The sequence below is a fragment of the Clostridium algidicarnis DSM 15099 genome (assembly GCF_002934235.1).
GTDB classification, from domain to species: domain Bacteria; phylum Bacillota; class Clostridia; order Clostridiales; family Clostridiaceae; genus Clostridium_L; species Clostridium_L algidicarnis.
The window spans coordinates 1-230,686 of sequence record NZ_PTIS01000003.1 but is presented as its reverse complement, the minus strand read 5'-3'; the positions used below and the strand labels follow the sequence as shown (position 1 = coordinate 230,686).

General features: G+C 29.2%; 190 protein-coding genes, 7 tRNA genes, 3 riboswitches and 1 other annotated feature (1 of these 201 cut by a window edge). Of the genes, 38 read left to right on the top strand and 159 right to left on the bottom strand.

Annotation, left to right across the window (positions count from 1 at the left end; genetic code table 11):
- Window positions 1-994: the 5' portion of a hydroxylamine reductase gene (gene hcp, locus BD821_RS04330; RefSeq protein ID WP_104409479.1), read on the bottom strand. 857 nt of this gene lie to the left of the window's left edge; the window shows 994 of its 1,851 coding nt (coding positions 1-994); it begins with the start codon at window positions 992-994; its stop codon lies off the left edge, out of view.
- A 325-nt stretch (window positions 995-1,319) separates the two neighbouring features.
- Here hcp and BD821_RS04325 point away from each other — a divergent pair, with 325 nt between their 5' ends.
- The 3 genes from BD821_RS04325 (at window position 1,320) to rd (BD821_RS04315) (ending at window position 2,866) form a co-directional block, all read left to right on the top strand.
- Window positions 1,320-1,985 carry a hypothetical protein gene (locus tag BD821_RS04325; RefSeq protein ID WP_104409478.1) on the top strand — a complete coding sequence of 222 codons (666 nt, stop codon included), beginning with the start codon at window positions 1,320-1,322 and terminating at the stop codon, window positions 1,983-1,985.
- An 86-nt stretch (window positions 1,986-2,071) separates the two neighbouring features.
- Complete coding sequence (locus BD821_RS04320) at window positions 2,072-2,599, top strand: amidase domain-containing protein (RefSeq protein WP_104409477.1); 528 nt, start codon at window positions 2,072-2,074, stop codon at window positions 2,597-2,599.
- A gap of 108 nt (window positions 2,600-2,707) precedes the next feature.
- A complete protein-coding gene (gene rd / locus BD821_RS04315) occupies window positions 2,708-2,866 on the top strand; it encodes a rubredoxin (RefSeq protein WP_104409476.1) in 159 nt (52 codons plus the stop codon).
- Between the two features lie 223 nt (window positions 2,867-3,089).
- Here rd (BD821_RS04315) and asnA read toward each other — a convergent pair whose 3' ends face one another.
- The 4 genes from asnA to BD821_RS04295 form a co-directional block, all read right to left on the bottom strand.
- A complete protein-coding gene (gene asnA, locus BD821_RS04310; protein WP_104409475.1) occupies window positions 3,090-4,097 on the bottom strand; it encodes an aspartate--ammonia ligase in 1,008 nt (335 codons plus the stop codon).
- Window positions 4,098-4,218: 121 nt separating this feature from the next.
- Window positions 4,219-4,471, bottom strand: a binding site (T-box leader).
- Between the two features lie 129 nt (window positions 4,472-4,600).
- Entirely contained in the window at window positions 4,601-6,439 is a 1,839-nt protein-coding gene (locus BD821_RS04305; protein ID WP_104409474.1) for an extracellular solute-binding protein, read from the bottom strand.
- Window positions 6,440-6,441: 2 nt separating this feature from the next.
- Complete coding sequence (locus BD821_RS04300) at window positions 6,442-7,293, bottom strand: ABC transporter permease (protein WP_104409473.1); 852 nt, start codon at window positions 7,291-7,293, stop codon at window positions 6,442-6,444.
- Window positions 7,293-8,378, bottom strand: a complete 1,086-nt coding sequence (locus tag BD821_RS04295; RefSeq protein ID WP_278335138.1) for an ABC transporter ATP-binding protein — start codon at window positions 8,376-8,378, stop codon at window positions 7,293-7,295. Before BD821_RS04295 ends, BD821_RS04300 begins: the two co-directional genes overlap by 1 nt.
- Window positions 8,379-8,842: 464 nt before the next feature.
- On the opposite strand from BD821_RS04295, the gene rocF reads away from it, so the two are divergent.
- From rocF to BD821_RS04275, 4 genes are all read left to right on the top strand, one after another.
- Window positions 8,843-9,739: an arginase gene (gene rocF, locus BD821_RS04290; protein WP_104409472.1), complete on the top strand. Its 897-nt coding sequence runs from the start codon at window positions 8,843-8,845 to the stop codon at window positions 9,737-9,739.
- A 157-nt stretch (window positions 9,740-9,896) separates the two neighbouring features.
- The gene (locus BD821_RS04285) at window positions 9,897-10,520 is read left to right on the top strand and encodes a 3'-5' exonuclease (RefSeq protein ID WP_104409471.1); all 624 of its coding nucleotides are present in this window, start codon (window positions 9,897-9,899) and stop codon (window positions 10,518-10,520) included.
- A gap of 194 nt (window positions 10,521-10,714) precedes the next feature.
- A complete protein-coding gene (gene rd / locus BD821_RS04280) occupies window positions 10,715-10,876 on the top strand; it encodes a rubredoxin (protein ID WP_104409470.1) in 162 nt (53 codons plus the stop codon).
- 194 nt (window positions 10,877-11,070) lie between these two features.
- Window positions 11,071-11,424, top strand: coding sequence for a hypothetical protein (locus BD821_RS04275; protein ID WP_104409469.1), 354 nt, complete (start codon window positions 11,071-11,073; stop codon window positions 11,422-11,424).
- A 99-nt stretch (window positions 11,425-11,523) separates the two neighbouring features.
- Here BD821_RS04275 and pflA read toward each other — a convergent pair whose 3' ends face one another.
- Window positions 11,524-12,243 carry a pyruvate formate-lyase-activating protein gene (pflA, locus tag BD821_RS04270; protein ID WP_104409484.1) on the bottom strand — a complete coding sequence of 240 codons (720 nt, stop codon included), beginning with the start codon at window positions 12,241-12,243 and terminating at the stop codon, window positions 11,524-11,526.
- An 88-nt stretch (window positions 12,244-12,331) separates the two neighbouring features.
- Window positions 12,332-14,557: a formate C-acetyltransferase gene (pflB, locus tag BD821_RS04265; RefSeq protein ID WP_104409468.1), complete on the bottom strand. Its 2,226-nt coding sequence runs from the start codon at window positions 14,555-14,557 to the stop codon at window positions 12,332-12,334.
- Window positions 14,558-15,010: 453 nt separating this feature from the next.
- Here pflB and BD821_RS04260 point away from each other — a divergent pair, with 453 nt between their 5' ends.
- Window positions 15,011-15,838, top strand: coding sequence for a formate/nitrite transporter family protein (locus BD821_RS04260; RefSeq protein WP_104409467.1), 828 nt, complete (start codon window positions 15,011-15,013; stop codon window positions 15,836-15,838).
- 107 nt (window positions 15,839-15,945) lie between these two features.
- Here the strand turns inward: BD821_RS04260 and BD821_RS04255 are convergent, their stop codons facing one another.
- The 11 genes from BD821_RS04255 to BD821_RS04205 form a co-directional block, all read right to left on the bottom strand.
- Window positions 15,946-16,725 (bottom strand): serine hydrolase, encoded by a 780-nt coding sequence (locus tag BD821_RS04255; RefSeq protein ID WP_104409466.1) that lies wholly within the window; start codon window positions 16,723-16,725, stop codon window positions 15,946-15,948.
- Window positions 16,726-17,092: 367 nt separating this feature from the next.
- Window positions 17,093-17,923, bottom strand: coding sequence for an undecaprenyl-diphosphate phosphatase (locus tag BD821_RS04250; protein ID WP_104409465.1), 831 nt, complete (start codon window positions 17,921-17,923; stop codon window positions 17,093-17,095).
- A 129-nt stretch (window positions 17,924-18,052) separates the two neighbouring features.
- The gene (locus BD821_RS04245) at window positions 18,053-18,376 is read right to left on the bottom strand and encodes a thioredoxin family protein (RefSeq protein WP_104409464.1); all 324 of its coding nucleotides are present in this window, start codon (window positions 18,374-18,376) and stop codon (window positions 18,053-18,055) included.
- Window positions 18,377-18,503: 127 nt separating this feature from the next.
- Window positions 18,504-19,115, bottom strand: a complete 612-nt coding sequence (locus BD821_RS04240; protein WP_104409463.1) for a superoxide dismutase — start codon at window positions 19,113-19,115, stop codon at window positions 18,504-18,506.
- Window positions 19,116-19,312: 197 nt separating this feature from the next.
- Window positions 19,313-20,425, bottom strand: coding sequence for a transglutaminase domain-containing protein (locus BD821_RS04235; protein ID WP_104409462.1), 1,113 nt, complete (start codon window positions 20,423-20,425; stop codon window positions 19,313-19,315).
- A gap of 177 nt (window positions 20,426-20,602) precedes the next feature.
- On the bottom strand, window positions 20,603-22,177 hold the full coding sequence (pckA, locus tag BD821_RS04230) for a phosphoenolpyruvate carboxykinase (ATP) (RefSeq protein WP_104409461.1): 1,575 nt from the start codon (window positions 22,175-22,177) through the stop codon (window positions 20,603-20,605).
- A gap of 399 nt (window positions 22,178-22,576) precedes the next feature.
- Complete coding sequence (locus tag BD821_RS04225; RefSeq protein ID WP_104409460.1) at window positions 22,577-23,377, bottom strand: ABC transporter permease; 801 nt, start codon at window positions 23,375-23,377, stop codon at window positions 22,577-22,579.
- Window positions 23,367-24,149: an ABC-2 family transporter protein gene (locus BD821_RS04220; RefSeq protein ID WP_169993966.1), complete on the bottom strand. Its 783-nt coding sequence runs from the start codon at window positions 24,147-24,149 to the stop codon at window positions 23,367-23,369. The genes BD821_RS04225 and BD821_RS04220 overlap by 11 nt, the downstream gene beginning before the upstream one ends.
- Window positions 24,150-24,159: 10 nt before the next feature.
- On the bottom strand, window positions 24,160-25,140 hold the full coding sequence (locus BD821_RS04215) for an ATP-binding cassette domain-containing protein (protein WP_104409458.1): 981 nt from the start codon (window positions 25,138-25,140) through the stop codon (window positions 24,160-24,162).
- A 1-nt stretch (window position 25,141) separates the two neighbouring features.
- A complete protein-coding gene (locus tag BD821_RS04210) occupies window positions 25,142-25,432 on the bottom strand; it encodes an SPASM domain-containing protein (RefSeq protein WP_104409457.1) in 291 nt (96 codons plus the stop codon).
- Between the two features lie 433 nt (window positions 25,433-25,865).
- Window positions 25,866-26,831 (bottom strand): type I phosphomannose isomerase catalytic subunit, encoded by a 966-nt coding sequence (locus tag BD821_RS04205; protein WP_104409456.1) that lies wholly within the window; start codon window positions 26,829-26,831, stop codon window positions 25,866-25,868.
- Between the two features lie 257 nt (window positions 26,832-27,088).
- Between BD821_RS04205 and BD821_RS04200 the strand changes: the two genes are divergently transcribed.
- From BD821_RS04200 to BD821_RS04190, 3 genes are all read left to right on the top strand, one after another.
- Window positions 27,089-28,171: a hypothetical protein gene (locus tag BD821_RS04200; protein WP_104409455.1), complete on the top strand. Its 1,083-nt coding sequence runs from the start codon at window positions 27,089-27,091 to the stop codon at window positions 28,169-28,171.
- Between the two features lie 78 nt (window positions 28,172-28,249).
- A complete protein-coding gene (locus BD821_RS04195) occupies window positions 28,250-29,614 on the top strand; it encodes a Mur ligase family protein (protein WP_104409454.1) in 1,365 nt (454 codons plus the stop codon).
- Between the two features lie 18 nt (window positions 29,615-29,632).
- A complete protein-coding gene (locus tag BD821_RS04190; RefSeq protein WP_104409453.1) occupies window positions 29,633-30,361 on the top strand; it encodes a type 1 glutamine amidotransferase in 729 nt (242 codons plus the stop codon).
- 284 nt (window positions 30,362-30,645) lie between these two features.
- Here BD821_RS04190 and BD821_RS04185 read toward each other — a convergent pair whose 3' ends face one another.
- The 8 genes from BD821_RS04185 to BD821_RS04145 form a co-directional block, all read right to left on the bottom strand.
- A complete protein-coding gene (locus BD821_RS04185; RefSeq protein WP_146076374.1) occupies window positions 30,646-31,359 on the bottom strand; it encodes a DUF4430 domain-containing protein in 714 nt (237 codons plus the stop codon).
- 16 nt (window positions 31,360-31,375) lie between these two features.
- On the bottom strand, window positions 31,376-33,250 hold the full coding sequence (locus tag BD821_RS04180; RefSeq protein WP_104409451.1) for a DUF4430 domain-containing protein: 1,875 nt from the start codon (window positions 33,248-33,250) through the stop codon (window positions 31,376-31,378).
- Window positions 33,251-33,307: 57 nt separating this feature from the next.
- Window positions 33,308-33,994, bottom strand: coding sequence for an ECF transporter S component (locus BD821_RS04175; RefSeq protein WP_029452812.1), 687 nt, complete (start codon window positions 33,992-33,994; stop codon window positions 33,308-33,310).
- The gene (locus tag BD821_RS04170; RefSeq protein ID WP_104409450.1) at window positions 33,991-35,694 is read right to left on the bottom strand and encodes an ABC transporter ATP-binding protein; all 1,704 of its coding nucleotides are present in this window, start codon (window positions 35,692-35,694) and stop codon (window positions 33,991-33,993) included. The genes BD821_RS04175 and BD821_RS04170 overlap by 4 nt, the downstream gene beginning before the upstream one ends.
- 1 nt (window position 35,695) lies before the next feature.
- Complete coding sequence (locus BD821_RS04165) at window positions 35,696-36,316, bottom strand: energy-coupling factor transporter transmembrane component T (protein WP_169993964.1); 621 nt, start codon at window positions 36,314-36,316, stop codon at window positions 35,696-35,698.
- Window positions 36,317-36,817: 501 nt separating this feature from the next.
- A riboswitch (cobalamin riboswitch) is annotated at window positions 36,818-36,994 on the bottom strand.
- Between the two features lie 644 nt (window positions 36,995-37,638).
- A complete protein-coding gene (locus BD821_RS04155) occupies window positions 37,639-38,013 on the bottom strand; it encodes a PqqD family protein (protein ID WP_104409447.1) in 375 nt (124 codons plus the stop codon).
- A 46-nt stretch (window positions 38,014-38,059) separates the two neighbouring features.
- Entirely contained in the window at window positions 38,060-39,982 is a 1,923-nt protein-coding gene (locus tag BD821_RS04150) for an OPT family oligopeptide transporter (RefSeq protein WP_104409446.1), read from the bottom strand.
- Window positions 39,983-40,308: 326 nt separating this feature from the next.
- Window positions 40,309-40,929, bottom strand: coding sequence for an NUDIX hydrolase (locus BD821_RS04145; RefSeq protein WP_104409445.1), 621 nt, complete (start codon window positions 40,927-40,929; stop codon window positions 40,309-40,311).
- A gap of 202 nt (window positions 40,930-41,131) precedes the next feature.
- Here BD821_RS04145 and BD821_RS04140 point away from each other — a divergent pair, with 202 nt between their 5' ends.
- The gene (locus BD821_RS04140) at window positions 41,132-42,388 is read left to right on the top strand and encodes a D-alanyl-D-alanine carboxypeptidase family protein (protein ID WP_104409444.1); all 1,257 of its coding nucleotides are present in this window, start codon (window positions 41,132-41,134) and stop codon (window positions 42,386-42,388) included.
- 118 nt (window positions 42,389-42,506) lie between these two features.
- Here the strand turns inward: BD821_RS04140 and BD821_RS04135 are convergent, their stop codons facing one another.
- Window positions 42,507-43,406: a DMT family transporter gene (locus tag BD821_RS04135; RefSeq protein ID WP_104409443.1), complete on the bottom strand. Its 900-nt coding sequence runs from the start codon at window positions 43,404-43,406 to the stop codon at window positions 42,507-42,509.
- A 213-nt stretch (window positions 43,407-43,619) separates the two neighbouring features.
- Between BD821_RS04135 and ltaE the strand changes: the two genes are divergently transcribed.
- Window positions 43,620-44,657 (top strand): low-specificity L-threonine aldolase, encoded by a 1,038-nt coding sequence (gene ltaE, locus BD821_RS04130; RefSeq protein ID WP_104409442.1) that lies wholly within the window; start codon window positions 43,620-43,622, stop codon window positions 44,655-44,657.
- Here the strand turns inward: ltaE and BD821_RS04125 are convergent.
- Window positions 44,638-44,841, bottom strand: coding sequence for a hypothetical protein (locus tag BD821_RS04125; protein WP_104409441.1), 204 nt, complete (start codon window positions 44,839-44,841; stop codon window positions 44,638-44,640). The genes ltaE and BD821_RS04125 overlap by 20 nt on opposite strands.
- A gap of 137 nt (window positions 44,842-44,978) precedes the next feature.
- Entirely contained in the window at window positions 44,979-48,512 is a 3,534-nt protein-coding gene (locus BD821_RS04120; protein WP_104409440.1) for a 5'-nucleotidase C-terminal domain-containing protein, read from the bottom strand.
- 222 nt (window positions 48,513-48,734) lie between these two features.
- Here BD821_RS04120 and BD821_RS04115 point away from each other — a divergent pair, with 222 nt between their 5' ends.
- Together BD821_RS04115 and BD821_RS04110 are read left to right on the top strand one after the other, a co-directional pair.
- On the top strand, window positions 48,735-48,974 hold the full coding sequence (locus BD821_RS04115; protein ID WP_104409439.1) for a GIY-YIG nuclease family protein: 240 nt from the start codon (window positions 48,735-48,737) through the stop codon (window positions 48,972-48,974).
- A 91-nt stretch (window positions 48,975-49,065) separates the two neighbouring features.
- Window positions 49,066-49,881, top strand: coding sequence for a tetratricopeptide repeat protein (locus tag BD821_RS04110; RefSeq protein WP_104409438.1), 816 nt, complete (start codon window positions 49,066-49,068; stop codon window positions 49,879-49,881).
- 39 nt (window positions 49,882-49,920) lie between these two features.
- On the opposite strand, the gene BD821_RS04105 is transcribed toward BD821_RS04110, so the two are convergent.
- On the bottom strand, window positions 49,921-52,308 hold the full coding sequence (locus BD821_RS04105; protein WP_104409437.1) for a VIT and vWA domain-containing protein: 2,388 nt from the start codon (window positions 52,306-52,308) through the stop codon (window positions 49,921-49,923).
- Window positions 52,309-52,535: 227 nt separating this feature from the next.
- On the opposite strand from BD821_RS04105, the gene BD821_RS04100 reads away from it, so the two are divergent.
- Together BD821_RS04100 and BD821_RS04095 are read left to right on the top strand one after the other, a co-directional pair.
- The gene (locus tag BD821_RS04100; RefSeq protein WP_104409436.1) at window positions 52,536-52,895 is read left to right on the top strand and encodes a CidA/LrgA family protein; all 360 of its coding nucleotides are present in this window, start codon (window positions 52,536-52,538) and stop codon (window positions 52,893-52,895) included.
- A 1-nt stretch (window position 52,896) separates the two neighbouring features.
- The gene (locus tag BD821_RS04095) at window positions 52,897-53,604 is read left to right on the top strand and encodes an LrgB family protein (RefSeq protein WP_104409435.1); all 708 of its coding nucleotides are present in this window, start codon (window positions 52,897-52,899) and stop codon (window positions 53,602-53,604) included.
- Window positions 53,605-53,716: 112 nt separating this feature from the next.
- Here the strand turns inward: BD821_RS04095 and BD821_RS04090 are convergent, their stop codons facing one another.
- The 3 genes from BD821_RS04090 to BD821_RS04080 form a co-directional block, all read right to left on the bottom strand.
- Window positions 53,717-54,868, bottom strand: a complete 1,152-nt coding sequence (locus BD821_RS04090) for an amidohydrolase (protein WP_104409434.1) — start codon at window positions 54,866-54,868, stop codon at window positions 53,717-53,719.
- A gap of 214 nt (window positions 54,869-55,082) precedes the next feature.
- A complete protein-coding gene (locus tag BD821_RS04085; protein ID WP_104409433.1) occupies window positions 55,083-55,583 on the bottom strand; it encodes a TspO/MBR family protein in 501 nt (166 codons plus the stop codon).
- Between the two features lie 125 nt (window positions 55,584-55,708).
- The gene (locus BD821_RS04080) at window positions 55,709-56,647 is read right to left on the bottom strand and encodes an alpha/beta hydrolase (protein WP_104409432.1); all 939 of its coding nucleotides are present in this window, start codon (window positions 56,645-56,647) and stop codon (window positions 55,709-55,711) included.
- A 135-nt stretch (window positions 56,648-56,782) separates the two neighbouring features.
- On the opposite strand from BD821_RS04080, the gene BD821_RS04075 reads away from it, so the two are divergent.
- Complete coding sequence (locus BD821_RS04075; protein ID WP_104409431.1) at window positions 56,783-57,466, top strand: response regulator transcription factor; 684 nt, start codon at window positions 56,783-56,785, stop codon at window positions 57,464-57,466.
- Window positions 57,466-58,929 carry a HAMP domain-containing sensor histidine kinase gene (locus tag BD821_RS04070; protein ID WP_104409430.1) on the top strand — a complete coding sequence of 488 codons (1,464 nt, stop codon included), beginning with the start codon at window positions 57,466-57,468 and terminating at the stop codon, window positions 58,927-58,929. The genes BD821_RS04075 and BD821_RS04070 overlap by 1 nt, the downstream gene beginning before the upstream one ends.
- 46 nt (window positions 58,930-58,975) lie before the next feature.
- Here the strand turns inward: BD821_RS04070 and BD821_RS04065 are convergent, their stop codons facing one another.
- The 8 genes from BD821_RS04065 to BD821_RS04030 all read right to left on the bottom strand — a co-directional run bounded on the left by BD821_RS04065 (window position 58,976) and on the right by BD821_RS04030 (window position 67,575).
- Window positions 58,976-59,767, bottom strand: a complete 792-nt coding sequence (locus tag BD821_RS04065; RefSeq protein ID WP_104409429.1) for a rhomboid family intramembrane serine protease — start codon at window positions 59,765-59,767, stop codon at window positions 58,976-58,978.
- Between the two features lie 47 nt (window positions 59,768-59,814).
- Complete coding sequence (locus tag BD821_RS04060) at window positions 59,815-61,617, bottom strand: M3 family oligoendopeptidase (protein WP_242971454.1); 1,803 nt, start codon at window positions 61,615-61,617, stop codon at window positions 59,815-59,817.
- Between the two features lie 157 nt (window positions 61,618-61,774).
- Entirely contained in the window at window positions 61,775-63,229 is a 1,455-nt protein-coding gene (locus BD821_RS04055) for an aminoacyl-histidine dipeptidase (protein WP_104409428.1), read from the bottom strand.
- A 142-nt stretch (window positions 63,230-63,371) separates the two neighbouring features.
- The gene (locus BD821_RS04050) at window positions 63,372-64,229 is read right to left on the bottom strand and encodes a response regulator (protein WP_169993961.1); all 858 of its coding nucleotides are present in this window, start codon (window positions 64,227-64,229) and stop codon (window positions 63,372-63,374) included.
- A gap of 5 nt (window positions 64,230-64,234) precedes the next feature.
- On the bottom strand, window positions 64,235-64,783 hold the full coding sequence (locus BD821_RS04045) for a tetratricopeptide repeat protein (protein ID WP_104409426.1): 549 nt from the start codon (window positions 64,781-64,783) through the stop codon (window positions 64,235-64,237).
- A 155-nt stretch (window positions 64,784-64,938) separates the two neighbouring features.
- On the bottom strand, window positions 64,939-66,198 hold the full coding sequence (rpsA, locus tag BD821_RS04040) for a 30S ribosomal protein S1 (RefSeq protein ID WP_104409425.1): 1,260 nt from the start codon (window positions 66,196-66,198) through the stop codon (window positions 64,939-64,941).
- Window positions 66,199-66,317: 119 nt separating this feature from the next.
- Entirely contained in the window at window positions 66,318-67,088 is a 771-nt protein-coding gene (gene yaaA / locus BD821_RS04035) for a peroxide stress protein YaaA (RefSeq protein WP_104409424.1), read from the bottom strand.
- A gap of 76 nt (window positions 67,089-67,164) precedes the next feature.
- On the bottom strand, window positions 67,165-67,575 hold the full coding sequence (locus tag BD821_RS04030) for a CBS domain-containing protein (protein ID WP_104409423.1): 411 nt from the start codon (window positions 67,573-67,575) through the stop codon (window positions 67,165-67,167).
- Between the two features lie 391 nt (window positions 67,576-67,966).
- Between BD821_RS04030 and BD821_RS04025 the strand changes: the two genes are divergently transcribed.
- Together BD821_RS04025 and BD821_RS04020 are read left to right on the top strand one after the other, a co-directional pair.
- Window positions 67,967-68,437, top strand: a complete 471-nt coding sequence (locus tag BD821_RS04025; RefSeq protein ID WP_029452782.1) for a YtxH domain-containing protein — start codon at window positions 67,967-67,969, stop codon at window positions 68,435-68,437.
- Between the two features lie 17 nt (window positions 68,438-68,454).
- Window positions 68,455-68,790, top strand: coding sequence for a hypothetical protein (locus BD821_RS04020; RefSeq protein WP_104409422.1), 336 nt, complete (start codon window positions 68,455-68,457; stop codon window positions 68,788-68,790).
- 146 nt (window positions 68,791-68,936) lie between these two features.
- Here BD821_RS04020 and BD821_RS04015 read toward each other — a convergent pair whose 3' ends face one another.
- On the bottom strand, window positions 68,937-69,815 hold the full coding sequence (locus BD821_RS04015; RefSeq protein ID WP_104409421.1) for a GGDEF domain-containing protein: 879 nt from the start codon (window positions 69,813-69,815) through the stop codon (window positions 68,937-68,939).
- 161 nt (window positions 69,816-69,976) lie between these two features.
- Window positions 69,977-71,356, bottom strand: coding sequence for a HEAT repeat domain-containing protein (locus BD821_RS04010; protein ID WP_104409420.1), 1,380 nt, complete (start codon window positions 71,354-71,356; stop codon window positions 69,977-69,979).
- A gap of 266 nt (window positions 71,357-71,622) precedes the next feature.
- Between BD821_RS04010 and pssA the strand changes: the two genes are divergently transcribed.
- Window positions 71,623-72,141 carry a CDP-diacylglycerol--serine O-phosphatidyltransferase gene (pssA, locus tag BD821_RS04005; protein ID WP_029452778.1) on the top strand — a complete coding sequence of 173 codons (519 nt, stop codon included), beginning with the start codon at window positions 71,623-71,625 and terminating at the stop codon, window positions 72,139-72,141.
- Window positions 72,142-72,259: 118 nt separating this feature from the next.
- On the opposite strand, the gene BD821_RS04000 is transcribed toward pssA, so the two are convergent.
- Window positions 72,260-73,984: a methyl-accepting chemotaxis protein gene (locus BD821_RS04000; RefSeq protein ID WP_051652487.1), complete on the bottom strand. Its 1,725-nt coding sequence runs from the start codon at window positions 73,982-73,984 to the stop codon at window positions 72,260-72,262.
- A gap of 188 nt (window positions 73,985-74,172) precedes the next feature.
- Between BD821_RS04000 and BD821_RS03995 the strand changes: the two genes are divergently transcribed.
- On the top strand, window positions 74,173-75,639 hold the full coding sequence (locus tag BD821_RS03995) for a sensor domain-containing diguanylate cyclase (protein ID WP_104409419.1): 1,467 nt from the start codon (window positions 74,173-74,175) through the stop codon (window positions 75,637-75,639).
- Window positions 75,640-75,834: 195 nt separating this feature from the next.
- On the opposite strand, the gene BD821_RS03990 is transcribed toward BD821_RS03995, so the two are convergent.
- The 29 genes from BD821_RS03990 to BD821_RS03850 form a co-directional block, all read right to left on the bottom strand.
- Window positions 75,835-77,487 carry a glutamine--tRNA ligase/YqeY domain fusion protein gene (locus BD821_RS03990; RefSeq protein ID WP_104409418.1) on the bottom strand — a complete coding sequence of 551 codons (1,653 nt, stop codon included), beginning with the start codon at window positions 77,485-77,487 and terminating at the stop codon, window positions 75,835-75,837.
- A gap of 172 nt (window positions 77,488-77,659) precedes the next feature.
- Window positions 77,660-77,736 (bottom strand) — tRNA-Ala (locus tag BD821_RS03985).
- Between the two features lie 163 nt (window positions 77,737-77,899).
- Window positions 77,900-80,722: a VWA domain-containing protein gene (locus BD821_RS03980; protein ID WP_104409417.1), complete on the bottom strand. Its 2,823-nt coding sequence runs from the start codon at window positions 80,720-80,722 to the stop codon at window positions 77,900-77,902.
- 80 nt (window positions 80,723-80,802) lie between these two features.
- Window positions 80,803-82,602, bottom strand: a complete 1,800-nt coding sequence (locus tag BD821_RS03975) for a vWA domain-containing protein (RefSeq protein ID WP_104409416.1) — start codon at window positions 82,600-82,602, stop codon at window positions 80,803-80,805.
- A 10-nt stretch (window positions 82,603-82,612) separates the two neighbouring features.
- Window positions 82,613-83,494, bottom strand: a complete 882-nt coding sequence (locus tag BD821_RS03970; RefSeq protein ID WP_104409415.1) for a DUF58 domain-containing protein — start codon at window positions 83,492-83,494, stop codon at window positions 82,613-82,615.
- 3 nt (window positions 83,495-83,497) lie between these two features.
- Window positions 83,498-84,481: an AAA family ATPase gene (locus BD821_RS03965; RefSeq protein WP_104409414.1), complete on the bottom strand. Its 984-nt coding sequence runs from the start codon at window positions 84,479-84,481 to the stop codon at window positions 83,498-83,500.
- Window positions 84,482-84,495: 14 nt separating this feature from the next.
- Window positions 84,496-86,073: a hypothetical protein gene (locus BD821_RS03960; RefSeq protein WP_104409413.1), complete on the bottom strand. Its 1,578-nt coding sequence runs from the start codon at window positions 86,071-86,073 to the stop codon at window positions 84,496-84,498.
- Window positions 86,070-86,951: an ABC transporter permease gene (locus tag BD821_RS03955; protein ID WP_104409412.1), complete on the bottom strand. Its 882-nt coding sequence runs from the start codon at window positions 86,949-86,951 to the stop codon at window positions 86,070-86,072. The genes BD821_RS03960 and BD821_RS03955 overlap by 4 nt, the downstream gene beginning before the upstream one ends.
- An 11-nt stretch (window positions 86,952-86,962) precedes the next feature.
- Entirely contained in the window at window positions 86,963-87,889 is a 927-nt protein-coding gene (locus BD821_RS03950) for an ABC transporter ATP-binding protein (RefSeq protein WP_029452768.1), read from the bottom strand.
- Window positions 87,889-90,318 carry a tripartite tricarboxylate transporter TctB family protein gene (locus tag BD821_RS03945; protein ID WP_104409411.1) on the bottom strand — a complete coding sequence of 810 codons (2,430 nt, stop codon included), beginning with the start codon at window positions 90,316-90,318 and terminating at the stop codon, window positions 87,889-87,891. Before BD821_RS03945 ends, BD821_RS03950 begins: the two co-directional genes overlap by 1 nt.
- A 128-nt stretch (window positions 90,319-90,446) precedes the next feature.
- Window positions 90,447-90,992, bottom strand: a complete 546-nt coding sequence (locus BD821_RS03940; protein ID WP_104409410.1) for a CD3072 family TudS-related putative desulfidase — start codon at window positions 90,990-90,992, stop codon at window positions 90,447-90,449.
- 62 nt (window positions 90,993-91,054) lie between these two features.
- A complete protein-coding gene (locus tag BD821_RS03935; RefSeq protein WP_104409409.1) occupies window positions 91,055-92,383 on the bottom strand; it encodes an ABC transporter substrate-binding protein in 1,329 nt (442 codons plus the stop codon).
- A gap of 124 nt (window positions 92,384-92,507) precedes the next feature.
- Window positions 92,508-93,332, bottom strand: a complete 825-nt coding sequence (locus tag BD821_RS03930) for a carbohydrate ABC transporter permease (protein ID WP_404814130.1) — start codon at window positions 93,330-93,332, stop codon at window positions 92,508-92,510.
- A 12-nt stretch (window positions 93,333-93,344) separates the two neighbouring features.
- Window positions 93,345-94,124, bottom strand: coding sequence for a carbohydrate ABC transporter permease (locus tag BD821_RS03925; protein WP_341456779.1), 780 nt, complete (start codon window positions 94,122-94,124; stop codon window positions 93,345-93,347).
- An 86-nt stretch (window positions 94,125-94,210) separates the two neighbouring features.
- Window positions 94,211-95,230 carry an ABC transporter ATP-binding protein gene (locus BD821_RS03920; RefSeq protein WP_104409406.1) on the bottom strand — a complete coding sequence of 340 codons (1,020 nt, stop codon included), beginning with the start codon at window positions 95,228-95,230 and terminating at the stop codon, window positions 94,211-94,213.
- A 281-nt stretch (window positions 95,231-95,511) separates the two neighbouring features.
- A complete protein-coding gene (locus BD821_RS03915; protein ID WP_278335139.1) occupies window positions 95,512-97,455 on the bottom strand; it encodes a methyl-accepting chemotaxis protein in 1,944 nt (647 codons plus the stop codon).
- Between the two features lie 387 nt (window positions 97,456-97,842).
- Window positions 97,843-99,018 (bottom strand): MalY/PatB family protein, encoded by a 1,176-nt coding sequence (locus tag BD821_RS03910; protein ID WP_104409404.1) that lies wholly within the window; start codon window positions 99,016-99,018, stop codon window positions 97,843-97,845.
- A gap of 264 nt (window positions 99,019-99,282) precedes the next feature.
- Window positions 99,283-100,452: a cation:proton antiporter gene (locus BD821_RS03905; RefSeq protein ID WP_104409403.1), complete on the bottom strand. Its 1,170-nt coding sequence runs from the start codon at window positions 100,450-100,452 to the stop codon at window positions 99,283-99,285.
- A complete protein-coding gene (locus tag BD821_RS03900) occupies window positions 100,453-100,806 on the bottom strand; it encodes a hypothetical protein (protein ID WP_029452758.1) in 354 nt (117 codons plus the stop codon). It abuts the gene before it with no gap.
- Window positions 100,807-100,913: 107 nt separating this feature from the next.
- A complete protein-coding gene (locus tag BD821_RS03895; RefSeq protein WP_104409402.1) occupies window positions 100,914-103,718 on the bottom strand; it encodes an ATP-binding protein in 2,805 nt (934 codons plus the stop codon).
- Window positions 103,688-104,824, bottom strand: a complete 1,137-nt coding sequence (locus BD821_RS03890) for a metallophosphoesterase family protein (protein WP_169993958.1) — start codon at window positions 104,822-104,824, stop codon at window positions 103,688-103,690. The genes BD821_RS03895 and BD821_RS03890 overlap by 31 nt, the downstream gene beginning before the upstream one ends.
- Before the next feature lie 217 nt (window positions 104,825-105,041).
- Window positions 105,042-106,856, bottom strand: a complete 1,815-nt coding sequence (locus BD821_RS03885; protein ID WP_104409400.1) for an oligopeptide ABC transporter substrate-binding protein — start codon at window positions 106,854-106,856, stop codon at window positions 105,042-105,044.
- Window positions 106,857-106,874: 18 nt separating this feature from the next.
- Entirely contained in the window at window positions 106,875-107,834 is a 960-nt protein-coding gene (locus tag BD821_RS03880; RefSeq protein ID WP_104409399.1) for an ABC transporter permease, read from the bottom strand.
- 12 nt (window positions 107,835-107,846) lie between these two features.
- Entirely contained in the window at window positions 107,847-108,812 is a 966-nt protein-coding gene (gene opp4B / locus BD821_RS03875; protein WP_104409398.1) for an oligopeptide ABC transporter permease, read from the bottom strand.
- A 1-nt stretch (window position 108,813) separates the two neighbouring features.
- On the bottom strand, window positions 108,814-109,755 hold the full coding sequence (locus BD821_RS03870) for an ATP-binding cassette domain-containing protein (RefSeq protein ID WP_104409397.1): 942 nt from the start codon (window positions 109,753-109,755) through the stop codon (window positions 108,814-108,816).
- Window position 109,756: 1 nt separating this feature from the next.
- Complete coding sequence (locus BD821_RS03865) at window positions 109,757-110,758, bottom strand: ABC transporter ATP-binding protein (RefSeq protein ID WP_104409396.1); 1,002 nt, start codon at window positions 110,756-110,758, stop codon at window positions 109,757-109,759.
- 469 nt (window positions 110,759-111,227) lie between these two features.
- Window positions 111,228-116,240, bottom strand: coding sequence for a S8 family serine peptidase (locus tag BD821_RS03860; protein WP_104409395.1), 5,013 nt, complete (start codon window positions 116,238-116,240; stop codon window positions 111,228-111,230).
- 140 nt (window positions 116,241-116,380) lie between these two features.
- Window positions 116,381-117,181, bottom strand: a complete 801-nt coding sequence (locus tag BD821_RS03855) for a polysaccharide deacetylase family protein (RefSeq protein WP_104409394.1) — start codon at window positions 117,179-117,181, stop codon at window positions 116,381-116,383.
- A 170-nt stretch (window positions 117,182-117,351) separates the two neighbouring features.
- The gene (locus BD821_RS03850) at window positions 117,352-118,509 is read right to left on the bottom strand and encodes a Y-family DNA polymerase (protein WP_104409393.1); all 1,158 of its coding nucleotides are present in this window, start codon (window positions 118,507-118,509) and stop codon (window positions 117,352-117,354) included.
- 190 nt (window positions 118,510-118,699) lie between these two features.
- Between BD821_RS03850 and BD821_RS03845 the strand changes: the two genes are divergently transcribed.
- Window positions 118,700-118,775: transfer RNA gene (locus BD821_RS03845), tRNA-Trp, on the top strand.
- A gap of 140 nt (window positions 118,776-118,915) precedes the next feature.
- Here the strand turns inward: BD821_RS03845 and BD821_RS03840 are convergent.
- The 3 genes from BD821_RS03840 to BD821_RS03830 all read right to left on the bottom strand — a co-directional run bounded on the left by BD821_RS03840 (window position 118,916) and on the right by BD821_RS03830 (window position 121,003).
- Window positions 118,916-119,134, bottom strand: coding sequence for a hypothetical protein (locus BD821_RS03840; RefSeq protein ID WP_104409392.1), 219 nt, complete (start codon window positions 119,132-119,134; stop codon window positions 118,916-118,918).
- 208 nt (window positions 119,135-119,342) lie between these two features.
- A complete protein-coding gene (locus BD821_RS03835) occupies window positions 119,343-119,963 on the bottom strand; it encodes a CBS domain-containing protein (protein ID WP_104409391.1) in 621 nt (206 codons plus the stop codon).
- A gap of 89 nt (window positions 119,964-120,052) precedes the next feature.
- Window positions 120,053-121,003: a metal ABC transporter substrate-binding protein gene (locus tag BD821_RS03830; protein ID WP_104409390.1), complete on the bottom strand. Its 951-nt coding sequence runs from the start codon at window positions 121,001-121,003 to the stop codon at window positions 120,053-120,055.
- 322 nt (window positions 121,004-121,325) lie between these two features.
- Between BD821_RS03830 and tsaE the strand changes: the two genes are divergently transcribed.
- Genes tsaE through rimI form a run of 3 tightly spaced genes read left to right on the top strand, consistent with a single transcriptional unit; the run spans window position 121,326 to window position 122,936 of the window.
- Window positions 121,326-121,787: a tRNA (adenosine(37)-N6)-threonylcarbamoyltransferase complex ATPase subunit type 1 TsaE gene (tsaE, locus tag BD821_RS03825; RefSeq protein ID WP_104409389.1), complete on the top strand. Its 462-nt coding sequence runs from the start codon at window positions 121,326-121,328 to the stop codon at window positions 121,785-121,787.
- The gene (tsaB, locus tag BD821_RS03820) at window positions 121,784-122,497 is read left to right on the top strand and encodes a tRNA (adenosine(37)-N6)-threonylcarbamoyltransferase complex dimerization subunit type 1 TsaB (protein WP_104409388.1); all 714 of its coding nucleotides are present in this window, start codon (window positions 121,784-121,786) and stop codon (window positions 122,495-122,497) included. The genes tsaE and tsaB overlap by 4 nt, the downstream gene beginning before the upstream one ends.
- Complete coding sequence (gene rimI / locus BD821_RS03815; protein WP_104409387.1) at window positions 122,490-122,936, top strand: ribosomal protein S18-alanine N-acetyltransferase; 447 nt, start codon at window positions 122,490-122,492, stop codon at window positions 122,934-122,936. The genes tsaB and rimI overlap by 8 nt, the downstream gene beginning before the upstream one ends.
- 139 nt (window positions 122,937-123,075) lie before the next feature.
- On the opposite strand, the gene BD821_RS03810 is transcribed toward rimI, so the two are convergent.
- From BD821_RS03810 to recD2, 8 genes are all read right to left on the bottom strand, one after another.
- Entirely contained in the window at window positions 123,076-123,714 is a 639-nt protein-coding gene (locus BD821_RS03810) for an ECF transporter S component (RefSeq protein WP_104409386.1), read from the bottom strand.
- Window positions 123,715-123,827: 113 nt separating this feature from the next.
- Window positions 123,828-123,943: riboswitch (FMN riboswitch) on the bottom strand.
- 55 nt (window positions 123,944-123,998) lie between these two features.
- Window positions 123,999-126,158 carry a Tex family protein gene (locus BD821_RS03805; protein ID WP_104409385.1) on the bottom strand — a complete coding sequence of 720 codons (2,160 nt, stop codon included), beginning with the start codon at window positions 126,156-126,158 and terminating at the stop codon, window positions 123,999-124,001.
- Between the two features lie 32 nt (window positions 126,159-126,190).
- A protein-coding gene (prfB, locus tag BD821_RS03800; protein WP_104409384.1) for a peptide chain release factor 2 occupies window positions 126,191-127,310 on the bottom strand; the annotation gives its coding sequence in 2 pieces (ribosomal slippage) (window positions 126,191-127,231 and window positions 127,233-127,310; 1,119 coding nt in all).
- A gap of 81 nt (window positions 127,311-127,391) precedes the next feature.
- Complete coding sequence (secA, locus tag BD821_RS03795; protein ID WP_104409383.1) at window positions 127,392-129,899, bottom strand: preprotein translocase subunit SecA; 2,508 nt, start codon at window positions 129,897-129,899, stop codon at window positions 127,392-127,394.
- A 175-nt stretch (window positions 129,900-130,074) separates the two neighbouring features.
- Window positions 130,075-130,602 carry a ribosome hibernation-promoting factor, HPF/YfiA family gene (hpf, locus tag BD821_RS03790; protein ID WP_104409382.1) on the bottom strand — a complete coding sequence of 176 codons (528 nt, stop codon included), beginning with the start codon at window positions 130,600-130,602 and terminating at the stop codon, window positions 130,075-130,077.
- Between the two features lie 537 nt (window positions 130,603-131,139).
- On the bottom strand, window positions 131,140-131,916 hold the full coding sequence (locus tag BD821_RS03785) for a ComF family protein (protein ID WP_104409381.1): 777 nt from the start codon (window positions 131,914-131,916) through the stop codon (window positions 131,140-131,142).
- Window positions 131,889-132,920 carry a hypothetical protein gene (locus tag BD821_RS03780; protein ID WP_104409380.1) on the bottom strand — a complete coding sequence of 344 codons (1,032 nt, stop codon included), beginning with the start codon at window positions 132,918-132,920 and terminating at the stop codon, window positions 131,889-131,891. The genes BD821_RS03785 and BD821_RS03780 overlap by 28 nt, the downstream gene beginning before the upstream one ends.
- A 38-nt stretch (window positions 132,921-132,958) precedes the next feature.
- Window positions 132,959-135,193, bottom strand: coding sequence for an SF1B family DNA helicase RecD2 (gene recD2 / locus BD821_RS03775; RefSeq protein ID WP_104409379.1), 2,235 nt, complete (start codon window positions 135,191-135,193; stop codon window positions 132,959-132,961).
- A gap of 240 nt (window positions 135,194-135,433) precedes the next feature.
- Here recD2 and nagA point away from each other — a divergent pair, with 240 nt between their 5' ends.
- Window positions 135,434-136,564: an N-acetylglucosamine-6-phosphate deacetylase gene (gene nagA / locus BD821_RS03770; RefSeq protein WP_104409378.1), complete on the top strand. Its 1,131-nt coding sequence runs from the start codon at window positions 135,434-135,436 to the stop codon at window positions 136,562-136,564.
- Between the two features lie 54 nt (window positions 136,565-136,618).
- Here nagA and metK read toward each other — a convergent pair whose 3' ends face one another.
- The 6 genes from metK to BD821_RS03740 all read right to left on the bottom strand — a co-directional run bounded on the left by metK (window position 136,619) and on the right by BD821_RS03740 (window position 138,518).
- Entirely contained in the window at window positions 136,619-137,794 is a 1,176-nt protein-coding gene (gene metK, locus BD821_RS03765; protein ID WP_104409377.1) for a methionine adenosyltransferase, read from the bottom strand.
- Window positions 137,795-137,892: 98 nt separating this feature from the next.
- A riboswitch (SAM riboswitch) is annotated at window positions 137,893-137,992 on the bottom strand.
- 92 nt (window positions 137,993-138,084) lie between these two features.
- Window positions 138,085-138,169: transfer RNA gene (locus tag BD821_RS03760), tRNA-Tyr, on the bottom strand.
- A 3-nt stretch (window positions 138,170-138,172) separates the two neighbouring features.
- A tRNA-Thr gene (locus BD821_RS03755) sits at window positions 138,173-138,247 on the bottom strand.
- Between the two features lie 26 nt (window positions 138,248-138,273).
- A tRNA-Val gene (locus BD821_RS03750) sits at window positions 138,274-138,349 on the bottom strand.
- 6 nt (window positions 138,350-138,355) lie between these two features.
- Window positions 138,356-138,440 (bottom strand) — tRNA-Tyr (locus tag BD821_RS03745).
- A gap of 3 nt (window positions 138,441-138,443) precedes the next feature.
- Window positions 138,444-138,518 (bottom strand) — tRNA-Thr (locus BD821_RS03740).
- Between the two features lie 297 nt (window positions 138,519-138,815).
- On the opposite strand from BD821_RS03740, the gene yyaC reads away from it, so the two are divergent.
- A complete protein-coding gene (gene yyaC / locus BD821_RS03735; RefSeq protein ID WP_104409376.1) occupies window positions 138,816-139,346 on the top strand; it encodes a spore protease YyaC in 531 nt (176 codons plus the stop codon).
- Window positions 139,347-139,450: 104 nt separating this feature from the next.
- Here yyaC and mreB read toward each other — a convergent pair whose 3' ends face one another.
- From mreB to BD821_RS03635, 20 genes are all read right to left on the bottom strand, one after another.
- Entirely contained in the window at window positions 139,451-140,482 is a 1,032-nt protein-coding gene (gene mreB, locus BD821_RS03730; RefSeq protein WP_169993955.1) for a rod shape-determining protein, read from the bottom strand.
- A gap of 94 nt (window positions 140,483-140,576) precedes the next feature.
- Window positions 140,577-140,831: a sporulation transcriptional regulator SpoIIID gene (gene spoIIID, locus BD821_RS03725; protein ID WP_029452727.1), complete on the bottom strand. Its 255-nt coding sequence runs from the start codon at window positions 140,829-140,831 to the stop codon at window positions 140,577-140,579.
- 184 nt (window positions 140,832-141,015) lie between these two features.
- A complete protein-coding gene (locus BD821_RS03720) occupies window positions 141,016-141,768 on the bottom strand; it encodes a M23 family metallopeptidase (RefSeq protein ID WP_169993952.1) in 753 nt (250 codons plus the stop codon).
- A gap of 355 nt (window positions 141,769-142,123) precedes the next feature.
- Complete coding sequence (gene spoIID / locus BD821_RS03715) at window positions 142,124-143,161, bottom strand: stage II sporulation protein D (RefSeq protein ID WP_242971453.1); 1,038 nt, start codon at window positions 143,159-143,161, stop codon at window positions 142,124-142,126.
- A gap of 261 nt (window positions 143,162-143,422) precedes the next feature.
- Window positions 143,423-144,685, bottom strand: coding sequence for a UDP-N-acetylglucosamine 1-carboxyvinyltransferase (murA, locus tag BD821_RS03710; protein ID WP_104409374.1), 1,263 nt, complete (start codon window positions 144,683-144,685; stop codon window positions 143,423-143,425).
- 22 nt (window positions 144,686-144,707) lie between these two features.
- Window positions 144,708-145,397: a hypothetical protein gene (locus tag BD821_RS03705; RefSeq protein ID WP_104409373.1), complete on the bottom strand. Its 690-nt coding sequence runs from the start codon at window positions 145,395-145,397 to the stop codon at window positions 144,708-144,710.
- Between the two features lie 260 nt (window positions 145,398-145,657).
- Window positions 145,658-146,011, bottom strand: a complete 354-nt coding sequence (locus BD821_RS03700) for an ATP synthase subunit I (RefSeq protein ID WP_169993949.1) — start codon at window positions 146,009-146,011, stop codon at window positions 145,658-145,660.
- 98 nt (window positions 146,012-146,109) lie between these two features.
- Window positions 146,110-147,288 (bottom strand): acetyl-CoA C-acetyltransferase, encoded by a 1,179-nt coding sequence (locus tag BD821_RS03695; protein ID WP_104409371.1) that lies wholly within the window; start codon window positions 147,286-147,288, stop codon window positions 146,110-146,112.
- 117 nt (window positions 147,289-147,405) lie between these two features.
- Window positions 147,406-148,554, bottom strand: a complete 1,149-nt coding sequence (gene wecB, locus BD821_RS03690) for a non-hydrolyzing UDP-N-acetylglucosamine 2-epimerase (RefSeq protein WP_104409370.1) — start codon at window positions 148,552-148,554, stop codon at window positions 147,406-147,408.
- An 18-nt stretch (window positions 148,555-148,572) separates the two neighbouring features.
- Window positions 148,573-149,601 carry an MraY family glycosyltransferase gene (locus BD821_RS03685; RefSeq protein ID WP_104409369.1) on the bottom strand — a complete coding sequence of 343 codons (1,029 nt, stop codon included), beginning with the start codon at window positions 149,599-149,601 and terminating at the stop codon, window positions 148,573-148,575.
- A 24-nt stretch (window positions 149,602-149,625) separates the two neighbouring features.
- Complete coding sequence (locus BD821_RS03680) at window positions 149,626-150,114, bottom strand: deaminase (RefSeq protein WP_029452718.1); 489 nt, start codon at window positions 150,112-150,114, stop codon at window positions 149,626-149,628.
- Window positions 150,115-150,285: 171 nt separating this feature from the next.
- On the bottom strand, window positions 150,286-150,915 hold the full coding sequence (gene upp, locus BD821_RS03675) for a uracil phosphoribosyltransferase (RefSeq protein WP_104409368.1): 630 nt from the start codon (window positions 150,913-150,915) through the stop codon (window positions 150,286-150,288).
- Window positions 150,916-151,044: 129 nt separating this feature from the next.
- Entirely contained in the window at window positions 151,045-151,494 is a 450-nt protein-coding gene (gene rpiB, locus BD821_RS03670) for a ribose 5-phosphate isomerase B (RefSeq protein WP_029452716.1), read from the bottom strand.
- An 81-nt stretch (window positions 151,495-151,575) separates the two neighbouring features.
- Window positions 151,576-152,025 carry a low molecular weight protein arginine phosphatase gene (locus BD821_RS03665; protein WP_104409367.1) on the bottom strand — a complete coding sequence of 150 codons (450 nt, stop codon included), beginning with the start codon at window positions 152,023-152,025 and terminating at the stop codon, window positions 151,576-151,578.
- 54 nt (window positions 152,026-152,079) lie between these two features.
- On the bottom strand, window positions 152,080-153,129 hold the full coding sequence (locus BD821_RS03660) for an L-threonylcarbamoyladenylate synthase (protein ID WP_104409366.1): 1,050 nt from the start codon (window positions 153,127-153,129) through the stop codon (window positions 152,080-152,082).
- Between the two features lie 87 nt (window positions 153,130-153,216).
- The gene (locus BD821_RS03655) at window positions 153,217-153,939 is read right to left on the bottom strand and encodes a ZIP family metal transporter (protein WP_029452713.1); all 723 of its coding nucleotides are present in this window, start codon (window positions 153,937-153,939) and stop codon (window positions 153,217-153,219) included.
- Window positions 153,940-153,994: 55 nt separating this feature from the next.
- A complete protein-coding gene (locus BD821_RS03650) occupies window positions 153,995-154,588 on the bottom strand; it encodes a hypothetical protein (protein ID WP_104409365.1) in 594 nt (197 codons plus the stop codon).
- A gap of 33 nt (window positions 154,589-154,621) precedes the next feature.
- Window positions 154,622-155,704, bottom strand: a complete 1,083-nt coding sequence (gene prfA, locus BD821_RS03645) for a peptide chain release factor 1 (RefSeq protein ID WP_104409364.1) — start codon at window positions 155,702-155,704, stop codon at window positions 154,622-154,624.
- 85 nt (window positions 155,705-155,789) lie between these two features.
- Window positions 155,790-157,562: a peptide chain release factor N(5)-glutamine methyltransferase gene (gene prmC, locus BD821_RS03640; protein WP_104409363.1), complete on the bottom strand. Its 1,773-nt coding sequence runs from the start codon at window positions 157,560-157,562 to the stop codon at window positions 155,790-155,792.
- A 109-nt stretch (window positions 157,563-157,671) separates the two neighbouring features.
- Complete coding sequence (locus BD821_RS03635) at window positions 157,672-158,274, bottom strand: thymidine kinase (RefSeq protein ID WP_029452709.1); 603 nt, start codon at window positions 158,272-158,274, stop codon at window positions 157,672-157,674.
- A gap of 222 nt (window positions 158,275-158,496) precedes the next feature.
- Between BD821_RS03635 and rpmE the strand changes: the two genes are divergently transcribed.
- Window positions 158,497-158,709 carry a 50S ribosomal protein L31 gene (gene rpmE, locus BD821_RS03630; RefSeq protein WP_029452708.1) on the top strand — a complete coding sequence of 71 codons (213 nt, stop codon included), beginning with the start codon at window positions 158,497-158,499 and terminating at the stop codon, window positions 158,707-158,709.
- Window positions 158,710-158,834: 125 nt separating this feature from the next.
- Here the strand turns inward: rpmE and rho are convergent, their stop codons facing one another.
- From rho to ypeB, 6 genes are all read right to left on the bottom strand, one after another.
- A complete protein-coding gene (rho, locus tag BD821_RS03625; RefSeq protein ID WP_029452707.1) occupies window positions 158,835-160,304 on the bottom strand; it encodes a transcription termination factor Rho in 1,470 nt (489 codons plus the stop codon).
- A gap of 418 nt (window positions 160,305-160,722) precedes the next feature.
- Window positions 160,723-161,067: a hypothetical protein gene (locus tag BD821_RS03620; protein WP_104409362.1), complete on the bottom strand. Its 345-nt coding sequence runs from the start codon at window positions 161,065-161,067 to the stop codon at window positions 160,723-160,725.
- Window positions 161,068-161,271: 204 nt separating this feature from the next.
- Complete coding sequence (locus tag BD821_RS03615) at window positions 161,272-161,577, bottom strand: hypothetical protein (protein WP_029452705.1); 306 nt, start codon at window positions 161,575-161,577, stop codon at window positions 161,272-161,274.
- 259 nt (window positions 161,578-161,836) lie between these two features.
- Window positions 161,837-162,250 carry a YwiB family protein gene (locus BD821_RS03610; RefSeq protein WP_029452704.1) on the bottom strand — a complete coding sequence of 138 codons (414 nt, stop codon included), beginning with the start codon at window positions 162,248-162,250 and terminating at the stop codon, window positions 161,837-161,839.
- Window positions 162,251-162,269: 19 nt separating this feature from the next.
- Window positions 162,270-163,253: a DUF814 domain-containing protein gene (locus BD821_RS03605; protein WP_104409361.1), complete on the bottom strand. Its 984-nt coding sequence runs from the start codon at window positions 163,251-163,253 to the stop codon at window positions 162,270-162,272.
- A 345-nt stretch (window positions 163,254-163,598) separates the two neighbouring features.
- On the bottom strand, window positions 163,599-164,978 hold the full coding sequence (gene ypeB / locus BD821_RS03600; protein WP_104409360.1) for a germination protein YpeB: 1,380 nt from the start codon (window positions 164,976-164,978) through the stop codon (window positions 163,599-163,601).
- Window positions 164,979-165,168: 190 nt separating this feature from the next.
- On the opposite strand from ypeB, the gene BD821_RS03595 reads away from it, so the two are divergent.
- Complete coding sequence (locus tag BD821_RS03595; RefSeq protein WP_104409359.1) at window positions 165,169-166,281, top strand: MGDG synthase family glycosyltransferase; 1,113 nt, start codon at window positions 165,169-165,171, stop codon at window positions 166,279-166,281.
- Between the two features lie 42 nt (window positions 166,282-166,323).
- On the opposite strand, the gene spoIIR is transcribed toward BD821_RS03595, so the two are convergent.
- The 12 genes from spoIIR to BD821_RS03535 all read right to left on the bottom strand — a co-directional run bounded on the left by spoIIR (window position 166,324) and on the right by BD821_RS03535 (window position 180,717).
- A complete protein-coding gene (spoIIR, locus tag BD821_RS03590; protein ID WP_104409358.1) occupies window positions 166,324-166,974 on the bottom strand; it encodes a stage II sporulation protein R in 651 nt (216 codons plus the stop codon).
- 137 nt (window positions 166,975-167,111) lie between these two features.
- Entirely contained in the window at window positions 167,112-168,278 is a 1,167-nt protein-coding gene (locus BD821_RS03585) for a Ger(x)C family spore germination protein (RefSeq protein WP_104409357.1), read from the bottom strand.
- Window positions 168,275-169,375 (bottom strand): GerAB/ArcD/ProY family transporter, encoded by a 1,101-nt coding sequence (locus BD821_RS03580; protein WP_104409356.1) that lies wholly within the window; start codon window positions 169,373-169,375, stop codon window positions 168,275-168,277. Before BD821_RS03580 ends, BD821_RS03585 begins: the two co-directional genes overlap by 4 nt.
- A gap of 2 nt (window positions 169,376-169,377) precedes the next feature.
- Complete coding sequence (locus tag BD821_RS03575; protein ID WP_104409355.1) at window positions 169,378-170,859, bottom strand: spore germination protein; 1,482 nt, start codon at window positions 170,857-170,859, stop codon at window positions 169,378-169,380.
- Window positions 170,860-170,873: 14 nt separating this feature from the next.
- A complete protein-coding gene (locus BD821_RS03570) occupies window positions 170,874-171,068 on the bottom strand; it encodes a CLC_0170 family protein (protein WP_104409354.1) in 195 nt (64 codons plus the stop codon).
- Window positions 171,069-171,353: 285 nt separating this feature from the next.
- Complete coding sequence (ispE, locus tag BD821_RS03565; protein WP_104409353.1) at window positions 171,354-172,196, bottom strand: 4-(cytidine 5'-diphospho)-2-C-methyl-D-erythritol kinase; 843 nt, start codon at window positions 172,194-172,196, stop codon at window positions 171,354-171,356.
- Between the two features lie 199 nt (window positions 172,197-172,395).
- Window positions 172,396-175,023: a cyanophycin synthetase gene (cphA, locus tag BD821_RS03560; RefSeq protein WP_104409352.1), complete on the bottom strand. Its 2,628-nt coding sequence runs from the start codon at window positions 175,021-175,023 to the stop codon at window positions 172,396-172,398.
- Window positions 175,010-175,840, bottom strand: coding sequence for a cyanophycinase (locus BD821_RS03555; RefSeq protein ID WP_029452693.1), 831 nt, complete (start codon window positions 175,838-175,840; stop codon window positions 175,010-175,012). The genes cphA and BD821_RS03555 overlap by 14 nt, the downstream gene beginning before the upstream one ends.
- 237 nt (window positions 175,841-176,077) lie before the next feature.
- Window positions 176,078-177,646 (bottom strand): DUF3794 and LysM peptidoglycan-binding domain-containing protein, encoded by a 1,569-nt coding sequence (locus tag BD821_RS03550; RefSeq protein ID WP_104409351.1) that lies wholly within the window; start codon window positions 177,644-177,646, stop codon window positions 176,078-176,080.
- Window positions 177,647-178,012: 366 nt separating this feature from the next.
- A complete protein-coding gene (locus BD821_RS03545; protein WP_029452691.1) occupies window positions 178,013-178,249 on the bottom strand; it encodes a Veg family protein in 237 nt (78 codons plus the stop codon).
- Between the two features lie 343 nt (window positions 178,250-178,592).
- Entirely contained in the window at window positions 178,593-179,453 is an 861-nt protein-coding gene (gene yabG / locus BD821_RS03540; protein ID WP_104409350.1) for a sporulation peptidase YabG, read from the bottom strand.
- Window positions 179,454-179,715: 262 nt separating this feature from the next.
- Window positions 179,716-180,717 (bottom strand): CotS family spore coat protein, encoded by a 1,002-nt coding sequence (locus BD821_RS03535; protein WP_104409349.1) that lies wholly within the window; start codon window positions 180,715-180,717, stop codon window positions 179,716-179,718.
- Window positions 180,718-180,826: 109 nt separating this feature from the next.
- Here BD821_RS03535 and BD821_RS03530 point away from each other — a divergent pair, with 109 nt between their 5' ends.
- On the top strand, window positions 180,827-181,948 hold the full coding sequence (locus BD821_RS03530; protein ID WP_104409348.1) for a glycosyltransferase family 4 protein: 1,122 nt from the start codon (window positions 180,827-180,829) through the stop codon (window positions 181,946-181,948).
- A gap of 26 nt (window positions 181,949-181,974) precedes the next feature.
- Here BD821_RS03530 and BD821_RS03525 read toward each other — a convergent pair whose 3' ends face one another.
- From BD821_RS03525 to BD821_RS03515, 3 genes are read right to left on the bottom strand one after another with little or no spacing between them, the layout of a single operon-like run.
- Window positions 181,975-183,030 (bottom strand): CotS family spore coat protein, encoded by a 1,056-nt coding sequence (locus tag BD821_RS03525; protein ID WP_104409347.1) that lies wholly within the window; start codon window positions 183,028-183,030, stop codon window positions 181,975-181,977.
- Window positions 183,031-183,076: 46 nt separating this feature from the next.
- Window positions 183,077-183,832, bottom strand: a complete 756-nt coding sequence (locus BD821_RS03520) for a protein kinase family protein (protein WP_104409346.1) — start codon at window positions 183,830-183,832, stop codon at window positions 183,077-183,079.
- 3 nt (window positions 183,833-183,835) lie between these two features.
- Window positions 183,836-184,858: a CotS family spore coat protein gene (locus BD821_RS03515; RefSeq protein WP_308165772.1), complete on the bottom strand. Its 1,023-nt coding sequence runs from the start codon at window positions 184,856-184,858 to the stop codon at window positions 183,836-183,838.
- Window positions 184,859-185,069: 211 nt separating this feature from the next.
- On the opposite strand from BD821_RS03515, the gene BD821_RS03510 reads away from it, so the two are divergent.
- A complete protein-coding gene (locus BD821_RS03510; RefSeq protein ID WP_104409344.1) occupies window positions 185,070-186,194 on the top strand; it encodes a glycosyltransferase family 4 protein in 1,125 nt (374 codons plus the stop codon).
- A gap of 120 nt (window positions 186,195-186,314) precedes the next feature.
- Here the strand turns inward: BD821_RS03510 and BD821_RS03505 are convergent, their stop codons facing one another.
- From BD821_RS03505 to BD821_RS03420, 18 genes are all read right to left on the bottom strand, one after another.
- Window positions 186,315-187,553 carry an ABC transporter substrate-binding protein gene (locus tag BD821_RS03505; protein WP_104409343.1) on the bottom strand — a complete coding sequence of 413 codons (1,239 nt, stop codon included), beginning with the start codon at window positions 187,551-187,553 and terminating at the stop codon, window positions 186,315-186,317.
- Window positions 187,554-187,748: 195 nt separating this feature from the next.
- Entirely contained in the window at window positions 187,749-189,128 is a 1,380-nt protein-coding gene (locus BD821_RS03500; protein ID WP_104409342.1) for a radical SAM/SPASM domain-containing protein, read from the bottom strand.
- 297 nt (window positions 189,129-189,425) lie between these two features.
- On the bottom strand, window positions 189,426-190,517 hold the full coding sequence (eutH, locus tag BD821_RS03495) for an ethanolamine utilization protein EutH (protein ID WP_104409341.1): 1,092 nt from the start codon (window positions 190,515-190,517) through the stop codon (window positions 189,426-189,428).
- Between the two features lie 250 nt (window positions 190,518-190,767).
- Window positions 190,768-192,330 carry an ABC transporter permease/substrate-binding protein gene (locus BD821_RS03490; RefSeq protein ID WP_104409340.1) on the bottom strand — a complete coding sequence of 521 codons (1,563 nt, stop codon included), beginning with the start codon at window positions 192,328-192,330 and terminating at the stop codon, window positions 190,768-190,770.
- A gap of 14 nt (window positions 192,331-192,344) precedes the next feature.
- The gene (locus tag BD821_RS03485; RefSeq protein ID WP_029452679.1) at window positions 192,345-193,454 is read right to left on the bottom strand and encodes an ABC transporter ATP-binding protein; all 1,110 of its coding nucleotides are present in this window, start codon (window positions 193,452-193,454) and stop codon (window positions 192,345-192,347) included.
- A 165-nt stretch (window positions 193,455-193,619) separates the two neighbouring features.
- Entirely contained in the window at window positions 193,620-194,237 is a 618-nt protein-coding gene (locus BD821_RS03480) for a GntR family transcriptional regulator (protein ID WP_104409339.1), read from the bottom strand.
- An 11-nt stretch (window positions 194,238-194,248) separates the two neighbouring features.
- Window positions 194,249-195,175, bottom strand: coding sequence for an ROK family protein (locus tag BD821_RS03475; RefSeq protein WP_104409338.1), 927 nt, complete (start codon window positions 195,173-195,175; stop codon window positions 194,249-194,251).
- A gap of 265 nt (window positions 195,176-195,440) precedes the next feature.
- Entirely contained in the window at window positions 195,441-196,202 is a 762-nt protein-coding gene (locus tag BD821_RS03470) for a YdcF family protein (protein ID WP_169993946.1), read from the bottom strand.
- Window positions 196,203-196,303: 101 nt separating this feature from the next.
- Window positions 196,304-197,629 carry a pyrimidine-nucleoside phosphorylase gene (locus BD821_RS03465; protein WP_104409336.1) on the bottom strand — a complete coding sequence of 442 codons (1,326 nt, stop codon included), beginning with the start codon at window positions 197,627-197,629 and terminating at the stop codon, window positions 196,304-196,306.
- A gap of 19 nt (window positions 197,630-197,648) precedes the next feature.
- The gene (locus BD821_RS03460; RefSeq protein ID WP_104409335.1) at window positions 197,649-198,467 is read right to left on the bottom strand and encodes a purine-nucleoside phosphorylase; all 819 of its coding nucleotides are present in this window, start codon (window positions 198,465-198,467) and stop codon (window positions 197,649-197,651) included.
- A gap of 99 nt (window positions 198,468-198,566) precedes the next feature.
- Complete coding sequence (locus BD821_RS03455; protein ID WP_104409334.1) at window positions 198,567-199,739, bottom strand: phosphopentomutase; 1,173 nt, start codon at window positions 199,737-199,739, stop codon at window positions 198,567-198,569.
- A gap of 244 nt (window positions 199,740-199,983) precedes the next feature.
- Window positions 199,984-201,012, bottom strand: a complete 1,029-nt coding sequence (locus BD821_RS03450) for a LacI family DNA-binding transcriptional regulator (RefSeq protein ID WP_104409333.1) — start codon at window positions 201,010-201,012, stop codon at window positions 199,984-199,986.
- 273 nt (window positions 201,013-201,285) lie between these two features.
- Window positions 201,286-201,900 (bottom strand): copper homeostasis protein CutC, encoded by a 615-nt coding sequence (locus BD821_RS03445; RefSeq protein WP_104409332.1) that lies wholly within the window; start codon window positions 201,898-201,900, stop codon window positions 201,286-201,288.
- Between the two features lie 43 nt (window positions 201,901-201,943).
- Window positions 201,944-203,332 (bottom strand): exopolysaccharide Pel transporter PelG, encoded by a 1,389-nt coding sequence (pelG, locus tag BD821_RS03440; RefSeq protein WP_242971456.1) that lies wholly within the window; start codon window positions 203,330-203,332, stop codon window positions 201,944-201,946.
- A 7-nt stretch (window positions 203,333-203,339) separates the two neighbouring features.
- Window positions 203,340-204,749, bottom strand: coding sequence for a GT4 family glycosyltransferase PelF (gene pelF / locus BD821_RS03435; RefSeq protein WP_104409330.1), 1,410 nt, complete (start codon window positions 204,747-204,749; stop codon window positions 203,340-203,342).
- An 8-nt stretch (window positions 204,750-204,757) separates the two neighbouring features.
- The gene (locus BD821_RS03430; RefSeq protein WP_104409329.1) at window positions 204,758-206,575 is read right to left on the bottom strand and encodes a DUF2194 domain-containing protein; all 1,818 of its coding nucleotides are present in this window, start codon (window positions 206,573-206,575) and stop codon (window positions 204,758-204,760) included.
- A complete protein-coding gene (locus BD821_RS03425; protein WP_104409328.1) occupies window positions 206,568-207,473 on the bottom strand; it encodes a hypothetical protein in 906 nt (301 codons plus the stop codon). The genes BD821_RS03430 and BD821_RS03425 overlap by 8 nt, the downstream gene beginning before the upstream one ends.
- Window positions 207,466-209,658 carry an NAD-dependent epimerase/dehydratase family protein gene (locus BD821_RS03420; RefSeq protein ID WP_104409327.1) on the bottom strand — a complete coding sequence of 731 codons (2,193 nt, stop codon included), beginning with the start codon at window positions 209,656-209,658 and terminating at the stop codon, window positions 207,466-207,468. The genes BD821_RS03425 and BD821_RS03420 overlap by 8 nt, the downstream gene beginning before the upstream one ends.
- Before the next feature lie 148 nt (window positions 209,659-209,806).
- Between BD821_RS03420 and BD821_RS03415 the strand changes: the two genes are divergently transcribed.
- Window positions 209,807-210,634: an endo alpha-1,4 polygalactosaminidase gene (locus BD821_RS03415; protein ID WP_104409326.1), complete on the top strand. Its 828-nt coding sequence runs from the start codon at window positions 209,807-209,809 to the stop codon at window positions 210,632-210,634.
- Between the two features lie 82 nt (window positions 210,635-210,716).
- Here BD821_RS03415 and BD821_RS03410 read toward each other — a convergent pair whose 3' ends face one another.
- The 3 genes from BD821_RS03410 to BD821_RS03400 all read right to left on the bottom strand — a co-directional run bounded on the left by BD821_RS03410 (window position 210,717) and on the right by BD821_RS03400 (window position 215,716).
- Complete coding sequence (locus BD821_RS03410; RefSeq protein WP_104409325.1) at window positions 210,717-211,520, bottom strand: HAD family hydrolase; 804 nt, start codon at window positions 211,518-211,520, stop codon at window positions 210,717-210,719.
- A 330-nt stretch (window positions 211,521-211,850) separates the two neighbouring features.
- Entirely contained in the window at window positions 211,851-213,137 is a 1,287-nt protein-coding gene (locus tag BD821_RS03405) for a glycoside hydrolase family 18 protein (RefSeq protein ID WP_341456778.1), read from the bottom strand.
- A 389-nt stretch (window positions 213,138-213,526) separates the two neighbouring features.
- Complete coding sequence (locus tag BD821_RS03400) at window positions 213,527-215,716, bottom strand: DNA topoisomerase III (RefSeq protein WP_104409323.1); 2,190 nt, start codon at window positions 215,714-215,716, stop codon at window positions 213,527-213,529.
- A gap of 641 nt (window positions 215,717-216,357) precedes the next feature.
- Here BD821_RS03400 and BD821_RS03395 point away from each other — a divergent pair.
- Entirely contained in the window at window positions 216,358-217,197 is an 840-nt protein-coding gene (locus tag BD821_RS03395; RefSeq protein ID WP_104409322.1) for a CvfB family protein, read from the top strand.
- Window positions 217,198-217,525: 328 nt separating this feature from the next.
- Here the strand turns inward: BD821_RS03395 and BD821_RS03390 are convergent, their stop codons facing one another.
- From BD821_RS03390 to BD821_RS03370, 5 genes are all read right to left on the bottom strand, one after another.
- The gene (locus tag BD821_RS03390; protein ID WP_104409321.1) at window positions 217,526-217,981 is read right to left on the bottom strand and encodes a hypothetical protein; all 456 of its coding nucleotides are present in this window, start codon (window positions 217,979-217,981) and stop codon (window positions 217,526-217,528) included.
- Window positions 217,982-218,167: 186 nt separating this feature from the next.
- Window positions 218,168-219,556, bottom strand: a complete 1,389-nt coding sequence (locus BD821_RS03385) for an aspartate ammonia-lyase (RefSeq protein WP_104409320.1) — start codon at window positions 219,554-219,556, stop codon at window positions 218,168-218,170.
- 191 nt (window positions 219,557-219,747) lie between these two features.
- A complete protein-coding gene (locus BD821_RS03380) occupies window positions 219,748-221,193 on the bottom strand; it encodes a DEAD/DEAH box helicase (RefSeq protein ID WP_104409319.1) in 1,446 nt (481 codons plus the stop codon).
- A gap of 187 nt (window positions 221,194-221,380) precedes the next feature.
- Complete coding sequence (locus BD821_RS03375) at window positions 221,381-222,937, bottom strand: ABC-F family ATP-binding cassette domain-containing protein (RefSeq protein WP_104409318.1); 1,557 nt, start codon at window positions 222,935-222,937, stop codon at window positions 221,381-221,383.
- Window positions 222,938-223,125: 188 nt separating this feature from the next.
- Window positions 223,126-224,010 (bottom strand): DegV family protein, encoded by an 885-nt coding sequence (locus tag BD821_RS03370; RefSeq protein WP_104409317.1) that lies wholly within the window; start codon window positions 224,008-224,010, stop codon window positions 223,126-223,128.
- Window positions 224,011-224,284: 274 nt separating this feature from the next.
- On the opposite strand from BD821_RS03370, the gene BD821_RS03365 reads away from it, so the two are divergent.
- Window positions 224,285-225,874 (top strand): ABC-F family ATP-binding cassette domain-containing protein, encoded by a 1,590-nt coding sequence (locus BD821_RS03365; protein ID WP_104409316.1) that lies wholly within the window; start codon window positions 224,285-224,287, stop codon window positions 225,872-225,874.
- A gap of 266 nt (window positions 225,875-226,140) precedes the next feature.
- Window positions 226,141-227,025 (top strand): putative RNA methyltransferase, encoded by an 885-nt coding sequence (locus BD821_RS03360; protein WP_104409315.1) that lies wholly within the window; start codon window positions 226,141-226,143, stop codon window positions 227,023-227,025.
- Window positions 227,026-227,175: 150 nt separating this feature from the next.
- Here BD821_RS03360 and BD821_RS03355 read toward each other — a convergent pair whose 3' ends face one another.
- Window positions 227,176-228,447, bottom strand: coding sequence for a M14 family metallopeptidase (locus tag BD821_RS03355; RefSeq protein ID WP_104409314.1), 1,272 nt, complete (start codon window positions 228,445-228,447; stop codon window positions 227,176-227,178).
- A 293-nt stretch (window positions 228,448-228,740) separates the two neighbouring features.
- Here BD821_RS03355 and BD821_RS03350 point away from each other — a divergent pair, with 293 nt between their 5' ends.
- Window positions 228,741-229,874, top strand: a complete 1,134-nt coding sequence (locus tag BD821_RS03350; protein ID WP_104409313.1) for a sensor protein KdpD — start codon at window positions 228,741-228,743, stop codon at window positions 229,872-229,874.
- 67 nt (window positions 229,875-229,941) lie between these two features.
- Here BD821_RS03350 and BD821_RS03345 read toward each other — a convergent pair whose 3' ends face one another.
- Complete coding sequence (locus BD821_RS03345; RefSeq protein WP_104409312.1) at window positions 229,942-230,568, bottom strand: K(+)-transporting ATPase subunit C; 627 nt, start codon at window positions 230,566-230,568, stop codon at window positions 229,942-229,944.
- Window positions 230,569-230,686 lie beyond the last annotated feature (118 nt).

Sequence of the window (230,686 nt, the reverse complement as noted above, 5' to 3'; positions counted from 1 at the left end):
ATATATTAATACCTTTTCCTTCTGTTTGCTCTAATAATTGTTTTAAATCTTTAAGATCATGACCTGATATTACTATGAAAGGTCCTTTTTTCTTTGTAATTAGAACTTCTGTAGGTTCAGGATGACCATAACTACCAGTATTAGCTTTATCTAATAGTTCCATAATTTTAAAGTTAACTTGTCCAAGCTCCATATTTAATCCTACTAAATCACTTACAGATAAATTATTATCTAAAGTGCTCATAAGACCCTTATAAAAGAACTTATTAACTTCTTTATTTGTAAATCCTAGTACGTAAGCATGGTGTCCATAAGCTGCCATACCTTTTAACCCATAAACACAAAGTTCTCTTAATGAGCGTATATCTTCATTTAATGACTTGTCTACCATTACTCCAAACTTTGCAGCATCTTCTATCATATCTTCTACTAAAGATGGAGCCATGTAGTCTGCCTCTTCAAATCCTTTTATATCAACATTTCCGGCTAAAGCTTTTACTTCTTTTTTCATTTCATTAGCTTTATTTATTAATTGAACTAATCTCTCATCATGGAAGTTAACATTAGTTAATGTAGTAAATAATCCATCCATCATGAATCTATCCATTTCATCGCTTAACTCAATGCCTTTTTCCATGGCCTTATAACCATAAAACCCTATTCCCTTTAATTGATGTATTAGAAGATCTTGTAGTGCAGCAATATTTGCATTTTTACCACATACCCCTACTTTAACACAACCTTTTCCGCCTACAGTTTGTTCGCATTGGTAACAAAACATTTCACTTTGAATTTCTTTTTTTAGTGAGAGTCCTTCATTTAATGAATCTACTAATTCTTTAACATCTATACCATGTATGTCAGCTGCGTCCTCTAAAGATTCCATTTGTGATGAAGGACACCCTATACACCCTAGTCCCTTTGACATTAATATTTCAGCTGCTTTTGGGTTAACCTTTAAAACGTCACCTATTACAGTTTCTCTTGTTATCATATGATCAATTCCTCCTTGAGATTTATTTAATTTCTTAACTATCTTTATGCATATTCCAAAGTGTGAGCTTTATATTTTATAAAGCTAATCTTTTTAGTTTCCTTTGGAATACCTTATGATGTTATTCTACTAGACCTCATCTTTATTATCGGTAACAGATGTTACACTACTCTAAATTCTTTTAATTTATTTAAGTCATATCATTAAATGTTATATATTAACTATTATCAAAATTTTATTTTTTGTAATATATGTTACCGACAAGAGTAATATAATTTCATATTATTATATTAAATAATTAATTCGTTTTTGAAAGGAGAAATATATGAGTAAATTTTTAGCACCTATACATTCATGGCTTTTTAATAAAATAAAGGTTTCTGAAATGTTAGAAAAAGATATAGTGGAGGCCTTTGATAAAAAGTATGGTGATGCTTCTATTATATATGAAGAAATCGTTAATAACTTAGGACATCCTACAGAAGATCTTCCCCTTGAGGATATTATTGATAAATCTAATATTCATGGGTGGCTTCAAGAAAAGATATCTTTAACTGAAAAAAGAACTGCGGCCTTAGTTACAAAGCTCATCTTAGAATTTGGTGAAGATTCTAAAAGTATCATTATAGATGCCTTTAAAGCTCAAGGAGAAATTTGCGGCAAAGAAGTTAAAGAGGATTCTCCTCTAGAAAGTCCAAGAGACTTATTTAAAGCTGTTAATAATTACATTTTAGAAGGTATGCCTTGTGATAATGTAAATAGCGTATCAGAAGATACTGAGTATAATTTGCAATGGATTACTTCTAAGTGTCTTCACAAGAAGTATTGGGATTTAGTAAATGGAGATATAAACATATTTTATACCCTAAGGAAGTCTTGGATTGAATCCTTTGTAGAAACTATAAATCCGATGTTCATCTACAAACAGATTATACAAGATAATAATGGAGATTATACTTTTATAAACTCCATATATAAAAAAGATGCTTAGTTATCCTTGTATTAATTAAGGTATAATATAGCCTCCTTAAATATATATTATTAATAATAATATTTATTTAAAGAGGCTATATTAATATGAATAAATCATATAGACAAAATTCTTATAAAAGATATAATGCTACAACTTATGCTACAACTTATGCCTTAAAACATAATCCTAAATATAGATATTTCCCTCTTTCAGGTGACACAAGTGGAAATTGTTCTAACTTTGTATCACAGTGTTTATTTGCTGGTGGTGCCCTTATGGACTTTAATACTCATCATCCTTGGTGGTATAAAAAATATAATGGAAATGTAATGAAGGATACTTGGTCCATTTCATGGGCTGTAGCTCATTCCCTGTATTACTTTTTAAGAGTAAATGAAAGTATTAACTCCCCCTACGTAAAAGGTTTAGAAGTATCTAACAAAGAGCTTTTAGAGGTTGGAGACCTTGTGTTTTTTGAAGATAATAGACACGTTATTTTTCATTCAGCTATTATAACCTCTTTTATAGGAAAAGAGCCTTTAATCTCTCAAAATTCCTTTGACGCTTTGAATATACCTTTTAGAAGTTCTTGGACTGCTTATAAAATACACTTTGTAAAGATTGTTATTTAATTTTCATTATTGATTATTTCTTATTATTATAGTATTATTAGCTATAAAATTTGTTTGAAAAAAGTTAAGGTTAGGACCATCTATAAAATATAGCTAGGAGAGATGATTATGAAAAAATATGTATGCGTAGAATGTGGTTATATATACGACCCTGAGGTAGGCGATATTCAAAATGGTATATCAAAAGGTACTTCCTTTGATGACATTCCAGAAGATTGGCTTTGTCCTGTTTGTGGAGAAGGTAAGTATGTTTTCGAAGAATTATAATAATAACATTTAGGATTAGATTTAAACAGGATAGACTCTTTCTTTTATTAACTAAGGACTATATTCTCTTTTCTAATTAGCTTTTAAATTAATTTTAATCCAATATAAAAAGCTCTTGATTGTTTTATATACATCAAGAGTTTTTATTTGTTAAATCTTTTTAACAACTATATGCAAATGTTCAGTGGCATCTCTATATTGTGGAAGCTCGAAATGTCTATTGTTAAAGCAAATCAACATTACTTTCTTCACAAATCTTATGTATTTCTTCACCCCATAAAGAAGCTTGAACTTCTCCAATATGAGCTTTTCTAAGGAAATACATACATATCCTTGACTGACCTATTCCCCCACCTATAGTATATGGTAACTTACCTTCTAATAACATCTTATGAAATTCTAATGATCTTTTATGATCACAACTTGCAATACTTAGTTGTTTTTCTAGTGTTTTTTCATCTACCCTTATCCCCATAGAAGATAGTTCAAGTGCAATATTTAACACTGGATACCAAAATAATATATCTCCATTTAAGTTCCAATCATCATAATCTGGAGCTCTTCCATCATGTCTTTCACCTGACTTTAACCTCCCTCCTATTTGCATTAAAAATACTGCCTTCTTCTCTTTACAAATAGCGTGCTCTCTTTCTTTTGATGTTAACTTTGGATACATGTCTTCTAACTCTTGCGTAGTTATAAAGAATATTTCTTCCGGCAAAATCTTATTTAAACTAGCATACTCACTGCAAATATACTCTTCTGTTTCTTTAAATACCTTATATATGGACTTTACTATTTTTTTTAAAGTTTCTATATTTCTTTCTTCTTTCAAGATAATCTTTTCCCAGTCCCATTGATCTACATATATAGAATGTATATTATCTAGGTCCTCATCTCTTCTTATGGCGTTCATATCAGTGTAAAGACCTTCACCTTTCTTAAACCCATATCTATGTAAAGCCATCCTCTTCCACTTAGCTAGTGAGTGGACTATTTGAGCTTCTCGCTCCTTTAAAGCTTTAATTCCAAAGCTTACAGGTCTTTCTATTCCATTTAAGTCATCATTTAATCCAGTATCACTAGTTACAAATAAAGGAGCAGATACCCTTGTTAAATTTAATGCTTCTGTAAGATTATCTTCAAAATAATCCTTAACCTTTTTTATAGCTATCTCTGTTTCTTTTATATCTAGCTTTGTTTCATATGCTTTTGGTATTATTGTTTCCATAATTGCTCCAACTTTCTGTCACCTTATAGGTTTTTTATTTTAGAAAATAAATAATTTTCCCTTATAGATTCAATGAATATGGCCTAATCCACTTAAATAAAAAAAGCCCTTCGTCCTAATAAATTAGGACGAAAGACTAAACTTCCGTGGTACCACCCATGTTAACTAAAATAGTTCACTTAATCAGTACAGAATGAATCAATCAATTCGATACTGTCCTATTTTTAACGTTTAGGCCCCGTTCAATACTACTCTCTTAGATTTCGCTTGAAAGCTCTAGGATGTTCTTCATTATAAATTTAGTATAGGACTTCCACCAACTCCCACTCGCTAAAACTTTCCTTTATAAGTACTCTTCCTGTCAATGCTTATTATAATTATTTATTTGTTGTTATTATATAGTGTTAATAGCAAATTGTCAATATTATTATAATATTTTTTATACACAGTTTCCTTTTAAAATACTGAAAGTTTATAAAGTTCCACAACTAAAATTTAAAATACTAATTCTTAATTTCTGACCAAATTAAATCATAATACTTCACAGCATCTCCTATATCCATTAAGTAATCTCCTTTTTCTAATTCCTCCTTTGGTGGAAAAGACAAAGGACTTTCTAGTATTTCTTTTGGTGTCATTGGATATGTTGCTTCATTACAATTTGTATAAGGATAAGCTTTAGTAAATTCTATACTCACATCTGATTCTAATACATAATTTAGGAACAGTTCTGCTTCTTTAGAATTTTTTGAGCCCTTTGGTATTACAAAGTTATCTTGTTGTAAGAATAATCCTTCCCCTGGTATAATGGCTTTAAGATCCTTATTTTCTGCCATTGCAAAACCTGCCTCTGCAGACCAGGCAACCCCTATTGGAACTTCTCTACTTATAAGCATAGCCTTAGAGTTATCACTATCGTAAGCCTTTATATTAGGTTGAAGTTTCTTTAATTTAATTTTTGCTTCATTTAATTTATTAACATCCGTTTCATTAAAATCATATTTTAATGTTTTAAGTGTCATACCAATAACCCCTCTTGGATCATCCATCATAACTATTGAATCTTTAAATTTCTCTTTCCAAAGATCATTAAAGTCTTTTATTTCTCCATCTTTTATTTTAGTAGAGTCCACCACTATTATAGCCTCTGACCTCATATATGGAACACTGTACTTATTTTCCTTATCGAAATATAAGTTCTTAAATTCTGATCCAATATTAGACCAATTATTTAAATTACCTGTATCTATCTCTTCAAGCATATCTTGTTTTCTCATTATATCCACCATATAGTCCGCAGCTACAACTACATCGTATCCATTTCCACCTGCCATCATTTTTGCTAACATCTCTTCATTAGAACCATAGCTAGAATAATTAACTTTTATATTATATCGTCTTTCAAACTCCTCAATAACAGGCTGCGGTATGTAATCGGACCAATTAAAAATATTTAATTCTCCCTCATAATGAACAGCTTTACTAGAAGCCTTCCAAACTCCTAATGTAAATATAAAAATAAAGCTCATAAGAGATGCTAAAACTCTTTTAATGTTTTTACTTTTAATATTATTAGACCTTATCTTTTCTGCAACTATAACCACAGTAACTGTTAGTATTATAAGTACTGTAGACAAAGCATTAATTTCTGGGCTAACCCCAAATTTCACCATATTAAAAACCTTCAAAGGAAAGGTCATACTACTAGGTCCAGCTACAAAAAAACTTATTATTACATCATCTATAGATAATGTAAATGCTAAAAGTCCTCCTGCAATAACTCCTGGCATAATGCTTGGAAGTGTAATCTTCATAAATGTTTGAAATGGTGTTGCTCCAAGATCCATAGCAGCCTCTTCTATAGACTTATCAAATCCATCTAGTCTAGCCCTTACTACAACTACTACATAAGATATACTAAAGGTTATATGGGCTATAATAAGTGTTAATATACCACTACTGATTTTAGCCAAAGAAAAAAATGCTAATAAAGCAATACCTAGAACTATCTCAGGTATAACTATAGGAATATAGAGCATTCCATCTACTATAGACTTCCCCTTAAATTTTGATTTATATATACCAACTGCAGTAAGTGTTCCAATTATTACAGACACTATACTGCTAACAAATGCAATTATAAGGCTGTTTTTAACGGATACTAAAAGCCCACTATTAGTTAAAAGCTTTTGATACCATTTAAATGTGAATCCTGTCCAAGTAGCATTTAATTTAGATTGGTTAAATGAAAATATTATAAGTACTATTATTGGAATATAAAGTATAAAGTAAATTAACGCTGAATAAACTTTTCCAAGAACCTTTAAATTATTCTTTTTCAACTCTACATCACCTTATCCTTATACTTAGATTTTGTAATCTTAAAATATCCACCTATTATAATAAGTATAACTACGATCAGTATAACAGAAATAGCAGATCCAAAAGGCCAGTCTCTTGCCATAAGATATTGATTCTTAATAAGGTTACTAATCAATATAACCTTACTACCACCCATAAGATCTGGTATAAAAAAGTATCCTAAGGTAGGTACAAATACCAAAAGTGCCCCTGCCATAACCCCTGGCATAGTAAGAGGCCATATTATCCGAGCAAAGTTTTTAAATGGATTTGCTCCTAAATCTGATGCCGCTTCAATAAGGGACTTGTCGATCTTTTCTACGGAAGAATAAATAGGTAATACCATAAACGGAAACATCATATATACCATACCAATGAGCACCGATGTATTAGTATAAAGTAATTTTAAAGGTTCTGATATAAAGTTTAATTTTATAAGGTATGAATTAATTATGCCCTCTGTTCTTAAAAGTATTATCCAAGCATAAGTTCTTATAAGTGAATTAGTCCAAAAAGGTAGCATTACTAGCATAATAAGTGGACCCCTAAACTTTTTAGGAGATCTACCTATAAAAAATGCAAAAGGATAAGCAAATACTAAGCAAATAACCGTGGTAAAAAGAGCAATAATAAGCGATTTTAATAATATGTTTAAATATAATGGGTCCATGAATCTTATGTAACTTTCCAGATTAAAACTATATATAACCTCGCCAAACTCACCTCTTGTAAAAAAACTTACAAGTACCATAAGTGCAACAGGAATTAAGAAAAAACAAGTCATCCAAATTACTACGGGGTAAAGAAGCCTATATGATCTTTTCTTTTTTTTCATTAGGCTCTTACCACCACTGCACTATTAGTCTTCCAGGTTACGAAAACTTTTTCCTTTTTATTTGTAAAATCAAAGTTTTCTCCCGCAAATTCATTTATGACTATGTCTTTACCATTATTAAGTTCTACCACAGTTTTCAAAACAGATCCCATATATATCTTTTCCTTTAATGTACCCTCTAACCACTGGTCATCTAAATTAGGCTTGCTCTTAATCTTCAATCTTTCTGGCCTAACTGCTATACATACAAACTCTCCTATTGAAAATCCAAGGTCCTCTACTTTTATATTTTTATTTTGTCCTATCTCTAGCAAAGCCTTTTCATTTTCAATAGACGAAACCTTTCCTTCTATTAAGTTGGTTTCTCCTATAAAATCAGCTACAAATTTAGTTTTAGGTTTTTCATATATTTCTTCTGGAGAAGCTATTTGTTCTAAATTACCTTCATTCATGACAGCTATTCTATCAGACATAGTTAAAGCTTCTTCTTGATCATGAGTAACATATATAAATGTAATACCTAATTCTTTTTGAAGATGTTTCAATTCTAATTGCATCTGTTTTCTTAGTTTAAGATCTAAAGCTCCTAAGGGTTCATCTAGAAGTAGTACTTTAGGGCTGTTTATAATAGCTCTAGCAATAGCTACCCTTTGTTTTTGGCCTCCACTTAGCTGTGATGGCATCCTATCCTCGTAGCCCTCAAGTCTAACTATTTTAATCATTTCAGTTACTTTCTCTTTGATTTTTGTCTTGGCTACCTTTTTCATAGTAAGACCAAACGCAATATTATTATAAACATTAAGATGAGGAAATAACGCATAATTTTGAAATACCGTATTAACATTTCTTTCATAAGGTGCCTTTAAAGAAACTTCTTCCTTATCAATATATATATTTCCACTAGTTAATTCTTCAAATCCCGCTATCATTCTTAAGGTTGTAGTTTTTCCACAGCCACTAGGACCTAAAATAGTTAAAAACTCTCCTTCTTTTACATCAAGAGATATTCCTTTAACCACTGGCTTTCCATTCTTTTCATAGGATTTAAACGCATTTACTAATTGAACAATTGTTTTACTCGCCAACCTATTCTCAACTCCTTACCTTGCATTTGTTTTTTTATAAAAAAGAAAACTTCCCCACCTTTTTCAGGCAAAGAAGATAATTATTAAACAGTAGTCGAAAATATAATTTTCGTATAAAAATATATCATAATTACATAGCTTATACAATAGTTTTACCTTAAATTTCACTGTTTTTTTTAATTAATACTATTAAATCACAAAAGCTACTAACTATATTAAAAATAATACTTAAATATACCACTTATAATATATAAATTTTTCTTTACATTTGTAAAACCTTTAAATTAACCCAGTCAAATTATTTAGAATATTTTTAATAATACATATTTTAATAAAGTACTTTATTTTTTTTAAAATACCTATATAATTGTTTTTGTTTGTAAAAATAAATATATTCTATAATAAAATTTTATAAATTTGATTATAGAATATATTTATAGAATTATTCAAGGAGGTGCTTTCTTATGAAAATAAATTTAATTGGTGTACCTATATTTTACGGTTGTGATAATAAAGGTGTAGAATTTGGTCCTGATATATTAAGAGAAAACGGTATCGATAATATTGCAAAGAAGTACGGTCATGAACTTTGTGATTTAGGAAACATTATTGTTCCAAAAGTGGATGAAAGTCATAAATATGTGGCACATAAAACTATGAAATATTTAGACACCGTAACGAAGGTAAATGAAGATTTAGCAAATGAAGTATACAATTCATTAAATTCAGGTGTTTTCCCTTTTATTGTTGGTGGAGATCACTCCTTAGGGCTTGGTAGCGTTTCTGGAGCTAGTAAATATTTAGATGATATAAGTGTTATTTGGGTAGATGCTCATGGAGATATAAACACAGATACAACTTCTCCATCTGGCAATGTTCATGGAATGCCACTTTCTGCTGCTATGGGTATTGGACACGAGAATTTAACAAATGTCTTTTATAAAGGTAGAAAGGTTAATCCTAAAAATGTTTATATAATAGGAGCAAGAGATTTAGATAAAGGTGAAAGGGATCTTATATCAAAGCTTGGTCTTAATGTTTGGTCTACAGAACATATAAAAAAGAATGGTATAGAATCTGTTATAAATGAACTTATTGAAATTTTAAGTAATAATGGCAGTAAAAATATTCATCTAAGTTTTGACATTGACGCTTTAGATTCAAAGTTAGTTCCTGGAACTGGTACACCTGTATCTAATGGATTAAGCATAGTTGAAGTTAAATATATCTTAATGTCTATTTTAGACACAAAGAATGTTAAGTCTATGGATTTTGTTGAACTAAACCCTAAAATTGATAAAGATAATAAAACTCTAGAATTATCTTTAGAAATGATTGATCTAATATTTAGTCATATTTAAATTAATAAAAATAATTCTCCTGTAGCGACAGTATAATTATGTAATTTTCAAGTTATCTTTTATTTAACTCAACTGGACAACCTCTTCTTATTTAATAATAATAGTGTTTATGTTATAATTACTTTTATAGTTGTATTATTATCAGGAGGTTTACTAGATGAAATTAATTTTTTTTGATACCGAAACAACAGATTTAAGACCTGGCAGCATATGCCAATTGAGTTATATATTAGTAGATACTGCAGCGAAACCTCAAAGAACTATAGGTAAAAACATCTTTTTTACAGTAGAATCTATGGAGCCTTCTGCTGAAAAGATACATGGTTTTTCCTTAGAGTCTCTTTATGAATTAAGTGGTGGACTTTATTTTGAAGATCAATACGAGAGCTTCATGGATGACTTTTTATCTTCAGATATAGTAATAGGCCATAATGTTAATTTTGACATTAAATTTTTAAGGCACGAAGTTGAAGGTTGTGGGGAAGAATTCAATCCCAAAATACCTTTTTGCACTATGGGCTACTACAAAAATATTTGTAGATTATCTAATAGTAGAGGAGATATAAAAAATCCTAAGCTAGAAGAAGTCATTGCCTTTTTAAACATAAGCAAGAGTAAAATTGAAGAGCTTACCCAAAAGCTTTTTGGTGGATCAGGCAATTATCACGATGCAAGATTTGATACTACTGCTACTTATCTTATAGTTATAGAAGGAATAAAAAAAGGGTTTATTCCAAAGCAGTACTTTTCTAATATGCTAGAGTCTAAAATTAACATTTAATTTTCAATAAATTATTTAATAATTTAAGAAATTATACTATTGTTTAATACTATAAACTTTTATTTAAACAAATTGTATATTCTTAATTCTATTACTTGTAAAGGATATATATTTTGTTTATAATGAATGTAATCTAATATTTATTAGTAATGAATATTAGATTACTTATTTTAAATGTGAAGGAGGATTTTACCATGCAAAAATATGTTTGTATAGTATGTGGTTATGTTTACGATCCTGAAATTGGAGATGAAGATAACGGAGTAGCACCAGGAACTAGTTTTGAAAATGTACCTGAAGAATGGGTGTGCCCACTTTGTGGAGTTGGCAAAGATCAATTTGAAGTAACTGAATAAAAAAGCAAAAAGTCTATACACTTTTGAGTATAGACTTTTTATTTACTAAAATGCTCATTGATACTTTTGAAAGCTTGTCTTTTATTTGATTATGGTTTAATATATTTATAAATAACCATTTGAGATATTTATACTATTTCATAAGTTTTATTCATCAAAGATTAAGTATTATATAATTAAAGGGGGCATTTTATATGGATTCTAAAAAATTAGATACTATCGATATGTTAAAGATTTTAAGAGATAAACCTACTTTAAAAGCTATAAATGATAAAGGGTGTATAGTTGGAGTTACTGGTGATGAAAAAAATATAAGCGTTAGAAATACCGGTTATGAAAAGCTAAGCCTTGAAGATAATTGGGTAATGATTGAGCCTATTGAATATGACAAGGCTAATGAGCTATTTAGAAAAGGTAGAATGGTAGAATTAATTTATCCAAGTGGCAGAAGAAAGCAATATAGAAAAATGCCTTTAGACGGCAATATAATTCTAGAAACAGACTTACCAATACCTAGCGATGGTCTTTGGTATTGTTACTGGTCTTAAACTATAAATAAAATAAAAAAATAGACTAGTGTATGCTAGTCTATTTTTTTATTTTATTTATTCTTTTGTGGAATTAATTAGTCAGACTTAAGATAAATTTTATAAGTTTAATAATGCTGTTAGTTTTAATTCTAATTCCTTACATTTATCTTTATCCATAGGCTCAATGCCTTCTAACTTATACTTAATGTCCATACTCTTATACTTATCTAGACCTAAGGTATGATAAGGTAATAATTCTACCTTTTCTACATTCTTTATTTGCTTTATTAATTTAGAAAGCTCTGTTATATGTTCTATAGAATCTGTAATTCCTGGAATTATCACATGTCTTATCCAAATCTTAGCGTTAGACTTTTCTACTGCATGCAAGAATCTCCAAGATTCTTTTCCATCTTTACCAGTTAAATTTAAGTAGCCTTCTTCAGATACATTTTTTATATCAAACAAAACCAAGTCTGTGTATTTTAATATTTCATCATAGTCTGAAAGCCCGTATCCCGAAGTATCTAATGCAGTTTTAATTCCATTTTCCTTACACAATTTTAAAACTTCCAGTAAAAACTTAGGTTGCATAAGTGGCTCACCTCCAGAAAATGTTACCCCGCCCCCTGACTTATAAAAATAAGACTTATACCTTGATATTTTCTTAATAAGGTCTAAGGCTTCAATTTCTTCTCCACCTTTAAAGTTCCAGGTATCAGGGTTATGGCAATAAGCACATCTAAGTAAGCAACCTTGGAAAAACACTACAACTCTAATTCCAGGTCCATCTACAAGCCCCATAGTTTCAATAGAATGTATTTTACCTTTCATAATTTCCACTTCCTTTGTAATGCACATCAAATATAATCTTTCTACTATTTAAATATAGAAAAGACTCTTATAGAGCCTTTTCTAAGATATGTTATATTTTTTCGTGGAATGTTCTACTTATAACTTCTTTTTGTTGATCTTTTGAAAGTCTATTAAAGTTAACTGCATAACCTGAAACTCTTATTGTTAATGTTGGATACTTTTCTGGGTGTTCCATAGCATCTATAAGCATCTCTCTTTGAAGCACGTTAACATTTAAGTGATGAGCGCCTTGATTAAAATAGCCATCCATTACAGATACTAAATTATTAATTTGGGTATCTTTTTCTTTTCCTAAAGCTTCTGGAATAATAGAGAACGTATTTGAAACTCCATCTTCACAGCAAGGGTTATATGGTATCTTAGCTACAGAGTTTAGTGAAGCTAACGCTCCTTCAAGATCTCTTCCATGCATTGGATTAGCTCCTGGTGCAAATGGGACTCCAGCGTTTCTACCATCTGGTGTAGCTCCAGTCTTCTTACCATAAACTACATTTGATGTAATAGTTAATACTGAAAGTGTGTGTTTTGCTCCTCTATAGGTTGGATGAGATTTTAATTCTTTTGAGAATCTTTCTACAAGTTCTACTGCAATATCATCTACCCTATCATCATCATTCCCAAACTTAGGAAACTCCCCTTCTATTTCAAAGTCTACTGTTATTCCATTTTCTCTTATAGGCTTAACCTTTGCATACTTAATAGCACTTAAAGAATCTGCAGCTACAGATAGCCCTGCTACACCAAAAGCCATAAGTCTCCCAACTTCTGTATCATGAAGGGCCATTTGGCCTGCTTCATAAGCATATTTATCATGCATATAGTGAATTATATTCATTGTATTTACATATAAACCTGCAACATACTCTAATACCTTTAGATAATTTTCTTTAACTTTATCATACTCTAAAATCCCATCTTCTATCTTTTCTATTCCAGGTACAACAAGCCTTCCTTTTTTCTCGTCAATTCCGCCATTTATAGCATATAATAACGCCTTAGCTAAGTTACATCTCGCTCCAAAAAATTGCATTTGCTTTCCTATTTCCATAGCAGAAACGCAGCAAGCAATAGCATAATCATCTCCATATATAGGTCTCATAATATCATCATTTTCATATTGAATAGAATCTGTTAAAATAGACATCTCAGCACAGAACTTCTTAAAGCTTTCTGGCAACTTTTCTGACCATAATATAGTCATATTAGGTTCAGGTGCTGTTCCAAGGTTAACCAATGTGTGTAAAAATCTATATGAAGTCTTTGTTACAAGTGGTGTACCATTTTTACTTATTCCGCCTATTGATTCAGTTACCCAGGTTGGATCTCCAGCAAAAAGGTCATTATATTCAGGTGTTCTAAGATGTCTTACAAGTCTTAATTTTATTACAAATTGATCTATTAATTCTTGAGCTTCTTTTTCTGTTATAACTCCATTTTTTAGATCTCTTTCAATATAAATATCTAAGAAGGTACTTGTTCTACCAAGAGACATAGCAGCACCATTACTTTCCTTTACTGCTGACAAATATCCGAAATATAAAAATTGAACAGCTTCTTTAGCATCTTTTGCAGGATTTGATATATCAATGCCATATTTTAACGCCATAGATTTCATTAGCTGTAGCGCCCTTATTTGCTCTGAAACTTCTTCTCTATGTCTTATAACTTCATCTAACATATCACCCTTTAAAGCCTTAAGGTCTTTTTTCTTTTCACTTATCAAATAATCTACACCATACAAAGTTATTCTTCTGTAATCGCCAATTATTCTTCCCCTACCATAAGCATCAGGAAGTCCTGTTAAAAGTCCTGTAGATCTTGCTACCTTTATATCATCTGTATAAGCATCGAAAACTCCATCATTGTGTGTCTTTCTAAATTTAGGGAAGTACTTTTCTATGTCCTCATCCAACTTATATCCATAAGATTCTAAAGACGTTTCAACCATTCTCCATCCACCCCAAGGATTCACTATTCTCTTTAAAGGTGCATCAGTTTGAAGTCCTAAAATGACCTCATTATCCTTATCAATGTATCCAGCCTCGTAGTTATCTATTCCTGAAACTCTGTCTGTAGCAACATCAATAACGCCTTTTTTAATTTCCTCAATTATTAACTCACTTGATTTTTCCCAAACCTTCTTTGTCCTTTCTGTTGGACCTTCTAAGAATTCCTTATCCCCTTCATATAACTTGTAATTTTTTTGAATAAATCCTCTAACATCTATTCTTTCTGTCCATGAACCTAGTTTGAAATCTTCCCATTGTTTGAACATAGAAAACACCCCTTTTAAGTTTTATTATATAAATCTTTTAATGTGGATCTTTTTAATGTGTGTCACCTTTTTGCTTTTATTATCCATGATTTCATTATAATACTTTTATTCATGTTTGTTAATACCTTAACACGCTTTTATAATATTTTTAATATTCGAAACTGGCTGTAAGCATTGACTTTACTAGCTTTTAGTGATAAAATATTATTATAAAATATAACAGCAAAATTTATAAACTGATACAGTTCGTTAGCTAAATAGTTCTATTCTACTCTCTGTTTATGTTTTTATGTTTTATTATCATTTTTATGACCTATTAATTTAACTGCTTTAGTTTTAGGTGAAAACATAGAATTTAGCCAAACACTATATTGATATAGATATATAAAATGACAACTTTTTTTCACAAACTTTCATTTGAAGGTAAATCTCAAAAACTTAGGAGGATTTATAATGGAAAAACGAATGTTAAACCCTACAGAAATAGCCAGTGAAGTAATAACAATTTACGAGGCAAAAGCTAACTACGTTCCCCTTAAATCATTAATTTTAGGTATCTTATCTGGAATGTTTATAGCTTTGGGTGGGTTTGCTTCTGCAACAGCTTCTCATAGCATAACCAATTATAGTATTTCTAAACTAATTGCAGGTGCAGTATTCCCCGTGGGACTAATCTTAGTAATAATTACAGGTACAGATCTTTTTACTGGAAACGTTTTACTTATGGTACCTTTATTACACAAAAGGATAACATTTAAGCAATTAATAAAGAATTGGGTAATAGTATACTTCGCCAATATGGCCGGTGCAATAATTGTATCCTTATTACTATTTTACAGCGGATCTTTAGATGTAAATCACGGAGCCCTTGGGGCTTATAGTATTAAGGTAGCTTATACTAAGTCAAGCCTGCCTTTTATAAAATCTTTTTTAAGTGGAATACTTTGCAATATACTAGTTTGTCTTTCAGTTTGGATGTCTTTTGCAGGAAAAGATATTATAAGTAAAATATTTGCTATCTTCTTCCCCATAATGGCATTTGTAGTATCTGGTTTCGAACATAGCGTAGCTAATATGTATTATTTTTCTATAGGTCTTTTAGCAAAAACAAATCCAGAATTTGTTTCTACTCTTGGTATTTCCGAGAGTCAATTACAAAGTTTAAATTTAAAAAACATCATAAGTAACCTTGTGCCTGTAACCTTAGGAAATATAGTAGGTGGAGCTCTTTTTGTAGGGGCAGCTCTTTATTTAGCCTTTATACGTACCAATAAAGTCTAAATTATAATTTTCAATATTTACTAGGTTCTTAAACCATAATATAAAAATAAAATAAGCACTACCTATATAGGCCGTGCTTATTTTATTTTGTTTTATATGTATTATCTTTAATTCCAACTATTTATTATCATATCCCACATCATCTTACCGCTCTTAGCTAAAGTAACAATTCCATATACATCGTTTGGTACACCTTTTGACATCATAGTAAATGCAAAGTTACCTTTTGGTACTTGTATAAATGATGTATCATTTTCTACTCCGCTTAAGTCGCCAGTCTTATTTGCTATATTTTCTTTAATTTCTTCTCCCATATAAAAAGCTAACTTATTTTTCATTTGCTGCTTTTTCATAATTCTTATAACCCAGTTGCTATTTTCTTTATTTAGATAGCTAGAATTGTATAGGTGCTTCCAGCAAAGACATAAATCATAACTACTAGTTATATTCTGTATTCTACTATCTACATCCTTTTCTTTCTCAACTCTTCTATTTAGTTTAGTGCTTTTTAAGTCCATTTCTTTAAAGATACTGTTAATTTTACTCATACCTACAAGATCCACAAGCTTATTTGTAGCCGTATTATCACTTTGTATAAGCATAGCAATAAGAAGTTCTATCAAACTATATTCTTTTTCTTCAAACTCATGGATTATACCATTACCCGAAACTTTATCATCTATCGAAACAGAAAGTTTGTCATTAAGACTAATATTTCCTATTTCTGATTCTTTTAATATCGCCATGGCTATAGGGAGTTTGATACACCCTGCAGATATCATAGGAACGTTTTCATTATATCCATATATATACCCACCATCTAAATCCTCAAAGTAAAAACTATAATCACCTATTCTTGATTCTAAATACTTCTTAATTTCCTTCATGTTTACCTCCAACTTTAATGATTATTGTATGAATATTAAAGATATATTTTTATTTATTTAAGTGTTTCAAAATACGGTTCTTTGTATTAGATTTAACCGCAACACAAACCTCAACAAAACCTCAAAGATACCTTTTTGGCATTAATTTTATATTATTTATGAGGAAAGCAACTAAAACTACCTTTTATTTAATTATACACTTTAAATGATATCTATTACACATAAGATAATAATTTTGCACTTATACCAAATATGAGGACTGTTAAAATATTAGCATACTCTTTATAAAGCATTATGGTTATATATCATACCCAAGTTTTATGAATATAATTAAATAACCATATATGCTTCTACTTAATATAGATTTTTATTTTATTACATTTAAAGCAACTAGTATTATGAATATAGCCGCTACGGATAATCTATATATTGCAAATGTTCTCATAGGTTTTTTCTTTAAGAATGCTATAAATCTGTCTACTACTAATAATGCTGTAATAAAAGCTACAACAAAGCCTACTGCTAGTGCAATCTTTTCATTAGCAGCTACAGATGAAAAGTCAAATTTTTTAAGTTCAAGTCCTGATGCTCCTATCATTACAGGAATAGCCAAGAAAAATGAGAATTCTGTAGCAACTGTTGTTGAAAGCCCAGCTACCCATCCTCCCATTATGGTAGATGCAGATCTAGACATTCCAGGCCACATAGCAAGACACTGAAATAATCCTACTTTAAAAGCCTGTCCATAGCTAATATCTTCTAATTTCCGTACTACAGTGTTGCTATTTTCTCTTTTCCTAAAGTTATTTTCAATAACTATAAGAAGTATACCCCCTACTACAAATCCAATGATTACAGTTTTACTATTAAAAAGATATTGTTTAATAATCTTATTTAAAGCAAATCCCATTATCATAGCTGGTATTGTTGCTACAATTATATTAAGCCAAAACCTTATACCTTTTTTCTCAAACTTAAAGAAAGATACTATCATTTCTCTTATTTTCGCCCAATATAAAACCACTACTGCAAGTATTGCTCCAAGTTGTATAACAACTTCATACATATCAGAAAAATCGCTACCATTAAACTTAATTAAATCCCCCACTAAAATCATATGCCCTGTAGATGATATAGGTAAAAATTCAGTTATCCCTTCTACAATAGCTATAATAATTGCCTTAAAAATTATTAACATATATTTATTTCTCCCCTTTTAGAAAATTTGGTTTTTAATATTATATTTAAATATATACTTATCTATTATAAGGTATATTAATAACTTTTGTCTATTGATTGGCTTATCAAAATAATAAATACTTTGTTATTATTTATAAATAGTAGATATTCTTTTAATTTTTTCCTCCACATCATTTACACTTATAAATCTAGCTTCTCTTATAGTTTCTTTTCCTTCTACATATAATAGTACAACTGGAATTGTAAATATAGAATATCTTTCCATAGCAAGTTTAACATCATCAATTTCTATATATGCTGCTTTAATGTTAGGGTATTCTTTTAAAACCTTACTAATCTTAGGCAATAATGCCATACAAACCCCACAAGTTTCATCCCCAAAATAAAGAAAACTAAAATCATTGTTTTTAATAAATTCTTCAATTTCCTCTAATGAATTTAATTTAATCATAAACCATACCTCCTACTTTTTATACTTTTATATTAATACCCCCATTAGGTATTTGCAAGTGATTCATAATCTTTATTATTTATACGTAAAAAAAGCTTGTATATTTAAGTATACAAGCTTTTCTTTATTATTTATTATTCTTATATAATCTTTCTACTTGATCCCAATCTACAACTTTCCACCATGCTTCTATATAGTCAGGTCTTTTGTTTTGATATTTTAAATAGTAAGCATGTTCCCACACGTCTAAAGCTAAAATAGGTATATTACCATCTGTTATTGGATTATCCTGATTTGGTGTAGACACAATTTGAAGTTTTCCATCTTTATTTAAAACAAGCCATGCCCACCCACTTCCGAATCTTGTAGCTGCAGCTTTACCAAAGTCTTCTTTAAATTTATCAAAGCTTCCGAATACCTTGTTTATCTCTTCTTTTACCTGCCCTTTTGGTTCTCCACCTTTATTAGGGCCCATAAAGCTCCAAAACATAGAGTGATTATAGTGACCTCCTCCATTATTTCTTACGGCTACTCTTATATCTTCTGGTACTAAATCTATATCTTTTAAAAGTTCTTCTAATTCCTTATTTTCAAGTTCAGGATGTTTTTCTAATGCAGCATTAAGGTTATTTATATATGCTGCATGATGCTTAGTATGATGTATTTCCATAGTTGCTTTATCTATATATGGTTCTAATGCATTATAATCATATTTAAGTTCTGGTAATTTATATTTCATTTAAATTCCCTCCATTTATTTTTATTAAATTTATTTTTATAACTTTAGTTTTAATTTATTGATTATTCTTATTATATCATAGTTGATATTAATAATCAATATCGTATATATTTATTTAATGTTATAAAAATAAATAAAGAACATACTAAAGATTCGTACCTTTAGTATATTCTTTATGTTGATTTTTATTCTAATAATTATTTTTTGTAATTAATTATTATTTCTCTTACAGGTGTTTTTCCATCTTCTGAAAGAATTATTTTATTTTCACCTATCTTAAGTTTTAAATCAAAGTATTGATTAACTTTGTAATACTCCATTCCATCTATACTGGCATAATATTCCTTTACCATAGAACTTTCTTTAAATGCACCTACTACAAACTGTAACTCTTCATCTTTATCTGTACTAGGATCTTTTTTCATAAGAATAAATGTAGCTTTATCATCGCTTTTAGCATTAGAGTACTCCTTGTACGGACTTACCTCAAATAATTCACTACTGTTTACGTATAAAGAAGGATTTTCATAAGACTTTAAACCTTTTATTTCTGGCATATTTCCTTCTGGTAAATAATTTATAAATGAATTACTTTTTTTTACTCCAATAAAGTTATTATCAATAGGTATTGAATAAGAATATAAATATTTTGAAATTTCTTTTTTATATTTTCCTAGATTTTTGGATTTTTTTATCCCTATTGTATCTATATCACTTTTCAAAAGTTCTATAGCACTTAATGGAATATCATCTTTGTAAAAGCAGGCATTGTTAGCCACATCTATAGCCACCCACTTATTTAAGTCTTTACTCCATACTTCTGATATGTATAAAGATGAATCTTTTTTATTAAATTGACCATCCTTAACTTTAAATTCACCAACTCTTGCTTGTACACCAACAGATCTTAAAGCTTGTGTAAAAACTATACTCATATCTTTATCAGAAGCCTTTTTAGCATCTTTTAAAGTATCTATTATTGACTTTGCATCTTCTTTACCACTTATACTACCTTTGTTAAATTCAAACATTTCATTGGTCCACTCCAATATTTGTTCAGCTTTATCCATATCTTTTTCTAACCCATCTACTTTAGAGGATAATTCATATTCACTTGATAAACTTTTCAAATAATCAGATTCAAAGTCTTCATTATAAAACTTTATATTGGTACCTGTGTAAATATTATCCCATTTTTCGACTAATACACCTTTGGATTTACTTACACTATTCTTACAACCAAAAGCAAATGTGCCAAAAGCAGACACAATAATTAGAATTAATATACCTTTTTTTACTACAGATTTCATAAATTAAAACCTCACTTAACTTTTTATTTAAATTCTATTTTATGATAAAATTATATACTAAAAGCTAAAAGTTTCCTATAGTAATTAGATTTTTTTAAATCTTTTACAAAAAGTGTCTCTTCAAAATATTTTTGAAGAGACACTTTTTAACTTTTATATTTAAGTTTAATAGATATATTATTCTATAGTAGGCCCCGCTTTTACTACATCATTTGAAACTTCTTTAAACTTTTTGAAATTACTATTAAACTTTTTAGCAAGTTCTATAGCTTTTTCATTATAACTTTCCTTGTCTTCCCATAAATTAATTGGATTTAATATTTCACTTGGAACACCCTTACATTCCATTGGCATCATCACCTTAAATATTGGGTGTTCTTCCCACTTAGTATCCTTTAATCCACCCTCTATAGCTGCTGTAACCATAGCTCTTGTATATGGTAGTTTCATTCTAGAACCTACTCCATAAGGGCCACCACACCATCCAGTGTTAATAAGATATACATCTACTTCGTTACTATCTATTCTCTCTCCTAAAAGTTTAGCATATACCGCTGGATTCATTAACATAAAAGGTTCCCCAAAACATGCAGAAAATGTAGCTTGTGGTTCTTTAATTCCTCTTTCTGTACCTGCTAGCTTACTTGTATATCCAGACATAAAATGATACATAGCAGCCTCTTTAGATAACTTTGAAATTGGAGGCAATACACCAAAAGCGTCTGCTGTTAAGAATATAATAGTATTAGGGTTTTTACCCTTACCACCTGGTTGTATATTATCAATGTGGCTTAGGTTATAAGCTGCCCTAGTATTTTCTGTAAGGCTATCATCATCGTAATTTGGGATTCTATTTTCATCTAAAACAACATTTTCCAATAAAGCTCCAAATCTTATAGCTTCATATATATCTTTTTCTTTGTCTTTATCTAAGCTAATGGTTTTTGCATAACAACCACCTTCAAAATTGAAGACGCCTTCATCCCACCAACCATGCTCGTCATCTCCTATAAGTTTTCTTTTAGGATCTGTAGATAAAGTAGTCTTACCTGTTCCTGATAGTCCAAAAAATATTGCTACATCCTCATTTTCTCCTACATTAGCAGAACAATGCATTGGGAATACTCCCTTTAAAGGTAACAAGAAATTCATAACAGAAAACATAGATTTTTTGATTTCTCCTGCATATTGAGTTCCACCTATCAAAACTATCTTTTTATCAAAATTCACCAATATAAAAGCTTCTGAGTTTATTCCATCTTTTTTGCCATCAGCTTTAAATCCTGGAGCTGAAATTACTGTAAAATCAGGCTTATCTAAAAATTCTTTATCATAACTATCGTATCTTCTAAATAATTGGCTTGCAAAAAGCGCCTGAGAAGCATATTCACATACTGCCTTTACAGATAGCTTGTACTTTTCTTCCGCTCCTACAAAGCCATCAAAAATGTAAGCATCTTTATCTTCTAAGTAATCTAAAACTTTTTTATAAAGATTGTCGAAAACGTCTTCATTTATAGGAAGATTTGTGTCTCCCCAGTTTATTTTATCTTCAATGCTCTTTTGCCTTACTATAAACCTATCTTTAGGTGAACGACCTGTATATTTGCCAGTTTCAACAACTAATGCTCCACTTTTAGAAAGACATCCTTCTCCATTTTTTAAAGCGTCTTCTATAAGCTTTGCCGCTGGCAAATTCTCATATGAATGTTTTACTTTTAAATTTAAATATTCTAGGCTGCTTGATCCCATCTTTATTCCCCCTATAATATATAATACTCTTTACAATCAAATTATCACACAATAGTTTGTTTTTTGCAATAAATATTTTGTTTTTATATTTTAAAAATTGAGTTAATGAATTTATTCCTTCATTAAGATACCTTTTTCATTCATTAGTATATTCTTTATATTATATAAAATAACTATATAATGAAACTTGCTTGCATTATGCTAAAAAAATCCATAGTGGATTATTCTATGTTATAATTTAATCGCTAAAGAAAACTATACAAAGAGAATAATCACTATGGACTACTTAAACACAGGATTACGTGAAAATAAGCACTTAAAGCTGACTTTAATACAAAACTTCAGAGTAACTATTTGAAGCACAGTGCTTACATAAAATATAGTGTTTTATTTACTATCTTAATTCCCTAACCCATCATATCTTTTTATTGAAGTTTTAAATATTAATTTTGATATAAAATAATATATTAATATAATAATAACTACTATTTTATTGATAGCTACATTATCTTTTAATAATATAGTGTTAGCTGGTAAATATCCTATTAAAGCAATAGGGAAAACTGTAAGCACTATATTTTTTACTATTTCTGAAAAGATATTTATTGGATAGTTTGTTAATTCTAATGTGGTCATTATAGAATCATATGGGGTATATGTATATCTTGTGTAAAATAATATACTAAGCGAAGTCAATGCAATTGAAGCTATGAATAATACTCCTAAAATAGACAACCCCACTATCTTTAATAAGATAATACAAGTAATACTTTTATTAAGTTGTTTTAAACAAAAAAAGAATAAAGTTATATAAACTATGATATTTACAAGTGGTTGTATACTAACTTCTCTCATTCTTAAATGTAGAACAATATCTAATGGTTTTGTCAGCATCATTTCTAATTCTCCATTAAAAATGTATCTTTTTAAGTTCCTATAGTTTCCATATAAGATACTATATATGGACATGTTTAAAGAAGCTATGGCGTATATTAACATTATCTCATATTTACTCCAATTAGCTATATTAGTTATGTTATTATAAAGGATTTCTATATAAGATAAGCTAATTGTCATGTTTATTATAACCATAAAAAGTCCAATCAAGAAATCCTTTCTATAATTAGTTAAATTTTTAAAATTATATTTAACTAAAGCAAATATTATCCTTATATTATATAATACTTTTTTAACCACCATATATTATCACATCTTTCTCACAACTTCTAAAAATTACTCTAATTAGTATAAGAAATATTAAAATCCAAGCTATTTGTAAAAATAAGAAAAATAGATTATTATAACTGCCATTAATTAAAATAGTGGTAGGTCTATAAATAATTCCTGGGAAAGGACTATATTTTAAAATATTGTTTAATTCTTTTGGAAGAAAGTCTAACGGAAACATACTTCCTGAAAAAAAGGTGAAAATCGATTGCTTTACAATGTTAAGTCCCCAGCTATTCTCAAACCAAAAGGTTAATAGCCCCATTAATGTATCAAATAGTATATAAGTAAAAACTCCCATAATAGCTAATAAAGTAAACCAAAATAAGTTCTCTCCTGTTATATTTGTATTTGAAAAAGATAAATAAATAATAAAAACAGGAGCTAATATCAATATATTACTTGCTGCTATACCTATATTTTTGTAAATCACATGGTAAGGGTAGTATGTTGGTCTTACCAAATAATTTACAATATTCCCGCTTCTCATATCTAAACTCATAAAATAAATATTTGGATATGATATTAAACATGATAAAAATACACTTGAGCCTATATAAATTTTATAGCTATTCATAGTCCAATTAGCTATTTCATTATATTTAAAAATACTACTCCAAAGAAAACTTAAAAATATATACCTAAATACAACCATTACTATCAGATCAAATATTATTCCAATATCATGAAATTGAATTTTGGAACCCATCTTTATCCAGATTGCATGTTTTTTTAAAGTATTCATTTTATTATACTTACCCTTCATATATATTTCGAATTATTTGTTCGAAGTTTGTAGTTGATAAATCGAAATTATTAGGTGCCAATTCCTTATCTAATAATTCCATAATTTTAAAAGGTATTGAATTATCTTCTTTATTAACATGTATTAATAAGCTATTATCCTTATATTCTATATTTTTAATGTTCTTTTGGTAATCATCTAATATTCTCCATAACTCATCTATACTCAATAATTTGTTAGGAGATTTTAAGGTTATTATATATTCATTTGCATAGGTTTCATAAAGCGTACTTATTGAATCATCAAAAATTAATTTCCCTTTATTTAAAATCAATATCCGATTACATAAATTCCCCACATCTTTTAAATCGTGAGATGTAAAGATAATAGTATTCTCAATCTCTTTATGAATGGCTAGAATAGTATCAAATATCTTTTCCTTAGTTAAAATGTCGAGTCCAATAGTTGGCTCATCTAATAATAACAATTTTGGCATACATAATAAATTCCCAGCTACTTCACATTTCATTCTCTGTCCAAGACTTAATTGTCTCGCTGGTCTATATAATAAATCATTTAACTCCAGCATTTGACCTAGCCATCTTAATCTTTTTTGAAATTCGCCTCTAGGTATATCGTATATTCTACTGATAATTTCATAAGAATCCGCCACCTGCAGATTATCCCATAGCTGTCCTCTATGTCCAAATATAACACTCATATTTTTTTTGAATTCTTCACCTATAACTTCTTTACCCTCCAAAGTTAATTTAATTTCCCCACTGGTTTCTGACAGTACTCCGCATAATATCTTTGTTAATGTAGATTTCCCTGCTCCGTTAAGTCCTATTAACCCACAGATTTCACCTGATTTTATAGAAAAAGAGACATCATTAAGTGCTTGAATATTTCTTTTCTTTCTTTTAAACAGAGAGTCCCCTTTTTCAATTATCCTATATTCTTTTGATACACTATTTAATGAAATTTCCATTTCACCCTCCTATATAACAGAATTCATCCTTACCTTCAAATGTTCCTGTAAAATATTTTGACGAAACAGGACATCCACCACTACAATTATTATTTTTATATAAATTACAAATTTCACATTCAGCACATACTCCAATACTTCTAACATAATTAAACATTTTACTATTATTCCATACATCTATTATACTTTTTTCCATGATATTCAAACGCTCGTCACAAATTCTGTAATTCTCTAAATCTTCCTCTAGAAAAATACATGGAATAATATTACCATTAGCTTTAATTGTTAAAATAGTTGAACCTGCACGTTTGAGTCAAGTAAAAATTGGCAACTGTTTTATTTAATTTGTTATCCATTATTTTACACCATATATTTATAATTTACCATCCTCATTTTTATTCTTAATTGTAATTAAAACTTCTAAATCCGTTTAATCCAAACAACTTTTGTATTACTTTCCTTCCTAAATTTACCGCAGCTCCACTATAAGGGATAGGTGCGGTATGTATTTTATATTCTTTAGCAAGAGGGTCACTTTGTTCCCCTAAACTATCTCCCGGGTCCAAAAAATTACCAGGTACACGCATTTCATTAGAGTAAAATTTAATGAAATACTTTTTAGCATATTCCTACTTCTAATTATTTATATGTGAAACTATGAAAATCAGTCCCAGCGTAGAAATGTGTTATGATTTAATCGCAAAGCAAAAAGTTTTTCAACCTTTTTACTTAATTATTTCTTTCCTTACCTTTTCAACATCTGGAACATAACTTTTTAATAAAGAAAGTCTACCTTCTATAGAATATGCTCCTAATGTTGCAGGAATAAGAAAACTGTCGCCTTTAAATATATCTTCACTTCCACCCTCATATACTATGCTTACATTTCCTTCTACACAAGTAAATATATAGAATCTTTCTTTATCACTTGTCTCTTCTAGCTTATAATTTACATCATATAATTCTAAAGAAAAATACTTAGATAGACAATAATTTGTTTTATTGTATCCCTTTAATTCTGTTTTTAGACCCCTGCACTTTCCACCTTTTAATGAAAAATCTATTACATCTAGGGCCCTTTTTACATGTATCTCCCTGCCTCTATTATAATCATGGACTCTATAGGTAGTGTCACTATTTTGTTGTATTTCCACTATGACTATACCTTCACCTATAGCATGAACAAGACCACTTTTAACAAAAAATACATCTCCTTTTTTTACTGGCACCTTATTTAAGTAAGGCTCTATATCTCCATGATTTAAAGCTTGCTTAAATTCATCTTTGGTACAATTTTTAGTTCCTACAATAATGTAGGCCTCTTCAAGAGCCTCTAGAACATACCAAGCTTCTGTTTTTCCAAACTCCCCTTCTACCTTTAAAGCATAGTCATCATTTGGATGAACCTGTACTGATAAGTTTTCTTTTGCATTTATAATTTTTAAAAGTAAAGGAAACCTTTCTTTACTTATCTTTGTGCCTACAACCCTTTCTCCCAAAGTACTTATAAGTTCATCAAACTTCATACCTTTAAACTTTCCACTAGAGATTATACCTGTTCCATGCGGATGACAAGCTATATCCCAGCTCTCGCCTATATCTCCTTTAGGTAAATTATTTCGAAAATCTGCTAAATCTCTACCTCCCCATACCTTTTCAAAGTAAATATTATCAAATTTTATTGGATACATAGATATCACTCCTCATTAACCTAATTTTAACATACTAAATATCTTTTATCCGATGGCTACCATCCGTAACACCCCTATCCTCTTCAAGGTGAGGGATGACGGTTGCTACGCCCCTGGATAAGTTCTACATTATCACTCCTTTGGAGTATATTTGAATATACAAGGTAAATGCTAATTTTTTTTAGCTTTCAATTCATGGATTTACTATGATATACTAATATAAGAAAATTATAAAATAAAAAAGGTGATGTACTGATATGCCAACAAAGCCAACTAAAAAGGGTAAAAAAGTTTTTAGCTATACTTTCAAGTTATTAATCATTATTTTTACGACATTATTTTTACTCCTAAGTTTTTCCTTTGCTTTTAAAATAGGTAGCGAAAATACTTTTAATACTTTATCAAACTTTATAAATAATTCTTTATACTCTGTTAAAGGCGGCATTATAGATATAAAATCCTACTATCATGCTTTAAATAATGAAGGAAAAAAAAGTACCAATATAGATGAGATAATTATTACTTTAGGTGGAAAACTTAATTATAATGATGCAATACCTACTACATCTAAAGGTAAATTAAAATATTTAACGAATTTAGATAGTTTAGTAGACCAAGATACAGTTACCTTCTTATCTCTTAACAAAAGTAGTCCCTTAAAAGCTGATGAGCCCTTTATGAACAGTGTTAACTCTTCTTTAGAGGTTCTTAATTTATCAAATATTGAGGAAAATGCTAACTTAGATTATCTAAAGCATTCAAATGCCTTTAACATTTACAATGCCCTACATCTTAATGTAAAAGGTATAAATATAATATTTTTTGAGTATGATGAATCGCTTATGAATAAGGATTCCTTACTAACCTTAAAAGAAGATATCTATGAATTAAAATCTAAAGATACCTTTTTAATCCTAGTTAGTAAAGCTCCAAAAGAGAACATTAAGGAAAGTAATAAAATAAGCCACTCTCTTATAAAATCTGGCGCAGATATAGTAATGTATTTAGATAGTACAAACTACTCTATAGACCAATATAAAAATAAATTTATAATTAAAGGCTTACCTCCTTTAATGTCTAAGGAAGAAGAAATATCTCCCCTCCCCTTGTATCAACTTAGCATTGTTTTTTCTGAGAAAAAGCTTCTTTCTATTGGTATTAAAGTATCGCCTTTTAAATTAAATTATGAGTTGTCACATAACATGTATATCCCTCAATTATGTGACAAAAATCAAGGTAAACCACTCATTGAGCTATTAAATAAAAACAGCAAAAACTTAAGTTTTTCTTTAAGTGATAAATTTAACTTTACAAACACTAATTCTTTAACTAAAAAATAAAAATAGTAGTTTAACTTATCTTTATGTAAATGACTATTAATTAATGATAAGCTAAAAGCTACATATTCTTTCAAGGTGGTGTCTAAAATAAATATAAAATCTTTCTTTAGTATAATTACATCTAAACTAATCTTAAAAATATCTAAAAGCTTTTTGCAAGGTGGTAGTAATTTTCCAGGTAAAGTAGCATTAAAATTAGATAAAGATATATTAAAGGTCATAAGTAAGGGTTATAAAACTATAATCATAACAGGTACCAACGGCAAAACAACTACCACAAGTGCCACTGTAAATATATTCAAACAACAAGGTTATGAAGTTATAACTAATAACACTGGTGCAAATATGTTTCCTGGAATTGTATCTTGCTTTTTAGATAATTATAAGTTTTTCAAAACAAAATCTACAAAAGACAAAGTGGCAATTTTAGAAGTTGATGAGGCTAACGTTAAGTTTATAACAGAATATATTAAGCCTGAAGTAATAAGCATAACTAACCTTTTCAGAGATCAATTAGATAGATATGGTGAAGTTTACATAACCTTAGAAAAGATTCTAGAAGGAATAAAAAAATCTCCTAATTCAACTTTAATATTGAACGGTGATGAATCACTTTTAGGCAATTTATCAGTACCAAATCCTTTAAAATATTATGGATTTAACAACTTTAATTTAGGTGATAAAACTATTGAGTTAAATGCTGATGCAAAATTTTGCACAGTATGTAAATCCCCCTACAAATATAATTTTATAACATATAATCATTTAGGTGACTTTTTTTGCGATAATTGCGGTTATAAAAGGCCTCTTTTAGATTACCATATAGATGATATTATTACTTTAACCTCTAAGGGCTCTTCTTTTATTATAAATAATAACGAGTTCTTCATGCCTCAATCTGGCACTTATAATATATATAATGCTTTGTGCGCTTATTCTATAGCAAAGTTTTTTAATATTGAAGATTCTATAATTTCTACTTCTTTATTAAAACAAGATGCAAGTTTTGGAAGACAAGAATCCATTGATATAGAGGGCAAAGAGGTCAATATAATCTTAGTTAAAAATCCTGCAGGATATAACCAAGCAATCGATACCTTATCACTAGGTAAAGATTCAATGTCTATAGCATTTTTGTTAAATGATAACTATGCAGACGGAAGAGATGTTTCTTGGATTTGGGATGTGAGCTTTGATAAGCTAAATAGCCTTCCTATTTGCGATGTTATAATTGGCGGATATCGTAAATATGATATGGCTGTAAGACTAAAAATTAGCGGTTTAAATCAAGACAACTTTAAATTAAGTGCTAGCGATGATGAAGTATTAAATAATATAATAGGATGTGAGTCTAATAAAGTATATGTACTAACTACCTATACAGCTATGATTAATTTTAGAAAACACCTAAATTCAAAAGGATATCTAAAAAAACTTTGGTAAAATAAAGGAGAGTATAATATGGAACTTAATATATGTCATCTATATCCTGATCTTTTAAATGTTTATGGAGATGTTGGAAACATTGATATATTAAAATATAGAGCATCAAATAGAGATATAACTGTAAATACCTATAACGTGTCTTTAGGAGATGAATTTGATCCTCTAAAATACGATATCGTATTTTTTGGTGGTGGACAGGATTATGAACAATCCATTGTATCTAATGACCTAATTAAATATAAAAAAGATCCTTTATCTAAGTATATAGAAGATGGTAAGGTCCTTTTAGCTATTTGTGGTGGCTACCAACTACTTGGTAAATACTACACCACAGCTTCTGGCACTAAATTAGAAGGTCTGTCTTTATTAGATATTTATAGCGAAGCTTCAGATGTTAGATTTATAGGTAATACTATAATAAAAAATGAAACCTTTAACGAAACCTATGTAGGCTTTGAAAATCACTCTGGAAGAACTTATATAGGTGATTTAAAACCTTTAGGTAAATGTCTAGAAGGCTTTGGTAATAACGGCCAGGATGGCAATGAAGGTTGCATTTATAAAAACACCTTTTGTACTTATTTTCATGGTTCTTTACTTTCTAAAAACCCTGAACTTGCAGATAGACTTCTTTTAACTGCCTTAGAAAATAAGTATAAAGAAGATATAACATTAATTCCTTTAGAGGATGATTTAGAGTTAAAAGCTAAAGAGCATATTATAAAAAACTATTTAAAAAAATAAAAAAAGATTGAGCTTGAATACATTATTCAAGCTCAATCTTTTTATATATCTTTTTATATATTTCAGTATATTTATTTAACTATGTCTATTTACCTTTTATCCAATCTATTTCCTAATATTTATTACTTTATCAAGTGATTCTTAGACTCAGGTGGAGTTTGCTTATAAGGAATACACCTCTCCATCAAAGTCTTAGAAGAACTTATCCAGGGGCGTAGCAGCCGTCATCCCCCACCTTGAAGAGGATAGGGGTGGTACGGATGGTAGACATCGGATAAATTTAGTTAATTGTTAATTCCATCTAAAAGGAATTTCCACACTAACTTGTCACCACTCTTTAACGTATATGCTGAAGCCCCTATGCCTGGCTTAACACCATTAACATAATAACACCACCCACTAGTCTTTTCTGGCTTTCTTTCTTCAAGTCCTGCCATACTAGCAAAGTACCCGGATTTTACAACAGGAGGGGCTATGCCACTATCACTTAAAATCTTTCTAGTAACCGTTTCTACTTTCTGACCCTCAATATTTACATATCCAGAAGCTATCTCTTCTCCAGTAATATCATTAACTATCCTTACATTAGGTTCTTGCTTCTTTTCTGGTTCCTTTGGATTTACATTAGCGTTATTTTTAGTTTCAGTCTTTACTTCATTATTTTTGATTTCACTACTTTGTATATCACTTTTTGATTCTTTGCTAGGCTCTGAAACCTTTGTTTCAGACTGTAACTTTTTATTTTCTACACTGTCCTTCTCATTTACAGTTTCTTTATTTTCTTCTAACTTATCTTTATTTTCTTCTTCTAAAGTGATCTTTTGGTCATCATCCAAAATAGGCTCATCTTTAGCTTCTTCTACTTCAGATATTGTGCTACTATCTAAGCCCTTAGTACTTAATTTTAATTGTTCTTCTTTAGTAAAGGATTTTGAAAAAAGCATCCCACCTACACTAATTAAAATTACAAATGCTAAGACACCTAACTTTTTTTTCATATACTTCGCCTCTACTTTATTTAATTTTTTTAATTCCTGAAATAATGAAGGCAAAAGATACAATAATCATGGAATAAAAATTTATAAGGCTACCTGTTTTAGGTAATACATCAACTGATGATTTATTTGCATTTTTATTGTCTTGTACTACATTATCATTTACAATTTCTTCTGTCTCTTTAATTTCACCACTCTTATCTTCTTCACTTTCTTTTATCTTAAAAGAAGGAAGATTTTTAACATCTTTAGATCCCTTATAATAATCGTATACTCCATTTTTACTAAACTCATCTAAACTTATAAGAGCTCTTAAAGCTTCCTCTGTAGAAATATAATTATTTTTAGACTTATCATCATGATTAAATTGTCCATTATCTCCACTATAAGATAAAAGTGCTGACACTAGGTCACCTTTTTCTTTAGTAAACATCTCTCCTTCAGGATTTATTCCCAGGGAGGTAAGAGCTATTATAGCAAAAGAATTAGTCTCACTAGCAATACCATATTGACCTAAAATATCACCATTTTCATTTTGTAATAAAGCTAAAGTTTTTACAGCCTCATCCACTGAATCCTTTACCTTCTTATTATCTATACCTTCTATTTCTCTTCCTCTATAATAAGGTGATAGCGCGCTGATTACAACTGCTGTCATATCTGGATCTATTTTGTCACCATACCATGTCCATCCTACTAGGTTCTTATCATCTGCTTTATAAGATAGTTTTAAATTTAATAGTGATTCTATTAATTCCTTTTCTCCAATCTTATAGTCATCTTTAAGATCTAAATAATTATAAGCAAGTAGTCCAAAGGCTACCTCATTATTATAAAAATCACTAAGGTTTCTATTATATAGCTCTTCCACTAAGTTATATCCTGCAAAATCATAAGAAGAGTATCCTAAAGCCGTAACCCCCATTATTTTCGACTCTATATCTATGGCATTTAACTCAGTTAAACCGTCTTTTTCTATCTCTTCTACCCAAGTTTTTAAATAACCTTCATCTGACTTAATCCCATATTTATCTAAGGACAAAGCTGCCCAGGAATTAGATGAATTATTTTTGATATAATTTAAAGTTAATTCTAGTTGACCTTTTATATCCTTTGGTTTTTTTACTTCTTCTTTTTTTATTGAGTTATCATCATTAAAATATATAAGAGGTTTGTTTAAATTGTCTATAACAAATTTACCTCTATCTTTTATAACTATTGGAAGTTTATCTTTTTCATATCCACTGATACTATATTGATGTTCTCCCTTTTTTAAAGCTTCTACTACTATTTTTCCTTCTGCATTTGTAATATATTCTTTATCATCTATAGTAACTTTAGCATTTTTTATTGGATGAACTATATCTTTATTTGATACATAATCAAAATTTTTGAATGAAAATATCATTTCAAATGGTTCATTTTCTTTTATTACTTCTTTGTTAAAGTCTATAGTGTTTATATAAGGGGTATCAAAGTTGCCATAATAAACTACTATATTGTCGCCTTTATTTAATTTATAGCTATCTATTGATAAACCAGCAGCCTCTACCTTAGTTCCATTTTTAACATAGTATAACCATCCGTCATACCCGCCAAATTTTCCACTATTAACTCCACTTATGCCCTTTATAAACTTTCCATACTGACTATCTTCTGCCTCAAGGCTTATATTGTTTTTCTTTAAAACCTTCTCTAAAACTTCATAGGCAGTAGTACCAGTTTCTGTTCCTTCTATTATAGTTTTATCAGGGGCTTCAACCCTTATACTTACTTCTTCACCAATTACTTCTGATGCCTTAGTTATATTTAAAGCACCAAATTGAAATATAAGTAGCATAGCTCCTACAAATAAACTAATATATTTATTAAACTTTCTTAACCCTTTTTCCATTTAACTCACTCCATTCTTTTATTTTTTTAAATCTTTATGTTACTTAAATTTTAATTTTTATTTAGTATAAGTATAATATAACCTATCCTTATATCTATTTAATACGTTATAAAATTTATCATATAATATTAATACAAATATAAAATTACCTACAGCATGCATTATGTCGAAGGGAAGCCCTGTTGCATAGGCAGCTAATATAGTCTTCCAGTTAATCGGCCTTACAAAGCCTATAACATGCCATATATTCATTATCCAATCAAAAGCAAATCCATAAATAAAGCAAATTAAGGCAAACATTTCTATGGATGGCTTTTTATTTTTCAAACCTATAAGTCCTGAAACAGCTCCAACTATGCCCCAAGCCATCATTTGCCATGGGGTCCATGGACCTTGGCCTAAAAATATATTTGATATAAAGGCTGCTGTGCTACCTACTAAAAATCCTTCATAACTTCCAAAAACAAGTCCTGATAATGCCACCAAAAAAGTAGTAGGCTGAACACCTGGTATACCTGAAAAAGGCACCCTACTTACAGCTGCTACAGCACTTAAAGTTGCTATTAGAGCTATTTCCTTAGTTCCTTTTTTGCTCTTTTCTAAATATAGAAAGTTTATAACTAAGGTTGCAATTACAAATACCGTTAAGTAAAAAGAAAGTTTATCATAATCCTTTAATGTTAGACTTATAATAGCCATTGAAAATGGCATTAGTATAGATATTATCATTATTAACTTCTTCATAGTGTTCTCCTTAAGTCCTTTTTGTAAAAAGTATTTACGTCTTCTAGATTGAAAATATTTTTATTTATATTATTAAATAGTTTATGTAGGGTAGTAGTGTAATAAAACCCTTCTTTAAATACCTTTTGCATATCACCATCAGAAGTTATTTTCCCATTAAAGAGCATTATAAATCTATTTGCTGAGCTTGCTGCAAAGTCCATATCATGAGTAATTAAAATTATAGTTACTCCAAGTCTATTAATTTCTTTTAATATATCTTGCAGCATTTTCTTATTTTCGTTATCAAGTCCTCTTGTGGGTTCGTCTATTAATAAAACCTTAGGCTCTAAGACTATCATCGTTGCTATTGCCAGCCTTTGCCTTTCTCCGCCACTTATATCTCTTGGGTTTTTATCTTTTAAATGTTCTAAATTAAGTCTTTTAATAACCTTATTTATTTTTTTCTCATCTTTTATGTTGTAATTATCTAAAGTAAATTTAATCTCATTATATACAGAATCTCTAGATATATAATCATTAGGGTTTTGAGATACATACCCAACATTTTTATAAAATCCCCTTTTATCTAGGTCTTTTATATTTTTATTTTGAAACCTTATATTTCCCTTATATTCGATTAAATTCATAATTGCCTTAAGAAAAGTAGATTTACCTGCTCCATTAGGTCCAATTAAAGCACAAAAATCTCCCTTTTTTATATTTAAGTTTATATTATTTAATACTGATTTGTCATCATAATTAACTTTTAAATCCCTAATAGTTATTTCGCCTTCCTCTTTTTCTTTCTTTGAAAAAAGCTTCCCTACTAAAGATTTCGTCTTTTTTTCCTTATGTTCTTTATACCCTTTGTTTTCATTAGGCATTTCTTCTATTTTTATCTTTTTACCTACTTGTTTTTCCATGATGATTCTAGCATTTTTAAATGTTTTTGGACTTTCTTTAATACTCATATATCTCAAAGCATCAATATAGGAAGGCATAAAACTACTATTATCTGTATTCAAAAAGTCTTCTGGAGTGCCAAAAAAGTCTATTTCCCCTTGTTTCATAAATGTTACCTTATCAGAAAACTCCAGCCACCTTTCAATCCTTTGTTCTATGACTATAATTGTTACACCTAGTTCCTCATTTATTTTCTTAATTAAGTTTATGATTTCCTCAGCTGAAGATGGGTCTAACTGCGATGTTGGCTCATCTAATATTATGCATTCATCCCTCATAGCTAAAGCTGAGGCAATAACCACCTTTTGCTTTTCTCCTCCTGATAAAGTTTTTATATCTCTATTATAAAAGTCTAAGAGGCTACAAAATTGAAGTGATTCCCAAAGTCTTTTATGAATATCAGAAGTTTCAAGGCCTATATTTTCAAGCCCAAAGGCTATTTCTCTATGAACCTTATTCATAATTAATTGTTTTTCAGGATCTTGAAATACCATTGATACATTTCTTCGATCTTTATCACCTATTTTATCAATACAATTAATACCTTCAATTTCTAGAAGTCCCTTTAGCGTGCCACCATAAAAGTTTGGTATGCTACCTGATATCACCTTCGCTAAGGTGGATTTACCTGATCCTGACTTTCCAATTACTAAAACAAATTCTCCTTTTTCTATATTTATATTTATATTTTTTAATGAGCTATTAACAGCATTTGGATACTTATAACTCAGATTATTCATTTTAATGTGATCCATTTTAGTTTTCCTTTCTAGTTATTCTGCTTTTTATTATGAAAAAGTTTATAATAGCACTAAATATTATTATGCTACCTATAGTTAATGAGTATACTGATATCATATTTAGTTCTTTAAAATTATTGTAAATATCAAAGTTAACTTTATAATATTTAGATATTATAAAGTAGCTAATAAAACTTATAACTGACATGGATATAACTAAAACATCACTAAAAAAATATTCTTCCTTTTCGTATATTCCTCTATTTCCTCTAAGTGAACCTCTTATGTAACAAGATTCTGCTATATCAAAGGAATTTTCTAAAGAATCTTCAAGGAGTATTGAAAGTATTGGAATGGAACTTTTTATTCTAGCCCTTATGCCTTTTACTTTATAATCAAGTCCTCTTATAGTGTATATGTCTTTAAGAGTATTTAATCTGTTTTCCATATTAGGTATAAGTTTAATTCCTATTAGCATCATAAGTGAAGTCTTTGGTAATTTGTTTGAAAAATAGGAAACTGCTCTATCAGAATCTATCATAAGTTCTAATGAAATAAATATAACAAATACTATAAGTATTTTATAACTCATTATAAGGGCATAAACTATTACTTCTAAATTTATCTGCCTTCCCAAAATGGTTATTAATTTAGTGTTTCCTGCCTGTACAAAAAATGAATTTATAATTAAAGTCACTAATGCTAATGAAAAAAGATAAGGCAAGGATCTTTTGTATTTATAAAACCCCTTATATAAATAAGCTACAGTAAGATTCCATATAAGTATCGATGTTAATATAATAAAATTATTGGTTAACAGGGAAATAAATAGCATAATAAGATTTATAATAATTGTTGTCATAGTATGATATCTTTTCAATAAATCCCACGTCCTTTAAGGTGTTTTGTTTCCTAAATATTTTAAAGCTATCTTTACATAATAGTTAAATTTGCATCTTAACTTAAATATTATATACCTAATTTTTATTTAAAATGCAAAAAGCCGAACTTAAAAGTTCGGCAAAGATTCAAAGTTTCTAAATCTTTACCTTCCCTCCGAAGGTAATTTAAATTTATGCATCTTAAAGAAATAACAATAAAGTATACTAGTATGCTTTACATATTTAATTACTTTTTAGATGTGTTAAAGAAAATATAAGATATCCTGGCTTGCACTTCTTCCTCTTGGTAGCCTTCCCAGAAAATCCAGTGGCTATTACCTTCGTCCATGCTTACAGTAGCGGGGGCTGCTACGGGATTTAACCGTATTCCCTTATATATTCTATATTAAATTTATATTATATTAAGTTTATCATTAAAATCTTTAATAGTAAACATTCTATATTTAAAATAAATAAGATTCGAATTAATTATACCTTTATGTGTTTAATTTTAACAATACATTTTATATCTTAAACAGTAAAGGTGTATTATCTATAAATTTTGGGAAACAATAAGCTTATAAATCTTATGGTGGTGATTATATGAATATTACAAGTATTTCTGTGTCTTATGTATTCTTAGTTATACTTATTATTAACCTATTATGTTTTTTATATTTCAAATTTTTATTTGTATCTTCTTCAAAGGAAAATAAAAAACATGATACTATAGTAGGCAATATGAAAGATCCAGATTCCTGGCGTAAAACTAATAACCGGATGTCCTATACTTCTTTATTTTGGTCTTTAATTTCATTAATACTATTTATATATACAAAATTCTTTTTAAATTCTATGCTTATAAACATATTCATTCCTTTTGCATACATATTTATTATAATCATAAGCTTTTTAGTATTATCTAGAAAAAAATGATTATTGCAATAAATATTTTAGTTTGGTATATAGTTTAAGAGTAGCTCTATAAATAATAAAGTGCTACTCTTATTTCTACTAATATATATAATATATATTTTATTTAAACTACTAATATAACTATCTTAACTAATATCTTTTATTAATTTAGCTTTTCATCTTTTTTAAAAGATATCCAACCTTTTTTATTTAAATATTTAAGATATAAAATAAGTCTATCATATATAGGATCACACTTATCTCCAAACTTTACAAAAAGCATTTTTCCAATATCATGTATATTATTTTTCCCATCTATTAAAAGCCAAACTGCACTTCCCATACTATCAAGTTCAACATCACTTTTATAAGGCTTTTTCACAAGCCATCTTAGTGCCTTTTCTAAAGGTTTATCATGTATAAATATAAGATACACGCTTCCTTTTCTTACCTCATATAAATCATGTTTTATTATTGGAATATAAAGAAGAAAATTATCGGAGTCATCTTTTGCTTCACTTGATGGTAATTTTGACATATATGATCCTCCTAAAATTTTAGGAGAGCTTAGCTCTCCTATTATACTAATTATTATCTATTTTAACAGTATATCTATAGAACAATGTGGCAAATATAAATAACACTACTGCTGACGTCCAGTTACTGCCAGCTATACTTGGCATTATTTTAGGACCTATTGCAAGAGCTGAATCTAATTTTAATGCTGCAAATATTGCTATTATTATTCCAACCAAAGCATCTCCAGCAACTAAACCTGATGCAGTAAGTATTCCTTTTTCATTTTGGATCTTAAATTGATTTTGATCTTTCTTATATTTCTTTTCTACAAGCACTCTTAGAATACCACCTATTAATACACCCGCACTTAGATTTATTGGTAAATATAATCCTAATGCAAAAGGAAGCACTGGTATTCCCATAAGTTCACACATAAATGCAAGAGTCATTCCCGCTATAACAAGTGTCCAAGGTAATTCTCCGCTCATAACACCTTGTACTATCATGGCCATCATATTAGCTTGAGGAGCTGGTACATCTGTTGATCCTAATCCGTAAACATTACTTAACATAAGTATTACAGCTCCAATAACAACAGAGGATACAACTATTGCTATAAACATACTAATTTCAACCTTTTTAGGAGTTCCTCCTATAATAAATGTGGTTTTCAAACTTTGTGCCGATCCACCTGCTACAGCTACAGCTACACAAACTATAGAAGATGCTATTATTGCTGCTAACATCCCTGCATCTCCAATTTTCCCTGTAGCCTTTAATATACCTGTTATAAACAATAAAGATGCAATAGTCATACCTGATATAGGGTTATTTGAAGTACCTATAAGCCCTACTATTCTAGCAGAAACTACTGCAAAGAAGAATGAACATATAATTGCGAGTATGGCACCAAGCCAGCCTGTTCCAACTGTCTTTGGCATAATCCAAGATAAAACAAATACTAATACAGAACCACCTATAACCCATGTGATTGGTAGATCCTCATTTTTTGACATATCTGCATTAGATTTCATACCTGATAAAGCTGTTTTAAAAGATCTTACTATAGTTGGCATAGATTTTATTATACTTATAAGTCCACCAGCAGCTACTGCACCAGCGCCTATATACTTTACGTAGGAAGCTGAAATTTCTTTTGCTGACATTTCAGAAATTAATTTTACGGATGGAAATATTACAGTATTTATTCCATCTCCAAAGTACTTTATTAGTGGTACTAGTGTAAAATTAGCAACTAAAGCTCCTGCAAACATGTACGTAGCTATTTGTATTCCAACAATATAACCAACTCCAAGCAAAGATGCCATAGCATCTATTCCAAATACAGTTCCATGAAATGGCTTTATAATCCATACTGGAGATTCTCCCCACAATTGAAATGCACCGGAAAAGAACTTATATATACCTCCACCTAAAAGACCTGTCATCATGTTTCTAAAACCACTTCCACCTGCACTACTATTCACAAGCACTTCAGCAGTAGCCATGGCTTCTGGATATATAAGGTTTCCATGTTCTTCAACCATTAAATATTTTCTAATTGGTATGACAAATAAAATTCCAAGTAATCCTCCTAATATAGCCACTATAATAATGGTTGTTAGCTTTAATTCATGTCCTAATACTATAACCGCAGGAATAATAAAAATTAATCCTCCTGCAAGTGACTCTCCCATAGATGCCATAGATTGAATAATATTTGTTTCTAGTATATTATTTTTTTTGAATATTCCCTTTAATATTGATGTTGCTATAATAGCTGCCGGAATACCAGCTGCTATAGTCATTCCTACCTTTAGTCCAAGATAAGTATTAGCAGCTCCAAAAATAATAGCAACTATACATCCAAAAACTATAGATATAACAGTTATTTCAGAGAATGCATCTTTTACAGAAATATAAGGTATATAATCTTCTCCTTTAATATCTCCGTAAGCTGTACTAGATAGTCCTTTTTTTTCTTCCATTACATTTACCCCCCTATTTGATTACATCTATTAAAGTATATGAATCTTTCCTTCTGCAAATCCCTATAAGTTAATATTTTCATGTTAAATCTTAAAGTAAGCAAGCATAAATTATAATGATAAAAGTTCTGATACAATTATTGTGAAAGCCTTTAAAATATATTTATAACTTTAATCACCCCTTCGTAGCAATATTTTTAACCAGTATTAACTAGTATTTTATATACTATAATTATACATTCATCAACATACAAAAATCAACAGCAAATTCCAAATTATAAATCCATTTCGAATATTCTGAGTATTGTTTTGAATATTAATATTCATTATTTTCTTCTTTCTTTTTTTATTATATCTATAAACTCTTTTACTATTCTAGCAGTAAATCCCCATATAACATGGTTTTCATACTTGTAAAAGTATTGTGATAACATTCCCTTAGAAAATTTATAATTTTCTCCCCTATTTATTAATTCAAAAGGAAAGCCCTCTGTGCTTTTAGGGCCTATCTCCATTTCATAAAAGGTCGGTTCTTCCTTTAAAAAGAACTCTAGGGGAACCTTAAATATATGGTCTACTTCATAAGAACTTGGAATTATATCCTTATTACCCTTAAGCTCTCCTATGAAAGTATACATAATGCTTCCATAAGGAGTTACAAGATAATCCATTTCCCCTATGTATTCTATGTCTTTTCTTACTAAATTTAGTTCCTCCATAGTTTCTCTTATAGCTGCTTCTTTTGGTGATTCATCTTCTTCAATCTTTCCTCCTGGAAGACACACATCTCCTGGCTGATGTCTTAAGTTTAATGCTCTAACTTCAAATATTATATAAGTCACCTCATTTATTTCTTCTAATAAAATCATTACAGAACTTTCCCTAAAATTCCCCATTACTCCAGCTTTTCTTTTATTAAACACACTTTTTATATGTTCCATAGCCATTGTATCACCTCTATTATAGTTGTTTTATCTTTTTAAAAATGTTATACTAATTGAGATTTTAGACACTTACCTAAAATAATATTATATCATTTTAAATGCTATTGTAATACATGAATGATATTTTACAATAAAAAGTATATGCCTAAAACTAATAAATGTTAATAATATTTTTATATAATTAAATTTTAAAAGGAGAGATTTTATGAAAAAAGTTACCTTGCTAAAAAGTATGGTTTTAGCGCTATCTTTAAGCTTATTTTCGCCTATAATTTCTGTTAAAGCTGATCCCATAACCGTTCCAAAGATTTATGCAAAATCTGCTGTAGTTATTGACATGGATACTATGGAAGTAATACTTGATCTTAATTCAGAAGATAAGATGTATCCTGCAAGTACAACAAAACTCATGACCGCTATATTACTAGCAGAAAATAAGAGTAAAGAAGAAAACTTAACCTATACTAAATCTGCTAAAGACCAACCAGCTTACTCCTTAAATGCTAGTGTAAAACCTATTAACATAGGTACAACTATGACAGCTGGCGACGTAATGAAAGCCCTATTATTATATTCAGCTAATGATTCTGCTTATATAATAGCAGATAACGTAGCAACAGATTCTGATTCTTTTATTAAAATGATGAATGAAAAAGCTGAAGAATTCGGAATGAAAAACACGAATTTTATAACTGCAAATGGCTTACATAATGAAAATCATTATAGTACCGCCTTAGATCTTGCCATATTAGGTAAAAGGTCTTATGACAATCCATGGGTTAGAGAGACTTTATCTATAAAAGAAGATTCCATTCAACTTCCTAGTAATGATAAGTTTTTAATGGAAAATAGAAATAAATACTTAGGGAAAAATGGTAACTTAGGTGGCAAAACTGGTTATACCACTGAGGCAGGTAAATGCTTTGTTTCAATATATGAAAGAGATGGAAGAAAACTTGTATCTGTAGTTTTAAAATCCATATTTGATGGTGAAGATTTAGCTATGTTTAATGACACTGAAAAAATTATAGATGCTAGCTACAGTGCAAAGAAAACTATTCTTATAAATAAAGATGACATTGTAGAAACCTTGCCAATACAATATAAATCCTTTGGATTTTTTGGTCCTTCTAAAACCATAGATGTTCCTTTAATAGTGAAAGAAGATATTGAATACTATGAAAATCCTATAAATAAAAAATATCTTGAAAAAGACATAAATACCGCTGGTTTAAACCCTTGGAAATTGAATAAAAACCTTAGTGCTGGGAAACTAACATTAAAAGAACCTTTATCTTCAAAAAAGTATGTTTTATATCCTAGTGTATCAAAATCAGATTTAATAAAAGCTAATTTACTTATTTATATAGGAACTTTAATTTGTACAATCCTTATAATAACTATTATTTTCTTTTTTAAATCAAAGGTAAAAAGAAATAAAAATAAAAAAAGATACTTCTAATATTAGAAGTATCTTTTTTTATCTTTATCCGATGGCTACCATCCGTAACACCCCTATCCTCTTCAAGGTAGGGGATGACGGCTGCTACGCCCCTGGATAAGTTCTTCTAAGACTCACTTCATATAGACTCTTCAAACCGCTTTTTACTAAACCTATTATCGGCATTTACAAAGAACACTCCTGTAATTATAATCATACTCCCTATTACCTGTACAAAAGTAACACTCTCCTTTAATATAAGTGCCGATGCTGTTAAACTTATTATTGGTTGTAAATTAATATATGTAGTTATAACAGTTGGTCCTAACTTTTTCAAGCAAAAAATATATATTATATATCCTACAACAGAACATGCTATGGAAAGATAAAGTATATTAATAATAGCTAAGGATGATGGCATGGTTGGTTTTGATATTAATAAAGCAGGGCTTAGAAAAATGGTTCCAAATATAGTCTGATAAGTGCTTATAGTTATACTCTTATATTCCCCCTTAAACTTACTAGTTACGATATTATATATAACCCAACTTATAGCTGCGCCAAGAGCCATTAAGTCACCTAAAGTCCCCGAAGAAAATAAATTAACCTTGTCTTTACTTGAAACGACTATTATTATTCCTATCACACTTAAAGTAGCTCCTAATATTTTAAATGTAGTAAGTTTTTCTTTAAATATTATTCGTTGTGATAGTAATGTAAATATTGGTATTGACGATATAAGAATAGATACATTTGAAGCAGACGTAAATGATACAGCATAATTTTCAAAAAAGAAATATAAAGCTACTCCAAAAAATCCCCCAAGCATCATTTTAATCTTATCTTCTTTTAGTACCTTTTCCTCTGGGTACTTTAACTTCATTATAATATATAAAATTATAGATGCTATTAAAAATCTATAAAATGCCACAAGTGTAGGTTCTATTTCTGAAACTACTACCTTAATGCTTAAATAGGATAGTCCCCATATAAACATCAGTAATATGGCTAGTCCGTGATACACTTTTTTATTTTGCATTACAAATCCCCCTTAATTTAAATAACCATATTTAGATTATAAATGAACCTTTACAATAATTCATTAAAATATTTATAAATCTTATCTAATATTTAATATTCTGTTATATAATGTGATATATAGCACATAACTAATTTAACCTTGTTTCAAATTTGAATTAATTATGTGAAACATAACAATTTAAAATTTTGTATTAATAGGGGGAATATTTATATGAATTATATTGATGTTAGAAGCGACACCGTTACTGAACCTACAAAAGCTATGAGGGATGCTATGTATATTGCTAAAGTAGGTGATGACGTTTATGAAGATGATCCTTCTGTAAAGGAGTTGGAGCTTCTTGCTGCTACTATTACTGGGAAGGAAGCTGCTTTATTCGTACCTAGTGGAACCTTTGGAAATCAATTAGCACTGTTTACTCATTGTAAAAGGGGATCTGAGGTAATTCTTTCTGATAGCTCTCATATTGTTGTGCATGAAGTAGGTGCTGCTTCTGTCATTGCAGGAGTTCAACTTAGAACTATAGATTCTATAGATGGAATTATAAGTCCAGCCGACGTATTAAAGCGCATAAGAAAGGGAAATGACATTCATTTTCCTGAAACTTCGCTTATATGTATGGAAAATGCACATTCCAATGGTAGGGTTATTCCTTTAAGCAATATGTCCGAAATTTACAGTATAGCAAAAGAATATAATCTACCGGTTCATCTTGACGGTGCTAGATTATTTAATGCTTCTACCTATCTCAATAAAGACCCAAAAGAAATAACTAAATACTGTGACTCTCTAATGTTTTGTCTCTCAAAAGGTCTCTGTGCTCCTGTAGGTTCAATTTTAGCTGGAGATAAAGACTTTATACGTAAAGCTAGGAAGAATAGAAAGCTTATGGGTGGTGGCCTTAGGCAATCAGGATTTTTAGCTGCAGCTGGCATAGTAGCCTTAAATGATATGGTTCAAAACCTTAAATATGATCATGAAAACGCAAAATTGTTAGCACAAGAATTATCAAAGATACCACAAATAAAAATTAATCTTAAAGATGTGCATATAAATATGGTTTTCTTTGAAATTGATTTAGATGATAATAAAAGTGAAGAAATAGTTGGATTCTTTTATGAAAATGGCATAAAAATAAATCCTCCTGAAGATGGTGAAATGAGATTTGTTACAAACTATTGGGTAGATAAAAATGATATTGAAAAAATAGTATCAACTTTAAAATCATTCATAAATAGACATAGATAAGGAAGGTGCTTAAGTCCCTTCCTTTGCCTCCAAAATCATCTGAAATAGTAGCAACATAATGAGTGTATGTTTCATTAAAAGTATTTTTGCCCTTAAGATAAATTATTCCAAAAATAGAAATAACACAAATTATAATAATTATTAGTGCTACAATTATTTGCTTTTTCTTTATAACAATAAACATTTTATCACCCCTATACTATTTATACTTTTCTTTCAGTGACTTTATGTTTGATAAATAAAAGTTGTTGCTAATTTATATTTATAACAAAAAATAAGTATCTTGATTAATCAAGATACTTATTTCTCTAGTTAAAAGTATTATGCTACATTTTCCTTTTTCTTTTTATATTTATCATTTAAGAATAAATATACTCCAACTAATATAATAAGTGATCCTAACGTTATTAGTTGTGATGCACCTACTATTGAACCAGTCTTTGGTAAATTTGTTTTATTAATTTGTGTTTTTGAATTTTGGTCTACTATAATTGTTCCATTTTCATCTTTATCTAAGCCATCTCCTGGATTCTCTCCTGGATTCTCTCCTGGGTTTTCTCCTGGTTCATCTATAGTAGTATCCTCTCCAGCTATTAAGTGATCTTCATAGTTAAAAGAAATATGTCCCATAGATTTTATTATTTTAACCATAGAATCTCTTATTGGCTCTCCAGTATCTACTACATCCATAGCTCCTGAGAAATCATAATTATCTCCCTTGTCATACATAAAGTCATTAGTAACTACAGTGTAATATTTCTCCATATCTATTGGAGTTCCATCTAATAATCTCATAGATGTAATTCTTTCTCCAGCCTTTGCATCCTTATCATAATATACTTTTATTCCATAAAATTGGCCCCAGCCAAATCCATCTGGCATTATGCCATGTTCTACTACTCTTTTAAGGTCGGAACCTTTAAGTTTCATAGTTACAAGTGTATTATCAAAAGGGAATACTTCATACATCTTACCCATAGTTATACTACCCTTTTCTATAGGTGTTCTTATTCCTCCACCATTAGTTATACCTATTTGAACTCCTGCAGCTTCAGCCATAAGTTTTGTTGTAAACTGGCCAAGTACTGACAGTCCTTCATCTCTATCATGAGTTAAATCGGTATCTAAAGTAGCTATTTCTTCATTTAAAATTGGTTCTAAATCTTTGTTATATTCATCATACATATTTTTAACTGCTGGATCTTCAACCAAATCTTTTCTTAAATATAAGTCTTCTACACTATTCATAATTTTAAGTAGCTTTCCACTATCCTTATTAAATGCTAGGGATAATCTAGCTAAAGATCTTCCATTATTTCTAGCTTGTACAACTGGAATATCATTTACTGTACCATTTACATATTGGTGTGAGTGAGCACTAATAACAGCATCAATGCCTTTAGCATTCTTAGCTAAGTCTGCTGCTTCTCCTGTAACTTCTTTTGTCTTAGAATCTTGTGAAGCTCCTAAGTGAGTAAGTGCTATAATCGCATCTACCTTTTCAGTTTCTCTTATTTTTTGAGCCCAAATATTCACACTTTCTACTGGGTCTTTAAATTCAAGATTTTTAACATTTTCAGGTTTTGTCTTGTAAGCTGTTTCTGGAGTGGCAATTCCTATAAATGCTATTTTCTTTCCATCCTTTTCAATGATTTTATAAGGCTTAGCCCATTCTACTGGCTCTTCTGTGGCCTTATCATAAATATTAGTTGCTAGAAAATCAAATTCTCCTGTTTTTGACCATCCAGGTATTAAATCTTGTCCCCAATCAAATTCGTGGTTACCTACTGCTGAAACTTCAAGTCCTATTAATTTTAAGAATTCTGCTACTGGTTCACCCTTCTTTAAATTAGACATTGGACTACCTTGGAATAAGTCACCTGCTGCTACCACTATTGTGTTAGGATTTTCAGCTTTCAATCTACTTATTTCTCCTGCAAGCTTTGCAGCTCCTATATTTTTACCTTCTGATTTTAATGCTCCATGAAAGTCATTAAAGGATAAAACATCTACGATATCATTATCTAGCATCAATAAATCTCTAGTAGTTATAGATCTTACGTTTGGAGTTCTTCCATCTGCTGATCTTGGTATGCTTAATTTGCCTTCATTAATTAATTTAACTACAGAAGCTCTATCAGAAGCATCCCACTTATATCCTGTTAAAGCCCAGTTTTCATCTTTTTCTGGAGTTATAACGCCCTTCTTTTCCTCTACTATATATTTCTTTATTAAGTCTCTGATTCTTCCATCATCACCCATAGATTTAAAAGAGTCATAAATAACTTCTACATTTTCACCTTTAAATAGCCCTGTTTGGTCATTTAGTAATGTGGTGTTAGCTCTATAGTCATTTACTGCAAGCTTTATTATCTCATCATCTTTAATAGGTGTTCCATCCATATGAGTTAAGTCTACTATTCTACTTCCTGCTTCTTTTGATATGTCTATATTATACTTAACTCCTCTGAACATATCATAGTTATAATTTCTTACATTTTGATTAAAAGATACGGTTAAATCTCCTGGCTTAAATGTATTATAGTAGCTAGCAGACCATTCCATATATTTTTTTAGTTGTTTTCCGTTAACCTTTAATACTCTTAAAGTATTATCAAACTTATATATTGAAGTAGTACCAGATTTTGTTATTGGTCCTTCTTTCATATTGGCATCATCTCTAAATAAAGCTGCAGATGACACATCAGCATTTCCATAAAACATTTGAACTTTATTTATAAGATCCATCATAGCTGTAGGCTCAAGTTGAGCTTGTGGTATATCTTTTATTTCTGATTTTGGTGCTAAATCTCCACCCTTTAATTCCCCTATAACTGTTTTTGCATCAGCTATAGCTCTATCATGTTGAGGTTTTAGTTTAGCTGCTAAATCTTGATCTACTAAGGCTGGTTTACCACCTTTAGGTGAAACTGAGACAACCTTTGATTTTACATCATCTTTTCTGTTTTCTATAACCTTTTTGCCATCTTTTTCAGTAACTTTAATATCTATAACTGAAAGTGCATTAGCTTGTCTATATGGTTCTGTTATAATAACGTCCCCTTCTCTTTCCCCTTGTATAGTTGAATGAGCATGTCCTGCTACTATAGCTGCAAGATCTGGAACTGCTTTAGCAAGCTCTCGTGCAGAGTCTCCATTTCCATATTCCTCATCAATTCCTGCATGAATTAATCCTATCATAATATCAACTTGACCTCTTAATTCATCTGCTACCTTTTTTGCTTCTTCTGCAGGGTTTGTTGCAGTGTATCCTTTTAAATTTTCTGAATCCCATTTCATTATATGTGGAGTTACCATTCCAATTATCCCTATCTTTACTCCACCTTTTTCTACTATTGTATAAGACTTTTCTATTGGCTTTTTAGCGGAATCAAATACGTTACCACATAAAACTTCTCCATTAAATTTAGAACTTACAGTTTTTAGTGTGTTCATACCATAATTAAATTCATGATTTCCAAGATTCCAAACATCATAACCCATTTCATTCATAGCTAGAACCATTGGATGAATCTCATCTTTTAAAAATAATGATGATGAGTTATCTTGTATTGTATCTCCGTTATCAACTAACAGAACATTTTCATTTTTACTTCTTAACTCTTTCACCATTGTTGATATTTGAGCCATGCTTCCATTTAAGTCTTCTGAACCTGTGGCATAATCATAAGGCATAAACCTACCATGCATGTCAGAGGTAGCAACAATTTGGATATTTGTCACATCTTTTTCACTTGCAAAAACCTTTAAGTCCATTGGCGTAATAAAACTTAAAATCATTATTAAAGATACAAAAGAAGCTATGTACCTTTTCGACCTTAACTTTTTGAACAAAGACCTCTCCCCCTTATAATATTATATTTTTCCTCAATGTAAAACCGTTTACATGTTTTTCATTAAAGATTCGTAATTACATTATAGATTCATTATAATGTTTTGTAAATACCATTTCCTAAAATACCATATTTTATTTCATTATCTAAATATAAAGACTTTTTTAATGATCTATAGTGCATAAAAACACTTTATACACTATAATATTTAGTGGTGATAAATATGTGTTATGTATATATACTTAAATGTTCTGACAACACCTTATATACTGGTTGGACAGTAGACATTGAAAAAAGGTTAGCTACTCATTCTAGTGGTAAAGGTGCCAAGTATACACGATGTAGACTTCCTGTAACGCTTGTATACTTTGAAAAACACCCTGATAAGATTTCTGCTCAAAAAAGAGAATATGCAATAAAACAACTATCAAGAACTGAAAAGTTAAAGCTTATAAATAGTTAAATTAAAATAACGCTACATTAACTTTCACTATATCTGAAATCATAGTATAATTGATATATTGTCTAAATTTATTTTATTTGGAGGAGTTTCGATGGGTAAAATCACTTTAAAGTTAGTACTAGAATTATTGTTTATATTTATAGGTTCTTCAGTTGCTTTTAATTACAGTAAAGTCATGGGTAATATATTTATTATAGGATATTTTGCTTCTAAATTGTTTGTAAAAAGGTATCTTATATATACTATGATTGCAAATAAGTATTTCAAAAAGGACAATTTAAATAAGACTATATCATATTACGACAAAGCTATAAAAATAAAATCTTGTAAAGCAAGAGTTATAATTAATTATGCCTATATACTTCTTCGCGATAGTAATGTTGATAAGGCAAATAAAGTAATTAGTCTTATAGATGAAAGAAAGCTTCCACTAGAATTAAATGATGAAATGAATTATAAGATGGTAACTTCGCTAATAGAATGGAAAAACGGCAACTTAGATAATTGTATTAATATTTTAAAAAGCACCTATGAAAAATATAAAAATACTACGCTTTATGAAAGCCTTGGTTACTTACTTGTTGTAAGTGGTGATTATGAAGATGCTTTAAACTTTAATCTAGAAGCTACAAAATATGATGAAAATAATAACATTATAATGGACAATCTTGGTGAAACCTATTATTACTTAGGTGAATATGATAAGGCTTTAGATATATATACAAGATTATGTACTAGAGCCGTAACATTCCCCGAAGCTTATTATTATTACGGCCTAGTACTAAAAAATACAGGAGATTCAAAAAAAGCATTAGAAATGTTTAAAAAATCATTAACTTTAAAAGAATCTTTCTTAAGTAATTTAAAAAAGGAATCTATAGAAAAAGAAATAGAGCTTTTAAAATAAAGCTCTATTTTTTAGTTATATATAATTATATGCTCTGTGTTATAAAGTCTTTTGTATAGCAAGTTTTGCAATATCTAAAATCTTTTGTGTACCTTTAGAAGTTATTAAAGATTCTTCGTTGATTTTTTCTTCTTTATTTAAAGATATCATAGATGATGTAGCATTTTTAAGTTCTGAATTTTTGCCCATTGTTAGAATATCTTCTATATGCATATATTTATTTTCTTTAATCTTATCTTTTAATATTTCTATATAATCTTCAATCATTGTTCTACTAGGTTGCCTTACTAATCTTTTTTCTATAGATGACTTAAGCGCTAATACAACAATATATATTAACCTTTCATCTAATAAATTTTCATTTTCTTTTGTAGTCTTTATAACATATCTTAATGCTTTATTTATTTGATTCATATAAATCTTTACATCTTCTTTTCCAAGTGTAAATGCCAATACACTTACAGCTGTACTCTCAATTTTTTGTTGAAGATTTCCTTCTTTTTTATTGCAAAAAGCTCCATCTGCTAATTGGTTTTTTGCAATTATTCTTAATAGATTTTCTCTATCGTAAACTATTGCTTTTTTAGCCTTTTCTTTATCCAAACCTTCTTCTATCATTTTTTCTCTTATATCTACCTTATAAAAAAAGCTTGGTGAATCAAGGAAATAGCCTTCAGCTATATTTTCCATAGCTTCTTCTGATATTTGTATTGGTATAATATTGTTCATAGACATACCAAGAACTGGATCTTCCATTTGTTCTAGCATAACAAAGGAGGTTTCCTTACTTATTATACCGTATTCTTTAGATAATTCTATTATAGTTTCTCTCATAGAATCTTTCAGAGGGCCTCTTTCTCCACGGATCTTTTCTGTAAGAGATTCTATCCTTTTTCTACTCCATACTTTTTCTATGAGATCTGCATTTACATCTAAATCTAACTTATCTAGATCAATAGTCTTTATATATTCTTCTTCTCCTACTTTTCCTTTTATAGTAACCTTACCTCCTATTTCGCCACTAACTTTTGCGAATATAGAAATAGGCTCTCTATCATAGAGGTAATCTATAGTTGTAGGATATGTTCTTTGAACCTTCATTGCACCCCAGTCAATAGATAACACATCCACCTGTGGATTAGTTATTCTATTAAACTGCCTTAATACCATATCATCAATTCTTTCTCCTGCATATATAAACTCAGGTCTTCCATAACCTATTTCAGCCATTTTGTTTATAAAATAACTATTGACTACAGTATCTACTCCAAAGGTAAATATTCTATTATCGCCTATATTCTCTTTTACATAATCAATTATTTCATCTTCGTCTTCTACCATATCATCTGTAAATAATAATATTGTACTATTACCATCTATATTTTTCTCTTGAAGAGCATATTTTAAGCTTTCAAAAACATCTGCACCTGGTTCTACCTTTATTTCATCTATCCATTCTGAAGCCTTTTGTAAATTTTCATCATTATAAGGTACCTTACCATTTTTAGAAAATACCTTCAGATCTTTACTAAAGGCTATTATATTAAAATCATCACCTTCATCAAGATTTCTAAGACAAAGATGAAGTGCATTTTTTGTTTCTTCAAGTTTTTCCCCTTCCATAGAGTCAGAGATATCCATTAAAAAATCATAATTTTGTCCTTCATGAGACTCTTCATAATCAAGTTTTGGATAAAGTCTAAGGTATAATATACCCTCTTCTTCATCTATACCATCATAATTGTATAGCATACCACTATACTCTTCATTTTCAACTTCTTTCATCATTAAGACAAAGTCCTTATGAAGCATTTGGCCCTCTTTAAATGTTACTTTGCATAGGGTGTCATCTTCTCTATGAATATGAATTCCATGTGTAGGTGAATATATATCTAGCTTATTAAAGGATTCTACTAATAAGTTCATATTTAACTTATATTGAGGCTTTTCTTTATTTAATTCTTCATCCTCCATAGGTTGAGGTGCTATTATACTCGGAATCATTAACTTAAAACTATTATCTTCATATAAAAGCTGATCCATATAAGTTATATTAATCTTAACAGTTTCATTAGGTAAAATATTTCCTATGGATATAGTAAATACATTATCTTCATCTTGGTCTATGCTTATGATATTTATTCCACTTTCTAATGCACTTTCATATATTTTATATGAGTCTTCTTTGTCTTCTACTATAGCGGTTAAAGTTTTTCCTCCTAAAATTGCCTCAAAGCCACTTAGTACTGCAGTATCTGGTAGTGGAAATATATATACAGCATCTATATTACTGTCTGTGTTATTCTCATATACCTGAGACATAGAAAATTCAACGAATTCTCCGCATATATTTCCGCTTATACTTACCTTTTTTAATTCTACCTCATCTTCTGAAAATCTTTTGTCTCTTAAACCATACTTACTCAAGGTTTTCTCTCCTTCCTAAATATCCTAATAATATTATAGGATATGATATATCTTTATTATACTACGAATTACCTGATATTTGCCTTAGTATTTAAAACAAATTTTATCATAATTATTGACTTGCTTCAATAATCTAATTGTTTTATATATTTTTTCTTTTCAGTCAAAGGTTTATTTCTTTGAAAAAGATGATAAAGTGTATATGAAACAAAAAGTGAGGTGTATAAATGAAAATTCTGAAAGAACTTATGATTATTTTGTCTTTTTATCTTTTAGGTGAACTTATCCATAATATATTTAAGGTACCTGTACCAGGAAATATTATTGCTATGATTATATTATTGCTTTCTTTAATGTTTAATATTATAAAATTAGAACAAATAAATAATGTAAGCAAGTTTTTCTTAGATAATTTAGCCTTTTTCTTTATCCCAGCTGGCGTAGGTCTTATAACTTCAATAAGTTTACTTAAAGATAATTTCCACAAAATATTATTTGTATGTTTTATAAGTACAATCATTGTAATGTTAGTTTCGGCTAAGATCACAAGTTTTCTTATAAATCGTAAAAGAAAGAGAGGTATCTAAATTGGCTGAAATAATTAATTCTCCTTTATTTGGAGTCCTGATATCTTTAGTATGTTTTGAAATAAGTATTGCTTTATATAATAAATTTAAAGCTCCTTTATTAAACCCTTTGCTCATAAGTACTATCTTAATAATTTCTACATTACTTATGTTTAACATAAGCTTTGAACAATACAATTCTGGATGTAAATTTATTTCATTTTTTCTAGGACCTGCAACCGTTGTTCTTGCAGTACCATTATATAATAAGCTAGAACTATTAAAGAAAAATCTTATACCACTTTTATCAGGAATATTAGTAGGTAGCATTGCTGGAATAGTATCAATAATATTTTTATCTTATGTTTTAAACTTAGATTTAAGCATAATAAAATCCTTAATACCTAAATCCACTACAGTTCCTATAGGTATAGAAATATCTAAAGGTTTAGGTGGCATACCTTCCCTTACAGTATTTGCAATAATTGTTTCTGGAATAATAGGTTCCATAATTGGGCCTTTATTATTTAAAATATTTAAAATTGAAGATAGCTTATCAAAGGGTATTGCTTTCGGTACTGCTTCTCATGCATTAGGCACTGCTAAGGCCTTTGAAATTGGTGAAACCGAAGGTGCTATAAGTAGTATTTGTATAGCTGTAGCAGGAATAATAACAGTATTCATTGCTCCATTAATATATAATATTTGTACAAGCATCTTGGGTATTTAACTAAAATAAAATAATTTCAAAATACATATCTTTATCATTAAGCAAAAAAATAAGATGAACTTTATTAGTCCATCTTATTTTTTGCTTAATTTATATTTATTACATACATCTTCTATCTTTTGTAGACGATTTTCCCGTCTATTATGGTATACAAACAATTAGTCATAGATTCTAATGGATTACCATCAAATATTGCTATATCTGCATCTTTACCTATTTCAAGACTCCCTACTCTATTGTCAATGCCAATAATTTCTGCTGCATTAATAGTTATAGCTTTAAGTGCGTCTTCAAAGCTTAACCCTTCCTTAGTAGCAAGGCCAGCACATACTGGAAGATATTGTTGTTCTATAACTGGATGGTCCGTCATTATTGCAACTTTAACTCCTAAATCTACTAAAACCTTAGGAGTTGAAAATGATTTATTTGATAGTTCTATCTTAGAATTAAAACTCATAGTAGGCCCCACTATAGCAGGATATCCTGACTCTTTTATATATTCTGCTATAATATGTCCTTCTGTACAATGATCTAGAGTCAAAAGCACATCAAACTCTTTTGCTATCCTTATAGCTGTTAATATGTCATCAGCTCTATGTGCATGTGCTTTTAATGGTATTTTCTTTTCTATAACTGGAAGTAAAGCTTCCATCTTAAAATTGGTTTCAAAAAACTCATCTTTTTCTTTAGCATTTTCCTTTTTTACTTTATAATTTTTTGCATCAAATAAGGTTTTTCTAAGCAATGCAGCTGTAGCCATTCTAGTGGATGGCATCTTATTTTTACCGTTATATACTCTCTTTGGATTTTCTCCAAAGGCTATTTTCATTGCTGCTGGCTCCTTAATTACCATATCATCAATAGATATTCCAAAGGTTTTAATAGCAACAAAAGTTCCACCTATGACATTAGCACTACCAGGTCCTGTCATAACAGAAGTTATACCTCCACATATGGCCTTTTTAAAAGCTTCATCTCTAGGATTTATAGCATCTAAAGCCCTAAGTTCTGGAGTTATTGGATCACTCATCTCATTTATATCTGAACCTTCAAATCCCATGTTAGCTTCTTGGCCTCCAATATGACAATGAGCATCTATTATCCCAGGCATTACTAATGCTCCTTTAACATCAACAATCTCTTCCTCCTTTGATACCTTAATATCTTCACCTATCTTTGTAATCTTACCGTCTTCGATTAAAATACATCCATTTTCATAATTATTTTTGGCCATAGTATATATTTTAGCATTTTTTATTAACATTTTATCACCCATTCTATAAAAAATTCTGTATAATATATACTTCTATAACAATCAATTTTCACCTTTAAAATAAAGTCTAAATTTAAGGATTCTGTATTGCAATTATTAATTATTGTATAGATTTGTATAAATTAGTCAACTTAAAATATAAGGTGATTTGCTTATAAAAAGTTTGCCATTTTCCATTAAGCCTTAATATAAAATATGTTTTAATCTACATTTCATTTAGTTTCCACACAAAAAAGTTTAACACCCCTGCAAATGCTACCCACATTATATAGGGAATCATAAGATATGCAGAAACCTTATCAATTCTATAAAATTTAACTGTAGTAATTACAATGGCTAACCATAATAAACAAAGTTCTAAAAATGCCAATCCATACAAATTGAACTTAAAGAATATAAAGGACCATAAAAAATTTAAAATAAGCTGTATGGTGTATGAAAAAAGTGCTGATTTGATGTTAACTCCACTTTTACCATAAAGATAAATTCTGTAAGCTGCAATTGCCATTAATGCATACATAATCGTCCAAACTATTGGAAACACATATCCTGGAGGTGCAAAACTTGGTTTTATTAATTTTGAATAAATATCAGTGCTATTAGATATAAACATACCAACAACAAAACCTATGCCTTCAGTTATAATTAAACTTATTATAAGAGCTCCTACGTCATATTTACCTTTAACTTTAAAAACATTTTTCATATAACCCTCCTATTATGACTACCTTTACTACTATTATGCATTAATAACAATAACTATACTCATTAAAATTATAATTATTCCTATATAACAAATTTAATATGGATAAGACTTGTATATTTCAAAATCTAAATAAACTTTTGTTTTCTTATCCAACATATAATGTCATTCATAACCTCTTCTTTATTAATTTCATTTAACAGTTCATGTCTTGCACCTTCATAAATTTTAGAATCTAAATTAGTTACCCCTAAATCCCTATATAAATTAACAAGGTTCTTTATACCCTCACCATAATCACCTACAGGATCTTGCCCACCTGAAATTATAAAAATAGGAGTATTTTTAGGTATGTTTTTAAGATTCTCTTCTTTATGAATATCCTTTAATCCCTTTAAAAAATAGTAATAATAAGAAGTTGTAAATATAGCTCCACAATAAGGGTCCTTTATATACTTATCAACTTCACTTTCATCTCTACTTAGCCAATCAAAGTCCGTTCTTGTTGGTTCAAAATGCTTATTAAAACTGCCAAATGAAAGTTTATTCATAAGGTCACTTTTTGCCCTTTCACCTTTGCTCCTTATTTCCATTTTAGCTAAGCCCTTGCCAATAGCAACTATAGGCTTTGGCTTTCCATTACTCCCACAAAGTATTAGCCCACTTAATTCCTCTGGATACATTTGAATGTATCTTTGAGATAAAAAAGACCCCATACTATGTCCAAATAAAATAACCTTTTTATCTTGATTTTCTTTTTTTATTATTTTAGTTAGTTCATTCATATCATAAATCATATCGTAAAATCCATCATCTTCCGATATATATCCTAAGTTTTCTACTTTACCTGCGGTCTTTCCATGTCCTCTATGGTCATTTGCATACACAATATAACCGTTTTCTGTAAGTTTTTCTGCTAACCTTTCATATCTTAATGCAGTTTCTGCCATTCCATGAGCAATTTGAATGACTAAACCTTTATCTTCTAATAAGTTATCAGGTTCCCATTTATAAGTATTAATATCTTTACCCTTTTTATCTGTAAATATAAAACTACTTCTTTTCATAATACACCTCCACCTTTCATATTGTATAAATTAATCATACCACTGTATATATTAAAATCAATATTGCATTTTATGTTGTATTTTATGTTACTTTTCCATTATAATAGTAGCTATAACATTAAAGGCGGTGAACTTTTGAATATACTAGTTGCTGAAGATGAACAAGATATACGTGACTTAATTGAATTGCATCTAACTATGGAAGACTATAAAGTCTTTAAGGCAGAAGATGGTCTAGAGGCTCTACACATATTAAAAGATACGCCTATAGACCTTGCTATATTAGATATTATGATGCCAAAGCTTGATGGTTTCTCACTTTTAAAGGAGATTCGAGAAATAAGTGAAATTCCTGTGATATTTCTAACTGCTAGAGATGAAGACACAGATAAAATACAAGGTCTTGGCCTTGGCGCTGACGATTATATGACAAAACCCTTTAGTCATTTAGAACTTATTGCAAGAATCCAGGCTCAGCTTAGACGATATTATAAATATTCTGATAAAAAGTCAAGAATAAATTTTACTGTAGGAGACTTACTTTTAGACAAAGAAAGCTGTTGTATTTCTAAAGGAAATATCACTTTAGATTTTAATGCTAAAGAATATAAAATATTAGAACTTCTTATGGAGAACCCTGGGAGAGTCTATACTAAAAAACAATTGTACGAACTAGTTTGGAAGGATACCTACTATGATGATGATAATACTATAATGGTTCATATAAGTCATATAAGAGATAAAATTGAAGACAACCCTAGGTCTCCTAAATATTTGAAAACCATAAGAGGCATAGGCTATAAATTGGAGAATATATAATGTTTATGCGAAAAAAGAAACTTAATTATAAAGAAAATAAAAAGAAACTTGCAAATCTTTTATTGAAAAATTATATACTATTATATTTCATAATGACAGGTATCTTATTTTTATCTTTAATAATTGCCACACTTATAGGTACAGCCCTTTATTTTAACCTTCAAGATTCAATTTTAGATGATCCAAGTAGCATAATGCGAGATGATTATACTAACATCAATTCTGAAAAGATTGAAAACCTTGGAGGATACTTAGAAGTCATTGACAATACTGGGGAGGTTATATTTAGAAAGGGCAATCCCGCTATGAAAATCGATAAATATGATTTAAAATCATTTAATGAAATTATTAATAATTCTTTAGAGCTCCCCTACTCATCTTATGATTCTGAAAATTCTTCTTATAATTATATTTATAGAACTGTATATAATGAAGAAAAAGACTTTTTACTTATTATTGCAATACCTAGGGATTCCGCTGAAAGTTTTAGGATGAATCATAGAAAGTTATCTCCTAAATATTTTATTATGTTAGCAGTTTTTATAGCACTTTTTATTTTGCTATTAGGTTTTATTGTATATTCTAGAATATCCTCTAAAAATTTTGTTAGACCCTTAAAATTACTTATAGAAGGATCTAACAAAATATCAAATGGAGACTATTCAGCTAGAATTTACTTAAAATCCAAAACAGAGTTTGGAGAATTAAGAGATGTTTTCAATGGTATGGCGGAAAAGTTGGAAAATGAAAAAATGTTAAAAGAGAAATCTGAGGAACTTAGAAGACGACTAATACTAGATATTTCTCATGACCTAAAAAACCCTCTTTCTATCGTTCTTGGTTATTCAGATTATTTAATCAAAAATGAATCTATTAGTGAAAGTGAATCTAAAAGATATTTAAATGTAATAAATCAAAATGCACTTAGGGCAAATAACTTGCTTACTGAACTTTTCGAGTTTTCCAAACTTCAAAGTGTTGATTTTAAATTAAAAACTGAGCACTTAGATATTTGTGAGTTTTTAAGAGAGCTTATTGCTTCATATATACCTAAGATGGAAGAAAAGAACTTTCAATACGATTTTGATATTCCCGAAAAAACTATAATAGCTGCCTTTGATAAAAATCATTTAGATAGAGCCCTTAGCAATATAATAATGAACTCTATAAAATACAATCCTAATTATACCCACTTCATTATGACTTTGTTTACTATTAATAAAGACATTATTATTACAATAGAAGATAATGGTATAGGTATACCTACCCATCTTCAAAAAGATATCTTTAATCCTTTTGTAAGAGTTGATGCATCAAGAAATCATAAAAGTGGTGGGACAGGACTTGGTCTTGCTATATCCAAAAGCCTTATAGAGATGCATAATGGAAGTATAAATTTAGAAAGTGACTTAAACAAAGGAACTAAATTCACAATTCTTTTAAATAATTCTCTAATATCGTAAAAGTAGGCTTTGAATTTATAAATTCAAAGCCTACTTTTAAAATTCACTATTTATGTTCATGATCTTTTATATGATCCGTACAATATTCATAGTATCCATTACATTTAGAGCAATATCTAAATTCAATATTAGGATTATCTTTTTCGGTTATACCACAAGTAGTACATTTATGGATATAACTTTTATAAGGTATTTCAGATTTAAACTTTTCTCTTCTTTTATGAACTTTTCGTACCTGGACTTTATTTGTAACTATATCCTTACCAAAAAACACGAAGTAGTTAATTACCGCAACTATTGCTGCTAATTTCATAGCCCAACCTTTTTGAGTTATAATAGATCCTATTATGATAACCCAGTTAATATAAGCAAAATATTTAATCTTTATAGGTATTACAAAAAATAAAAGCAATTCATAGTCCGGATATAACCTTGCAAATGCTAAAAACAAAGAAAGGTTTAAATACGTAGCAGTTGCAGATCCTTTAGTTATAAAAGAAGCTATAATAGTACCTAAAATACCAAATAAATAATAAACATTAAGTTTGAAACTACCCCACTCTTGCTCTAGCCCTCTTCCTGCAATATAGTAAAAATATAATGCAAATATTATAAAAAAGGCTGAAGTGTTAGGTGGAATAAATATAAAGGTTATAAGTCTCCAAACCTCACCTTTTAATACTAGCTCAGGTTTTAGCATTAATTTAGACACAATATTATTATTTGGGTCAACCATAATTAGTAAATAAACCAAAAAATTTAATGAAGCTATATATAACATTAAGTTTTTAATTGAATATTTACCGAATTTTCTTTCTAACTTATTAAGCCAATTCACTTTAACGCCTCCTAATAAACCCCAAAGGCTTTTTAAAAACCAAACTTTTAAAGAACATCTTTATCTTTGCTTAATTCTATAAACTTTTGTATATTATCTTTTATACCATTTAAAGATTCTCTCCAAAACTCAATTTTAGTTATATCAATACCAATAGAATTTCCAATATCTTTTAAACTAGCTTTGCCAGTTATAGATAACAGTTTATCATATTCTTTCGTAAATTTAAAGCCTACCTTTTTGTATCTAGCAAAAAGTCCTTTTGCAAATAACAATCCAAATGTATACGGGAAGTTATAAAAATTTCTTTCAGCATAATAGTAGTGAGGTTTATTTATCCAAGCATAAGGACTTAATGTAGAATCTATTATTGATGTACCAAAAGCTTTCTTTTGTGATTCAATCATCAAACCTTTTATTTCTTCTAAAGATAAAGCGCTATTTTTTCTCTTTTCAAATAAAGCTTTTTCGAATATAAACCTTGCATATATATCTACTACAACTTGACTTGAGTTGTTTATTTCACCTTCTAAAATAGTAAATGCCATCCTTTTATCTGAATTATTTATGGCAGCATCCCTTACTAATGTTTCACAAAATAATGAAGCTGTTTCTGCTATTGGCATAGGATACTTACTATTTAAATAACTTTCTTTACTTAAAATATGGCCATGGTATCCATGCCCCAGCTCATGAGCTAATGTAGTTACATTCTTAAAGCTGCCATTAAACGTGCTTAGTATTCTACTTTCTTTTATAGGATGAATATTACTACAAAATGCTCCCCCTCTTTTACCACTCCTAGGCTCTGCATCTATCCAACCTTTTTCAAAGGCATTTTGTGCAAATTTCCCAAGATCATTTGAAAAGGAACTAAAATTAGATACTATAAAATCTCTTGCTTCTTCATAGCTATAAGTTTTATTAATGGATCCCACTGGTGCAAATATATCATAATATGGCATTCCACCTTTGTAACCCAGTATTTCACCTTTTCTTTCATAATATCTTCTAAATTCAGGAAGGCTTTCTTCCACAGCGGCCATCATAACGTTTAAGGTTTCTTCATCCATTCTACTATTAACCAAAGTATAGTGAAGAGGACTTTTATATCCTCGCATATTTGATATAGTAATTACCTCTCCCTTTATTCCATTTAAAGCAGCTGCAATAGGTTTTTCAATTTTTTCGTAACTTTTAAGTTCTGCTTCATAAGAATTTCTTCTCATATCTTTATCATCACTAAATGCAAAGTTTTTTAAAACAGTCAAAGGAACACTTTCCATTTTGCCTTGGATTTCTATATCTACTTTATGTGTAGATGTTAAAAGTTTTTGTAAATTACCAAAGGCTACTGAACCAGTTTGCTTCATTTTAGAAATTATTGATTCCTCTCTATCATATAGTGCATATGTTTTTTTATCTATAATTTCTCTTAAATAAAATTCATGCTCTTTTATTAAACTTCTACTATTTATTAATTCATCTATGTTATCTAAAGATATTAGCCATTTATTAAATATAGCACTAACTTCTACCATTGGTAGAAATATGTTTTCAACTTTTTCTAAATAACTTTGTGCTGTAGAATTTAAAGCATCTGCTGAAAGTGTAAGACTACAAAAACTAACAAGTCTTGTATATAAGGAGCATATTTTATTTTGATTTTCTATATACTTTTCTATGTTATCTTCCACCTTATCATAATCTTTAGCCATATTAATAGTCCAAATATTTATTAACCTTATATCTTCTTTTAAACATTCTATATCGGTAATAAATTCCTCACTATCAAATGATGGATAAAGCTCTTTAAGGCTCCACCTCATATTTAGTTTTCCTTCTTCCATAAACCTTCCTCCTAATAAATTTAATTGAAATATAAATTAAGAGCGCTTAATCTAATACAGATGCAGCGCTCTTAATATTTATATGATTTAATTTTTATCTTCACTAATTTGTTTGTACATACGCCAAAATGGCTTTAAACTGCAACTATTGTATTTTTTATTTCATTGCTTTTAATACAGCAAGTAGATAATCCCAAACATTGCTAACAGACGATATGCTAGCATGTTCTTGTGGAGTGTGAACATCATATAAATTAGGACCAAAGGATATCATATCCAGTTTTCCAAATCTCTCTTCAAATAATCCACATTCTACTCCAGCGTGAATAGCAACTATTTCTACATCCTTGCCATATTCATCTTTATATACCTTTTCACATATTTTTCTTACCTTAGAATCTGGATCATACTCCCATTCTGGGTAGGAAGATGTAGTATATAGAGTAGCACCTAAAAGTTTTGCTACCATTTCTGATTGAAGTAATATATCTTCTCTTAAAGAAGCAATGGAACTTCTAACAGCACTATCAAATACCACAGAATCTTTTGTTGTAGTTACAACTCCTAGATTTGTAGATGATTGAACTAATCCTTTTATATCCATACTCATAGATTGTATCCCTGTTGGTATCATATATAAAAGTCTTATAGCTTTTTCAGTACAATCTTTTGAAAATACCTTTTTATCTTCATTGATCTTTTCTAAAGACACTTTAACATCAGGATCCACAGTCTTATATTCATTTTTGAAGATCTTATTATATTCTTCAATAGTTTCATTTAACTTTTTATAATCATTAGGGTTTATAGCTATATCAGCATCCATCTCTCTTGGTATAGCATTGTTTTTAGATCCACCATTTAATGAAATTAATCTAAAATCTATATTTTCTAAAAGATTTACTAATATCCTACTCATGAGTCTATTTGAGTTAGCTCTTCCTTTATCTATTTCCATACCTGAGTGTCCGCCCTTAAGGCCTCTTATTTTGATAGTATATAAACCTTTATATTCCTTACTATCTTCAAATAAAATTGGTAATGTTATTTTGTTTCTAAGTCCTCCAGCACAACTTACAAGAAGTTTTCCTTCTTCTTCTGAATCTACGTTTATTAGTATTCTTCCTTCAACGTTTTTAGGATCCAAATTTGAAGCTCCTGTCATTCCTGTTTCTTCATCGGTAGTTATAAGAACTTCTAGTGGTGGATGAGGTATATCCGTAGAGTCAAGTAGTGCCATTGCATAAGCAACAGCTACTCCATTATCAGCTCCAAGTGTAGTATCTGTTGCATATATAAAATCATCTTTTATTCTTAGTTTTAAAGGATCTTTTTCGAAATCATGGTCAGTACCTATATTTTTCTCGCAAACCATGTCCATATGTCCTTGTATTATAACTCTTGGTGAATTTTCATATCCTTTTGTACCATCTTTTTTTATTATTATATTTAGTACGTCATCCTGAATTACTTCAAGTCCGCGTGTTTTTGCAAAATCAACAAGGAAATCACTTATTCCTCTTTCATTCCCTGATCCACGAGGGATTTGCGATATATCCTCAAAATATTTGAAAACAGGTTTAGGTTCTAGATTTTTTAATACATAATCCATATTATCCTTCCTCTCTTATAAATCAAAAATATTCTTAATATATATACATACTATCACAAATGAGTATAGTTTTCATTATAAAAACAAAATAACTATTTATGTTATAAATTAACTTATAATCATAATCAATTTGTAAATATAATTAATTTATAGTTTGATTTTGCTTTGCTTTTATTTTTTCTTCCATTTTATTTGTTAACTTCTCTATTATTTGTTTTTTATCTATACCTTCTGATGGGAATGTTATTTCAACATTATCAAAATAATATTCTTTTAATATACTATCCATATCTTTTAACTTTTTAATTTTATCAAGCATATTTCTTGATGATGCATTTATACCTTTCTCATCAGTATTGGGGTAGATCCCTATGAAAGTTCTAAAACCGTACTTTTCAAAATATTGTACTTCTGGCAATATACTTTTTAATTTTCCATAAACATAATCTTCAATTAACATGTTATCATTATTTATATCCATAGTTAAATCCCTTAATGATTTAAAAAATACCGTCATTATAATTGATAATGAATATTTTTTAGACCTGGCTTTTTCAATCTCATATTCAATATAATCATCAATATGTAAATTATTTTTATTTCCATTCTCTATTCTAATAGGGTTTATTCCAAAGTCTCCATTAACATGTCTATTTACCCTTTCATTAAACTTAATTTCATCAAAAGGCTTTACAAAATAATCTACTGCGCCTTCTTTTATAGCTCTTGAAAATGCATCCATAGTGTTAAGATTTGTAAGTACCATAAAGGGAATATCTATTTTTTTCTTCCTAATCTTTTGTATTACTTCTATTCCATCCTCTTCTTTTAAATTAATTTCAATAATTATAAGGTCTACAGAATTTTTTAATTCTCCAAGTCTAGTTAAAAGCTGGGAATAATTAGAAGCTTCATATACTTCCATATCTTCTTTTCCTATTAATTCTTTTACTCGATATCTTATGTAATGCTTACTATCTAAAATTACAACTCTTTTCAACACATTCACCTACTTAAATTGTTTATTTTTTCTTTTAAATAAGAGCTTTTTGGAAATATCTCATACAATTGCATATACATATCCTTTGCCTTTTCATACTCTTCTATTTTTTCATAGCTTTCTCCTAATTTTAACTGTAAATCCAAATCATTTTTTAAAATCTTATAGGGAACTTTATTTATACAAATTATATACTTTTCATATTCTCCTAGTTTAAAATGATTTAAAGCCTTAATTATATTAAACTTAGAATTATTGGGTTTTTCTTCTATGGCCTTATTTATATGTATTAAACTTTCTTTATAACTTCCTCTTTTATATAGGCTTATAGCATTTGAAACCTCTACACTTTCTTTAGATTTATACACTCTTATCTTGTATATTATATAAAAAAGATAAATTACAACTCCTATTATCAGTAAAGGGTTTATTAATGAGAAAAGTATTAACATGATTAATCCTGAAATACATTTTCTTTTATTTAGTTTTGGTTCTTCAAAATAAAATGCATTTCCATAGGGCATAAATTCTTTTGTTTTATTTTCAACGCTCATAGTAATCCACCTCTTACAATATTTCTTAAAATAAGACATAATATATTGTATTTTAACATAATTTTTCAACTTATTATAGTTATTATTAAAATCTATATTAAAATTAAAATAAGAGAAGATCACTTTCGTAATCTTCTCTTATTTTAATTGTTATGTTACTTTATTTTAAAGTTTTTTAATTTATCTCCTAATATATCAGCAAGAGTTATATTGTCTCCCTTTTCATTAAAGGATGAATAATCTATTCCATCATCAATGGCCTCTTTTATACTTAATGTTATTCTATGAGCATCAACATCCATATTTAATATCTTAACTTTAACCTTTTGACCCTTTTCTAAGATATCCGATGCATTTATTACTCTTTCTTCTTGTATTTCGCCTAAAGGTACAAGGCCCTCTACTCCTGGCTCTATTTCAACAAATGCTCCAAATTTTGCAATGTTACTTATATTTGCTTCAACAATATCATTTACTTTATATTTAGTATTTACTGTGTTCCAAGGATCCTCTTCTAAATCTTTAAGTCCAAGTGATACCCTATTTTTTTCTTTATCAAAATCCAATATATATACTTGAACTTCATCCCCTACAGATACTACTTCTTGTGGATCTGATATCCTCTTCCATGAAAGATCAGATATATGAACCAACCCTTGTATACCACCAATATCAACAAAAGCTCCAAATCTTGCTAACCTAACTACCTCACCATTTCTTTTTTCGCCAATTTTAAGTTCTTTCCAAAGTTCTTCACTTTTTTTGTTTTGCTCATCTAATTCTACTACTTTTCTAGAAATTACTACATTTCCCTTTGCTCTATCTAATTCAATCACTCTAACATCTAAAGATTTTCCTATAAAATCTTTTAGGTTATCTATATGTCTTATTGAAACATGAGATGCTGGTAAAAATAATCTAACACCTTTTATATATGCTATCAGCCCACCTTTAACTTCCTCTTTTATCATTACTTGTAACAAAGTAGAGTCTTTTAGAGATTCTTCAAAGTCATCCCAAACCTTAATAGCTTCGGCTTTGTTCTTAGATAAAAGTACATTTCCCTCGCCATCATTTATTTCCATTACTAACACATTTACTTTGTCACCTTCTTTAAATAAAGTATCTAATTCTTCTTCAACATTCTCTATAGCTTCAGATTTTGGTATTATACCATCTGCCATATAGTTTATATTTACAAATACTTCTTCTTTATTTACCTTAATTACAGTTCCAGTTATAAGGTCATCTTTTTGAATCTTTTTAAAATCATAAGCATCTTTAGTAATTTCTTCTTCCTTTGTATCTACTACCTCTACCTTTTCTGGTGATTCTATTTTCTGGTTTTCCTTAGTTACCTCATCTTTTACAACGTCCTCTAATTTTAACTCTTCATTTTTTATATTATCTTCCATAAAATCCACTCCTAATCATAAAATTATATATCTACATTAAAATTATATCATAAAAACAGCTCCTGCGTACTTTTCCTTCACTCCCAGGTGTATTTATATGGAAATTTAACTTCAAATACTTACCCTCTAGTAAAAACTATAGTCTCTTCAGTACTCATATCTTCCCTAAAAGCGTATCCTTCTAAATTAAATTCTTTTATTTCTTCTAGTTTATTTATTTTATTTTTAATTATATACTGAGCCATTAACCCTCTTGCCTTTTTTGCATATATAGCTACTATTTTATAATTATTATTTTTATACTCCTTAAATACAGGAGATATTATTTTTATATCTTTATCCATATACCCTCTATTGAGAACTTTAGAATACTCTTTTGATGCTAAGTTTAGTAGTATCTTTTCTTTATCTTCTTTTAAATCATTATTAATATAATTAGTTAATCTATACTCCCAATATTTATATAAATTATTTCCTTTATCATTTTCTAATTTAATACCCATTTCTAATCTATAAGGCTTTATTAAATCTAAAGGTCTAAGAACACCATAAAGCCCTGATAATATTCTAAGATTGTTTTGAGCAAAATCTATTTCTGATTTATTAAAATCATAGGAATTTAAACCTTTATAAACATCTCCATCAAAAGCATATATAGCTTGCCTAGTACCTTCATGTAAATTTTTATTCCAACTTTTATAACGATAAAAATTAATTTCTGATAGCTTATAGCTAATATTCATGAGATTTCCTATCTCTTCTTTTGATAATTCTTTTAATTCTTCTATTAAATATTCAGCACAATTTAAAAACTCTGGTTTAGAATAAGTTTCATAAGGTATATGTTTCTTAAATTCTAAAGATTTTGCTGGTGAAATTATAACTTTCATAAGTATATTTTCCTTTCAAAAATTTTCTATAAATAATTAAAACTACTTCTAAAAAGAAGTAGTTTTCTTAATATTATTAACTTAAGCTTTCCATATTTTGATAACAGTAGTTTATTATATCACTTCTCTTGATTATTCCTATAAATATTCCATTATCATCTACCACCGGAACAAAGTTTTGACTAATAGAAAGTGATATTAAACTTTCAATATTAGCATTTATAGATACAGATTTATGTTTTGTTCTTCTTGGCACATCTTCTATACTTACCTTTGATGTATTTTTAAAAGTAAGTTCTGGAGTGTTTTTTAACTTCCATAATAAATCTCCCTCTGTCAATGTCCCCACATATTTACCTTCCGAGTCTATAAGTGGTATAGCTGTATAACCGTGATACTCCATCCTTTCTAATACTTGTCTCATTGTAGCATCTAAAGTTTCATGGACAACATCATTTTTAGGTGTAATAAAAAATGCAATATTCATTTTAAATCCTTTCCTCTTGAAAAATTTCTTTTTATTCTCTAAGTATATTTTATCATAAAATTTCATTAATAATAAACAAATTTAAAAACTTTACAAATACTTTAATAATACACAGTATCATATTATGTATATCTCATATATAAGTGACTAAAATCAATAAGCTTTATTGGTACATTGATAAAATCATCATTATCAATGTACCAATAACTCTAAATAATTAATCAATTTCCCTAAAACTAATTTAATATGTTGAATTAAGCAAAAAAAGTAGATATAATGGTACATAATATCTATTAAAGAGTATTTTTCATTAGTTGTTAATAATTTCTGTCTCACTCTTTATAATCCACGATATTTATTTTATTTAAAAGAAACTAAGGAGGTATATTCAATGTTAAAATCAATGTTAGAAAAGAAGAAAAAAGAAATTAAAAGAAAAGAAAGAACGCGTGCTCTAACAAATGCACTAATCGGAACAACTGCAGGTGCGCTTGCAGGAGTATTACTTGCTCCAAAGTCTGGCAAGGGCACTAGAGAGGACATTAAAAACGCTGCTCAAAACTTAAATGATACTGTTAAAGATAAAACTCAAGGTTTAGGCGAAAATATTAAAGTTAAGGCTGAGGATTTTAAATGTAAAAGTGCTGAAGCGAAGGCTAAAATAAAAAGTAAATTAAACGAATCAAAAGAAGTTGTAGAAGATGCTGCAGATATCGTTGAAGAAACTGCATCAGAAGTACAAAACGTTGTAAATGAAACTAAGGAAGATGCTAAAGAAAATTATAAAGAAGCTAAATCAAAGATAAAAGATTATGTAGAAGAAAAAAATGATGACTCTAACGCTAATAATTCTGAAAAGTAAAGGAGGTAGATTTTAAGATGTATGTAACATTTTCAGGTTTAGGATATACAATCTTAGGTATACTAGCTGCTGCTGCATTAATATATTTAATAATGGCCTTAAACAAATTAAGTAAAGTTTTATCTAGAGTAGACAAAATTCTAGGTGAAAATGAATTAAATATAAATAAAGTCACAAATTACCTTCCTAAAGCTTCCCAAAACATAGCAGAGATTACAGATAATATTAAGGATATAAGCGAAGTTCTAACTACTACAACCGCAGATGCTATAGACATAAAGGAGGATGTAGAAGGTTATCTTATTACTTTAAAAGAGATAATATCAATAGTTAAAAATGTATTTTTTAAATAGGCTCTAAAGAGCCTATTCTCTTTTAGTCTTTTTATCATTATTTATTATAGAAACTAATGCTGTTAAAGCTAATAGAGTTATGGTAAACTTCGATTTATTTTTCATTGTTACTCCCCCTTATATCTATAATATATTAATTTTTTAAATTACATTTCTATACGATTCTTCCCCTTATGTTTAGCATTATAAAGTCTTTTGTCAGTATTTCTAAAAACTTCATCTATTTCTTCAGATCCTTTAATCTCATATATACCACCACTAATAGTGACCTTAAGACACTTTTTTTCATAATTGAAACATAGGTTTTCTATTTCTAATCTTATTTCTTCAATAAAAGTTTTACTTTCCTCTTTATCCATCTTAGGAAGTGAAATAAAAAATTCTTCTCCTCCATAACGACCTATCCATCCATTTACACTATTAACCTTATGATTTATAAATTGACTAAAATCTTTTAATACATTATCCCCTATAAGATGACCATTTTCATCATTTACTATTTTAAAATCATCTATATCAATCATCACAACTGTACAAGGCATTTTAGATAATTTAACAGAAATTATATCTACAGGTAATTTATCATTTATATATCTTCTATTATATATACCAGTTAAATCATCTCTTATAATTTTGTTATTCATATCTTTAATGTAACTTAATATATATTCTTCTGACTTATTTTCTATATCAGCTATAATCCCTATATTAGTTATATCTTTAAATGTTTCAAGTATATATCTATTATCACTATAAAGTATCTTAGTTGCCATAATTAAAAGAACCTTGTTCCCAGTATACTCAATCTTTACACAATTATCTTTTTCTACTAAAGCTCTTGAAGATATGCAGTTCTCACAATGGCTTTTTTTTCTCCAAAAGTCATAGCAATTTTTATCAACAGGAACATTATTAATTCCTTTATGATAAACTACCTTCTTTTTTATAGGATCTACTATTCTTAAATCATCATAAAGGTTTTCTAATAATTTAACATTCTTAATTATATCTTCTAAACTATTCATGATAAACTCACCTTTCAACTACTATATAACATTTATTATATAGTATATCATACCTATATTCTTTTAATAAAGCCTTACTTATAAAATTAAACAATGTTTTAAATATTACTTATGTATAAATTTAATTAATACAGTTCCATTATAAGCTACTAAATAAACTACTAAGATTTAAATATCCATATACCCAGGCCTTTTTCTTTGCATAAATTTTCAAAAGCTAAGTCCCGATTTTTATTTACTTTGGTTAAATCTTTTTCATTAACAGGTGTAAGAACTACAACCGATCTTCCATCCTTCAAAACAAAAAAAATATCATTAATATAATACTCTCCATCACTATGCCCTTTTAATCTGAAGTTAAACGTGCTATAAAAAATTACTTCTTCTAGTAACTCTAAATTTTTCAATAAATCTTTTTGATATAAAGACTTATAATATATATTCATATTCAGCTTTTCACTTTTAATAAATTTACCTTTTTTCTCTAAATCCTTTTTTAAATAGTCAATAGTATTTATGATCTTAAATTGTTCTATGCCTAGTATCTTTATATTTTCTGGCCAAGAAACATTTTTATATAATATCTTTCTAAAATCATCTTTTAGTTTGCTTTTATGTAAATTATCCAGAAACTTTTCATAAGATGAGATTACAGATTCTTGTTTCCATTCTTTTGGATTATTATAAATAATCATCATTATTACTTTAACCATAAGTTTTAAATGACTTTTAGGAAATCCCCAATATAAAAATAAAACTAATCTCTCTATAAATGTCCTTTTTTCCTCCATTTTAAGAATATGTGTAATACTATTATATAAGTTTATAAATTTATCTCCACGATCTTCCTTTTGCAATTCTTCGCTTATGGACTCTGCAATCTTATTGATACAATTTTCCATAGAATCTTCAATATAGTTTCTAGGTAGATTATATTCTTTGCTTAAAGATTGAAGCGTATAATATTTATTTACACAATATCTCTTTTTAAAAATTCCTAAAAGTGTTTTATCATTTATTATTAACTGTGCTGATTCATAAAGATTATTTATAAATACTTGTGATTTATTTTTATAATCTTCTTTTAACTTTAAAGGAATCTCCTTTGTACCATTAAAATACTCCATTATAGACAAATTAGATAAATTATTAGCACAAATAGTTTCTTTTATAATATCATTTTTACCATATTGATACTTGCTGAAAATTTCATCATATATGATAGTATTATACTGTTTATCCTCTTTCTTTATGTGTTTTTTTAAAATAAATAAATGTTCCTCACTTAAATCTAATTCTTTTAATGCTTTTAGAGAGTATTGTCTAAGCTGTGGCGCTGTAGTATTTAAATTTTGTATAAGATAGTCTATAGCCTTATTGCAATCTTCTTTATAATAAACAGACATTTTCCTAAGAGCAGATGCGGCTAACCTTTTTTCATTAATGCTTCCATCTTTTATATATTCTATAATATGTACTATATTTTCTACATTTCCGCTCTCCCCTAATTCATAGGGTGTCATATTCAAACCATTAATCATACATATCACCTTTTACGTTTTTATTTTTATGTTAACATATATTGTATTAAAAATAAAATATTATTGATTACACTTAATTTATCTTTTTATGGTTTAAGGTTCTTTTAAGGTTGAGGTAATGTTATTTCTACTTAATGATGCTATAATATATATTAGTATAGTTTTATTATTCTTAAAAATTATACTAATTAATTTAGCAGTCTCCAATAAATAGTTCTGATATTGTTAAATTATAAACATTTATTAATGAAAGGAGTTTAGATAATATGTATAAAATTAAAAATGCTATCCCTAATGTCCTTACATTAAGCAATTTAGGTTGTGGAGTTATGTCTTTGCTTATGACCTTAGATGGAAATTATATTTTAGCAAGCTTATTCATAATAATGGCAGGCTTAGCTGATAGGTATGATGGTAGGGTAGCAAGAGCATTAAATGTATCTAGTGAAATAGGCAAAGAGCTTGATTCTCTTAGTGATTTAATATCATTTGGTGTAGCACCTGCACTTTTAATATTTAATTTATATAGTTTTAAATCAATGGGACTTCTAGGTTACATTGTGTTATTAGCCTTTCCTATAGCTGGTGCTTATAGACTTGCAAGATATAACATCTCTGACTTTGATGGTGTATTTAAAGGCATACCAATAACCTTTGCAGGTATACTAATAGCTTTATTTGTACTTGTTACAAAAGCTAGATTTATGAATCCATCTATAATTGTAATATTAGCAGCAATCTTATCTTATCTTATGGTAAGTAATATAAAATTCCAAAAAAGATAATTATTTGTTTACTTATATTTGCTCAAAGTAATATAAGTAACAAATAAAAAACTATCTGTAAAGTTTACAGATAGTTTTTTATTTGTTACTTTGTAAAACCTTTTCATATCTTTATTTATTAAACTTTGAATTTTGAAACTGATTCTAAAAGCTTGTCTGAATTTTTGCTAACTCCTTCTGCACTTTCAACTATTGCCTCAGAGTTTTCTCTTACCATTAGAGCCTTTTCAGATATGCTAGATGTATTTTCTGCTCCTTCATAGGAGGTGTGAGTTATATCTTCGATGACCTGTAAAAGACTATTTTGGGATTCTTCAATTAATTTTAGCATAGAATTAAAATCCTGCATTGTAGTAGATACATAATCTGCATCCTTACTGTATCCTTGTCCAATACTTACTAGATTCTCATAATCTTTTATAACCTTATTATTTATAAATTCTAATATATCTGAAGAAGACTTCGTAAGTTCTTTTACCCCATCTACAACCTCAAAGGTAACGGCTTTAATCTTGGATACTGTTTCATTTGATTGTTCTGCAAGATTTCTAATTTCTTCAGCAACAACTGAAAAGCCTCTACCAGCCTCCCCGGCTCTGGCAGCTTCTATAGCTGCATTTAAAGCTAAAAGGTTGGTTTTTGATGATATTTCTAATATAGTTTCTGAAAAAATATTTATTTGTTCTACAACCTTAGATTTCTCCATAGCATTTTCTAAAGTTTCTTTGCTCTTTTCATATATTTCATAAGATTCTTTAGATGAAATTTCTGCATGATTTCTTATATTTTCTGCTCTTTCCCTTATTTCATCTGATTGTTTAACTCCTATCTCAGTCTTCTTAGATGAATCTTCTATTATCTTAGCTATTTCATCTGCTGATGAATTCATTTCTTCTGTAGCTGCAGCTGTTTCTTCCATACTAGCTGAGAGCTCTTCAGTACTAGCACTCACATCTAATATCTCATTATTTAATGACATCATGGATTCTGTTATATTTCCCACATTGTTTTTCACAGATAATGCGTTTTCATTAACTTGTAAGATTATACATCTAATTTCTTGAATAAACCTATTTAAACTAGAGGCAAGATCCCCTATTTCATCTTTTGAGGTTATGTCTATTGTTTTAGTAAGGTCTCCACCACTACTAGCTAGTCCATCTAATTCTTTTTGAAGGAGATTAATAGGTCCTGTTACAGATCTAACCACTATGTATATGGCAATAAAACCTATTATGAATGCTATAAGTGTACCTAAAATCATTACAGTTTTAGCTTTTACTTGCCAACTATTCATATCATTTATTTTAACATCTAATTTATCTTTTTCTACTTGTACAAGTTCCTTTGAAATACTCCTTATATCATCCATACTTTTTTTACCTTGTTTTGTACTCATAAAGTATGCAACTCTATCTGGAGGGAGTTCATTTGAATTAACCTTATTTCTTATTCCCATTAAAGCTTCACCTTCTCTTACAATCCAGCTATTCACAGAAATATTAAGACTTGCAAGTCTTGTTTGTTGCTCTTCGTCTCCTTCAGTTAATTCAATTAATCTATCCAAATGTTCCTTTACTTCTAATTTTCCATTGTTAAATGGCTCTAGGTATTCTTTATCACCAGTTATACCGTATCCTCTAATACCCGTTTCCATATCTACAATACTTGTGGTAAGTAAATCTGCTTCTCTTATAATTTCATAAGTATACATGTTCTGGTTTATTTGTTTATTTGTTTTAACGTTGCCATCATAGGCTATAATAATAACAAATGACATAATTAGCATAACAGTTATAAGACCTATTGTAATTTTGCTTTTGATTTTAATATTTTTCATCATAATAGTTTAATCTCCTTCTGTTATATTTTGCTTTTAACACTATGTTAACAATTTTGGATATACTTTTCAATACTTTTATTTTATATCAGTACAGATTATATGTATTTCTTTTGAATTGTTTATATATATATATTAACCCATGTTATACTTAACTTATATTTAATTACTTATATATTGAGGTGTAGTATATGTTAGACAGTTTTTTTATTAATATGGTAACTTTTATTTCCTTCCTCTTTTTTAATGGTATGATAATCCCCAAGCTATCCTTTAGAAACAAAAATTTAGATAGCGTAATTTCAGGGGTAACCTTCGGAATGCTTGGCCTAGTATTAATGCATTTTAGCATTTCACTCAAAAATAATACCATAGTAGATTTAAGACATCTTGCTATTATTATGTCCTTTATTTATTCAAATCCCATATCTGGTTTTATAACTACAGTTATAATTATACTTGGAAGATTGTTTATAGGATTTAATTCTACTAGCATTATAGCATCAATAATCACACTAATATTGTCTTTAGTTTGTTATTTAATATCTACTAAAAAGATAACTAGCCTAAAAAAAATTCGATATGCCAATATATCATCTTTAATTTTAATATTACTATCGCTTATACTTAATTTAAAAGATAATAATGAAGTACTGAAATTATTTCCTTTTCACGTTTTATTTTCTACACTATCTTTGTTTTTAGCATACTTAATAGCTGAATACATAAATAATTATAATTCCACTTATAACAAACTTAAATATACCTCATCTCAGCTAGACTCCTTATTATCAAATCTTAATTCAGGAATATTAGCTCAAAATGATCATGGTAAAATAACTTATTCAAATTTAGCACTTATTGATTTATTCGGATTAGATTTGTCACCTAAATATTTAGTGGAAAAAAATGAAAACTATTTCATGGATATTATTAAGTATGAGTTTTCGAATCCTACTTATTTTATTAGTACTATGAGCAAAGTCAAGTATAATAAAACTCTTTTTATTAACAATGAGTTTTATCTAAAAGATGGTAGAACCTTAGAAATAGATTACATTCCTATAAATATGGATAACCAATACAAGGGTCACTTTTGGAATTTTAAAGATGTGACCATAAGGAAGAACATAGAACTAAAATTAAAAACCTTATCTGAAATAGATGGACTTACAGGTATATCGAATAGAAGAGTTTTTGATGAAAATCTATCTCTTTTCTTTAAGCAATGTAAAGATAGCAAGACCTATTTATCTTTAATAATGATGGATATAGATTATTTCAAGCTTTACAATGATAATTATGGTCATCTTGAAGGAGACCAATGTTTAAAAAAAGTTGCAATGCTCATAAACGAATTGACAAAAAACACGCCTTTTTTAGCTGCCCGCTACGGTGGAGAAGAATTTGTAATATTAATGCCCCACAGTAATGATGATGCAGCATTAATTATTTCTAATAGTATTAAAAGTTCTCTAGAATATCTAAGTATTCCTCATTTATATTCTAAAGTCACTCCTATTATCAGTTTAAGCATTGGGATATCCTCAATACTACCAAATGATAATATAGCTGAAGATTCTTTAATAAAAATGGCTGATGAAGCTCTTTATCTTGCTAAAAGAAATGGTAGAAATCAAATTCATATATTTAAATAATTCTTCATATAGTTGATATCAATAACTCATATTTATAAAACCTAATCCAGAAATACTATTACATTGAACCTTTTCAATGTAATTTGTGATTACTTTATGATCTTTTATTCTACCCTACAAAAAACACTCTATAAAGTAGAACTTTTCAAAATTCTACTTTATAGAGTGCATTTTAAACCTATATTAATTTTTTAATTATAATTTAAATGAGCTTTTTAAAGAAACTATTCTATTTAAAACCAATTTATCTTCATTACTCTTTTCGTCTACATTAAAGTAACCATGTCTAACTAATTGAAATTTATCTTGAGCTTTTGCATCTTCCATAAATGGTTCAACAAATCCATCTAATATTTCCATAGAATTTGGATTTATTTGTTCTAAGAAATGCTTTCCTTCAGCTCCTTCTTCATCGTCTAATATTAAAGGCTCATATAGTCTAAATTCTGCCTTCTTAGCCATCTTAGCATCTACCCAGTGTATAGTTCCTTTTACCTTTCTCCCTGTGAATCCACTACCACTCTTAGTTTCTACATCATAGGTACAATGTATCTCAGTTACATTTCCCTCTTCATCTTTTATAACATCATTACACTTAACAAAATAAGCACCCTTTAGTCTTACCTCATTACCTAAGTATAATCTATGATACTTTTTTGGAGGGTTTTCCATGAAATCATCTTGATCTATATAAATTTCGCTTGAAAAAGGCACCTTCCTTATTCCTGCTTCAGGGTTATCTCCATTATTTTCTATATCCAGCATTTCTACTTGGTCTTTAGGATAATTTGTTATTATAAGCTTTAAAGGTTTTAGTACTGCCATAGTTCTTGGAACCTTAGGCATTAAATCTTCTCTTATAAAATGGTCTAACATTTGAGAGTCTACAAGACTACTAGCTTTAGCAACTCCAATGGCTCTACAAAAGTTTCTAATAGATTCAGGCGTATATCCTTTTCTTCTAAGCCCAGCTATGGTAGGCATTCTTGGGTCATCCCATCCATCTACAATCTTTTCATCAACTAATAATTTTAGTTTTCTTTTACTCATTACAGTGTTTGTAATATTAAGCCTTGCAAATTCTATTTGTCTTGGCACACTTTTCATTTCACATTCTTTTACTACCCAGTCATAAAGAGGTCTGTGGTCCTCAAATTCTAGGGTGCAAATTGAATGAGTTATTCCTTCTATAGCATCTTCTAATGGATGCGCAAAATCATACATAGGGTATATACACCATTTATTCAAAGTATTATGATGATTAGTATGAGATATTCTATATATTATAGGATCCCTCATATTCATATTTGGAGAGTCCATATCTATTTTAGCTCTTAATACCTTTTCTCCATCCTTAAAATCTCCATCTTTCATCTTCTCAAAAAGATTTAAGTTTTCTTCTACTGATCTATTTCTATAAGGGCTTTCTTTTCCAGGTTCAGTTAAGGTTCCTCTGTATTCTTTCATCTCTTCTGGTGTTAAATCACAAACATAAGCTTTACCTTTTTTAATAAGCAATTTAGCTTTATCATACATCTCTTCAAAATAATCCGATGCAAAATATAGTTCATCCCATTTAAATCCAAGCCATTTCACATCATCTTTTATTGATTCTACATATTCTGTATCCTCTTTAATAGGGTTTGTATCGTCGAACCTCAAATTTGTTTTTCCTTTAAACTCGTCTGCAAGTTCAAAATTTAAAACTATTGATTTTGCATGACCTATATGTAAGTATCCATTAGGTTCTGGTGGAAAACGAGTTACTATTTCTTTATGCTTTCCTGAATCTATATCTTCTTTTACTATGTTCTTTATAAAATTTGAAGTATTATTATTAATCTCCACTTGTGACCATTCCCTTCTTAGTATTCTATTACCTTTTTAATTTAATTCAGCAATTAAAATAAGATCATCTATCTATATACTATATCATAAAAATTAAACTCATCTCATATTTCACTTCTATTTTAAATATTCTTATATAATATAGGCTTAATCTTATTTAGACTAATTCAATTGGTGGAGATAGGGGGGATCGAACCCCCGACCTTTTGAATGCCATTCAAACACTCTCCCAAACTGAGCTATACCCCCATACTTTTACCTTATCTCTAATTATAACATTTTAACATGTCACGAATTAAAATAATTTAACTATACCTATTATATAGTTATTAGGAATAAAAATCTAGTCTATATTGAATTGTGGCTACTTATCTAGAAACTAGGCAATTACATATAATTACCTAGTTGACCTTTAATATTTATTTCTTTCCTCTTTTTTTCTTAGTAAAGAAGAAGTATCTAAGGTTTTAGATTTTTCACTTAAATTTTGTTTTTTATTATCTTTATTAGTATCAATATCTTTTTTATTATTTTCAGTTTCATCTAATGTATTAAAATTTGATTTAACAAAGTCTTTATTAGATACCTTTTCTAACTTACCCTTAATAGTATCTTTATCTTCATTATTAATGTTTTTCTTAAAACTCTTTTTTGATTTTTTATATTGTTTACCTGTTTTTCCCTTCACTTTAAATAGCTTGGTATTTAAATTTAATCTTCTATACGCTATATCTATGATAAATAAAACAAGTGCCATAGATAAAAGTATATTGCTTAAATCTATTCTACTCCATACAGATTCTAAGCTGGAATTAAATATTTCATCAGAAGATTTTACAAAGGTACCTTTAGTCTCCTCTACTAGCTTATCTAATGCTCCTTTATCTTTAAAAAACTTATATTCAGGAGAATATTGCATAGCAATAGTGGTATTTTGACTATTAATTACTTTTTCGTCTTCTATCTCTCTTATATTTAAACTATAAAAGCCTGTTTCCTTAAGATCTAAAACCCCAGAATACTTCCCAGGTTTTGTAACTTCTAAATACAAATCCGATTTTTCGCCTTTTTCACTAGTTACTAAAGCATTCACTTTTTGGCTTTCCCCTTTATTTTTTGTTTCGTATTCTATAAATGCCTGCTTTCCAGTAATATTAACGCTTATAATTCCTTCTCCATCACCATAGCTTTCTATAGACCAGTTAAGTATATTCTGCCATAACTTAGTGGTCTTATTCCAGCTAGATAAATTTTTACTCCATCTTCCAGCCATATCAGAATTCCATGCAACAGATCTTCCAAGTCCATACTGCCAGGCTGTAAGTATAGGATCATCTTCATCTGAAGATAGTATTATACTAGAAGTTTCTTTTGCTGAAGATCCTACATACCCAAGTAGAGTTGGAAACCCATCCTTTGCAACTCCATTTAATATATTATGAGGGCTAGTTAATTTTGGCGTAAACTCCCTATTGTTTAAGTATGACTTCGATGATAAAAAGATCTCTTTTGCAAATATACGTGGGATATCTGTGTATATGTCCGTATGATAGCTTCTTCCTCCACCAAGGCTTGCTAGGTTCTGTAGTAAAGTTTTATCTGCATCTGATCCTACTGACACTGTAGATAAGGTTATCTTTTCATCATTACCAGTACTAAGTACATCTTCGTATTGATTAAACCCATCCTGTCCGTCTGTAAGGAGTATAATATGCTTTATTTTTGCATCGTTATTTTTTAATCCATCATAAGCTTCCTTTAGTGCTGGATAAATACTTGTTCCACCATTAACATCTATACCTCTTATTTTACTTTTTATATCCTCTTTATCCTTACTGTTTTTAATAGGTACTACCCAGTTAAATGAATCATCAAAGGCTAAAACTCCTATATCATCTATAGGTCTTAATGTTTCTACAGCTTTTTCTGCGGCCTCTTTAGCTAATGCAAGTTTTGTTATATTCTCTCCGCCACCCATACTTCCAGAATGATCTATTACAAGAGCTAATGCCATTTTAGGTATTTCCTTTTTACCACGCATATCCATGTAAACCGGAAGTACCTTTTCAAAAGGTGTATTTAAATAGCCTCCTAAAGCAAAAGAATCTTCTCCCCCTGTAGCTATAAAAGATCCGGCATATTCCTTAACATAATCCTCTAAATTATCTACAAACCCCTTATTAATATCATCTATATGTACATTAGCAGTAATTATAGATTTAAACTCTAGCATTTCCTTAAGGTTTCTTGGTGCTTCTTTTGAATTTATCTTACTGTAATTCACAGAAAGCGTAGAAAATATATTTTCTAATTCCTTTCCTTCTCCATCTTTACTTTCAATTAATAAGATTTTTGGTTTTTCTTCTGCGTTAGTAAATGTAAGATATTCATTATTCTTTACTTCACTGTCTAAAGTGGGCTCAATTACTACCTTATAACTTTTAAAGCCTCCCGAGTCTTGAATATCTTTAAAAACAAAGTTATTTTTTCCTTTTTCAACATCTACACTTTGCTCTGCCTTTTTAGTTCTATCTGAATATAGCGAAACCTTAGCAGAAGTTTTTACATTGCTTTCTATGGTTATAACTACTGAAAATTCATCACCTATATTTATACGTTCTGGTATACTTACCTTATCTACGTATACTTCAGGCTTTTCACTTTTATTTACTTTATAAACCTTAACCTCTACATTTTGAGTCTCTAATGATGAAGCTGTTTTAAGTAAACTTCCTTTATTTTCTTCACCATCTGTTATAATTACTAGTCTTTTAGCACTTTCTTCTGGAAAAGTTAATAAAGCTTTTGTAATAGCATCCTCTATATTTGTAGAAGTTGATGTAGAAAGTGGTATGTCTGAAATACCGTTAAATGCATTTCCCTTTGAAAAAAACTTTTCTAAAATTGTTCCATCTCCAAAAACCATAACCGCTGCCTTATTCTTTTTAGGCATACTTTCAATAGATTCCTTTATAAATTTTTCGCCTTCCTCTTTAAATTCTTTATTTGATTCTGAAACGTCAAATAAAAACAACGTTGAAGTATCTTTTATATTTAATTTAATAGTTATGCCAGAAAGAGCTAAGCATAATAATGTAAATATTATTATCCTAGAAATGGCTGCTAATGTATTCCTTTTTCTAAATGTTTTTAAATATTTAAATGTGTATATAACAATTGCTACAAAAACAGGTATGAGGAGTAAAAATATAGGTCTTATTATCTCTAAGTTCACTAATTTCTATTGGTTAAGAAAGCATTAAAACTTAACCATACTCTCCCTTCTATCTTTTTAGATCTAATCTTTGCTTTTTCCTAATATCCCTTTAAATATAAAATCCACTCAATAAAAATAATTATTAAAGATAGTATTATTAAATATACCCTAAGGTTTAATCCACCTTTTATAGATTTGTTTTCTTTTAAATTATCTATTGATTTGTTTTCTTCTTCAATGTTTGACTCACTATCTGTTGGAAAGTTTACTGTAAATGATGTTTTTATACTTTCCTCATTTATGTTTTGAACTACCTCATAAATTCCTATAATATCTGTTCCTCTATATGGCTTTAAAGGAAACCTTAAATCTATAATCTCCTCTTCACCTTTAGGATTTGTGATCTTAACTGCTTCACCATCTACTCTAGCATTTATCTTAACCTCTTCTCCTGATTTAAAGCTATATTTATCTAACATTCCATTATCTAAAAGTCTTCCTACTACATTATGAATTAATATAGGAAATTCAGCTTTAAGTGTCAAATCTGAGTTATGAAGATCAAAGCCTAAAACCCCTACAACCTTTCCATTATAATTCCCTATGAATCCTAGGCTGTCTTCTTCTACCCTTAAAAATTCCTCAGCCCAATTTGGTTTTTCTATTTCCTTATAACTTTTAATAGCAAATTTCAACCCTTCAGTATACTTACTAAGGCTACTTTTAGTTACTACTCCATCCCCTCCTTGAAGCTCTTCTTTAACATTAAATATAGAATTACTTTCAGGATTTATAAGAAGTAGATTTCCGCCCTTTGGAATGTTTGTTGGTGTTATATTATCGAATATATAAAGATCATATTTATCTTCTTTATTTATATTTGATTCTTCATTTGTCTTATAAATATCTATACTAGGTATAGTTTGCAAAGCTCTTTCTAGAAATATATTTTTTTCTGTAACAAGAAGAACCTTTTTCTTATCTTCATTCAATACCTTTTCAAATATAAAATTATCTTCTTTTATGCTATCTTCTTCTGTAAGTTCTGCTTTAAGTATATCTCCTTTAAAGTATATTTTATCAAAGAGAACATTTTTACTTTCTTTTGGATTTAAAGTTATAGATTTTATATCTAAAAGTTTCTCATCCCCATATAAAGCTACATCAGAAGTGTATTCATAGCTTCCCCTATTAGTTACCTTAACTAGTACCTTAAGTTCTTCTTTATTTTCACTATAAGAAAGAAAATCTAATGATGCATTACTTGACTTTTGTGTTAAATCAACTACTTTACCATTTATGTCTTCTATATCTAAAGCTTTATCAGTGAAAAATATAGCTTCATAGCTTTCGCTTTCCTTGGTTAATGCTCTTATAATAGATAAACTGTCCTCTATATTTCCACTTACAGACTTTATCTTTATAGATTTCACCTTATCTTTTGCTAAACTTTTATCTTTAGAACTAGAAAGCTCTATAGAAGGCTTTTCTGCTGCATTTATTATTGTAACTTCTGCATCTGTATTTATAGAATCTATGTACTCTTCAGCACGTCTTTTAGACTCTTCAATTCTTGTAACATCCCCATAGGTTGCAGTCATACTACCAGTGCTATCCATTACTATTATTATATTTTTATAATCACTACCCATCATAGATAAAAATGGGTCTGTTAATGCAAAAGTTAAAAATAGTATAGTTAAAAGTTGTAGTAAAAGCATTATATTATATCTTAATTTTTCAAAAGGAGTAGATACTTCAACATTCTTATATACTTCTTTCCATAAAAACGTACTTGGTATAATATGATCTTGTGACTTTTGTTTCAAAAGATATAAAAATATAAGTAAAGGGATAAAAGTCAAAAATATAAGTGGCCATGAATTTACAAATTTCATACTCTCACCCCTATCTTTTATTTATTAGTCCTTGAACTGTTAAATCTTTAAATACTATCTTCTCAATAGAATCTTCAGAACTTATAGGTACATAAGTTGCGCCATACTTAGTTGCTATGCTATTAATATCTTCTTTAAATGTTAATAGCTCTCTTTCATATATATTTAATATTGAAGGATTTAAGTTTACTCTAACACTTTCATCACTTTCAGAATCTAATAAATTTAGATTTCCATTTAACGTAGGGTAAAGCTCTTCTTTTGATAATACATGAATTAAAATTACCTTTTGCTTTTTATACACCAAATACCTTATAGATTCCTCTAAAGATTCTTTATGAAAGAAGTCAGATATCAAAATAGATACCCCTTTTCTTTTTGGTCTAAAATCTTTTATAGCTGAATATATACTATTTGTGCCTTTAAATTCTATTTTTGAAAGTTCCTTTAATAAGTCTTGTAATAAAGGCTTACCTGCTCCAGATTTTATATTTCTTAACCCTTCACTACTTATTAAATTTACACAAACCCTATCAAGATTATTTAGTATTATATATGAAAGTGCTCCTATTATCTTAAGGGCTTCATTAGACTTTTTATACTCACCAAAATCCATAGACTTACTACTATCTATAAAAAAGTTAAATTCAGCTTCTCTCTCTTCCATAAATAACTTTATAAATAATTTTTCAGATCTAGCATAGGCATTCCAATCTATACGCCTTATGTCATCTCCTGGTGTGTACTCTCTAAAATCCGAGAACTCTAGGGATGTACCTTTTGAATTTGATTTTCTTCCTCCCTTATTACCAAGGCTTAATCTCATATTTAGATTTATATTTATATTTTGTAATCTTTTAAAAAAATCTTTATCAAATAAATCATAGTCCATATTCTATACTACCTTTATTTCTTCTAGGATACTTTTTATAATATCATCTGGATTAATCCCTTCAGAAAGTCCTTCAAAGTTAAGAAATATTCTATGCCTTAAGGATGGATATGCCACTATCTTTATATCTTCAAAGGATACATTAAATCTACCTTCCATCATAGCCCTAACTTTAGCAGCTTTAAATATAGCTTGAGCTCCTCTAGGGCTTGATCCTATGCTAATATACTTTTTAGTAACCTCTGGAGAATTCTTTAATTCTGGGTGCGTTGCTAAAATTAGTTTTAAGGCATATTCAGAAACTGCATCAGATATAGGTATTTCTTTTGTAATCTCTCTTATACTAAGTATATCTTCTGCATTTAATATGGCATTAATTTTCACCTTTTTATTTGTAACAGTTATATCCATTATTCTTTTTAATTCTTCTAAAGAAGGAAACTCCACAAATACCTTAAACAAAAACCTATCTAGTTGTGCTTCTGGAAGAGGATAGGTGCCTTCCATTTCAATAGGATTTTGAGTTGCTAAAACCATAAATGGTTCTGATAACTTATAAGTATTTTTACCTACAGTTACAGTCTTTTCTTGCATAGCTTCTAATAATGCTGACTGAGTTTTAGGTGTTGCCCTATTTATTTCATCTGCTAAAACTAAGTTCGCAAATATTGGTCCCTTTTCAAATCTAAATTCATTTGTATCATTTTCTTTAACTATCATGTTAGTTCCTACCACATCAGAGGGCATTAGATCTGGAGTAAATTGTATTCTTGAAAAGGAAAGATCTAATACCTTAGATAAGACCTTCACAAGTTCAGTTTTACCAAGCCCTGGAACACCCTCAAGTAGTATATTCCCCTCACTTAAAATTCCTACTATAACTTGCCTTATTATATCCTTTTGTCCAATTATGCCTTTGGATATTTCATCTTCACAAGCCTTTATCTTATCTATAACCTTATCTATATCCTCTTTATTCAATTCCATTATTTCACCCCATATTATTGTAATCCTTCAAAATAGCTTTTTATTATATCTTTTAATGCTTCCGGTATTGTTAGATTATTGACACTATCATAGGCCTCTTTAGTATAATCTCCTATTACTTTATCATAATTTATAGATTCTCCTCTTTTTTCTATACCTTTATCTGAATCTACTGTTTGTGATGAAGAATTGTTATTTTTGTTTCCTGTAAGATTTTCGTCATTTCCTTCATTTCTATTTGGAATAAATACCTCTTCTTTATTTAAAGGAGTACTAGTATCAGTTTTATTTATACCGTTCTTGCTTCCTTTATTAAACCCTTCACCTTTTCCCTTTTCACTACCTTGACCTTCCCCATTACTCTTACCTTCTCCTTGGCCTTCACCAACGTCTTCGCCTTGACCTTTTTCCTTGCCTTCACCACTTTGTTCCTTCTTTTCACCCTTATTATCACCCTTTGAAGCTGTTCCTTCTGTTTCATCCACCAAAGATTTTAAGGCTTCACTAGTTTTCTTTTCGTTTTCATCACTTATATTTCCCTCTTTAACATCCTTTGATATATCTCTTAAAGCTTCCTTTAAATCTTCATCATCAATATTCAAAGAAGCCTCTTTAAGAGACCTAGATATTTGACTTTTTTCTAAATCGCCTAAAGATGATACACTGCTTTTAATATCTTTTAACGCCTTATCTATGCCTTCTTTATTCTTATCAGCTAACTGCTTTGAAAGGTCCTCCATAAATTTATCTTCTGAAAACTTATCCGCTAATTTATTTAAATCTTTATTAGCCTTCTCTTTTCTTTCCTCTTTCCCCTTGGGGCTTATATCCTTTTGGACATTTTTAAGTATCTCCTGCTTTTCCTTACTAAGACTAGGATCTTTAGCTTCTTTTTCAAGCTTTTTATCTAATCTTTCTAAAGATTTTTCTATATCTTTTTCTGTTTTTGCAGTTGTTATTTCTTTTTCTGTCTTTTCTAAGACTTCTATTATCTTTTTCTTTTCATCTTCACTAAGTTTATCTATTTTTTGTATAACCTTTTTTTGTTCTTCTATTTTATTTAAAGTTTCTTTCTCAAACTTTTTAGTTATTTCTATTTCTTTTGCTAATGTTTTAGCCTCAGTTTTTATAAACATTCCAAGAGAAGATATCACTACTAAAGATATTACCATTATAACTTTTTTCTTTTCTATTATTATAGGAATCTTCTCTTTTATATTGAAAGACTCTATAAACCTTGCAGTATCTTCTTTTTGAAGACTATAAACTCTTTTTTCTTTACCTATGCTTTCTAAGGCGGTAGATAATCTTTCATCCAAGCCTTTGCTATCTATTATAAGTGCCTGTTTTTCCTTGTTTGGGAGCCTTATCATTGAATATATAAAGCTTATACATACACCTATTAACAAAATGGATATATAAATAACTTTAATTTTATATATGGGAACAACTAAAGACATTAGTGATGGTATACTAGACACTATTAATGTTATTATAAGGCCTATAACAAAGTCATTTAAAAATAAATTTAACTTAAGCCTTTTTGAGGCCTTCTTAAAAAAGTTTATTATCTTTAAATCTAAGCTACTCATATCTTACTCATTCTTTTCTTATTATATCTTTTTATAGGATTTAATTTCCATGCAGATAAAAAAATCAATATTACAGACATTATAACCTCAACTATGCAGTTTATTATCCAGGTATTTGCATATTGACTAACTGTCCTTATTCCAGGGATTCCTCCCCCACTACCTATTTGATTAGACACAAGTGAAATATATCCCCATAAAGGATTAAGATATAAATAAAATGGTGCCGAAAAGTTTTGTAATGTTGATTGTCCTATAGATATATATTTTAAATTTATATATTGAAAATATATAAATGTTATAAATAATGTACCTAATGTTAAGAAAAGTCCCACAGCGTAAACCACAACATTCGATACCCTAGAACTTTTAAAAAAGGTCGATATGAAAATTGAAATACTCCCTACATACAATGCAGTTACTAAATAAAATATTGTAATCTGAAATATATGCATAACACTTACTCCACCAAATAAAAATACCAAGGAAAATACTGGTATAGTTGAGATGATAAGTAGTACGACTTTACTTAAAGATGCAACAAGCTTTCCTGTTACTATAGACAATGGAGACATCTTTGTTGAGAGAAGTATGTCTAAAGTCTGCCTTTCTCTTTCACCTGAAATTGCTGATGCGGATAAAGAAGGTACAATAAATAATATTAAAACTAATTGTAAACTTTCAATAGCCATATACAAAGTTGGCAATTCTTCATACCTTGCTCCACCATAAGCCATGTTTTTTAAAAATGTTCCAAAAGTAATTACCGCAACGGAGGATAATACGCCTACATAAATAGCAATTAGCACTCCTATTCGCCATGTTCTTACAGTAGTTTTTGCTTCTTTTCTAAGAACTGGATTTATATTTATTTTCATAATAGCACCTCCTATTTATGTTGTTTTTCTGTAATCTTCATAAATATATCTTCAAGATTCCCACTTTCTTTAGCAAAGGACACCACAGGGATATCATTGTTTATCAAAACTTTAAGAACCTCCACCATTTCTTCCTCTTTTCCTCCAAAACCAACTGTTATATTGTTATTATCCACAATTAAATTATTTAGGTATGGTAGTTCTTTTAAAAGTTTAACTCCACCTTCTACTTTGTCTAGTAATTTTATCTTTATTGGATGGGCATAATTCATTTTCATCATTATCTCATCAACAGTAGATGTAACCACCATTTTACCATCCTCTATTATACCTATATTAGTACAAAGTTCAGCAAGCTCTGGTAATATATGTGAACTTATTAGTATTGTCTTACCCATCTCCCTTAGATTTTTCAAAATTGATTTCATCTCATATCTTGCTCTAGGATCCATTCCTGATGCAGGCTCATCTAATATTAAAAGTTCTGGATTATGCACAAGGCTTCTTGCAAGACAAAGTCTTTGTTTCATTCCTCTTGATAAACCATCTACATAAAAATCTGCCTTGTCCTTTAGATTAACTATTTCTAATAGATCCATAGATAACTTTTTTGCCTCTTTACCTACTACTCCATATATAGAAGCATAAAACTCTAAATATTCTATAGTTTTTAAGTTCTCGTAAACTCCAAAAAAATCTGGCATATATCCTATCTTTTCTTTAAGCTTTTTGTTTTCCCTCATACCATCTATACCATCTACATAAACCTCACCAAAATCTGCTTCTAAAAGTCCTGCTACGATTTTCATAGTTGTAGTTTTACCGGCACCATTAGGACCTACAAAACCGAATATTTCGCCTTTTCCAATATTTAAGCTTACCCCATCTAGGGCAATAAATTTACCATAGGACTTTTTAAGATCTTTAATCTCTAACATTATTTTACCCCTCCTTTTATACTCATTAATGGTACCGAAGAAGGTCTACCATCACTATTTTTATTTTCACTGTTTTCTAATCTTACTTTAATTTGTCCGTTTTTTACATACCTAGATGGATTCTCTATATTAATATCAGCTCCACTAATATCCATCTTCTCATATTTATCTTCATCTATATTTAATATATAAAAGTTACCATTGAAACTACTGCTATAATCCAAAGACTCTGTATTTTTAAATCTTATAATATCAATATTTATATCTTCCTTGATTTTATAAGTTAGATTAAGACTCATATTTCCATAAATTGCACCTCGCCCTTCATCATAGTCACCCTGACCTAACTTATTATCTAAAGAAGGTTTTAAAAGTCCATAAGGGTATTCTACACTTCCATCTTCTATAAAGCTTATATTTGACTTAAAAGCTATAATATTGTTTTGATATGTCACAAGCTCATTACCGTTAACTTTTATTTTATCTTTTATCATATCTTTTGAAGATCCAATTATATATGTATTTTGATCATTTTCATTTTGCCCATATATATTCATCCTTTCAAAAAGTATTTCTAATTGTGATATCTTGTTTCTATCATTATTTGTAGCATTAGGATTCATGTGAAAAGATCTTGTTAAATCATCTATATTTTTATATTCTTTTATTACATTTTTTACATCTAGAGTATCACCTTTTTTTAAATCACCTAATTCATAAATACTAAAAGGGCTTATTATATATAAACTCTCTAAATCCGTATCTAAAGTGTTTACTATTTCCCCCTGAAGTTTACCCTCTTTAAACTTTAAGTTTGACTTTAATTCATTCAAAGCTACATCTTTTTTATTAAAATTAAAAGAATTAAGTTTAAAAGGCTTCATATCTTGAAATTCAAAATAGGTTTTATTCCCATCATAAATTACCTTCAAGTTTAGTTTTTTGTTTTCTTCCTTTAATCCAGTATTTCTATTATATTCATTAGGATCATTTATGAATTCTAAATCTACACCTTCGGGTTCCTCTACATATAAATTATTTTTGCTAGGACTTATAATTGAACTATATACCTTTGTATCTATATCATCTTTATCTTCCATTATAGTAATAGAAAATAAATTAGAGAAGGGTTTATTTATTCTTGTAGTGGATCCTATTACATATATAAACAAGCTAAAAGCTAAGGCCATTACTGGAACTGTAACCCATATATAATCTCTCTTGTTAAATTTTTTTAATACAAAATAACCTAGTGGCCCTATAATCATTATATAAACTACAAAAAGTATAGATACATTTCTTATATTAGGCAGCTTTTCTTTAGGTACAGTATTTAATATATTGTTTAGATTATAATTATTTTGTCTTCCTTCACTTCCCACTTCCTTTAATACATTTGGCATATTTGAAGATATTAATTTAGATATAAATACGTCCCTTGAACTCCAACCTATAAAAGGTTCAATACCTAAATCAATGCCAGAAAGTATTATAACTCCATCTTTTTTATTTAACTTAGACACTATAGGTGTATTGCCTTCTTTCAAAAGAACTTCACTATCTTTAATATTTATATTTAAAATTTCTCCATTTAAGGTTCCTGTTGAATCATCATCTATATATTCATTTAAAGAGTTTAATCTTTTAGTTTCTGTACCCACTATCTCTGCATTTATAAAGCCATCTTTAAACAAAGATAGGGTTTTTGAATAATTTGATCCTGTACCTACAACAAGTACCTTTCCAGACTCTACCCACTCTTTAATAGCTTCATATTGATTTTTAGAAAGTACTGATGTATCAAAATTATCTATTACTAATATATCTAAAGCATCTAAAGCTTTATAGTTTTCTCCAATATTATCTTTAGTTAATTTAACAGCAACTGTATCTAATTCTATAATATTTGAGTTGCTTACACCCTTGTTTGAATCATTACCTTCTATTTTAATATTATTAAAATAGCTAAGGCTACTAAAATCCTCTGAAAGTACACCTACAAGCTTTTGATTTTGTAATAGTCTTCCGTTCTCGATTCTAACTTTTGTACTCCCTAATGGCTTATTGTTTTGTTCTATTAGAACTTCAATTTCATTAGAAATATCCATAAAAGGTATCGCTATAATAAAGTTTTTCTTAGATTCTTTTGGAAGATTAATTGCTTGACTATATATATTATACTGATTTTGAGTAGTAGGGAATTTTATTTGTAGTTCTCCTTCAATATCCTTATTTCCATTTTTCACTTCAATAAAAATGGGGATGTTATTACCTATTTTATACCTTCCATCAAACCCATATTCTACTGTAATTTCTATATCTCCATCTACAGGTTCTGCACTAACAGCTTTCCCATTACCTCCACATATTAGTAAAAATATAAAAGCACATATAAACAATATTACCTTTTTATTTCCTCTATACTTCATTATATATTATTCCTCCCTTTTACTAGTTATAAAAATATCTTACCATATGCAAACTTTTAAAAGTTAATTTTAGTTAACAAAAATACATCATCAAAAAAAGATGCACCACATTAGTGCATCCCTAACCTTTATAATATTTTATCAAAATCGTATTTATCTATATCTTTTTCATTAATTCCAATAAAATTAATTTCAATACCATCTTCTTTTAATAACTGCATAAACTCTTGCATGTATATTCCTGGTTTATTATCATAGGTTATATCTTTTTTTAAATCCTCTAGATTTTCTATCTGCGATATTTCGCCTTTCCAGCTATTAGACCCACAGCTTACATCTATTCCACAACTTGGGCTTCCGTTTACTCCTATTATATGCTTTATTTCATAATCATTTGCTTCATACTCTTTTATTTGCAAAATTATTGGTTCTAATATTTCTCTACAATGTTTTCTAAAATATGGATTATCAAATTGGTTTCTCACATGTCCCCATCTTCTCATTCCGTAAAATGTAAGTTCAGGACAAGGAAGTTGTATAATCCCATAATTTCTTTCAATCAGGGCATAAACTAAAGGCTTTAATATAGCTTTATATCTGCAAGGTCCCTCTACCTTTGAATTTGCGTTTAAAAAACAATGAGGAACTATGCATATCTTTCTACTTCTTTCCATAACATTACTCCCTCCGCTTATAAGATAATAGTAGGCAAATAAAATTTACCTACTATTATCATTTAGTTACTTCTAGCTTCATTCATAGCTTTTTCGCCTTTTTCTTGAGCATCTTTAAGCGCTTCATCTATAGTTTTCTTTTCATTAAATACTTGCTCTAGTTCTTCTCCTAATACATCTAAAGCTGGTATGGAACCAATAGATCTACTTCCTGTCCACCCTTTATCCAAAGTTTGCATTGGAACTGCTTTTACTGGATTCTCTTTTAAGAACTTTTGATATTCTTCACTTTTTATAGCTGATGTTCTAACTGGCATATACCCAGTTTTCATGGAGAAATATGCAGTATTTTCAGTATTAATTAAATGCTTTAGGTAAAGCCATCCAGCAAGTTTTTGTTCTTTAGTTGCTGTATTAAACATTGCTACATTCGTCCCATAATAAAGTTGAGCATCTTCTTTATTTACTGGTAGTGGTGCCGAAAACCATTTTCCTTTAAACCCTTTTTGAATATAAGGAATCGCCGAAGTTGAAGCTACACACATTGCTGCCTTTCCTTTAATAAAAGTATTATTAGAGTTTTTGTCTTCACCTGCTAGTGTAGCAACTTTATCTTTCATCATTCCTCCTATAAATTCTACAGCTTCTTTTGTTTCTTTAGTGTTAAAGTTAATTTTATCATCTTTTTCGCTAATTATTTCTCCGCCACATTGTCTTACCCAAATTCCTATATCTGTTGAAATATTATTTTCAAATGCTACTCCATAAACTTCTGGATTCCCATCATTATTGGAGTCTACAGTAAGTTTTTTTGCTGCATCTTTAAATTCATCCCAAGTTTTAGGTACAGAAACATTCTTTTCTTTTAACATGTCCTCATTATAATAAAGCACCATTTGGCTTTTATTAAAAGGTAATGTATACTGTTTATCACCAAATGTTCCATCTTCATAAAATATTTTAGGCATATCTTCTACTTCTTCTTTTTTCATTCCTACTTTATCATTTGATATATAAGTATTTAAATCTTCAACTAAATCTTTATCTATGTACCACGTAAGTCTATTATTATATATTTGAGTCATAGTAGGAAGTGTATTGCTTTTTGCACCTCCCATTAACTTTTCAAATAATTCTCTATACCCTCCTTGATTTACAAGGTTAACTTTAATTTTAGGGTTCTTTTCTTCAAAATCTTTAGTTATTTTTGTTAAAGCCTCCTCATTTTCACCTTTCATAGAATGCCAAAAGTCTATTTCAACATTTTCTTTAATTTCCGTCTCTATACTAGCTACCTTTTTATCTTCTTTAGTTTCTGATTTTGTTGAGCAACCTATCATTGATAAAGACATTACTCCTGCTAATATAATTGATATACTTCTTTTTTTCATTATGTAAAACCCCCTCTTAAATTTTAATATTATATTAATATTTAAATCAAATAAACACACTTTTGGTTTTAGGTATATTTTAAAATCACAGTTAAAATTTAAAAACTAACATTAAATATAGTTTTTATCCTTTAATTCCACCCTTACTAACTCCATTAATTATGTACTTTGATAAAAATATAAATATTATAATCATTGGTGTTATAATTATAGTTGAAGCTGCCATTAACATATGGTAATCCATCCCTACTTCCGAAGAAAACTTTGCTAAGATAATTGGTAAGGTCCTCATCTTCTCTGAATTAGTCATAATTAAAGGCCACATAAAAGAATTCCAACTATTAATTATTTTAAGTATTGCTATAGTAAATATAGCTGGTCTTGCAATAGGTATAACAATTTTAATTAAATATTTAAAGTCACTACAATTATCTACCTTTGCTGCATAATAAAGTTGTTTTGGTATATTTAAAAAATATTGTCTTAGAAAGAAAATTGAAGTTACACTTGTGCACCAAGGTATAATTAATGCCTTGTAAGTGTTTATCCATTTTATCTTACTCAAAGTTACAAAGTTGGGTATAAGAAGCACTTCTCCTGGTACCATCATAGTTCCAATTAATAAAGTAAATATTATATCCTTACCCTTAAAGTCCAAATTGGAAAAAGCAAAGGCTGCAAGTATAGTTGTTATAAGTTCTCCTGCAGTAATAGCTATAGTAATAACCACACTATTCAAAAAATATCTACTGAAATTTTTTAATTTAAATACTTCAATGAAGTTTTGCCATTGAAGCTTACTTGGTACAATAACAGGTGGATTTGCAAATACTTCTTCTGGAGATTTAAGTGCAGTTAATAAAATCCATATAAATGGGGTTAGTATAAATACTGCTGTTATAATAAGGACTATGTAAATCAAAACCTTTTCTAGTGTTACCTTTTTCAACATAATCCCCCCCTAATAATGAACTTTCTTTTTTGCAATTTTAAATTGAACTAAAGTAAATATAAGTATTATTATAAAAAGTATGAAGGCCGCTGATGAAGCTACTGCAAACTGCCAGTTCATATAAAACTTATTAAAAATATAATATACTATGGTCATACCACTTTTTAATGGTCCTGGTGATTTGTCATACAGCACAAAAATTTCATCAAATAATTTAAATCCTCTTATAATAGAAGTTATAGAGAGAAAAAGTATAATTGGGGATAAAAGAGGTAGTGTTATCTCTCTAAATATATTCCACTTACTTGCACCATCCACCTTAGCTGCATAATAGTACCTATCATCTATATTTTGGAGTCCTGCTAATATTATAACTACATTGTACCCAAGACTTTTCCAAATATTTAATAGTATAAGAAGTGGCATAGTATATTCAGGACTTTTTAAAAATTGTTTTGATGCAAAACCTAATGTATTCAATACCAAATTTACAAGACCTTGATCACTGTTAAATATCCATCTCCATCCTACTGAAATTGCCACGGTACTGGTTACAAATGGTAAAAAATAAGCACTTCTAAAAAAGTTTTTTAGCTTTAAATTTTGATTTAATAGTGTAGCGATAAATATAGCTAAACCTATTGATAAAGGTACAGTAATAGCTACATAGGTAAAAGTATTTCTTAAGGCAATATAAAAATCTCCATCTGTAAGAACGTATATATAATTATCAAAACCTCTTTCATAAACTATGTCTTTTATATAATCAAACTTTGTGTAAAAACTCATAATCAATACCTTGATAACAGGATATATTTGAAAAACAATTAATATCAATAAACTTGGTAATATATATAGAAATCCTTTTGACTTTTTCATACTGAATCCCTAAACTTATGTATCTTTTTAAACTTTATAAAAACATCTTGTCCTATTTTATAATTACATTCTCCTGTTATTATAGACTTTAACTCTATACCTTTACATATTAGCGTAATATGAGTATCTCTTCCTAAAGATATTATGTTTTTTATATGTGCAATAGTTAATTCACTATATCTTTCTTCCTTTGGATAAATTATTATATCTTCTGCTCTTATTCCAAAGGTCTTTATTCTTTCATCCAGAATCTTTTCTAAATTACCAATACTTTTAATAAAATCTTCTTTTTTTATTAGATTTATCTTAGGATTTCCTATAAAGGTAGCTACATAAATAGAGCTTGGACTATGATAAAGCTCTTCTCCAGTGGAAAACTGTACTACTTTTCCCTTGTTCATTAACAATATTTTATTTGATATTGATAAGGCTTCTTCTTGATCGTGTGTTACAAATAATGTGGTTATATTAAAGTCTTTTTGAAGATTTTTCACCTCTTCTCTCATTTCTATCCTTAGCGCTGCATCCAAATTAGAAAAAGGCTCGTCCATAAGAAGAAGTCCTGGTTTTTTTATCAAAGCCCTTCCTATAGCTACCCTTTGTTGCTGTCCTCCTGAGAGTTCCTTAGGTTTTCTTTTGAGCAATTCTTCAATTTTAAGTAAATTACTTATAGCTTTTGCTGCCTCTATCGCTTTATTTTTACTAACCTTATTCATTTTTAGTGGAAACATGAGATTTTCAAGTACTGTCATATGTGGATATAACGAATAATTTTGAAATACTAATCCTATGTTTCTTTTTTCTATAGGAATGTTATTAATTAATTTTTCATCAAAATATATATTTCCTCCCGTAGGTTCCACTATTCCTGCTAACATATAAAGTAAAGTACTTTTCCCACATCCACTAGGACCTAATATAGAAACTAACTCTCCATCTTTAATGGTTACATTTAAATCATCTACAGCCATAATTTTTTCATATTGCTTTCTAAGATTTTCAATATTTACTTTCATTTAATCACCTTATATTCTTTATTAATACCATTCTTTATAATATCATCTAATGTAAGATATTTCTAATAGCTAATACAAATAGTATATTGATAACCTATAGTATCTTCTTATAGGTCAAAGGGATTAAACTAGACATATCTAATTTAATCCCTTAAGTTTTATTAACCTTATTTAATTTTAATTATTCTATATAATACTTAATTAGAATAATTTACTCCATTAACCTATTTCTAATATTCTCTATTCTATAAAAGACTTCTATAATAAATTATTATACTATATTATACTTGAAATTTGCTCATTATTTCTTCAAGATATAGTGACATCTGTGCTAACTTTTGAGCTGCTGAAGCAATTTCTTTCATTAATGCAGTTTGTTCTTCTGCTGATGCAGCTACATTTTGAGTGCTACCAGATGTTTCTTCAAACATTCTTGCCATGTTTTCTATGGATTCAACAGTATTTTGTGATCCTGCTGAAATCTCTTCAATAACTGCAGAGGCATCTTGCATTCTTGATGAAATACTATCTACTGAAACTAAGATTTCACTAAAGGACTGTCCTGCATTCTCCACTGTAGAAATTCCATTATCTACAGCCTTGCTACTTTCATCCATAGCCTTAGTAGCTTCTAAGATACTTCCTTGTATTTCATTAATAAGACTTGTTATCTGACTTGTTGAGCTAGCGGACTGTTCTGCAAGCTTTCTTACTTCTTCAGCTACTACTGCAAATCCCCTACCTTGTTCACCAGCTCTTGCAGCTTCTATTGCGGCATTTAATGCTAATAAGTTTGTTCTTTCTGCTATTTCACTTATTACCAATACTATATTACCAATTTCAGAAGACTTCTTACCTAATGTATTTATATTTCCGGATAAAAGTCCTACTTTATTATTTATATTACGCATTTGATCTATAGCTTTATATACAACGTCATTTCCATCTTTAGCCTTCTTATATGTGCTAAGTGATTCTTCTGCCATATTTTGAACATTTGAACTTATATGCTCTATTCCCTCAGATATTTCTCCGACCATTTTACTACTATCTTTCATAAGTTCTTCTTGCTTTTCAGAATTAGAAGCTATATCTTGAATAGACATTGCAATTTGATCTGTAGCTGATTCTGTTTGTTCAGAACTTGCTGAAAGCTCTTCTGATGCTACAGCTAATTGTTCTATATTCTTCCTTATGTTAAATACCACTTCTTTCAAGTTCACTGCCATATTATTAAGATGCATAGTCATCTGCCCAATCTCATCATCACCACTTAACTTAATAGTTTTAGTTAGATCATTTTCTGATATTGCTATGGCAAGATTGTTCACATCCTTCAATCCCTTTGTAATATTAGTAGCTACAAAAAGAATAGTTAATGTAATTAATATAGATGATATGACTATTATTATACTAAGTAAATTAAAAAGTTTCTTAGAGCTTGCTAGTAACTCTGATTCTGGTATAGTTAATACTAATATCCAATTTGTTTCTGGAACCTCTTCATAATATGCTATTATTTTTTCCCCTTCTAATTTATAATCAGAAACTCCTGTTTTTGATGATAATATAGTTGCCCCTAAAGATTTTAAGGATGAATCTTCCTCTTCAGTAATTTTAGTTTTTAATATCTTATCTGCTTCCACACCAGCTATATATTGGCCTTCTTTATCTACTAAGAATGCTTTCCCTTTTTCTCCTACTTTTATGTCTGTTATATTTTCCTGTAACGTAGTTAAATTAATATCTGCAGTAGCAACACCTAAATGTTCTTTATTAGAGTCATAAAAGGGGGCTGTAGCTGTTACCATAGCAGTTTTTGATACCTCATCGTAATAAGCCTTAGACCATTTTGTAATGCCCCCCTTTTCCTTTATCCCATTTTGATACCATTCTAGATTGTGGTAATCATATTCTTCATTGCTATAATCATCTATAAAAAGAGTTTTATCACCCACTTTATGAGCATAAGGTCCAAAATACTTTGATTTTTCTTCATACCTATAAGGTTCAAACCAAATTCCTGCTCCATAAGTTTCTTTATTAGTAAGTATCGTCTCTCTTAACATTTCACCATACTGTTCCTTTGACAAGGAATCCATTGCTAATTGAGCTACTTTTGATAATGATTCAGCAATTTGTCCATTTTCTACTAAGCTTTTTTCAATCAAATTTTTATTTCCTTCAAGTTGATTTTTCATGCTTACTTCTACTTTTTCACTTATAATGTTTTTCTACTTTTCATAACTTATGTAATTCATGACAAACATAGCCACTAAAATTATAGGTAAAATTGTTACTATTATTTTCATCCTTATGGTTTTAATCTTTTTCATTCCAGTCACTCCCAAAATATTTTTTAGTTGAAGTTATATAACATTATTATTTAAGTCTATTAAAAATAAGTGCATTAAGATATTCTTTTCTCAATCTTTTAATACACTTATCTTTTTAATTTTATTAACTTCTTAATTAAATTAAATCTTTTAAATAACATTTAAATAACATACATTATATTATCGTCAAATTGTTTCATTACTTTACAAATTTCTAAATAAAAATGCCCTATTTATAATTTACGTTATTATAAATAAGGCATAATCTTTGATTAATTACTTAATTTTCAAATTATTAACAGCATTTTTTAATCTGTCTAAAGCTTCTTTTATATAAGTTCTAGGACACCCTATATTCATCCTCATAAACCCTTCTCCTACTTTTCCAAAAGAATATCCATCATTAAATCTTACTTTTACCTTTTCTCTTATAAAATCATCTAATTGAGTCTTGTTCATCCCAAGTTTCCTCATATCTAGCCACAATAAATATGTACCTTCTGGTTTATGCATTTTTATATTTGGTAATTGTTCTTTTAAATACTTTTCAACGAATTTTATATTCACCTCTAAATACTCTAATAATTCTTCTTTATATCTTTCTCCATATTTATAACAAACCTCAAAAGAAGTTATTCCAAATATATTGCCCCAGCTATACCCTTCCCTTCCAGTTGTAAATGTATTTCTTAAATCTTTGTTTGGTATTATAGCAAAGGCCTGGCCTAGACCCGCCACATTAAAAGTTTTACTAGGGGCCATCAAGGTTATAGAATTTTGTTCAAATTCTTTACATATAGATGCAACAGGAATATGCTTAAATCCCTTATAAACTATATCAGAATGAATTTCGTCTGATATAATGATAACTGTATTTTTCACACATATTTCTCCTAAAGCTTTTAACTCTTCTTTGGTCCAAACTCTCCCTATTGGATTGTGAGGATTACAAAGAATCATCAACTTTGGTTTTTCTGTTTCTACTGTGCTTTGTAAATTTTGTAAGTCCATTTTATAACCTTCATCTGTAAGTTTAAGATTATTTAAGAGAAGGTTTCTTCCCATCGCATTAGCGACGGAATAAAATCGTGGATAAACAGGCGGTTGTATGACTACGCTATCAGTTTTTTCCGTAAAAACATTTAATGATGTAGCAATACCATCTACTACACCCGGAAGAAACACTATCCACTCTTTTTTTATATCCCATCCATGATTTTCTTTAAGGCTACTTACTACAACATCATATACCTCATCTTTAATATATGTGTACCCAAATATTGATTGTTCACTTCTCTTCTTAATAGCTTCTTGTACTTCAATGGGTGCTGGAAAATCCATATCTGCTACCCACATAGGTATGGTACTTTCTCCAAAATCCATCATACTTTTATCCCACTTTACGCAAGTAGTTCCTCTTCTATTAACTATTTCATCAAAATTATATTGCATTCTCCTCACTCCTTAGCTTAAATTTATAAATCTTTCTCTTTCTAAAAATACTCCCTTTTTTATATTCTTTATCTTTCACTTTTAATATTTATATGAAAATTTGTTATAATTTAAGTATAAGGTTAAATATATAATTATCAATAACTTGTTATAACTTTATTTAAAATTACTTACTATTAAAAAGAAGGCACGATTTAAAGGTGCCTTCTAAAAAATATTTATTACTTAAAGATGTAAATGAATAATTATCCTTTATTGTTATCTTTACTTGATATCTCCTGCTTTTATCAAAGCATATTTAGATGCAAGGGGTCCTATAAGTTCATATATAACAGTTCCTGCTAATACTATTGTCCGTATAGGCTGCCCATATTCAGGTGGTAGTGACTTTTCTGCAAGCAATGATAAGCCTATAGCTACACCAGCTTGAGGAATCAAAGCGAGGCCTAAATATTTTCTTACATTTTCTTCTGCTTTTGTTATACTAGCAGCTACATATACTCCAAGCATTTTACCAATAACTCTAAATACCATGTATCCAAGTCCTATAACACCCACACTTTTTATTACTGAAATATTTAATTCTAAACCTGCTATAGTAAAGAATGCTATAAATAAAGGTGGTGTGAACCTATCTGCAATACTTAAAAATCTACTGCTATTACTACTTAAGTTTGTTATAGTTGCTCCTAGCATCATACAAGTAAGAAGAGTAGATACATTGAATTTTAGAGAAATTCCTATAGCAAAAAATATAAATGCTAGAGTTAAAGATAATAATTCATTTTCACCTCTTACTCTTTTACCTATATATGAAAATATAGCTCCTAGTATAATTCCTATAACTATAGAAAGCAATATTTCAATTATTGGCTTCATTATAGACATAGCTAGAGAAGTAGTTGATCCACCTATTAATGATTGAGCTACTGCAAGTGAAATTCCAAAAGCAATTATACCCACAGCATCATCCATAGCTACCACCTGTAAAAGCGTAGTTGTGAAATCTCCCTTGGCTTTATATTGTCTTATAACTAATATAGTTGCTGCTGGTGCTGTTGCTGCTGCTATTGCACCTAGAGTAAGACTAAATGGCAGTGGTTGCTTAAATATAAATATCATAGCTAAATCCACCAAAAGCACTGCTCCTAACGCTTCAAAAACTGTTATCATTATAACAGTTTTTCCTGTTTTCTTTATACTTTTTATTAAAAATTCGCTACCTATTCCATAAGCAATAAACCCTAAGGCAGCATCCGATAATATGCCTAAAGATTTTACTGCGTCTAAAGGCACAATGTTAAGTACATAAGGTCCTATTATTACACCTGCAATTAAATATCCAGTTACGTTTGGAAGTTTTATTTTAGAAAGTAATTTTGCACAAAGCATACCTGAGAAAATGACAATAGATATATAATATAAACTACTCATCTATTCTGGTTTTCTCCCAACGTTTATTCCCTCTACGTAACCTACAGGAACAGTAAATATTATTCCTACATCTGGCTTAGATAATTCTCCTGTTTCTTTTTTTATACAAGATACCGCTGTATCTAATTGATGATCCTCAATCACTACAAAAATAGTTTTATTAAAAGGATACTTTTCATTCATAATCATCCGTATAGATCCAAATATCGGTACATCATTCCCTACATCATTCAATATCCTAGCCATACCTGTGCTCTCAATTACTGTAGCTCCTTTAATGCCCTCACGAGCAAAGTTTTCAAGTATGCCTTCTAAACAATCTATTTTATTAAGAACTAAAAACAAAACTTGCAAAATACCATCTCCTTAAATTTTAAAGTTTACTTATATAGTATAACATACCTTGTCATTATTTTAAAATTACAAGACTAGATTTATATTGAAAATCAGTCATTAATTAATTAAAGGTATACTATATTAGAATCTTTTTTTAATATATCTACCTCTCTTTTTTGACAGGTAAATATTATGATTTGCCTATTTTTGTCTATAGTTTTAATGTATTCTAATGCCTTTAAAAGTCTTTCATCATCATATTGCATAAAAGCTTCATCTAAGAAAATAGGAACTATTTCTTCTCTATCAAATATTAAATCTATAAATGCCATTCTTAAAGAAAAATAAATCTGATCTACAGTACCATTACTTAAATACTCCGCCTCTATAATATCATTTCTACCTTTGTCTCTAACCTTTAGCCCATAATCTTCCGATACCTTAACTTCTTCATAATTATCTATTACTATTGAAGAAAATACCTTACTTACCTTTTCATTAAGTATTGGTCCAAAATCTCTTTGAAGTTCTTTAAAACATTCTATTAATGTGTCATAAGCAATGTTTATATATTGAAGTCTATATTCAAGTAACTCTATTTCAATTTTTATAGCATCTATTTCTTCTTCTATTTCTATAATTGTTCTTTTACCTATAAATTTATTGTCTATGGAATTTTTTACGTCTCTTAACCTTTTTTCTGTGTATAAAAGTTCTTTATTTTTTTCTCTAATTGCATCATCTAAATCCTCTTCATTTTTAAAGTTTTCTTCTATATCTTCATTTATTATATCGCCTATTTCTTCCTTCATTTTTTCTAAATCTCTATCTTTTAGTAAAAGTTCATAATTACTTTCAATACTTTTTAATCTACCCTCTATTTCTTGTTTTTCTTTTAACTTTTCTTCAAGTTTTTCTATTTCAGTTGGAATAGATTCTATATTAATATGCGATTTGTTTATTTTATCCATAGTGTTTTTTATATTCTTTTCTTTTATACTTATTTCTTCGCTAATATGTTCTAATGATAAAGCCTCTACCCTTACCTCAGATTTTAAAATATCTATGTTTTTATTTATTTCTTTAAAAATTTTATATCTATCTAAAAAATCTTCTATGTCATAACTATTTGTATCTTCTAGTATAAAATCTATATATCTACATATATTTTCATACTCTTCTTCTAGTACCTCTAAGCTATAATTTGATCTACTTAATAGTTTTTCTTCTATTTTTATTGTTATCTTATCTATCTTTTCTTTATTATCATTATAATCTTTTATCTTAATTAAGAAATCTTCATGATCCTTCGATCCAGATAATTTATAGTATCTTTTTAAATCTTCTTCTATAGTTATTATTGAATTTTTAAGATTAGAAATGTCTCCATATAATAATTCCTCTTTTTCTATATTATGCAAAGTTTTACTCTGATTTTTATACCTTTTAACTGAAATTATAAGTGCTATAAATAATATAATTATAGGTACATATATTAAGTTTACTTTATAAATCCCAAAACCCTTAATAAATGAAAGTAATAAGATTATTATAAAAAAAGAAATACTTAATATAAAATTTAATATCTTCTTGTTTTTATAAACTTGTTTCTTATCTAAAATTTCAAAATCTATGTTATCTTTACTTATTTTATACTTTAATTCTTTTAATTTGTTTTCATAATCATAAAAAACGCCTTGAATTTTACTGTTAATATCACTCATATAGGATATCTTTTCATGTTTATACTTTAACTTTTCTAAGTCTTTATTAAGGTCCTCAATCTCACAATCTATAATCTCTATCTTCTTTATTTTTTCTTCTAAATTTTTCTTTTCTAGGCATAAAGAAATAACCTTTCTTTCTACATCTTCATCTAAATTATTAAACTTTTCATATTCACAAAACTCATCTTCCTTAACTTTTAAAGAATTGCTTATTACGTCCTTGTTTTCCAACCTTTCCATTTCTATATCTTTTAGTTGCTTATATGCCCTATACTCTTCTTTTAATGAAGAAATAAATTGATTATCTATACTTCCTTCATCACTTACTAAACCTTCTTCCACTTCTTCTATTTTTTCATTTAATTCATTACTTTTTTTTAAATATTCTAATATTTCTCCATATTCTTTATATAATTTTATTCTTTTTATATGTTTTTTATACAATTCTAACTTTTCAATATTAGCTCTTAAATAAGTTCTCTTATCTTTTAGATTATTTAACTCAATTTGTTCTTCGATATTTTCATCACTAAGTCTAAGACTTTCTTTGTATTCAGTATTTAAACTTATAAGTTTTAGCCTTAGCTCATCTAATTTACCACTTTTCCTTGGAGTCGTAATAATCTTTTTAGCCTCTTCTAAAGTTTTAATGGCCTTTTCATAAGATCTATCCTCATCTCCACTTTCAGCAAGATTAGTAAGCTTTTCTAGTATCTCGTCTTCTTTCCCTTTGTTTATTTCAAGGCCTAATTGCTCTATGAATAATGTCTTATTAAAGCCCTCTTCATTTAATCCTAGAATTTCCTTTCCGGGTTCTATTACATTTATGGCTCTTAACTTTTCCCCACTTATAAAGTGAATTATTTCTCCTTGATCTTCTTTTTTTGTGTTTCCAAAGCTTCTTCTTATTATATATCCATTTCCACCATCATCCTCATAAATAAGTTCACCTTGTGCCCTCTCCCCACTCCATGGCATATATCTTTTTCTTCCGTTTTCTCTAATAGACTTCTTTTGAGAATTCATACCATAAAGCATTGCTTTTATAAAGCTTTGTATTGTACTTTTACCCGCTTCATTTCTACCATATATTATATTTATACCATCTTTTAATTCTATACTTTTATTTTTAAGCTTGCCAAAGCTAATTATATTGAGCTTTTTTATTATCATTAAAGGATCAACTCCTTGTTGCTTAAACATTGTATTCCTGCTTTTAGTGCTTCTTTTAGCAGCCTTTTGTCCTCATCTTTTTCTGCTTTTTTTATTTTTTCTAACATCTTTTTAGTATAAAGGCCTTTTAAAGTGAATTCTTTAGAAATAATATTATAATCCAATTTAATCTCTGTAGAATCTTTCAATTTCATATAATAAAAATGTTTTGAAAGCTTTTCTTTTAATACTTCTAAATTTATAGAAAAGTCCTCTTTAACCTCTCCTAAAAGAATTACCTTATATATATCTTTGTGTCTACTATCTTTTGGTATTGAAGATATAATATTATTACTTATGTCTTCATAGGTTAATGCATTCTCTATATTTAAAGATACCTCTTCGTATTTTCTTTTGCATATAGGTATGAAATTTAAATCTACATTGTCTTTAGATATAGATCCTAATACTACACCTTTCTCGCCTTTTTCATCAAAGGCTCTTCCTTCTGGATTTCCACAATAAGAATAGCGAGTATTCTTTTCTTTTTTTATACCGGAAAAACTATGTCTATGCCCTAATGCAATATAATCCATGTTACTCTCCCCTATTTCGTAAGGTGTAATTGGATTATACTCATTTGTCTTGCCTCTATCGCTTATATCTCCATGTAAAGCCATTATATTTATATGTTTTTCATTAATTTTAAACTTACTGGAAAATTCCTTAAGAAATGACTCTCTTTCATAATACTCTGAAAATCCTTGTCCATAGACTGTTATATTTTTATCCTCTATGTATACAGCCTCCATATCTGATTTAAATATATGAACATTTAAAGGCCAATCTATCATAGTATAAAATGTCTTTTCATTATATGGATCATGATTACCAGGAGCTATAAATACACTGATTTCTGGTATTTCTTCTAGCTTTCTTCTTATATAATCTAAAGTAGTCCTCATAACCCTTTGATTGTCAAATAAATCTCCACATATTAAGAGTACATCTACCTCTTCCTTTTTTGCCAGGTTAACTATATTTCCAAAAGTCTCTCTTAAATCCTCACGTCTTTTTTCTGCAAAATCTTTATCTAACTCACTAAAAGGAGTGTCGAAATGTAAATCGCTACAATGCAATATTTTTATATCCTTCAAAATCAAACTCCTCCTATCGAACTTTAGTTCTCTAATAGCTTAATTTTATCAAAATATATGTAATTATTCAACTTAAATATCTACACTTTTATAAATTCTATATTTAAAATTTAAGTTTCTTAAATAACATCTTATTTTATATATAAAAAAGGTTGCCTCAACCTTTCCTTTGAGACAACCTTTTTAACATTATTTTGTGTCTTTAATTTACTTTTTATTATTTTGCTTTTTCAGGAGCATCAGATAACAATCCAACTTTCTCCCATCCCCAATCACTAACTGTCCTTAAATCCCAGCTGTTAACTCTCTTATTTGTTGCTGTTATTCCATATCTAAAGTTAGTAGGTGCAACCGGAACTTCATCATGAATATATTGTTGCCAGTCGTGATAAGCTTTAACTAAATATTCTTGATTGATTCCATCTTTTGAAAATGCATCTTCTGAAGCAATAGCATCTAGTAATTTATCATTTTCTTCAGTTGCAAATCTTGTATAGTTCATTTGAGCTTGCCTTCCATATAATCCTGATGGATCTGGATTGGATCCTGTACCCCATCCTCCCATGTACATATCTATTTCTTCATTATCATTTTGAACCATATCATAAAATGCATTCATATCTACTAATCTACCATTTTGAAGACTTACATCAAGTCCTACATCTCTCCAACCTTGAACATAGAATTGAGCTAATGGTTCAGCAATTTCTCCACCTGACATGGAAAGAAAATTAATTTTTAGCTTATTTCCTTTTGTATCTTCTCTCATTCCATCATTATCTACATCTTTATAACCAGCATCATCAAGCATCTTCTTTGCTTTTTCTGGATCGTAATTATATCCAGCTAACTTTGAATTCCAAAAAGTAGCATGTGCTGGATCCATTACAGAATTAGCAGGTAGTCTTAAACCATTGTAGAACACTTCACATACTTCCTTGTTATCCATAGCATAAGCAATGGCCTGTCTTAATTTAACATCTGACATTTTCTTAGTAGTATCAGTTTTTACTTCTTTAGCTTCGCCATCCCACTTTCCTAATTTAAATCCTACATATCCATAAGATCTTTGTACTGAAGATAGTAATTCAATATTACTTAAATCTTTGTACTCTTTATAGCTATCTACAGTAATACCATCAACAACATCAAAGGTTCCAGCTTTTAATGCTTCTACTATTGTATCTGGACTTGTTCTTTTATAAACAATTTTATCTACTTTAGGCTTTTCTCCAAACCAATGTGGATTAGGTATATATTCAACAGATTCTCCTGGAACAATGTTAGAAACCACAAATGGTCCACAAGATAATGGTTTTACTCTAACTTTATCATGACTTTCCATTTCCTTTATTGGAATATCTCCTAAATAATGCTTGGGCTCTGCATTAAATGTTAAGCCTGCACCCCAGAGTATTCCTGGATAATATTTCTTAAAAGATACTTCTAATGTTTTATCATCTATTTTATTAAGTCCTGATATAGTTTCTGCAGTTCCTTTATTGTATTCTTCAATACCTACAACATTTCTATAATCTGAATCAAATCTTATTCCTTCGTAATCTTTATTTGCAACAGATTCATATACAAATATTAAGTCGTCTGCGGTTACTGGAACACCATCACTCCAAGTTAAGTCCTTATTAATTTTATAAGTTGCCTTTTTAGCTTCTTTGTCAAATTTAACATCACAATATCCACCATCAACAATTTCATGGTTTTCTCCAGATTTCATAAATGCCCCAAGCATTGGTGACATTATATCAGAGTCTGACTTATTTGAGTATAAAAAGGTGTTAAAAATCCCTTCAAAAGGTGTACTTGTAACTAAAGCAACATTAAGAGTTCCTCCAATTGTTTTGCCCTCTTTTTGAAGTACATCTGGATGAGGAAGCTCTATTTTTAATAGTGCATTATCCTTTTCCCCTCCTGTAGCAGGTCCACCTCCCTCTGCTGGCTTTTTATTGCAAGCTGCTAATAAAAGTGTTGATGCTAATAGTAATGGGACCATAAACTTTAAACTTTTTTTCATTTTTACTCCCCCTTTATTCTATCCTAATCTTTGTTTTGCGTCAGAAGCTCTTCTAAAAGCTTGACCGACGTAATTTATACACAACATCATTACTAATATTAATAATGACGCAGGTAACCATAACCATAATTTGTTCGACATAGCACCTGGTGTTCTCGCATAAGATACCAATGTTCCTAGCGAAGGTGTGGATGGAGGTAAACCAAATCCTAAAAACGATAATCCAGTTTCAATTCCAATATTTCCAGCGAAACTCAAAATTAAATCTACAATTATGATGGAACTAATATTAGGTAAAATACCACCATACATAATCTTCAAATTGCTTGTTCCCATTATCTTCGATGCATTTACATAGTCTCTTCTACCTTCCGATAAGGCTTTACTTCTTACCAATCTCGTCATACCAACCCAATAAAATATGCTCATTATAAATATAAAATGCCACATGGTATACTTTGGAATCACCACTACAAATGTAATTATGAGTAATGTTGTAGGTAGAACGGAGATGAAATCACATATCCTCATTATTATATTATCTACCATTCCACCATGGTAACCTACAATTAGCCCAACAATTATACCAATTACAGATGTTATTACAGTAACTGCAAATCCTATTAAAATAGAATTTCTTCCTCCAATTAACAGTTGACCTGCAATGGACCTTCCACCTATATCTGTTCCTAAAATAAATTCTGCTCCTGGCGCTTTATATCTATTCCTTAAATTTATTTTCATAATTTCATTTTGGTCTATAACTAAAGATCCTATTAATACTGTAGCCATTATTATAACCAAAATAATAAGACATGTCGTTGCTATCTTATCTACCTTAAACTCCCTTTTAAGTACCTTCCAAAAAGATGGAACTTCACTAATTGATTTTAAATCTTTTTCATCAGCTTCTTTAGCAATAGCCTTTAGTTCTATTTCGGAGGCAATATCCTTGGCTTCAATGTCTTGCTTACTCATATCCGATCCCTCCTAATCTATTCTTATTCTAGGGTCAACAATTGTCATGATTATATCAGACAACAAACTACCCATTAATGTTAAAAATCCAAATAATAAAACCAAGGCATTCATAACTGAGTAATCTCTACTATTTATCGATGTCATAAATAATTCACCCATGCCTGAATAACTAAAAATAGTTTCAATAAATACAGAACCACTTAAAAGTCCCATAATTGTAAAACCAAAAAATGCTGCTACAGGTAGTAATGAATTTCTAAATATATGTTGAGAATAAACTTTATTTATAGGTACACCCTTACTCCTAGCTGTTTTTACATAATCTTGACCTTTAGCATCAATTACTTCATTTCTTAAATATTGTATGGTTCCAGTTGTTCTAAGTATGGCAGCTGTAACCGCAGGTAAAATCATATGATGTAGCTTACTTTTAAAATATGCAAATGTCCCTTTTTGTAGTCCAATGCCTACAGATCCTTCAGTAGGGAACCACCCCAATTTGTATCCAAATATTAAAAGAAATATAAGCGCTAATAAAAACACAGGTATAGCATAACTTATAAAATTATACATTATGACAGCTTTATCAAACCCTGAACCTTCATATCTTCCCGCATAAATCCCAAGTGGAATTGCTATTAAGTAAGTTAAGATCAATGTTAGTAAAGATAACCATAGTGTATTCTTTGCTCTCTCACCAATAAGAGAAGAAACCGGTACTTTTTGAGTATAAGATCTTCCAAAGTCACCATCCTTAAGCATCTTAATCATCCAGTTTTTATATTGAACAGGTATAGGCTTATTTAGTCCTGCCTTTTCCTTTAGCTCCTCAATTACCAAAGGATCCGTCTCTGGGCTTATTAATCCTGTAAAAGGATCTCCAGGCATCATCTTACCAAATCCAAAAACAATTACACTTAATATTAAAAGTTGAGGTATCATTATTAATACTCTACGCAATACAGTTTTCCACATCTTATAGATCCCCCTTTTCTCTTACTGACACATAGTGGGTTTTAGAAATTTGAATTAAATCAAATGCTCTTCCATTTTCATCATAGAACATTTTTTCTCTTCTGGTATATTCCTCTTCCACCATGATTCTTTCTTGTCTGCTCTTTACTCTATCCTCTACAGAAATTTGTGGTATAGCAGCTATTAATCTTTTTGTATAAATATGCTGAGGATTGTTATATATATCTTCCCTTGTACCAGTCTCTACAAATCTTCCTCTATGCATGATATAAATATAATCACACATATGTTTAACTACACCTAAATCATGGGATATAAAAAGGTAACTTAAATTAAAATCTCTTTGCACCTCTTTTAAAAAATTTAATACTTGAGCTTGTATTGATAAATCAAGGGCCGATACAGGTTCATCAGCTACAATAAGTTTGGGATTTAAAGACACAGCTCTAGCTACACCTATTCTTTGACGCTGTCCCCCTGAGAATTCATAAGGGTATTTATACAAAGAATCTTGTGGCATTCCTACTATATTTAATAATTTTAATATTTTTTCTAATTCTTCTTTTTTGCTTAACTTTTCGTAATTACGAATAGGTTCTGCTATTATATCTATAATTCTTTTTTTAGGATCAAGACTAGATAAAACATCTTGGAATATCATTTGTACATCTTTATTATACCCAACCTTTTTTCTTAACCTTTTTGTATTTACTGTTTGATTATTATATAATATTTTACCTTCTGTTGGATTTTCTAATCCTACAATAGCTTTCCCTATAGTTGTTTTACCTGACCCTGATTCTCCTATAAGTCCATATGTCTTTCCTTGTTCAAGTGAAAGTGATACACCATCTACAGCACGGGTATAATCTTTTATAGTATTAAGCACTCCTCCACGAATAGGAAAGTGAACTTTTAAATCATCTATTTTTAAAAATTCCATTTTAGCACCCCACTTCATTTTCAAAGTAAAAATTCTTCCAGCATGTACACCTTACAAAGTGACCTTTTGAAACCTCATGAAGGATTGAGTCCTCTTCATGTTCTGAATCTGATATCCATGGAATTCGTTCTTTAAATCTACAACCCTTTCTTGGCAAATTTTCTAAAGACGGTACCATTCCTTTTATTACATGCAATTCTTGTCCAACTAATTCAGCATTAGGTATAGAGTTTAGCAATGATTTTGTATAAGGATGCAGTGGATTATTAAAAAGTTCTTTTGCATCAGCTAGCTCTACAATTTGTCCTGCATACATAACAGCAACTCTATCTGCATTTTGTGCAACTACCCCCAAGTCATGTGTTATAAGTATAATTCCTGCATTAATTTCTTTTTGAAGTTCTGCGAGTAAGTCTAATATCTGAGCTTGTATAGTAACATCTAATGCCGTAGTTGGCTCATCTGCTATTATAATATTAGGTTTGCAAGAAAGTGCAATAGCTATTAGGACTCTTTGTCTCATACCTCCAGATAATTCATGGGGAAACTGCTCAGCAGTTTTTTCAGGTTTTACAATGCCTACTTGATTTAATAAATCTAGCATTCTCTCGCGCCTTTGTTTTTTATTTAAATCAGTATGATATATAAGAGATTCTTCTATTTGCCTTCCAATTTTATGTAGTGGATTTAAAGAGGCTAATGGATCTTGAAAAATAAAACCAATTTCTTTGCCTCTAATTTTATTAAACTTTTCTTCTGAATAGTTTAATATATTTTCTCCCTTATAAATTATTTCCCCGCTTACCTTAGTAAAGCTACTATTATGTAACCCAACTATAGAGTTAGCAATAGTGCTTTTTCCACAACCAGACTCTCCAACTATTGCTAGTAATTCATTTCTGTTTAAAGTTAAAGATACACCATCTACTGCATCAAAGTACTTGTCTTTAAATCGAAATCCCGTATGCAAATCTTTGATTTCTAATATTTTTTCACTTTCCATTCTCTATTTCCTTTCTAACTTATATATTTATTAGCTGATTATACAAATTTAAAAATAAGTTTAAATTTAAATAGTGATCTAAGCCTTGCTTATGTGACCCCCTTTTATAATTATTATTCAAATAATTTCATTAATATTACTTAAATCATTTTTAACATTAACAAATTGTTTCCTATCTATTAACAGATAATTTGAAATGTTCCATCTTTATTTACATCATATCATTTTATTCATCAACTTTCCAAATATTTCGTATGACAAATTATTCTATATTTTTAATCAATCTTTGTGTTTTTCCCATTTTTGCTCATATATTTTGTATCTTTTATAATACATTAATACCTCCCTATATCTAAAATATGTTGCTATACTGTAAGTATTAAAACTAATAAGAAAAAGAAGCTATATATATACTTATAGCTTCTTTTTAACTGTAATTTTTAATTTTATAAAATCTCTTAATTTATTATTATTTGTTTTTCTTGCCTTTTTTACTCATAACATATCCAAGTCCGCATAACAAAGTTCCAAAAGACATCATAGAGCTTGTATTAACCATGGATCCTGTTTTTACAAGTTTAGATTTTGAATTTATATTTTCTTTAGGATTATTGTTATTGTTGGTACTTTCTTTGTCTTTGTCCTTGTCCTTATCCTTATCCTTATCTTTGTCTTTGTCTTTGTCTTTATCGTTATCTTTATCTACTTCTGGTTTAATAATAGTTTTTGAATCCAAATTTGATAAGAAGTAGTCGCTACAATGCTCTAAGTTTAATTCTAGATAATCTTCATTATCTTTATTAAATACTTTTAAATCTTCTGAATATAGTTCTGCTTTATTTGTAGTTTCATTGAAATAATAAGCATACACATCTTTTGTTAAATCTACCTTTTCTTTATCTATACCCATTGTCACCTTTGTTAAGCAAGGTAACTTTCCATTATGCTTAAATGATATAATTTGAGCTTTTTCATCTAATGCAGATATAGAATCTTTATTAGGACTAATTTCATTTAAACTTATATCCAAATCTTTGTCTATAGATGTAATATCCTTTGTATCAAATTGCCACTTAATTTTAGCATCTTTAGAGTCCAATTTAAATACCATTACCTTGTCTCCACCCTTTACAGCTTCAAAGACTTCTTTTGATATTGTGCTTATATCTTTTAGTATAAATTCAACTACATTTCCATCTGAATACTGTAATCTATCTTTAATAACTAAAACTTGGTCATCACCTTTATTAATAATAGTACCTATTTCAAATTTCACGCTGCTCTTAGATATATTTCCTGCTAAATCTTTTGCTTCTATATCTAACTTATGCTCACCATTACTTCTTATTGGCTCTATACCATCATATTCCTTACCATCTAGGATATATTTAATTGTTGCATCTTTATCATCTGATGTTATCTTAGGCATAACAGACATATTGTAAGTTTTACCATCTTCCACACCTTTAACATCTATAACTGGTGCTGTCTTGTCTATAGAAAACTTAATTATAGATTCAACTTCATTTCCTGAATTATCAATAGCTCTCACTATTAATTCATATTTTCCTTCTTCTGATATTTCTTCATTATTATATTCTTTTCCATTTAGTGTTGATTTTATAGTTCCTTCTTTATTCATCTTTATTTCTGGCTTAATATTTTCATTATAAATCTTTCCATTTTCTACACCTTCTATAGTTACTATAGGCTTTTCTTTATCTATATTAACTTTATATTTAAGAATAGTAGTATGTCCAGATAAGTCCACAGCCTTTAATGTCATTATATCTCCATTTTCCACTTGAACCTTTTTATTAAACTCGTAAGCTGTATATTCATGACCATAGTTAACTTCAGCTTGTACCTGTTTTTCAATTTCTCCGTTAATATAAAACTTATATCCCATCCCACTATCTGAAACTATTCCTTTTAATATAAGTTCTTCTGAATTAATAAATATATTCCCCTTACCATCACTAAAAGGTGATGTTAAATTAATTATTGGATCTTCTGAATCAAAGTATATTTTTGTTGCATAATTATTTGCTGGTATTGCTGATCCGTCTTCTTGCTTAACTTTAGCTATGTTTCCATCCATCCCTTTTGCATAAACGTGTATATAATTTATTCCTTGTTTAAGTTCCTTGCTATCTTTTAAGAAGTTAAATGTTAAGTCTTTATTTACCTGTACATCTTTATCATCAATTTTAAAGGATTTAATTGGATATGATACTTTGCCACTTATTTCTAGCATACCCTCTTTATTTAATGATTTTTCTGATGCATCCATACTTCCCGCTGCAAAGTCTTTATTGTTAAATTCTATTATAGATTCTTCTATCTTCTCTACAACTGCGTTAACAGATGCTAGATTGTAAGCCTTGTCCATAACTACTATAGATACTTGTTTATCTTTAACTTCCTTAGCCTTAAGTTTTACAGAATACAGTTCTTTACCTTCATCAATTATCTTAGCATCTTTTTTAATATCATCACCTATAAATATAGCACTATTTAAAATACCTGCTAAGTTATCTTTTGCATTCCATTTAATTACTAAGTCTTCTCCCTCTATTTCAGATGATATAACTTTAATTTCCGGGGCTGTTATATCCACTTTAATTGGTACTTCAAACTTTTGTGGCTCTTTATTATCTAAATCTACATAGGACTTTATTGATAATTTATATATGCCTTCTTTAACAGCCTCGTTCTCACCTTTAGATTTATTGTACACCATTCCATTCCAAGATAAATCATTTCTAAGTGATGGTGATTTCCCTGAATTATTAGAGTTATTATAAACTTGTTTCCTTACGTCATCCATCTCACCTGCTTTTACTACTACATTTCCATTTTCATCTTCAACTTCACTTACAACCTTCTTTGCATTTCTAAGGAAATATAAATATGGTATAACCTCTTCACAGTAATTATCTCCATTAGGGGATATTGCAAAGTCTTCTGGATTATCACCTAATATATTCACTTTATCACCTTTATATGTGGCCATAAGAGCTGTTAGAGAAGCGTCATCTATTTGAGCCATCAAACTATCTGATTCTTCCCAATCTCCGTAATTTATTATTCTCTCCTTAGCCCAATCTCCATAGTATCCCATGTAAGGTACAACCAGTGAAGGTTGATCTGAATCAGTTGATTTTAATTGCAAATATCCTTCTAAAAATCTTTCTGTACTTAGATTATCACCTATATTTATAGTTACATTAACCTTTTCAGTACCTTTTGCTTTAACTGTAACCTCTTTTTTATCAAAGGTTATATCTGCATCATCTTTTGAAAGGATTATATCTCTAGCCATTTCTCCTGAAGCATCCTTATCTTCTTGAGATAAAATTCCCCCTATCTTATCTAAAGAATAAGTAACATCTTTATCACCATGATTATTTAAATCAATATTGAAACTAATATTTTTACCTTGTATCTCTTTTAATGCTACAGATCCAACCCCATTATAAGTAGCAGTAACTTTATTTTTTATAGCATCTGATATTTGAATTAATCCCGCTCCTTGTCTTCTTGGTGAAAAAGGAACTCCACCCTTATCATTTTTAACTACTGAAGTGTTCATTGCAACATTTTTTGCATAATCTACTAGTTCTCTTCCTTTAAGATCTTTATCGTATTCTTTTATGGATTCTAATATTAATGCCATACCTCCTGATACATGTGGTGCTGACATTGATGTACCACTCATAGTTTCGTATCTATTATTATTAACTGTAGAGAATATATTTCCACCTGGTCCAGCAATTTGAGGTTTAAAATCTAAGTTAGGAGCTGTACCCCAAGATGTGCTATCATCATAGTCTCCTGAATTAGGATTTTCTCCACTTATTGTATCTCCTGTGAATTTAAATTTAACATCTTCTTTATTTTTCAATCTTTTAGTTGCTTCTGCTCCTGCTTTATTTCCAACAAATATGGCAGGTATAGTTATACTTCCTTCAGTAGCCATATTAATTAAAGCCTCTCCACCCGCACTAGTATTAAACATTACGACTCCACATGCTCCTGCCTTTTGAGCATTAATTATCTTTTCTGTAAAGGCTAAATCTCCTCTTTCTATCAGTGCAACTTTATCTTTTAATTCTTTGCCTACAAAGTCTTCAGGTTTTCCAACTCCACAACTTACAAGACTTAATTCTTTATTATCTTCAAATTTAAAAGTATGTTCACTATATGCAGTCTTTAAAAATTCTTTTCCATTTGAATCTAAAAATGATGTAGCATAAGATGTAACATTTTGATTTTGAAAGTTTGCAACCATTAATGCATCTTTTGCTAAAGCTGGTGCCCCAACTGTAGATATATCCTTCATATTTTTATCTCTATATGGTGCTGTAGAGTAGCTAGAGTTTCCAGCTGAAACAACTACCATTACGCCTTTTTCTGTAGCATTTTTTATGGCTCTTTGCTCTGCATCATCATCATCTTGGAATCCAGATACAGACCCTAAACTCATGTTAATTACATCAGCGCCTAATGTAGCTGAGTCTTCTATAGCTGCAACTATATCATCACTAAATGCATATTTACCTCCAGGTCCATTAGAAAAAGCTTTCATAGCAAGTAATTGTGTCTCAGGTGCAACTCCTTGAACTGCTTGTCCAAGTTTTATCTCTTCTTCATTACCATCTGCACCTACAATTCCTGCCACATGCATACCATGACCGCCATCTGATCTTTCATCTATTATATTGCTGTTTTTATCTGCGTAATTATATCCAAAGGGTATCTTATCACTGAAATACGTCTTAGTACCCTTTCCAGCCTTTAATATATTATTATTTTTTATTTCTTCTGCCTTATCTTTATTTAACTTTAATTTAGAACTATCCTTTGGATCCTTTAAATCTTTATGATTATTATCAATTCCTGTATCAATTATTGATACTAGCATTCCTTGCCCTTTGATGTTATATTTCGTCCATGCATCAAAAGCCTGTGTTAACCCTTTAGCATAATTTATTTGTGGTTCATAACGGTTGGCTTCTTTTACACTCTTTACTCCATCTAATTCTTTTAAATCTTCTATTTCTTTACGTTTAACATTCATACTAAATCCATTAACAAGGTTTCCATAGCTATGTCTTATTTCTGCTCCCTCAAGCTTTTCTGCTTCATCTTTAGTTTCTTTTTGAGCCTCTTTTACTTCATTAATAATCTCCGTTGATGCCTCAATACCTTGTGGCATTCTCTCAGCTGCAGGTTTTTCATCTAGTTCTACTATAATTCTTATAACTTCCTCCGGATCTTCTTCATGTAATTCTATCTTCCTTTTATCCTCAGATGCAAGTTCTTTTAGTTGGCTTTGCATACTTGCAATCTGCTCCGTACTCAAAGCCATATTTTCTTGAGTCTGTGCCCCTACTTTGCTAGAACTACTAAAGACTAGGGATAATGAAAATGCAATAGTTAAAAACTTTGACATACTCTTTCTAAATTCTTTTTTCACTAAATCGTCCCCCTCTTATAAAATAGATTTTATAATAACTATAAATAAATATAGTTTTTATCATTATTAGCTCTACAATAAACTTAAAATTCTAATTAAATTAATATTCATTTATTAAAAGTTGTATTTACTCTTTAAAATTAAAGTCCTATAAATTTAAAGTTTTCTTCCTTTAAATACTTAATTATCTCTGGTAACGCCTCTACAGTTGTTTCTTTGGAGGATGAGTCATGCAAAAGTATTATTACCCTATCTTTATTTGAAACAGTCTCCTTGATTTTTTGCAGCTGGGCTTCTACTGGTACATTGTTATATTCAGAATCACCATTTAGCGCATTCCAATCTATATATTTAATATTCATATTCTTTAATATATCTTTATATGCATCTTTGTAATCTTCAAAGGATCCCCCTGGAAACCTGAAAAAGTCGCTTTTATAATCTTCTCCTAAGATATCCTTTAAAACTCTCTCTGTACTTTCTACTTCATTTGTAAAGTTCTCTTTTGATGAATAAACTATATTAAAATCATGAGTATAAGAATGATTGCCGATTGAATGTTTTTTTAATCTTATATCTTTAATTATTTCTTTATTACTTTTTGCTCTTTCCCCTGTTATAAAGAATGTAGCATTAATATGATTTTCTTCTAATATATCTAAAATCTTAGGTGTTATATTGCTACTTGGACCATCATCAAAAGTTAAATATGCAATTTTATGATGATCTGAAATTGTATCTTTTTCACTATTTAATTTTTCTTTTTCATATGATTCATCCATAACTTTAGCCTTTTTAGATCTAGCCTCATTATCTTCTACTACTACACTATTTCTTTGCTCTACTTTGCTTGATTTATAAGAAAACAAGTAGATACCTAATATAGTACTTATTATATATATCGAAATTAAAAATATAACATGTATCAAATTACGCTTCATATCATTACCTCTTAATAATCATATCTATAAACTTATATACATATGGTTATATTGACACTTAATTCTGAATTTTCAATATTTCCTTAAATTATATCACTATAATCAACATGTTTGAATATTTTTCGTTTGACATATTCTTGCACATTTTTTATAATTTCAGATTAATAGTCCTATATTTTCCCATACTTTTCTCTCATAGCATCTAAAACTGAATCCACATTGCCTTTAGCTTTCCTTTCGTTATCATCTTTTAATGAAAGTAAACTAAGTTGTTCTATATAAGTATCTGTCAAATTACTTAAATTTATACCTAAAAGTCTAATTGGTTCCCCCTTCCAACACTTGTCGAAAAGTTCTGTTGCTATCTTATATATTATTTTTGTTGAATTGGTTGGATTTAATATCTTTTTTTGATGAGAATAGCTTTTGAATTCATTGGTTTTTATATTTATACCTATGGAATAACAATATTTATTATTTTTCCTTAATCTATATGAAACCTTATCCGATAACTCTAAAATTACCCTATGAGCCTTTTCTCTATGCAATAAGTCTGTAGCTAATGTAGTTTCATTACTAATATTTTTAATATCTTCTTCATCATATTCTACTTTGCTAAAATCTATTCCATTTGCATAGTTCCATATAAGTTCTCCCATACTCTTTAATTTATCCTTAATTAAGGCTTTATCACTAGTAGCTAGCTCCCCTATGGTATATATGTACATTAAATTCAAGGTTTTTTTTGCACTTTTACCTACCATAAATAATTCTTCTACAGGAAGATGCCATAACTTCATTTCTATTTCTTCTTTAAATATTGTATTAACCTTATCAGGCTTCTTTAGTTCAGATGCCATCTTTGCTAATAATTTATTTGTAGCTACACCAATACTTACTGTAAAATTAAATTTTTCTTTTATTTCCTTTCTTATTATTTCAGCTAATTTTAAAGCATCTTCCCTTTTATTAAGGCCCATGTCTAAAAAGCATTCATCTATAGAATATTTTTGGATATAAGGAGTGTAATTATGTAAAAATTCAAACATATTTTTACTATATTCTTCATAAATTTTAAAGTTGGGAGGAATTACAATTAAATCATTGCACTTTTTTCTAGCCGAATATAAACTTTCACCGGTGATTATTCCGTAATATTTTGCTTTATCTGACTTAGCTAAAACCACTCCTCTTCTACTGTTTTCATCTCCTCCTATTACAGATGGTACAAGCCTTATATCTAATTTTTCTCCATTTTTAAGTTTATCTGCTGCACTCCAAGATAAATAAGCTGAATTAACATCTATATGAAATATTATCTTTTCCATATCACAACTCCTATATTTATATTAATATTTTTTATTATGATTATATCATTAAAGCTTTTGATATTTAAGAACCTTTGTTTCTTTTGTAATTTCCTGTAGCTAATTAATACTTAATGAAATTAATTAATGTATCCTATAAAAAAACTATTGCATTATCTTTTAATATACGGTATAATTCTAATTGTTGCTTAGGGGTATAGCTCAATTGGTAGAGTAGCGGTCTCCAAAACCGTTGGTCGTAGGTTCGAGCCCTACTACCCCTGCCAGAATAAAAAGCTTATGAACATAAATGTTCATAAGCTTTTTTTATTATTTATTTATATTCATATTAATTCTATATTTTATAATGCTTATTAATATAAATTTGCAACTCTTAATATATTATAGTTAATTTATTCTAAGGTAACTAAAAGAAGAATCCAAACCCACACCCACAAAAGAGTAGTAGCAATATAATCCAACTATCAAAATCATCATTACAATTATTTTGACAATTACATTTGTGACATCTATGATTACATCCACTGCCTCTTATTGATATATTTTGATTTATTATCAAGTTCTCTATATACCGTATTCCTTCAGGATCATTGCAAAGTTGCCTTATTATCTCTTCATTCCTCATACACATATTCTCCCTTTATATATTTCAAGGAATATATAATAATTACGAATCAAATAAATGCACTTATTTATAATTATTATTACTCCTTAAGTACAATTAATGTTTCATATTATATATTATGAATGAAGGTTTCATTTGTTGACAAAATAATCGTTTTATATACAATTAAAAAGCCATCAGAATTTACTGATGGCTTTTTAATTTATAGTTATATTATTTTGAAGCCTAAGTCTTTTACCTTTTCTTCTATAAGTTCAAAATTGTCAGTTCTCATTCTCACAACAATTTCCATAACATCTATGACGCTTTTTGGATCTACAACTACAAAGCTTATTATGTCTGCATTATTTTCTGCAAGTACATTTGAAAGTTTTGAAATTTGTCCTGGAACATCATAAGCCATAACAGCTAATCTTTGTCCTTTATTTAACCCAAACAATAATGTAAACTGTTCAAATACTGCATGATGGGTTAATATACCCTCGAAATCTCCTTTATCGTTTATAACAGCAACAAAGGATATATTCATTATTTCTAAAAAGTATACTGCTTTTTCCATCTCCTCAACAGGTGATATTGTTGGTATATCTTTTCTCATAACCACTTCTACATTAAAATCAGACAAAAAGCATTGTTTATCTTCGCATTTTTCATAATAAAATTCATAAATCCTATCCTTGGATATTGCTCCATAAAACTTGTCGCCTTCTACTACTGGTAAAGATAAAAACTTATTTTCACTCATAATTTCAAGAGCCTGACCAATTGTAATTTTAGGACTCACTGTAATTAATTTTTCTTTAGCCAACATTATGTTTTTTACTAACATTTCCCCATCTCCTTTTAAGTCAATTATCATAAAATTTAAGAATTAGTAATATATAGTTATTATACATTAAAACATTCTATAAATTCAAACTATTTCTTTAAATCATTTATATCTAAAGTATGTTCCTTAACATCTTTGATATTTTTAGCGTCTTTAATGATTTTCATATTATCTTTTATTACATTTAGATAATCTTTATCTCCATTGTATTTTTCCAGATAAATTATTTGAGAATTATTATTTTTTATTGTAGATTGAATATCTTCATTTGATGAATCACTTTTTTCTAAAATAATTATAGCTTTTTGATCTTTTAGTATACTATCCGAAATATTTTTATCAAACCTTTTTAATCTAACATTAGTTAAATTAAAGGAATTTAATCCATAATCAAATTCATCGCTACTTACAATTATTGAATAAGTATTTAGTTTACCGATTGCTTCTTTCATTTCTTCTTCCACTATAGAAATTTCTTTTAATTTCTTTTCATAATTCTTTTCATAAAATTGTCTATTAACAGGGTCCTTTTCTTCTATGGAATTTTTTATATTAGATAATGCTATTTTATATTCCTCTATACCCAGCAAATAATAAGGATTTTCTTTTATTTCTTTATCACCATATTTTCTAGGATTATCAAGTAAATTTAGTTTTACCCCTCTTGAAACATTTATTGTTGATAATTTATCCTTTTTTAGTTTAGCTGTGAATACATCAATCCAAGGTTCTAAATTAGCTCCATTATAAAAAAACAAATCTTTTTTTTCTATATTATTTATTGAGTCTTCGGTATAATTATATTCCAATATGTCTTGTTCGGTTTTAAACATATATTCAACATTATGTTTATCACCGGTTATATCTTTTACAATATAATAAAGAGGCTTGCTTGTAACAACAATATTTAAATACTTTTCACTACTTTCTGTTTCTCCAACAATTGCTGAACTCTTAACTATTCCAAATCTATAAGTAGCAGCAAAGATTACTATTACTATTACATTAATAGTAACTATTCCATATATGAATTTTTTCATCAATTTTTCACCTCAAAAGATATAGTATTTTTTAAAATATATAAACTAACTTATATATTCCTTTTATTAGTGTTGTGATTTAAATAATCTTTTATACACACTAATTATACGTTAACTTATTAAATAAAGATACAAAAATCATTTTATCTTCTTATACAATGTGGTAATATACATTTCATATGTTCATATTAAACTTCCTAATATCTATATAATATATTATATAGATATTACACCTCTTTCTTTTTCATGTCTTTTGATATAAAATATTCATGTATGTTTAATTTTACTTTTAGGAGGTGACGGTGATTATATCACCATTTTTATGAATTTTATTGTAAATAATGTAGAAGAAACTTTAAATATAGGCGAGCAAATAGGTAATCTTTGTAGCGCTGGAGATATTATATGTGTAGTAGGTGATTTAGGTGTTGGCAAAACCCACCTTTCTAAGGGTATAGCTAAGGGATTAGGTATTAAAGATCATATTACTAGTCCTACCTTTACTATTGTAAATGAGTATGATAGCGGAAGATTAAAGTTATATCATTTTGATGTATATAGAGTCAATGATCCTGATGAAATTTATGAGTTAGGCTTTGATGAGTATATATTTGATAACGCAGTAAGTGTTATCGAATGGGCTGACTATATAAAAGCTCTTATACCAAAAGAACATTTAAGAATAGTATTATCTAAACTTAATGACTTAGGCGAAGATGTAAGAAATATTGAAATTATATCTAATGGAGACAGGTATAATTATATAAAGGAGATTAAAATATGAAGGTACTTAGCGTAGACTCATCTAGTTCAACAGCTAGTGTTGCAATTTTAGAAGATAATAAATTGCTTGGAGAAATAAATTTTAATTATAAAAAACAACATTCAGTATTACTACTAACCATGATAGATACTTTATTAAACAGTATTTCATTAGATATATCTGAAATAGATGGATTCGTTATATCAAAAGGTCCAGGCTCTTTTACAGGGCTTAGAATTGGAATGGCAACTATAAAAGGTTTAAGCTTTTCATCAAACAAACCTTTTATTTCAGTATCTTCCTTAGACGCATTAGCTCGTAATATATACGGTTTCTCTGGTATTATATGTCCAATTATGGATGCACTTAGAGATAACGTTTATACTAGTCTATATAAATATGAAAATGAAACTCTTATTCAAATCATGGATTATGCTTCCCTATCTATAGATGAATTAATAATTCACTTAAAGACTTATAATAAGGAAGTTTGTTTTGTAGGAGATGCTACAAGTTTGCACAAGGATAAATTAATGACTCAACTACCTAAAGTTATATTTGCCCCTTCTGATCTTAATTATATAAGAGCAGCTTCATTAGGTGTTATAGGTATTAATAAATTAAGCAATGGTGAAAATGATGATATAAACAACTCTGCTCCTGTGTACCTTATAAAATCTCAAGCTGAAAGAGAATATGATGAAAAACAGTTGTTTCTAGGTCATGAGTAATATAAAGATTTCTCCTATGACCTATGAAGATATAGATGATGTTTTAGCTATTAGTTTTTTAAGTTTTCCTATTTCATGGAGCAGAGAGTCATTTTTAACTGAGCTTGAAAATAACTTTTCTTATTATGTGGTAGCAAAATCTGATGACGTTATTGTTGGTTTTGGAGGCACTTGGATCATTATTGACGAATCTCATATAACCAACATAGCAGTACATCCAAGCTTTCGAGGTCTTGGAATTGGCGAGTTAATATTAAAGTCTCTTATAGATTTAGGTAAACCTCACTTTATATCTTCTATGACTTTAGAGGTACGTGCCTCAAATGTTGTAGCCATATCATTATATAACAAGTTTGATTTCAAAGAAGAAGGAAGACGAAAAAGGTATTATGAGGATAATGGTGAAGATGCCCTTATATTATGGAAAAGAAACTTTTAGATTATAGTATCTAATTTAAGCATACCCATTAAACCTACAAAACTCTTTATAATTAGTGATTTATTGCACTATAACATAAAAAGGCTAGCATAACGCTGGCCTTTTTATGTTAATTTAAAGTTCTTTTATCTCTTATTCATTAAATATTTTCTTTTGAATATTTCTTTTTCTCTAAGATTACCTCTTCTTTATGAACAAGTGAAGATACATTTTTGTATACTCCAAGAGTAACTAGTGATACTAATATCCCCTTTAATAAATTAAACGGTACTACAGACCAAATTATAAAGGTTTTTAAATCTATTATATTTCCATTAAGTTTTGTTCCCATACCTATTAGTGTATCTAAAGGTAATTTAAACACCTTTGCATAGGTTGGTATCAATACAAAGTAATTTATTAATGATGCTACTGTGGTCATTGCTAAAACTCCACATACTAACCCCACAACAGCTCCCTTTTTATTTTTATTTCTTTTATATATATATCCTGAAATAAACACTAACACTGAGCCTACTATAAAGTTTGCAAATTCTCCTACTAAAGCTGTCTGAGTCCCCTTAAATAACACATGAAGTATGTTTTTTAAAAGTTCTATTACAATTCCTTCTACAGGTCCTAAAGCAAATGCTCCTATTAGAGCTGGTAGATCACTTAAATCTATCTTTAAAAAACCTGGAAACAATGGTAATGGGAAATCAAAATACATCAGTATAAAAGCCATAGCTGCAAGTAATGTAATTTTAATTTGTTTGTTAAGATTAAACTTTTTATTCATGATAATACCTCCTTAAATTAGGTATCCTCAAGGGGCTCATGCTAACTTTATCTGATTAAATGCAAAAATACCCTGACACAAAGCCAGGGCAAAGCAATTATCCTATTTAGATAGCTTACCTTCTTCCATCCAGACTATACTGTCGGCTTCGGAATCTAACCGAATCATGCCATGTAGGCTTGCGGGCTTTACCGCCGGTGGGGATCTTCGCCCCGCCCTGAAGATAATATATTTTATTTTATAATCTCATTATATAACACTGTTATTTAAATAACAAGTCTATTTTACATTTTCATAGTTAAAGATATTCTACCTCTTTTTTCATCAATTTCAATTACTTTTACATTTATTATATCTCCAACTTTTACAATATCTAAGGGATGTTTTACGAAAGTATCAGACATTTGGCTTTTGTGGACTAGACCATCTTGGTGAACTCCAATATCTACAAATGCACCAAAATCTGATACATTTCTAACTGTACCTATTAATAGCATTCCTATCTTTAATTGTGTTATATCCATAATACCTGTTTTTAACATAGGTTTTGGAAGTTCTTCTCTAGGATCCCTTCCTGGTTTTTTAAGTTCTTTTATTATATCAACTAAAGTTAATTTACCTATGCCTATATTATCTGCTAATTCTTCTAGCGAAAATTTTTCAGCCCTTTGTTCTATATCCTTTAAGCTTCCACTTTTAAAGTCATCCTTATTATATCCTAATATATCCACAAGTTTTTTTGCAGATGCATAGGATTCAGGATGTACAGAAGTATTATCCAGGGGTTCCTTACTTTCCATAACCCTTAAAAATCCTGCACATTGTTCAAACGCTTTTTGACCTAGTCTCTTTACTTTAAGAAGTTCTTTTCTGCTATTAAATTTACCCTTTTCGTCTCTATAACTAACTATATTTTGTGCTACAGTATCATTAATACCTGAAATATATGATAAAAGAGAAGGTGTGGCCATGTTTAAATCCACCCCAACTTTATTCACTACATCCTCTACTGTACCTTTAAGTGATTCATCTAGTTTTTTAGCTGTTACATCATGTTGATATTGACCAACGCCTATAGACTTTGGGTCTATTTTAACTAATTCCGATAGTGGGTCTTGAAGTCTTCTTCCAATAGATATAGCCCCTCTTATAGTTACATCTAAATTAGGATATTCATCCGCTGCAAGCTTTGATGCTGAATATACAGAAGCTCCCGCTTCTGAAACTATAACATAATAAAGCTCTTTTCCCTTTTCTTCTTTTAATTCTTTTATCAAAAGAGCTATAACTTCTTCTGATTCTCTACTAGCCGTTCCATTTCCTAAAGATATCACATCAATATCTTCTTTTAGAACAAGTTCTTTTAATTTACTTATAGTTCCATCTATATCTTTTCTTGGTGCTGTAGGATAAACTGTAGCCTTTTCTAGAAACTTTCCTGTTTTATCTAAAACAGCTACCTTACATCCAGTTCTAAATCCTGGATCAAATCCCATAACCACCTTATCTTTTATAGGAGGTTGCATAATTAAAGATTTTAGGTTAGTCTTAAATATTTCTATAGCCCTTTCTTCAGCAATTTCTGTAAGCTGTGCTCTTATTTCTCTTTCAATAGATGGATAGATGAGCCTCTTATAAGAGTCCCTTACGCTTTCTTTTATATATTTATCCGTTATATTATTTCCCTTAATACACTTTCCCTCTAAATATTGTATAACTATTTCTACCATGTAATCAAGCTTAACACTTAGAACCTTTTCTTTTTCTCCTCTATTTATAGCAAGTATTCTATATGGAGGAATGTTCCTTATTGGTTCTTTATAATCATAATACATTTCATAGGGTGTAGGTTCCTCTGAACTTCCTTTAGTTACTATTATAGCCTCTCTTTGAATATATGACCTTATCCACTTTCTAAATTCTGCGTTATCAGATATAACTTCACTTATTATGTCCATAGCTCCTTTAATAGCTGTTTCCCTGGAATCTATTCCTTTTTCTAAATCAATCATCTTATCCATCTCAACTTCAAAATTGCCTTTAAAGTTTCCATTCCATACTAATTGTGCTAAGGGTTTTAATCCCTTTTCTTCCGCCATAGTAGCTCTTGTTCTCTTTTTCATTTTGAAAGGCCGATATATATCATCTACTTCTGTTAATGTTTCAGATTTTAAAATACTAAACCTTATTTCTTCTGTAAGCTTTTCCTGCTCTTCGATAAGTCTTATAACATTCTCTTTTTTATCCTCTAGTCCTCTTATATAAATCAGTCTTTCCGATAATTTTCTAAGCACCTCATCATCTAATCCCCCAGTTCGTTCCTTCCTATATCTGGCTATAAAAGGAACGGTATTACCCTCATCTATCATCTCAACAACACTAATTACTTGACTTTCATTTATAGAAAGTTCCTTTGCAAGTTTTTGTTCAATATTACTTGTCATTACTACACCTCATTATTAATATAAGTTTATCTTTATTCTTTAAGTTTCCCATTACTACTTTGTTTTAAATATTCATTTATAAATAAATCAATTTCTCCATCCATAACAGCATCTATATTACCACTTTCCACCAAGGTTCTATGATCCTTTACTAAGTTATAGGGATGAAAAACATAAGATCTTATTTGACTACCCCACCCCATATCTTTTTGTTCTCCAGTTAAATCTTCAATTTTCTCCTTGTGCGCTTGCTCTTTTAATGCTATAAGCTTTGATTTTAAAACCTTTAATGCCACTTCCCTATTATAATGTTGACTTCTTTCATTTTGACATTGAACAACTATTCCTGTTGGTATATGAGTTATCCGAACCGCAGATTCTGTTTTATTTACATACTGTCCTCCAGCACCACTTGCTCTAAAGGTATCTAGTTTTATATCCTCTGGCTTAATATCAATATCTTGGTCTTCTTTTAATTCTGGAAGTACTTCTACAGATGCAAAAGAAGTCTGTCTTTTACCACTAGAATTATATGGAGATATTCTAACTAGCCTATGTATTCCTTTTTCAGTTTTAAGATATCCATATGCAAACTCTCCAGATACTTTAAGGGTAACACTTTTAATTCCAGCTTCGTCTCCGCTAATATAATCAATTATATCAATGCTAAACCCCTTGTTCTCAATCCATCTCGTATACATTCTAAGAAGCATCTCAGTCCAATCTTGAGCATCATTACCACCAACACCTACATGAAGCGTTAATATAGCATTATTTCTATCATATTCTCCTGAAAGCAAAATTTCTATTCTAAAGTTATCAATATCCTTTTCCAAAAGTTTTATATCACCTATAAATTCTTTTATAATAGGATCTTTCTCCTCGCCAATTAAGCTGCCTAAAACTTCTATATCTTCTAATCGTAGTACCAATGAATTATACTTATCTAACTGATCTTTTAAAGACTTACATTTCTGCGATATCTGTTGGGCTTTTATATTATCATTCCAAAATCCTGGGCTTTGCATTTTATGTTCATATTCTTCAATAACTATCTTTGTTGTTAAGATGTCAAAGTGAAGCCCCCATTTCTTTTAAAGTTTCTTTAAATTGTGGAATTTTAGATAATTGTTCTTCTAATTGTAAAATCATATTTTCATCTCCCTTTAAATAATGCACTCTTAAATGAATATAGATTTGCAACTTTTTAAAAGTTGCAAATCTATACTATAGCTAAACTTCTCTACCACAACAATTTTTGTACTTTTTACCGCTTCCACATTTACATGGATCATTTCGTCCAATCTTTTCTTCTTTTTTTATCGGTTCTTTTCTTACTGAGGAATCTTCATAATTAGTTGAAACCTCTTTTACCACTTTTTCTCTTTCAGGAGCTCTTTCAGCTTGAACCTGCAATAAATATCTTACAGTATCATGTTTTATGTTATAAATCATCTCTTCAAACATAGTGCTTCCTTCAAATTGATATGCTTGTGTAGGATCTTGTTGTTTATATGCACGTAATCCTATACCTTGCTTTAAATGATCCATGTTGTCAATATGATCCATCCATTTAGTATCAACTACTCTTAAAAGGATAACTCTTTCTATCTCTCTCATACTTTCATTTCCAAAATCTTTTTCTTTTTCTTCATAAATATTATGAGCTATAGATAAGTATTTTTCTTTTATTTCTTCATTTGATAATAATTCTAATTCTTCAGCTTTTACCAAATGATGTGGAACATATAAATCTTCCATAAAATTAATTAGATTTTTAATATCTTCTTTAAATGTATCTTCTACTCCTGATAGATGGGAATCTACAGCGTTATTAATCACATCTTTTATCATATCTTGAATTTGTTCTTTTAAGGTTTCGCCTTCTAAAACCTGTGTTCTTTGCCTATAAATTATTTCTCTTTGCTGATTCATAACATCATCATATCCTAGAAGAGTCTTTCTAACATCAAAGTTGTTTCCTTCAACCTTTTTTTGAGCATTTTCAATAGCTCTTGTAACCATTTTACTTTCTATTGGATCATCTTCCCCAAGACCAATTTTATCTACTAGTCCTTGTAATTTTTCTGAACCAAAAACTCTCATTAAATCATCTTCTAATGATAGGTAAAATCTAGTAGATCCAGGATCTCCTTGACGACCAGAACGTCCTCTAAGTTGGTTATCTATACGCCTTGATTCATGTCTTTCTGTACCTATTATCTTAAGTCCACCAATTTCAGGCACACCGTCTTCTAGCTTAATATCAGTACCACGACCTGCCATGTTAGTAGCTATAGTAACTAATCCTTTTTCTCCTGCATGAGATACTATGTCAGCTTCTCTCTCATGATATTTAGCATTTAACACTTGATGCGGTACTCCTCTTTTCTTTAAAAGGGCTGATAAAACTTCTGATTTTTCTATACTAGCAGTACCTACTAAAACCGGCTGCCCTGATTTATAAGATTCTTCAATATCTTTTATTATTGCATTATACTTACCTTTTACACTTTTAAATATAGTATCTGGGTAATCTACTCTTTTAATTGGCATGTGAGTAGGTATTGCAATAACATCTAATCCATATATTTCTCTAAATTCTACTTCTTCAGTTTGAGCTGTTCCTGTCATACCAGATAACTTATTATACATCCTAAAATAATTTTGGAATGTTATTGTAGCAAGAGTTTTAGATTCTTTTTCAACTTTAACTCCTTCTTTAGCCTCAATAGCTTGGTGAAGCCCATCACTATATCTTCTACCTTCCATAAGTCTTCCAGTAAATTCATCAACTATTACTACTTCCCCATCTTTAACCATGTAATCTTTATCTCTTCTCATTGCATAGTTTGCTTTTAAAGCCTGGGTAATATGGTGTTGAATCTCCATATTTTGAGCATCTGCATAGTTCTCAAGTCTAAAATACTTTTCAGCTTTTTTAACTCCCTCTTCGCTAAGAATTGTAGAATTTGTCTTCTCATCTACAGTAAAATCTTCTTCTTTTATTAAAGTTTTTGCAAAGTAATCTGCAACTTTATAAAATTCGGTAGATTTTTCTCCTTCGCCAGATATTATAAGGGGTGTTCTTGCTTCATCAATAAGTATAGAATCCACCTCATCTACTATACAAAAGTTTAGTTTTCTTTGAACTTTTTCCTCTTTATATATAACCATATTATCTCTAAGGTAATCAAATCCATACTCATTATTAGTACCATATGTTATATCTGAATTATAAGCTTCCCTTCTTTGCTCAGAGCTTAGACCATGTAGTATTACGCCTACCTTTAGCCCTAAAAATTCAAATATTTGTCCCATCCACTCTTTATCTCTATTTGCAAGATAATCATTTACTGTTATTATGTGGACACCATCACCACTTAAGGCATTTAAGTATGCAGGAAGTGTTGCAACTAAAGTCTTACCTTCACCTGTCTTCATTTCCGAAATTCTACCTTGATGAAGAACTACTCCTCCTATAAGTTGTTCTCTAAAATGTCGCATTCCTAAGGTCCTTACAGACGCTTCTCTTACTACTGCAAATGCTTCTGGAAGTAAATCATTTAGATTTTCACCATTTTTAATTCTTAATTTGAACTCATTAGTTTTTTCTTTAAGTTCTTCATCATTTAAGCTTTTAGTTTGTTCTTCTAACTTTTCTATATCATCTACAATTGGAATGATTCTTTTTACTTCTCTCTCACTATAACTTCCAAATACCTTATCAATTAATCCCATACTTTCATCCTCACAATTCTGTTCTTATAATAACTCATTATTAAATTATATCATTGAATCAGTAAACATTTCAATACCAACCTCTAAAAGTAAAAATATTTAAAATAATAGCAGCTCTTTATAATAAAGAGCTGCCATATAAAAACATTAATCTTTTATTTATAATTTTAAAGTTTTAAAATTCAGGCTCTATTAAACCATAATTTCCATCTTTTCTCTTATAGACTACATTTACTTCCTCTGTGTCTGAATTTTGATATACAAAGAAACTATGAGCTAGAAGCTCCATTTGTAAAACCGCTTCTTCTGTTCCCATTGGTTTTATTGCAAATCGCTTAGTTTTAACTATTCTCGGTTCTTCCTCTTCCTTATCTTCATAAGCTACTATTGATTGAAACCTCAAAGAATCTCCAGTATTTCTTCTTTGTAATTTTGTTTTCTGCTTTCTAATTTGTCTTTCTAATTTATCTACTACTAAATCAATGGAAGCATATAAATCATCTGTCGACTCTTCGCCCCTTAGTATTATTCCATTAAACGGTATTGTTACCTCAATTGTTTGTCTGTTTTTTTGTACGCTTAATGTGGCACGTGCTTCTACATTTGGATTAAAATACTTTTCCAGCTTTGAGAGTTTCTTTTCCACTGTTTCCTTCAATGCTTTTGTAAGTTCTATGTTTTTGGCCATTACTACTATTTTCATAATTCCAGCCCCTCTCTGCTAAGTTGTATTATTTGACTTTTATTAAGATACATTTATTTATGTCCTTGTATTTATTCTATAACTTTTTTTGAAATTTAACAAGGGCTATTGTGTTAATTAACAAAATATTATGTTGATTTATCCTTTTATATCTTTAAAATTCTTGTTATCTCATTATATTCTTTATGATTAAAATCTTATTTCTTTTAATTAGCATCTGCTAAAATATATTTTACATTAATATATAATTCATTTAATTATTTATTAATACATAATTTTAAAAAATAAAGCCTTTAGTCAAAAATTGACTAAAGGCTTTATCTAGCTAGTTGACCTGGTCTTTGACCCCACACCCGCCTGCTGGAGTTTTTGCTACTAGGAATTAACCCCTCACTACTAATTCTCTCATTTTTTTATAAATGGCAGGACTAACCTCTAAGCCGCACCATGATCATTAGACATTTTATCTAACTTACGTGGATCGTTTTGCCTGCGACTGGCATCGACTTTCAACCACAAACCTAGCTTCATAATATATTATAACCTACTTTTTGCAACAGTCAATATATTAATTTCTTTAGCGCCATTATTTTTTAATTCTTTATAACAAAAATATAAGGTAGAGCCTGTGGTTACAACATCATCAATAAGTATTATCTCTTTATCTTTAACTTCTTTTAAATATTTAATATCGAACTTAAAAGCTGTCCTTAAGTTTTCCCACCTATTTTCTACACTTACAGTTTTTTGTTCTTGTGTGTTTGTATTTCTTTTTATACACCTAACTACTTGTTTCCCACTTTGTTCCTTTATTATGCATGCTAATATTTCACTTTGATCATAACCTCTAGCATTTTTACCATCTTTACTTGCTGGGACATAACATATAATATCAAAATTTATTTTATTGTAATCTATTATTTGCATAATATTAGAAACAAAAAACCGTGCAACATTAAAATCTCTTTTATACTTAAATTTCATTAACAATTCTCTGATTTCATGAGAATAATAAGATGTTGAATAATATACTAACTCCATATCTTTAATTTCTATACAAAAAGCTTCTTTATTTAATTTTATTTTATTTTTACATTCATAGCATAAAAAGCACCCTTGCAATCTTTCTTCTTTGCATAGTAAGCAAAATGAGCCTTCTGGAAACACAATAGATAAGCTACAATTAATTAAATACCTTAAGGAAGCAACTAAAACCTTTGTTTTATCCTTCATAAAATTTTTTAGACTATTTTCACTAGTCTTATATGTCTTTAAATTTTCTTTATCTAAATATTTATTAAACCTTTTTCCCATGCTACCTTATTGAAGTTTCTGGTTATAGATTTAGCTTTCTCCATATCTAAAGTAAGGTTATTTGCAAGAAAAATCACTTCGGAGTTGCTAAATCCTTCCTTCATACCTACCTTTCCACATATATAAGTTAATTTTTTATAATCATAACTTTCATCATCTGCAAAATAAACTATTATATCTAAATTATTGACTTCCATATGAAAAGTATTCATATTATCTATTATTATTATTATAGGTTCATCTCTCATCTTTAATCGTTTCTTTATTATATTAATATTTGAATCATTGTATCGTATTATACTTGTTCTTATATCTTCTCTTAAATCTGATATTTGTCTATAAATCTTATCTGCCTTTTGGTTATCTGGTGCATATAATATAACCTTTCGCCTAGATTTTACAAACCATTTCATATAATCATAAATCATATAAGGTATTTCCTTATTTGTATCTATTTTGGTTGTAATTATTCTAGGCTCTATTATAGGAATATCCCTTGTATTCTTTGTAATTTCTATTATATCTCCTTCTTCTAAAACTGGTTCAATAGATGCAACTATATATTTTTCAGATTTAATTTTATAAATTAGGCCTCTTATATCCTTTGCTTGATATTCTGAGTAACAATTAATATCATCATATATAATACAATAAAAGTTATCCTTCATTAAATATGCACTATCGTAATTAGTTATTATTAAAAGCTTATCTTCTAAATTGGTATAATTTCCTCTAAAGTAGCAATAATTTCTAAATGAAGTTATTGTCCTTATTTTCTTTAATAATGAAATATCTTTTATATCTTGATTGGTTATATACAAGATCTTTTTATTTTCTTTAATTAGCTCAAGTATTATTTCTAGAAATGTTAAGGAATTATTGTAAGGAATAGAAACCACATTTAAGTATTTTTTATTTTTCTTTACCCAGTTCATAACATTTTGATCTGCATGTTCATCTTTTATAGATTCATTCTTATTTTTAAAAACTTTAAATATGGACATTTATGTCCCTCCAAATCTATTAACATATATTTGCTACTTTATTGTTCATTAAAAATTTCATTAGAAACTGTATCCTTCATCCTCCATTTTAATGAAGAAAATCTCTCAAAGCTTCTGTCATTTTGAACCATATATTTAAGTGCTTTAACAGAACCTGTTAGTACCACTAAATTTTTAGCCCTTGTTATTGCTGTATATAATAGATTTCTATTCATAAGCAAAGGTGACCCTACAAATATAGGCATAATAACTACTGGGAACTCACTACCTTGACTCTTATGTATAGTTATTGCATAAGCCAAATCTAATTCATCTATATTTATATTTTCATAGATGACTTCTCTTTCCTCATCAAATATAACTGTTAGAGTATTATCTTCTTCGTCAATATTTTGAATAAACCCCATGTCTCCATTAAATACTCCAAGTCCTTCTTTGTCACCATATCCATCTACCCTTATCCACTTTAAAGAATAGTTGTTTTTAGTTTGCATAACTTTATCTCCTACTCTAAAAATTGTGCTTCTATATTCTTTTTCCTTTTTATTTTCCGCCTTAGGATTTAGAACCTCTTGCAATTTAGAATTTAGATTTATAATACCTAAAGGTCCTTTTTTCATAGGTGATAAAATCTGTATGTGCTGTTGTTTATTCCATGAATCATTATATTTGGGTAACCTTGTATTTATTAATTCTACAACTGTATTTAAAATATTCTCTTTATTTTCTTCCTTTATGAAAAAGAAGTCTTTATCCCTATCATTCAATATTGGAATTTCTCCATTATTAATCTTATGAGCATTAACTACTATCATACTTTCTTTTGCTTGCCTAAATATTTCTTTTAATCTTACCACCTTTACACATTCACTTTCTATAAGATCTTTAAGCACATTACCTGCTCCAACAGATGGTAATTGATCTACATCTCCTACTATTATAAGTCTAGTACCTAAAGATAAGGCTTTTAAAAGATTATTCATAAGTAACACATCTATCATGGATGCCTCGTCTATGATTATAACATCACACTCTAAAGGTGATTCTTCCCCTTTAGAGAAAGCCATTTCTTCATCATTTAATCCAAATCCAAGCTCTAATAACCTATGAATAGTTTTAGCTTCTCTTCCGGTTGACTCTGTCATTCTTTTTGCAGCCCTCCCTGTTGGAGCCGCCATAACTACACTCATACCATTTTTATCAAATATATCTATGATACATTTTATTATAGTAGTCTTACCTGTTCCAGGACCCCCAGTAATTATTTCCACACCATTATCTATTACACCTTTTATTGCTTCTTTTTGTGAAATAGCAAAACTCATATTGTTTTCTTGTTCAAATTCTTTTATTTGTTTATCTATATTAACGTCTATAGTATCAAAGCTTGAAAAAACAATGGAAAGCATAGATTTTGTTATACCAAGCTCTGCATAATAATAGGGTAATGTAAATACGCACTCTACACCATCTATTAGTTCTACTCTAACCTTTCCATCAATAACACAATCAAATATGTTTTTAATTATTAACTCTTCTTTTACTGTTAATATTTCAGAAGCACCTTTTATAAGCTCATCTTTTGGCATGTAGGTATTTCCTAAAGCACAAAATTGATTTACTACATGTTTTATTCCGCTTTGAACTCTAAACTCTGAATCAATTTCTATACCTAAACTTCTAGCTATTTTATCTGCTGATTTAAATCCTATTCCTGAAACTTCCTCAGTTAATATGTATGGATTATTTTTTATAATACTTATAGACTCGGCTCCAAATCTTTTGTATATCTTCATGCATTGATTTGGTGTTACACCATAAGTTTGTAAAAACACCATAATATTTTTCACTTCTCTTTGCTTAAAGTAAGAATCGTATATAAGTTCTATTTTTTTCTCTCCTATACCTTCTATTTCAGAAAGCCTATCTATATCATTTTCTAAAACTTCAAAAGTTTTTTCTCCAAATTTATCTACAATCTTTTTAGCTGTAACAGGTCCAATTCCTAGTATCACCCCTGAAGATAAATATCGTTCAATTCCAATTAAACTATTTGGCAATATTTCCTCAGCCTCATTTACCTTAAATTGCTTACCAAATTGCTTGTGCAAAGTCCATTCACCTTTTAATTTTAAATTTTGTCCTTCTGATATATATGGTATACACCCTACAATGACTGTATCATCACCTTTTTCGTCTACTCTTGCAACCACATATCCATTATCTTCATTTTTAAATATTATATCTTCTACAGTGACTTGTATTTCTTCCATATAATCTCCTCACTCAATTCTTAATTAAAGTAATTATATCACAATTACCCTTAATAAAGATTTTAAAAGAATAGTTATAATGAAAATTATAGTATAATAAAACGTAAATTCAAGTTATCTAATTTATTAATTGCTGTTTATTGTTTTTAACAGCTACATGCTAATTTATATTAACTGGTCATTTTTATCAACATGACCTATAATAAATATATCTAAAATATATGTTATTGAGGTGATTTCATGTTAATTAAAAACTGTAAAATAATATACGAAGATAGAATAGAAGAGGGTTCTGTTTTACTTCATAATGGTAAAATTACATCTATAAATCCTGAAAATACTGATGAAAAGGATGTTATCGATGCTGAAGGGTTGTACTTATCTCCTGGATTTATAGATGTTCATATTCATGGGGCTGGAGGGCGTGATACCATGGATGGAAGTTATGAATCATTAAATATAATTTCAAAAACTATTGCTAAATATGGTACTACCTCCTTTTTGCCAACTACAATGACTTGTTCTATAAGCGACATAAAAAAAGCTCTCGAAACTATAAAGGAAGCTAAACTAAAAGGCACTGATGGCGCCAATATATTAGGAGCCCACTTAGAAGGACCCTTTATAAGTCCAAAAGCTATTGGTGCTCAAAACCCTGACTTTGTAGAAAACCCATTTCTTCAAACATTTCTAGATATAGTAGGTGACAATATTGATACTGTAGTAAGCGTTACTATAGCCCCTGAAATAGAAGGTGCTTGTGAGCTTATAGCATACCTACGAGATAATAATATAACTGCTTCTATGGGACATACTAAAGCCACATATGAAGAGGCTATGACAGGAATACAATGTGGTATTTCCCACTCTACTCATCTTTATAATGCTATGACAGGGCTTCACCATCGTAATCCTGGAACTGTTGGTGCAATATTTGATTCTTCTATAACTACCGAAACAATTTCAGATGGAATTCATATAAGTTATCCTTCTCTAAGAGTTGCCTATAAACAAAAGGGCTTAAATAAGGTACTATTAGTAACTGATGCTATGATGGCTTGTTCAATGCCAGATGGAATTTATTCTTTAGGTGGACAAAAGGTCATTGTTGAAAATGGCGCTGCTAGATTAAAATCTGGTTCTCTTGCTGGTTCTATTTTAACTCTAGATAAGGCTGTTAGAAATGTTTATAACAACACAGATTATCCTTTAAACGAAATTGTTAATATGGCTACTGTGAATCCTGCAAGACTTTGTAAGGTAGATACTTTTAAAGGCTCTGTTAAAGAAGGATTCGATGCCGATCTATTACTATTTGATGATGGAATAAATATTAAAAAGGTTATAATTAATGGAAAGATAATTCTTTAATATTTCCATATTCAAAAAATTAACCTGGATATTTTAAAATATCCAGGTTAATTTTTATATATACCTTTTTATAACATTCACTTTATTTAACTTTTCCCATGGTAGATCTAGATCACTTCTACCAAAATGTCCATAGGCCGCAACCTGTTTATATATTGGTCTTCTTAAATCTAGTTCTTTAATTATTGATGCTGGTCGTAAGTCAAATACATTGTTAATTATTTCTATTATTTTTTCATCACTTATTTTTCCTGTCCCAAAAGTATCTACATCAATGGATACAGGTCTTGCAACACCTATAGCATAAGCTACTTGAATTTCTATTTTATCAGAAACTCCAGCTGCAACTAAGTTTTTAGCAACCCATCTTGCTGCATAAGCTGCAGATCTATCTACCTTAGTTGGATCTTTTCCTGAAAAAGCACCTCCACCGTGTCTTCCATATCCCCCATAAGTATCAACTATTATTTTTCTTCCTGTTAATCCTGAATCTCCTTGAGGTCCCCCTATTACAAATCTACCTGTTGGGTTTATATAATATTTTGTATCCTTGTCCAATAAGTTAGATTCAACTACTTCTTCAATTACATACTTGCGTAAATCTTTATCTATTTGCTCTAAAGATACCTCAGGGCTATGTTGAGTTGATATTACTATAGTATCGATTCTTTTAGGTTTATTATCCTCATATTCTACTGTTACTTGAGTTTTTCCATCTGGCCTTAGATAAGGAAGAGTTCCATTCTTTCTTACTTCTGATAGTCTTCTTGCTAACTTATGGGCCATAGATATTGGAAGAGGCATATATTCTTCTGTTTCATTACTGGCAAATCCAAACATCATTCCTTGGTCTCCAGCACCAATTCCTCCAAGCTCTTCTTTAGTACCATTTTTAGATTCTAAAGCTTCATCTACTCCCATAGCTATATCAGTTGATTGTTCATCTATAGATGTAAGTACTGAACAAGTTTCAGCATCAAATCCATATTTAGCTCTTACATATCCTATTTCCTCTATGGTTTCTCTAACTACTTTTGAGATATCCACATAACAATCCGTAGATATTTCGCCAGCTACCATTACCATACCTGTTGTTACCATAGTTTCACAAGCTACTCGTCCATTCGAATCCTTTGATAATATTGTATCTAATATGGCATCGGATATCTGGTCACACATTTTGTCAGGATGTCCTTCTGTTACTGATTCTGATGTAAATAGTTTCTTCATAATATTCCTATACTAAATTTTCTTTAGTATAGTTTTCACTCCTTTCTAAAACATAATAAAAAAGCCCCTCAAGAAAGAAGTGACTTTATTTCGCTTCTCTCTTATCTTGCAGTTATACTGCTGGAATTGGCACCGTGGCTTATTAGCCGGTTGCCGGGTTTCATAGGGCCCTTTTCCCTCCACCTCTCTTGATAAGAGCTTATATAATTTTATAACATAATAAATTCTACCATATTACATTTATTACGTCAATATCATCTCAATAAAAAAAAAGACACATATGTGTCTTTTGGTGGAGGAAGATGGATTCGAACCATCGAAGTCGTAGACAGCAGATTTACAGTCTGCCCCCTTTAGCCACTCGGGAATTCCTCCATGTGGAGCTGGCAATAGGAATTGAACCTACAACCTGCTGATTACAAGTCAGCTGCTCTACCGTTGAGCCATGCCAGCAAAACATATAGTTTTAATTTTAAAAATGGTGGGCACAACAGGGCTCGAACCTGTGACCCTCTGCTTGTAAGGCAGATGCTCTCCCAGCTGAGCTATGCGCCCTGGGATTGGTGGAGGAAGATGGATTCGAACCATCGAAGTCGTAGACAGCAGATTTACAGTCTGCCCCCTTTAGCCACTCGGGAATTCCTCCATGTGGAGCTGGCAATAGGAATTGAACCTACAACCTGCTGATTACAAGTCAGCTGCTCTACCGTTGAGCCATGCCAGCATATCTACCAATGCTCTATCTTGTTACATACCGCATCAGCTGACAAGGTTTAGTATACCTAGATATAGATATAAATTCAACCTCCATTTCACCTCATTATCCTAAGTCAATTTTTTATTACTTCATTTTACTCTGTAATACTATGTTTTTGGATACTATCCATATTTTTTTAATAAATTATACACTAAATATTCAAGCAATTCAATATATAAACCTTAATCCTTCTATATAGCCACTTTGTATGTAGCGTAATATTATTTTTTATTAAACATATAAATTAATTAGGAGGTGGTTATATTGAAAAAGGATACAATTCATTACAAGAATGATATGGCTATTTTTGAACTTTCTAAGTTAATTAAAAATTATATAGATAAAAATACCATTTTAATATGTGTAGGTACAGATAGATGTATAGGAGATTCTCTAGGTCCAATTGTAGGTACATTTTTAACATATAAACTTTTCCCCTTGCCTGTTTATGGTAGTATTTCTTCTCCTATCCATGCTTTGAACTTAATTGAAAAGGTTTCACATATCAAATTACTACACCCAACCTCTAATATATTAGCAATAGATGCATGTTTAGGTGATGAGTCTTCCATAGGTGAAATTCAATTTAGAAATCTTCCTTTACATCCAGGTAAAGGGGTAGGTAAAACTCTACCGCATGTTGGTGATACATCAATTATAGGGATAGTTGATTGCAACAATGGAGACAACATCTTTATTAACAACACCATACGTTTAAGCTTTATTGTAGATATGGCAACCGTAATAACAGAATCATTATTTAATTCCTTGCAATTAAATAAATTAAAAGTTTAACTAACCTAGGTATTATATTTTATATTATAATAGGGCTACCCTATAAAAAAAGAGTAGTCCTTTAAACGCAATAAAATATATGTAAATTAAATTCAAATCATATTTTAGTCAATTAGCTCAACCTTATTATCATCTAATGTAATATTTAGTTTGTCTATAAAGTCGAGCATCTTTCCTGTTCCAATGGCAACGCTTCCAACAGGATCCTCTGCAATATGTACAGGGACTTTTGAAACATGTTCTATTAGTTTGTCCAAACCATGTAGTAAAGATCCTCCACCTGTCATTACTATCCCTTTTTCTGCTATATCAGATGCTAATTCAGGTGGAGTTTTTTCTAATACAGCATGAGTCATTTCACAAATTACCATGACGGTATCAATTAAAGCTTCTCTCATTTCAAAAGATGTTACAGTTACACTTTTAGGTAACCCTGTTAATAGGTCTCTACCTTTTACATCTTCGCTAATTTCTTCTTCAACAAATACACTACCTACACTAACTTTAAGATTTTCTGCTGTCCTTTCTCCTATCATGAGATTATGCTTTTTCCTTACATATTTAATTATGGCTTCATCGAATTTATCCCCAGCAACCTTAATAGATTCACGTACAACTATTCCACCTAAAGATATTACCGCTATATCTGTAGTCCCACCTCCTATATCAATAACCATATTGCCACTAGGTAAAGTTATATCAAGTCCTGCGCCTATAGCTGCAGCTAGTGGTTCTTCTATAAGAAAAACCTTTTTTGCACCTGCATTCATTGCAGCCTCTTTCACTGCTCTTTTTTCTACTTCGGTGGATTCACAAGGTATGCAAATCACAACCTTCGGTGTTGAAATCTTTCTTTTCCCACAAGCTTCACTTATAAAATATTTCAACATTTTTTCTGTAGTATCATAATCCGATATAACTCCATCCCTCATAGGCCTTATAGCTACTATATTCCCTGGAGTTCTACCTATCATTTTTCTAGCTTCTTCTCCTACAGCAAGTACCTTATTTGTATTATTATCTATTGCTACAACTGAGGGTTCTTTTAATATTACCCCCTTACCTCTAACATAAACCAATACAGTTGCTGTTCCAAGATCTATGCCCATGTCCATATTTGTTTTCCAAAAGCACATTCTACTTCCACTCCCACTCTCCAATTTTATATTAATTCTGCTATTCCATATAAGAATATCCAGAATCTTCTTTTATATTATACTAAGAATGTGCCTATCCTTCAACATTTTTATATTTTAATTTAGTAGCTTTTCCTCCTCTTATATGACGCTCAGATTTATTTAAATCTAAAATTAGTTTTGCTTCCTTTGCAATTACGGGATTTATTTTAGGTAATCTCTCTGTCATATCTTTGTGTATTGTACTTTTACTAACACCAAACTCTTTTGCTGTTTTTCTTATAGTCGATTTTGAATCAATTATATATTTGGCTACTTCTAGCACTCTCTCTTCTATATAGTCCTTCAAAGTGCTGCCTCCTTAATATCTATATTTATAAATATGCGCTTATTTTTCTTTAAATTACTTTTCATATACTTTCTCCCTAAGAAAGTATATGATAAATTTATTTTGATTAATTTAATCTTATAATCCTTAAAATATTCTTATGTTTTTCTTAGCTTAGATGAAATTCATCTAAGCTAAGAATTTGTTATTTGTAGCTTACATACTTTTCAGGATCAACCTTAATGTTATCTTTTAAAACTTCAAAGTGTAGATGATCTCCATACTTTTCTTCACTATAGTTACCAGCTGTTTTACCAACCTTTCCTATTTCTTGACCTTTAGATATTTTTTGACCTTCCTTTATTTGAATATCATCTTCTAAATTCGAATATAAAGTTTTTAAGCCATTTTTATGGTCTATAACCATATATCTTCCAAATTCTGTATTGTCATTATCTACTTTTTCTACCACACCATCAGATACTGCTAAAACCTTTTGCCCAAGATCAGCTTTAATATCTACTCCTGATCTAGTTCTCCAAGTACCAAGGGTGTCACAAAATATAGTTTCTTCAGTGAATTGCCTTACTAAGGATCCTTCTACTGGCTTCTCAAATTTAGTATCCACACTTTTAGAAACTGCAGCTGAATCTTTTGATTCTACTGTAGATGATACCTTCTCATTTTTTTCCTCAACTTTTATGGTTTCTTCGGACTTTTTGTTATTATCCTTTACTTGGAGAGCATTGTTTATATCTATTTCTTTTGATTCATGTCCCTCAGATAGTCTTAGATCTTCTTCATGTTGCACGCTAGGTGGTCCATCCATATCAGATTTATTATCTTTTACAGTTACTACAGCTATGGTAGCTACTATACATAAACACACAAATAGTACTACATAAAAACCCTCCCTTTTAAAAAAATTAGTTGTCTTTTTACTTATTTTTTTGTCCATAATGAACACCTCCATATTACTAGTCTGTCCTTTAGAAAATAAAAAATACATAAATTTAGTATTTTTTCTTCTACATTTTTCTAAATATTTCTTCATATTTCTACAATTTACCCAATATATATCATGATTAATATATTTAACTCTCTTTGAATCATTTAATTCCATATAATGGCAACTAAATAAAGACACAGAAATATAAATTATCACTGTGTCTTTATTTCAAAAAAAATATTTTATTTTTAATTACTTGCTCTAATAAAAACTAACCACCTTTTAGAAATTAAAGGTTTCTTTATCAAAAAGGTTAGGGCGTAAATTTAATTTAACACTCTGTTAAATTAAAGATTGTAACTTACTACTTATTAATGTTTTCTATTTCAATTCCTTTATAATAATGGGATAGTATCTCCTTATAAGTTTTATTATCCTTCCCCATGACATTAGCCCCCCATTGACTCATACCTACACCATGTCCATATCCAACACATTGAATTTCTATTTTATCCTTTTCAAAATTTATATTGAAATTTGCCGAATTTAAATTAAATAATTTTCTAAATTCTACTCCAGTTAATGTGTGTTCTCCTAATCTTATATTTTTTACAGCACCCCCCTCCGTTCTTTCTAAGATTTTAACTTCTTTTAATAAATCTTCGCTATTTAAATAATCATCTTTATAAAATTCATTAACTTTAATTATAAATTCCTTATAAGTAAATATTTCTTTTGATCTATATTTTGGCGCTATCTCTTCTCCAGGACTTTCTACAGACTTTAAATATGATTGAGAAAAAGTAAAAACCTCATCTGAATTTTCTGTTTTACCTGAACTTACTGCAAAATACTGTGGATTAAGGACTAAACTTCCCTCACAAATTAATATTTCACCATTAGTTTTCTCCACTGCCTCCTTTATCTTATTCCAATACTCTTCACCTTTATCTTTACCCCACTTTTTTACTCTTTCATCCTTTCCAACGTATACTTGACAGTGTATGCCATCACAAATATGTCCACCTTTAGCTTCCTTACAATTAAAAAGTATCTTAGATACAGCAAAGGTCCTAGCCGCAACTGCTTGAGCTTTTAAAGCCTCTTCATTAAAATTTGCTGGCATCTCTGATGCTACTACAGCGATTATATATTCTTCTAAATTTATTTCACTTACTTTATTTGTTTCCTTATTATAAACCTTAATATTTTTAAAATCTTTACCATCTAATTGATTTTTATAATAATCAACATTTTCATTTCCTTGGTATCTCTTAATTTCTTTTATATTATTATCTTTAAATCCAATAATTATTAATGGTAACAATACTATAAATAACATGAATAACATAAAGCAAATAATAATTTTTTTCAAATCAAAATTTCTTATAGCTTTGTACATTTTATTCTCCTTATATGTATTTATATTTATATTTATATAAATCTCTTATTTTAAGATTAATAGCTCATATAAAATTATATTGTTATTATTATAAATATATAACTTAAAAATAGATATATAACTTTAAATTAGATTTAAAGTTATATATCTACAATTAAGTTGCCGCTAATTGTGGTAATCCATAATATTTCCATTAAACATTTAACCTCATGTCCTAATGTTCAACATATTAATACATGAAACAATCCACTACATATTACACTATATGTTTATTCTTTCAATGCATGCTCCTAAGGATTTTAATTTCTTTTCTATATCCACATATCCTCTATCAATATGATAGACATCAGAAATTTGTGTATTGCATTCTGCTGCAAGTCCACATAATATAAGTGCTGCTCCCGCCCTTAAATCTGTAGCTCTAACCTCTGCTCCAGTAAGTCCTCTTACTCCTTCTATTACAGCGCTCCTTCCATCTATCTTTATATTTGCTCCCATACGTTTGATTTCTGAGGCATGCATGAATCTATTTTCAAATACAGTCTCCGTTATTATACTTGTTCCATTTGAAAGTGATAATAGAGCCATCATTTGGGCTTGCATATCCGTTGGAAATCCTGGATATGGCATAGTTTTTATATCTACAGGTTTTATATCCACATCGCCATAGGTTGTTGCAATCCCATCTTTAATGTCAATATTAATTCCACATTCAGATAATTTAGCTAATATAGGCTTAATATGCTCTTCATTTACCCCATTAATTTTTATTTTGCTTTTAGTCATAGCTGCAGCAATCATGTATGTCCCAGCTTCAATCCTATCGTATATAGGCTTGTGTGTAACACCTTTTAGTTCACTTACACCTTTTATCTTTATTCTACCTGTTCCTGCGCCTTCTACTATTGCTCCCATGCCATTTAAATAATCTGCTAAATCTTTTATTTCTGGTTCTTCTGCAGCATTTTCTATAACTGTTTCTCCCTTAGCCAAAACTGCAGCCATCATTATATTTTCTGTAGCTCCAACAGACGGGAAATCTAAATAAATCTTATTTCCTATAAGTCTATCAGCCTTTCCTTCCACATAACCGTGACCTAAATATATTTGAGCTCCGAGAGAGCTTAATCCTTTTAAATGAAGATCTATAGGTCTACTTCCTATATTGCATCCTCCAGGTAAAGACAATTTCACTCGTCCAAATCTTGATAGCATAGGTCCCATTATTAAAAAGGATGCTCTCATCTTTCTAACTAAATCGGCTTTTGGCTGTTCTTTTGAATCTATATTCTTTGTGTTAATAGATATATTATTATTTTCTTTGTTAATTTCTATTGATGCACCTAAAGATTCTAGCACATCACAAATAACAAAAACATCTTCTAACATAGGTGCATTTTCAATGACAGAAATATCTCCACTTAGTATACTAGCAGCTATTATTGGCAACACCGAATTCTTAGCTGAACTTATATTAACCTCACCTTTTAGTTTATATCCACCCTTAACTATTATTTTTTCCATATTATCCTCCATCCCATACTTTTTAATATGAACTATAAATTATTGGCGTTCCAACAATTAGGTATACACCAGAGTCATAATTCATTACAGCAAAATTTATATCCTCATAACCTAAAAATCCACTTTTGCTATAAGGTGATCTTGCTAAAGCTGTACCTAGCACACCGGCTTCACTGTATACAATATCTATATCTTTACTATTTTCATTTTTTAATGTATTTTTTATATCTAATATATTTTTCTCTAGTTCACCTTCAGTTAACTTAGCCTTAGCATATTTATATACTCTTTTATTATCATCTAATTTCACTTCTTTTTTTAGTAATTCATCTATCTTCTCTTTTTCCTCTATTGATCTTATATTAAATTTTAATTCCACATAAGAATTTTTGCTTTTATTATTCATAAGACCACTTATTTTTATATCCTCTTCCATTTGAGTTAAAGTTGTTATATTCTTTCCATATTCAATATTAAAATTACTTTTAATCTCTTTAACAGATAATGCTTGTTCGCATATATCTATATAAAAATCCATAAAATCTTTTTCAGACATACCTTCAAACTCAATTCTAATACCATATTCCTCTATACTTAGATCTAATCCCTCTATAAATTTATTAATAAAGTCTTCCTTTATATAAAATTTATCGTTTAAAATGAATAATAAGTTTAAAATGCATATAAGCATTAAGCATGCAATTTTCTTCAACTAACTCCCCCCTTATCCTAATTCTTTCCACTTCTAAGTATAATATTCAAATTATTATTAACTATATATGTGCTTTTAAATTAATAGCATAAATTATATCTTTATACGTTTTATGCTATCATGTATATTATCAATATATAGATTTAAAGAAAAAATGTGAGAAGTATAAATTTAATAAAAAAAGGCTTATAGGCTAGAAATAAAATTCCTAGCCTATAAGCCTTTTTTATTAAATATCTTATTTATTATTAATCACTACCTCAATTCTTTTTGTTAGTTCTTATACTATAGACTACTATTACCAAAAGGTGTGATATATAGCCAAAAACATAAGCTAAAGTATAGTTTTCATAATAAAGTGAAATTGCTACAATAATAACACCTATTATTAAAGTTCTAATAACAAAACTTAGCACATTCAAAATTTTCCTTTTATTATTTTTATCCTTTGTAATAATAAAATGAGTTACCATAGTGTTAGCAATAAAATTAAGCATAGCAGTAATTAGCCCTAATACAAAAGCTAGTACATACCCATAACTTAAAAACCACAGAGATATTGCTGAAAATGCCAAAGACATAAAAAGGGTTAGATAGCTCAATTCTTTTATCATTTTTTTAAGATACGTGTCCAATAAAATACTCCTTTACATAATCTTATTTTACCTAAACTATATTAATGGTGATTTCTCATTTTCTTAAATACTTTTAATTATCTTTTTACAACTATAGCTGTACCCATACCTCCACCTATACAAAGGGTTGCAAGTCCAGTTTTTGCGTCTCTTTTTTCCATTTCATAAAGTAAAGAAACTAATATTCTAGCCCCAGATGCTCCTATTGGATGACCAAGAGCTATAGCTCCTCCATTAACATTTACTTTATCCATATCAAATTTAAGATCTCTAGCTACAGCTATACTTTGAGCTGCAAAGGCTTCATTAGCTTCTATCAAGTCTAAGTCCTCTACTTTAATAGAAGCTTTTTCTAAAGCTTTATTTGTAGCTGCAAATGGACCATATCCCATTATAGATGGATCCACACCTCTAGATCCATAAGATATTATTTTTGCTAATGGCTTTATTCCTAATTCTTCAGCTTTTTCAGCACTCATTATTACAAATGCTGCTGCTCCATCATTTATACCCGATGCATTACCAGCAGTAACCGTTCCATCTTTTTTAAAGGAAGGTTTTAGTTTTTTAAGAGATTCTGCGCTAGTTCCGAATCTTGGGAACTCATCAGTATCAAAAATAATCGGATCACCTTTCCTTTGAGGAATCACTACAGGAAGAATTTCTTCTTTAAATCTTCCTTCTTTTATAGCTCTTTCTGCTTTGTTTTGTGAAGCTGCAGCAAATTTATCTTGATCCTCTCTTGAAATATTCCACTTTTCTGCTATGTTTTCAGCAGTAACTCCCATATGATAGTTATTAAAAGCGTCCCAGAGTCCATCAGTTATCATAACGTCAACCATATTACCATTGCCCATTCTTTGTCCCCATCTAGCTGAATTTATCGCATAAGGTGCCCTTGACATATTTTCCATACCACCTGCTACAATAATATCTGCATCTCCAGCTATTATTATTTGGCTTGCAAGGCTTACAGCCCTAAGTCCTGATCCACAAACCTTATTAATTGTCATAGCTGGTACTTCAACAGGTAATCCTGCTTTTATAACTGATTGTCTTGCTGGATTTTGTCCAAGCCCTGCTTGAAGTACATTACCCATTATAACTTCATCAATCATTTCACCTTTAACACCTGCTCTACTAAGTGCCTCTTTTATTACCAAAGCACCAAGCTCTACAGCACCTACATCTTTTAATCCTCCACCGAAAGAACCTATAGCAGTTCTAACTGCACTAGCAATAACTACTTCTCTCATAACAATTACTCCTCCAATTCAAATATTTAGTCTTAAATAAATTTTAAACGTAAACTATTTATAACTTTCCTAAATAAAAGTTTTAGTAAGATTTATCAAAGAAATTACAAGGTGTTTTTATTTTTTAAATTCTTCTGTTTTTTCTTTATTAAATCCAAAATAATGAAGCATTGAGTTTACTATCCTATAAGATGCTTTTCCATCTCCATAAGGATTAATAGCTTTACTCATTTTAAAATAATAATCTTTATCTAAAAGAAGCTTTTTCACTTCTTTTAATATAACCTCTTTATCTGTACCTACAAGTTTTACCGTTCCAGCCTCAACAGCTTCTGGTCTTTCTGTAACATTCCTAAGGACTAGGACTGGTTTACCAAGATGTGGAGCCTCCTCTTGCAGGCCACCAGAATCACTCATAACCATATAACATTTATTCATAAGGTTATGTGTTTCTTTAGTATCTAGTGGTGATAATAAATGAACTCTATCTAGATTTAATAAATGTTTATCAACCACATCTTTTACTACTGGATTTAAATGAACTAAATAAACTATCTCAACATTCTCATAGGTTTCTACTATTTCTTTTAGAGCTTCACATATATTTTCTATACCACCTCCCCAGTTTTCTCTTCTGTGGGCTGTTACCATAATAACCTGTTTATTATAGTCGATATCATTTAATTCTTTTGTTTCAAAAACATAATCTTTATTCACAGTAAAATTCATAGCATCAATTACTGTATTTCCTGTAACATATATATTTTCTTCCTTTATGCCTTCCCTTAAAAGATTGTTTTTTGCTGTTATTGTAGGAGCAAAGTGCAAATCTGCTAAAGAAGCTGTCAATTTTCTATTCATCTCTTCTGGATATGGAAAGAATTTATCAAATGTCCTAAGACCTGCTTCTACATGACCTACTTTAATCTTTTTATAAAATGCAGCTAAAGCGCCTGCAAATGTTGTTGTAGTATCGCCATGAACAAGTATTATATCTGGCTTTACTTTATCAAACATCTCCTCTAATCCTTCCAAAACCTTACTAGTTATACCTGTAAGACTTTGTTTTGATTCCATTATATTAAGATCATAATGTGGTTTAATTTGAAATAAATCTAGTACTTGATCTAACATTTCTCTATGCTGTGCCGTTACACATACTATGGACTCTATTTCTTCTCTTTTTTCTAATTCCTTTACTAAAGGAGCCATTTTAATTGCCTCTGGTCTAGTTCCAAAGATGGTCATAACCTTTATCCTATCCATTATTATCCTCCTGCTGAGTCATCTATTTATTTTGAAAAACCCATGTCTCAAAGCCATAAAAACTGTAATTAAAACTATTATAGTTAAAAGGAAATAAGATCTAGGTGTACTTATATACATGGCTAATATAGCTATAACACCAAGCACAGCGCTAATTGAATACATAACTAAAACTACTTGTTTTTGCGTAAGTCCTAAATTTAAAAGCCTATGATGGAGATGTCCTTTATCTGCTTGCATTATAGGCTTTCCGTTTATCTTCCTCCTAACCATAGCAAACAAAGTATCATATATAGGTAACCCCAAAGCCAAAATAGGTACAACTATAGCAAAAGTTGCTGCAGATTTTATAGCTCCTTGAAGTGAAATTACAGATAATAAAAACCCCAAAAGTTGAGATCCCGTATCTCCCATAAATATAGATGCAGGATTAAAATTATAAGGTAAAAATCCTGCTATAGCCCCTATAAGTACAGAAGTTAAAAGAGCTGTAGATATTCTCCCACACATAATCGCTATAATCATTATAGTAATAGATGATATAAGAGCTACTCCAGCAGCCAGTCCATCTAATCCATCAATTAAATTCAATGCATTTGTTATTCCAATTATCCATAAAATTGTAAATGGGATAGAAAATCTTCCTATATTAAAAAAAGCTTCTTCTCCAGCAAATGGATTTGTTATATTTTTAATATAAACCCCATGGTAAATAACGCATAAAGAGGCAGCCAATTGAAATAACAGCTTTTGCCAAGGCTTTAATTCTATTATATCATCAAGTACTCCACCTATTATAATTATAGTAGCCCCTATAATTATTCCTTTTTCCCATGATTCTAAAGGTCCAGCTTTAACTACAATACCTATTATAAATGCTATATATATAGAAAGACCTCCTAAAAGCGGTATCGGCTTTTTGTGGATTTTTCTTTCATCTTTAGGTACATCCATAGCATTTATTTTAATTGCCAACTTTTTTATAAATGGTGTTGAGATTATTGATATTATCATGGCAATAAAAATTAATTTTATGTATTCAATCATATTTTTTCTTCCTAACTATACGTTTTAGTATCCAAAATTATTAGTAAGGGAATCATCTTCCTCCACCCATTCGCTTGTATATATTACTTTGTAAGTATCCTTTGTAATTCTTATAATTATTTTTTTAATTCCTGAATTTATTATGAGCCTTTTACACATGTCACAAGAATTTGCTGATTCTACTAATTCTTTATTCTTGCAATCCTTACCAACTAAATATAATGTAGAATCAATCATATCCCGTCTAGAAGCGCTTATAATAGCATTAGCCTCACTATGTATGCTTCTACAAAGTTCATAATGTGTTCCTCTTTTTACATTTAGTTGCTCTCTTTTGCAAACACCAATATCTATACAATTTCTTCTTCCCCTAGGAGCACCTGTATATCCTGTGGATATAATTTCATCATGTTTTACAATTATAGAACCATAATTTCTCCTAAGGCAAGTTCCCCTTTCTAGTACAGTTTCTGCTATATCTAAATAATAATTATGTTTATCTCTTCTCCCCATTAATATCTCCTTATAAATAAAATGTTAAAAACATTACTTAAATTATACATTAAATATTATTCAAAGTAAACCAGGCTTCATTGATGACTTATAGTAATATGACCTAATTAAATAATTAAAAAGAAAAGGTGTAAACAAATTTAGTTTACACCTTTTCTACTTAATTAGCTATTATTTAGTTCCAAATAATCTATCCCCAGCATCGCCAAGACCTGGTACTATATAGCCATTTTCATCTAATTTTTCATCTATAAGAGCTACATATATATCAACATCTGGATGAGCCTTTACCACTGCCTCTACTCCCTCGGGAGCCGCTATAAGGCACATTAGACGGATATTTTTAGCTCCCCTCTTTTTTAAGAGTGAAATGGCATCCATTGCGGATCCACCTGTAGCTAGCATTGGGTCTGTTACTATTACATCTCTTTCTTGAATGTCTTGAGGTAGTTTGCAAAAATATTCTACTGGCTGAAGTGTTTCTTCATCTCTATATAGTCCTATATGACCAACCTTAGCTGCTGGTATTATTCTAAGCATACCATCTACCATTCCAAGTCCAGCTCTTAATATAGGTACTATAGCCATCTTTTTGCCTGATAACATCTTGCACTTAGTAACACAGATAGGAGTTTCTATTTCTACTTCTTCCATCTGTACATCTCGTGTAACCTCGTAAGCCATTAACATAGCTACTTCTTCAACCAACTCCCTAAAATCTTTTGCCCCAGTATTCTTGTCTCTTATAAGAGCTAGTTTGTGTAAAATTAATGGATGTGTTATTTGTGTTACTTTTCCCATGTTTTTTCCTCCTAAAATCTATTAAGCATTATTTTATATATTAGGCATCATTTTAATATTTTTAAAATACCTTTATCTACATTAAAAAATATTTTTGATGCTTAATTTAACCTTTATCATTGGTTTAAATTACTTTAGATATTTATCTTCAATATCTGATATTTTATCTATTCTCTTTTGATGTCTTCCACCTTGGAACTCTGCACTTAAAAAAGTATCTACTATATCTAAAGCAAGACCTACCCCAACTACTCTTTCACCTAATGCTAATATATTAGCATTATTATGCTCTCTAGTTGCATGAGCACTAAATGTATCAGAACAAAGTGCTGCTCTTATTCCTACGACCTTATTTGCTGATATGCTAATGCCTATTCCTGTTCCACAAATTAATATTCCAAATTCAAAATTTTTCATAGCAACTTCTTCTGCTACCTTTAATCCAAAGTCAGGATAATCACACGAATCTTCATTATAAGTACCAAAGTCTACAACTTCTATTTGTTTTTCCTTTAAGTGTTTTATAATTTCTCCCTTTAACTTAAATCCACCATGATCGCTTCCAATAGCTATCTTCATAAATATTACCTCCTTAATTTAAAAATTACTTTTTTGAATATAACAAAAACTCTTTGCATTGCAAAAAAGAAGATGTGGTAACTATACCCTATCTCCTTTTAATTTTTCTAGTAAAAGCCTTATTGATTTTTCGAGATCAAAAAAAGTTTTTTCATAAAACGCCATTGTGCCACCGTAAGGATCTATAATATCTCCATTTACGCCCACATATTCATTTAAAGTAAATATCTTTTCTTTTTCTTTTGGAAATGCATTTATTAACATATCTTTCATATGCAAAGTCATAGTAAGCACAATATTTGAATTTTCAATATCTTCCTTACTAAATTGAACAGCTTTTCTATTGCTTAAATCTAAACCTAATTTAGATTTAATAATCTCAGCTGAATTTAAAGATGTAACACTATCTTTAACAATACTAAGTCCTACTGATTTTGAGCATAAGTTTTTATTATCATTAATATAGTTAAATATAGCTTCTGCCATACAGCTTCTACAAGTATTTCCTGTACACACAAAAAGAATATTCATAGTATCACACCTCCTTTAAAATAATATAGGTTCTATAAGTTAAAATGTTGAAACTTATACGTCTAATATATCAAACCCTGCTGATTTTTTTAATCTATTCATTATTGCACTGCCAATTCCAATCTCATCAAAACTTTCAGATAATATTAAATCTACATTTTTATCATCAATGGCTCTTAAACATTCAAAAAGGTTTTTTGCTACAACATCTAAATCTTTTCTACTTCCTAAGGATAAAACTATGCCTTTATTATAAAGGTTTTTAGTTTCTTCTGTAGCTATAATTCCCACAGTCTTTCCTTCATCTATACAATTTTGCACTATTTCATTAACTTTTGCAATAGTTTTTTTCAAATCTCCTCTTATTATCTTCAAAGGAGCCTTAGGTGCATAATGTCTATATTTCATCCCTGGAGCCTTAGGTTTTAATTCTTTACTAGGCATTTTCATTACTGCAGGGTCTATATAAATATCTTCTTTTACTTCTTTTAGCATTTCTAAAGTTATAGCACCTGGCCTTAGTATACAAGGAGGCTCTACTGTACAATCTAATATTGTGGACTCAAGTCCTATATTGCTTCCTTCTCCTCCTAATATATATTCAACTTTTTCATTTAAATCTTCTATGCATCTTTCTACTTCTGTTGGACTTGGTCTTCCCGAAATATTAGCAGAAGGAGCCGCTATTGGGACACCACTTTTTAATATAAGTTCCCTTGCAATTTTATTAGAAGGCATTCTTATACCTATAGTATTTAATCCAGCGCTAGTAGTTAAAGGTATAATGTCAGACTTATTTAATATAAAAGTTATGGGCCCTGGCCAAAATTTTTCCATAAGCTTAGTTGCTACCAGTGGTAAATCTTTTATGTATTTTTTTATATTAAAGTCTGCTACATGTATTATAAGTGGATTATCTTGAGGTCTTCCCTTTGCCTCAAATATTTTTGAAACTGCCTTACCATCTAATGCATTAGCTCCAAGTCCATACACTGTTTCGGTTGGGAACACTACAAGACCTCCAGCTTTTATTGTACTTGCAGCTTCTTCTATAGCATTCATATTCATTTTATCTTCATTCATTTTAACTACCTTAGTATTCATTAGAACTCTCCCTTTTATTAACCTTGCACTTTTAAAAAAATATCTAATATATTTTATTTCTTATATTGCAACTGCACATCAAAAATATTAAAGAATAATTCCTATGAAAAATCCCATGAAAATTCCAGCTAGTATGCTTAATATAGATACCTTACCATGGCCTAGTTTGTTAGACTCTGGAATCAATTCTAAAAAAACTACATACATCATAACTCCTGAAGCAAAAGCTAATGCTCTTCCTAAAAAGGTTTCTGAAATTCCCCCTAAATATATTCCAAATATAGCCCCTAATGCTGTGGGCATTGCTGTTATAAATGCATATATCAAAATTTTAGTATTTTTTTCTCCAGCTGCTACAAGTGGGGATACTACAGCTAACCCTTCAGGTATATCGTGCAAAGCTATTATAATACTCATCTTAATACCCAAATATTCTCCTGCTACAAATCCGCATCCCATTATTATCCCCTCAGGTATATTATGAATCATAAGTCCTATTGAAGTTATTACTGCCATTTTCATATAAGTATTGTTTTTTACAATTTTGCTTATAAATAATTCCAGAAATACAGTTACAAGTATACCAATAAGACAAAATATAAATACATATTTTATACTTATTTTCGTTAAAGCACTAGGAATTAAATCAAATACAATAACCGAAAACATAAGCCCTCCTGAAAAACCCATAATAGAACTTATAACGTTTTTAGTAGGATTCTTTATGAACATAGCAAGGGTAGCTCCTATAATTGTACCTATCATGGATACTAATGAGCATAAAAATATTATAATAATAGTTTTATTCAATTTAAAATCACCCCTTATTTATACAATCTTATTAGTAAAAATAAGGGATTATAACTTAATCTATAAATTCCTTTTGTCCTCTAGCTATCTTTATATTTTCAATAGTTTCATCTGTATAAACTGCTTTAACACTATTTTTATATATAATATCTAGTAAGTTATATTTATAAAATCCACCTTTTTTAATGATTAAAAAATAATAATCTTTTTCAGGATTTTCTTTTTTTTCATTCTCATATTTTTTGGCTAACATAGGATACCTTTTATAAAAGCTTTCATTGATAGGCTTTGCTCTTTTATTTTTAATCTTAGTATTGCTTATTATTATTATTTCTATGTCTTCTTTGCTCTTAGCCGTATGTACGATAGATATTTTATCACAAAATATTAGTGTGGTTTGACCTAATATACCTACCTTTAATTTCAACTTATTATTAGAACAGTTAAATTTAATTTTTTGAGAGTTGTATTTGCTTATAGTAGCAAAAGCAATCATAAACTCAATAAAAATCATGTAACTTAATAAAAACCAATTAATATTTCCATATAAAAATAATGCCAAAGGTAAAATTAAAGACATAGATATCATTAGTATCATAAATTTTTTTAAATTTCTGTTTTGATTTTTGATAGCTTTTTCAATATGCAATTAATCACCTCTAAGCATATGTCTTTGAAAATATTATAACCTTTCCGTATTTCCCATAGACTTCATTTTATTTGCTTGATCTTCTGTTATAAGAGAGTCTATCATTTCATCTATATCACCTTCTAAGAATGATTCAAGTCTATAAAGAGTTAATCCAATTCTGTGATCGGTAACCCTTCCTTGAGGATAGTTATAAGTCCTTATTCTTTCACTTCTATCTCCTGTTCCTACTTGGCTTTTTCTATCTTCTGCAATAGATGCTGATCTTTCTGACTCAGCAATTTCAAATAACCTAGATCTTAAAACTTTCATAGCCTTTTCTTTATTTTTAAGTTGAGACTTTTCATCTTGGCAAGAAACTACAATTCCTGATGGAATATGGGTTATTCTTATGGCAGAATCTGTAGTATTTACAGACTGCCCACCATTACCTGATGATCTGAATACATCTATCCTTAAATCATTTTGATTTATCTCAATATCTACATCATCTACCTCTGGTAATACTGCTACAGTAGCAGTAGATGTATGAATTCTTCCACTTGACTCCGTATCTGGGACCCTTTGCACTCTATGAACTCCGCTTTCATACTTAAGTCTACTATAAGCACCTTTTCCTTTTATCATAAAAACAACTTCTTTAAATCCACCTATATCTGTTTCATTAGAGTTTATCATTTCTATTTTCCAGTGCTTGTTTTCAGAATATCTTGTATACATTCTAAATAAATTAGCAGCAAATAAAGCTGCTTCATCTCCACCTGCACCACCTCTAATTTCTACAAATACATTTTTGTCATCATTAGGATCTTTAGGTAAAAGTAAAATTCTAAGATCTTCTGCTAATTTATCTTTTTTTACTGTAAGCTCTTTTAACTCTTCTTGAGCCATTTCTTTTAATTCTTTGTCGTTTTCTTCATTTAATATTTCTTTGTTAAATACTATCTCCTCATCTACTTGTTTATATTGTCTAAACTTCATAACTAAATCTTCAATATCTGAATGTTCTTTACATAATCTTTGCCATTCTTTTTGATTAGCTATTATTGATGGGTCACTAATCTTAACAGACAATTCTTCATATTTATTTTCAACAAAATTAAGCCTTTCTAACATGTTTATCACTCCGTATCATATTTTCATAGTTTATTATTATAACATATAATAGTAAATAATATTACTCTTTCTTAATATTATACTATTAAATACTGTTTTTTCCTATAACCACTCTATCAAATCCTGATAGATCCTTAATTATCTTTATATTCTTATATCCGAAAGAATCAAGAATTTCACTAACCTCCATACCTTGATCTTTACCAATTTCAAAAGCTATAAGGCCTGATGCACTTAGTATTTCTTTAGACTCTCTTGTAATTGTTTTGTAAAATACAAGTCCATCTTCCCCTCCATCTAAAGCTAGATGTGGTTCAAAGGCCTTTACATCATCCATTAGAGTATCTATATCCCCACTCTTTATATAAGGTGGATTGGATACTAAAACATCGTATTTATACCCTTTCTTAATTGGTATTTCTAAAAGGTCGCTTTTTATAAAACTTACCCTGCCATTAAGTCTAAACTTATTAATATTTTCTAAAACCACTTCATTTGAAATAGGGCTAATATCTATACAATGAACATTTATGCTATCTTTATGATATGCTAAAGAAATACCTATAGCACCACTTCCAGTACATAAGTCACATACATTTTCATAGTTTTCTTTTTCTATATATTCTAAAACTATTTCAACCAAGTTTTCTGTATCTGGCCTTGGTATTAATACACCTTCTTTAACATTTAAATCTATTCCCATAAATTCCGTATTACCTAATATATATTTAATAGGCATACTACCCTTTCTAAGTTTTATAAGTTCCATAAATTCCTTTTCCTTTAAAGGATTAACTTTTAAATTTCTATTAGTTATAACATACAGTTTATCTACCTCTAATATTTTAGCAAGTAAAAGTTGAGTATCTAGTATATAGCTAGGTATAGATGCATCTTTTAATATTTCATTTCCCATATTTAAAAGTTCGCCTATGGTTTTATCAGGTTCACTAATGCCTTCAGCAGCCTTTAGTGATGCTATAGCCACTTCCATTTGAGATTCATCAGGTTCTCTTGTTGTTAGCATTTGTAATTTAAGACCTGGATATGCTAATATCTTTGAAAGCTTGCTATTACTTTTTGAAAGCCACTTTATTATTTCAAAACTAAAACCAGACACTATTGGTAGTAATAATATTCTATATAGTACCCTTTCTCCTAAACTACTCCACCCAGTTATTGAAAGTAATATTATACTAACTATCATTACAAGAAATAAAAAGTTGGTACCACATCTTGGGTGAAGCCTTTTATATTTCATTACATTTTCTACAGTTAGCTCCTCTTTAGCTTCATAACAAAATATAGTCTTATGTTCTGCTCCATGGTACTGTAATAGCCTATATATGTCTTCCATCTTAGAAATTGCCACTATATACATAATGAATATGATAACCCTAAAAACACCTTCTATTACATTTAACCCTACATTATTGACACCTAGTTTTTTAAATAAATTTGCAATTATTGTAGGTATAAGTATGAATATGATTCCAGAAATAATAAAGGACATACCTAAAACAATACCCATTAATATCGTATCACTTTTATCTTTAAACAATTTATTTAGAAACTTTTCTATACTAGATTCACTCTTTTCCTCCTCTTCTTCTTCAAAAAAGCTAGAAGAGTAATTCAAGGTTTCTATACCTGTAACCAAAGATTCAATTAATGCTATAAATCCTCTTATAATAGGTACCCGTAATATCTTATTTTTTTCTCTTATAGATGAAGCCTTTTTAATTTCTACCTTTATTGTTCGGTCAGGGATTCTTATTGCAGTTGCAATGCCTTTATTTCCCCTCATCATTACACCTTCGATTATGGCTTGACCACCAACGGCATAATCCTTTTTCATATATAATATCAACTCTCTTTTTAAAATTCTTTTTATTTTTTTGAATACTTTAATTGTTTCTTAAACAATATATTATATTTTGTTCATCTCAAATTCAACCTATACTAAATTATATTTCGTTTAGTTCAAATTCAGCCTTATATTTAAAATAACATTTTGGACACAATGATTCGTACTCCACTTCATCTTCATTATCTATAGCTATCTGATTTCCCACAAAAACATATCTGCCATTAATCTTTCTCCCATTAAGTAGGGCCTTTTTCCCACAAGTACATATGGTTTTCATTTCTTCAATGCTATGAGCTAGAAGAAGCAATCTTTTACTACCCTCAAATCCTTCCATTTGAAAATCTGTACGAAGTCCATAGCAAATAACAGGTATATCCATAATTACAGACACTTTAAAAAGTTCATCTATATGATGTGATTTTAAAAATTGAACTTCATCTACTAATATACAATTAATACTCCCCTTATTTTTTATATAACCCTCTATATTTAAATAAGCATTTTCACTAGGGTCTAATAACATATCTACATTTCTTGCAACTCCAAGCCTTGAAGTTATTTTATTTCCGCCTTTAGTATCTGTCCTTGGTTTTATAATTATAACCTTCATACCTCTTTCTTCATAATTATAAGCTACCTGCATAAGACTAGTAGACTTACCCGAATTCATAGCTCCATATCTAAAGTATAATTTAGCCAATTAAAACTCGTCCCTTCTTGATAATTATAAGCAGCATCTCTAAAATAAATGATTCTAAAAATCTACTTTATGATTATAACATTTAATTATAATATAAAAAAGATATGTTATCACACTTTTTACTCTTTAAAATATAAGTATGTATCTTGACTATTAATAAAACTTCGTGATATAATCTAGTAGTTATAAGCGGTAATCCGCAATTTGAAAGAGGTGAAACATATGAGAGAAGGCATACACCCAAATTACAATCATGAGGCTGTAGTTAAATGTGCATGTGGAAATACTTTCACTACTGGTTCAGTTAAAGATGAACTAAAAGTGGAAATTTGTTCAAAATGCCATCCTTTCTTCACTGGGCGTCAAAAGATCGTTGACGTTGGAGGAAGAGTTGAAAGGTTCAATAAGAAGTTCAACTTAAAAAGCGAAGAATAAAGCTATATGAGGAAGATCTATTGATCTTCCTCAACTGCTTTTTTTTTGCTTTTTTTTATTAATTCCATTATAAAATATATATTATTTTCTTTAAATTTCTACATATCTTATTTTGTCATTAGATCTTATTTGGAAATATCTATCTTTTTTATCATTTGTAACAATTCTTTATTATTCTTTGTTCTAGATAATAAACTTATTAAGTTCCCTGTTATTGTTTCAATATTTCCTTCTCTATACATAACTTTTCTTATATTGTATGCTACATCTTTTTCATCTTCTGTAAGCAATAAATCTTCTTTTCTAGTTCCCGATTTATAAATATCAATAGCTGGAAAGATTCTTCTTTCTTGAAGCTTTCTGTCTAAATGAACTTCCATATTTCCAGTTCCTTTAAATTCTTCAAATATCATATCATCCATTCTGCTTCCTGTTTCAACCAATGCAGTTGCAAGTATAGTAAGGCTTCCACCTTCTTCAATATTTCTTGCAGCTCCAAAGAATTTCTTTGGCATTATTAAAGCCCCTGGATCAAGACCTCCTGATAAAGTTCTTCCTGAAGGGTTAACAGTAAGGTTATATGCCCTAGCAAGCCTTGTAATACTATCTAATAATATTACAACGTCTTGGCCTTGTTCTACCATACGTTTAGCTCTTTCAAGTACCATTTGAGCAACCTTTGTATGATGATCTGGTTCCTCATCAAATGTAGAATATATTACCTCTCCATTTATAGATCTTTGCATATCTGTAACTTCTTCTGGTCTTTCATCTATTAAAACAACTATAAGTTTTATTTCAGGATAATTATAAGAAATGTTTTGTGCTATCTTTTTAAGCAAAGTAGTTTTTCCTGCTTTAGGTGGAGCTACAATCATCCCTCTTTGTCCTTTTCCAATAGGACTTATTATATCCATAAGTCTTGAAGATAGGTTATTGTCATGATGAGTTTCAAGTCTTAATCTTTGATCTGGGTATACAGGTACAAGTCTTTCAAATGATTTTCTTCCCACAGCCTTTTCAGGGTTTTCACCATTTACTCTTTCAACATACAAAAGAGCTTTAAACTTTTCACCATCTTTAGGTATTCTTACCTTTCCTTCTACCTCATCACCAGTTCTTAAATTAAACCTTCTTATTTGAGATGGTGATACATATATGTCATCTGTACTTGTGAGATAATTCTTACCTCTTAAGAAACCAAAGTTATTATTTTCATTTACCTCTAATACCCCTCTTGCAGACTGAGAGTCATTTATCATAGTTTTTAATCTTTCTCTTTTATTCTCCTCTTCAGCCTTGTCCACAGTTATATTATCTGGCCTTTTTTCTTCATTATTAATCAAAACATTGTTTTTAACAGGTTCTTCTTTAATTTCATTCTTATCCGTTAAAACCTCTTCTTTAATCTTAGGAGCTATCTTTTCTTGAAGAACCATGCCATTTTTTTGCATAGACACAGGTAATGGTAAAACCTTTTTAATTTCTTCGATTAATTCGCTTTTTTTAAATTTACTTATATTTTTTATGTCTAATTCTTTAGCCTTTTTTCGTAACTCAACCAAAGTTACTTTTTCATAATTATCTATCGACAAAATTACACCTCCATTTTTTATTATTCTTAACTTCATAAGTTTTAAAATCTTATAGTTTTTTTAAATCTTTTAATTTTTCACAGAACTAACATGAAGTTATCATTAAAATTATTAATCATGAGATAAGTTCTAGAATTCAAATAAACAGAAAACAATAAGAACGTTCAGATAAAATGGATATGAATATAAGAAGACCTTCTAAGATTATATAGGCTATTAGATTATACGTTTTAGCCTATAATAAAATAAATATAGATATTAATATTTATTTTATTTATATTTTATGTAAATCATATTTCATATTAAATTATATACTTATATGCGCCAACGTCAAGTTATAAGTTTAAAACAGTTTAAACTTATAACAGCTACATAACTTTTTAAAAAATTTTTTTTTAATAAACCCTCATAATAATCTCTATATAGTAGAATAAATTTGATTATTGATATGTCTACGTTCTTTTATAATGCTATAAACCATTTCTTTTTTTCCTATAAGTAATATGAAATTCCCACTATTTTTGCAACCTCCTATAATTAAGTCCTTACACAAAACTTCTTTAAGTTTATAATTGTAACTATGGAGCTTATTACAAAATGGACATTTCATACTTATGCATAAAAATTTCTTATTTTTATTTATTATAATTGTCCCATCGAGATATTTCTTATCTAGTTGCTTTAATTCAAAGATATTTGTATCTATCTTAGTAATTGTATTATCTGCATTTTTAAATGCTATTGATACTTCAGTATTATACATAATGGATTCACCTCCATATACCTCTTCACCACTATCTAACTAAATAAGTTCTCTACAAACGGAGAAAAGTTACATACCAGTAAGAGCGCAGCATTCTATCTAACTAAATAAGTTCTCTACAAACCCCTTAATTCCTCTATAATAATCAAAACTTTTAATTTATTATTAATTTTAATATGTATAAAGTTGATGCTTACACATATCTTATATTATTTCTTTTATTATTTTTTGAATTTCAAAATATTTTTCCCTAAAATCCTTATTAACATATAACTTTTCTTCTGCTTTTTTAAAGTTATACTTTATAGATGTTTTAGTCTTAGAAGGCATAATTTCTTCTAATATAATCTCATCTGTGCACTTGTTGCTTTTTAGTAATAGTAAAAGTAGATATTTGCACTCTTTATCTTTTAATAATGGAATAATATCATTTTCATCAATATTGTTATACTGACATAAAATTTGTATTATCTTTTCATATTGGTATCTTTTTAGATCTTTATATTCCATATATTCAACTCCTAACTAGCTATTGTAAGGTATCTTAAATTATACCCAAAATTAATTAATTTAATCTCTTATATACAAAATATATTATTTTACAAATAAAAAAAGACGAATTCTTTTAAAATTAGAATGCATCTTTTTTTTATTTATAACTTATATTTTGAATTTTTTCTTTTATAAAAGGATCTACAAAGTTTAGTTAGAAAATTTTTAATTCTATATATGACATGTCCATGTTTTAATCTTTAATTTAAGCCATGAGTTAAGATTTTATTTTGATTTTAAGTTCCGTGTTTTGTGCAGCTTGACCTGCTATAATCATATTGTAGCTTATAAAAACTTCTCCACCTTTATCACCAACATCTATTTTTAAATCATCAGTATCTATTTTTATCTCTAGAACACCATAAGGAGTATTGTATAATGTTGTGCACTGCTTATTTTTATCAAAGTGCATTTCTGCATTAGTTGTGCCTTCCCTTAACAGTGAAAGTTTTTCTTTAGAAATTTTAAGAGTTGTTGTAGTTCCTTCCATTCCGCTTATTTCTGTTTCATCGTATACTGCAAAATATTCATCTTCCTTTTTGTAAAAGTCCCCTGGTGTTACCACTTCTATAGCCTCATCCTTACTTAATTTTTCATGACTTAAAATCGAAATTATGGCCTTTTTTTTCATATTTATCCCTCACTTTGATTTAAATATTAATACTATATTCATTAATATTTTCATCATTTATATTAATAGCGTTAATATATTTATTTGCAATTGTTTTATGCTTTCCATACTTTACAGTAATTTTTTCTTCACTATTTCCTTTACTATACCTCAAAGAAATATTTGCTGCAAATTCTATTGCTTCATTAGTTTTATCTCCTGTTAAAATTACCATAGACCCAGCATAATCCTTTGGGAAAAATAAAAAGTCTTCTTCTTTAAGTAACTTTTTCATACATATAGCTTCATCTCTAGTTCTAGATACAATTACCTTACTATTACCTATCCTAAAATGTCTTCCATATCTTAAAAGGCCTATATCTTTATTATCAGGATCATCATTATATTTTAATAAATCTTTTAATCTTTTTGAATAATTAGGTTCTGTAAGTTTACATCCTCCCGCTGGAGATGGATAATCCTTTATTCCAAATACTTCTGCAAGTTCCATCTGCCTCGTTCTCGACCTTCCAGATATATCAAGCAAATCTTCCCTATTAACTAAGCCTTCCTTTTCCATATCTGTAGGTTCTAAATTTAATGCACATAATGGTCTTAATATCTTATTGCTAAACCCGGATTCTTTCTTAACAATATCCAAAGATCTTTTATTTTGAGACATAGGTCTTTGATTTAAAACCTCACCTGTTATAATAAAATCTGCTTTATACTTATCTAATAACTCACCTGTATACTTCATCATCATTGCATGACAATCTATGCAGGGATTCATATTTTTACCATAACCATGTTTAGGATTTTTTAACATATTAAAATGTTCCTTAGAAAAATCCACAACCACTAGGGGTATACCTATGATTTTACACATATCTTTAGCCTTTGACTCATCGAAAAAATATGATTTAAAACAAACTCCTATAACATCGATTCTTTGTTCTTTAATTATCTTAGCCGCTAATATACTGTCTAAGCCTCCAGATATCATAGCTAAAGCTATTGTCATAACCTCACTCCTTAAAAGTTTAAAAATCTAATTAAACTATTATATAACATTTAATATTGTTTATCCCTTATACTAAATGTAAAGGGGTAAACATCAAGTGATTCTTAGACTCAGGTGGAATTTGATTATAAGGAATACATCTCCATCTGAGTCTTAGAAAAACTTATCCAGTGGCGTAGCAGCCATCATCTCCCCACCTTGAAGAGGATAGGGGTGTTACGGATGGTAGCCATCGGATAAATATATATCGTATATCGTATAGTTTAGCTAAATTTTATAATTATATCAAGATATTTTAAGTGATAAGCCCTTAAATTTAACTATTGTATATAAAATTTGCTTAGATTATATTGCAAGCTTTCCATTAGCTGTATTGATTATCTTAATTATTCTTTCAAAGTTTCCAGAAACTGCATCTACATATACTTTATACTCATCATCTCTATAAGTTCCACTGTATTCATAACACAACTTTTCTTTATTCATTTCCCCTGGAACTATTACGAGCTTTATATCTTTTAATTCTAAACGTTTGCCTATATTTTTCTTTCCTTCATCAGCATTAATATTAATTGTTGGAATTTCACGACTTTTAGTGTGAGATACTAAATATTTATCAGCTTCCATACCTATTATATCTCCATCATCTAAGGCAATCTTAAGTTTTATTTGATCTGTATAAACTAGTATATCATCAATAGTAAACACATAGTTAATCGTTACATTGTCTTCATATTTTAATGTATATGTAGGCTTCATATTCTCATATCCTAAAGATTCTAAATACTCTTTCCCTATTTCTATAGACTTTTCTAAATCTATATTTGGCTTATTTAATGCTTTATTATCCATAATATAAATAACCTTTCCTCCTCTTTTAGATATATCGCAGACTATATTTTCTTTTTCATCTCTTCCATTTACTGTTACATTGAATCCATAAGATTCTATTTTAGTATTGCTTTCACTATTTTTTTCTTTTATATCTTTTATATCTCTATTTGCCAAAGCCTTCTTTAGAAGATCCTTTGCCTCTTCTATAGAAACTTCTGCTTCTTCATTTACTTTTGGTTCTACCTCCAGTATATTTTCTGAAAAAGGGCCATCATAAATCAATGCAGGATATTGCGCTACTTGCTTTTGTATATTTTGAAACTTTTCTCCTACAACGTCTTCCTCACTTTTTGGCAGAACCCCTGTAGCCTTCTTTCTTATTTCCCCCCACTTTACTTTTCCTTCATTTATTTCTTGTAATAATCCATTTAGATTTTCTCTTAACTCATAAGATTGATCTGAAAGATCATCAATAGCAATTAATTGTTCTTCTGTAATTTCTTCGCCGCTTACAGAATTCCTTACAAGAGTATAGCAAAAATCTCCAACCTGAATTAAAAATTTACTTGTCTCATTGACTCTTTCTTGGGGTATAGGCAATGAGTGTAGTCTATCCGATGCCATAGTGGAATATCTAAAGATCTCCTCAAATATGAGCATTCTCTGATTTTTATCATCTACTACAGCAGATTTTGAAAGATTATCTTGTATATTATCCACTGCAGTTAAAAGTTCATAAATATTTTTACTATATTGACCTTGAAGATAATTTCTATAATCAGTCCTTTCTAAAGTCATAAGTATTGCAAATGTACTTGAAAATACTACTATTAAAGTAGCTATCAAGGTGTATATGATTCTCTTTTTTGATATATCGTCTTTTTTATTCATAAATTTCTACCTCCTATATGGTGGTAGTATTTGTGTTATTTGCGACTATTATTCCTTTATATTATAATCATAGTAATATATATTTAAATCTATCATAAATTATTATTTTATATACCCTGATTTTTAAAAGTATTGTATACTTATAAATAGAATTTAAACAAAACGTAAGATACTGAAGGTGTGAACATTAATGAAACTATTGATTTTATCTGTCTCAGCTGGTGGCGGTCATATAAATGCTGCTGAAGCTATAAAAACACATACTGAATTAAATATACCTAATTCAGAAGTAAAAATAATAGATACAATAAAATATATCAATCCACTTTTGGATAAACTTATAATTGGAAGTTACCTAAAGAGTATAAGAATTTATCCATCTATATTTGGACTGCTTTATAATCATACAGAAAATGATGGAGGATTAACTACTATAAGTGAAAGGTTTAATACCCTTATGTCAATCAAAGTATTGACGCTTATAAATAAATTTGATCCAGATTTAATAATATCTACCCATCCCTTCTCCACAGGTATGTTATCTGTATTAAAAGCTAAGAACAAATTAAATAAACCAAATATAACTATAATGACTGACTATGCTCCTCATAATTCTTGGATTCATCCCGATGTAGATGCTTATGTAGTAGCTACAGAGGAAATGGGAAAACAGATGGCTTTAAGAGGGGTTGATAGTAATAAAATTTTTTCATTAGGCATCCCTGTGCATCCAGACTTTTTACACCATGAAAATCGAAATAAAATCCTTTTAGATTTAGACCTTGATCCAAATAAATTCACATTATTACTAATGGGCGGAAGTCTTGGAATGGGAAAAATATTAGAAGTATATGAACAAATATCAGAGATACCTATTGACTTTCAAATAATAGCTATAGCTGGTAATAACAAAAAATTATTAAATTCTCTAAAAAAAGCAGTTATGATTTCTAATAAGCCAACCAAAATAATTGGATTCAGTGATGATATTAATAACTTTATGAAATGTGCTGATCTTCTTATTACAAAACCAGGTGGCTTAACAATTTCAGAAGCACTTATATCTAATTTGCCACTTGCTATCTTTTCTGCTATACCTGGTCAAGAAGAAAAGAATGCAGAGTTTTTACTTAAACATGATTTAGCTATAGATTTAGGTACAGGTACAGATTGTAAATTTAAAATACAAGAACTTATAAAAGATCCTTATAAACTTAATACTATGAAAACTAATTGTAAAGCCTTTGCAAAACCTAATGGTGGTAAAGATATAATTTCTCTTATGGAAGATATGGTTAAATAAAAAAAGAAGCTAATTTAATGTTTAACTTAGCTTCTTTTATTTCTATCTTTTGTTTTGTTTAGTTTTTATATCTTTTACGACTTCCCCAATTTTAGATTTAAATATAATATTACTTTTATCTTTTCTTTTTACAATGTCATATTCTTTTTCACTTAAATTCTTTTTCATTATTTCTTCTGTATCCTCGCTAGAAACTTCACCCTTTGTGATATCTACAAAGCATAAGGGTGGAAACATTACACACCACCAATTTTGCCCCTTTCCATCTCCTAAAATTATTCTATAGGCTTCATATTCTCCCTGAGGCAAAGTTATATCACCATAACTTTTCACTGGAAACATTTCATTAGATAATGTACTTTCTACTTTATAATCATAGTTATTTTCTTGTAACACCTTTAATGCTATATCTTTTATTTCTTTATCATTTTCTTTTAATATTTCTCTAGACTTATCTATTTCAGAAGCTCCCTCTAACTTAGGATAAATATATTCTAAAACTTTATCTCTTACCTTTAACTTTATATCTTGATCTTCAATAGAATCACTATTAGCTATTACATGAAATCTAATCATCTTATCTTTTATCAATTCACTATCTGAATTATTAAACTTATTTAACTCTTGTCCAGAAAATGCAAAAGCTGTAACCATTGAAATTAATATAATTATTGACACCAAATACTTTTTCACACCCTCACTCCTTTACAATTAATTATTGCCATAAAAACTATTAATATTCACATAATATAATTAATTGCAACAAAATATAAATGTTTCCAAGTGTGATTTAATCTTTTACCAATTTAAAGAGCACTTTGAAACATAAGTTATTTTGTAATACCTGCACGTCTTATTGATGTATCTATTTTTATATTTATTTTAGCTTTAGAAAATGCCTCTTCAGGATCATCTTTAATATCCTTCCATATCTTAGGTTGAAACTTTTCTATATATTCATTTACTCCTATAGCATCTACATTAAGTTCTTTTTGTAAATAATCTAATACCTTTTTACAATCATATTCCATGCATCTACTAATTTTATCTTCAAGTTCTTTTAATGAGTCTTTATTAAAATCCTCTTTACCTAAATAAGCTGACTTTATTACTCCTTCTAAACTTATATTTATATCCACATTTAATTCTTGGTCCTTTATATATGCTTTAGTCCTTCTCTTTGAACCATAAATTTCAAAATCTATAGGGTGCCCCTCTTGAATTACTGACTTAACACCACTTTTTAACTTTCCATTTAGTATGCTTAAACTTAATGTTTCATTTATATCTAAATTTCCTTTAAAAGCATAATCTTTAATCACAGTAGATCCATCTAAAAGAAATTCTTTCTTTTCTTTATCTATTTTCATAAATGGTATTATACCACTATTATTTTTTTCTAAACTAATCAATAGTTCGCTTAGTGTAACTAGCTTCATAAATCCATTTCTTGCGTTATTCTCCATAATACCTGTTATATTAATTTGAGTATGCTTATCTATAGGGGGAACTACCTTTATAAACTCTTCAGGATCTCCCTCTGTAACAATAACATAAGCCCTCCTATTAATCTTAGGCTGTCTTTCGAAATAATCTAAGATTTCTACCATTGTATGAGGATAAGCTAGGATATCTTTACTTATTAATATTACCCTAACATGTTCTAGATAAATACTCCTACTACTAAAATCACAAACCTCCTTTAAAGCACCTTCCATGGAGTATGTATTTGCCGTAAAATAGATATCCCCTTGAATAGTAGGCTTACTTGGTGAAAAGTCTGCAATATTAGGAAATGAATAAGATACTTTTAACTTTTCAAGATCTAGCATAGAAGATTCATTGACTACTTCATCTTCCTTCTCTCTTGAAATATCCTTTCCTGCATCTATGCCTATTAATGATACTAATATCCTTCTATCTATCTCTACTTGATCCCAGCATCCTGTAGTACATAAACATATTATAATTATCGCTACAATACCTATCTTTCTCACTTATTGCTCTCCTTTCTTCTTATTTTTATAGTTGTAACAATGTAAAACAATAAAGGAAATAATAACATGCTTGTAAATATCAATATTCTAAGTACGCTCATAATAAAAGTATTTAAGGTATACACACTCCCTGGGAATATAGCAATTATATATATGAATGGTGTAGTTATTAAAACACTTAATTTTATATCCTTTAATTTAAATACATCACTTATAATATAACAGCTAAAATAATAAAGATTTACAAACGTTGTAAAATAAAACAATATCCAAAGACCCATGATAACACCTTCCCACCGTTCTACAAAAAGTCCTGGAAAGTCTATGGATGTAACCATTGTAATAGTTGGCCATAATATTCTCTTTGTTTGTTCTTTAGATAATATAGCTAAGCAAAATATATTTATTAACGTATAAAATATTGTAGTAAATCCCACTGCTTTAAGAACTGACTTTTTTGCAGAAATCTTATTTTCTGCCAATGGAAGTAATAAAAACATCATCTCTATTCCAGCAAAAGAAACCAGAGATTGTAACAAAGCTTTTATATAATCAAAAGGCTTTTGTTGAAATACGGGAAGCATATTAGTAAAATCACTATTCTTTAGTAAAATTAAAAATATGAAAATACAGGGAATAAACATTATTAAAAATGATATTTCATTAAATCTTACTAGGTTATTTATTCCACCCCTTACTATATATGCTCCTGTTATTATGGTAACTAGTAATAAAAATTCTGTAGGCGTTTTTTCTAACATATACTTTTTCATAACTTCAACAAAATTCCTCATTTGTGTGGAGGATAGAATTAGCATATAAGCTGAATAAAACATTAAAATTAAAGTACCAAATACTATGCCCATATTCCCTTTAGCTACTTCTTGAAATTCCTTAAATTCATTAAGCTTACATATCTTATAGATCATATATGCTATGACCATATAAACTCCTCCTGATAAAATACTAATGATCCACCCTTCATTATTAACATTTTCGGCTAATTCTCTCGGATATGAGAAAATACCTACACCTATTACTGTACAAACCAGCGTGGAGAATAATCCATATGACCTTATTTTTTTATTAGAATCCATGACTACCTCCCTATATTCCCCTTATTATTTTGTCTTACTTTATCTCCTGTTTTCATATACTGAGGTCTTTTTGTAAAGTATCTCATCGGGTATTTTACAATAGTGTCTTTTATATCACCTTTATCTAAATTTACAATAGGAGACAAATACGATATTCCAAAGCTCTCTAGCTTAGTTAAATGTGCTAAAGTCACCATACATCCAAGTGCTATACCATAAAGTCCTAATGTAGATGCCATTATAATAAACGCAAATCTTATAATTCTAAATGCAAAGGATATCTCATAATTAGTTGTGGTAAAGCTTGTTGTTGCAGTTATTGCTACTATTATTATCATAATTGGGCTAACTACACCCGCACTTACAGCAGACTGACCTATAACAAGTCCTCCTACTATACCTATGGTGGCTCCTATAGGTCTAGGTAGCCTTATAATAGCTTCCATAAGTAAAGCTAGACTTATCTCCATTATTATTGCTTCTATAAAGGCTGGAAATGGAACACCTTCTCTTGATGCCGCTATAGAGTATGCAAGTCTAGTAGGAATTATAGATGTATGGTAAGACGTAATTGCTACATACAACGGTGTGGCTAGCATGGATATAAATATGGCTAGCATTCTTATCATTCTTACACTTGAAGAGTACATCCATCTTTGATAATAATCCTCTGGAGATTGAAAGAAATTGGCAAATATCGTTGGAACTAATAACACAAAAGGAGAATTATCTATTAAGATAGCAATTCTACCTTCAAGTAATGAAGATGAAACTACATCAGGTCTTTCTGTTAATTGAATTTGAGGAAATAAACTCCACTGATCATCTTCAATTAGTTGTTCTAATTGACCACTATCTAAAATGCTATCTATGTTTATATCTGACAGCCTTTCCATAAGTTCATTCAATGCGTCATAGTTAACTATATCCTCTATGTACATTATTACTACATCTGTTTTAGATCTAACCCCTATACTTTTTGGTACAGTTTTAAGACCTTTGTCTCTAATTCGCCTTCTTACTAAAGCCGTATTAAATCTTATGGTTTCAGTGAATCCTTCTCTTGATCCACGTACTGACGTTTCATTGGCAGGTTCGCCTACACCTCTATTTGGCCATGCCCTGGTTGCCAATATGTAACAATCGCTTAATCCTTCAATAAATAAAACTGTATCTCCTGAAAGTATGGAATCTATACATTTATTCATATCGGTTTCTTCTTTCAGGTCTGAAACCGTTAAAATCCTTTCCTTTATCTCTTCACTTTTAGTTATATGACTAGATTCTAGCATCAAGCTTTCAATAACATAATCGTTTAATAGTTGTTTATCTGCTAAGCCATCTATGTATATAATCCAACACTTAAGGTCTCCACATAAAAACTCCCTGAAAACTAGGTCAGAATTCTTTTGTAATATATCTTTTATATATGTAATATTTTTATTCAAATCTTTGTTTACGTTCCCTTTTAAAATTCTTCTCAATAAAACTACCACCTTTAATCAAATTTTATTATTTTAAAAGTTGTAAATAAGCCAATTGAAATAACTATCATAAATAAAGGTATAAATTTGTACTTTTTATATAACTTATCATCATCTTTCTTAAGAAAATACTCTTTATCCCAATATAAAACATATAAGGAGGATATCACTGTTAAAACCACAAAATATAAATCAAAAACATTTTTCATCTATAAGCACCTCATTTTATCTTTTATATTAAAGTATAAATTAAAAAACCTTATTACCCTATTAGTATTATCCTTAAATACTAAAGTATACATTTTCTTTATGTTGAAAATAGCTTAAATATATTACTTTTAAATAGTTCAATATATTAATTTATTTTTAGGTAATATAAAATAGCCTCTTAAGTATTTTATATAAGGTACTGCCTTAATATATCTACTTAAGAGGCCACAAGCTGTATTTAATTAAATTAATACTTTCTATTAATTAAATTAAAATTTTTATTTTTATATAGTTCTAGTTATATAGGTCTCAGGATACTTTTTTTTCATGTAATCATAGCATCTTTGTGCTTTTAGCATATCTTCAAACAATCCAAATACCGTTGGTCCACTACCACTCATTAATGAACCTATTGCATCCATTTCAATCATAGATGTTTTTATTTCTCCAATAATTCTGTGCTTTTTCAATGTTACATTTTCTAAAACATTTTTCATATTCCAACATACAGATTTTAGATCATCTTTCTTCATGGAATCAATTATGGCATCTATATTTGGATGTTTATAAATTTTATCTACTTTAAGGCTTGTATACACATCTCTCGTAGATACTCCAAATGGAGGCTTAACTAAAACTAAAATATGATTCTTAAAAGACGGGAGATTTGTTATCTTTTCTCCTATGCCTTCACATAGTGCAGTGCCTCCAGTTAGGCAATATGGAACATCTGCACCAAGTTTTAAAGCAATTTCCCTTAAATCCTTTAAAGGTGCGTTAATCTCAAATAACCTATTCATCAAATTTAATACTGCCGCAGCATTAGTACTTCCCCCTGCAAGTCCTGCTGATACAGGTATATTTTTCTTTATATCTATAAATACGCCTTTTCTTATGTTATATCTTTTTATAAATTCTTCTGCAGCCTTATAAGCTATATTTCTATTATCTATGGGTACGTAACTTTTATTGCACCTTATCTCTATACCTTTTTCTATAATATCTATATTTATTACATCATAAATATCAATAGTTTGCATTATCATTTTTAATGTATGATATCCATCTTCTCTTTTACCTATTACATCTAGAGCAATGTTTATTTTTCCATGAGCTTTAATCTCCATGTGGTCCCTCCAAAACAATTTTAATAATTAGATTACTAATTTATTATAATATCAATATATATATACCTATATTATAATTTATTAGTCTCTATTGTAAAGATGTAAAAGGTGAAGACATTAAAAATCAATATTATTATAAGCCTCTTTATCAATTAATAAAGAGGCTCACATTAAAATAATCTATACTCAAAACATTTTTCTATATTACTTTTTCAGTTTTATTTAGTTTTTCTTCTATTAAAATTTGATTCTTTTTAATTAAATCTCTAAGACATATATAATCTTCAAAGAAAGCCATAATTAAATCTCCATTATTAGCATTATCTATAGCTTTTTGAAGTGCCTTTTCTTCCTCTAATATTATTTCTACGTCTTTATTGCTTTTGCAAGAAGAAATAGCTCCTTTATAAAGTATTTTTGCAACTTCTCCTTTTTTTCTTCCCCGTTTATCTTTATCCTCCTTTATATATATATGGTGAAAGTTTTCTGCTGAAAACTTTCCAAGTTCAAGTATACATTCATCTGACCTATCCCCTGGCAGTCCAATAACCCCTATTAATTTACTGTATTTCATCTTTTTTAAACCAGCTACCACTGCCTTATATCCGTCTAAATTATGACCATAATCCAGTACTACAGTTACTCCATTTACTTCATACATATTAAACCTGCCGGGATTATTATTTTCATCACTTTTAAACGATTTAATACCCTTACTTATCATGCAGTAATCTATTTTAAGTCCTACTAAAGTTGCTACAGCTGCTAAAGCATTTTCAATATTATAGTCTAAGTTGCCTTGTAATGTTATTGGAATATCTTTTACTTCAGCGATGTGAAATATCTTTTTCCCCTTTTCTACATAAATAGCATTATCATATATATATACACCATAGCCACCTTTTTTAATGTTTTCCTTAAGATATTTATTTTCTTTGTCTTTAGAAAATAATATTAGATTACCTCTAGCCTTATTGATAACATTTAAGCTTTGGTCATCGTCAGCATTTAAAACTGAATATCCATTATCTTTTACCGCTTCAACCACCAAAGATTTTACTTGGACCAAATCACCAATATTATTTACCCCGTCTAGGCCTAAATGATCTTCTCTTATATTTGTTATAACCCCTACGTCTGCTAGATCATAGGCAAGGCCTTTTCGTATTATGCCTCCTCTTGCAGTTTCCAGTACAGCTATATCAATTTCTTTATTCATTATAACTGTCCTTGCACTTTCAAATCCTGTAGTATCACCAGTTTCTATGCAATTATTATCGATATATATCCCGCCTGTAGTAGTCATACCAACTTTATATCCTATTAAAGATAGTGTATGACTTACTAGTCTTGTAGTTGTAGTCTTTCCATTCGTTCCCGTTATAGATATTACTGGTATACTAGTAGGAGAATTTTCAAACAGCATATCTACAATATTAGATGCCACATCCCTCTTCTTACCTTCATCAGGATAAAGATGCATTCTTATACCAGGGGCTGCATTGACCTCCATAACTATGCCCTCTTTTTGTAATGGAATAGATATATCATTGCAACATATGTCTATTCCACAAACATCAAGCCCTATAGTCTTAGATATTCTAGTGCATAAACTTATGTTTTCTTCGCATATTATATCCGTACAATCTATAGCATATCCTCCTGTGGATAGATTAGCATTTTTAAGGAGCTCTAATCTTTCATTTAATGCTAGGATAGATTTTAACTTATATCCATTTGCCCCAATAGTTCTGATTAAGTTTTCATCTATCTTTACCTTAGTTAAAGGCTTCTCATGATCCTTACCTCGTCTTTTATCTCTATTAAGATTATCCACTAATTCTTTAATAGACCTTTTTCCATCACCAATTATATAAGGTGGTTTTCTTAAAGATACTGCAACTACTTTATTATCAACCATACACACTCTATAATCTTTTCCTTTAGCATACTTTTCTATTATGATATCTTCGAATTTTATTTTTAGACTATTATATGCTTCTAATAATTCTTTTTCATCCTTTATATCTAAAACTACGCCTTTACCTTGATTGCCGAATCTAGGTTTTAATACCACTGGATAACCTATAACTTTTCCTTGAAATAAAAGACCTAGTGAATTACTAACTATTGCACCCTTTGCTACTGGTATATATTGATTTTGAAGTAGACTTTTTGTAATCCATTTGTCACAAGCTATATCAACACCAATAGATTTTGTAGAATCCACAATTGTTGCATTTATTAGCTTTCCATACCTTCCATATCCCATTTGATATAGTCCTGAGTCTTCTAATTCTAATATTGGTATTCCTTTTTCCTTTGCAGCGTCATATAAAGCTTTAGTGCTGGGCCCTATTGCTTCTAAATCTAAAATGCCTTTTATATTTTTCAATCTATATTTCATGTTGATATTTTTGTTTTTGATCAGTGAATTAATAATATCTAATGCTAATTTAACTATACTAATTGCTGTCTTTGGGTATATATATTGAAATATAATATAGTATTTATCACCGCTTATTTCTCTAGCTTTTCCATAACATATATCCATATCCAATGTGTTATGAATTGCAATTATAATGTGCTCACATATATGAGCCAAATAGGTACCCTCTTCTAATCTTTTAACAAATCCTCCCTCTTCATCTATTCCACATCTATGCTTTCTTAATTCTGGTACTAAATATAATAGTCTTTCATTAAATTGTAAAATATTCTTACTTGGAATATTCTTATATCCCTCTAGATTAAGGTCTACTCTTATACACTTTTTATGAGAATATATATTTCTTCCTTCGAATATTCTATAACTAATTATCTTCATTTTTTAATCTATCCTCCTCAAAAGGAACTTTACTATTTAAATTAAACCCATTTCCTTTTTTTAAAACATGCATATTTACATCAAAAATACTTAGTAGTTCTTCTGGAAATTGCTCTGATACGTTGCTTTTAGTTATACTTCTTCCATCTATAACATATACAGCACCAGATCCAATAACCTTAAATGTTCCATTTCTGTTTACAACTATGGCAGTATCTTCATCTATACCTATACCTAAAACCTCTGGATTTTCAGCTATTCCAACTAGAAGTCTTCCTATTCTTCCCCTTTGTGCAAAGTGCTGATCTATAATAATATCTTTTATGAATCCTAACCCTGGAGCCATTTTCAATGTGCACTTTCTTGGAGATTCATCATCATTGCCTTCTATTATCATTGTGTGGCTCATTACAGATGCTCCAGCAGATGTTCCTACAAATACACAGCCTTCCTCGTATGCAGCCTTCATGGCTTCATATAGAGGCGTTCCTCCTAGCACACTAGTAATCCTTAATTGATCGCCGCCAGTGAAAAATACTAAAGAAGCTTCTTTCATTTTTTGTATATTATTTTTATATGTAGCTTCTTTTCTGCTATTTACATATAATATATCAACATTTTTAACACCCAAATCTACAAATAATTCATTGTAGCTTTCTCCTACTTCTTTAGGATTTTCTGTAGCTACAGTTGCTATCAACAATTTATCTTTACTTTTATTAATAATAGAACTTACGTATCTTAGTATTTCTTTGTTTCCCTTTTTGTCTTCAGCGCCTCCTATAATGATAAGATTTTCTTTATCGATACCTTCCATAAAAATCACCTCTATTTCAGTATTTTTTATTATTTCCAATATATTAATTATTATGCACATTTTTTACTTACATTTTATTATTACAGTTGTTTTACCATCCTCTCTATCACACACATCTTTTAAATATTATTTAATATTTGAACAACAAAATAGGACTTTTAAAGATTATAAACACTTTAAAAGTCCTTAATATAGATTATAATTTTATATAATATATCACATGTGTATTACCCTTAGTTACAAAATAGCTCTTCCTGGTATTATTATTTTATCTCCAACATTTATAGAATCAGGATCTTCTATGTTATTTACCTTAACAATTTCATCTGTAGTCGTAAAATATCTTTTAGCTATCTTCCAAAGCGTATCCTCTTGTTGAACTACATATATTGTTATACTTGCCTTTTTTTCAGGAACATCATCATCTAGTTTGCTTATGGATATTAAAAACTCTTTTTCTTTTAAATAGCTAGCGCTTCCAAATACCAACACTACACATTTTATTGCTATTGTATCTGCTTCAATTGAAGACTCTAATACTTCCAAATTTGCTTTAGAAATACAGGTCATATCTATTTTAGCACCTGGAATATCTATACCTGTAGAAAATGACAATTCCTCCTTAACTACACATATATTCTTTCTATCTTCTTTAGACCTATACAAAATTTCTACTTTTATAACGCCTTCTATAGAAATCTTATCCTCTAACACCTTCTTTTCTGTTATAGCCACATTACCAGTAGTCATTAATATTTCAATAGGTTTTGGTCTTCCCTTGCCTATTTGTATATTCTCTTTTACTATAACTTCACTATTATTCATCCCTTGAAGTATATTTATACTATATTTTTCTTTTTCAATTTCTAATAATGCACTTGGACTATATGCATCTTCTATCATGTGAATATTTTCTTTTGACATAATTCTAAAATTAGATCTTAAAGAGTACTCTACGTTTATTATCCTTTTTTCACCTATATCATCATGATTTATGTCTATATAGATATCAGACAAGGTTATATCTCCAATGCATCTCATATCATCTCTTATATGCTCTATTTCAAAACTTTCCTTTATAAAAATTTCATCCTCTAAATATACAACTTCTTTACTGTCTAATCCTCTGTAAATGCATTTCATTATAACAAATCCATTTACATGTACTTCATTATCTACTATTTTAATATCCTTTTTATAAATACTTACATCTTTTTTTAATATATTTCCAATTTGTGGCTTATCCATACCTATATTTATAACAGATTTAGCGGTAAAATCTTTTTCTACATTATCTATTATCTGATCTAATATATAAGGTTCTTTTAACATTTCCAAACTTTCTGTAGATTCAATATCTTTGATTATATCGTAGTTATATTCTTTTAAAACTTCAGCTTTTATTTTTACTATTCCCTCAAGTCCTATTTTTCTTTCATTTACTATAGATGCTCCCATATGTTCTATGTCACATTCCACAAGGCAATTCATACTCTGATCTGCCCCATTTATATCTACGTAATTTGAAAACTTATCGCTATAATTTATGCTTTGTACACCTCTTCTATCTTCATCTTCATTTGCCAAATAAAGTATAGTATATTCTAATGTACCTTCTACGTAAATTTTATCCGGCATTATATCCTTAGATACAATTACAGGTTTTACATCCACAGTCAATATTTCTAAAACGTCTGGATGAGTATCTGGAATTAAATATTCTCCTCTAAATACTGTGTCACTAGTATTTTCTCCTAGTAGCTGTTCATATTGTATACTTTCCCTAACCACATCTATATCTTGCATATTATCCCTCCCATAAGATTCCTATTATAATTTATATTACTTAATTCTAATAAATATACTTAAATCTTAATAATGTATTTATACAAATTCTCTAAGACCTTTTTATTTGATTTAAATACATTTTTTCATTTTTATATTTTAGTTAAATCTTTTACAAAAACATATTAAACTTTGAAAAAGGATTATTGACATTTTGCAAATATTGACGTATTATTATTATGGTTATTGACCATATAACCTCTCATAAATTCTCAATACCCTTTTATACAATACTTGAAAGATGGAACCCACCATCTTTCTTTTTTTAATTTTATATATAAAAGATCCTAGCATATATTAATATGCTAGGATCTTTTATTTAAACATCTAGATCGCAAAATCTAATTGTACTGTTTGTGTCAAGACATCTGAATAACTATAAGTCACCGTCCTTTGGGTGTCACTTTCGAGCCTTATAACGAAAATACTTGGGTAAGCTTCTTCTATTACCCCTTTGTTTATAAGAACCTTCCTTCTCCCACCATTAGCCTTTAGAGTAACTGTGTGCCCGATGTGTTTCTCTATATCTTTTCTTATATGAGCTAAGGTTTGTAACTTCTCCATATAAACACCCTCTTTCCCATGTATATTATATAATACAATAGGCCTTTTGTCAAATAAACTTATTATTTTATCACTTATAAAAGCTCTTTGTCAATATTTTTTTATAATTTTTATGATATTTTTTAAAATATTTTTTTTAAAAATTATATAAATTAGCCCTTGTATCTATATTGTTGCCTAAAACACTGCTTCATATTCTTAAATAGTGATATTGATTGTTATATTTAAGAATACATAGAAACAAAAGCCTTTTAAAGGTAAATCCCATTAACCTTTAAAAGACCAAATATCTTAATATTATATATTAGCACAAAAAATTAAATCCCTATTTGCATTTATTTTGTTATATATATTGAGACTTTGGATACCCTTCCCTATACTTGCCCCTAGTTTGTAGTCCTCCTATACCCTTAATGCCTGTAATTGTATTATCTAAAACCTCATGAATAGACACAACCTTATCTACATTAGTATAGGCAATTTTTTCGCAGATAAATACAGGATCTAAGCAGTGTATCAAAACCCTATTAGGGGAACTTGCAAAATTGGCTCCTGCATCTAATATCTTTTCATAACAGGATTGACAAGCTCCTGCAAAAATCACTAACTCATCATAACTTGAGTTATAATTTCTAAGTTCAGATACAGCTTCCACAAAATACTTTGAATTTCTATAATTTTCTAAGTCAAGATAATCCTTTGCATCTTTTATTATTCCATCATGACCTGTAAGTACTATAATATCTGGTTTTACAGCTTTAACTATTTCTAATATCTTCTTTGGTTGATCACTTTCTTTTACTATTTCACCAACAGCTTCTAAGGAAAGTTGCTTATAAACCTTAAGACAATTTTCAAGATACTCAGCATCTCCGTCTATATGAAGTATTTTACCTGGTCTTCCGAATACTAATTCTTTAGAAGGAACTGTCTTTGATACTCTATAACCTCTTCTTAAATTAAATCTGCTAGCCATTATATTCTTTATTCTACTATTAACCTCTCTGTTAAATACTCTATCTGTTTCGCCACTATAATCTGCTCTAACCACTTCTAAATCTTCTACTGGAGAGTCTGCAATTATCCTTAAATTTATTCCCTTTAATATATATGTTAACCCCTCTAACCCCTCTTTAATATCTATAATTTTAAATGTAATATCTTTTCCGTAGGATTTTCTTACAACACTATCGCCAATCTCCATATATTCTCTCCCTCATTTTTAACTTTACTTTTATAATATGAAGGATATTATTTAATGACACTATCATATGCTATAAAAATACTTATTTAAATAAATATTTTTAAAATTCATTATTAAATTTCAAGAATTAAACTCTGTATTTATTTTCATCTATAGCATTAAATTAAATGTTATAGCCTGATTATAAATACAGAGTTCTTTAAATATTATACAATACATAATCTTCCCTAAAAGATTTCATTGTTACCTCTTAATATAATTACTATTCAACTTGATTATAAAGCTCTTTGAACTCTTCTATAAATTTCATATATATTTCTTGCTCACTTATTAAATTTTCAAGTTTATTCCCAAAGGTATTTTGAGCCCAATTAACCTCATTATAATAATATCTATTAGATAGCCTCCAAAATCTTTGCGGAAATAACAAAAATGCAAATATAACTTTATATTCTTCTTCTCTTAATGAATCTACCTTATTATAATTATCAATAATAATCTTTGCATATTCTATATCCCAATCCACCCTTTTTAAAACCTTTGTGATAAAATTAGCTATATCATATGCTCTAACTTCTCTTTTACAGTAATCAAAATCTATAATATTTACAGATTCATCAGCTATGATTATGTTGTGGTAAGTATAATCATGATGACAAAAACTCTTTTCTTCTTCAGTACTTCTGCAAATATCTATATAATTCGAATCTGTTAATACCTTAGTTGCTCTTTTCCCTAAATCTTTGTAGAATTGAAGTGATTTTACATAATTCAAATCAAAAGAACCTTTAGTCCCTCTTTTCCGCCCCATGGTTCTCATCTTATCTAAAGATTTAATTCTTTTATCCATTAAATGTGGCCATCTTTCAAGATCACTTTTTAATTTACTATTTTCTGGTGGTTCATATCCCTTTGTTGCCCTATGCATATAAGCTAGCTTTTCAGCTGCTAGAGCAACATCATTTTTATCTTTAAAGTTACACTCCCTACCATTTATCCATTCAGACAAAGTATAAAGATCCTCGTTAACTACTGCAAAGGGTTGTTCCTCTATGTTTAAAAAATACCTGTCCACATTATTAAATCCATTTAAAATTAGATGTTCTTTAGCTCCATAAACAAATAATAACTTTTGCACACCATAATTTATTTTTTTTAAACATCGCTCTCCCTTGTCAGTCTTTAGATAATACACTCCTTTGTTTGGTTTAATACTCTCGATTTTTATATCGAATTGCCTTTCTATTTCAAATTCTCTCATCAAAGTTATCACCCCCATATAATTTATATGAAAGTGTCCTCTCAATTATTAACACTTTTTATTGTTACTAATATAATGAACTATGAAATCATGTTGAAAGGAAATTTTTCCTATGAAAATTTGCATTGATGGTAGAGCTGCTAAATGGTATCGTGGAACAGGTATAGGCACCTATACTTATCAGTTAATAAATTCTCTAAAGAACATAGATGATATTAATGAGTATACTATTTTTATGCCTGAAACCAATAAGTTTTCTATAAATTTAAATCCTAATTTAAAAATAAATGAAATTAAAGATAAAGCAGAAAAAGGGTTTTGGAATCAAGTTAACATTCCAAATATATTAGATGATGTTAATGCTGATATATATCACATTCCACAAAATGGAGTTGGTATGCCAAAGAAAAAAAATTGTAAATTTGTTATAACCCTTCATGATGTTATACCTTTAAGAATGCCTGAAACTGTAGGTGAAAGGTACCTAAAAATATTTAACGAAGAAATGAAGTCTATTGTGTCACTTTGTGATGGAATTATAACTGTATCTGAATTCTCTAAAGAAGATATTTCAAAAGCATTTAACTTTCCAAAAGATAAAATTTATGTTACCCCCTTAGCTAGTGAAGATATTTATAAACCTTTAAATAAAGATCTTTGTAAAAATAATATTGAACATTTTTACAATATTAAAGGTGATTTTATTCTTTATATTGGTGGATTTAGCCCTAGAAAAAATATAATAGGTCTTTTAGAAGCTTTTCATAAAGTAATTAAAACTAATAATCCTAATCTAAAATTAATAATAGGAGGAAATAAGGGATTGTCCTATGAAATATATAAAAATAAAGCTTTAGAATTAGGTATTGAAGATAAGGTTGTTTTTCCAGGATTTATACCACTAGAACATTTACCTTGGTTTTATAATTCTTGTGAGTTTTTTGTATACCCTTCTCTTTACGAAGGTTTTGGTCTTCCTCCACTAGAGGCCATGGCTTGTGGTTCCCCAGTAATCGCCTCTAATCTTACTTCCATACCTGAAATTTTAGGGGATAGCGCTCTTTTAATAGATCCAAGAAATGGATTTGACTTGTACAATGCTATGAACACCCTACTTACTAATGAAGATTTAAAGGAAGATTTAATAGTAAGGGGTCTTAAACGAAACTCAATGTTTAATTGGGAAAGCACAGCTAAAGAAACTCTCTTGGCTTATGAAAATATATGCAAATAAAAATCAGCTTTAAAGCTGATTTTTATTTATCCACAAAATACTTTATTTTTAAAAGAATTTAAAAATTCTTCTCTATAATGAAAGTACTCACATTTCTTTTTTATTTTATCTATAAATACGCCCTCATCCCAACTTTTAACCTTGTTATAATAATTATTTGTAATAGAATAAAAATCTTCTGGGAAGTAAAGCAACCCGTAAAGTACGCCTATTTCATTTGTTTCTAGAAAGTTTTCACTTTTATAATCATAAAGTACATCTTCTGCCCTAGTGAAGTCAAATACAAAGCTTTTAATTGCTTTATTTATTAAATTGCATAAATCCACTACTCTAAGGTCTATCATAGAATAATCGAAATCAATAAAATAAGCCTGATCCTCTTTAATAATTATATTATGATAAGCTAAATCCTTATGGCATATTACAATTTTATCCTCTTCTTTTACTAAGAGATTAAAATCACTATGTTCTAAGATTTCTATACTCTTTTCCATTTGATATAAATGCCTATCTACGTTCATCATAAATATATTATCAAAATCATTTTTATATTTTAAATTTGAAACTCTTCTTTTAAATTCTTTAGTATTATTTAATGCCTTTTTAAAATCTTCTATGGTTTTTCCTACATTAGAATTTAATTTAACTAATTCACTATTACCTTTCTCTTTGCAGTAATTTGTAAAGCCTAGGCTGCTTTTATGAAGTTGTCCTAATGACCTAGAGGTTATACTAAGTTCTAATGGATTAGAAAATTGGCATTCTCTCCCTTCTAGCACATCCATTATACAGTAATATTCGCCTTCCCAAAATGTATAAATATCGCCTTTTTTATTTTTATAAAACTTCATCACTCTATCAAAGGTTTTAGAAATATAATTTAATGATTCTTCAATAAATTTTATTCGATTCTCATCATATTTTATCTTTTTTAATATTTTCTCGCCTTTATCTGTATAAAGAACAAATACACTTCTTAATGGAACCAAATCATAAATCTTTAAATCATATTGATTAAATAGCTTTGTACTTAAAGAGTAGGTAACTAAATCTTGCTTTTCTCTATACCTTAATCTTTCCAAAAAGGTACCTCCTTTTAGTATTAATTCACAAATAATATTCTTGTATCTATATATAACTTTGACTATCTTTCTCTATAGACTTTAATAACTTTTCTTCATATTTTTCTAAAGTCCAAGGTTTTTTACTTCTCTTATATCTATTTACACATTTCATAAATTCAAAGGGATAAGATATCATAGCCCTTATAAAATTGTTGCTATTTTCATCTAAGCCTTCTATAGTGCAAAAATAATCTATTAGCCCTTCAATATCAATATCACTGTTTTTTCTTTTAAGTTTATTAAAATAATTTATAGCATCTATTTCTAATATTTCATAGCAAAACTTTTTACCTTTTGCTATTTCAATTTTTTCAACCTTTCTTAAATTATCTTCGCTGCTATTTACTACACATATTTCTCCGCTTTTCATACTTCTGTAGATAATATCCATATAGTTAGATTTATATATGCATTCTATTGATTTTTCAGCTCTACTTATGTGTTCATCACCAATCTTAAGTAAGAGAGTTTCAAATCCATTGTTAGCTCCTTGATTTTCTAAATAACGAATAAACCTATTATTCTTTTTAATTTCCACCTTACAGTTTTCTACTAATTTACCTATGTTATTTGGAAGTGTAAACCCTGCACTCCCTTCGTACCCCTTTATCTTTTCATGTAGTTCACATAATATATCTAGCTGCCTTTTTGCATCCTTCATAGTAATTTTCTTTTTAACATTAAATGAATTGCAGTTAATTATAATTATGTCCTTTTTATAAATATAATCATAAAATTCACTATAACAAAACAAACTCATACACTACCCTCCTTTATACCTTTGTGTTCTAAATTCTTTTATAAAATCTTCTTTTAATTCTCTATCCTCTACTATCTTATTTAACTTTCTTAGAAATATTTCTTCTTTCCAAGGTTGTTTTTCTAAATAATACTGTATTCCAAGCTGCCAATAATCCTGTGGAAATTCAATAAAAGCTGCCATTATAGGTAAATCCGTTTGTTCTAACGCATAAACTTCATTGTATCTATCTAATATAAATAAAGCTTTAGATAAATCCCATCTTCCATTTTTCATAGTTCTTATTAAAATGCTACTTAAATCATGAAGATGAGTGTCTAATATACAATAATCAAAATCTATAATAGATAATTCATCTTTAGAATTAATTATTATATTATGATTTGCTATGTCGTGATGACAAAATCCATGTTTATCTATTTCCTTTGTCATCTTTTCTAAGTAATTACTTTTCCCTAAATAATATATAGATTGCTTTGCTATTTCTACTTCTTCTTCTAGGATAGATAAATATTTACTGTCAAAATTACTTTTATTTTCTTTTCCTTCTATAATCTTTTTGAAACCTAATATCTCATTTATCCTAGTTTCAAAAGTTTCAAACCACTTAAACCAATAAATACGTGGCTTCATTTTGTTGTCTACAATAAATCCTTGGCTTTTTTCATGAAGCTCTGCTAACTTTTTAGTTACCAAAGATAATTCTATAGGGTTGTCATAATTGCTTTCACGCCCTATTATCCAAGGATTTAGATAGGCATAGTTATCCTTAAGGCTTATATATTTACTTCCTTCTTTTGTATTTATAAAAGGTACTACTGACAAAAATTCATTTTTATATAAATGATTTATTGCAGACATAATAAAAAGAAAATGAGCAAATTCATATTTTATTATCTTTAAAGCATAAAACATGCCTCTTTCATCTTTCAATTTATAGATGTTTTTTATCTTCTTTATATAAACAACGTTGATCCCATATTCTTCTTTTATTTTCTGCTTTATATATTCCTCTTCCAAAACCACTCCTCCAAAATCAATGTTTCTCTTTTTTAGTATATGAATTTCTATATTGCAATGTGATAAACTGCACTAAGTTGAATTAAGTTTATATCTTATATATGACTTTAAAGTAAATGATTTTTATACCTATTTTTAAATAGTGTAGATATTAACATTCACCAAAGTGGCTTCTATTTAATATTATTAATATAAAGAGATATGTAGGAGTGGTTATATGAGATTTGCTATAGATGCCAGAGGCGTTAACTGGTACCGTGGAACTGGCATTGGTACCTATACAGAAAATGTTTTGAGTAATTTATTAAATTTAGATAAAGAAAACTTCTATAATATATATTGGTATGGAAAAGATTATGAACTATACGAAAAGAGTAATACGGATTTAATACTATGTTCGAAAAAACATAATAGCTTTTTTAATTTATCTTATTTTCCGAAAGATTTAGAAAAGAAAAATATAGATTTATATCATATACCCCAAAATGGTATAGGTCTTAATAAAAATTATCCTTGTAAGACCTTAGTTACTATACATGATCTAATACCTTATATAATGCCTGAAACTGTAGGTAAGGGATATTTAACTAAATTTCTTAGGGAAATGCCTGAAGTAATAGATAGTTGTGAGAGTATAATAACAGTGTCCGAATGGTCAAAACAAGATATACTAAAATTTTTTCCTATGGACCCTGACAGGATTTTTGTAACCCCTTTAGCTGCCGATAAAAAATATAAACCTTTAGATAAAGCTAAATGCAAAGAAATAATTCTAAAATCCTTTGGCATAGATAAAAAATTTATTTTATACTTAGGTGGATTTAGTCCTAGAAAAAATGTTCGTGGCCTAATAAAAGCCTTTAAAGATATGTATAAGGATTTAAATGATGAGTATGAATTAGTTATCTTAGGCTCATTAAAAGATGAGGGCTCTCTTCTTTTAAACTTTGCTGAAGAGATAAATATAAAATCAAAAATACACTTTTTAGGCTTTGTAGCTGAAGAGATGCTACCTATATTCTACAATAGTTGTGAGTGCTTTGTTTACCCTTCTCTTTATGAAGGCTTTGGACTACCACCCTTAGAGGCTATGAGCTGTGGATGTCCTTTAATCTCTTCTAATACAACCTCTATTCCTGAGGTAGTAAAAGATGCTGGTTACTTAATAGATCCTAAAAAATCAATCAACATATCAGAAGCTTTATTTAAAGTTCTTTCTAATGAAGATTTTAAAATTAATCTTTCAAAAAAGGCTCTTTCAAGATCTTTAGATTTTTCATGGGAGATAACTAGTAAAAATACCTTAGATGCTTATACCAAAGTTGCAAATTCATGTATATAGCAGTAATTTAAAAATGGACAATACGGATGAATTATATACATCATCCAAAGTTGTCCACTGCATTTTTTATTATCTTAAATAAATTTAAACTTTCCAAATATCTACTATGAGTTTTAATGATTATTTATTATATCTTCCCATTAAATCCTCCATATCTTTTTCTACACTATTTTCACTATTAATAATCTTAGTTATATCTTCATTAATTTTATCCTTATTTTCTAAATCATTTATATTTATTTTTAAATATGTGCCATTTCTATTAATATTATCTAATATCCTCAAAGGCTTTCTTTCATTTATAAAACTATAACTAGTGTTATAAATGGATTCATCTTGATACTTGTTATAGTTTAAAAATATATTATAAGAATTGGTTGCTTCTAAAATGCTATACTTTTCTAATAAAGTAAATTCAATAAATGTTTCAGCAAGTTTTTTGTTTTTGCTTTCTTTCATTATGGCAAAGTTATATCCTGATGATAACACATCTCTATTTCCACCAGGCTCAAAGCTAGGTATCTTAGATACTCCAAGCTCTACCTTTTTATTAGATGGTACATTTATATATATCTCATTTAATGTTTTATTATTTCCTATGATAAAAGGTATATCTCCATTTATTAATAACTTAGTTGCCTCATCTTCATTTAATATACTAGCCCTGTTATCTTTAAATATTTCTTTTAAGACTTCCATTGCCTTTATTTCATTTACATGATTGTCTTTTTTAGACTTATCTACTTTAAGCTGATTTATAAGTATATTGTAAAATTCAAAATAATCTTCTCCTGTGTATGCTAATATATTATTATTCATACTGTTTTTTAAAGATAATATATGATTCCATGTACTTATATCCTCTATTTTTAAGTTATTACTATCTAAAAGTAATTTATTATAATATAAAACTACTGGCTCGTCATAAAATGGGAAGGCCATTATTTTATCTCCAATAGTCACTTGATCTATCCTCTCTTTTCTTATTGAATCCCTATAACTTGAAATAAATTCATTAACCTCTGAAAAAGAAAGGGGATACTTACTTCCGAAATAATTCACATATCTCGAAGGCATTATTACTATATCTGCATTATTGTTTGGTTTTTTTAAAGAATCTTCAAATCCTTTTTTAAAATAATCTTCTTCCATTTCTTTAATAGTTATATTTACCTTAGGATTGTTCTTTTTAAACTTTTCACATAAATTTAATAGATAATTATAATTTTCACCTTCAGCTATAATTGTTAAATTCCCCTTTAAAACACCTGTATCGCTGTTCCTTTTAGAAGTTTTATAAAAAACTATAAAGATTATGCTTAATATTATACATATAAACATAAAAATTTTCTTTTTCACTTTTAATCATCCTTTTTTAGATTTAGTATATCATATCTATGTTTCAATTTATAATTAATACTGCAAATTTTTCATATGTAGAATCTTAAAAAAAGATAATATTTAGGCATCAAATTTTATTATAATAACATATAGTCTATGTATAAATACATAGACTATATGTTATTTATGTTATTTTATTATTTAAATCTTAATTTAGCCTTTTGACATTTTATAATTTCCTTTAGAATTGAAATCTTCTTTCCATGCCTTTTCTGCATAAGGTTTAAAGTCTTTAGCGTAATCATCTAATTCTTTCATAAACTTTTCATTATCTATCATTCTATTAGCACCAGGATGTGTTGCATAAGCTCCAGTCTTTTCAACTACTTCTCTTATAACTTTAGTATTATCAACCATCATACAAGGTAATAATAAATTTTCATTATATGGTTGTCTTGATCTAAGCTCTTTAAAAAATGGTCCTCTAAATACATCTATAAGGCTCTTATCTTTGACGTTATCACAGGCAAAGTGAGCAAATATACAAGGTTCTACATCTCCTTTAGAGTTTACATGGCAATAGAATTTTCCTGCGATGCATCCACCAACATAGGGAGCATCGTTAAAAAAGTCTATTGTAAAGTAAGGTTTAGTACTTCTAATATTTCTTGTCCTTTTTCCAAGTTCTATCCTTTGCTCTGGAGTAAGCATTGCACCTACATCTGGATTATCTCCAATAGGCATATACATAAAGTACCAAGTCATTTTGGATCCTTTTTCTATAAGCATGTCTGTAAACTTATCTGAGGTAACTGTATCCATATTAGCCCTAGATGTAGCGGAAGACACACCGAATAGCACTCCTCTTTCCCTTAATAGATCCATACCCTTCATAACTTTATCAAATGTTCCCTTACCTCTCCTTTTATCTGTTTCTTCTTCAAAACCTTCTAATGAAAACATAGGAAATACATTTCCTAAATCTCTAATCTTATCTGATAATTCTTCATCAAATAATGTTCCATTAGTAAATGGAGTAAATAATATATCATCATATTTTTTATATATGTCTAACATATACTCTTGAAAGAAAGGTTCTCCTCCAAGCACTACTATATAGTATATACCAAGATCTCTAGCCTCACCTATAATCCTATCTACTTCTTCATAGGTAAGATCATCTTTTTTATCATAATCTGCAGCATAACACCCTGTGCATCTTAAGTTACACCTCATGGATGGGCTTATTAATATAGTAAACGGTACTTTAGTACCTTCTTCTTCAAGAATCTTTGCTCTTTTAGGCATTCCATACCAGTTTGCATTTCCTAAAAAGTTTACAAAAAACTTTTTCATACATTTTTTATCAGTAGTAGTTAATATATTTTGAATATATTTATGAGTAACTGGATTGTTATTATAATGATTGTATACACCCTGTATTTGTTCCTTTTCTTCTTTTCCTTTAGCTAATTTATTAGCTAAAGAATATAATTTATCTACATTTTTTTCTGGATCTTTATCTAATAAATCCACCATTGCAGATAATGTAACATCTTTTGCTCCTTTTTTAACAGTTTCTTTAATGCTCATAATATTTCCCCCTATCTTCTAGTTATCAAAATATTTATACCTTAGAGTATATTCCAATTGTATTCTTTATACCATCATTTTTCAAGAACTGTTCTTATATTAATAGTTTATTCAAAAAAAAATAGCTATAAATATATAGCTAAATCAATATAACAAATACCATTAACACCTTGCAGGCTGATATTAATAATATATAACTTGTTAATATTTTGTTAATAAATAAAAATTCTAAGAACTTATATATTAAATATACTATATTTCTACTATTCACATCCACAAAATGAGAACTTTACAATTTTACGCTTCCATCTTTTCCTCTATAAAGTCACTTTCAAATAATACGCTAGCTAAAATCATAGCACTAAATCCAGCTACTAATTTTGATATTATAAAAACTCCTAAAGTTTCAGGCTCTTTAGCAGATATAAATCCCATCTGTCCACCAAAAACGAAGGCCCCACTCACGCTAAAGGCTGTACACAGTACCTTTCCTTTAATGTTCATTTCATTAAAGCTTGCAAACACTAAAAGATTGCTGGCAAAACACCCTAGGAATGCGGCAACAGATACTGAATCCAATCCAAATCGTCTTCCAAGTCGTCTAAATGTTTCTTTAAATATTCTACTAATTACAGAAATCATTGGATAAGCACCACCTAATACAAATGCAATTTTTCCAGCTACTGCAATTGAATCTTCTGGTGGTATAAGCCCCTTTACTAATTTAACACCTAATATAATATCTATACCTTGTATAATAAGTCCAGTTACCCCTATACCTATTATTACCTTTCCTAAAAGGGAAAATAACTTCATAACTTTCTTAGGGTAACGTATAAGACCTACAGATAAAAGTAGTGCAAAAATAATTATAGGCATTAAATTCCAAGCTAAAGTTGCTACATCTATTCCTTGAATTACCCCACCAACAAGACACCCAAGTGGTATTGTTATTATTCCAGCCATTATGCCCTTTGATAAATACTCATGGTCTTTTTTATCTACCATACCTATGGCCATAGGTATGGTAAAGCTTATTGTTGTACCTAGCATAGATGAAAGTATTACGCCAGAAAATATCCCCATTTCCTTACTAAAAGCTATTTCTTTAGCTAATGCATAAGATCCCATATCACTAGCTAATATCATAGCAGGAAATAATGATGGGTCTAATGAAAATAGTTTTGCAATAGGATTTATAATTGTAGTAATTACCGTAGCAAAAAGAGGAGAAAGTGAATAAATACCTACCATCCCAATGGCAAGTGGTCCCATAGTCTTTAAACCCTCTTCAAACTTTTCACCTACCTTTAATCTATTTCCTATAGCAAAATCTATACCTCCAAATATAAAGAAAAAACATATAATTCCTAAAATTATCTTGTCCATTTTATCTCCTCCTTAAGGTGGTTAATGCTTTGATAAATCATACACCTATGATACACTAAAGTTCTGTACAAATGAAGAAAAATAATTATGATATTAATTATTTAACCTATAATCCAAAAACAGTGCAAAATACATAATTCCCATGTATTTTGCACTGTTTTTATTAGATATAATTTTTCATCAAATATATACTCTGATTTTTATATTTATTAAAATTAGAGTTTATATTTACTATAATCCTATTTTACACTTAAATAAGACCTCTTTCTCTTAAAAAGTCGTCTGCTACCTTTCTTGGATCTTCTCCGTCTTTATCCACTTTATAGTTTAATTTTCCCATATCTTCTTCACTAATTTCTCCTGCTAGCTTATTTATAACCGCCTCAAGTTCAGGATGCTTTTTCAATACTTCTTCTCTTATTATGGGTACAGAATAATAAGGTGGAAAAAATCCTTTATCATCCTCTAACACCTTTAATTTGAAGGCTTCAAGTAATCCATCTGTTGAAAATGCATCTATTACTTGAGTATTATCATTCATAAGAGAAGTATATCTAAGGCCTCCGTCTATAGCCTTTACATCTTTAAAGTTCATCCCATAAGCATCCTTTAATCCTAAATAACCATCCTGTCTATTTGCAAATTCAATAGTAGATCCTAATATAAGATCTCCACTAACCTTTGATAAATCAGAATAGGTTTTAAGATTATACTTTTCTGCTGTATCTTGTCTTACTGTTAATGCATAAGTATTATTAAATCCTAATGGTTTAAGCCACTTAATGCCATAATCATTTTTAAAGGATTCTGAAACTACTTTATAAGCTTCATCTTTATCGCTTATATTCTCATGTTTCATTATATTAATTAAAGCTACACCAGTATATTCCACATATAAATCTACTTCTTTAGCTTTTATAGCATTAAAAGTTACAATACTTCCTCCTAAGTTAAGCTTTCTTTCTACCTCTAAGTCTGTATTTTCTTCTATTAATGTAGCTATCATATTTCCTAAAATTAGTTGCTCATTATAATTTTTTGACGCTACAACTATTTTGTTTTTAGATCCAAAAAAGGATTTAGAAAATCCAAATACAATAACAACTAAAATTACTCCTGCAATTACACCTAAAACTTTTTTATCTCTCTTATTGTTATTTCCATTAGTAGAACTTACTCCATTTGGAGTAACTACCCTTTCTATTTTCCCTATAATGAAGTCTATAAGAAGTGCTAGTATACAAGCTGGAATAGCCCCTGCAAGTATCATATTATTATTAACAGTTTGGACTCCAGCAAATACCATATAACCAAGTCCGCCTCCGCCTATAAATGCTGCAATAGTCATAAGACCTACTGCTGTTACCGCTGAAATTCTAATACCAGTCATAATAACTGGTAAAGCTAGAGGTAACTCTACCATAAACAACATATCTTTTCTTCTCATACCCATGGCCTTAGCTGCTTCTAACATATCTGGGTTAATATTTTTTATAGAAGTATATGTATTTTTAAGTATAGGCAATAGCGAATATAAAAACACCATAAAAACTGCTGGCTTACTTCCTATTCCCATAACAGGAATTAAAAATCCTAGTAAAGCAAGACTAGGTATGGATTGTATTATATTGGCTATACCAATTAAAGGTCCTGCGAGCTTTCTTTTTCTTTTAATTAGTATTCCAAGTGGAACTCCCACAATTATTGCTAAAAGTACTGCCATAATTGTAAGTTGTATATGTTCTAATATTAATGTCGTTATTTCACCTTTTCTAGATAAAACAAAACTAAAAAATTCTTTTACTGAAGCCATACTATTATCATCTCCTAATCTATATATTGGCTACTTAAAACTGTTATCAGCCTGCTTCTTGTGATCAATCCACATAGTTTACCATTATCTAAAACTGGTATATATCCAATAGAAGCTTCATTCATCTTTGTAAGTACTTCAACAATAGATTCATCCTTATTTGCATAAATAATATCTCTTTCCATTATATCTTTAAGCTTTAAAGCCTCATTTTCTTCTCTTCTTATAACCTTTAGAGTTACTATTCCTAGAAGATTACTTTGTCTATCTACTATAAGTAAACTATCTACCTTTTTCTGTCTCATTATGCCAACTGCTTGAAACACAGTTCTCCCTTCGATTGTTGTTACAGGATCTTCAATCATTATATCTTTAGCTTTTATAAGCTCTGGTTTATTCCAGATTCTATCCTTACCAATAAACTCCTCTACAAACCCTTCTTTTGGATCCTTTAATAAAATTTCCGGCTTATCATATTGTAATATATTACCGTCCTTCATAATACAAATTTTATCTCCAAGTTTAATAGCTTCATCCATATCATGAGTTACAAAAACTATAGTCTTTTTTAATTCTTCTTGTAATGAAAACAGTTCATCTTGAAGCTGGTTTTTACTTATAGGATCTAGCGCACTAAAAGGCTCATCCATTAATATTATCTCTGGATTAGTAGCAAAGGCTCTAGCTACACCTATCCTTTGTTGCTGTCCTCCACTAAGTTCACCTGGATACCTGTCTATATATTCATCATATTTCATGCCTACCATCTCTAATAATTCTATAGTTCTACTTTTGGTTTTATCCTTTGTCCAGCCTTTTAATCTAGGTACTATTCCTATGTTTTCACCTACAGTCATGTGAGGAAAAAGCCCTGTTTGCTGTATTACATATCCTATATTACGTCTAAGATCTATGGTATCTTTTTTCGATATATCTTCTCCATTTATGCTTATAATTCCCTCTGTAGGTTTAATGAGTTTGTTTATCATTTTAAGTGATGTAGTCTTACCGCAGCCACTTGGTCCTATAAGTACTACAAGTTCACCTTTTTCTATATTAAAATTTATATTTTTTAATATGTCCTCTCCGCCAAAATCTTTTCTTACATTTTTGAATTCTATCATATCACCACTCCTAAAATAAAAAAGTAACAACTTCATATTAACACAAAGTTGTTACTTTCTAAAATCTGTAAAGGTTTTATTGTGTAAAGTTTTAATGAACCTTTTATGAACCAATGTTAATTTTTATAGATTTACTTTTATAAAGATTACTGTAATTTTTTATGTTTAATCATAAATTAATTCACATACCTTATCATATACTTCTCCATTTCCTATAACTACTATTGTATCTCCCGCGGTAAAAACATAATCAGGTCCTGGAGATACAATGGTATTTAATTCTCTTCTATAAGCTATAATAGTAGCTCCTGTATATTGCCATAGCTGTATTTCATTAACCTTTTTTCCTATGACCTTGCAATTAACTTTTATACTAACTTCAATAAGTAAAAATGGAGATATGTTGTTAAATCTTTCTATGAAATCCGATATTTTATTTAGATTCATTTCTAATTGTTCATCTAACTTTTTCTTTTGTTTAATTATATCAAGGACATTTTCTTTAGCTGCATTTATATTTTCATTATTATTATTTCTAGATATAAACTTTTCTGCAGAAGATATTGATACAATTTTAACTCCACTGCCTTTTAAGCTAGCCACCACATCCATGCCTTCTAAAAGAGCTATAGCTCTTCTTATAGTTTCTGGGGACACATTATATACACCTGCAAGGGTCGATCTTCCACTTATTTTTTCTCCTACTTTAAACTCACCGTTTATTATTTTATTAGCAATGTCTAACGCTATATTTTTGTATACAGGATTTGAATCCTTTCTCATATTCATATCCACTACAACATTTCATTTAAAGCTATGTAACAAGCTCCATATACACCCGCATCATTTTGTAAAGCGGCAGGTATAATCTTTGTATAGCTTCCATATGAACTCATAACTTTATTTTTAAACTTATAATTTAAGGCTTTGAAGAATTCTTCCCCCTCAGCTGATATTCCTCCACCTATAATTATAGTACCAGGATCTAACACATAAGTTATGCTAACAAGACCATTTACAACATGGTTTAAAAAGTTATCATACACATTTAAAGCAATAGTATCCCCATTATGCACCAGCTTCATTATTTTCTCACCATTTATATCTTTATCCACATCAATCTTTTCTAAAAGAGCTCTTTCTTTATACTGCCTTATCAATGAGGATGTAGAAGCATATCTTTCATAACACCCATTACCACCACAATTACACTTTTCGCCTTCTTCATTTAAAATAGTATGACCCACTTCTCCTGCTCCTCCAGCTGATCCTTTATATAATTTCCCATTTATAATTATTGCCCCACCAATACCAGTGCCTAAAGTTACACATGCAAAGTTTTTTTGGCCCTTTCCAGCGCCCTTCCACATCTCTCCAATTGCTGCTGCATTCACATCATTTTCTACAAAAGTATCTAAACCTAAAGCATTTTTAATATACTCTGATAATTTAGTTCCAGTATAATTTGGTAAGTTTCCTGAAGCAAAGACTATTTCTCCCTTTTTAGAGTCTACTTGACCTGCTGTACTTATACCTACCTTATCTACATTATGCCCTTCTTGAAATCTTTTTATTATCTTTACCATTTCTCTTGGTATAGTTTCATTACAATTTTCTTTAGGTGATGCTACCTTATCTTTAAATATAATACTACCTTCTTCATTTATTAAAGCATACTTTATAAATGTTCCTCCTACATCAAAACAAGCTATATTCTTCATACTTTCCTCCTACGTTAATTCTAATATCATAAATTACCTATTTAAATTACTTATATTACTCATTATTATAGTATATATTGTTATTTAAATTAAGCTTATTAATTAAATTTAAACTTTTTATGTGAATCTACAAATATTAAGCTTATTTTTATCTATATCTATAAAATTAGGACCATTACCACTTTAAAGGTAATAGTCCTAGTATTATTACAAAGCTTTGTAAAAGCCTTTTATTTTTACTTATAACTTATTGTAAAACTTATATTTATCTATCAACAAAATAAGACTTAATAACCCCAAAATATTCTCTAATAAAGTAAGCAGGCTTTATTGCCTTTTGCACATCTACAGAATAGGTTACAGAATTAATCCCAGCCCTCTTTGAGAGAAACTTTGCTCTAAAGCAATGAAAGTTATTAGTTATTATTGTAACCTTGTATTTTTCTTTGCTTGTCCATTTACTATCCATAATTTCTTTTGAAAATATTATGTTTTCACTAGTATTAGTTGCACTTTCTTCTTTAACTATTCTATTTTTATCTAACCCCTTAGAAACAAGGTACCTTTCCATAGCTTCAGCTTCTGTAACTGTTTCTCCAAAACCTTGACCACCTGAAACTACAATTACGCTATTATCATTAACTTTAGAAAGTTCAATTGCTCCATCTAGCCTTCTAGTTAATGTATCTGATGGTACATCCCCCCATAACCCTGCTCCTAAAACCAGTATATAATCTGTTATACTAGTGTTCTTTACAGTACCTTCTTTGATTATAGCACCTTCTACAATAATTACTGATGTTAATATCAATATAACTACCACATTTACTATGCAATCTATATAATGAAAATACTCTATTTTTTCATATCTTTTTAAAACAAATTTCAAAATACTTGTTACTATGGCAATGGCACCTATGATTATTATGATTTTAGAAATACTATTTATTGAAAAGCTTAATATTATTCCATAAATTAAAAGTACTATACCACTTATCATTAAAACTAAATTTATAATCTTACTCATATAATTTATCCTTTCCATATATTATAAAATAAAGGATTAATCTTAATTTAAAATTTAAGACTAATCCTTTATATATACGAAGTTACTTTTGAAAAGTTATGTTAAAATTTCTTTATTCCATCTTTTGTAACTATTCCTTTTATAAGTTTTTTCTTTTCAATACTTTCTGAAACTATGGTATAAGCTTTAAGCACTTTTTCTTCAGATTGTAGTCTCTTACCTTCATCATTTGCATATATAGTTGCTATAGCTTCACCCTTTTTAACGAAGTCCCCTATCTTTTTATGAAGCATTATTCCGACGGATAAATCTAATACACTTTCCTTTGTTTCTCTTCCAGCCCCTAAAACTAAAGCCGCTATGCCTATATCATCTGCCTTTATAGATTTTATATATCCCTCTTCTTTTGCAAATACAGGCTTTATTATGGAAGGAGTTTCAAATAATCCTGGATTATCCACAAATCTTCCATCTCCACCTTGAGCTTCAACTAACTCTTTAAGTTTTTCTAAGGCTTTACCTGACTTTATTACTTCTTTAAGGATTTCTCTTGCGCTTTCGTAATCAGCAGCCTTTTCCCCTAAAACTAACATGTGAGCACCTAATGTTAAGCATAACTCTGTTAAATCCTCTGGTCCATGTCCTTTCAATGTTTCTATAGCTTCCATAACCTCTAGAGCATTACCTACCGCAAAACCTAAAGGTTGATCCATGTCAGTTATTACACCTATAGTATTTCTTCCTACATGTGTACCTATCTTTACCATTTCATCTGCTAATTCAAAAGCACTATCTTCATCTTTCATAAATGCACCACTACCTGTTTTAATATCTAAAACTATAGCATCTGCACCTGAGGCTATTTTCTTGCTCATAATACTCCCTGCAATAAGTGACATATTATCTACAGTACCTGTAACATCACGCAAAGCATAAAGCTTTTTATCTGCTGGAGCAAGGTTTGCTGTTTGACCAGCTATTGCTATCTTTTTATCATTAACATTAGACATAAACTCCTCTATGGACATTTCTACTGAAAATCCTGGGAAGGATTCTAATTTGTCTATGGTTCCTCCTGTGTGTCCAAGACCTCTCCCTGACATCTTAGCCACAGGAACTCCAGCTGCTGCTACCATAGGGCCTACTATTAGTGTAGTAGTATCTCCTACTCCTCCTGTGCTATGTTTATCCACTTTAATTCCCTTTATTTTAGACAGATCTATAGTTTCACCACTATCTACCATAGCCATAGTAAGCTCTGAGGTTTCACTCATATTCATCTTTTGGAAGTATATAGCCATCATTAAGGATGAAACTTGATAATCAGGAATTTCTCCCTTAGTATATCCTTCTACAAAAAATCTAATCTCTTCTTTAGTTAATTCTCCACCATTTCTTTTTTTTGTTATAATATCGTACATTCTCATAATTTATCACCCTACCCTCTTATAGATTCTTTATTATATTTTCCATTAAATTAATAAACTTTTCTCTAGCCATAGCTGAAGTTTCCATTACCTCTTGATGATTTAATGGTTGATTTAATATACCTGATGCCATATTAGTTAGACAGGATACTCCTATTACTTTCATCCCGCTATGATTTGCAACAATAACCTCTGGTACAGTTGACATTCCAACAGCATCTGCCCCAAGTATTCTAGCCATTTTAACCTCTGCTGGTGTTTCATAAGTAGGACCACTAAATAATGTATATACCCCTTCTTTAAGATCAATATTAATAGATTTAGCTATTTCCTTAACTTTATTTCTTAAGTCTTCGTCATAAGGATTAGACATATCAGGGAATCTTGCTCCAAACTCATCTAAATTTTTTCCTATAAGTGGATTTGATCCTGAAAAGTTTATATGATCTTTTATAAGCATCAAGTTGCCTGGCTCAAATTCTGTATTTACAGATCCAGCTGCATTAGTCACTATAAGTTTATCTATACCTAATAGTTTCATAACTCTTACTGGGAACGTAACATCCTTCATATCATACCCTTCATAATAGTGAAATCTTCCTTGCATAGCAAGAACTACCTTTCCTTGAAGTTTACCTATAACAAGTCTTCCTTCATGACCTTGTACAGTAGATACTGGAAAATGTGGTATGTCAGTATATAAATAGCTTTCAGCCTCTTCTATTTTATCTGCTATAGCACCAAGTCCAGATCCTAATATTATAGCTATCTCTGGTTTATACTTACTTTTTCCTTTTATATAGTCTGCTGCCTCATTTAATTTTGCCATTAATTCCATTAACAAAACCTCCTAATTTTTATTATTTATTATTAAAATATCTTGAAAAGCTTGTGAACCTATGTCTATTCTTCACTTAAACCTTTTTAACATATCTTACTATTTAATTATTTCTTTTAAAAAGCTTTCTCCATTTTTAACTTTTTCTACGCTGAAGATATCTGCAATAGTTTGCCCCATATTATAAAATCCTTTTTTTATTCCCATATTAACATTTTCTTTTAACTCTTTTCCATAAGCTAAAAACGGTATATATTCTCTTGTATGATCTGTTCCAGGTACAGTAGGATCACATCCATGATCTGCAGTTATAAATAGGGCATCGCTGTCTTTCATTTCATTTAGTATGTCTAAAAGTCTATTATCAAATTCCTCTAGCCCTTTTCCATAGGATATAAAATCATTCCTATGACCCCATTTCATATCAAAATCCACAAGATTTGTATATATTAATCCCTTTTTATCCGTTTTCATATATTCTAAAGTTTTATCTATACCATCCATATTATCTTTTGTATGTACTGCTTCAGTAACACCCTTTTTACAAAATATATCTTCAATTTTACCTACAGCCATAACATTTAATCCATTATTTTTTAGTATATCAAGTATTGTATCATGAGGTGGTAACAATGAAAAATCTCTTCTGTTAGATGTCCTTACAAAGTTTGGAGCATCTCCAATAAAAGGCCTTGCTATAACTCTTGCTACTGCATGCTGATCTTTTAAAATGCCTCTTGCTATTTCACACATCTTATATAATTCATCTAATGGAACTATATCTTCATGTGCAGCTATTTGAAATACACTATCTGCTGATGTGTACACTATAACTTTCCCTGTATTCATATGTTCTTGTCCTAGTTCTTCAAGGATAGTTGTGCCGGAGGCTGGTTTGTTTCCTATAATATTTCTTCCAGTTAATCTTTCAAATTCTTCAATTATTTCCTGTGGAAAACCATCTGGATAAGTTGGAAATGCTTCTTTTAAATAAACTCCTGCCATTTCCCAGTGCCCAGTAGTTGTATCCTTGCCATTAGACATTTCTTCAAACTTACCATAACAGCCTATAGGATTTTTATTATATTTTGTTCCCTTAATTCCATCTATATTGCCAAGTCCTAGCCTTTCCATATTAGGTATTTTAAGTCCCCCTACTGAATTTGATACATTTCCTAGTGTATTAGCCCCTTCATCACCATATTTATTTGCATCTGGTAACGCTCCTATTCCTACACTATCTAAAACTATCCATATAATTCTTTCTATCATTTTATGTCCCCTCCCTAAATATTCAATAAATATATTATATCTTTGTAAGCGCTTTCGTCTATCCTATATTTATCCGATGGCTACCATCCGTAACACTCCTGTCCTCTTCAAGGTGGGGGATGACGGCTGCTACGCCCCTGGATAAGTTCTTCTAAGACTCACTTGATAAAATGAATTTAAGGTTTTCAAAATACTATTTTAAAAACCTTAAATATACCTTCGTTTATTATGAAGTTACTTATTATTACTTTTGCCTAATTTTATATTTTTCTGATCCCTTTAGCACTAGATTAGGCAATAAGGTAATCCTTCTTATTTCATTCTTATTTTTATTATTTAATATATCTACAAGCATTTGCATACCAAGTTTACCCATCTCCACAGATGGTCCATTTACGTAGCTTATATTAAATCCAAGTATATTTAATATCTCAACTTTATCAAATGCCACTAATGAAATGTCCTCTGGAATATTTATCTTTTCCTCATATATGGCCTTAAGAGAACCTAGAGTTGTCATATTGCTACAGACAAATAGAGCCGTAGGTCTGTCCTTCATTTTTATTATATCTTTAGTTATTTTATACGCAGTTTCCTCTTTGTAATCTCCATAAAATGTGTATTTTTCATCTAAAGATATGTTATTCATAAGTAATGCCTTTTGATACCCTAGATACCTATCTTTTGCTGGTTTAGAATTCATACGTCCTGTTATTACACCTATTTTTCTATGACCTTCTTTTATAAGAGCTTCTGTAGCTTCGTAAGCTCCTTTTATATTATCAACAAAGACACCATTAAAGGTAGTATATTTTACATTACCATCTACTAATACTATTGGTATCCCCATATTTTCCAAGGTTTTAAGATATTCACTATTAAATTCATCTTCTGCTGAGGTTGGAGCTATTATTATTCCTTGTATCCTCTGTTCTGTTAAAACCTTAAGAGCTCTTAACTCTTTTTCTTTGCTTTCATCAGTATTGCATAATATTATATTAAGACCACTTTTCTCTGCAACCTCTGTTATCCCTTTAATAACCTCTCCAAAGAATGGGTTAACAATATCCGGAACTATAACCCCTATGGTATTAGTCTTATTTTTAGATAAACTTCTTGCTATAGCACTTGGAGTATAGTTTAGATCTTTTATAACCTTTTGTACTCTGATCCTAGTTTCCTCTTTTACATACCCAGAATCATTTAGTACCCTGGATACAGTAGCTAATGATACTCCTGCCTTTTCTGCAATATCACTTATTGTAATGGCCATATTAATCCCCCTTATGCTTTAGTGCAGATTTTGAATACGATATCAAAATATGAATAGTCACTACATATTTTGATCAAATCCTGCTCCAACGCCTTTAAATATATAACTTAAACAGGAACATTCTCCCTAAACCATACTTAGCGATGTTACCGCTTTCACGTAATAATAATAACCTATTTTCTCATTTAATTCAAGTACCTACTATAATTTTTACATGAATTTTAAATTATCCTACATATATTTTATAAAAATTTAGGTAAACTACATAAATAACTATACAATTTTGCTCCCATGAACCTCTACAGCTCCAGTATATTTTACTAATTCATTATAATTATCTTTAGTTACTCCTCCACCAGGCATTATAATTATCTTATCTTTCGAATAATTTATAAGTTCCCTTATACAATCTCTTCCTTCAATAGCGCTTTTTGCTCCACCCTTTGTAAGAATCCTATTTACCCCAAGTTTTATCAAATTATCTATAGCAACCTTTTTATCTTTTATTTCATCAAAAGCCATATGAAATGTTATTTCCATAGGCTTTGCCATATCCACTAGTTCTTTTGTCCTATTAATATCAATATTATTTTCATCATCTAAGATCCCTAATACTACTCCACTTACGCCAGATTCTTTGCAATAAATTATATCTTTTTTCATTATTTCAAATTCGTCCTTACTATAATTAAAATTGCCACCTCTTGGTCTTATAATAACCATAATATCAGAATTTAATTTTTCCTTTGCCATTAAAATTGTACCTAAACTAGGGGTTGTACCCCCTTCTAAAAGATTGTCACATAGTTCTATTCTATGTGCACCTAATATATCTGCTCTTTTTGCATCATTAAAATTTCCAACACAACATTCCAATTTTAAATCCATAAATATCCCACCTTAAAATATAATCTATTTAAAAATCATTCCTTTACTTTGAAATTACAGGTTGAGAACAAAATGTATGATAATCTATATCTCTCATAAATAAAGACAATCTTAAAAATCCAATAGTAGCACTTATAAATGCAGCTCCGAAAAATCCAAACCCATAATAATTTGTTCCAAGAAACAAAGTACATATAGTTAAAATTATATTGCTTAATATAAATATGGAAGTTACCATCAAAGCACCTTTTCTATCATCAAAGTAAAGTTGTAATAATACAAATACCAACATCATCATATTACAATACACTCCAATAACTAAGATATTAAACATGTCAAGGGAAATACCTATAACGCCAAATCGTGGAAGTATAATTTTTCCTAGTAATAAAAATAGAATTGTAAACACAAGTTGAATTTGCATGATATGAAGTATTTCTCGCCATAGGGTATTTGTCATATCATTCTTAGCTCTTTGTATGTCTCTAAAATTACCTCCATTTGTTATAAATCCATAATACATCTTATATTTGTCATAAAAACTTGTTTCTACAGAAACTACAAATGTAACTATAGAAGGTATTCCACTTAAAAAGGCATAAAATACTGCCACATCATAAAGTGGAGCATATCTATAGGTATTATATATTGATACCCCTAATTTGCTATTCCAAAATATAATGTTATGTATATATATTCCAAGGGTATAAGATAAATTTATTAAAAATAATGAAGGATATCTTTTGAAGTATCGTATAAAATCAAAGTATTTATTATTTTCTACATTAAAGAACTTTTCTATGTAATATAGAAGCATTATAACTGTTATAAATATTCCAATATCCATTGCTAGTAACATATATAATACTATATTTAAAGTATTAATCTTTATAAATAAGAAAGCTAACATCATAGTTACTGCAACACCTATAAAAAATGCCTTAGCAACTTTAGTATAATCTTTTAATGCAGATAAATATACAAACTCTACCCATAACATTATAAGTTCCATATATAATACATAAGATGCAATCTTAATATTAATTTCTATCGGCGAGATATAATAAAATACTCCTCCAATCAAAGCACCTACTGCAAGTGTTAATGTTAAAACTCCATATAAAGAAGAAAGTATATAGTCATATTCCTTAGAAAATAACCTATCTGATATATATCTTGTTATTACCATAGTAAATCCACTAGTTATTATTTGAGAAAATATAAATGCATACACCACAGATGCTAAAAATAATTGTCCTTCCATAAATGGCACTTTAATAAATGTTAATAAAAGCTGTATAAAAGTCACCATTAGTGTACATAAAATAAGAGGTGCTGCACTAACTATAGTCGAATAAATATATGCTCTTGAACTATAAAAATAGCCTTTTTTATTAAACAATTTCTTAAGTTCAAACCCTATTCCTGCCACTTTCAAATCACCTCTTCATATTTTTATAAAGATCTTTGTACCTATCTATGAAATATTCTAAAGTGTAGTGTTTAGATACTCTTTCAAAGGCATTGTGACCCATAGACTTCCTTAATTCATAATCCTTAGAAAGTCTTACTATATTACTTGCCATATCCTCATAGTTCATAGATTGCACTATATATCCGGACCTTCCTATACCATCATTGCTGCCATAAAGTAACTCTTTGCAGCTACCTACATTAGTAGCTACAAATGGCTTTGACATGGCCATTCCTTCTAAAATAGCCAGTGGCTGCCCTTCGCTTATGCTACTTAAAACTAAAATATCCATCTTTCCTACATATTCTTTTATATTAACCTTGCCTGTAAATATAACATCTTGTACCTCTAAAGAATCTACAAGTTCAATACATTCTTCATAGTAGTCCTTATTTTCTTCAATGGGTCCCATTATGTAGAACTTAGAATTTGGTATTTCTTCCTTTACTAAAGCAAAACTTTGAATCATAGTTTTAATATCTTTTATAGGAACTATTCTTACCACAGCACCAATATTAATATAATCATCATTAAATGGCTTTTTAGGAATATTTAAAAAGTCATTTACATTGACTCCGTTAGGTATTACTGTAATCTTTTCTTCTTTGCAGCCAAGCTCAATTTCCACTTCTTTATTTCTATTAAATAAAGTTATAACATTATCAGCACTAGAATAAGCAGTGTATGATAAATTATAAAAAAACTTAATCCAAATATCTTTAAATACTCCTTTTACCCATGTAGATTTTATTATTTCTTCTTCTCTCTCACGGGTATATATGCCATGTTCTGTTAAAAGGTAAGGAACATTGTACATATCTTTAGCAAGAGAACCTACGATTCCTGCATATCCAGTAGAAACACTATGGTATATATCTGCTTTTGGTATGTCAGATTTTATAATGTAGAAAATCGGCAAAAGCATTGATCTTACATTCCAAAAGAACTCTGTAAAAGGTATAAATTCAAAGTTTTCTTCATAAGCCTTAGTTATAATATCAAATAATTCTTTGCTCATAAAAAAGTTTCCTATATCTTTATATCCTAATTTCTTGATAAATGTAAAAATAGGTTGAAAATCTGTTTTGTTCCCTATTATTAAGTTATAAAAAGAAGTTTTAGCATTTTCATTTATCTTAAGCTTAGTTCCGTACCTACCTTTAGAATCGAGAAAATCATCTATAAAGACTTCTTTTATTTCTAATAAATTTTCTGGCATATCATAAACAAACTTTCCTCTATCCTTTTTTTCAGCACCTATAGCATATATTACAAACTCATGTTCCTTCATACTACTTATAAGGGATTGTATCCAACTAGAAACTCCGCCAACTACATAAGGGTAGCTACCTTCCGCAATAATACATATTTTCACTATACCACCTACCTCAATATCTTTATAGAAAATTCAGGCCCTAAAGCTTTTATTATATATCCCTCATCTTCCAATGGAATAATTTCACAATTTTTTGTTCCTCCTATTTTTTCATTACTCCTAAGTATAAAGTAACCTTCCTTTCTAAAATTATCAATATACCCTATCATCTGGTCATCTTTATATTTAATATACACATCCATATCTAAATAATTCTTTAAAGCTTCTCCTGCATCTGATATTTTCCTAGGTGTCATCCATGAGTATTTTTCTTTAACAGTTTTAAATATATTTCCGAATTCCTCCGTAAGCTTAGACCATGACTTCCCTGAGTTTCTTTCTACATCTAAAACATCATCGGGATGCACAAAGTGTGATACTATCCCAAAGGAATTTACCCCATTATAAATACTCCAATAAAGTTCATTACTTTCTTCATACCCTGAAGTAAATCTTGGAAATTCTATTATTCCATCCTTTGCTATTTCAAATTCTTGTATATAAGAATCACCCTGTTCATTTCCAAAATATAACGATGAAATTATTTTTATATCTGGTAAGACGCTTTTTATGGCTTCCCGTCCCTCCTTACTTAAGATATTAGAAGGTGGAACATAAGCTCTTATTTCATATTCATCATAAATACTTTTAGTATATATTGAAACCTCATTTAAAGCTTCCTTCATATCTTCTATGTTATCCCATGAATTATATCCTAAATCACTTTTTATATAATCTTTCATTACTAAAGGTTGGTGATTATACCCATGTATTCCCATCTCACCACCATTTCTTAAAAGTTCTCTGCCATATAGTAATAAATCATTTTTATTTTTAGATTGATCCTCTTCGTTAAAAGGTGCCTTTGTATTGTTATTGTAGGTTTCTATTATAAATCCACTATACTTTACATTATATAACTTTGAATACTTTATAAGATCAGACCACCATATATCCCTATAAAACTTGTCTGTTTCTAATTTATATTCATTATATACTAATGGATTTTTCCCAATTGGTATAGGAGATGGGAAGTCATCAATGAAAACCACCTTAGAATTTACAATAGGGTAAATAAAATTATCCTTCATAAGCGAAAGTGCTCCAGCTATAACCCCTCTATTAATCTTTTCTTCAAGCATAGTTCCGTTAAAAACTACAACCTTCCCCTTATCTAACTTGTACTCCCAGAGCAACGGTAATCCATTACTATCCTTTAAATGTACTTTTGATTGTTCTTTTAAACTAACATCTAAAGAGGAATTATTTATAAAATCTTCCTTTGTAATATACCCCTTTGCACCTAACATAAAATCACTTATTACATCTATACCTATTGCATTTTTTAAATTTTTTATACTTTCCATTCCTAAGCTCTCTTTAATCTCCATTAGCTTTTCTGAATCTAAGGGCCTTTTTGCAAAAAATATACTGCCACCATTTTTAACATAACTTATAATTTCATTTGTTTTAGATATACTTTCTAATAATTCACTACATATTATATATCCATCTGAAGAGTTATCAACTTCCATTAATTTTGAAATTTCAATATCTACGCTATCTTTTTGCATATAACTTAAAGTTTTAGCAACATTGTCTTTAATAATTATGCTTCCCTTATCATTTTCATCATAAATTAGTATGTATTTTTCCTTTTTTAAATTGCTAGTATCTATATTTTTCACTTCATATTTTTCTAGTGAATCGTATTTATTTATATTTTTCACAAATTTTAATATAGACTCTGAACTTATACCCTTAGTTATTAAAGCTAAAAAAAATATTCCAACTAAAATTGTAACTATTATTTTTTTATTATTCATATTTATCTCCTCTTGACCAAAACCTCACTATATTAAGCGCCTCATTTGATAACTTTATAGGATATTTTTTAAGTGCCTCTAACATAATATAAAAGTTTTTTTTATCATTTGTTAAATAAAAAAGCTTCATAAATGATAAAAATGTATTTTCTGTATCTTTATGATTTTCGAAAAATTTCATACAGTAGACCTTTGCATTATCATAATCTTCTAAGCTCAATTTAGAATCAATTATAAATATATAATAATCCTCTTTAGATGAAGGATTAACCTTTAATAAAACTTCTAGTAATTCATCGAAAACTTTTAAGTATCGATGATAGCTTTTTACATCTAAAAAACCACTATTTAAATATTCATTTAAACAATTAATATATTCCTTTAAAAAGTCTTCATCCTTATTTCCTAAAGCAAATTGCTCTTTAAAAACTTTTAGTTTGCTATTAAACTCCCCTCTTAATTCTGTAATTACACTTGCCGCATAATGAGAGGTCTCAGTATCACTATCTTCTAAAGCATTTTTTAAAGCATGTATATAATTAATGCTATTCTCTTTTTTTATCATTTCTATAACTAACTCTCTTTTTTTAGAGTTAGTATTTAATATTAGTGCATCTTCTAGTGGTATCATGTTTATCTCTTTTTCTTTATTTACATCTTTTATATGCTTTATATCCATTTCTTCTCTTATATAATTTTCATACTCTTTAATATTTTCTCTACTATAATCTTTATATTTAAATATCCATGTCACAATACAATAAAGAGGCCCTGCTATAGGTAAAGTTATAGATATAATAAATTTATTTAAAGTGTAACCTTTAGATCTTTTTAATATTAGATTTATAAATAATATAATAAAAGAAAGGATAGTATTTATTATTAATATATTATTCAATTAGCCCACCCTCATCTATAAATTCTGTATCTATATTCCCTTCCCTTAATCTTTTTACAATACTTTCATAGTCTTTTGCTTTTGTGTTAGATAATATTATATACACACCATCATTTATAGCTCCTATATAATCAGTGTCTCTAATAACATTTAAAGCATTATAATTTAATTCTTCAAAAGACGTGAAAGATTTTACTTTTACTAATATATAAGGTATGTTCTTTTCTTCTTTTAATCTTTTTTTACTAAGATATATAGTTTTAAATGCATTATCATTTAATATTCTAGTATCTTTTATAAACCTTTCTTTATTTATAGCTATCTCGTAAGCATAAGCTTTTAATAAAGAACTTTTAACAAGCTCTACTATTATCTTAAATAAATTTTCAAAGTACAGTGTAATATAATTAAATTCAACATTATATACACATACATAAGCTATGTCATTTCCGCTTTCATCTAATATAGGAGATATAAACATAGGTATCCCTTTTTCTAGATTCCTATTTATATATATTCCATCCCTTTTAATTTCTTCAATAATGTTTTTATAATCCAACTTTTTAACAGAACCTTTTATGTTTAAGTTCGAATCTTTTGACTTTGAAACTAGCCTTAAATATTTACTATTTACACCTGATGCATATATTGCTACAGTCTTAGTTTTCATAGCTTCTTCTATTATATCAACAGCATTTTGAAATATATCTTCTACATCTAATTTATCTAATTCTTTTGTTATCTTATACATCTTCCCAAATACATCCTGTGAATTTAATATTTGTGCACTAAGCTCTTCCTTTACTATCAAAGTTTCGTTGTATATAATCTCCAAAAAGTTATATTTTTCTTTTACACTAGATATCTCCATATCTTTTGAATTTATATCAGAATTTAATTTATCAATTCTGTATCCAATAGCAAGTCCAACTATTATGTTCATTAAGATCTGAATTATATGTCTTTGTTCATATATAAATGAAACAATATCTCCACCTAAATGCAAAAAATTAAATATAGATAATAAGGTGGAAAGTATAACAGAAATTACAGCTTGTCTTGTTCCATACACTATGGCAATTAAAACAATATACACTATAGAAAAATTAAAATTACTGTCTCCATACATACTATTTGAAAATTTAGAGGTTAAAAAATATAATACTAAAAATCCTAACATATTTTCTATGTAAGGAATATATTTTGAACTAAAAAGTGCATCTTTTTTCTCATCTTTAATATTACTTTTTGATATTTTATTCTTATCTTGTTCAAGTTGCTCTTTCGACCACTTATATGTAAGTTTTATTCCTTGTTTTAAAGGATACTTTGGATTCCAATTTAATATTTTCTTTGCCTTATTATTATCTAATTGCATGTTTTTTATGTCCCACCACTTGTCCTTAGAATAAATAACACTTTTTATAGGTTTTTCATCTTTTATTAAATCTAATATCTCATTTACACTATGTTGCTCATTTGATGATATATTTAATACTCCGCTAAAGCTAGAACTCATGGATTTATATATTGCATCTACTACATCTTCTATATATATATAATCTTTAGTTTGAGTTCCATCTCCATACACAACTACTTCGTCCTCACTTATATTCCTTTCTATAAATTCACAAATATAATTTCCACCATCTATAGACTTTTGCTTTGGCCCGTAGGCACTAGACACTCTTAATATAACTACATTCAGATTATAAATTTCTGACCATTTTTTACAATACATTTCACCTGTAGTTTTCAAAATTCCATAAGGTGAGTTTGCATCTACAATATCTTCTTCTATATGTGGCAAGCTTCCTTTATCACTATAAACTAAAGCTGAAGATAGATATAAAACCTTTTTTATATTAAACTTAGTTGAAAGAGTTAGTATATTTATAAGTCCTGATACACTTAAACATTCATCTAGATTTGGATGTTCTTCTAGTACATTTATACTTCCACATTCTGCAAGATATATAACCATATCAAAAGCTATAGCTTTAAATATTTCCTCACACTTTTTATCACTAGTATCCAAATTATAAAATTTATGTTTTACTTTTACATTATTTGCATCTCCACTGGATAAGTTATCTATTATATAAATTTCATTTCCTTCTTTATAAAATCTTTCTGCAACTGTAGATCCTATAAATCCATAGCCACCCGCTATTAATATCTTCATAGCTTGTCCTCCTTATGTTCTATCCTTCTATTTTATCATAAACATTTTGCTTTATGTACCTTCATGGTTTGTTTTATGATATAATTTGAAAATAAGTAAATAACAAAACTTACAACATATTCTATTATTATTGAAAAGGGGGTTAATTATGTTTAGCAAGCTTTCAAAGCTCTTAGTTACGTTTCCACTTATATTAATTCTAACCTCATTTCAATTTAACACTAATAAATCTAGCCATTTTTCTTATGGTAACTTTGTTGGATTGTCTCCAAGTAAAATTGAAACTCTTTTTTCTTATGATGAAATTATAATCGATGCTAGTTATTATAGTAAAGAGCAAATTAAAACTCTTCACGATAATAATGTAAAAGTATATTCTTACTTAAACATTGGCTCTTTAGAAAAGTTTAGAGATTATTATGATAACTTTTCTAATCTTATAATTGAAAGTTATGAAAACTGGGAGGATGAGGGCTGGATAGACGTTACGAATATCTCTTTTCAAAACTTTATTTTAAATGATTTATCTAAAAGTTTTATAGATAAGGGTATTGATGGTTTCTTTATTGATAATATGGATGTTTATAGCATAAAAGCTAATGAGGCAACCTTTAATTCCCTTACCTATATGCTAAAAGAATTAAATTCTAAATACAATAAGCCTATAATTATAAACAATGGATATGATTACGTTGAAGAAGCTTTAAGGCTAAATATTGATATAAGAGAACTTTTTTATGGAATGAATAAAGAATCTGTTTTTACAAGCTATGATTTTGAAAAAAATAAACCTATTAAAAATAGTAAAGAAGAAACAGATTTTTTGCTTCAATATCTTAATAATATGAGCCATAATGGCATTAATATTTACATTATAGAATATTCTAAGAGTAAATCATTCACTAAAAAGTTACACAATTATTATGAAAATACTTCCTACAGTGTGTACGTATCCCCTAGAATAAGCTTAGACTAATGTATAAATAGTCTGTTTAATTATAAATACCTAAATAGCCCTTTAGTCTACTTATAATTAAATAGACTAAAGGGCTTTATATTTATTTAATATCTAATAATTCTTTAATAGTTCTAATAACGCCATTTTCTCCATTTTCATATTTAGTTACAAACCTTGCATGGCTTTTTACATCATCAGGAGCATTTTTCATAGCATAGCTATAATAAGCCTTATCAAACATAGTTAAGTCGTTATAGTAGTCTCCAAAAACCAAAGTTTCCTCATGGGTTATGCCCAATTTTTGCTGAACTAATGCAACAGCATTTCCTTTACTGCTTTTTATATTCGTAATATCCATCCAGCAACTTCCTGATACTGCCACATGATAACCTTCTTTGTATTTACCATGAATTTTTTCTGAAAAGCTTTTTTGAATACCTATATGTTGAATATAACTTAATTTTTGTATATGTATATTTTCATCTAAATCTTTAAAGTCTTTAAGTATAACCGAAGGTGCTTCATCGTAATTAATTGCACCTATTAATTCTTTTGAAGGCTCTTTAACATAGACTTTATAACTATCTGAAATTATAACTTCTATTCCTTCTTCATCCAAAGTTTCAGCCATTTCTATAACTTCATCTTTATTTAATGTGCCATCATACAAAACTTCTCCATTGTGATTAAACTGTATTCCTGCACCATTGTTACATATAAGAATCATATCATCTTTAACTCTCTTAAAATCTTCATCTAATGTAGTATATATTCTCCCACTAGCTACAGCAAAATATATATTTCTCTTATTTAATTCCTCAATTAGTTCATAAAATTCCTCGTTTATCTTACCCTTAGTATCTAAAAATGTTCCATCCATATCCGTTACTATAAGTTTAATCATATTTTCCTCCTCTAAAAATCCATTATATTAATTTTCTATGTTATTATATTAATAGTTTAAATTTTGTATATGCAATAAGAGTTTATTACCTTCACAAAACCTTTAATATGATTATTAAATTTCACCTTTGATAATCACATTAAAAGTATACCATATTTTCGCCTAAAATAAGATTTAATAATAACTATTATCTAATTATCTTCCTTAGTTTGAATTGTAAGGGAATCTTATGTAAAAAGCCTACTCCTTAAGAGCAGGCTTTCGTTTATAATATATTATTTATCCATTCATACCACTGATAAAAAGAGTTTACTTATGAAACTTTACCCCTTATATAATCTTTTCTATATTAAACATATTATCAAGCAACTTAAAGTTTTGGGTAAAAGGCTTTGATAATACCCAGTAGCTTATTCCTCTTAGACCATACTTATTAACTAATTTTAATTTACTTTCTATACTTCTTGCATCTTCAAACCATACTACATGAGCTCTTCCATTTTTGTCATAATAATTAAAGAAGGGGCTTTGGCTCTTTTCATCGAACTTAATATTAGCTCTATTATTTCTAGCTATATCAATAGCTTCTTCATTCCCAATAGCTCTAGCAAACTCAGCGCCTGGAGTATAGGGTAATGTCCAATCGTATCCATAGTTAGGTATACCCATCATTATCTTGTTTTTTGGTATAACAGAAATTGCATATTTTATTACCTTTTCCACTTCATTTATAGGTGCTACGGCCATAGGTTCGCCTCCAGACCACCCCCACTCATAGGTCATTATAATAACAAAATCTACTATTTCTCCATGAGATTTGTAATCGTGAGCTCCATGCCAAGACCCTGTAGTTATATCAAAGGTCTTAGGTGCCAGAGCTGTAGCTACTAAATATTTAGGATGCAAAGCACTTACAATTTTTCTTAAAAAGTTATTATACTTTTCCCTATTAACAGGTGATATTCTCTCAAAATCAATAATAACCCCATAATAAGACTTCTCACTTAGGATATTAAGAATATTGTTTATAAGCTTTTGCTGAAGACTTTCATCATTAAGTATTGTATCCACTAAAGATGTATCGAAATTATCACCTGATATATTAGTTACTGACATCATAGGTGCTACGCGGTTTTTTAAGGCTATTTCAATTATAGTTTCATCATTTATAGGCTTTAATGTACCATCATCATTTACATGATAACTAAAAGGTGAAACATAAGTTAAATAATTAATAGATTCATCTAAAATCCTTGTTTCTTTTTCAACATTAGTTGGTTGTATATATCCATTAACTTGGATACTTCCATAAAGTTTTGCCATTTCTGGTATCCTAAGAATTTCACCTGGCACTAAATTATCATTACTTAAATTATTTAATTCTATTATGCTCTCTACAGAAACACCAAATTCTCTTCCAATAGACCAAAGGCTATCTCCAGCCACCACCTTATATTGAATTTCCTTTGAAGGGATTAACAAACTTTGACCTATAACTAAGTTTTCTTGTATGTTTAGACCATTATACTTTGCTATACTATCTACATCTGATTGGAATCTTTTTGCTATAGACCATAATGAATCTCCAGGCATTACTACATAAATTTTCAATAACACACACTTCCTATAAATACTTCAATAATCAATATATTCCACCTTAAGCTTGTTTGACTCTTTTTATAATAAAAATACCGCACCAGATTTTTCTAATGCGGTATTTTATATATTAAGGTATGTTAGAAGCTTTTTAATAATTTACTAGGGATTTTTCTTTTCTTTATAATATTAATCCTTTAATTCCAATATTACCAATACAAAATACTTATACTTAACCTATTGTATATAATATTTATCAATAGTTGTGTAGAATCCTTGTTCACCTTAAGTAAATACGAATTCTTTTTCAAAGTCTTTGCAAACTAAGTTCTTATCTGCTATTTTCTACTATTCATTTTTTTGTAAATATATAAGTTCTAAAATAATGAGCATGTTTTATATTATTTTGTTTATTTCTTAAACAAATCTCCAAGGGCTGCAAATGGATTATTTATAGGCTCATTTGCTTCCTTTTTCATTTGTTTCATTATATTTGATACTTCTTTTTTGTTTGCCTTATCATTTTTATTGTCAAATCTCTTATTGAATTGAGATGCTTTTTCTCTAAAGTTACAGTTTTTATTGGCGCATATATAAATTTGGCCATCCCCTTGACCTCTTAGTTCTAATTTTTTCTTACAATCAGGACATCTTGCATTAGTAATCTTACTTACATTTTCTCTATGTCCACAGGCTCTATCTTGACACACATTCATTATTCCATACTTACCCTTTACTTCAAGCATATACTTGCCGCATTCAGGACACTTTTTCCCTGTAAGGTTATCATGCTTAAATTTTTCGCTACTTCCCTTAACATCTAAAACTAGCTCTGTAGCATATTTTCTCATATTATCTGTAAATACCTTTGGATCCTTTTTACCTTTACTTATAAGGTCTAATTCAAGTTCCCACTGTGCTGTTAATAATGGCGACTTTAAATCTTCCGGTACAAGTTCTATAAGTTGTTTTCCTTTAGATGTAGGTATTATTTCTTTGCCACTCTTCTCCATGTAAAATGAATTATATAACTTTTCTATAATGTCTGCTCTTGTGGCAACTGTTCCAATTCCACCAGTTTCTCCTAAGGTTTTTGCTGAAACCTTATCTACGCTTACATACTTTTGTGGTTTTTCCATGGCTGACAGCAGTGTACCTTCATTAAATCTTGCCGGCGCCTTTGTCTTAAGCTTTCTACTTTCTACTAAGGTTATGTTTAATTTATCCCCTTTTTTAACTACTGGAAGCACTTGGCTGTCCTTTTCATCTTCATCTTCTGTTAATTCATCAACTTTATCATATACCTTTTTCCATCCCTTAGACTTAATTACGTTACCCCTTGCTACAAATGTCTCCCCATTAATATCAGCTGTTACAGTAGTTTGTAGATATTCATAAGGTGGAAGCATAACGGATAGGAATCTTTTAACTACTAAGTCATAAACACGACGTTCTTCACTACTTAAAAGAGCTATGTTTCCTCTTTCTTCTGTAGGAATTATAGCATGATGATCACTTACCTTGCTATTGTCTACAAAACTTTTATTGGCATTTACCTTTCCATTTAATATTTCCGTTGCAAGTGCTCTATAGCTACCTACTGAAATTGCTTTTAAACGATCCGGAAGGGTCGCTACTATATCTGTAGATACATATCTTGAATCTGTTCTAGGATAAGTTAACACCTTATAGTTTTCATATAATCTTTGCATTATAGATAAGGTTTGCTTTGCTGAGTACCCAAAAATTCTATTAGCATCTCTTTGAAGCTCTGTTAAATCATAAAGAAGAGGTGCATATTGTTTTTTAGCAGTTTCAGTAACAGATACTATATTTCCTTCTTTACCCTTAGTTGCTGAAAGCACTTTATTAACTATACTTTCTTCAAATACACTAGTATTGTTATTTTTATCTCTCCACTGAAGATTAAATCCTTTTGCCTTGGCATTAATTACATAGTAATCCTTTGGTTTAAAGTTTCTTATCTCTTCTTCACGATTAACTATCATTGCAAGAGTTGCAGATTGAACTCTTCCAGCTGTTAGCTGGGCATTGTGTTTACAAGTAAGGGCTCTAGTAACATTTAATCCTACAACCCAGTCAGCTTCAGCCCTACACTGCGCTGCCTTATATAAATTATCATAATTAGATGAAGGTTTTAAATTTCTAAATCCTTCTATTATAGCTTTATCAGTTTGTGAAGATATCCAAAGTCTTTTCATAGGCTTTTTAACATTTGCCTTTTCTATTATCCACCTTGCTACAAGCTCTCCTTCACGTCCAGCATCAGTAGCTATTATAATTTCATTTACATCTTTTCTTGTTATTTGTGACTTTACGGCTGCAAATTGCTTTCCTGATTGCTTAATAACTACTAGCTTTAATTCTTTTGGAAGCATAGGCAAAGTGTCTAGCTTCCACTGTTTATATTTATCATCATAAACTTCTGGGTCCGCTAGGGTAACTAAATGACCCAAGGCCCAAGTTACTATATACTTTTCTCCTTCTAAATACCCATTACCTTTTTTATTACATTTTAAAACTCTAGCAAGTTCCCTTCCAACTGAAGGCTTCTCGGCTAATACCAATGTTTTACTCATATTAACAGTCCTCTCAAAATAGTTCTATAAATTAATAATAACATAAATTACACTTCCATGTTATTTTATATTTCCATTTATAAAGTAGATTAGCTTCCAATTCCTATAACTTATTCTTATTTCATAATTTAATTAGTTTATTTTTTAAATATAACTTGCTTTTATATTAAAAGTGATATATACTAATAAAGTTAAGATAAATCATATCTTATAAATTGGTTCCAAGACCCAATTACAAAATAAAAGTTATTTCAAATATTAGAGTTAGAAAAAGTAAAAAAGCAAGTCTTAAGACCCTCATTTTAACTTTCTCATAAAATTCCTAATTCAAAAATATTGTTGAAATTTTGTATTAATTACTTTCTTAACAGTATGTCTATCTTGTAATCTTTTTATAAGCAATTATAGGAGGTATTTAAATGAATAAAGAATTTATAATCACAAAAGACGTTATCGACGAATGTCTAGCAGAATCTCTAGAAGAGTAATATCATGGAATGCTATCAGTGCTAAGTTAAGAGTATTGGTAGTTTTTTTTATTTGTAAAACTTTATAAGTTTCATAATACAAATGTAATTAATTATGTTAAAATTAAAAATAACATTAAAATATAATACATATAATAAAGTGAGGTAATAATTTTGATTAAAATAGGCGAATTTAACCAATTAAAAGTATCAAGGAATACTAATTTTGGATTCTATTTAGATGCTGGTACCGGAGATACTTCTGAGGATATATTACTACCAAATAAAAGTGCCCTTGGATTAAAACTAGTTTCTGGGGATGAGGTAGATGCATTTATATATCGTGATTCAGATGATAGAATTATAGCTACTCTAAAAAAGCCACTAGCAAAAGTAGGTGATTTAGCTTATCTTAAGGTAGTTTCTACAACTACTATAGGAAGTTTTGTAGACTTTGGTTTAGAAAAGGATATATTTGTTCCTCTAAAAGAAAAGTTATATCCATTACAAAATGGCTCCTACTATCTATTTTATATATATTTAGATAAAACAGGTAGAATAGCTGCAACTACAAATGTTGAAAGATATCTATCTACAGAATCCACTTATAAAGTAGGGGATAATGTAAAGGCAACAGTTTATGGATTCCAAACTAATAATTCTGCAATGGTAGCTGTGGATAATCTATATAATGGTGTTATACTAAGAAATGAATATTTTACTGAGCTAAATCATGGACAAATACTTGATTTAACTGTAATAAAGATATATGAAGACCAAAAGCTTGGTTTAACTCCAAGAAAAATTGCTAAACTAGAAGTAGATGAGCTACAACAAACTATTTTAGAATATTTAAAGAATCATGATGGATTTATGATTTTTAATGACAAAACCCCATCAGAAAAGATCTATAAAGAATTTAACGTAAGCAAAAATCATTTCAAAAATGCTTTAGGCGGACTTATGAAAAAATCTTTAATAACCCAAGACATAAACGGAACAACCCTAAAATAAGAAGTAAGCATTAAAAAGGCCACTTAAAACAAAATATGTTTTAGTGGCCTTTTTCAAGTGTCTTTTTTTAATCTTTCAATCTATATCAATCTTTGTACACTAAAGATTTCATTAGTTTATTATATGCACATCATCTTCATTAGATATATATTCATTTTTATTATTTAATGTATCTTAATTTATCATCTCTACCTTTTTACACAACTATTTCTTTTGTTTTCTAACTATGACCTTTCTTAATCTTATTTATATAATCCAGCTTATTTACAATCTATAAACTTATTATCTAAACTAATCAAAAGGCCTTAAATAAACTTTAAGTTTTATATTATAGTATTCTAAATAACATAGATATTCCAACAACTGAATTAGGTTCTATTATAAAGTTGTTTTTTCCACCCTTTGTTACTGTGAAATTGTAAGTCCCAGAGGTAAGCACATCACCTACAGCTAAATTTCTACCTAATTCTTGACTATATAACTCATATCCTGACTCTCTAGAAAGATCCTCTACTCTTAAACTTAACCCTGATGGAACAACCAATCTATCTCTTACAGTAGGATTATTTCCTGGGTTATATGGAACTTCTCCATAGTTTCCAAAAACTATGGAAAACCCTATATCATTTCCGGCTCTTGGCAGTATATCCTCTCCACAGTTTCCAGCACCCTCGCCTTCAAAAAATGAGAATTTTCTTATAAACAATCTACAACATCTATTGGTATCAATATTTGCGCTGTCACACTGGTCTCCAAGCATTGCCATATTACAAATTTTACTCATACAAAACACCTCTTCATAGTATATTATTTTCTATCCTTAAGCTTTGGGTTTAACCCCTACTATAATGTATTCATTAATGTCGAATATTGTTACAGTATAAAATATTTTTACGCAAAAAAATAAAGATCGCACATTAAAGTACAATCTTTATCTAATATATATTAGGTTACTTAAAATATATCTTTATTAAATTCCAGGCTCTGTCATAGTTCTTGGATGAAGTATCTTGCCTAGTTCTGATTCTTTTAAGATGCCTTCTCTAAGTATTATATCTATTACAGATTCCCCTGTTTTAAGTGAAGTTTTAGCAACATTTGAAGCTACCTTGTATCCAACACTTGGGCAAATTGCTGTAATTATACCTACACTGTTTTCTACTAAGTCTTTACATCTTTCTTCATTTGCAGTAATTCCCTTTATACAATTTTCTGTAAAGGTATCTACTCCACTTGTTAATGTTTCTATGGATTGAAATAAGTTATAAAATATAACAGGTTCAAAAGCATTAAGTTCTAATTGACCTGCTTCTGCTGCCATAGTTATAGTTACATCATTTCCTATTATATTAAAAGCTACTTGATTCATAACTTCTGGTATTACAGGATTAACTTTTCCTGGCATTATAGATGAACCATTTTGCTTTGACGGAAGATTTATTTCTCCAAATCCTGTTCTTGGACCTGAGGACATAAGTCTTAAGTCATTAGACATTTTAGAAAGCCCTACAGCACAAGTTTTAATTACTGAGGATACTTCAACAAATATATCTAAATTTTGTGTTGCATCTACTAAATCTTCTGCTTGAACAAGATCTATTTTTGTTACTTCGCTTAATTTAGGAACTATTTTTGAAAAGTACCTTTTATCTGCATTTATTCCAGTACCAATAGCAGTTCCACCCATATTAATAACTTTTAAGTGCTCTTTAACATTATTAATTCTTGATATATTTCTTTTCACCAAAGAACTATATGCATTAAATTCTTGCCCAAGTCTAATAGGTACCGCATCTTGCATTTGAGTCCTTCCCATTTTTATAACATCATCAAATTCTTTAGACTTTTCTACCAAAGCTTCATATAATTTATTTAATTGATTTGATGCCTTGTCTATAAGTCTCAACATAGCTAGTTTACCTGCTGTTGGAATTATATCATTAGTGGATTGACCCATGTTTGCATGGTCATTTGGATGCACTATTTTGTAATCACCCTTTTCTCCACCTAAAATTTCTATAGCTCTATTTGAAATTACTTCATTAATGTTCATATTAGCAGAGGTTCCAGCTCCTCCTTGAATTGGATCTACTATAAACTGATCATGTAGCTTTCCATCTATTATTTCATCACAGGCTTTCACCAATGCCTTTTCAATCTTTTCATCTAAAAGACCTATTGATCCATTAACCAAAGCTGCTGCTTTTTTAGTTTCAGCAAGACCCTTTATAAACTCTTCATTTAACATAAGTCCTGTTATTTTAAAGTTTTCTTTAGCTCTTAAGCTTTGTACCCCATAATATGCTTCCTTAGGCACATTCCTTGATCCTATAGAATCACTTTCTATTCTAAAATCCATTAAACTTACCCCCAGATGAATTAAATTTTTTCACACCATTTATATTGATAAAAACGAATGAAAACTTTCATCCTTTTCATTATATCCTTTTTGTTATACATTTTCAAGTTTAGTTGCAATTATTCTTTCATTTTAAAGTGATTCTTCTCTCATTTACGATACTTGTCTTGCAAATATCTATGAATTCATCACTATTTACTAGCCCTTTGAACTCTTACCCTCTTACCCTTGATAGTTTTATCCTTTAATGCCTCTAAAACCAAATATCCTTTTCCATGAAGTATATCCACATAAGAGAACCCCTCTTGAATATCAATAATTCCAATGTCTTCCGCAGTGATATCTTCAATACTAATAATAGTACCCACAATATCTAAAGCCCTTATCTTCTTTTTCTTTCCTGCATTTATATGAATCTTAGTGATTTCTTTATTTAGCTGTGCATTTTTGTTAACCTTTAATTTAGGTTTAACCTTTATCTTTTCTTCATATAGTTTTTTTCCCTCTTCTATTTTTTCTTTTGAAGGAATTTCACCTCTTGGAATTCTAAAATCTATATAATCTTGAATCATATCTAAATACTTATATTCAGTAGGAGTAATAAATGTAATTGACTTACCCTTATTCCCAGCCCTACCGGTTCTACCTATTCTATGCACATAACTTTCCTTTTCTTTTGGAACATCATAATTAATTACATGACTTATTCCATCAACACTTATACCTCTTGCAGCCACATCCGTAGCAACTAAAAATCTAAATTCTCCTCTTTTAAATCTTTCCATAGCACTTAATCTATCCTTTTGTTCCATACCGCCATGAAGAGCATCACAAGAATGACCTTGATCTTTCATATTTTGAATTAATCCATTTACTGTTTCTTTTGTATTACAAAATATAATAGAACTATCAGGCATTTCTGTATATATAATTTTCTTTAAAAGATCTGACTTTTTATTATATTCTACTTCATAATAAATTTGCTCTACATCATCTGTTGTTATACTTTTAGGCGTAACTTCAATTTTAACTGGATCTATCATATGCTTATTACATAACTTTTCTATTTTATCTTCTATTGTTGCAGAAAATAGCATTGTTATTCTCTTTTTGGGTAAAAGCCTTATTATAGATTCCACTTGATCTATAAAACCCATATTAAGCATTTCATCTGCTTCATCTATGACTAAATACTTTATACCGCTTAAATCTATATTACCTCTTTCAATATGATCAAATGTCCTGCCTGGTGTACCTACAATTACGTGAACTCTTTGTTTTAATTCTATCTTTTGCCCACTCATAGGCTGCTTTCCAAATATAGCAACAGCTCTTATTCTTTTAAATCTCCCTATATCTGTAATGTCTTGTTTAACCTGAAGTGCTAGTTCTCTTGTTGGTGCAAGAACTAAAGCCTGTGGTTTTCTTTCTTCTAATTCTATCTTTTCACAAAAAGGAATAGCAAAAGCTGCTGTTTTCCCACTTCCAGTTTGTGCCTTAACTATTATATCTTTATCCTGCAAAGCAACAGGAATAACCATACTTTGAACATCAGAAGGGTTCTCAAATCCTAATTTACTTAAGGATTTTAATACCTCTTCACTTATACCTAACTCTTCGAATTTTATCTTTTCCATAATCCTTCAACTCCATACATACTTTTATAGATTTACATTATAATCTATAATCATCTAATAATCTATTTTTCCCTATATATTATATAATAATTCATTGTACTGTTTTAAGAGTGTCAGCATTTAATAAATATAAAAAGAGTTAGAATTAATCTAACTCTTTTACTTATTGTTAACTTAAACTAAAATATTATACTATTTTAGTTGTCCACTCTTCACAGTTCCATACTTCATTAACTACATCCTCATAAAATTCTGGCTCATGACATACAAGTAGTATGCTTCCTTTGTACTCTTTAAGTGCTCTTTTAAGTTCTTCTTTTGCTACTGGGTCTAAGTGATTTGTTGGTTCGTCTAATATAAGTATATTGCTTTCTCTGTTTAATATCTTACAGAGTCTTACCTTAGCTTGCTCTCCCCCACTTAATACCATAACCTTACTCTCTATATGTTTTGTTGTAAGTCCACATTTAGCTAAGGATGCCCTAACTTGATATTGAGTGTATCCAGGAAACTCCTTCCATATCTCTTCTATGCAAGTATTATCTAATTTTCCTTTCATCTCTTGCTCAAAGTAGCCTACATACTGATAGTCTCCAACTTCTACTTCTCCCTCGTAAGATTTTTGAAGTCCCATAAGAGTTTTTAATAAAGTGGTTTTCCCAAGTCCATTAGCTCCTATAAGTGCTATTTTTTGGCCTCTTTCCATCTTTATATTAACCGCTTTAGAAAGTGGAGTATCATAGCCTAAAACTAAATCCTTTGTTTCAAAAATAAGCTTTCCCGAAGCTCTAGCTTGCTTAAAATTAAATTGTGGATCTACTTTTTCTGGTGGAAGTTCAATTTTATCTATCTTTTCTAACCTTTTTTGCTTAGAACGAGCAAGGCCTGCTGTGGATGCTCTTGCTTTATTCCGAGAAACAAAGTCTTCTAATTTTTCGATTTCTTTCTTTTGCTTTTCAAAAGCTGCCTTTAATTGATGTTTGTTTACTTCATATATCCTTTGAAATTCATTATAATCCCCTACATATCTAGTTAACTTTCTATGTTCCATATGATAAATAATATTTACAACACTATTTAAAAAAGGAATATCATGGGATATAAGTATAAATGCATTTTCATAATTTAATAGATACCTTTTTAACCATTCTATATGTTGCTCATCTAAATAGTTGGTAGGCTCATCTAATAGCAATATATCAGGCTTTTCTAAAAGTAACTTTGCAAGTAATACTTTGGTTCTTTGACCACCACTAAGCTCCGTTACATCTTTATCAAGTCCTACATCCTTAAGTCCAAGTCCAGCTGCTATTTCTTCTACCTTTGAATCTATAAGATAAAATCCACTATTATCTAATATATCCTGAACATTCCCCATATCTTCTAGTAATTTTTCAAGTTCCTCTGGAGATGCTTCTGCCATTTTATCTGTTATCTTAAGCATTTCCTCTTCTAAGTCAAATAAATACTTAAAAGCATCCCTTAAAATATCTCTTATTGTTCTATCTTTTTCTAAATATACATGTTGATCCATGTATCCAACTCTTACTCTATTTGACCACTCCACATTACCTTCATCTGGGGCAAGTTTTCCTGTTATTATGTTCATAAATGTAGATTTACCTTCTCCATTTGCACCTACAAGTCCTATATGCTCCCCTTTTAATAACCTAAAGGAAATATCTTCAAATATCACTCTATCTCCAAAACCATGACTAACGTCTTTAACTGTTAATATACTCATCTAATTTCTCCTACCTAACAAATTTATTCAAAAATCTTAGCAAAATAATTTATTTTATTAAATTCTAAAAAACTTTTCAAGTTTACTAGTCATTCTACACCTAGACCATTATTCTTTCAAATTTCTTATGCTAAGCCAAAATAATTTTATCACAGTGAAAGAAATTTTAGAAGTGTAATTTATAACTTTTATATAATATGATTTTGTCTTTCCTTGCCCATGAAGAACAATGCAAGATTTCCAGGGCCCCCATGTGTTCCTACTGCAGGGCCTGTAAAGTTAATTACTATATCTTTTACCTTTAATTCTTTAAGTATACCTTCTTTAAGAGCTAAGGCCTCATCAATGCAATCCCCGTGGGATATAGCTATTATTTGATTTTCTGGATCTTCTATTCTCTCTACTATAATTTCAACTAACTTCTTAATAGAACTTTTTCTACCCTTTACTTTTATAATAGGCATAACCTTACCTTCACCATTTATAGTAAGTATAGGCTTAATATGGAGCATTATTCCAAGTACTGCAGCTGCGGAAGATAATCTCCCACCTCTTCTTAAGTGACGCAAATCATCTACAGTCATATAAGAATTCATATTTTGTTTCCTTGTTTCAATATAATTTATTATTTCTTCAAATGAACTTCCATCTGCCTTCATTTCAACAGCTTTCATAACCATAATACCTTGTCCAAGCGAAGCCGTTAGAACATTTACAATTGCTATATTTGAATTTGGATATTCCTCTAAAATCATATTTTTAGCTACAGTTGCACTATTTTCAGTTCCACTTAATCCTGTAGAAACACAAATATATAAAATATCTTTATCTTCATCTATAATGCTTTTAAATTTGTTATAAAACTCATCTGCACTGGGTTGTGATGTAAGAGGAACAGATCCATTCCTAAGATCTTTAAAAAACTGCTTTGGAGATAAATCTTGTCCTAAATCATCAAAATATTGTTTATCATCATAACTACAAGTAAGTCTTGCAAATTTAATTTTCTTTTCTTCAATATACTCTATAGGTAAATCACAACATGAGTCAGTAAATATTTCAAAATCTTTCATTAAATATTTCCCCTCTTTTACTCAATATAATAGCGTAATGCTATCATAACCTTCGTCAAAATTCAACATAAATCTACAGTGCCAATTTAAAGTTATTACCATTAAAATTTATGTGCCAAAGTTAGTATGCGTATCTTTCTTATATACATTTACAGTTCATTTAATATTTAAAATTAAAATAACTACAATATAAGGGTGCAAGAAATATATATTTATGTTATAATTTCGCAGTGAGACTGAATACGAATATTTAATTAAAAGGATGGTAAATTAAGTGATAAATGTAACTAATTTAAGTTTAAGATATGGTGATAAAAAACTATTTGAAGATGTAAACATTAAATTTGTTCCTGGAAACTGTTATGGTGTTATAGGTGCAAACGGAGCTGGGAAAAGTACCTTTTTAAAAGTACTTTCAGGAGAAATTGAAGCAAACACTGGAGATGTAACTATTGCACCTGGTGTTAGAATGTCTGTTTTAAAACAGGACCACTATCATTATGATAATTATAATGTGCTTGAAACTGTAATTATGGGTAATGCTAGACTTTACTCTATAATGAAAGAAAAAGATGAAATTTATGCAAAGACCGACTTTACTGATGCCGATGGTATAAAAGCTTCAGAACTTGAAGGCGAATTTGCCGAATTAGATGGATGGGAAGCTGAATCAGATGCATCCTCTATATTACAAGGACTGGGTGTTTCAACAGATTTACATGACAAAAACGTATCTGAACTTTCAGGTGGAGAAAAGGTTAAAGTTCTTCTTGCTCAAGCACTTTTTGGAAAGCCTGGCGTTCTAATCTTAGATGAGCCTACTAATAACTTAGATGCAACATCTATTAAATGGTTAGAAGAGTTTTTGATAAACTTTGATGGTACTGTAATTGTAGTATCCCATGATAGATACTTTTTAAATAAGGTATGTACTCATATGGCTGACGTTGACTTTGGAAAGATAAAACTTTTTGCTGGAAACTACGACTTTTGGTATGAATCTAGTCAATTGTTGCTTCAAATGTCCAAAGATCAAAATAAGAAAAAAGAACAAAAGGTTAAAGAACTTCAAGAATTTATTACACGTTTTAGCGCTAATGCTTCAAAGTCTAAGCAAGCAACTTCCCGTAAAAAATCATTAGAAAAGATTACTTTTGATGAAATAGAACCATCTTCCAGAAGATATCCTTTTGTTGGTTTTAAAGCAGAGAGAGAACCTGGTAATGATATACTTATGGTTAAAGACTTAAGCAAAACTATAAATGGAGTAAAAGTTTTAGATAAGGTTAATTTTATAGTTTCAAAAGATGATAAAATAGCTTTTACAGGACCAAATGATATAGCTAAAACTACTCTATTTAAAATTTTAAATGGAGAAATGGAACCTGATAGTGGTGAATTTAAGTGGGGTGTAACTATAACTAAAGCTTACTTTCCAAGTGATAACTCAGAATACTTTAATGATGTAGAACTTAATCTTGTAGATTGGTTAAGACAATTTTCTGATGATAAGGCTGAAAGCTACTTAAGAGGATTTTTAGGTAGAATGCTTTTCTCTGGTGAAGAGCCATTAAAACAAGTAAATGTATTATCTGGTGGAGAAAAAGTAAGATGTATGCTTTCAAAAATGATGCTTAGTAGTGGTAATCTTCTTATTTTAGATGAGCCTACAAATCATCTTGACTTAGAATCAATCACTGCTCTAAATAATGGTTTAATTGATTTTAAGGGAAATATACTTTTCGCTTCCCATGATCATCAGTTTACACAAACTATAGCTAATAGAATTATTGAAATTACAGATAACGGCATCATAGATAAAAAGATGAGTTATGATGAATTCTTAGAGTATAAAAATAGTTAGTATCTTGAAATAAATTTTAATTATACTTATCTATTTTAAAATAACCTATAAGCACAGAAAAGCCTTTCAATAAGCTTATTGAAAGGCTTTTCCTATTAAAAAGGTTATAGTTACTACTAATTATATTCCGTTTTAAATTAGTAAATGTTATAATAATTATACAAATGTAAGTAGTGTGGAACTATTCACAATACTATGCTATTCATCTCACTACCTAAGAGGTCGAATAATCTCGCATAGGAGTAGTTAAAATTAAGGAGAATAAAGTGAAAAAATTTGATTTAGCAAAAAGTTTAATAAAAAAAAGTGAATATGTATTTTCTTGTCCCCTATGTCAAAGTCCTATGAACGTTTCTTTTGAGTCTAATAGTTTAATTTGCAAAAAAAAACATTGTTTTGACTTGTCTAAAAATGGTTATATAAATTTATTACCTCATTCAGTAAAAAGTGAATATGGTAAAGAAATGTTAGAATCTAGAAATACATTGTGTAAAAGTGGATTTTTCCATCCAATGACTAAATCTGTTAGTGATTTAATCATTAAAACCATGGCGCCTTTTAATAAAAAGAATATACAAATGTTAGATGCTGGATGTGGAGAGGGATCACATTTAAAAGACATCTTATCTAATACAAATGTTAGTTCAAAGTCTAATTTTAAAGGTATAGGTATAGATATATCTAAAGAAGGAATTCATATAGCTTCAAGAGAGTATCAAGATGCTATATGGAGCGTAGCTGATCTATCAAAAATGCCCTTTAGAGATAATTCTTTTGATATAATTCTTAGCATACTTTCCCCTTCTAATTACTCAGAATTTAATAGGCTTTTAAGTTCTTCTGGGTTTCTTATAAAAGTTATACCTGGAAGTGATTACCTGTTAGAACTTAGAAGTATTTTGTATAATAATACCGATAAAGAGAAATATTCAAATGAAAGAGTCATAAATCATTTTTCTAATAATTTTAATATAGTGGCTACAGAAAAAGTAAATTATACTGCTTATTTAGATGCATCGCTTTTTAAACACCTTATAAAAATGACTCCTCTTTCTTGGAATATAACTGATAATAAAATTAAAGAAGCTTTAAGTCTTAATATAGAAAAAATAACTGTAGACTTATTAATACTAATAGGAAAGAAAAAATAAAATCCTTGGATTTTATTTTTTCTTTATTTAATAATTTAATGTTACCTATTCTACACCTTAATTCATAAAAATGCTTAAATCTATTAGAAAACTCTATATAACAAATCTTATTTGCTTATTAATTGATTATTTTATACCTCATATATATCTCTAAACAATTGCTCCTAAAAGAAGAACTTCTATATTATCTCTATATATTTTATCAAACTGTGATATAGGTAATGGATTCTTCCCCTTTCCAACTTCTATAGTATAGCCAGGCCTTACAAACCTTTCTATAAACCAATCTTTATATCCTGCATAAGAAACTATTCCCGTAGTTTCTGATAATATATATCCACTAGCTTTTGAAAATATCTCAGCAATCTTTCTTGAGTCATTAGGTATTATATTTAGATATTTCCAGTATATTACCTCTCCTTGTGTATGATATGCTATTACCAGCCTAAAATTATGTGCTCTTGTAAAGTCTGCTAAAGACTTAGTTTCTGGTTCTGATTCTGGATAGGGTCCTGAGTACCTAGTGGGACCTGGACCATAAATTCCATAGACTACCTCTGCTTGCTTAGACAAAGCCCAAGAAGCATCATAATTATGATTCAAATCCACCCCTCTAATATTAGCCTGCCAGTCTTTAGAAAAGTCACTACTTCCTTTATTCCATTGAATAAGCCTTGAATAATAGGGATTATCTCTCTTTAATCCATCAATAACTAAATCAACTCCATCTGGATTTACCATAGGAACTATATAAATGGTGCTTTTATTAAATATATCCTTTATCCTATACCCATTTATAATCCCATCCTCAGAGTAAGCCTTTGAAAAGTCCTCAATAAATTTCATAAGAAGGGTTGATGTAATCCACTCTAGAGAATGATGCGCTGCATTATAAAACACTTCATTTGGACCATTTCCAAGCTTAATATAATATAGGTTTTTTTCAAGTACACTCTTTCCTAAAATTCCTCTTTCAATAAAAGGGTACCTGGCTTTTAATCCTACCATATCCCTTTCCATAATTTCATAAGTATAATCTATATTTGTATCTACTACATCTATGCCAAATGGCACTACTATGCTTTCACCTATAGTTAAATTATTTACATCTATCTTTGGATTTGCTGTGACTATTTTATTCATAGTAGTGTAATGCGTTCTTGCTATATCATATATATTGTCTCCTGGCCTTAAAATATAATCTTCATATCCTAGTAAAAACTTATTTAGTATTTTGCACGTTTCTTCTCCTATAATCCCATCTGCTGTTAAACCATTGTTTTGTTGAAACCCTATAACTGCATTTTTCGTATCATTTCCAAATATTCCATCCAAGGATCCTGTAGTATAACCTATCTTTTTTAAAACAGCTTGTATTTTCATTACGTCAGATCCCTTAGATCCTGTTTTTAAAACCTCCACAATACCCCCCCTAATTATTATTTATATAAGTTAATTTAAATTAATATATATTTTATTTATACTAAAATCTTTTAATAATTAGAATGATTATTACTTGTATTTATTGTATTATTAATATATCAAGTGATTCTTAGACTGAGGTGGAGTTTGCTTATAAAGAATACATCTCTCCATCAAAGTCTTAGAAGACTTATCTAGTGGCATAGCAGCCCTCATCCCCCACCTTGAAAAAGACAGGGGTGTTACGGATGGTAGCCATGGGATAAAATGAACCTAAGTAGAGGTGTTAAAATATGAGTTCTAAATTTAAAAGACTTAGCCCTGAGGAGGCTCTTGAAAAGGCAAACAGCGGAAAAAGAGGATCTCTTAAAATTTTCTTAGGTTATGCCCCTGGAGTTGGGAAGACTTATTCTATGCTAAACGAGGCTAATAGAAGACTTTTTAGACAAGAAGATGTAGTAGCTGGCTGCATTGAAACTCATGGAAGAATAGATACTAAAGAACAAATAGGTGGTTTAAAAATCATTGCTAAAAAAAAGATCGAATATAACGGTAGAATCTTAGAGGAGATGGACACTGAAACCATAATAAAGCTTAAGCCTGATGCAGTTTTAGTAGACGAATTAGCCCATACTAATGTACCTGGCTCTAAAAACAAAAAACGCTTTGAAGATGTTGAAGAAATGCTAAGTGAAGGTATAGATGTAGTAACTACTGTAAACATTCAACACTTAGAAAGTTTAAATGATGTAATAAGACAGATAACTGGGATAAAGGTTAGAGAAACAATACCAGACTCTGTTGTAGAGCATGCCGATGAAGTTGTAGTAATAGATGTAACCCCCGATGCTCTGCAAAATAGATTGAAAAGAGGAGATATATATAAAACTGAAATAGATAGAGCTCTAAAAAACTTCTTTAGAAAAGGCAATTTAAATGCCTTAAGAGAAATAGCACTAAGGCAGGTTGCAGAAGAAGTAGATGAAGACTTAGCCGAATATATGAAAGAGCATGAAATCAGGGAAAATTGGCATACAGCTGAAAGAGTCATGATTTGTATAAGTTCTAGCGATTCTTCGAAAAAACTTATACGAAGGGGTGCTAGAATTGCCAAAAGGTATAAGTGTGAATGGCTTGTAGTTGATGTTATTTGTACTAGCATATTTTATGCTAAATCTAACCCTAAAGACGAAGAGAATCTAAATAATAATAGAGCCTTAGCAAGGCAGCTAGGTGCCGAAGTATTTACACTTAAAGGCAAAAGTATTTCAAGAGAACTTATAAATTTTGCTTTTGAAAGGCATATAACACAAATAATAATAGGTAATAGTAATCGTTCTACCCTTCAAACTATGCTTAGAGGATCTACTGTATATAAAATTTTGAAATATACAAATGATATTGAAGTTCATGTAATTCCAAATTAAAAGTTCATTATAATATTAGTTAAATTTAAAGAGGTAGTCCAAATATTTGAACTACCTCTTTAAATTTTTATATTAATCCAAGTTTTTCTGCAACTTCAAGATTCAATTTTAGTACATTTACTCTCTTTTCTCCAAATACTCCAAGACTTTTTCCTTGTACTGATTTATCTATGATTTCATTTAAGTCATCTTTGCTAATACCAGTACTTTTGGAAATAGAGTCTACTTGAATCCTTGCTGATTTTATACTTATATTAGGATCTAATCCAGATCCACTGCTTGTTAATAAATCTGTTGGTATATTTTCTTTTTTTACAGTTGGATTATCCATCAAAAATTCATCCATATCTTTTTTTACTCTATCTTTTAGAATTTCACTTGAAGGTCCCAAATTTTGTGATCCTGATGCTACACCTAAATATCCTATCTCTCCATCTTTATTTGGTATGGTATCTTCTGTGCTATAGGTGTTATAATTTATTCCTGAAACCCTACCTTTAAAGAATCTTTCATCTGTAAAGCTTTGTCCTATAAACTCCGAACCTATCTTTTTCCCATTAACCTCTATGATACTTCCGTTAGCTTTTTTATTAAAAACTATTTGACTTACTCCTGTCATAAAGAGAGGGAATATTAAGCCACATAATATAAGCATCACTATACTTATAATTAAACTTTGTTTTAAAATTTTCATATAGATACCTCCTGATCAATTTTGATAGTGTTAACACTATCGTTGTTTTATTTATTTCAATCCTTGCTATTGCAAGGGTTTGTTCTATTTTAAACCTAAAAAAACAATGACCCCCTCT

Excerpts from the sequence above, each read along its gene's own strand:
- BD821_RS03605 (WP_104409361.1), bottom strand. The coding sequence starts at position 163,253 with ATGACAATAGCTTTAGCTATGATATCTGGAGGCTTAGACAGTATATTA.
- BD821_RS03880 (WP_104409399.1), bottom strand. The coding sequence starts at position 107,834 with ATGAGTAAGCAAGACATTGAAGCCAAGGATATTGCCTCCGAAATAGAA.
- opp4B (WP_104409398.1), bottom strand. The coding sequence starts at position 108,812 with ATGTGGAAAACTGTATTGCGTAGAGTATTAATAATGATACCTCAACTT.
- BD821_RS03835 (WP_104409391.1), bottom strand. The coding sequence starts at position 119,963 with ATGTTAGTAAAAAACATAATGTTGGCTAAAGAAAAATTAATTACAGTG.
- BD821_RS03865 (WP_104409396.1), bottom strand. The coding sequence starts at position 110,758 with ATGGAAAGTGAAAAAATATTAGAAATCAAAGATTTGCATACGGGATTT.
- BD821_RS03935 (WP_104409409.1), bottom strand. The coding sequence starts at position 92,383 with ATGAAAAAAAGAAGTATATCAATTATATTAGCAGGAGTAATGTCTTTA.
- BD821_RS04145 (WP_104409445.1), bottom strand. The coding sequence starts at position 40,929 with ATGGCTATGGAACATATAAAAAGTGTGTTTAATAAAAGAAAAGCTGGA.
- BD821_RS03780 (WP_104409380.1), bottom strand. The coding sequence starts at position 132,920 with ATGTCCATATTTAAAGTTTTTAAAAATAAGAATGAATCTATAAAAGAT.
- BD821_RS04190 (WP_104409453.1), top strand. The coding sequence starts at position 29,633 with ATGGAACTTAATATATGTCATCTATATCCTGATCTTTTAAATGTTTAT.
- asnA (WP_104409475.1), bottom strand. The coding sequence starts at position 4,097 with ATGGAAACAATAATACCAAAAGCATATGAAACAAAGCTAGATATAAAA.
- BD821_RS04080 (WP_104409432.1), bottom strand. The coding sequence starts at position 56,647 with ATGAAAAGAAGTAGTTTTATATTTACAGATAAAAAGGGTAAAGATATT.
- BD821_RS04015 (WP_104409421.1), bottom strand. The coding sequence starts at position 69,815 with ATGAATAGTTTAGAAGATATAATTAAGAATGTTAAATTATTAGAAAAC.
- BD821_RS03695 (WP_104409371.1), bottom strand. The coding sequence starts at position 147,288 with ATGAGAGAAGTAGTTATTGCTAGTGCAGTTAGAACTGCTATAGGTTCT.
- BD821_RS03490 (WP_104409340.1), bottom strand. The coding sequence starts at position 192,330 with ATGGCTTCAGTAAAAGAATTTTTTAGTTTTGTTTTATCTAGAAAAGGT.
- BD821_RS04170 (WP_104409450.1), bottom strand. The coding sequence starts at position 35,694 with ATGGATCACATTAAAATGAATAATCTGAGTTATAAGTATCCAAATGCT.
- pckA (WP_104409461.1), bottom strand. The coding sequence starts at position 22,177 with ATGGGATCAAGCAGCCTAGAATATTTAAATTTAAAAGTAAAACATTCA.
- BD821_RS04000 (WP_051652487.1), bottom strand. The coding sequence starts at position 73,984 with ATGATGAAAAATATTAAAATCAAAAGCAAAATTACAATAGGTCTTATA.
- BD821_RS03615 (WP_029452705.1), bottom strand. The coding sequence starts at position 161,577 with ATGGAATATAAAGATCTAAAAAGATACCAATATGAAAAGATAATACAA.
- BD821_RS04085 (WP_104409433.1), bottom strand. The coding sequence starts at position 55,583 with ATGAAAAATGTTTTTAAAGTTAAAGGTAAATATGACGTAGGAGCTCTT.
- BD821_RS03850 (WP_104409393.1), bottom strand. The coding sequence starts at position 118,509 with ATGGAAAAGATAATATTTCATATAGATGTTAATTCAGCTTATTTATCT.
- prmC (WP_104409363.1), bottom strand. The coding sequence starts at position 157,562 with ATGAAAAAGGATTATGCCGTTGGTGGTCAAGCCATAATCGAAGGTGTA.
- BD821_RS03995 (WP_104409419.1), top strand. The coding sequence starts at position 74,173 with ATGTTAGACAGTTTTTTTATTAATATGGTAACTTTTATTTCCTTCCTC.
- rimI (WP_104409387.1), top strand. The coding sequence starts at position 122,490 with ATGAGTAATATAAAGATTTCTCCTATGACCTATGAAGATATAGATGAT.
- secA (WP_104409383.1), bottom strand. The coding sequence starts at position 129,899 with ATGGGATTAATTGATAAGGTATTTGGAAGTTATAGTGAGAGAGAAGTA.
- BD821_RS04010 (WP_104409420.1), bottom strand. The coding sequence starts at position 71,356 with ATGATTAATGGTTTGAATATGACACCCTATGAATTAGGGGAGAGCGGA.
- BD821_RS03545 (WP_029452691.1), bottom strand. The coding sequence starts at position 178,249 with ATGGAGAAGTTACAAACCTTAGCTCATATAAGAAAAGATATAGAGAAA.
- BD821_RS03485 (WP_029452679.1), bottom strand. The coding sequence starts at position 193,454 with ATGATAGAATTCAAAAATGTAAGAAAAGATTTTGGCGGAGAGGACATA.
- BD821_RS03610 (WP_029452704.1), bottom strand. The coding sequence starts at position 162,250 with ATGAAAAAAAAGGCCATAATTTCGATTTTAAGTCATGAAAAATTAAGT.
- BD821_RS04325 (WP_104409478.1), top strand. The coding sequence starts at position 1,320 with ATGAGTAAATTTTTAGCACCTATACATTCATGGCTTTTTAATAAAATA.
- BD821_RS03680 (WP_029452718.1), bottom strand. The coding sequence starts at position 150,114 with ATGGGGAGAAGAGATAAACATAATTATTATTTAGATATAGCAGAAACT.
- ltaE (WP_104409442.1), top strand. The coding sequence starts at position 43,620 with ATGAATTATATTGATGTTAGAAGCGACACCGTTACTGAACCTACAAAA.
- BD821_RS03450 (WP_104409333.1), bottom strand. The coding sequence starts at position 201,012 with ATGGCCATTACAATAAGTGATATTGCAGAAAAGGCAGGAGTATCATTA.
- BD821_RS04100 (WP_104409436.1), top strand. The coding sequence starts at position 52,536 with ATGAAAATTCTGAAAGAACTTATGATTATTTTGTCTTTTTATCTTTTA.
- BD821_RS03700 (WP_169993949.1), bottom strand. The coding sequence starts at position 146,011 with ATGATAAAAGAATTGAGCTATCTAACCCTTTTTATGTCTTTGGCATTT.
- BD821_RS04250 (WP_104409465.1), bottom strand. The coding sequence starts at position 17,923 with ATGTTAATAATTTTTAAGGCAATTATTATAGCTATTGTAGAAGGGATA.
- BD821_RS03400 (WP_104409323.1), bottom strand. The coding sequence starts at position 215,716 with ATGAGTAAAACATTGGTATTAGCCGAGAAGCCTTCAGTTGGAAGGGAA.
- wecB (WP_104409370.1), bottom strand. The coding sequence starts at position 148,554 with ATGGATAGGATAAAGGTTATGACCATCTTTGGAACTAGACCAGAGGCA.
- BD821_RS03415 (WP_104409326.1), top strand. The coding sequence starts at position 209,807 with ATGTTTAGCAAGCTTTCAAAGCTCTTAGTTACGTTTCCACTTATATTA.
- upp (WP_104409368.1), bottom strand. The coding sequence starts at position 150,915 with ATGGGAAAAGTAACACAAATAACACATCCATTAATTTTACACAAACTA.
- BD821_RS03955 (WP_104409412.1), bottom strand. The coding sequence starts at position 86,951 with ATGAAAATAAATATAAATCCAGTTCTTAGAAAAGAAGCAAAAACTACT.
- BD821_RS03925 (WP_341456779.1), bottom strand. The coding sequence starts at position 94,124 with ATGAGTTTTTACACAAAGTTTGATTATATAAAAGACATAGTTTATGAA.
- BD821_RS04155 (WP_104409447.1), bottom strand. The coding sequence starts at position 38,013 with ATGTCAAAATTACCATCAAGTGAAGCAAAAGATGACTCCGATAATTTT.
- BD821_RS03830 (WP_104409390.1), bottom strand. The coding sequence starts at position 121,003 with ATGAAAAAATTCATATATGGAATAGTTACTATTAATGTAATAGTAATA.
- BD821_RS04215 (WP_104409458.1), bottom strand. The coding sequence starts at position 25,140 with ATGGAAATTTCATTAAATAGTGTATCAAAAGAATATAGGATAATTGAA.
- BD821_RS03665 (WP_104409367.1), bottom strand. The coding sequence starts at position 152,025 with ATGAATATTCTTTTTGTGTGTACAGGAAATACTTGTAGAAGCTGTATG.
- BD821_RS03885 (WP_104409400.1), bottom strand. The coding sequence starts at position 106,856 with ATGAAAAAAAGTTTAAAGTTTATGGTCCCATTACTATTAGCATCAACA.
- BD821_RS03385 (WP_104409320.1), bottom strand. The coding sequence starts at position 219,556 with ATGGATTTTAGAATAGAAAGTGATTCTATAGGATCAAGGAATGTGCCT.
- cphA (WP_104409352.1), bottom strand. The coding sequence starts at position 175,023 with ATGAAGATAATTAGTTATAGAATATTCGAAGGAAGAAATATATATTCT.
- BD821_RS04060 (WP_242971454.1), bottom strand. The coding sequence starts at position 61,617 with ATGGAAGAAGGAAAACTAAATATGAGGTGGAGCCTTAAAGAGCTTTAT.
- pflB (WP_104409468.1), bottom strand. The coding sequence starts at position 14,557 with ATGTTCAAACAATGGGAAGATTTCAAACTAGGTTCATGGACAGAAAGA.
- BD821_RS03620 (WP_104409362.1), bottom strand. The coding sequence starts at position 161,067 with ATGTATAATACTGAAGTATCAATAGCATTTAAAAATGCAGATAATACA.
- BD821_RS04240 (WP_104409463.1), bottom strand. The coding sequence starts at position 19,115 with ATGAAATATAAATTACCAGAACTTAAATATGATTATAATGCATTAGAA.
- BD821_RS04175 (WP_029452812.1), bottom strand. The coding sequence starts at position 33,994 with ATGAAGAAGTTAATAATGATAATATCTATACTAATGCCATTTTCAATG.
- BD821_RS04225 (WP_104409460.1), bottom strand. The coding sequence starts at position 23,377 with ATGGTGGTTAAAAAAGTATTATATAATATAAGGATAATATTTGCTTTA.
- BD821_RS04115 (WP_104409439.1), top strand. The coding sequence starts at position 48,735 with ATGTGTTATGTATATATACTTAAATGTTCTGACAACACCTTATATACT.
- BD821_RS03950 (WP_029452768.1), bottom strand. The coding sequence starts at position 87,889 with ATGTTAGAGATTAAAGATCTTAAAAAGTCCTATGGTAAATTTATTGCC.
- BD821_RS04220 (WP_169993966.1), bottom strand. The coding sequence starts at position 24,149 with ATGAATACTTTAAAAAAACATGCAATCTGGATAAAGATGGGTTCCAAA.
- BD821_RS04125 (WP_104409441.1), bottom strand. The coding sequence starts at position 44,841 with ATGTTTATTGTTATAAAGAAAAAGCAAATAATTGTAGCACTAATAATT.
- pssA (WP_029452778.1), top strand. The coding sequence starts at position 71,623 with ATGTATAAAATTAAAAATGCTATCCCTAATGTCCTTACATTAAGCAAT.
- BD821_RS03500 (WP_104409342.1), bottom strand. The coding sequence starts at position 189,128 with ATGAGCATTAAAGAAACTGTTAAAAAAGGAGCAAAAGATGTTACATTA.
- rd (WP_104409476.1), top strand. The coding sequence starts at position 2,708 with ATGAAAAAATATGTATGCGTAGAATGTGGTTATATATACGACCCTGAG.
- BD821_RS03595 (WP_104409359.1), top strand. The coding sequence starts at position 165,169 with ATGAAACTATTGATTTTATCTGTCTCAGCTGGTGGCGGTCATATAAAT.
- ypeB (WP_104409360.1), bottom strand. The coding sequence starts at position 164,978 with ATGAATAAAAAAGACGATATATCAAAAAAGAGAATCATATACACCTTG.
- BD821_RS03580 (WP_104409356.1), bottom strand. The coding sequence starts at position 169,375 with ATGGATTCTAATAAAAAAATAAGGTCATATGGATTATTCTCCACGCTG.
- BD821_RS03855 (WP_104409394.1), bottom strand. The coding sequence starts at position 117,181 with ATGAAGCGTAATTTGATACATGTTATATTTTTAATTTCGATATATATA.
- rd (WP_104409470.1), top strand. The coding sequence starts at position 10,715 with ATGCAAAAATATGTTTGTATAGTATGTGGTTATGTTTACGATCCTGAA.
- eutH (WP_104409341.1), bottom strand. The coding sequence starts at position 190,517 with ATGGACAAGATAATTTTAGGAATTATATGTTTTTTCTTTATATTTGGA.
- BD821_RS03920 (WP_104409406.1), bottom strand. The coding sequence starts at position 95,230 with ATGAAAGTAAATATTGAAAATCTTAGAAAGCAATATGAAAAAATTATG.
- BD821_RS04045 (WP_104409426.1), bottom strand. The coding sequence starts at position 64,783 with ATGAGCGTTGAAAATAAAACAAAAGAATTTATGCCCTATGGAAATGCA.
- BD821_RS03810 (WP_104409386.1), bottom strand. The coding sequence starts at position 123,714 with ATGAATAAAAAGTTTAATCTTAACAAACAAATTAAAATTACATTACTT.
- rpiB (WP_029452716.1), bottom strand. The coding sequence starts at position 151,494 with ATGAAGATAGCTATTGGAAGCGATCATGGTGGATTTAAGTTAAAGGGA.
- BD821_RS03445 (WP_104409332.1), bottom strand. The coding sequence starts at position 201,900 with ATGGATTTAAAATTGGAATGTTGTGTTGGAAATTTTAATGATGCAAAA.
- BD821_RS03870 (WP_104409397.1), bottom strand. The coding sequence starts at position 109,755 with ATGGAATTTTTAAAAATAGATGATTTAAAAGTTCACTTTCCTATTCGT.
- BD821_RS03840 (WP_104409392.1), bottom strand. The coding sequence starts at position 119,134 with ATGAGGAATGAAGAGATAATAAGGCAACTTTGCAATGATCCTGAAGGA.
- BD821_RS03510 (WP_104409344.1), top strand. The coding sequence starts at position 185,070 with ATGAGATTTGCTATAGATGCCAGAGGCGTTAACTGGTACCGTGGAACT.
- BD821_RS04030 (WP_104409423.1), bottom strand. The coding sequence starts at position 67,575 with ATGAATATTGCATTTTTTATTACACCTAAAAATGATGTTGTCCATGAA.
- BD821_RS04285 (WP_104409471.1), top strand. The coding sequence starts at position 9,897 with ATGAAATTAATTTTTTTTGATACCGAAACAACAGATTTAAGACCTGGC.
- BD821_RS04320 (WP_104409477.1), top strand. The coding sequence starts at position 2,072 with ATGAATAAATCATATAGACAAAATTCTTATAAAAGATATAATGCTACA.
- metK (WP_104409377.1), bottom strand. The coding sequence starts at position 137,794 with ATGAAGAAACTATTTACATCAGAATCAGTAACAGAAGGACATCCTGAC.
- BD821_RS04180 (WP_104409451.1), bottom strand. The coding sequence starts at position 33,250 with ATGGAAAAAGGGTTAAGAAAGTTTAATAAATATATTAGTTTATTTGTA.
- BD821_RS03685 (WP_104409369.1), bottom strand. The coding sequence starts at position 149,601 with ATGATTGAATACATAAAATTAATTTTTATTGCCATGATAATATCAATA.
- BD821_RS04140 (WP_104409444.1), top strand. The coding sequence starts at position 41,132 with ATGAAAAAAGTTACCTTGCTAAAAAGTATGGTTTTAGCGCTATCTTTA.
- BD821_RS03455 (WP_104409334.1), bottom strand. The coding sequence starts at position 199,739 with ATGATAGAAAGAATTATATGGATAGTTTTAGATAGTGTAGGAATAGGA.
- BD821_RS03945 (WP_104409411.1), bottom strand. The coding sequence starts at position 90,318 with ATGAAGTATAGAGGAAATAAAAAGGTAATATTGTTTATATGTGCTTTT.
- tsaE (WP_104409389.1), top strand. The coding sequence starts at position 121,326 with ATGAATTTTATTGTAAATAATGTAGAAGAAACTTTAAATATAGGCGAG.
- BD821_RS03350 (WP_104409313.1), top strand. The coding sequence starts at position 228,741 with ATGAGTTCTAAATTTAAAAGACTTAGCCCTGAGGAGGCTCTTGAAAAG.
- BD821_RS03660 (WP_104409366.1), bottom strand. The coding sequence starts at position 153,129 with ATGAATACTAAGGTAGTTAAAATGAATGAAGATAAAATGAATATGAAT.
- BD821_RS04300 (WP_104409473.1), bottom strand. The coding sequence starts at position 7,293 with ATGAAAAAAAAGAAAAGATCATATAGGCTTCTTTACCCCGTAGTAATT.
- ispE (WP_104409353.1), bottom strand. The coding sequence starts at position 172,196 with ATGGAGATTAAAGCTCATGGAAAAATAAACATTGCTCTAGATGTAATA.
- BD821_RS04255 (WP_104409466.1), bottom strand. The coding sequence starts at position 16,725 with ATGAAGGAAATTAAGAAGTATTTAGAATCAAGAATAGGTGATTATAGT.
- BD821_RS03905 (WP_104409403.1), bottom strand. The coding sequence starts at position 100,452 with ATGAGTAGTTTATATTATATATCTATTGTCATTTTCTCAGGTATGCTT.
- BD821_RS03480 (WP_104409339.1), bottom strand. The coding sequence starts at position 194,237 with ATGAGAAAGGATTCAAATCCTGTATACAAAAATATAGCGTTAGACATT.
- BD821_RS04110 (WP_104409438.1), top strand. The coding sequence starts at position 49,066 with ATGGGTAAAATCACTTTAAAGTTAGTACTAGAATTATTGTTTATATTT.
- BD821_RS04200 (WP_104409455.1), top strand. The coding sequence starts at position 27,089 with ATGCCAACAAAGCCAACTAAAAAGGGTAAAAAAGTTTTTAGCTATACT.
- mreB (WP_169993955.1), bottom strand. The coding sequence starts at position 140,482 with ATGTGCTTTTGGAAAACAAATATGGACATGGGCATAGATCTTGGAACA.
- hpf (WP_104409382.1), bottom strand. The coding sequence starts at position 130,602 with ATGAAAATAGTAGTAATGGCCAAAAACATAGAACTTACAAAAGCATTG.
- rpmE (WP_029452708.1), top strand. The coding sequence starts at position 158,497 with ATGAGAGAAGGCATACACCCAAATTACAATCATGAGGCTGTAGTTAAA.
- spoIID (WP_242971453.1), bottom strand. The coding sequence starts at position 143,161 with ATGTACAAAGCTATAAGAAATTTTGATTTGAAAAAAATTATTATTTGC.
- BD821_RS03895 (WP_104409402.1), bottom strand. The coding sequence starts at position 103,718 with ATGTTTAAGCAACAAGGAGTTGATCCTTTAATGATAATAAAAAAGCTC.
- BD821_RS04260 (WP_104409467.1), top strand. The coding sequence starts at position 15,011 with ATGGAAAAACGAATGTTAAACCCTACAGAAATAGCCAGTGAAGTAATA.
- murA (WP_104409374.1), bottom strand. The coding sequence starts at position 144,685 with ATGGAAAAAATAATAGTTAAGGGTGGATATAAACTAAAAGGTGAGGTT.
- BD821_RS03390 (WP_104409321.1), bottom strand. The coding sequence starts at position 217,981 with ATGAGTAAAATTTGTAATATGGCAATGCTTGGAGACCAGTGTGACAGC.
- BD821_RS04245 (WP_104409464.1), bottom strand. The coding sequence starts at position 18,376 with ATGATTAAATTAAATTCATTAGAGGAAATTGAAGAATTTATTAAAAAC.
- BD821_RS03720 (WP_169993952.1), bottom strand. The coding sequence starts at position 141,768 with ATGGACAAAAAAATAAGTAAAAAGACAACTAATTTTTTTAAAAGGGAG.
- BD821_RS04275 (WP_104409469.1), top strand. The coding sequence starts at position 11,071 with ATGGATTCTAAAAAATTAGATACTATCGATATGTTAAAGATTTTAAGA.
- BD821_RS03940 (WP_104409410.1), bottom strand. The coding sequence starts at position 90,992 with ATGGAAAGAAGTAGAAAGATATGCATAGTTCCTCATTGTTTTTTAAAC.
- BD821_RS03465 (WP_104409336.1), bottom strand. The coding sequence starts at position 197,629 with ATGAGAATGTACGATATTATAACAAAAAAAAGAAATGGTGGAGAATTA.
- BD821_RS03805 (WP_104409385.1), bottom strand. The coding sequence starts at position 126,158 with ATGACAAGTAATATTGAACAAAAACTTGCAAAGGAACTTTCTATAAAT.
- BD821_RS03420 (WP_104409327.1), bottom strand. The coding sequence starts at position 209,658 with ATGAAGATATTAATAGCGGGTGGCTATGGATTTATAGGATCTACAGTT.
- BD821_RS03380 (WP_104409319.1), bottom strand. The coding sequence starts at position 221,193 with ATGGAAAAGATAAAATTCGAAGAGTTAGGTATAAGTGAAGAGGTATTA.
- tsaB (WP_104409388.1), top strand. The coding sequence starts at position 121,784 with ATGAAGGTACTTAGCGTAGACTCATCTAGTTCAACAGCTAGTGTTGCA.
- BD821_RS04135 (WP_104409443.1), bottom strand. The coding sequence starts at position 43,406 with ATGCAAAATAAAAAAGTGTATCACGGACTAGCCATATTACTGATGTTT.
- BD821_RS04025 (WP_029452782.1), top strand. The coding sequence starts at position 67,967 with ATGTTAAAATCAATGTTAGAAAAGAAGAAAAAAGAAATTAAAAGAAAA.
- BD821_RS04185 (WP_146076374.1), bottom strand. The coding sequence starts at position 31,359 with ATGAAAAAAAAGTTAGGTGTCTTAGCATTTGTAATTTTAATTAGTGTA.
- BD821_RS03530 (WP_104409348.1), top strand. The coding sequence starts at position 180,827 with ATGAAAATTTGCATTGATGGTAGAGCTGCTAAATGGTATCGTGGAACA.
- prfA (WP_104409364.1), bottom strand. The coding sequence starts at position 155,704 with ATGTTAGAAAGGCTTAATTTTGTTGAAAATAAATATGAAGAATTGTCT.
- BD821_RS03410 (WP_104409325.1), bottom strand. The coding sequence starts at position 211,520 with ATGATTAAACTTATAGTAACGGATATGGATGGAACATTTTTAGATACT.
- rpsA (WP_104409425.1), bottom strand. The coding sequence starts at position 66,198 with ATGGAAGATAATATAAAAAATGAAGAGTTAAAATTAGAGGACGTTGTA.
- BD821_RS04150 (WP_104409446.1), bottom strand. The coding sequence starts at position 39,982 with ATGGAAGAAAAAAAAGGACTATCTAGTACAGCTTACGGAGATATTAAA.
- nagA (WP_104409378.1), top strand. The coding sequence starts at position 135,434 with ATGTTAATTAAAAACTGTAAAATAATATACGAAGATAGAATAGAAGAG.
- BD821_RS03910 (WP_104409404.1), bottom strand. The coding sequence starts at position 99,018 with ATGCAATATAATTTTGATGAAATAGTTAATAGAAGAGGAACTACTTGC.
- BD821_RS03550 (WP_104409351.1), bottom strand. The coding sequence starts at position 177,646 with ATGCAAGATATAGATGTGGTTAGGGAAAGTATACAATATGAACAGCTA.
- BD821_RS04205 (WP_104409456.1), bottom strand. The coding sequence starts at position 26,831 with ATGTATCCAATAAAATTTGATAATATTTACTTTGAAAAGGTATGGGGA.
- BD821_RS03370 (WP_104409317.1), bottom strand. The coding sequence starts at position 224,010 with ATGAAAGATTTTGAAATATTTACTGACTCATGTTGTGATTTACCTATA.
- BD821_RS03430 (WP_104409329.1), bottom strand. The coding sequence starts at position 206,575 with ATGAATAATAAAAAAATAATAGTTACAATTTTAGTTGGAATATTTTTT.
- BD821_RS04055 (WP_104409428.1), bottom strand. The coding sequence starts at position 63,229 with ATGGATTATGTATTAAAAAATCTAGAACCTAAACCTGTTTTCAAATAT.
- BD821_RS03460 (WP_104409335.1), bottom strand. The coding sequence starts at position 198,467 with ATGGAATTAATGGCAAAATTAAATGAGGCAGCAGACTATATAAAAGGA.
- BD821_RS04090 (WP_104409434.1), bottom strand. The coding sequence starts at position 54,868 with ATGTTAATAAAAAATGCTAAAATATATACTATGGCCAAAAATAATTAT.
- BD821_RS03375 (WP_104409318.1), bottom strand. The coding sequence starts at position 222,937 with ATGAGTATATTAACAGTTAAAGACGTTAGTCATGGTTTTGGAGATAGA.
- BD821_RS03570 (WP_104409354.1), bottom strand. The coding sequence starts at position 171,068 with ATGAAAAATGTTTTTGATTTATATTTTGTGGTTTTAACAGTGATATCC.
- rocF (WP_104409472.1), top strand. The coding sequence starts at position 8,843 with ATGAAAATAAATTTAATTGGTGTACCTATATTTTACGGTTGTGATAAT.
- BD821_RS03555 (WP_029452693.1), bottom strand. The coding sequence starts at position 175,840 with ATGGAAGGTATCGATAAAGAAAATCTTATCATTATAGGAGGCGCTGAA.
- BD821_RS04235 (WP_104409462.1), bottom strand. The coding sequence starts at position 20,425 with ATGAAATCTGTAGTAAAAAAAGGTATATTAATTCTAATTATTGTGTCT.
- BD821_RS03785 (WP_104409381.1), bottom strand. The coding sequence starts at position 131,916 with ATGGGAAAAAGGTTTAATAAATATTTAGATAAAGAAAATTTAAAGACA.
- yabG (WP_104409350.1), bottom strand. The coding sequence starts at position 179,453 with ATGGAGATTGGCGATAGTGTTGTAAGAAAATCCTACGGAAAAGATATT.
- BD821_RS03970 (WP_104409415.1), bottom strand. The coding sequence starts at position 83,494 with ATGGACTATGATTTATTTGATAAAGATTTTTTTAAAAGATTACAAAAT.
- BD821_RS03345 (WP_104409312.1), bottom strand. The coding sequence starts at position 230,568 with ATGAAAATTTTAAAACAAAGTTTAATTATAAGTATAGTGATGCTTATA.
- BD821_RS03470 (WP_169993946.1), bottom strand. The coding sequence starts at position 196,202 with ATGAGTAAGATTATAAATTTAGTTTTAATGATAAGTGGTATAGTACTT.
- BD821_RS03965 (WP_104409414.1), bottom strand. The coding sequence starts at position 84,481 with ATGGAATTGAATAAAGAGGATATAGATAAGGTTATAGATAAGATAAAG.
- BD821_RS03475 (WP_104409338.1), bottom strand. The coding sequence starts at position 195,175 with ATGAAGAATATAGCTTGTTTTGATGTAGGAGGAACATTTATAAAGTAT.
- BD821_RS03520 (WP_104409346.1), bottom strand. The coding sequence starts at position 183,832 with ATGAGTTTGTTTTGTTATAGTGAATTTTATGATTATATTTATAAAAAG.
- yaaA (WP_104409424.1), bottom strand. The coding sequence starts at position 67,088 with ATGAAAGTTATAATTTCACCAGCAAAATCTTTAGAATTTAAGAAACAT.
- BD821_RS04070 (WP_104409430.1), top strand. The coding sequence starts at position 57,466 with ATGTTTATGCGAAAAAAGAAACTTAATTATAAAGAAAATAAAAAGAAA.
- BD821_RS04020 (WP_104409422.1), top strand. The coding sequence starts at position 68,455 with ATGTATGTAACATTTTCAGGTTTAGGATATACAATCTTAGGTATACTA.
- BD821_RS03975 (WP_104409416.1), bottom strand. The coding sequence starts at position 82,602 with ATGAAATTTGTAAATTCATGGCCACTTATATTTTTGACTTTTATCCCT.
- recD2 (WP_104409379.1), bottom strand. The coding sequence starts at position 135,193 with ATGGAAGAAATACAAGTCACTGTAGAAGATATAATATTTAAAAATGAA.
- BD821_RS03960 (WP_104409413.1), bottom strand. The coding sequence starts at position 86,073 with ATGAGTAGCTTAGATTTAAAGATAATAAACTTTTTTAAGAAGGCCTCA.